This window comes from Paenibacillus sp. UNC217MF, assembly GCF_000686865.1.
Lineage (GTDB): Bacteria > Bacillota > Bacilli > Paenibacillales > Paenibacillaceae > Paenibacillus_B > Paenibacillus_B suaedae.
Genome location: NZ_JMLT01000008.1, coordinates 1 through 230,686, shown reverse-complemented (window position 1 = coordinate 230,686; position 230,686 = coordinate 1). Strand labels below are relative to the sequence as shown.

General features: G+C 45.8%; 218 protein-coding genes, 1 pseudogene, 6 riboswitches and 1 other annotated feature (1 of these 226 cut by a window edge). Of the genes and pseudogenes, 147 read left to right on the top strand and 72 right to left on the bottom strand.

Annotated elements, in window-relative coordinates:
- Both gcvPA and gcvT read right to left on the bottom strand, forming a co-directional pair.
- Window positions 1-1,313, bottom strand: the 5' portion of a protein-coding gene (gene gcvPA, locus BP95_RS0104560; protein ID WP_021255043.1) for an aminomethyl-transferring glycine dehydrogenase subunit GcvPA. The gene continues 43 nt to the left of window position 1, outside the view; the window shows 1,313 of its 1,356 coding nt (coding positions 1-1,313); its start codon is at window positions 1,311-1,313; its stop codon lies off the left edge, out of view.
- Window positions 1,310-2,437: a glycine cleavage system aminomethyltransferase GcvT gene (gcvT, locus tag BP95_RS0104555; protein ID WP_021255042.1), complete on the bottom strand. Its 1,128-nt coding sequence runs from the start codon at window positions 2,435-2,437 to the stop codon at window positions 1,310-1,312. The genes gcvPA and gcvT overlap by 4 nt, the downstream gene beginning before the upstream one ends.
- A gap of 101 nt (window positions 2,438-2,538) precedes the next feature.
- Window positions 2,539-2,662, bottom strand: a riboswitch (glycine riboswitch).
- Between the two features lie 3 nt (window positions 2,663-2,665).
- A riboswitch (glycine riboswitch) is annotated at window positions 2,666-2,760 on the bottom strand.
- Window positions 2,761-2,923: 163 nt separating this feature from the next.
- A riboswitch (glycine riboswitch) is annotated at window positions 2,924-3,032 on the top strand.
- Between the two features lie 193 nt (window positions 3,033-3,225).
- On the opposite strand from gcvT, the gene gcvH reads away from it, so the two are divergent.
- From gcvH to BP95_RS0104530, 3 genes are all read left to right on the top strand, one after another.
- Window positions 3,226-3,618, top strand: a complete 393-nt coding sequence (gene gcvH / locus BP95_RS0104540) for a glycine cleavage system protein GcvH (protein WP_021255041.1) — start codon at window positions 3,226-3,228, stop codon at window positions 3,616-3,618.
- A 177-nt stretch (window positions 3,619-3,795) separates the two neighbouring features.
- On the top strand, window positions 3,796-4,629 hold the full coding sequence (gene murI / locus BP95_RS29530) for a glutamate racemase (RefSeq protein ID WP_021255040.1): 834 nt from the start codon (window positions 3,796-3,798) through the stop codon (window positions 4,627-4,629).
- On the top strand, window positions 4,589-5,182 hold the full coding sequence (locus tag BP95_RS0104530) for a GNAT family N-acetyltransferase (protein WP_021255039.1): 594 nt from the start codon (window positions 4,589-4,591) through the stop codon (window positions 5,180-5,182). The genes murI and BP95_RS0104530 overlap by 41 nt, the downstream gene beginning before the upstream one ends.
- Window positions 5,183-5,304: 122 nt before the next feature.
- On the opposite strand, the gene BP95_RS34465 is transcribed toward BP95_RS0104530, so the two are convergent.
- The 5 genes from BP95_RS34465 to BP95_RS0104505 all read right to left on the bottom strand — a co-directional run bounded on the left by BP95_RS34465 (window position 5,305) and on the right by BP95_RS0104505 (window position 9,098).
- Complete coding sequence (locus tag BP95_RS34465; RefSeq protein ID WP_021255038.1) at window positions 5,305-5,607, bottom strand: DUF5316 family protein; 303 nt, start codon at window positions 5,605-5,607, stop codon at window positions 5,305-5,307.
- Between the two features lie 150 nt (window positions 5,608-5,757).
- Window positions 5,758-6,462, bottom strand: a complete 705-nt coding sequence (locus BP95_RS0104520) for a VOC family protein (protein ID WP_028531511.1) — start codon at window positions 6,460-6,462, stop codon at window positions 5,758-5,760.
- 33 nt (window positions 6,463-6,495) lie between these two features.
- Window positions 6,496-6,876, bottom strand: a complete 381-nt coding sequence (locus BP95_RS0104515) for a MerR family transcriptional regulator (protein WP_021255036.1) — start codon at window positions 6,874-6,876, stop codon at window positions 6,496-6,498.
- 233 nt (window positions 6,877-7,109) lie between these two features.
- Entirely contained in the window at window positions 7,110-7,862 is a 753-nt protein-coding gene (locus tag BP95_RS0104510) for an MBL fold metallo-hydrolase (protein ID WP_021255035.1), read from the bottom strand.
- A gap of 264 nt (window positions 7,863-8,126) precedes the next feature.
- Window positions 8,127-9,098 carry an aldo/keto reductase gene (locus BP95_RS0104505; RefSeq protein ID WP_028531510.1) on the bottom strand — a complete coding sequence of 324 codons (972 nt, stop codon included), beginning with the start codon at window positions 9,096-9,098 and terminating at the stop codon, window positions 8,127-8,129.
- A gap of 220 nt (window positions 9,099-9,318) precedes the next feature.
- Between BP95_RS0104505 and pdxR the strand changes: the two genes are divergently transcribed.
- The 4 genes from pdxR (at window position 9,319) to BP95_RS34175 (ending at window position 12,587) form a co-directional block, all read left to right on the top strand.
- Window positions 9,319-10,770: a MocR-like pyridoxine biosynthesis transcription factor PdxR gene (pdxR, locus tag BP95_RS0104500; protein WP_028531509.1), complete on the top strand. Its 1,452-nt coding sequence runs from the start codon at window positions 9,319-9,321 to the stop codon at window positions 10,768-10,770.
- A 3-nt stretch (window positions 10,771-10,773) separates the two neighbouring features.
- Window positions 10,774-11,709 carry a D-alanine--D-alanine ligase gene (locus tag BP95_RS29525; RefSeq protein ID WP_021255032.1) on the top strand — a complete coding sequence of 312 codons (936 nt, stop codon included), beginning with the start codon at window positions 10,774-10,776 and terminating at the stop codon, window positions 11,707-11,709.
- Between the two features lie 92 nt (window positions 11,710-11,801).
- Window positions 11,802-11,975 (top strand): hypothetical protein, encoded by a 174-nt coding sequence (locus tag BP95_RS33485; RefSeq protein ID WP_162833950.1) that lies wholly within the window; start codon window positions 11,802-11,804, stop codon window positions 11,973-11,975.
- A gap of 213 nt (window positions 11,976-12,188) precedes the next feature.
- Window positions 12,189-12,587: a DivIVA domain-containing protein gene (locus tag BP95_RS34175; protein WP_028531508.1), complete on the top strand. Its 399-nt coding sequence runs from the start codon at window positions 12,189-12,191 to the stop codon at window positions 12,585-12,587.
- 268 nt (window positions 12,588-12,855) lie between these two features.
- Here the strand turns inward: BP95_RS34175 and ftsW are convergent, their stop codons facing one another.
- Window positions 12,856-14,022, bottom strand: coding sequence for a putative lipid II flippase FtsW (gene ftsW / locus BP95_RS0104480; protein WP_021255030.1), 1,167 nt, complete (start codon window positions 14,020-14,022; stop codon window positions 12,856-12,858).
- A gap of 414 nt (window positions 14,023-14,436) precedes the next feature.
- On the opposite strand from ftsW, the gene BP95_RS0104475 reads away from it, so the two are divergent.
- The 3 genes from BP95_RS0104475 (at window position 14,437) to BP95_RS0104465 (ending at window position 19,030) form a co-directional block, all read left to right on the top strand.
- Window positions 14,437-17,556 carry a GNAT family N-acetyltransferase gene (locus BP95_RS0104475; RefSeq protein ID WP_028531507.1) on the top strand — a complete coding sequence of 1,040 codons (3,120 nt, stop codon included), beginning with the start codon at window positions 14,437-14,439 and terminating at the stop codon, window positions 17,554-17,556.
- On the top strand, window positions 17,553-18,413 hold the full coding sequence (locus BP95_RS0104470; protein WP_028531506.1) for an amidohydrolase family protein: 861 nt from the start codon (window positions 17,553-17,555) through the stop codon (window positions 18,411-18,413). Before BP95_RS0104475 ends, BP95_RS0104470 begins: the two co-directional genes overlap by 4 nt.
- Window positions 18,414-18,547: 134 nt before the next feature.
- Entirely contained in the window at window positions 18,548-19,030 is a 483-nt protein-coding gene (locus BP95_RS0104465) for a hypothetical protein (protein ID WP_021255027.1), read from the top strand.
- A gap of 186 nt (window positions 19,031-19,216) precedes the next feature.
- Here BP95_RS0104465 and BP95_RS29520 read toward each other — a convergent pair whose 3' ends face one another.
- Entirely contained in the window at window positions 19,217-19,921 is a 705-nt protein-coding gene (locus BP95_RS29520; protein WP_021255026.1) for a peptidylprolyl isomerase, read from the bottom strand.
- Between the two features lie 308 nt (window positions 19,922-20,229).
- On the opposite strand from BP95_RS29520, the gene BP95_RS0104455 reads away from it, so the two are divergent.
- Both BP95_RS0104455 and BP95_RS0104450 read left to right on the top strand, forming a co-directional pair.
- Window positions 20,230-21,420: a dicarboxylate/amino acid:cation symporter gene (locus BP95_RS0104455; RefSeq protein ID WP_028531505.1), complete on the top strand. Its 1,191-nt coding sequence runs from the start codon at window positions 20,230-20,232 to the stop codon at window positions 21,418-21,420.
- 122 nt (window positions 21,421-21,542) lie between these two features.
- On the top strand, window positions 21,543-22,478 hold the full coding sequence (locus tag BP95_RS0104450) for a DMT family transporter (protein WP_051249956.1): 936 nt from the start codon (window positions 21,543-21,545) through the stop codon (window positions 22,476-22,478).
- Window positions 22,479-22,793: 315 nt separating this feature from the next.
- On the opposite strand, the gene BP95_RS33480 is transcribed toward BP95_RS0104450, so the two are convergent.
- Entirely contained in the window at window positions 22,794-22,928 is a 135-nt protein-coding gene (locus BP95_RS33480; RefSeq protein ID WP_197035277.1) for a sporulation protein YjcZ, read from the bottom strand.
- A gap of 225 nt (window positions 22,929-23,153) precedes the next feature.
- Between BP95_RS33480 and BP95_RS29515 the strand changes: the two genes are divergently transcribed.
- The 8 genes from BP95_RS29515 (at window position 23,154) to BP95_RS0104410 (ending at window position 30,897) form a co-directional block, all read left to right on the top strand.
- A complete protein-coding gene (locus BP95_RS29515) occupies window positions 23,154-23,564 on the top strand; it encodes a DMT family transporter (RefSeq protein WP_021255023.1) in 411 nt (136 codons plus the stop codon).
- Window positions 23,565-23,902: 338 nt separating this feature from the next.
- On the top strand, window positions 23,903-25,123 hold the full coding sequence (locus tag BP95_RS0104440) for an MFS transporter (protein WP_021255022.1): 1,221 nt from the start codon (window positions 23,903-23,905) through the stop codon (window positions 25,121-25,123).
- A 154-nt stretch (window positions 25,124-25,277) separates the two neighbouring features.
- Window positions 25,278-26,207 carry a TetR/AcrR family transcriptional regulator gene (locus BP95_RS0104435; protein WP_021255021.1) on the top strand — a complete coding sequence of 310 codons (930 nt, stop codon included), beginning with the start codon at window positions 25,278-25,280 and terminating at the stop codon, window positions 26,205-26,207.
- Between the two features lie 162 nt (window positions 26,208-26,369).
- Window positions 26,370-26,948 (top strand): SCO family protein, encoded by a 579-nt coding sequence (locus BP95_RS0104430; protein ID WP_028531504.1) that lies wholly within the window; start codon window positions 26,370-26,372, stop codon window positions 26,946-26,948.
- A gap of 318 nt (window positions 26,949-27,266) precedes the next feature.
- The gene (locus BP95_RS0104425; protein WP_028531503.1) at window positions 27,267-27,635 is read left to right on the top strand and encodes a glyoxalase superfamily protein; all 369 of its coding nucleotides are present in this window, start codon (window positions 27,267-27,269) and stop codon (window positions 27,633-27,635) included.
- Window positions 27,636-27,690: 55 nt separating this feature from the next.
- Entirely contained in the window at window positions 27,691-28,761 is a 1,071-nt protein-coding gene (locus BP95_RS0104420; RefSeq protein ID WP_028531502.1) for an undecaprenyldiphospho-muramoylpentapeptide beta-N-acetylglucosaminyltransferase, read from the top strand.
- Window positions 28,762-28,925: 164 nt separating this feature from the next.
- Window positions 28,926-29,657 (top strand): 2,3-diphosphoglycerate-dependent phosphoglycerate mutase, encoded by a 732-nt coding sequence (gene gpmA / locus BP95_RS0104415; protein ID WP_028531501.1) that lies wholly within the window; start codon window positions 28,926-28,928, stop codon window positions 29,655-29,657.
- Window positions 29,658-29,820: 163 nt separating this feature from the next.
- Window positions 29,821-30,897, top strand: a complete 1,077-nt coding sequence (locus BP95_RS0104410; RefSeq protein ID WP_028531500.1) for a lactonase family protein — start codon at window positions 29,821-29,823, stop codon at window positions 30,895-30,897.
- Window positions 30,898-31,014: 117 nt separating this feature from the next.
- Here BP95_RS0104410 and BP95_RS0104405 read toward each other — a convergent pair whose 3' ends face one another.
- The 4 genes from BP95_RS0104405 to BP95_RS0104390 all read right to left on the bottom strand — a co-directional run bounded on the left by BP95_RS0104405 (window position 31,015) and on the right by BP95_RS0104390 (window position 34,686).
- On the bottom strand, window positions 31,015-31,944 hold the full coding sequence (locus BP95_RS0104405; RefSeq protein ID WP_021255015.1) for a DMT family transporter: 930 nt from the start codon (window positions 31,942-31,944) through the stop codon (window positions 31,015-31,017).
- Between the two features lie 190 nt (window positions 31,945-32,134).
- A complete protein-coding gene (pdaA, locus tag BP95_RS0104400) occupies window positions 32,135-32,917 on the bottom strand; it encodes a delta-lactam-biosynthetic de-N-acetylase (protein WP_028531499.1) in 783 nt (260 codons plus the stop codon).
- 119 nt (window positions 32,918-33,036) lie between these two features.
- Window positions 33,037-33,348, bottom strand: a complete 312-nt coding sequence (locus tag BP95_RS0104395) for a hypothetical protein (RefSeq protein WP_021255013.1) — start codon at window positions 33,346-33,348, stop codon at window positions 33,037-33,039.
- 156 nt (window positions 33,349-33,504) lie between these two features.
- A complete protein-coding gene (locus tag BP95_RS0104390) occupies window positions 33,505-34,686 on the bottom strand; it encodes a GNAT family N-acetyltransferase (protein ID WP_028531498.1) in 1,182 nt (393 codons plus the stop codon).
- A gap of 238 nt (window positions 34,687-34,924) precedes the next feature.
- A riboswitch (FMN riboswitch) is annotated at window positions 34,925-35,105 on the top strand.
- A 103-nt stretch (window positions 35,106-35,208) separates the two neighbouring features.
- Here BP95_RS0104390 and BP95_RS0104380 point away from each other — a divergent pair.
- Window positions 35,209-36,129: a DMT family transporter gene (locus BP95_RS0104380; protein ID WP_028531497.1), complete on the top strand. Its 921-nt coding sequence runs from the start codon at window positions 35,209-35,211 to the stop codon at window positions 36,127-36,129.
- Between the two features lie 122 nt (window positions 36,130-36,251).
- Here BP95_RS0104380 and ytaF read toward each other — a convergent pair whose 3' ends face one another.
- A complete protein-coding gene (gene ytaF / locus BP95_RS0104375; RefSeq protein ID WP_028531496.1) occupies window positions 36,252-36,893 on the bottom strand; it encodes a sporulation membrane protein YtaF in 642 nt (213 codons plus the stop codon).
- 77 nt (window positions 36,894-36,970) lie between these two features.
- Entirely contained in the window at window positions 36,971-37,183 is a 213-nt protein-coding gene (locus tag BP95_RS34460; RefSeq protein ID WP_021253678.1) for a DUF3973 domain-containing protein, read from the bottom strand.
- A 375-nt stretch (window positions 37,184-37,558) separates the two neighbouring features.
- Here BP95_RS34460 and BP95_RS0104365 point away from each other — a divergent pair, with 375 nt between their 5' ends.
- Window positions 37,559-38,200: a DUF1232 domain-containing protein gene (locus BP95_RS0104365; RefSeq protein ID WP_051249901.1), complete on the top strand. Its 642-nt coding sequence runs from the start codon at window positions 37,559-37,561 to the stop codon at window positions 38,198-38,200.
- 107 nt (window positions 38,201-38,307) lie between these two features.
- Here BP95_RS0104365 and BP95_RS0104360 read toward each other — a convergent pair whose 3' ends face one another.
- A complete protein-coding gene (locus tag BP95_RS0104360; protein WP_028531494.1) occupies window positions 38,308-40,518 on the bottom strand; it encodes a GH92 family glycosyl hydrolase in 2,211 nt (736 codons plus the stop codon).
- Between the two features lie 211 nt (window positions 40,519-40,729).
- Here BP95_RS0104360 and BP95_RS0104355 point away from each other — a divergent pair, with 211 nt between their 5' ends.
- Window positions 40,730-41,608: an AraC family transcriptional regulator gene (locus BP95_RS0104355; RefSeq protein ID WP_021253675.1), complete on the top strand. Its 879-nt coding sequence runs from the start codon at window positions 40,730-40,732 to the stop codon at window positions 41,606-41,608.
- Window positions 41,609-41,768: 160 nt separating this feature from the next.
- Here the strand turns inward: BP95_RS0104355 and BP95_RS0104350 are convergent, their stop codons facing one another.
- Window positions 41,769-42,413, bottom strand: coding sequence for a metal-dependent hydrolase (locus tag BP95_RS0104350; RefSeq protein WP_021253674.1), 645 nt, complete (start codon window positions 42,411-42,413; stop codon window positions 41,769-41,771).
- 218 nt (window positions 42,414-42,631) lie between these two features.
- Here BP95_RS0104350 and aspA point away from each other — a divergent pair, with 218 nt between their 5' ends.
- The 7 genes and pseudogenes from aspA to BP95_RS0104320 all read left to right on the top strand — a co-directional run bounded on the left by aspA (window position 42,632) and on the right by BP95_RS0104320 (window position 50,643).
- Window positions 42,632-44,050, top strand: a complete 1,419-nt coding sequence (gene aspA, locus BP95_RS0104345; protein WP_090513790.1) for an aspartate ammonia-lyase — start codon at window positions 42,632-42,634, stop codon at window positions 44,048-44,050.
- Between the two features lie 124 nt (window positions 44,051-44,174).
- Window positions 44,175-44,426, top strand: coding sequence for a cold-inducible protein YdjO-related protein (locus BP95_RS0104340; protein WP_227774756.1), 252 nt, complete (start codon window positions 44,175-44,177; stop codon window positions 44,424-44,426).
- Between the two features lie 180 nt (window positions 44,427-44,606).
- Window positions 44,607-47,795 (top strand): annotated as a pseudogene (locus tag BP95_RS29505) (bifunctional cytochrome P450/NADPH--P450 reductase).
- The gene (locus BP95_RS32900) at window positions 47,735-47,992 is read left to right on the top strand and encodes a hypothetical protein (RefSeq protein ID WP_139170708.1); all 258 of its coding nucleotides are present in this window, start codon (window positions 47,735-47,737) and stop codon (window positions 47,990-47,992) included. Before BP95_RS29505 ends, BP95_RS32900 begins: the two are co-directional and overlap by 61 nt.
- Before the next feature lie 53 nt (window positions 47,993-48,045).
- Window positions 48,046-48,624, top strand: a complete 579-nt coding sequence (locus tag BP95_RS0104330; protein ID WP_028531491.1) for a hypothetical protein — start codon at window positions 48,046-48,048, stop codon at window positions 48,622-48,624.
- Between the two features lie 3 nt (window positions 48,625-48,627).
- A complete protein-coding gene (locus BP95_RS0104325) occupies window positions 48,628-49,773 on the top strand; it encodes an AI-2E family transporter (protein ID WP_028531490.1) in 1,146 nt (381 codons plus the stop codon).
- Window positions 49,774-50,151: 378 nt separating this feature from the next.
- Window positions 50,152-50,643, top strand: a complete 492-nt coding sequence (locus BP95_RS0104320; RefSeq protein ID WP_036590961.1) for a C40 family peptidase — start codon at window positions 50,152-50,154, stop codon at window positions 50,641-50,643.
- Between the two features lie 58 nt (window positions 50,644-50,701).
- Here the strand turns inward: BP95_RS0104320 and BP95_RS0104315 are convergent, their stop codons facing one another.
- The 3 genes from BP95_RS0104315 to BP95_RS0104305 all read right to left on the bottom strand — a co-directional run bounded on the left by BP95_RS0104315 (window position 50,702) and on the right by BP95_RS0104305 (window position 55,028).
- Window positions 50,702-52,105, bottom strand: coding sequence for a sensor histidine kinase (locus tag BP95_RS0104315; RefSeq protein WP_021253667.1), 1,404 nt, complete (start codon window positions 52,103-52,105; stop codon window positions 50,702-50,704).
- Between the two features lie 16 nt (window positions 52,106-52,121).
- The gene (locus BP95_RS0104310; protein WP_021253666.1) at window positions 52,122-52,811 is read right to left on the bottom strand and encodes a response regulator transcription factor; all 690 of its coding nucleotides are present in this window, start codon (window positions 52,809-52,811) and stop codon (window positions 52,122-52,124) included.
- Between the two features lie 126 nt (window positions 52,812-52,937).
- Window positions 52,938-55,028, bottom strand: a complete 2,091-nt coding sequence (locus BP95_RS0104305) for a serine hydrolase domain-containing protein (protein WP_021253665.1) — start codon at window positions 55,026-55,028, stop codon at window positions 52,938-52,940.
- Between the two features lie 410 nt (window positions 55,029-55,438).
- On the opposite strand from BP95_RS0104305, the gene BP95_RS0104300 reads away from it, so the two are divergent.
- The 6 genes from BP95_RS0104300 to BP95_RS0104275 all read left to right on the top strand — a co-directional run bounded on the left by BP95_RS0104300 (window position 55,439) and on the right by BP95_RS0104275 (window position 61,386).
- On the top strand, window positions 55,439-56,827 hold the full coding sequence (locus BP95_RS0104300) for a TldD/PmbA family protein (RefSeq protein WP_028531487.1): 1,389 nt from the start codon (window positions 55,439-55,441) through the stop codon (window positions 56,825-56,827).
- Window positions 56,828-56,830: 3 nt separating this feature from the next.
- Window positions 56,831-58,180: a TldD/PmbA family protein gene (locus BP95_RS0104295; protein ID WP_021253663.1), complete on the top strand. Its 1,350-nt coding sequence runs from the start codon at window positions 56,831-56,833 to the stop codon at window positions 58,178-58,180.
- Window positions 58,181-58,285: 105 nt separating this feature from the next.
- A complete protein-coding gene (gene brnQ, locus BP95_RS0104290; protein WP_028531485.1) occupies window positions 58,286-59,629 on the top strand; it encodes a branched-chain amino acid transport system II carrier protein in 1,344 nt (447 codons plus the stop codon).
- A 166-nt stretch (window positions 59,630-59,795) separates the two neighbouring features.
- Window positions 59,796-60,326, top strand: a complete 531-nt coding sequence (locus BP95_RS0104285; RefSeq protein WP_021253661.1) for a GNAT family N-acetyltransferase — start codon at window positions 59,796-59,798, stop codon at window positions 60,324-60,326.
- Between the two features lie 213 nt (window positions 60,327-60,539).
- Window positions 60,540-61,049 carry a hypothetical protein gene (locus tag BP95_RS0104280; protein ID WP_021253660.1) on the top strand — a complete coding sequence of 170 codons (510 nt, stop codon included), beginning with the start codon at window positions 60,540-60,542 and terminating at the stop codon, window positions 61,047-61,049.
- A gap of 34 nt (window positions 61,050-61,083) precedes the next feature.
- On the top strand, window positions 61,084-61,386 hold the full coding sequence (locus tag BP95_RS0104275) for an antibiotic biosynthesis monooxygenase family protein (protein WP_021253659.1): 303 nt from the start codon (window positions 61,084-61,086) through the stop codon (window positions 61,384-61,386).
- 7 nt (window positions 61,387-61,393) lie between these two features.
- Here the strand turns inward: BP95_RS0104275 and BP95_RS0104270 are convergent, their stop codons facing one another.
- Complete coding sequence (locus BP95_RS0104270; protein ID WP_028531483.1) at window positions 61,394-62,083, bottom strand: DUF421 domain-containing protein; 690 nt, start codon at window positions 62,081-62,083, stop codon at window positions 61,394-61,396.
- Between the two features lie 174 nt (window positions 62,084-62,257).
- Here BP95_RS0104270 and BP95_RS0104265 point away from each other — a divergent pair, with 174 nt between their 5' ends.
- The 3 genes from BP95_RS0104265 to BP95_RS0104255 all read left to right on the top strand — a co-directional run bounded on the left by BP95_RS0104265 (window position 62,258) and on the right by BP95_RS0104255 (window position 64,407).
- Window positions 62,258-63,328 carry a hypothetical protein gene (locus tag BP95_RS0104265; protein WP_021253657.1) on the top strand — a complete coding sequence of 357 codons (1,071 nt, stop codon included), beginning with the start codon at window positions 62,258-62,260 and terminating at the stop codon, window positions 63,326-63,328.
- Window positions 63,329-63,361: 33 nt separating this feature from the next.
- Window positions 63,362-63,970, top strand: a complete 609-nt coding sequence (locus BP95_RS0104260; protein ID WP_231515037.1) for a DUF1697 domain-containing protein — start codon at window positions 63,362-63,364, stop codon at window positions 63,968-63,970.
- Between the two features lie 92 nt (window positions 63,971-64,062).
- Window positions 64,063-64,407 carry an ArsR/SmtB family transcription factor gene (locus BP95_RS0104255; RefSeq protein WP_021253655.1) on the top strand — a complete coding sequence of 115 codons (345 nt, stop codon included), beginning with the start codon at window positions 64,063-64,065 and terminating at the stop codon, window positions 64,405-64,407.
- 43 nt (window positions 64,408-64,450) lie between these two features.
- Here the strand turns inward: BP95_RS0104255 and BP95_RS0104250 are convergent, their stop codons facing one another.
- A complete protein-coding gene (locus BP95_RS0104250) occupies window positions 64,451-64,825 on the bottom strand; it encodes a VOC family protein (protein WP_028531481.1) in 375 nt (124 codons plus the stop codon).
- 181 nt (window positions 64,826-65,006) lie between these two features.
- Here BP95_RS0104250 and BP95_RS0104245 point away from each other — a divergent pair, with 181 nt between their 5' ends.
- Window positions 65,007-65,942 (top strand): DMT family transporter, encoded by a 936-nt coding sequence (locus tag BP95_RS0104245; protein WP_028531480.1) that lies wholly within the window; start codon window positions 65,007-65,009, stop codon window positions 65,940-65,942.
- Between the two features lie 241 nt (window positions 65,943-66,183).
- On the opposite strand, the gene BP95_RS0104240 is transcribed toward BP95_RS0104245, so the two are convergent.
- The 4 genes from BP95_RS0104240 to BP95_RS0104225 all read right to left on the bottom strand — a co-directional run bounded on the left by BP95_RS0104240 (window position 66,184) and on the right by BP95_RS0104225 (window position 71,050).
- A complete protein-coding gene (locus BP95_RS0104240; protein WP_021253652.1) occupies window positions 66,184-66,972 on the bottom strand; it encodes an energy-coupling factor transporter transmembrane component T family protein in 789 nt (262 codons plus the stop codon).
- Complete coding sequence (locus BP95_RS0104235) at window positions 66,969-68,552, bottom strand: ABC transporter ATP-binding protein (protein WP_028531479.1); 1,584 nt, start codon at window positions 68,550-68,552, stop codon at window positions 66,969-66,971. The genes BP95_RS0104240 and BP95_RS0104235 overlap by 4 nt, the downstream gene beginning before the upstream one ends.
- 64 nt (window positions 68,553-68,616) lie before the next feature.
- Window positions 68,617-69,213: an ECF transporter S component gene (locus tag BP95_RS0104230; RefSeq protein ID WP_021253650.1), complete on the bottom strand. Its 597-nt coding sequence runs from the start codon at window positions 69,211-69,213 to the stop codon at window positions 68,617-68,619.
- Between the two features lie 90 nt (window positions 69,214-69,303).
- Window positions 69,304-69,417: riboswitch (TPP riboswitch) on the bottom strand.
- Between the two features lie 217 nt (window positions 69,418-69,634).
- Window positions 69,635-71,050: an MFS transporter gene (locus tag BP95_RS0104225; protein ID WP_081676895.1), complete on the bottom strand. Its 1,416-nt coding sequence runs from the start codon at window positions 71,048-71,050 to the stop codon at window positions 69,635-69,637.
- Window positions 71,051-71,295: 245 nt separating this feature from the next.
- Between BP95_RS0104225 and BP95_RS0104220 the strand changes: the two genes are divergently transcribed.
- The 8 genes from BP95_RS0104220 (at window position 71,296) to BP95_RS0104180 (ending at window position 79,372) form a co-directional block, all read left to right on the top strand.
- The gene (locus BP95_RS0104220; RefSeq protein ID WP_021253648.1) at window positions 71,296-71,949 is read left to right on the top strand and encodes a response regulator transcription factor; all 654 of its coding nucleotides are present in this window, start codon (window positions 71,296-71,298) and stop codon (window positions 71,947-71,949) included.
- A complete protein-coding gene (locus BP95_RS0104215; protein ID WP_028531477.1) occupies window positions 71,942-73,342 on the top strand; it encodes a sensor histidine kinase in 1,401 nt (466 codons plus the stop codon). The genes BP95_RS0104220 and BP95_RS0104215 overlap by 8 nt, the downstream gene beginning before the upstream one ends.
- A gap of 183 nt (window positions 73,343-73,525) precedes the next feature.
- Window positions 73,526-74,401 carry a metallophosphoesterase gene (locus tag BP95_RS0104210; RefSeq protein ID WP_021253646.1) on the top strand — a complete coding sequence of 292 codons (876 nt, stop codon included), beginning with the start codon at window positions 73,526-73,528 and terminating at the stop codon, window positions 74,399-74,401.
- Window positions 74,402-74,598: 197 nt separating this feature from the next.
- Window positions 74,599-75,321 carry a response regulator transcription factor gene (locus BP95_RS0104205; RefSeq protein ID WP_021253645.1) on the top strand — a complete coding sequence of 241 codons (723 nt, stop codon included), beginning with the start codon at window positions 74,599-74,601 and terminating at the stop codon, window positions 75,319-75,321.
- Entirely contained in the window at window positions 75,311-76,351 is a 1,041-nt protein-coding gene (locus BP95_RS0104200; RefSeq protein WP_028531476.1) for a sensor histidine kinase, read from the top strand. Before BP95_RS0104205 ends, BP95_RS0104200 begins: the two co-directional genes overlap by 11 nt.
- Window positions 76,352-76,426: 75 nt before the next feature.
- Window positions 76,427-77,347, top strand: coding sequence for an ABC transporter ATP-binding protein (locus BP95_RS0104195; RefSeq protein WP_021253643.1), 921 nt, complete (start codon window positions 76,427-76,429; stop codon window positions 77,345-77,347).
- Window positions 77,340-78,074 carry an ABC transporter permease gene (locus BP95_RS0104190; protein WP_028531475.1) on the top strand — a complete coding sequence of 245 codons (735 nt, stop codon included), beginning with the start codon at window positions 77,340-77,342 and terminating at the stop codon, window positions 78,072-78,074. The genes BP95_RS0104195 and BP95_RS0104190 overlap by 8 nt, the downstream gene beginning before the upstream one ends.
- A gap of 533 nt (window positions 78,075-78,607) precedes the next feature.
- Window positions 78,608-79,372, top strand: coding sequence for an alpha/beta fold hydrolase (locus tag BP95_RS0104180; protein WP_028531473.1), 765 nt, complete (start codon window positions 78,608-78,610; stop codon window positions 79,370-79,372).
- Window positions 79,373-79,481: 109 nt separating this feature from the next.
- Here the strand turns inward: BP95_RS0104180 and BP95_RS0104175 are convergent, their stop codons facing one another.
- Entirely contained in the window at window positions 79,482-79,763 is a 282-nt protein-coding gene (locus BP95_RS0104175; protein ID WP_051613988.1) for a hypothetical protein, read from the bottom strand.
- A gap of 615 nt (window positions 79,764-80,378) precedes the next feature.
- On the opposite strand from BP95_RS0104175, the gene nrdI reads away from it, so the two are divergent.
- The 6 genes from nrdI to BP95_RS0104145 all read left to right on the top strand — a co-directional run bounded on the left by nrdI (window position 80,379) and on the right by BP95_RS0104145 (window position 87,524).
- Complete coding sequence (gene nrdI, locus BP95_RS0104170; protein WP_021253639.1) at window positions 80,379-80,750, top strand: class Ib ribonucleoside-diphosphate reductase assembly flavoprotein NrdI; 372 nt, start codon at window positions 80,379-80,381, stop codon at window positions 80,748-80,750.
- Window positions 80,719-82,815 (top strand): class 1b ribonucleoside-diphosphate reductase subunit alpha, encoded by a 2,097-nt coding sequence (nrdE, locus tag BP95_RS0104165; RefSeq protein ID WP_036590950.1) that lies wholly within the window; start codon window positions 80,719-80,721, stop codon window positions 82,813-82,815. Before nrdI ends, nrdE begins: the two co-directional genes overlap by 32 nt.
- Before the next feature lie 122 nt (window positions 82,816-82,937).
- Entirely contained in the window at window positions 82,938-83,936 is a 999-nt protein-coding gene (gene nrdF / locus BP95_RS0104160; protein ID WP_028531471.1) for a class 1b ribonucleoside-diphosphate reductase subunit beta, read from the top strand.
- Window positions 83,937-84,152: 216 nt separating this feature from the next.
- On the top strand, window positions 84,153-84,989 hold the full coding sequence (locus tag BP95_RS0104155; RefSeq protein ID WP_021260296.1) for a YitT family protein: 837 nt from the start codon (window positions 84,153-84,155) through the stop codon (window positions 84,987-84,989).
- Between the two features lie 161 nt (window positions 84,990-85,150).
- Window positions 85,151-86,440, top strand: coding sequence for an alpha-L-fucosidase (locus BP95_RS0104150; RefSeq protein ID WP_021253635.1), 1,290 nt, complete (start codon window positions 85,151-85,153; stop codon window positions 86,438-86,440).
- A 46-nt stretch (window positions 86,441-86,486) separates the two neighbouring features.
- Complete coding sequence (locus BP95_RS0104145) at window positions 86,487-87,524, top strand: glycoside hydrolase family 18 protein (protein WP_021253634.1); 1,038 nt, start codon at window positions 86,487-86,489, stop codon at window positions 87,522-87,524.
- A gap of 69 nt (window positions 87,525-87,593) precedes the next feature.
- Here BP95_RS0104145 and BP95_RS0104140 read toward each other — a convergent pair whose 3' ends face one another.
- Entirely contained in the window at window positions 87,594-88,460 is an 867-nt protein-coding gene (locus tag BP95_RS0104140) for a YitT family protein (RefSeq protein ID WP_021253633.1), read from the bottom strand.
- Window positions 88,461-88,716: 256 nt separating this feature from the next.
- On the opposite strand from BP95_RS0104140, the gene BP95_RS0104135 reads away from it, so the two are divergent.
- Complete coding sequence (locus tag BP95_RS0104135) at window positions 88,717-89,637, top strand: VanW family protein (RefSeq protein ID WP_028531470.1); 921 nt, start codon at window positions 88,717-88,719, stop codon at window positions 89,635-89,637.
- A gap of 64 nt (window positions 89,638-89,701) precedes the next feature.
- Here the strand turns inward: BP95_RS0104135 and BP95_RS29500 are convergent, their stop codons facing one another.
- Both BP95_RS29500 and BP95_RS32895 read right to left on the bottom strand, forming a co-directional pair.
- A complete protein-coding gene (locus BP95_RS29500) occupies window positions 89,702-90,661 on the bottom strand; it encodes an MFS transporter (protein ID WP_139170709.1) in 960 nt (319 codons plus the stop codon).
- A complete protein-coding gene (locus BP95_RS32895; RefSeq protein ID WP_155987189.1) occupies window positions 90,547-90,939 on the bottom strand; it encodes an MFS transporter in 393 nt (130 codons plus the stop codon). Before BP95_RS32895 ends, BP95_RS29500 begins: the two co-directional genes overlap by 115 nt.
- A 214-nt stretch (window positions 90,940-91,153) precedes the next feature.
- Here BP95_RS32895 and BP95_RS31740 point away from each other — a divergent pair, with 214 nt between their 5' ends.
- The 9 genes from BP95_RS31740 (at window position 91,154) to BP95_RS0104085 (ending at window position 102,924) form a co-directional block, all read left to right on the top strand.
- Entirely contained in the window at window positions 91,154-91,633 is a 480-nt protein-coding gene (locus BP95_RS31740; RefSeq protein WP_051613985.1) for a GbsR/MarR family transcriptional regulator, read from the top strand.
- A 14-nt stretch (window positions 91,634-91,647) separates the two neighbouring features.
- The gene (locus BP95_RS0104120; protein WP_028531469.1) at window positions 91,648-92,472 is read left to right on the top strand and encodes an alpha/beta fold hydrolase; all 825 of its coding nucleotides are present in this window, start codon (window positions 91,648-91,650) and stop codon (window positions 92,470-92,472) included.
- Window positions 92,473-92,649: 177 nt separating this feature from the next.
- Window positions 92,650-93,549, top strand: coding sequence for a serine/threonine-protein kinase (locus BP95_RS0104115; RefSeq protein WP_028531468.1), 900 nt, complete (start codon window positions 92,650-92,652; stop codon window positions 93,547-93,549).
- A 436-nt stretch (window positions 93,550-93,985) separates the two neighbouring features.
- Window positions 93,986-94,804, top strand: a complete 819-nt coding sequence (locus BP95_RS0104110) for a hypothetical protein (RefSeq protein ID WP_028531467.1) — start codon at window positions 93,986-93,988, stop codon at window positions 94,802-94,804.
- A 53-nt stretch (window positions 94,805-94,857) separates the two neighbouring features.
- Window positions 94,858-96,297 (top strand): SWIM zinc finger family protein, encoded by a 1,440-nt coding sequence (locus BP95_RS0104105; protein WP_028531466.1) that lies wholly within the window; start codon window positions 94,858-94,860, stop codon window positions 96,295-96,297.
- 12 nt (window positions 96,298-96,309) lie between these two features.
- Entirely contained in the window at window positions 96,310-98,169 is a 1,860-nt protein-coding gene (locus tag BP95_RS0104100) for a HEAT repeat domain-containing protein (RefSeq protein WP_021253615.1), read from the top strand.
- Window positions 98,170-98,271: 102 nt separating this feature from the next.
- On the top strand, window positions 98,272-99,375 hold the full coding sequence (locus BP95_RS0104095; RefSeq protein ID WP_028531465.1) for an AAA family ATPase: 1,104 nt from the start codon (window positions 98,272-98,274) through the stop codon (window positions 99,373-99,375).
- Entirely contained in the window at window positions 99,375-101,717 is a 2,343-nt protein-coding gene (locus tag BP95_RS0104090; protein WP_028531464.1) for a DUF5682 family protein, read from the top strand. Before BP95_RS0104095 ends, BP95_RS0104090 begins: the two co-directional genes overlap by 1 nt.
- 1 nt (window position 101,718) lies before the next feature.
- Complete coding sequence (locus BP95_RS0104085) at window positions 101,719-102,924, top strand: VWA domain-containing protein (RefSeq protein ID WP_021253612.1); 1,206 nt, start codon at window positions 101,719-101,721, stop codon at window positions 102,922-102,924.
- A gap of 61 nt (window positions 102,925-102,985) precedes the next feature.
- Here the strand turns inward: BP95_RS0104085 and BP95_RS0104080 are convergent, their stop codons facing one another.
- The 8 genes from BP95_RS0104080 to BP95_RS0104045 form a co-directional block, all read right to left on the bottom strand.
- Window positions 102,986-103,480: a DinB family protein gene (locus BP95_RS0104080; RefSeq protein WP_028531463.1), complete on the bottom strand. Its 495-nt coding sequence runs from the start codon at window positions 103,478-103,480 to the stop codon at window positions 102,986-102,988.
- A gap of 478 nt (window positions 103,481-103,958) precedes the next feature.
- Window positions 103,959-104,471, bottom strand: coding sequence for a DoxX family protein (locus BP95_RS0104075; protein ID WP_028531462.1), 513 nt, complete (start codon window positions 104,469-104,471; stop codon window positions 103,959-103,961).
- Window positions 104,472-104,766: 295 nt separating this feature from the next.
- Complete coding sequence (locus BP95_RS0104070) at window positions 104,767-105,156, bottom strand: DUF3899 domain-containing protein (protein WP_021253609.1); 390 nt, start codon at window positions 105,154-105,156, stop codon at window positions 104,767-104,769.
- Between the two features lie 2 nt (window positions 105,157-105,158).
- Window positions 105,159-106,805: a peptide ABC transporter substrate-binding protein gene (locus BP95_RS0104065; RefSeq protein ID WP_028531461.1), complete on the bottom strand. Its 1,647-nt coding sequence runs from the start codon at window positions 106,803-106,805 to the stop codon at window positions 105,159-105,161.
- Window positions 106,806-106,847: 42 nt separating this feature from the next.
- A complete protein-coding gene (locus BP95_RS0104060) occupies window positions 106,848-107,801 on the bottom strand; it encodes an ABC transporter ATP-binding protein (RefSeq protein ID WP_021253607.1) in 954 nt (317 codons plus the stop codon).
- Window positions 107,782-108,816 (bottom strand): ABC transporter ATP-binding protein, encoded by a 1,035-nt coding sequence (locus BP95_RS29490; RefSeq protein WP_021253606.1) that lies wholly within the window; start codon window positions 108,814-108,816, stop codon window positions 107,782-107,784. The genes BP95_RS0104060 and BP95_RS29490 overlap by 20 nt, the downstream gene beginning before the upstream one ends.
- Before the next feature lie 12 nt (window positions 108,817-108,828).
- Window positions 108,829-109,776, bottom strand: coding sequence for an ABC transporter permease (locus BP95_RS0104050; RefSeq protein ID WP_021253605.1), 948 nt, complete (start codon window positions 109,774-109,776; stop codon window positions 108,829-108,831).
- A gap of 1 nt (window position 109,777) precedes the next feature.
- A complete protein-coding gene (locus BP95_RS0104045; RefSeq protein ID WP_021253604.1) occupies window positions 109,778-110,704 on the bottom strand; it encodes an ABC transporter permease in 927 nt (308 codons plus the stop codon).
- A 513-nt stretch (window positions 110,705-111,217) separates the two neighbouring features.
- Here BP95_RS0104045 and BP95_RS0104040 point away from each other — a divergent pair.
- On the top strand, window positions 111,218-111,481 hold the full coding sequence (locus BP95_RS0104040) for a CD3324 family protein (RefSeq protein ID WP_021253603.1): 264 nt from the start codon (window positions 111,218-111,220) through the stop codon (window positions 111,479-111,481).
- Window positions 111,482-111,572: 91 nt separating this feature from the next.
- Here BP95_RS0104040 and BP95_RS0104035 read toward each other — a convergent pair whose 3' ends face one another.
- Complete coding sequence (locus BP95_RS0104035) at window positions 111,573-112,487, bottom strand: DNA-3-methyladenine glycosylase family protein (protein ID WP_021253602.1); 915 nt, start codon at window positions 112,485-112,487, stop codon at window positions 111,573-111,575.
- Window positions 112,488-112,699: 212 nt separating this feature from the next.
- Here BP95_RS0104035 and BP95_RS0104030 point away from each other — a divergent pair, with 212 nt between their 5' ends.
- The 8 genes from BP95_RS0104030 (at window position 112,700) to BP95_RS29485 (ending at window position 119,396) form a co-directional block, all read left to right on the top strand.
- Complete coding sequence (locus BP95_RS0104030; protein WP_028531460.1) at window positions 112,700-113,299, top strand: bifunctional transcriptional activator/DNA repair enzyme AdaA; 600 nt, start codon at window positions 112,700-112,702, stop codon at window positions 113,297-113,299.
- Entirely contained in the window at window positions 113,289-113,816 is a 528-nt protein-coding gene (locus BP95_RS0104025) for a methylated-DNA--[protein]-cysteine S-methyltransferase (protein ID WP_021253600.1), read from the top strand. The genes BP95_RS0104030 and BP95_RS0104025 overlap by 11 nt, the downstream gene beginning before the upstream one ends.
- 50 nt (window positions 113,817-113,866) lie before the next feature.
- Entirely contained in the window at window positions 113,867-114,685 is an 819-nt protein-coding gene (locus tag BP95_RS0104020; RefSeq protein WP_021253599.1) for an SPL family radical SAM protein, read from the top strand.
- Window positions 114,686-114,961: 276 nt separating this feature from the next.
- A complete protein-coding gene (locus tag BP95_RS0104015) occupies window positions 114,962-116,161 on the top strand; it encodes an EstA family serine hydrolase (RefSeq protein ID WP_021253598.1) in 1,200 nt (399 codons plus the stop codon).
- 32 nt (window positions 116,162-116,193) lie between these two features.
- Complete coding sequence (locus tag BP95_RS0104010) at window positions 116,194-116,769, top strand: TetR/AcrR family transcriptional regulator (RefSeq protein ID WP_231515036.1); 576 nt, start codon at window positions 116,194-116,196, stop codon at window positions 116,767-116,769.
- Between the two features lie 135 nt (window positions 116,770-116,904).
- A complete protein-coding gene (locus tag BP95_RS0104005) occupies window positions 116,905-117,486 on the top strand; it encodes an RNA polymerase sigma factor (protein WP_021253596.1) in 582 nt (193 codons plus the stop codon).
- The gene (locus BP95_RS0104000; protein ID WP_028531458.1) at window positions 117,447-118,439 is read left to right on the top strand and encodes a DUF4367 domain-containing protein; all 993 of its coding nucleotides are present in this window, start codon (window positions 117,447-117,449) and stop codon (window positions 118,437-118,439) included. The genes BP95_RS0104005 and BP95_RS0104000 overlap by 40 nt, the downstream gene beginning before the upstream one ends.
- A 168-nt stretch (window positions 118,440-118,607) precedes the next feature.
- Window positions 118,608-119,396, top strand: a complete 789-nt coding sequence (locus BP95_RS29485) for a hypothetical protein (protein ID WP_155987187.1) — start codon at window positions 118,608-118,610, stop codon at window positions 119,394-119,396.
- An 85-nt stretch (window positions 119,397-119,481) separates the two neighbouring features.
- Here BP95_RS29485 and BP95_RS0103990 read toward each other — a convergent pair whose 3' ends face one another.
- From BP95_RS0103990 to BP95_RS0103970, 5 genes are read right to left on the bottom strand one after another with little or no spacing between them, the layout of a single operon-like run.
- On the bottom strand, window positions 119,482-120,543 hold the full coding sequence (locus tag BP95_RS0103990) for a polysaccharide pyruvyl transferase family protein (RefSeq protein ID WP_021253593.1): 1,062 nt from the start codon (window positions 120,541-120,543) through the stop codon (window positions 119,482-119,484).
- Window positions 120,540-121,700 (bottom strand): glycosyltransferase, encoded by a 1,161-nt coding sequence (locus tag BP95_RS0103985; RefSeq protein ID WP_028531457.1) that lies wholly within the window; start codon window positions 121,698-121,700, stop codon window positions 120,540-120,542. The genes BP95_RS0103990 and BP95_RS0103985 overlap by 4 nt, the downstream gene beginning before the upstream one ends.
- The gene (locus tag BP95_RS0103980; protein ID WP_028531456.1) at window positions 121,690-122,415 is read right to left on the bottom strand and encodes a glycosyltransferase family 2 protein; all 726 of its coding nucleotides are present in this window, start codon (window positions 122,413-122,415) and stop codon (window positions 121,690-121,692) included. Before BP95_RS0103980 ends, BP95_RS0103985 begins: the two co-directional genes overlap by 11 nt.
- A gap of 36 nt (window positions 122,416-122,451) precedes the next feature.
- Window positions 122,452-122,643, bottom strand: coding sequence for a hypothetical protein (locus BP95_RS0103975; protein ID WP_021253590.1), 192 nt, complete (start codon window positions 122,641-122,643; stop codon window positions 122,452-122,454).
- Window positions 122,644-122,666: 23 nt separating this feature from the next.
- Complete coding sequence (locus BP95_RS0103970; RefSeq protein ID WP_021253589.1) at window positions 122,667-123,029, bottom strand: DUF2642 domain-containing protein; 363 nt, start codon at window positions 123,027-123,029, stop codon at window positions 122,667-122,669.
- A gap of 325 nt (window positions 123,030-123,354) precedes the next feature.
- On the opposite strand from BP95_RS0103970, the gene BP95_RS0103965 reads away from it, so the two are divergent.
- From BP95_RS0103965 to BP95_RS0103955, 3 genes are read left to right on the top strand one after another with little or no spacing between them, the layout of a single operon-like run.
- Complete coding sequence (locus BP95_RS0103965; RefSeq protein WP_028531455.1) at window positions 123,355-124,005, top strand: DsbA family oxidoreductase; 651 nt, start codon at window positions 123,355-123,357, stop codon at window positions 124,003-124,005.
- A 48-nt stretch (window positions 124,006-124,053) separates the two neighbouring features.
- Entirely contained in the window at window positions 124,054-124,647 is a 594-nt protein-coding gene (locus BP95_RS0103960) for a nitroreductase family protein (RefSeq protein ID WP_090513749.1), read from the top strand.
- A gap of 42 nt (window positions 124,648-124,689) precedes the next feature.
- Window positions 124,690-125,079 carry a nuclear transport factor 2 family protein gene (locus tag BP95_RS0103955; protein WP_021253586.1) on the top strand — a complete coding sequence of 130 codons (390 nt, stop codon included), beginning with the start codon at window positions 124,690-124,692 and terminating at the stop codon, window positions 125,077-125,079.
- 86 nt (window positions 125,080-125,165) lie between these two features.
- Here BP95_RS0103955 and BP95_RS0103950 read toward each other — a convergent pair whose 3' ends face one another.
- Entirely contained in the window at window positions 125,166-125,396 is a 231-nt protein-coding gene (locus tag BP95_RS0103950; RefSeq protein WP_021253585.1) for a hypothetical protein, read from the bottom strand.
- A gap of 305 nt (window positions 125,397-125,701) precedes the next feature.
- Between BP95_RS0103950 and BP95_RS0103945 the strand changes: the two genes are divergently transcribed.
- The 14 genes from BP95_RS0103945 to BP95_RS0103880 all read left to right on the top strand — a co-directional run bounded on the left by BP95_RS0103945 (window position 125,702) and on the right by BP95_RS0103880 (window position 142,851).
- Window positions 125,702-126,292: a TetR/AcrR family transcriptional regulator gene (locus BP95_RS0103945; RefSeq protein WP_021253584.1), complete on the top strand. Its 591-nt coding sequence runs from the start codon at window positions 125,702-125,704 to the stop codon at window positions 126,290-126,292.
- A gap of 65 nt (window positions 126,293-126,357) precedes the next feature.
- Complete coding sequence (locus BP95_RS0103940; protein WP_021253583.1) at window positions 126,358-126,846, top strand: HXXEE domain-containing protein; 489 nt, start codon at window positions 126,358-126,360, stop codon at window positions 126,844-126,846.
- Window positions 126,847-127,021: 175 nt separating this feature from the next.
- Window positions 127,022-127,600: an RNA polymerase sigma factor gene (locus BP95_RS0103935; protein WP_021253582.1), complete on the top strand. Its 579-nt coding sequence runs from the start codon at window positions 127,022-127,024 to the stop codon at window positions 127,598-127,600.
- Window positions 127,575-128,750 (top strand): DUF4179 domain-containing protein, encoded by a 1,176-nt coding sequence (locus BP95_RS0103930; RefSeq protein WP_021253581.1) that lies wholly within the window; start codon window positions 127,575-127,577, stop codon window positions 128,748-128,750. The genes BP95_RS0103935 and BP95_RS0103930 overlap by 26 nt, the downstream gene beginning before the upstream one ends.
- A gap of 33 nt (window positions 128,751-128,783) precedes the next feature.
- Window positions 128,784-130,151 (top strand): ABC transporter substrate-binding protein, encoded by a 1,368-nt coding sequence (locus BP95_RS0103925; protein WP_021253580.1) that lies wholly within the window; start codon window positions 128,784-128,786, stop codon window positions 130,149-130,151.
- 79 nt (window positions 130,152-130,230) lie between these two features.
- Window positions 130,231-131,541: an ABC transporter substrate-binding protein gene (locus tag BP95_RS0103920; RefSeq protein ID WP_021253579.1), complete on the top strand. Its 1,311-nt coding sequence runs from the start codon at window positions 130,231-130,233 to the stop codon at window positions 131,539-131,541.
- 87 nt (window positions 131,542-131,628) lie between these two features.
- On the top strand, window positions 131,629-132,984 hold the full coding sequence (locus BP95_RS0103915) for an ABC transporter substrate-binding protein (protein WP_021253578.1): 1,356 nt from the start codon (window positions 131,629-131,631) through the stop codon (window positions 132,982-132,984).
- A gap of 73 nt (window positions 132,985-133,057) precedes the next feature.
- Window positions 133,058-134,455, top strand: a complete 1,398-nt coding sequence (locus tag BP95_RS0103910; RefSeq protein WP_028531453.1) for an ABC transporter substrate-binding protein — start codon at window positions 133,058-133,060, stop codon at window positions 134,453-134,455.
- A 129-nt stretch (window positions 134,456-134,584) separates the two neighbouring features.
- Window positions 134,585-135,550 carry a hypothetical protein gene (locus BP95_RS0103905; RefSeq protein WP_028531452.1) on the top strand — a complete coding sequence of 322 codons (966 nt, stop codon included), beginning with the start codon at window positions 134,585-134,587 and terminating at the stop codon, window positions 135,548-135,550.
- Between the two features lie 338 nt (window positions 135,551-135,888).
- Window positions 135,889-137,241 carry an ABC transporter substrate-binding protein gene (locus BP95_RS0103900; RefSeq protein WP_021253574.1) on the top strand — a complete coding sequence of 451 codons (1,353 nt, stop codon included), beginning with the start codon at window positions 135,889-135,891 and terminating at the stop codon, window positions 137,239-137,241.
- 22 nt (window positions 137,242-137,263) lie between these two features.
- The gene (locus BP95_RS0103895) at window positions 137,264-138,619 is read left to right on the top strand and encodes an ABC transporter substrate-binding protein (protein WP_021253573.1); all 1,356 of its coding nucleotides are present in this window, start codon (window positions 137,264-137,266) and stop codon (window positions 138,617-138,619) included.
- Between the two features lie 99 nt (window positions 138,620-138,718).
- Complete coding sequence (locus tag BP95_RS0103890) at window positions 138,719-140,056, top strand: ABC transporter substrate-binding protein (protein WP_028531451.1); 1,338 nt, start codon at window positions 138,719-138,721, stop codon at window positions 140,054-140,056.
- A gap of 14 nt (window positions 140,057-140,070) precedes the next feature.
- Window positions 140,071-141,492 carry an ABC transporter substrate-binding protein gene (locus tag BP95_RS0103885; protein WP_028531450.1) on the top strand — a complete coding sequence of 474 codons (1,422 nt, stop codon included), beginning with the start codon at window positions 140,071-140,073 and terminating at the stop codon, window positions 141,490-141,492.
- 180 nt (window positions 141,493-141,672) lie between these two features.
- Window positions 141,673-142,851 (top strand): acyltransferase, encoded by a 1,179-nt coding sequence (locus tag BP95_RS0103880; protein WP_021253570.1) that lies wholly within the window; start codon window positions 141,673-141,675, stop codon window positions 142,849-142,851.
- 55 nt (window positions 142,852-142,906) lie between these two features.
- Here the strand turns inward: BP95_RS0103880 and BP95_RS0103875 are convergent, their stop codons facing one another.
- The gene (locus tag BP95_RS0103875; RefSeq protein ID WP_028531449.1) at window positions 142,907-144,064 is read right to left on the bottom strand and encodes an MFS transporter; all 1,158 of its coding nucleotides are present in this window, start codon (window positions 144,062-144,064) and stop codon (window positions 142,907-142,909) included.
- Window positions 144,065-144,202: 138 nt separating this feature from the next.
- On the opposite strand from BP95_RS0103875, the gene BP95_RS0103870 reads away from it, so the two are divergent.
- Window positions 144,203-145,087 carry a LysR family transcriptional regulator gene (locus BP95_RS0103870; RefSeq protein WP_028531448.1) on the top strand — a complete coding sequence of 295 codons (885 nt, stop codon included), beginning with the start codon at window positions 144,203-144,205 and terminating at the stop codon, window positions 145,085-145,087.
- A gap of 178 nt (window positions 145,088-145,265) precedes the next feature.
- Here BP95_RS0103870 and BP95_RS0103865 read toward each other — a convergent pair whose 3' ends face one another.
- Both BP95_RS0103865 and BP95_RS0103860 read right to left on the bottom strand, forming a co-directional pair.
- Window positions 145,266-146,153 carry a fructose bisphosphate aldolase gene (locus tag BP95_RS0103865; protein ID WP_021253567.1) on the bottom strand — a complete coding sequence of 296 codons (888 nt, stop codon included), beginning with the start codon at window positions 146,151-146,153 and terminating at the stop codon, window positions 145,266-145,268.
- A 502-nt stretch (window positions 146,154-146,655) separates the two neighbouring features.
- Window positions 146,656-147,165, bottom strand: a complete 510-nt coding sequence (locus BP95_RS0103860) for a C40 family peptidase (RefSeq protein ID WP_021253566.1) — start codon at window positions 147,163-147,165, stop codon at window positions 146,656-146,658.
- Between the two features lie 266 nt (window positions 147,166-147,431).
- On the opposite strand from BP95_RS0103860, the gene BP95_RS0103855 reads away from it, so the two are divergent.
- The 13 genes from BP95_RS0103855 (at window position 147,432) to BP95_RS0103795 (ending at window position 163,283) form a co-directional block, all read left to right on the top strand.
- Window positions 147,432-148,424, top strand: a complete 993-nt coding sequence (locus BP95_RS0103855) for a helical backbone metal receptor (protein WP_021253565.1) — start codon at window positions 147,432-147,434, stop codon at window positions 148,422-148,424.
- 14 nt (window positions 148,425-148,438) lie between these two features.
- Window positions 148,439-149,434 (top strand): FecCD family ABC transporter permease, encoded by a 996-nt coding sequence (locus tag BP95_RS0103850; protein ID WP_021253564.1) that lies wholly within the window; start codon window positions 148,439-148,441, stop codon window positions 149,432-149,434.
- A 3-nt stretch (window positions 149,435-149,437) separates the two neighbouring features.
- Entirely contained in the window at window positions 149,438-150,250 is an 813-nt protein-coding gene (locus tag BP95_RS0103845) for an ABC transporter ATP-binding protein (RefSeq protein WP_021253563.1), read from the top strand.
- A complete protein-coding gene (locus BP95_RS0103840) occupies window positions 150,228-150,746 on the top strand; it encodes a HugZ family pyridoxamine 5'-phosphate oxidase (protein ID WP_021253562.1) in 519 nt (172 codons plus the stop codon). Before BP95_RS0103845 ends, BP95_RS0103840 begins: the two co-directional genes overlap by 23 nt.
- Before the next feature lie 15 nt (window positions 150,747-150,761).
- Window positions 150,762-151,259 (top strand): DinB family protein, encoded by a 498-nt coding sequence (locus BP95_RS0103835; protein ID WP_021253561.1) that lies wholly within the window; start codon window positions 150,762-150,764, stop codon window positions 151,257-151,259.
- A gap of 105 nt (window positions 151,260-151,364) precedes the next feature.
- Complete coding sequence (locus tag BP95_RS0103830; RefSeq protein ID WP_021253560.1) at window positions 151,365-152,216, top strand: GNAT family N-acetyltransferase; 852 nt, start codon at window positions 151,365-151,367, stop codon at window positions 152,214-152,216.
- Between the two features lie 144 nt (window positions 152,217-152,360).
- A complete protein-coding gene (locus BP95_RS0103825; protein ID WP_021253559.1) occupies window positions 152,361-155,795 on the top strand; it encodes a BMQ_0737 family morphogenetic spore coat protein in 3,435 nt (1,144 codons plus the stop codon).
- Window positions 155,796-155,980: 185 nt separating this feature from the next.
- Window positions 155,981-156,955: an aldo/keto reductase gene (locus tag BP95_RS0103820; protein WP_021253558.1), complete on the top strand. Its 975-nt coding sequence runs from the start codon at window positions 155,981-155,983 to the stop codon at window positions 156,953-156,955.
- Between the two features lie 260 nt (window positions 156,956-157,215).
- On the top strand, window positions 157,216-158,673 hold the full coding sequence (locus BP95_RS0103815; RefSeq protein WP_028531446.1) for a pyridoxal phosphate-dependent decarboxylase family protein: 1,458 nt from the start codon (window positions 157,216-157,218) through the stop codon (window positions 158,671-158,673).
- Window positions 158,674-158,868: 195 nt separating this feature from the next.
- Window positions 158,869-158,975, top strand: a riboswitch (glycine riboswitch).
- 148 nt (window positions 158,976-159,123) lie between these two features.
- Window positions 159,124-160,464, top strand: a complete 1,341-nt coding sequence (locus tag BP95_RS0103810; RefSeq protein ID WP_231515035.1) for an alanine/glycine:cation symporter family protein — start codon at window positions 159,124-159,126, stop codon at window positions 160,462-160,464.
- A gap of 161 nt (window positions 160,465-160,625) precedes the next feature.
- Complete coding sequence (locus BP95_RS0103805) at window positions 160,626-161,159, top strand: sigma-70 family RNA polymerase sigma factor (protein ID WP_021253554.1); 534 nt, start codon at window positions 160,626-160,628, stop codon at window positions 161,157-161,159.
- Entirely contained in the window at window positions 161,156-162,271 is a 1,116-nt protein-coding gene (locus tag BP95_RS0103800; RefSeq protein ID WP_021253553.1) for a DUF4179 domain-containing protein, read from the top strand. The genes BP95_RS0103805 and BP95_RS0103800 overlap by 4 nt, the downstream gene beginning before the upstream one ends.
- 94 nt (window positions 162,272-162,365) lie before the next feature.
- Window positions 162,366-163,283: an alpha/beta hydrolase gene (locus BP95_RS0103795; protein ID WP_021253552.1), complete on the top strand. Its 918-nt coding sequence runs from the start codon at window positions 162,366-162,368 to the stop codon at window positions 163,281-163,283.
- Window positions 163,284-163,483: 200 nt separating this feature from the next.
- Here the strand turns inward: BP95_RS0103795 and BP95_RS0103790 are convergent, their stop codons facing one another.
- On the bottom strand, window positions 163,484-164,008 hold the full coding sequence (locus BP95_RS0103790; protein WP_021253551.1) for a ClbS/DfsB family four-helix bundle protein: 525 nt from the start codon (window positions 164,006-164,008) through the stop codon (window positions 163,484-163,486).
- 282 nt (window positions 164,009-164,290) lie between these two features.
- On the opposite strand from BP95_RS0103790, the gene BP95_RS0103785 reads away from it, so the two are divergent.
- The 5 genes from BP95_RS0103785 to BP95_RS0103760 all read left to right on the top strand — a co-directional run bounded on the left by BP95_RS0103785 (window position 164,291) and on the right by BP95_RS0103760 (window position 169,001).
- On the top strand, window positions 164,291-164,878 hold the full coding sequence (locus BP95_RS0103785) for a hypothetical protein (RefSeq protein WP_021253550.1): 588 nt from the start codon (window positions 164,291-164,293) through the stop codon (window positions 164,876-164,878).
- 5 nt (window positions 164,879-164,883) lie between these two features.
- Window positions 164,884-165,330 (top strand): hypothetical protein, encoded by a 447-nt coding sequence (locus BP95_RS0103780; protein WP_021253549.1) that lies wholly within the window; start codon window positions 164,884-164,886, stop codon window positions 165,328-165,330.
- Window positions 165,331-165,472: 142 nt separating this feature from the next.
- Window positions 165,473-166,231: a MerR family transcriptional regulator gene (locus BP95_RS0103775; protein WP_028531445.1), complete on the top strand. Its 759-nt coding sequence runs from the start codon at window positions 165,473-165,475 to the stop codon at window positions 166,229-166,231.
- 2 nt (window positions 166,232-166,233) lie between these two features.
- On the top strand, window positions 166,234-166,386 hold the full coding sequence (locus BP95_RS32890) for a hypothetical protein (RefSeq protein WP_155987185.1): 153 nt from the start codon (window positions 166,234-166,236) through the stop codon (window positions 166,384-166,386).
- A gap of 536 nt (window positions 166,387-166,922) precedes the next feature.
- On the top strand, window positions 166,923-169,001 hold the full coding sequence (locus tag BP95_RS0103760; RefSeq protein WP_028531443.1) for a serine hydrolase domain-containing protein: 2,079 nt from the start codon (window positions 166,923-166,925) through the stop codon (window positions 168,999-169,001).
- A 107-nt stretch (window positions 169,002-169,108) separates the two neighbouring features.
- On the opposite strand, the gene BP95_RS0103755 is transcribed toward BP95_RS0103760, so the two are convergent.
- From BP95_RS0103755 to BP95_RS0103740, 4 genes are all read right to left on the bottom strand, one after another.
- Window positions 169,109-169,804, bottom strand: coding sequence for a hypothetical protein (locus BP95_RS0103755; RefSeq protein WP_028531442.1), 696 nt, complete (start codon window positions 169,802-169,804; stop codon window positions 169,109-169,111).
- Window positions 169,801-170,697 (bottom strand): ABC transporter ATP-binding protein, encoded by an 897-nt coding sequence (locus tag BP95_RS0103750; RefSeq protein WP_021253544.1) that lies wholly within the window; start codon window positions 170,695-170,697, stop codon window positions 169,801-169,803. Before BP95_RS0103750 ends, BP95_RS0103755 begins: the two co-directional genes overlap by 4 nt.
- A complete protein-coding gene (locus BP95_RS0103745) occupies window positions 170,694-171,065 on the bottom strand; it encodes a GntR family transcriptional regulator (RefSeq protein WP_021253543.1) in 372 nt (123 codons plus the stop codon). The genes BP95_RS0103750 and BP95_RS0103745 overlap by 4 nt, the downstream gene beginning before the upstream one ends.
- A 229-nt stretch (window positions 171,066-171,294) precedes the next feature.
- Complete coding sequence (locus BP95_RS0103740; protein WP_028531441.1) at window positions 171,295-171,729, bottom strand: DUF3995 domain-containing protein; 435 nt, start codon at window positions 171,727-171,729, stop codon at window positions 171,295-171,297.
- Between the two features lie 220 nt (window positions 171,730-171,949).
- Here BP95_RS0103740 and BP95_RS0103735 point away from each other — a divergent pair, with 220 nt between their 5' ends.
- Window positions 171,950-172,438 (top strand): tetratricopeptide repeat protein, encoded by a 489-nt coding sequence (locus BP95_RS0103735; RefSeq protein ID WP_028531440.1) that lies wholly within the window; start codon window positions 171,950-171,952, stop codon window positions 172,436-172,438.
- Between the two features lie 226 nt (window positions 172,439-172,664).
- Here the strand turns inward: BP95_RS0103735 and BP95_RS0103730 are convergent, their stop codons facing one another.
- Window positions 172,665-173,921, bottom strand: coding sequence for an MFS transporter (locus BP95_RS0103730; protein ID WP_028531439.1), 1,257 nt, complete (start codon window positions 173,919-173,921; stop codon window positions 172,665-172,667).
- A 235-nt stretch (window positions 173,922-174,156) separates the two neighbouring features.
- Here BP95_RS0103730 and BP95_RS0103725 point away from each other — a divergent pair, with 235 nt between their 5' ends.
- The 3 genes from BP95_RS0103725 (at window position 174,157) to BP95_RS32885 (ending at window position 175,831) form a co-directional block, all read left to right on the top strand.
- Window positions 174,157-174,753 carry a TetR/AcrR family transcriptional regulator gene (locus BP95_RS0103725; RefSeq protein ID WP_028531438.1) on the top strand — a complete coding sequence of 199 codons (597 nt, stop codon included), beginning with the start codon at window positions 174,157-174,159 and terminating at the stop codon, window positions 174,751-174,753.
- A 70-nt stretch (window positions 174,754-174,823) separates the two neighbouring features.
- Window positions 174,824-175,525 (top strand): Type 1 glutamine amidotransferase-like domain-containing protein, encoded by a 702-nt coding sequence (locus tag BP95_RS0103720; protein ID WP_028531437.1) that lies wholly within the window; start codon window positions 174,824-174,826, stop codon window positions 175,523-175,525.
- Between the two features lie 156 nt (window positions 175,526-175,681).
- Window positions 175,682-175,831, top strand: coding sequence for a hypothetical protein (locus tag BP95_RS32885; protein WP_155987183.1), 150 nt, complete (start codon window positions 175,682-175,684; stop codon window positions 175,829-175,831).
- An 84-nt stretch (window positions 175,832-175,915) separates the two neighbouring features.
- On the opposite strand, the gene BP95_RS0103715 is transcribed toward BP95_RS32885, so the two are convergent.
- Window positions 175,916-176,629: an SRPBCC domain-containing protein gene (locus BP95_RS0103715; protein WP_021253536.1), complete on the bottom strand. Its 714-nt coding sequence runs from the start codon at window positions 176,627-176,629 to the stop codon at window positions 175,916-175,918.
- On the bottom strand, window positions 176,629-176,946 hold the full coding sequence (locus BP95_RS29475; protein ID WP_231515034.1) for an ArsR/SmtB family transcription factor: 318 nt from the start codon (window positions 176,944-176,946) through the stop codon (window positions 176,629-176,631). The genes BP95_RS0103715 and BP95_RS29475 overlap by 1 nt, the downstream gene beginning before the upstream one ends.
- Before the next feature lie 225 nt (window positions 176,947-177,171).
- Between BP95_RS29475 and BP95_RS0103705 the strand changes: the two genes are divergently transcribed.
- Window positions 177,172-178,221, top strand: coding sequence for a phosphotransferase enzyme family protein (locus BP95_RS0103705; protein WP_028531436.1), 1,050 nt, complete (start codon window positions 177,172-177,174; stop codon window positions 178,219-178,221).
- Window positions 178,222-178,252: 31 nt separating this feature from the next.
- Here BP95_RS0103705 and BP95_RS0103700 read toward each other — a convergent pair whose 3' ends face one another.
- Window positions 178,253-179,209, bottom strand: a complete 957-nt coding sequence (locus tag BP95_RS0103700; protein WP_028531435.1) for a helix-turn-helix transcriptional regulator — start codon at window positions 179,207-179,209, stop codon at window positions 178,253-178,255.
- 121 nt (window positions 179,210-179,330) lie between these two features.
- Here BP95_RS0103700 and BP95_RS0103695 point away from each other — a divergent pair, with 121 nt between their 5' ends.
- The 6 genes from BP95_RS0103695 to BP95_RS0103670 all read left to right on the top strand — a co-directional run bounded on the left by BP95_RS0103695 (window position 179,331) and on the right by BP95_RS0103670 (window position 184,311).
- Window positions 179,331-180,200 (top strand): SDR family oxidoreductase, encoded by an 870-nt coding sequence (locus BP95_RS0103695; RefSeq protein WP_028531434.1) that lies wholly within the window; start codon window positions 179,331-179,333, stop codon window positions 180,198-180,200.
- A 171-nt stretch (window positions 180,201-180,371) separates the two neighbouring features.
- Entirely contained in the window at window positions 180,372-181,052 is a 681-nt protein-coding gene (locus BP95_RS0103690; RefSeq protein ID WP_231515033.1) for a DUF2625 family protein, read from the top strand.
- Window positions 181,049-182,053, top strand: a complete 1,005-nt coding sequence (locus BP95_RS0103685) for a Gfo/Idh/MocA family protein (RefSeq protein WP_028531432.1) — start codon at window positions 181,049-181,051, stop codon at window positions 182,051-182,053. The genes BP95_RS0103690 and BP95_RS0103685 overlap by 4 nt, the downstream gene beginning before the upstream one ends.
- Window positions 182,050-182,715, top strand: a complete 666-nt coding sequence (locus BP95_RS0103680; protein ID WP_028531431.1) for an HD domain-containing protein — start codon at window positions 182,050-182,052, stop codon at window positions 182,713-182,715. Before BP95_RS0103685 ends, BP95_RS0103680 begins: the two co-directional genes overlap by 4 nt.
- Window positions 182,696-183,607 (top strand): phosphotransferase enzyme family protein, encoded by a 912-nt coding sequence (locus BP95_RS0103675; protein WP_036666639.1) that lies wholly within the window; start codon window positions 182,696-182,698, stop codon window positions 183,605-183,607. The genes BP95_RS0103680 and BP95_RS0103675 overlap by 20 nt, the downstream gene beginning before the upstream one ends.
- Before the next feature lie 29 nt (window positions 183,608-183,636).
- Window positions 183,637-184,311: an O-methyltransferase gene (locus BP95_RS0103670; protein WP_021253528.1), complete on the top strand. Its 675-nt coding sequence runs from the start codon at window positions 183,637-183,639 to the stop codon at window positions 184,309-184,311.
- 106 nt (window positions 184,312-184,417) lie between these two features.
- Here the strand turns inward: BP95_RS0103670 and BP95_RS0103665 are convergent, their stop codons facing one another.
- Window positions 184,418-185,299, bottom strand: a complete 882-nt coding sequence (locus BP95_RS0103665) for a LysR family transcriptional regulator (protein ID WP_028531429.1) — start codon at window positions 185,297-185,299, stop codon at window positions 184,418-184,420.
- Between the two features lie 128 nt (window positions 185,300-185,427).
- On the opposite strand from BP95_RS0103665, the gene BP95_RS0103660 reads away from it, so the two are divergent.
- The 4 genes from BP95_RS0103660 to BP95_RS0103645 all read left to right on the top strand — a co-directional run bounded on the left by BP95_RS0103660 (window position 185,428) and on the right by BP95_RS0103645 (window position 189,073).
- A complete protein-coding gene (locus tag BP95_RS0103660) occupies window positions 185,428-186,324 on the top strand; it encodes a DMT family transporter (protein ID WP_028531428.1) in 897 nt (298 codons plus the stop codon).
- A gap of 129 nt (window positions 186,325-186,453) precedes the next feature.
- On the top strand, window positions 186,454-186,798 hold the full coding sequence (locus tag BP95_RS0103655; protein ID WP_021253524.1) for a YojF family protein: 345 nt from the start codon (window positions 186,454-186,456) through the stop codon (window positions 186,796-186,798).
- A gap of 68 nt (window positions 186,799-186,866) precedes the next feature.
- Complete coding sequence (bshB2, locus tag BP95_RS0103650) at window positions 186,867-187,523, top strand: bacillithiol biosynthesis deacetylase BshB2 (RefSeq protein ID WP_021253523.1); 657 nt, start codon at window positions 186,867-186,869, stop codon at window positions 187,521-187,523.
- A 299-nt stretch (window positions 187,524-187,822) separates the two neighbouring features.
- A complete protein-coding gene (locus BP95_RS0103645; RefSeq protein WP_028531427.1) occupies window positions 187,823-189,073 on the top strand; it encodes a TolB-like translocation protein in 1,251 nt (416 codons plus the stop codon).
- A gap of 109 nt (window positions 189,074-189,182) precedes the next feature.
- Here BP95_RS0103645 and BP95_RS33475 read toward each other — a convergent pair whose 3' ends face one another.
- Window positions 189,183-189,638: a hypothetical protein gene (locus tag BP95_RS33475; protein ID WP_051613983.1), complete on the bottom strand. Its 456-nt coding sequence runs from the start codon at window positions 189,636-189,638 to the stop codon at window positions 189,183-189,185.
- Between the two features lie 235 nt (window positions 189,639-189,873).
- On the opposite strand from BP95_RS33475, the gene BP95_RS0103635 reads away from it, so the two are divergent.
- From BP95_RS0103635 to BP95_RS0103625, 3 genes are read left to right on the top strand one after another with little or no spacing between them, the layout of a single operon-like run.
- A complete protein-coding gene (locus BP95_RS0103635) occupies window positions 189,874-190,839 on the top strand; it encodes a sugar phosphate nucleotidyltransferase (RefSeq protein ID WP_028531426.1) in 966 nt (321 codons plus the stop codon).
- A gap of 5 nt (window positions 190,840-190,844) precedes the next feature.
- A complete protein-coding gene (locus BP95_RS0103630) occupies window positions 190,845-192,140 on the top strand; it encodes a UDP-glucose dehydrogenase family protein (RefSeq protein WP_021253519.1) in 1,296 nt (431 codons plus the stop codon).
- A gap of 55 nt (window positions 192,141-192,195) precedes the next feature.
- Window positions 192,196-193,146, top strand: a complete 951-nt coding sequence (locus BP95_RS0103625; RefSeq protein WP_021253518.1) for an NAD-dependent epimerase/dehydratase family protein — start codon at window positions 192,196-192,198, stop codon at window positions 193,144-193,146.
- Between the two features lie 50 nt (window positions 193,147-193,196).
- On the opposite strand, the gene BP95_RS0103620 is transcribed toward BP95_RS0103625, so the two are convergent.
- From BP95_RS0103620 to BP95_RS0103610, 3 genes are read right to left on the bottom strand one after another with little or no spacing between them, the layout of a single operon-like run.
- Complete coding sequence (locus tag BP95_RS0103620; protein WP_021253517.1) at window positions 193,197-194,333, bottom strand: glycosyltransferase family 4 protein; 1,137 nt, start codon at window positions 194,331-194,333, stop codon at window positions 193,197-193,199.
- Window positions 194,334-194,353: 20 nt separating this feature from the next.
- Window positions 194,354-196,078: a CotS family spore coat protein gene (locus BP95_RS29465; protein ID WP_051613982.1), complete on the bottom strand. Its 1,725-nt coding sequence runs from the start codon at window positions 196,076-196,078 to the stop codon at window positions 194,354-194,356.
- Window positions 196,079-196,094: 16 nt separating this feature from the next.
- Complete coding sequence (locus tag BP95_RS0103610; RefSeq protein WP_028531425.1) at window positions 196,095-197,387, bottom strand: glycosyltransferase; 1,293 nt, start codon at window positions 197,385-197,387, stop codon at window positions 196,095-196,097.
- A 197-nt stretch (window positions 197,388-197,584) separates the two neighbouring features.
- On the opposite strand from BP95_RS0103610, the gene BP95_RS0103605 reads away from it, so the two are divergent.
- The 8 genes from BP95_RS0103605 to BP95_RS0103565 all read left to right on the top strand — a co-directional run bounded on the left by BP95_RS0103605 (window position 197,585) and on the right by BP95_RS0103565 (window position 205,918).
- The gene (locus tag BP95_RS0103605; protein WP_028531424.1) at window positions 197,585-198,574 is read left to right on the top strand and encodes a phosphotransferase; all 990 of its coding nucleotides are present in this window, start codon (window positions 197,585-197,587) and stop codon (window positions 198,572-198,574) included.
- Window positions 198,575-198,745: 171 nt separating this feature from the next.
- Entirely contained in the window at window positions 198,746-199,441 is a 696-nt protein-coding gene (locus BP95_RS0103600; protein WP_021253513.1) for a response regulator transcription factor, read from the top strand.
- A complete protein-coding gene (locus BP95_RS0103595; protein ID WP_021253512.1) occupies window positions 199,434-200,552 on the top strand; it encodes a HAMP domain-containing sensor histidine kinase in 1,119 nt (372 codons plus the stop codon). Before BP95_RS0103600 ends, BP95_RS0103595 begins: the two co-directional genes overlap by 8 nt.
- Before the next feature lie 196 nt (window positions 200,553-200,748).
- Entirely contained in the window at window positions 200,749-201,615 is an 867-nt protein-coding gene (locus tag BP95_RS0103585) for a carbohydrate ABC transporter permease (protein ID WP_028531423.1), read from the top strand.
- Window positions 201,616-201,664: 49 nt separating this feature from the next.
- Window positions 201,665-202,534: a carbohydrate ABC transporter permease gene (locus tag BP95_RS0103580; RefSeq protein ID WP_021254697.1), complete on the top strand. Its 870-nt coding sequence runs from the start codon at window positions 201,665-201,667 to the stop codon at window positions 202,532-202,534.
- 24 nt (window positions 202,535-202,558) lie between these two features.
- A complete protein-coding gene (locus BP95_RS0103575; RefSeq protein ID WP_021254698.1) occupies window positions 202,559-203,731 on the top strand; it encodes an efflux RND transporter periplasmic adaptor subunit in 1,173 nt (390 codons plus the stop codon).
- Window positions 203,732-203,767: 36 nt separating this feature from the next.
- Window positions 203,768-205,096, top strand: a complete 1,329-nt coding sequence (locus BP95_RS0103570) for an ABC transporter substrate-binding protein (RefSeq protein WP_028531422.1) — start codon at window positions 203,768-203,770, stop codon at window positions 205,094-205,096.
- A gap of 297 nt (window positions 205,097-205,393) precedes the next feature.
- Window positions 205,394-205,918: an NAD(P)H-dependent oxidoreductase gene (locus BP95_RS0103565; RefSeq protein WP_021254700.1), complete on the top strand. Its 525-nt coding sequence runs from the start codon at window positions 205,394-205,396 to the stop codon at window positions 205,916-205,918.
- Window positions 205,919-205,985: 67 nt separating this feature from the next.
- On the opposite strand, the gene BP95_RS0103560 is transcribed toward BP95_RS0103565, so the two are convergent.
- Both BP95_RS0103560 and BP95_RS0103555 read right to left on the bottom strand, forming a co-directional pair.
- Complete coding sequence (locus BP95_RS0103560; RefSeq protein WP_021254701.1) at window positions 205,986-206,348, bottom strand: winged helix-turn-helix transcriptional regulator; 363 nt, start codon at window positions 206,346-206,348, stop codon at window positions 205,986-205,988.
- A gap of 53 nt (window positions 206,349-206,401) precedes the next feature.
- Complete coding sequence (locus BP95_RS0103555) at window positions 206,402-207,028, bottom strand: hypothetical protein (protein WP_028531421.1); 627 nt, start codon at window positions 207,026-207,028, stop codon at window positions 206,402-206,404.
- A gap of 305 nt (window positions 207,029-207,333) precedes the next feature.
- Between BP95_RS0103555 and BP95_RS0103550 the strand changes: the two genes are divergently transcribed.
- Window positions 207,334-208,524: an oxalate decarboxylase family bicupin gene (locus tag BP95_RS0103550; protein ID WP_021254703.1), complete on the top strand. Its 1,191-nt coding sequence runs from the start codon at window positions 207,334-207,336 to the stop codon at window positions 208,522-208,524.
- Between the two features lie 243 nt (window positions 208,525-208,767).
- Complete coding sequence (locus tag BP95_RS0103545; protein WP_021254704.1) at window positions 208,768-209,199, top strand: Imm63 family immunity protein; 432 nt, start codon at window positions 208,768-208,770, stop codon at window positions 209,197-209,199.
- 95 nt (window positions 209,200-209,294) lie between these two features.
- Here BP95_RS0103545 and BP95_RS0103540 read toward each other — a convergent pair whose 3' ends face one another.
- On the bottom strand, window positions 209,295-210,959 hold the full coding sequence (locus tag BP95_RS0103540) for a multicopper oxidase family protein (protein WP_021254705.1): 1,665 nt from the start codon (window positions 210,957-210,959) through the stop codon (window positions 209,295-209,297).
- A 135-nt stretch (window positions 210,960-211,094) separates the two neighbouring features.
- Here BP95_RS0103540 and BP95_RS33470 point away from each other — a divergent pair, with 135 nt between their 5' ends.
- The 7 genes from BP95_RS33470 (at window position 211,095) to BP95_RS0103505 (ending at window position 220,188) form a co-directional block, all read left to right on the top strand.
- Window positions 211,095-211,193 (top strand): response regulator, encoded by a 99-nt coding sequence (locus tag BP95_RS33470; RefSeq protein WP_139170687.1) that lies wholly within the window; start codon window positions 211,095-211,097, stop codon window positions 211,191-211,193.
- Window positions 211,194-211,318: 125 nt separating this feature from the next.
- On the top strand, window positions 211,319-212,374 hold the full coding sequence (locus tag BP95_RS0103530) for a FecCD family ABC transporter permease (protein ID WP_021254707.1): 1,056 nt from the start codon (window positions 211,319-211,321) through the stop codon (window positions 212,372-212,374).
- A 3-nt stretch (window positions 212,375-212,377) separates the two neighbouring features.
- Window positions 212,378-213,412 carry a FecCD family ABC transporter permease gene (locus BP95_RS0103525; RefSeq protein WP_028531417.1) on the top strand — a complete coding sequence of 345 codons (1,035 nt, stop codon included), beginning with the start codon at window positions 212,378-212,380 and terminating at the stop codon, window positions 213,410-213,412.
- A 327-nt stretch (window positions 213,413-213,739) separates the two neighbouring features.
- Window positions 213,740-214,618 carry an endonuclease/exonuclease/phosphatase family protein gene (locus BP95_RS0103520; protein WP_021254708.1) on the top strand — a complete coding sequence of 293 codons (879 nt, stop codon included), beginning with the start codon at window positions 213,740-213,742 and terminating at the stop codon, window positions 214,616-214,618.
- A gap of 167 nt (window positions 214,619-214,785) precedes the next feature.
- Window positions 214,786-215,919, top strand: coding sequence for a zinc-dependent alcohol dehydrogenase (locus BP95_RS0103515; protein WP_021254709.1), 1,134 nt, complete (start codon window positions 214,786-214,788; stop codon window positions 215,917-215,919).
- 127 nt (window positions 215,920-216,046) lie between these two features.
- Window positions 216,047-217,261: an MFS transporter gene (locus tag BP95_RS0103510; protein ID WP_021254710.1), complete on the top strand. Its 1,215-nt coding sequence runs from the start codon at window positions 216,047-216,049 to the stop codon at window positions 217,259-217,261.
- A gap of 506 nt (window positions 217,262-217,767) precedes the next feature.
- Entirely contained in the window at window positions 217,768-220,188 is a 2,421-nt protein-coding gene (locus tag BP95_RS0103505; RefSeq protein ID WP_021254711.1) for an endo-beta-N-acetylglucosaminidase, read from the top strand.
- Window positions 220,189-220,233: 45 nt separating this feature from the next.
- Here BP95_RS0103505 and BP95_RS0103500 read toward each other — a convergent pair whose 3' ends face one another.
- The 6 genes from BP95_RS0103500 to BP95_RS0103475 form a co-directional block, all read right to left on the bottom strand.
- Entirely contained in the window at window positions 220,234-221,424 is a 1,191-nt protein-coding gene (locus tag BP95_RS0103500) for a Ger(x)C family spore germination protein (protein ID WP_028531415.1), read from the bottom strand.
- Complete coding sequence (locus BP95_RS0103495) at window positions 221,421-222,932, bottom strand: spore germination protein (RefSeq protein WP_021254713.1); 1,512 nt, start codon at window positions 222,930-222,932, stop codon at window positions 221,421-221,423. Before BP95_RS0103495 ends, BP95_RS0103500 begins: the two co-directional genes overlap by 4 nt.
- Entirely contained in the window at window positions 222,919-224,028 is a 1,110-nt protein-coding gene (locus tag BP95_RS0103490; protein WP_021254714.1) for an endospore germination permease, read from the bottom strand. The genes BP95_RS0103495 and BP95_RS0103490 overlap by 14 nt, the downstream gene beginning before the upstream one ends.
- Before the next feature lie 256 nt (window positions 224,029-224,284).
- Complete coding sequence (locus tag BP95_RS0103485) at window positions 224,285-225,148, bottom strand: MBL fold metallo-hydrolase (protein ID WP_021254715.1); 864 nt, start codon at window positions 225,146-225,148, stop codon at window positions 224,285-224,287.
- Entirely contained in the window at window positions 225,141-226,565 is a 1,425-nt protein-coding gene (gene nhaC / locus BP95_RS29460; protein ID WP_021254716.1) for a Na+/H+ antiporter NhaC, read from the bottom strand. Before nhaC ends, BP95_RS0103485 begins: the two co-directional genes overlap by 8 nt.
- 98 nt (window positions 226,566-226,663) lie before the next feature.
- Window positions 226,664-226,858 (bottom strand) — a binding site (T-box leader).
- A gap of 109 nt (window positions 226,859-226,967) precedes the next feature.
- Complete coding sequence (locus BP95_RS0103475; protein WP_028531413.1) at window positions 226,968-227,852, bottom strand: LysR family transcriptional regulator; 885 nt, start codon at window positions 227,850-227,852, stop codon at window positions 226,968-226,970.
- A 170-nt stretch (window positions 227,853-228,022) separates the two neighbouring features.
- Here BP95_RS0103475 and BP95_RS0103470 point away from each other — a divergent pair, with 170 nt between their 5' ends.
- The 3 genes from BP95_RS0103470 to BP95_RS33465 all read left to right on the top strand — a co-directional run.
- On the top strand, window positions 228,023-228,772 hold the full coding sequence (locus BP95_RS0103470) for an SDR family NAD(P)-dependent oxidoreductase (RefSeq protein WP_021254718.1): 750 nt from the start codon (window positions 228,023-228,025) through the stop codon (window positions 228,770-228,772).
- Window positions 228,773-229,031: 259 nt separating this feature from the next.
- Entirely contained in the window at window positions 229,032-229,481 is a 450-nt protein-coding gene (locus tag BP95_RS0103465; protein WP_021254719.1) for a DUF3888 domain-containing protein, read from the top strand.
- A 90-nt stretch (window positions 229,482-229,571) separates the two neighbouring features.
- On the top strand, window positions 229,572-230,686 hold a 1,115-nt coding region (locus BP95_RS33465; RefSeq protein WP_197035275.1), incomplete at its 3' end, for a collagen-like domain-containing protein.

Sequence of the window (230,686 nt, the reverse complement as noted above, 5' to 3'; positions counted from 1 at the left end):
TCTGATTTGGATTTTTTCTCCGTGACCGCAATGAGCATATGTCCTTCCAGTTCAGGATAGAAGCGGCCAAGATCCAAGCCGCCAATGTATCCGTTGTCCAGGAGCAGAGACTGCAATCGATCCATGTCAGTATCTTGCGGGAGACGAAGTACGAATTCATTGAAATAAGGCGCTTGGAACGCTAATCCAAGATTGGGCTTGTTATTGATATAAGCAGCTGCATAATGAGACTTCTGTATATTGAGCTTCGATACCTCTTGCATTCCCATCTTGCCCATGACGGACATATAGACGGAAGCAGCAAGAGCAAGAAGTGCTTGGTTTGAACAGATGTTGGATGTCGCCTTCTCGCGACGAATATGCTGTTCTCTCGCTTGGAGTGTAAGAACAAATCCACGCTTGCCATCCAGATCCTTGGTCAAGCCGACAATTCTGCCAGGGATGCGGCGCATATAGGGCTCTGCAACGGCAAAGAAACCGCATGTAGGACCGCCGTAAGATGCTGCAATGCCAAGCGGCTGGGCATCTCCAACACATACGTCGACACCTAGTTTGCCAGGACTCTCCAACATAGCAAGACTCAGTGGATTCGTACTCATGATGAGCAGGCCTTTATTTGCATGTGCAATCGGTTCAATGGCGCGCACATCTTCAATGCATCCGAAGAAGTTCGGGGACTGAATCAGTACGGCAGCAGTCTCGTCCGTTACAGCACGCTCCAGCTGAGCAAGGTCAGTCACGCCGTCTTGATATCCAATCTCGACCACTTCAACATTAAGTCCTCGAGCCATTGTGCGAACAATCTGTCTCGCTTCAGGATGGACAGTGCTTGAGATGACAAGCTGCTTGCGCTTCGTTGCGCCAACCGCCAGTGCTCCAGCTTCTGCAAGTGCAGTAGCGCCATCATACATGCTGGCATTGGCAACAGCCATACCAGTCAACTCGCATATATAGGATTGAAATTCAAAGATTGCTTGCAATTCCCCCTGACTGATTTCAGGTTGATAGGGCGTATAGGCGGTATAGAACTCTGATCTAGAGACTAGATGCTGAATGACTACAGGGATATGATGGTCGTATATTCCAGCACCAAGGAAGCTAGTATGGCTCTCACTGTTAGCATTGCGGGAGGCCAATTCCTTCATATGCTTCATCATGGCTGCTTCATCTAATGGTTCAGACATTGGCAGTACTCCATTGTAACGAATGGAGGCTGGGATATCGCGGAATAGCTCGTCAATGGAAGAGATGCCGATCTGCTGCAGCATGTCAGCCTGATCTTGTTCCGTTACTGGAATGTAACGATGCTTCATGATGGATTCGCTCCTTTGGCAGGGGTCGGGATTCGTTTATAAAATGGAGTCGAGACGACGCGGGCTTTCAACTGCTTGCCGCGAATTTCGACAAGAATTTCTGTATCCAATTCAGAGAATGCGGATTCAATCAAGGCCAGCCCTAGATTGCGTTTTAATGTCGGCGACTGTGTTCCTGTTGTAACTTCTCCGATCACGCGCCCATCTGCAAGCACTGGATAATGGGAGCGAGGAATGCCTTTGTCGATCATCTCGATGCCGACCAGCTTTCGTGCCGGTCCATCGGTCTTCTGCTTCGTTAATGCTACACGGCCGATGAAGTCGCCCTTATCCAGCTTGACGAATCGTGCTAGCCCTGCCTCAAGCGGCGAGATATCGGCTGTAATTTCTTGTCCATAGAGGGGCAGACGTGCCTCGAAGCGCAAGGTGTCTCTAGCACCAAGCCCTGCTGGGAGCAAGCCGAACGGTTCGCCCGCGCGAATCAGCTCATTCCATACGTGTGCTGCATCCTCTGCGGACAAGTAGAGTTCGAAGCCATCTTCACCGGTATAGCCTGAGCGAGACAGCAATGTTGATACGCCGCAGACTTGTGCATCCGATAGGAAATGGAATGGAGCGAGCGAATCAATAGGTGCCTCAGTTACCGCAGCAAGAATAGCTTGGGCATTCGGCCCTTGAAGGGCAAGCAATGCTGTGCGATTCGATACATTGGTCAAGGTAACGCCATGAATCAGGTGCTTCTGCAGCCATGCGTAGTCTTTATCGATGTTGGAGGCATTAACGACGAGCATGTAACGGTCGCTCTTCATCTGATAAATGAGAATATCATCGACAACTCCTCCGTCAGGGTAGCACATCAGCGTATATTGTGCTTTGCCATCCTCGAGCCGCGATACATCATTTGTTGTCATCTGTTGAAGAAATGTCAGGGAGGCAGGGCCGCTTACGATAAATTCACCCATATGGGAGACATCGAATAGACCTGCATGTGTACGAACTGCTTCATGCTCTCGCTGAATGCCGATAAATTGAACAGGGAGCTCCCAGCCGCCGAAGTCAATGCAGCGTGCACCCGGATAAGCAGAGTATTGATCAAATATTGGCGTTCTCTTCAATTGACTCATGAATTCACCTCGATACGCGTATTTGGACTAATCATCGGTATACGTACATAAAAAGGACAGCCGAAAGAAAAGTGGATGCATCGCATCCTCTCATTCTCTCGCTCTGTCCTTTGTACCTGAGAGTGTCGCCGATTGTCGCAAACAAATTGTTTGTTTCCGTGTCTACCATCGACTTTCCCCTTGGGTGACTGTATTCGTTTTCATGAATAGCAGTGCTCTCCAGAGGTGCGTCCGGTAAAAGTCCTTTTGCCTGAGAGATTCACCCATTCAGGCTTACTCCTTCGGCGCCGCTATGTCTCAGCAGTCTCTCCCTTTACCATCATTCGCCATTTTCAGCTGTCATCTCTACATTAGTTGAGATTTCCACACTTTGTCAATTGATATTTTCTTCACAACTGATTTCATAGCTTGTCATATTGACAATCATGCATATCTTGCAATAATCTAATGGTGTTATAATTACCCAGTTTAATCGTAATTCGCGAACGAGGAAGGTCGGGAGAGTTTGACAATTGCGATTGTCAACACCGAAGGAGCAAGTTGCCAGCCGCCGATTGGCAATGAATCTCTCAGGTTCCATAACCGCCATTCTGACGCAGCTCTGGAGAGTGCATTTTCTATGCCGCCAAAGGGGTAAGTTCAACCGCAGTTGTGGCTGTGGAGGAACGGGAACTCTCAGGTACCGAGGACAGAGAACAAGGCGACAAGGCCGCTTCCTGTCCATTTTTACGATCTCGATTGGATAGACGGCCTGATGAATGACATTATGAATGAAATGGGGCGTTGACATGAGCGAAGTGAAGAATGGATTGTTGTATAGTGAAGAGCATGAATGGGTAGTTGCCATAGAAGGCAATACGGTACGGGTTGGCATTACAGATCATGCACAATCCCAGCTGGGAGACATCGTATTCATCGAATTTCCGCCAGTAGGTACCAGCTTGTCCGCAGGGGACAGCATGGGATCAATTGAATCGGTGAAGACTGTATCTGAGTTGTACTGTCCGGTATCCGGAACAATTACGAAGGTCAATGATGGATTGGAAGCGTCGCCAGAGCTTGTGAACAGCAGCCCCTACGAAGATGGATGGATTGCAGAAGTTGAAGTAGAAGGCAGCGTTGAGGAAGCTGTGAAGCACTTGCTGAATGCAGAGCAGTACACGAAGCTGATAGATGAATAGTTGAAGGAACAATAGGTTGAGAATCTAAGAACCTGCTGTACCGGTATCATGCTGGTGCAGCAGGTTTTTTCATTTGTTATCTGACAAATTTCGATAGGATTCACCGCCGAAAAGGAGTACAATATAAGCATCGACAACTAGATGTTGCAATGTTAATAAGAATGCTAGGTGAATGGAATGACAATCGCTTTTTTTGATTCTGGAATCGGTGGAATAACCGTGTTGGCTGAGGCTATGAAGCAGATGCCGCATGAACAATATTTATTTTATGCAGATACGCTGCATGTTCCTTATGGGACGAAATCTCAATCCGAGGTAATGCGCCATGTACATTCAGCTGTGGAAGACATCATGCAGCACAATGTGAAGGCGCTTGTTATTGCGTGCAATACAGCGACAAGCATCGCAGCGTCAGAACTAAGACGGAAGTACGACATTCCGATCATCGGGATGGAACCAGCAGTCAAGCCTGCCGTGGAAATGAACCGCGACAATGGCAAACGTGTGCTTGTATTCGCGACAGCTTTAACCTTAAGTCAGAACAAATACCATACATTAGTCAGTCGAATTGACGAAGAACATATTGTGGATTCGATTCCCTTGCCGGAATTGGTAGAGTATTGCGAGCAGTTAAACTTTGATAAGGGAGTGATAGGAGACTACTTCGTGCATAAGCTTGCTGGATTGGATTTGAATCAGTATGGAACGATTGTGTTAGGATGTACGCATTATCCCTATTACAAGCACATATTGAGAGACATTATCCCTGCTCATATCCAGCTTATAGACGGCAGCCATGGCACCGTGCAGCGTCTAGCACAAGTAATGCAGGAAAACCAGCTTAAGCAGTCATCGGATACGTCAGTCCGCCCTTCAATTCAATTTATGTGTTCAAGTCATGAGCAGCAATACATAGACAAGTTACAGACTGCACTCTATACCTATCAGACCTTCGGGGGAATGGATACGAATGAACAATCAATTGTTCGAGCTGGCGGGGAGCAGTGCTAAGCTGATCCCGATGCTTCCTGAACATAAGGAAGATTTATATGAAGCAGCATCTCATCCTGATATTTGGCACTACTTGCCGCGCACCATCCGCAGTCTTACGGATGCAGAACGAGTGATTCATGATGCTGTTCTGAACCGCGAGAAGGGGACTGAGTATCCATTCGTTGTCATTGATCAGCTTACAGAGCGAATTATTGGCGCGACGAGAATAATGAATATGTCTGCCTTGCATCGATATGCCGAGATTGGCGGCACATGGTATCATCCTTCTGTATGGCGTACTCGCATCAATACAGAGTGCAAGTATTTGCTGCTGCAATATTGCTTTGAACAGCTGCATACGATTCGTGTTCAGCTGACGGCAGATGTGCGCAATGAGCGCTCGAATCGCGCCATTCAACGGCTAGGAGCCGTATACGAAGGGAAATTGCGCCGACATCGGGTGATGGAGGACGGGTATATTCGCGACTCGAATGTGTACAGCATAGTTGATGAGGAATGGCCACAGGTGAAGGAGAGGCTCGAGCAATATTTGCACCAGGTGTATGTGTAGTTATACCGCTATTCAATCGCTCAATTCGCAGTTATGTATCTATAATACAAAGAGAGGATGTGCCCACCAAGTAGATGGGGCTAACATCCTCTCTTCTTATATATGATGATTAAGCCGCTCGCTTATAGGACAAAAGTAAAGATAATGATGGATGTTATAATACTCGGCAGCCCAATTAAAAACATCGTACCGCTGAATTTAATATTTCTTCGATGGTCTTCTTCTGGAATATGGCCCATATTAAATTTAAGCTTCGTATCATCCCTGAATAGACCCGAGAAAAGGGAACCGACTACCCACAACCCTAAACCTAAATAGCAATTGATGTTGAATAAGGAGCGGAGATCTCCATTTTGCCAAATGTACACATACAATAATGAAAGTACAATGAAAACGAGCCCAATTGCAAGACGTCGTAAGATCATATCATACCTCCTCGAATTCCACTATTACCCATCATACACCAAATTCAACCTATGTGAAAGTTAGATCAAAATAAATTCGAATAAAATCAATCAAATAAACGAGTAATGAATTTATGATGGCGATCAAGGAGACTTATGAAGCCAGCATCCTTACGAAGTTACTTGTACACCCTGAGATGTACATAGAATACGGAATGTATCGTTATCCTTATTCAAGACAACGGCGTTAAACCCTGATGTTTCATTTGTATCGGTATGGTGAAGTGATAGCCAACCACGATCAAGCAAGAATATCCGATCCAGGCTGCCGGAATCTGTTGCAATGGATGCTTGCAGCTGGTAGGCGCTGGAATACACAGTTAGATCCTCTTCAATATTCGTTGTTTGAATTTCGACTCCAGTCAATGTATATGCACTAGGCCAGACACGCGATTGCTCGTACTCGATTAACCACGGCATGTGTGGTCCAATGTAGGCCGTCTGAAAAGAGATGCTGGTTCCGTCTTCTAATGGAGCGAATTGATGGTTAGATCCTATATAAGGTATTCCTAGACTTCTTGCAGGTTCAATAAATGAAGACAACCCCCCTGTTAGTTCTAATGCGACTCCGAAAATCCCTGCACGCTGAGAGGCAAATGCAGCGAATGCTGAGCCCAATGGCGTCTTCTGTGCTTCTTCTAAATCCTCTAAGGCGATGAGTTCAATAAATCCCTCTCTTAAATAGGCAACCTGCCCAATTGTTCCCGGGAACGGAATGACTTGCTTCGTAAATATAATGCCGGTAGTCTCTTGAATAAGATGGACGGCTTGAGACAAATTAGGTACTGCCAGTGTAACATGATCCAAAAACAGCATAGGAAATCCCTCGTTTCTTCTCAAATTACAATATTAATTGTCTGTTATATGTTGCTTCCAATGAGTAACTAGTTTTTCTAGTTGCAGCTCTGCTTCTCGTAATAATTGAATCTGTTCTCTTATCTCCTGAAGTCGTTCTTCATAAAATGCTGCAGCGCATTCAGCTTGATGATTGCTGTTATTGCTGTTACGCCCTGGCAACCCTTCACAGTTCTGAATCAGGCGCGCTATCTCATCAGTGCTAACTCCAAGCTTCAAGAATAACTGGATCAGCTGAACGCGCTGGACATCGATGTCTTCGTATATGCGATACCCATTCTCTGAACGAGCGGGGGACAGCAGATGCTTCTGCTCGTAATAACGCAGGGAACGAAGACTGACTCCTGTAAGCTTAGATAATTCACGAATATGCATTGTTGGTACCAACTCCTTCATAATGCGGCCACAAACATAGTGTAAAGGATGACATGATGTGAAGGTCAATACGTAATAATCAACATTTCTATGAGCGAGCAGGAAATGTAAGAGTAGGAACCAGTGAGGTGGTTATTTCATTATTAGATTTGAAAAGTGTATGGTGTGTTGATTTCAAAAGAAAAGAAGAGGGCAGCTAACCACAATAAGATGTTGGTTAGCTGCCCTCTTTATTATGGCTTCGTTATCGACGAATGTGATAGTTGCAGGATCTGATGGTGTATGTTCTGTTCGGACAGACCGCCATGATAACAGATGACGGTGTCAATCGGATATTTGGCCAGCTTGGAGAGAGAGTGAATTGCGCTGTTCATGTCCAGCGTCGCATGCGGGACGGGGCCTTGCAGCATTCCATCGACGCTTATCATCGCGTCGCCGGCTATCAAGATACGGCTGCGCTCCAAATAGATGCTGACATGCCCTGCTGTATGGCCAGGCGTGTGGATAATGTGGATTCCGCCACAGTAAGGAAGAACTTCATTATCCGTAATCAATCTGGTTACATTCGCTGATGGATGTATGTTACACATGGCCAAGACCTTAGGACGATGTTCTTCTGGCAGCAGCGGCAGAAGCTTCGCCATAGCTTCATGGCTTGTCTTAATGAGTGGAGATTTGCCTTCTATGTAGGGGGCGTCTTCGTGGTGTGCTATCACCTCGAGATGGCCATCCTTGGCTGATACCACATCAGGCAGACTCCCGATATGATCGAGGTCTTGATGGGTAAGCAGGACAGCATGCAATCGATCGAGCGGCACGCCTGCTTCTTGCATCGCATGCTGGATTCGAATCCAATCCCCTGGCATCCCAGTGTCGATTAGTATTGCATCCTCTTCATCCCATATTAGAGTAGGATGAATTGCTACTGGTCCTCCGATGCCTTCAGATTCCAACTCTAACATCATGACTCCTGGTGCAACGATCATAGTATATCCCTCCATCGTGAGTAAGGTTTGCCATTGCGTCTTAGCATAATATGTTTTATCACGGATGGTATTCAATATCAATAATTAAATAATATATCATAACAGATAAATAAATTATTGTCAATATGCACATCGAATCATTTTGTAAATTTGATCATCTTGAATTTACGATATTGAACGAAAAAATCGTATTCAACAGAAGAAAAGCGGCATCCGGATGGATGCCGCTTGTTTCAGTCATCTATATCGCTGTGTCAACGATGATTAAGGCAGCATACGGCCTCTCGTGCTGACATAGAGAGAATACCATTCTTCACGTGTCAATGTAATGGAATTTGCATCCTTGCAAGCGCGGATCCGCTCTGGATTAACAGTACCAATTACAGGCTGAATATGTGCCGGATGTCTCATTAGCCATGCAAGTACAATCGCTTCGCAAGTTGTGTTGTATTGGGAAGCTAGCTTCCGAACAAGCTTCGCGGTAGCTTGAACCGATTCGGGTTCATTGTCAAGATTTCGTCCAGAGTACAAGCCTTGCGCCAGCGGTCCCCAAGATTGAATTTGAATGCCATTCATGCGGCAGTATTCGAGTGTTCCATCTGGGAAGGTATCGTCAGCAGAAGCTGCTTGATTCACGTGCACGCCTGCATCCAGCCAGCCATAGCGGGCTAAGCTCATTTCCAACTGATTTGCAACGAACGGTTCATTGAAGCATGATTGCAGAAGTCGAATCTGACCAGCACTCATATTGGATACGCCGAAATATCGCACTTTGCCGGATTGCTTCAATTGGTTGAATGCTTCAGCGACTTCTTCCGGTTCCAACAGAGGATCAGGACGGTGCAACAGCAATATGTCCAAGTATTCAATACCGAGACGACTAAGAATGCCGTCGACACTCTCTAAGATGTGAGACTTGGAGAAATCATATCTTCCCGGAATATCACCATCAGCGAAACGAATGCCGCATTTGGATTGGATAATAATCTTCTCGCGTAATCCTGGTTGCGCTTTCAGCACGTCGCCAAATACTTGCTCCGCTTTGCCGCGGGAGTAAATATTCGCATGGTCGAACATGTTGATGCCAATCTCAAGCGCCGCTTCAATAGCAGCTTCCGCACGCTTCACATGTTCATTTGTATACGGCTCATTATCCCAGCTTCCGCCCATTCCCATGCAGCCAAGCACGATGCGGCTTGCCGGAATTCCACGTTCATTCAATGGTAACGTTGTCACAAGCAATCACTCCAATGTAGTAGTCAATATTAATAGTAATCGTGTTGCTTCCTAGAGCTCGTCCAAATCATATCTGGATGATGCATACTAGTTTACTACAGCAGAGTGCTAGATTCCACTATCACATCGACTAAGAACCGCATCGGTTGTAAAATAACCTGAATGTGGTTCTTCTCATTTGGAAGGGTTTGTGCCAAGATAAGAAAGGGGAGTTGAGCACATGTTCCAAGATTTTAAGCTGATCCCAGGGAGACCAGCTTATTTGCAAGTTAGAGATTATTTGCGACTGCTCATTAATCGCGGATGGCTTACAGCTGATCAGAAGCTTCCCTCGACAAGGGAGCTTGGCAATGTATGGGGTGTAAGCCGCAACACCGTTATTGCAGCTTATCAAGAACTTGCTGATGAAGGGCTCATCTATTCAATCCCTGGGCAGGGCAGCTATGCTTCACCTGCTGAACGAGCCGATACAATTATAGCAAATATGGACTGGAACAAGAGAATGAGCGAGAAGGCGCAAACTGCTGAGCGCATGGATGTGATGAAACACGGTGTACGCGGCGAGCGCGGAATGATCTCGTTTATGAGTATTGCGCCAGATGAATCATTATTTCCACTTCAATATGTTAAGCAGGCATTGGTAGACCGTATTGCAGCCGAAGGCGAGATTATGCTGAATTACGGATATGCTCAGGGATATCAGCCGCTAATTGAAGAGTTGAAGCAATATATGGAATCTAAGGGCATTGATATGAAGGGCAGGGATATGCTCATTACGAACGGCTTCACGGAAGGACTCGATATTGTCCTATCTGCTATGGATAAGCGTCATGGGCGTGTCATTTGTGAGAATCCTACCCATCATAGTGCCATTAAATTGTTCAAGATGCATGGCCTCGAGATCGAAGGCATTGCGATGGAGCACGATGGGATGAACATGGAACAGGTAACGAATGCCTTAGAGGAACGTTCCTATGATCTGGCATACTTAATCCCATCCTATCAGAATCCTACTGGAGTGGTGATGTCTCCTAGCAAGCGGATGACTGCAATCCGCTTATTTGCCAAGCACGGCATACCCGTAATCGAAGACGGCTTTAGTGAGGAACTGCGCTATTCAGGTGCGCATGTCGCACCACTTATTGCCTGCGCTGGCGGGGCTAATCATGTTATCTATATCGGGAGTTTCTCTAAAATTTTGTTTCCAGGAATGAGAATCGGCTGGATTATTGCAGATGAGCAGCTCATTTCATATCTCGTTAGTATGAAGAGGGCTCGAACGATCCATACCTCAACATTGGATCAAGCGGTACTCTATCAATACTTACACAATGGGCATTTTGAATCTTATTTGAAAAAAGCCAAATCCGTATATAAACGCAAGTACGAATGGGCTGTACAGTGTTGTGAACAACATATTCCACTCCGCAGATTATGGGGCGATGGTGGACTCCACTTATTTATTGAACTGGATCCTTCGGTTAATGTTGAGGATGTACTTATGAAGTGCCGTGAACAGGGCGTTCTATTTACACCTGGAAGCCGATTCTACACAGATGGAGGAGGCGCCAACACATTCCGCATTGGATTTTCACGCGTATCGGAGCCAGACATCGAGCGAGGGACTCGAATCATAGGGAACGTAATAAAGCAAATCATCCAGGGGGGATAACAGATGAAGGTTGGTATCATTATGGGGGGCGTGTCTACAGAACGGGATGTCTCGCTTATGACAGGTCAGGAAATGATGAAACACCTAACTGGCAAATATGAAGCGGTACCTATTGTATTGAACAGCAAAGCAGAGCTGATTGACAAGGTTGCAGGGATTGATATCGCTCTCCTCGCCTTGCATGGGGCGTTCGGTGAAGACGGTACCATTCAAGGAACACTTGATACGCTCGGGATTCCGTATACCGGGGGCGGGATATTATCAAGCAGTTTATGTATGAATAAGCTGCTGACGAAGAAGCTAGTGAAGTTTGAAGGCTTCGCAACAGCGGATTGGCTTATGCTGCGATCGAATTCCGCCTATGATATCGATCGGATTGAGGCAGACCTAGGTTATCCGCTCGTCATTAAGCCAAACGCAGGCGGATCCAGCATCGGTGTACAGTTGGTGCACAATCGTGATGCGCTTGTCGCGGCCTTAGAGGAAGCGTTCCAATATGATTCGGAAGTGCTGATTGAGCAATATATTCAAGGCGAAGAGATCACATGCTCCATATTAGATGGAGCAATGCTGCCGATTCTATCGATTAAGCCGAAGGGGGAATTTTTCGATTATACCTCCAAGTACGAAGATGGTGGTGCGGACGAGGTAGTTATCGAGCTGCCGGAGCAAGTGATGCAGCAGGTTAGCCGGACTGCTCTTGGCGTATATGAAGCTGCGCAATGCAGTGTATACGCTCGTATTGATATGATTTTACATCAAGGAACTCCGTACGTGATTGAAGTCAATACGCTTCCTGGGTTGACGAAAAACAGCTTATTGCCTAAAAGTGCACAAGCAGCGGGGATATCGTACGGTGAGCTGCTTCATCGTATTATCGAAATCTCACTGCAAGAACGGACTTATATAAACGGGAATGCTGCTGTAGTGAATTCCTAATCCACTACAAACAATGTGATGGATAGGTATGGAAATGCATGTTCATGCACATAATAACCTTCGATCCTAGGTTAGGGAAAGGAGGGGCAGCAATGAACAACAAGCAATCTCATGATGATCAAGTTGCTACAAAAGCAGAGGTTCAATCCACGAAGCTGAATAAGCTTCCTGTTCCTGAGCAGGCCAATAATGTGGAGTTTAGTGCAGAAGCTTTCGAACAAGCGGGAGCGAACCGTTCCGCAGCTAAGGACAACGATACCGTGTAATCGTGTAGGCACCTTGCCTCAGTCTTATCATACAAGACTGGGGCATTTTCCGATTTGACGCGGGCAAAGAAGGATTTTGTTTGCCATTTACTTACAGGTTACAAGGAAACACTTGAAATGTTCGGTTAGTGCTGATAGTGTGTTCTTTAGATAAAATCGATCGCAACTTGGAATAGGAAGGCGATCCGGTTGGCATGGAACGGAGGAACAGAGATGGAAGAGAATAAGAACGATCAATATGATCATCAGAAGGAATTGTTTGAGCAGCTAGGAATTACGCTGGATGCATTCACCATTCATCAGAAGGATTTTCAGATCAAATTCCGTGGATATGATCCCGATGAAGTAGATGCATTCTTGGATGATATTATTAAGGATTACAGCCAATTCTATGCGGTAATCTCTGATCTGTTGGAGAAATACAAGGAATTGAAGCTGCAAGAACGAGCAAATAAGATCTCAATGATGCATCGTGAACGTGAAGAAATCGTAAACACGGAGCCGTCTGTGGATGTCAAATTCATTGAGGAAATCGTTCGTAAAATGGAGCATAATATTACGGAATTGAAATATCGTATGACCATTGGTCAGGATTCGAACAAAGAAATATAAACAGACTAGGCGATGCACGACTGCATGTTGTACCGCAAATCGAATACATAAAGATACCCGCGGAGTCGCGGGTTTTTTGGCATGTTCTAAAGTTCGTGTTCTTATCCGGTAAGTCTCTGCGTGCTTCATGGTATTACAGCAGTGTGCCGCAATATCATATTGGCGTGCTAAATTGATTCGATTCAGATAAGTGATAGCCGCTTTCAGATTTCTGGCAGCTGCTTTTACTTAGAACGAGACCGATCGATACCAACAGCTAATGAAATAGTTAATGCGCTCCAATCTTTCTTTCATGAGTAAACCTCGTTTTCCTTTTTATATTTTTACTTTCAGCCTGTTGAGTCTCATAGGTGTAGCGAGAGATGTTCAGCAGCATGCCAACCGAAGTCATACACACAATCAGGGAAGAGCCTCCATAGCTGATGAAGGGAAGCGGGATACCTGTAATCGGCAGAAATCCAGTGGCAGCACCTATGTTCATCACAAGTTGGATGCCTATCATAGAAATAATCCCCGTACCAAGGATTAGTCCGAACGGTTCATTGCAACGCAAGGCTACAAGCAGTCCACGAGCAAGGAAGAGGAAGTAGAGCAAGAGAAAACAGATTGTACCTGATAACCCCCATTCTTCCGCAATGATGGAGAAAATGAAATCTGTGTGTGCCTCTGGCAGGTAAGACATCTTCTGTATGCTCTGCCCAAATCCAGTCCCAGCAATCCCGCCATGGGATACAGCATATAATGATTGAATCAGCTGATAGCCGCTTCCATCAGGATCGTCCCACGGATTCATAAAGGAAGTAATCCGCTTCAACCGATAGCTTTTGAACACGGCGAGGAATATGATAATGGGCGCCAGTCCTAGCAGGATGGAACGAAGATGGGACAGCTTTGCACCACCGACATAGATGATAACCCCGGTTACAATGATGATAAGCAGGGAAGAGCCGAAATCCGGCTGTTTCAATATTAATAAGGCGATGCAGCCAACCACGAATAGGAGTGGAAGCAGCCCGAGCTTGAAGCTGCGAATCTTGTCTCCCTTGCGGGCAATGAGAATAGATGCATATAGCAGCACAAATAATTTGATGAACTCCGTCGGTTGTATGGTGAAGCCGCCTATCATAAGCCAGCGCCTTGCACCATTAACATCCTTGCCAATGAGCAGGACGAGCAGTAAGGTGGCAATGGAGCCGAAGACAAGCAGGACAGATAGCTTCTTGAGTTTCGGGTAGGGAATGCACATAAACAGCAGCATAAGAACGAATCCCACACAGGCAAATCCGAGCTGGCGATCAATGAAATACCAAGGTTGTTTATAATATTGCAACGCGGTATACGAGCTTGCGCTAAATGTCATCATGATTCCGAAGCTTACCAATAAGACAGTTAGCAGCAGTAGGAGAAAGTCCGGTCTTGTTCTCCGTATTTTCATACTAGTTCCACATCCAATCTACCTAAGACGCTATGTACTGTGATTAAGAACGTATATTCTAGATCTACAAATTGAAAATCCCTCTATATACGCTAGAGGGGGATTCAATTATGCATTCGAAGCTATACAACAAATGAGTTGCAGTAAATGAAAGGAACGTCCAAAGTCAGGGAATCGTAAGGATGGCGACGATGTAAATTCCAATATATGGACATATGAATAATCATATCGTAGCTGTTCACGATTGAGCTTGTCAACTAGATTTTGGACTGTTTTACGAGGGAGAACGTGATTTCGAAAGTGTATTTCAAATGTAACATTTATCCACTGATATGATGATATAATCAACAGTGGCGATGTCACATAATGGCATCTCCGCTAGCTCTAGTTGAAGTAATCTTGGGAGGTTGCGGTATGATTCGTACAATCCAAATTGAGAAGTATCGACCCGAATTGGCAGCAGCGATCGCCGACATGTGGAATGATAGTCATGAATCATTCGGCGGCGGAAATTCAAGGATGACGGCACAGCAAGTGCGGCAGAGGGAGGAGAGTGCGGATACTCTAGACTTATACTTAGCGCTAGACGGCGAACGGGTCGTAGGCTATTGCAAAATATGTGAGTATCGGGAAGACACGGGCGCACTGTATGTGCATTTATTAAATGTCCATCCCGACTATCATGGGCAGAAGATTGGCAAGCAGCTCTTACATCAAGTCATTGATGACACGATTACATTAGGATGGCCAAGATTGGATTTGTACACGTGGCAAAGCAATACGAAGGCGGTTCCTTTATATAAAAAATGCGGATTCTTCTGGGAGGATCGGGATGAAACGACACATCTCATGAACTTTATCCCAACGGTAGTCCGCACAGAAGCATTGGCATATCATTTTGAGTATTTTGATTGGTATCAGGATTCCGTGAGAGAAATCACCCTCGCACCTGACGGCATCAAGCAGAATGGGTTCGACTATTATCGGTATGAGTGGGAGAAGTCCGGCAAGAAGCTGAGAGTGGAATTTGAACGAAGAGGACGCGGTATGAGGCTGATTGATACGGATGATTATATATTGACGGCCGAGATCGCGCAGCCGGATCTGATTTGCGGAAGAACCTACTCGATTCACTACCATCTCGTAAATAAGTCAGGGAAACCTCTTCATATCGAACTTCAAGGGAAGAGTGATCGTAATATTCATTTTGATTGGCAGTCATCAATTGATGTAATTGGAGAAGCAACCCTCCAGGCAGAATTCAATGTTCAGCAATTGCAGGAGGAAATCAGCCAGTGGAGAACGACTCCAACTGTATGTACAGAGCTGTTGATCAATGGGAAATCCGCACAGTTCCGAGTCGGTGTTGTTCCGAAACAGCCCGCTGCTGTGGAATTGAGGCTTCCTGATCTCGGCGCCTTCCATAGGAAGCAAGGCGTTGCCTATCTTGACATCGCAAGTCACCTGGCAGAGTCAGCGACGTTCCGCTTCATGCTCCCTTCTCAAGATCAGATCGATTGGGAACACAGCCAGTTCGAAATTCAGATCGAGCCGCTCTCCTGCAAGTCCATTCCACTCCGGTATCAAGTTCTTCAATTCGGTTATTACCAAACCGAGCTTCTTATACAAGTTGAGACAGGGTCTGGCGAATCATTGTCATTCCTTCCGTTAATCAGTGCGTCATTCCCAGGGATAGGTGCAGCTTACGGGGGGCGTTGCAACTCAGGATGGCAGATTGGACATGGAAAATATGCAGTATCTCTCATGAAGGAGCATAACGACACAACGCTTAGCTGCGTCGGAATGGACAAGCACATGAGTCTCTTATTTCCGAAACTAGGCAAGCCATTTTCGGATGAGTTCTCCAAGGCAGCGCCTAGTCATGTGTCTTTTGCAAAAGAAGAGAACGGAGCCATGGTGAAGGAAGTGCATTACCGCTCCTCAGCTTTCCCGGGCGTCTTATTGAAAGTAATGACTCGGCTTCATGGTGATGGCATCGTTGAACGCTGGTTCGAAGCAACGAATGAAGGGGATAAGCCGCTGCTTGAAGATTTATGGATATCCCAATCCGTTCGTCATGATCTCTACCGCGCTATCATTCCTTATGCGGGTCAGTTTGTAGAAATGAATGATTCTATCGGAAGTGAATATGAGTTCTGGGATAGCAACCTAATAACGGAACGTTGGTTATTCAGCCGCGGAGACGAGCTGCCGATCGGGATAAGCTGGGGTAAGAAATACGAATTGAAGTTTCAAGGCTGGTATATGGATTTGGATACGAATATAGGGATGCTTGATGCTTGGAAGACAGTGAAGAGTGAGCCCATATTCATTTCAATGGGAAGCTTTGTGGATTGGAAGGCATTTCGAGCTTGTTCCAGGCAGGAGGGATGGGATGAGCATATCGAACTTACCCCTCAGACGCAACTGCAGCCAGTAGACCGGAATCCGTTCGTGAAGGGCGAACCTACCATGATCTTGGAGGATCGGAAACATGGCATATGGAGCGGCAATGTGCAGATGTCATACCGCTATTCGGCAGAGATTGAAGCCCAGTGCTCCATATCGCCTGAAGAGGAGGTAACGCGAGCAAGCGTGACGTTGCGGCCACTTCTTCAATCGATTGATGTTGTTGATGCTCACACATGCTTGGATGTAGAGCTAGGGCAGTATCATTCAGCAATCTTCCGTCAGTTATCGAGCCCGATTGATTGCACCGAGACGGTGGAGTCGGAGTATACCGTATACACGGTTGATAACGGAGTTATTCGGATGAAAGCGGCACCTGACTATTATTCTTCTCTGTTCTCGCTCGAAGTTGAAGGGGAAGAATGGTTAATGAGTAATTTCCCAGCTCGGGACGTTAAGTCATGGTGGAATCCATTTGTCGGTGGGCTTTACTCCAGCCTCGATCAGCTTACGATGCTGTCAGCCTTAAAACAAGAACGGTCTGCACAATTTGTTAAGCTGTATGATCAGCATCGTAATGAATGGCAGGGAATTCGGGTTGATCTTCATATTCGTGAGCATGAAAAGTATAAGGGGATTCGATTGAGCAATTATTATTTACTGTTGCCAGGTGTACCGGTATTATGCCAATTCACAGATGTGCATCAAGCTTCTCAAGCTTATTTGAATGATCGATTGGAGCAAGAAATGTTCATTAATAACGGGGAACCTGAGCAAAATAGCTGGCTCGAAGCGCATTCTTCGAACGGAAAGCCAATCGCTTTCCCTCAAGGTAAGGGAGTTGTCGATGTATATGAAAATTCTGATTATCGATTCGGTTCCAGGGATAAGACAGCCATTATGCACATCGTTACGGATCATACGATTTCTCGCTCGAGCGTGTATGCCAATAAAGAAGTGACACATACAAATGTGATTCACAAGCTGCACATCCCGAACGGTCATACTCAGCGTACTACTCCCGTTATGCTGATGTTCTCGATGGAAAGAATCGAACCGGAGGCGCTAACCTATCTTCGTGCTATTCGTTTTCCGCAATCTGAGCCGGAGGTGGTCAAGGGGTGAAAATCATTGATGCCCATATGCACCTGTCCCGAATCGAGGAGTTCCAGCGTACGGCAGACGAATTATCCAAGGTAGATTACAGTGTGAAGGGGCTTCTGCAAGAATACGCACAGCATGGTGTTGTCTTCGGTATCGGAATGGGGCTGGCAGAGACGAAAGCAGAGGGATTCCCTGATGCTGAGGCCCATAACCCGATGGTACTTGATCTTGTTGATGAGCTCCCTCCTTCGATTGCTTATTGTATTGGTATCAATCCCTATCAATGCGATGAAGAGGCATGGGCACGGATAGAGCTCGAACTGCAGAAGCCGCAAGCAGTGGGATTGAAATTGTATCTTGGCTATTATCCATTCTATGCATTCGACAGTGTCTATGATCGGGTATATGAGTTGGCTGCCAAGTACGAGGTTCCGGTTGTATTCCACTGTGGAGATACGTATTCAGAACGGGGGCTGCTGAAATACGCCCATCCGTTAACGATTGATGAAGTGGCCGTGAAGCATCGTGATGTGACGATGATGATGGCACACTTCGGTGATCCATGGGTACTGGACGGAGCAGAGGTCGTATATAAGAATCGAAACGTGTATGCAGATCTGTCGGGGCTGCTTGTGGGAGATTCAAGGCGATTTGCGCGTTTGGACGAGGAGTCGCCATTATTTTTTCAGCATTTGCGCCACGCCATCGTGTATTGTGACCGCTATGATAAGCTGCTCTTCGGAACAGATTGGCCACTTGCTCCGATTGGAACCTACATTGACTTTGTGAAAACGGTCATTCCGGAGCGTCATCATGAGGAAGTATTTTATCATAACGCCTTGCAAGTATTTCCTAAGATCAGACCCCTAGTTGGGTAATGGCACAAAAATACGAATAAAGAGATAGTCACCTATACGAGCTGTTGCGGGAGTGCATAGATTATCTTGTAAGGCTTCCGCTCTACCAAGAGTGGAATCACCCATACAAGCAGAGGTAAAGGATGGTCGTCATCATGAGAACGTCTCGACGCAAAGGCTCGAAACCTAAGCACAAGCTGTCCGCCTCGCCTAGAGCAGCCTCACGATCTATCAGCAAGCCGGGCAGAACGAAAGCATCTGCGCCTTACATGAATCAAAATGTAATGGGGCTGACAACCCCAACGGATCCCTCTGCATCCAATGCAGTTGCGAATCAAGAAGCTGCAGGCAACGCAGGCGGTGGTTCTTACACTTCATTGAACAGACAGTATGGAATCGATGATCTGATGAATACGTTCGGCAAAATTCAGAAGATGTTCGGCATGTTCCAGCAAGCACGATCCATGTACAGCACTTTTCAGTCATTAATGGGCCCAATTGCGCTCACAAAAGGAAATCGTGCAAAAGCAGAAGGTCGCCGTCATTATGGAAAGCCAGTACGGAAGTCACAGCCGTCGATCCAATCTCGTTCATCTCGCAGCAATGCCAGCAAAGGACAACGGGGCGCACGGAAGTAGTGCAGCCCCTGTCTCCTTACAACGTTCCTTAGGCTGCGAAATCACCTTAAGCCGATAAATAGAGTGCTCACCAGCACATCAGCATGATTACGTGATTCCCATTGATGGGTTATATAAAATAGAACAGGGACAAAAGAAGGAGCCAGCCTTCTATTGTCCCTGTTATCAAATATATTAGCTTATGAGTTAGCTTTGAATTTTTTCAGGCTCCGGATACGTGATGCCGAATGTATTTACAGTAACCTTTTTCATTTTTTGGTCTTTCTCCGGCTTGTCGTTAGCGCCGGTTGGTACATTCACGATCGCTTGCGCGATTTCCATCCCTTTGATCACTTTGCCAAAGGCTGCGTAATCCCCATCCAAGTGTGGTGCGTCTGCTACCATGATGAAGAATTGGGATCCTGCTGAATTCGGATCCTGAGAGCGTGCCATTGATAATACGCCTTCCGTATGCTTCAGGTCATTCTCTACTCCATTGTTCGCAAATTCTCCCTTAATGCCATAACCAGGCCCGCCAATGCCGATGCCTTGAGGATCTCCTCCTTGAATCATAAATCCTGGAATAACACGATGGAAGATCGTCCCGTCATAAAATCCTTTGTTCACGAGAGAAATAAAGTTGTTTACGGTGTTCGGAGCTTTGTCAGGATACAGCTCAATCTCAATGCTGTCTCCGCTTTCCATTTCGATCGTGACAATCGGATTTTTGGAATTGGAAGTCTTTTTGCTATCGCTGTTATCTTTCGGAGCCTCCTTGTTCGTCTCTTGACCAGACTTGGTTGTGTCTGCCGCTCCATTTTGCCCAGTACTTGGCTTGCTGCCGCAACCAGCCACGATAAGCAGTACGACTAGCATGAGCGTGAAGAATGTAATGGATTTTGTGCGATTCAAAAATATTTCCTCCTTGTCCTTGCTGCAGCAACGCTGCAGTTGTCTCTCTATCACATTACCACATATGAGCAGCGAAGCATAATCTTGAAATGATCGTATCGCCAAGTTAATGAGAATGCTTGAATCAGTTATCATGGATTCAAGGGGACGAGTACATCCTATAGTTGAGCAATGAATCCCTCAATTTGTCAGTGTTGTTCTCTTTCGTTGTGTGCTAATATGGACAATGTGTTCAAGAAGGATACATATGTACACTGTGCGAGGACATATATATTGATTTGTTTGCGTGCACTGGAGGGGAGTACATCATGAGAAAACTAGGATTATTACCGCGTATTATTATCGCAATCCTGCTCGGTACTGGAGCGGGACTAATTATGCCAGATTGGTTTATAAGAATATTTGCTACGTTTAATCATTTATTCGGGCAATTTTTGAGCTTTCTCATACCGTTAATCATTCTTGGTTTTATTATCCCAGGCATTGGAGAGTTGGGGAGGGGAGCTGGCAAGCTTCTTGGCATAACGGCATTGATTGTATATGTATCCACGGTATTGTCTGGCATGCTGGCATACGGCGTCGCCAAGACAACATTCCCGTGGCTGCTGTCTGGAGCATCTGGCCTTCGGGCGAGCAATCCAGAAGAGATGCTGCTAACAAGTTACTTCAAATTGGACATGCCACCGGTATTCGATATTATGACTGCTCTGCTGCTGTCCTTCGTGATCGGTGTCGGCATTACGTTTGTGAAGTCAAATGTCTTGCTTACCGCATCGTTGGAGTTCAAGGAGATTGTAGGCAAGGTAATCAATGCGATATTGATTCCACTATTGCCGTTCCACATTGCGGGTATCTTTATGAACATGACACAAGCAGGCGAGGTTGCATTCATTCTGCAAGTGTTCCTTAAAGTGTTCGTCGTCATTTTAGTGCTGCATGCTGTAGTCATTGTTGGACAGTATACGATCGCGGGCATAATGAACAAGCGCAACCCGATCACGATGCTGCGTACGATGCTCCCGGCGTATTTAACAGCGCTAGGGACGCAGTCTTCTTCGGCAACGATACCCGTGACCATGTCTCAAGTGAAGAAGCTTGGTACCGATGAGGAAGTATCAAACTTCGTGGTACCGTTATGTGCAACGATTCATATTACTGGCTCAACGGTTACGATTACTTCCGTAGCAAGTGCGATCATGTACATTAATGGCGCGCCATTATCGGTAAGCACAATGATGCCGTTCATCTTCATGTTAGGCATATCGATGATTGCAGCACCAAGTGTTCCTGGCGGCGGCGTCATGGCGGCAACCGGATTGTTCCAATCCATGCTCGGCTTCGATGAATCAATGATTAGTCTTGCCATTGCACTGTATATTGCACAGGACAGCTTCGGTACGGCTGCTAATGTAACTGGTGATGGCGCGATTGCCCAAATCATTCATTCGATTAAGAACAAGTGGCAGGGGAAGACAAGGGCGGTAAAAGCATCAGAATAACAGAGATAGGTTGATTATAGGGAAGGGATAGGCGATGCACAGCTTGTCCCTTCTTTTTATATATGTTACATGTGGTAAAATGTAGAAGGGTAGTAAGGCTGCGTTCTATGAAATTCATTCACATGGTGAGGTACATAAAGGAGGTTGTCATCGTCTTGAAATGGAATAACTCGCTGCCAATGATGAAAATGATCATATCCATGTGCATCTTTGGCTCTATCGGATTTTTCTCCGAGCATACTGGATTACCGTCAATGGAGCTTGTCTTCATACGATGCATTTGCGCAACATTATTTCTGGGAATTTGCTGGGCGGCTTCAGGCCAATACCGGCGTGAACAGTGGAGCAAACGGGAATTGCTGCAAACGATAGCTTGCGGTGTATTTCTTGTGGGCAATTGGGTGTTCTTGTTCAAGTCCTTCGAGTGGATGTCGATTACGATTGCGATATCGATATATCATTTGGCTCCGGTAATTGTCGTGCTAGTTGGAAGTATCTTATTCAAGGAAAAATTAACGGTCTGGTCTATTTTATCTGTGGGGATATGCTTCGTCGGTACTGTTCTTGTTATCGGTATCGAAGGAGGCGCAAGCATGGACGAGCTGTTCACAACAGGGGTAGTGTGGGCATTCATGGCAGCCGTGTTTTATGCAATGACCACATTGTTAGGCAAGGGTGTTGTTCAACTAAGTGGGTATGCGATTACGATTGTGCAGACGAGCCTCGGGATCGTATTGCTGCTGCCATTTGTTGATATGTCGTCTTATGGTGCATTAACATGGAGCAATTGGTTCGCAATTGTGGCGACTGGCTTCATTCATACCGGATTTGTATATTTATTGTTTTTTGACAGTTTGAGAGAGCTGCCTACACGAGTCATTTCAGTACTCGTATTTCTCGATCCCGCCGTGGCAATTTTACTGGATACGTGGATCACTGGATTTCGGCCGACAGGGATGCAGATAGGGGGAATCGTTCTCATCTTTGCAGGTATGGCATGTGCAATGATAAAACCTAAAGCCAAAGCGAGGGTTAGCTATGATGGAACGCAGCATTGAATACATGACCATATCCCATTTTGCAGCGATCATGCAGTGATCACCGCAGGAAAGAAGTATATAGCACGATCATGGATGGATGACGGTTCCTTTATGGATGAATCCATATAAACAGCTTGTCCGATGTTAAAAATTCTTGGACAGAAGGACAAGATGAACGAATCTACGAAGACGGTAGCGAGTGCATTGTTCGCCATACCGGGTGGGTATGCTCAAGGGTAATATATCTCACAGGCATTATTTGAATCCTAATAGATAAAGAAGTATAAGATAGAGAACAACCCCGGCTGCAACTGCCGGGGTTGTTGGCGTAAATTAGTAACCGAAACCGAATCCGCAGCCAAAGGAACGAGTAATAATAACGAGCAAAATGAAGAGAACAAGAATTACGCCAACGCTAGTAAAACCTCCACCACAAAAGCCTCCAACTGAACCACATACTTCGGACATGTTCATTGGCTCCTTTCGTCATGCTTTTATCTTACGTTATAAGTGTATGTGGGTCAGGAGCATGGTGACTAGACGAATGGAGTGAAGAGAGCGCCTAATTTGAGGCGAGTGGCTATGCTGTTTGACAAGGCGCTCGTGATGCAACATAATAGCTCTATTGTGCCTATTTTCGTGAAGTCAATAGGTGAAGAACGATAGATACGGGGGAAATGCTGTGATGCAATTATGATGAGTTGGCTTTACTTAATCGGTGCGATTACATTGGAGATTATCGGAACCATCTCAATGAAGATGTCGAACGGTTTCACAAGACCGGTTCCTTCCATTCTCATGATTGTTTGTTATTTGCTTGCGTTTACGAGCTTGAATTTCTCACTGAAGCAGATTAATGTCAGTGTCGCTTATGCGATATGGTCAGGTGTTGGTACTGCAGCCATTGCCGTTATCGGATATTATTTCTTCTCTGAGTCAATGTCTTGGATTAAGGTTGTATCGATCTTGCTTATTATTCTCGGCGTAATTGGTTTGAATTTGCAAGGAGGCAGTCACGAAAGCCGTCCAGCCGAGGTGACGCCGCAGTCCATTGATACAGCTGCTTCTCCGGTGACTGCAGAGGACGCATCAACCACTATCTAAGGGAATATATTTAGCGGGGAACCAGACAATTGTTCTGCATAAGGTCAGGAGGAAACACCTTCTGCCTGTATAACTTCCTTAAGAAGCTGAATAGGAAGGGTGAAGGAATTCAACATGTCTGATCCCATTATATCTATAATCTTTCACTCTCATGAATTGAACGGCAGCCCTCGGCGAGTTACCTCGTCTGAGGGCTTTTTTTGTAGCTGGCAACAGAAGTATAGGGAGCACAGGGATTGGAAATGGAGTTTGACATTCTGAAGTCGAGTAGAGTACTATGGGTTTTGACTAATAAGTCAAAAATAAAACTTATAGGTTCTTAGAAGAGGTGGAGAACATTGTCAACAAAAAAGCAAGGTTCAGGTTCGCTTGTTATCCTCATGGTTAACATGTTCATTGCTATGGTTGGAATGGGGCTGATCATTCCGATTATGCCGAAATATGTGACGGCGTTTGGGGCTACGGGGCAAGCAATGGGGTATTTGGTGGCGGCATTTGGATTAACGCAATTTCTGTGCTCGCCGATTGCTGGCGAGTTGTCTGACAAATACGGCAGAAAGCTGCTAATCGTAACGGGAATTGGTTTATTTACCGTTTCACAGCTACTGTTCGGTATGGCTGAACACATGTGGATGTTGTATGTATCACGACTGCTAGGCGGAATGTCAGCAGCGTTAATGACACCTCCGATGATGGCCTATGTAGCGGACATTACGACGGAAGAGAAACGGGGGAAGGGGCTCGGCATGCTTATGGCTTCCATGACGCTCGGCGTTGTTATAGGGCCTGGTATCGGAGGCATGTTGGCGGAATACGGAATTCGAGTTCCTTTTTACGCAGCAGCAGCACTTGCTGGATTGTCTACGGTAGTCTCATTGTTGTTCCTGCCTGAATCTCTGTCTGTCGAGGAACGGATGGCAGCGAGAAGCAACACGAAGAAGAAGGAAAATTTGCTCCGACAGATGGCCGCTTCTGCGAAGGCGCCGTATTTCATGCTGCTTGTGCTGGTGTTCGCATTAACGTTCGGATTGCAGAATTTTGAAGCGATATTTGGTTTGTATGTTGATGTGAAATATGGATTTACGCCGAAGGATATTTCCTTAATGATTACACTCGGTGCGATAATCGGAGTCATCTGTCAAGCTGTCCTAATTGAGCGCCTGTTGCGAACATTCGGTGAGAAGAAGATTCTGCTCACGATGTTTGGATTATCTGCAATCAGTATGATTTTGTTGTTGTTCGTCTCGAATTATTTTCTTATTTTCTTTGTTACGATGTTATTCTTCGTGGCAACATCCATCGTACGGCCTGCAATCAATACGTTATTGTCGAAGATGGCAGGGAATGAGCAAGGGTTCGTTGCAGGAATGAACAATGCTTATATGAGTCTTGGCAATATTATTGGGCCAGCGATTGCGGGAATCCTGTTTGATATTCATGTTCAGATCCCCTATGCATTTGGCGCCATTGTGTTGCTCGCAAGTGCGGGCATGCTTATTGGCTGGAAGCAGGATGCATCATATACCAGTGCAGCACAGCGAGGAGAAATGGTTCAATAATCGGTGTATTTTGGCTCAATCGGAGTAGATGATAAGTTTATCTTCATATGTCCAATCCCATGTGGTTGCAGGTAATGGCCACTTTTTGTTATGATATTGAGAACTCAATAGTCATATTAAGAACTTATTAGGAACCAAGTGTGGAGGACAGCGAATGGAAGAGCATATGCCAGAGAAGAAGAAGCAGATTCTATTATCGGCTATGAAATTGTTTGCATCCAAGGGATACGTACAGACGACGATGCAGGAAGTCGCTTCCTTCTGTAAAATGTCAAAAGGAAGTGTGTATCAATATTATAGTTCCAAGGATGAGCTGCTGCTGAACATCTTCATGTATCAATCCAAATTATTGAAGGATCGCTTGCTGATGTTGGAGCGCGAGAAACAGCCTAATCCTCGTGAACGGTTAATAAGCAAAATCGGGGTTTATATTCACATCTGGAACGAACATCCTGAGTTTATCAAGATGCAGATACGGGATAATACGAAGCATACCGAAAGCAAAGAGCTTCGTGAACACATGCAGCAAATGAATAAGTTTAATATAGAGACGCTGATGGAATCATTGCAAGATATCTATGGGGAGCAATTCAGCCCTTATATGCTTGACAGCGCAACGTTGCTTAGCAGTCTGATTTTTACCTATATGTATATGAAGCTATTCGACAATTTCCCCATCGAGATGGACAGCCTCAGCAGGTATATTGTTACGATCATGGACTATGTGGCCGAAGGGATGTTGAAGCATGGACCGGAGCCAATACTGAATGGAAGCATGGTCGGATTCGATGAGGAGCATTTGAAGCCAAAGCAATTGCATCCGCTTGTGCTTGTGAAGCAGCTGAGAGAGGCTGTAGAGAGTATGGACATGGATTCGAAGGAGAAGAAAAGCTGGAATAAGCAAGATGTTCTGGATTCTATTCAAGTGCTGGAAGAAGAACTGCTGCAAGTACGTCCCCGTAAGGTGATCTTGCTCGGAATGCTGTCAAATTTAAAAGAGATGGCCCCCTGGACTTCCGTGTATGAACGCCTATGCAAATCTATTGAAGCGTTGTCCGGATATGAACCAAGCACTCTTCGCTAATATGCGGAGAGTGTTTTTTTGCTCACTACGATGTATGTATGTATGTATGTATGAAAATGTCACAATATCGTAGCTTAATAGGGGCGTAGATGGTAAAAATAGACTTGCAATTACGATACAATAAGAGTAAAAACGATGTGGTATCGTAATGTGGAGGTCGGTATGAAGAAGATACTTGTAAGTAGTGTAATCACTATAATTATGATCGTTCTAGTCGCTTGTGGCGGCAAGCCGAAGCCGAATGATTACGACTGGAAGGTTACTGCATTTGAGGCGGTTGATCAAGACGGACAGCCTTTTCGTACCGAACAAATGAAAGGGAAGATATGGCTCGTTAACTTTGCGTTTACAAGCTGCACTACGGTATGTCCACCTATGACCTTCAACCTGACAGAAATTCAACAGAAGCTAAAAGAAAAGGGAATTGAAGACGTACATATACTATCATTCAGTGTCGACCCTTCTATTGATACGCCGGCGAAGATTAAGGAGTTCCTTGGTAAATATAAGGCTGATACGACTCATTGGCGCTTTGTCACGGGTTACAGTCAGGCAGCGATTGAAAAATACAGTCTTGAGATGTTCAAATCACAAGTGCAGAAGGTGGAAGGCGATGATCAGGTGATCCATACCACCTCAGTCTTCCTCGTTGATCAAGAGGGAACCGTGCTCACTCGCTACAATGGATTAGAACCGCCAGAAGATAAGATTATCGAGGATGTTAAGTCACTGCTAGAGTGAAACCTTGACGGAGGTAGAGTGCATGCTGAGGTCAGCTTGATCATGTACTGAGATCCCATTAGAAATTAATGCGCATGGAACAATCGCAATTAATAGGCTGATTTATTCATGAAACGCAATGATAACGGCACAAGGGCTACTGCTCTTGTGCCGTTTTTTGTTGAAGGAGTTAGCAGTCAAGAGTCAGTCAAGAAGACGGATAAAGGTGAGAGGGTTCGCAACGAATGAAGCGGGAATAGTGTGTGTATGTAACCAAATTGTGGTATCATTTCGATAATAAATCAATGTGATATTCTGAGTCGAATTGAGGGAGTTAACATGGAGGATATTTCGTTCCGAGAAGCTATACCGATATTGCGAATATTCGATGAGCATAAAGCGCGTGAATTTTACGTAGATTTCTTAGGATTCCGAATGGAGTGGGAACATCGCTACGGAGAAGATTCCCCATTGTACATGCAGGTAGCACGCGGCAATTGCATACTTCATTTATCAGAGCATCATGGGGATTGCTGTCCTGGCTCGGCAGTGCGAATTGAAGTTAGCCATATACGGCAGCTGCATGCTGAGATGCGCGGCAAGCAGTATAAATACGCGAAACCTGGACTTGATCCGGATGAACATGAAATGTGTGTCACTGATCCATTTGGCAACCGAATCATTTTTTATGAGCAGGCAAGTTGTTAGAGGAACGTTTCGTGCGGATTGGTTCATTTACAGATAGATGGCGAGGTGCCTGAATGTGACAAGACGCATCCTTTTTACTGGTGGAGGAACGACAGGACATGTGGCTGTGAACCTTGCTCTCATCCCTAAGTTTATCAACAGAGGATGGGAAGTACGATACATTGGTTCCCGGCATGGAATCGAGGCCGAACTGATTGTTGGCTTAGATGGGGTAGAATACTGTAAGATTGCAACGGGCAAGCTGCGCCGATATTGGGACTGGAACAATGTAAAGGATCCATTCCGTGTATTGAAGGGGACATGGCAGGCGTATCAATATATCCGTACATATCAGCCTGAGGTGGTCTTCTCTAAGGGGGGATTTGTATCGGTCCCTGTTGTCATTGGTGCTTGGTTGAATCGTGTGCCGGTTATTATTCATGAATCAGACCTTACCCCAGGATTGGCGAATCAGATGGCCTTGCCCTTTGCCACGAAGGTATGTGTTACGTTTCCGGAGACGATAGAACATGTGAAGCAGCGCAAGTCTATCTATGTGGGAGCAGTTGTTCGTTCTGAGCTGCTGCTGGGCAGTAGATCCAGAGGGTTAAATGCATGCGGCTTTACACGTACGAAGCCAGTACTTCTCTTCATGGGCGGAAGTCAAGGCTCTAAACGATTGAATGAGCGAATTCGGAGCAGTCTGCCGAAGTTATTGGAACAATATCAGATTATACATATATGTGGAAAAGGGAATGTTGATCCTTCCATTACGTATCGCGGCTATCAACAATACGAATATATGAAGGAAGAGCTTGGCGATGCGCTTGCAGCTGCTGATCTGGTCATTTCAAGAGCAGGTTCCAATGCAATATTTGAGTATTTGAAGCTGCAGATTCCTATGCTGCTGATCCCGTTGTCTAAGAAGGCGAGCAGGGGAGATCAAATACAGAATGCTCGCTCCTTTCAATCCGCCGGTTATTGCCATGTTCTGCTTGAAGAAGAAATAGAAGGGTCTGCATTTATCGAAGCCATTTATAGCGCTTATGCCAATAAAGAAGTGATGCGGGAGAAGATGAGACATTATCGTCAAGGCGATGCGATCGAACAGCTGTTAGACGTAATCCACTCTGTGGCCGAGCGGTAGCCAGGAGTAGGGAATAATTGTGTATGGATTACATATTGTTTTCATTAGTTTTCGCAATTGTTTCATCGCCTTTCATTTTGGTTAAAAAAAGAATAGAAGGACATGATCAAATATGATTGTCTAACATGGCGTGAACGTGGCTCGCTCACAGAAAGGGGCAACTTATGGCTAAACTTGTGCTGATTCGACATGGACAAAGCGTATGGAATTTGGAAAATAGATTTACAGGTTGGACGGATGTCGATCTGTCTGAACAAGGTCTTATTGAAGCGAGACAGGCGGGTGAGATATTGCGCCAGCATGGATTCGTATTTGACATCGCGTATACTTCTGTGCTGAAGCGGGCCATACGAACCCTATGGATTGCATTGCATGAGATGGATCAGATGTGGATTCCTATCCACCATACATGGAAGCTGAATGAACGTCATTATGGGGCGCTGCAAGGATTGAATAAGGCGGAGACAGCAGAGAAGTATGGGGAAGAGCAGGTTCATCTGTGGCGGCGATCGGTGGATGTACGTCCACCTGCATTGGAGCCGACTGATTCACGCTATGAAGCAGCAGATCGGAAATATGCTTCCTTGCAGCCGGGTCAATTCCCGCTAACAGAGAACTTGGAAGATACGGAGAAGCGAGTGCTTGCTTATTGGCATGAGACCATTGCTCCGGCAATTCAAGCAGGGGAGCGGGTCATCATTGCTGCTCATGGCAATACACTGCGGGCGCTTGTGAAGTATCTGGACAAAATCCCTGCCGACGGCATTGCAGATTTGAACATACCAACAGGGACACCGCTTGTGTACGAGCTTGATGAGAAGCTGACACCAACACATCGGTATTACTTAGGGCCAGATGGGAGAATCCCAGCAGGCATTATCCCTGAGCACATATAAGTTATTCAAAACGAGAGGGAGAGCTGTCATATTGTGCGGCTCTCTCTATTTGATTCTGTTGATTGAGCCTCGGATGTTGATATTCCGCTGTACCAAGTGTAAAGTAGAGACACAATATCAGTTCCTATATTACATAAGGACAACACCGAAGGGAGTTACATACATGGAACAACGTATGTTAGTGTTTGTTGGATCGTATGCTGAAGCAGATTCTTCTGGACTTTATGTATACTCGATGGATGAGAAGACTGGTCAATTGACGAAGCTGGATGAAGCAGCAGGGTTGAAAAATCCAACGTTCATCAATGTCGATGTTGATCAGCAGAAGCTCTATTCCATTGGAGAATGTGTCATTGAAGATGGTTCGAAGACTGCGGAGGTAGTTAGCTTCGCAATAGATACAGCTTCAGGCAAGCTGACGCAATTGAACCGCGCCTTCTCACTTGATGCTCCGACATGCCATATTCAACGAGACTCTCAGAGCCGTTACCTGATTGTTGCCAGCTATCATGGCGGCCGCATTGGATTGGTAGAGCTCCTAGAAGATGGACAAGTAGGAAGCCAGCTTGATGTACAGCAGCATCACGGCCATGGCCCGCATCCGAATCAGAACCAGCCGCATCCGCATTCTGCATTTTTCAGTCCAGATGAGAAGTATATCTACGTGTCTGACTTGGGGATTGACCGGGTGAAGTGCTATTCCATAGATAAGGAGCGCCACGTGCTTGTTCCGCACGGTGAATATGAGGTTCCAGCAGGATCTGGGCCGCGTCATTTGACATTCCACCCGAATGGTCAATTCGTCTACGTCATCAATGAATTGAATTCAACGGTGAGTGTGTTCTCATACGACGCGAGCAATGGTGAGCTCCATGCGATTGAGACGGTGTCGACACTTCCTGTGGACTTCGATGGCGAGAGCTATTGTGCAGAGATCGCCATTTCAGAAGATGGAAAGTACTTGTATGGATCCAATCGTGGACACGACAGTATCGTTGTATACGAAGTACAGCCTGACACTGGCAAATTGACGACTGTACAATTTGTTTCAACAGAGGGAGGTCATCCCCGTCACTTTGCATTGACACCTGGAGGAGCGTATTTGCTGGCTGCTAATCGAGATGCGAACAATATTGTCGTATTCCGTGTAGATAATTCGACTGGCAAGCTCACGAGTACAGGGCAGTCTGTTGAGGTGTCTAAGCCGGTATGTGTGAAGCCGGTGTACGTCAAGAAGTAATTTCTCTCTAGCGTTTAGATAAACCGGAAGGTTAGAAGAAGCCGATATTCGCATCTGCGAGCATCGGCTTTTTTGTCGTTAACAGTTGAATGATACGATTGAATGGGATGTAGTTGATTAGGAGACCGAACGAGTCGTGTTCGGGTCCATTGCTGCAGCTGGAGTGGAGTGGTTCGCCCGTCGTTCACTCATGAGGAATATCCATACCCCAGCAATGAGAAGCACACAGGCAATAAATTGGGTAGTCGTTAATGATTCTCCCAATAGAAGCCACGCGAGAACGGTAGCACCTACAGGCTCGCCGAGCACGCTCATCGAAATCGATGTGGCGCTTGTGTACTTCAACAACCAGTTGAACAGCATATGTCCAAGCACGGTTGGGATGACAGCCATTAATGCGAATAAGAGCCATTCTCTAGCTTCATATCCAATAAAGGAGTAGCCTGCGGAAAGGTTGTAGACAGCCAACGCCAGACCAGCTACGAGAAAAACGGTAAAGTTATAGACGTAAGACGAGACGCGCTGTCGCAAATCCTGACCTAGCAGCATGTGTATGACGACCGAAATCGTACCAAGGATAGATAAAATGTCTCCATATAACGCTCTCCCGGAAATGGCCATATCACCCCAGCCAATGAGCAGCATGCCGCATAAAGCAATCCCGACACCAATTAATGAATTTCTCGTCGTTCGTTGTTTGAAAATCCAGAATGATCCGGCCATTACAAGTATGGGTTCCAAGGCAAGCAGAACGGTCGAGCTCGCTACAGTCGTATAGCGCAGCGACTCCATCCAGAAGAGAAAGTGCAAACCGAGGAAGAAGCCTGACAGGAACAGACGCAGCCAATCATTGCGCTGGACAGAGCTCCATTCGGATCGATATGACCACGCCCATGGCAGAAGCACGATATTCGTTATCAGGAGACGATACATGCCAATGACAGCGGCGGGGGCAGTTGACCATTTCACAAAAATGGCCGAGAAAGAGATTGCGATCATTCCTACGATGAGCAGGGCATACAGATGCGATGATTTTCTTGATGACATGAGCAGAAGACACCTCGGTATATGAATGAATGAATGAATGGTAATCACAATGTGCTAGTATACACCAACTGCCCCCAACTTGAAATAAAAATCATGATTATCAACCTAAAAAAAAGGACTGTGGGACGAATGACCGTCCCCAGCCCTTAATTGCGCTCATCAGCTTGCGTTGAACAAGTAATGATTGTTTCTATTTGGATTGCTGTACGTTGAGTTGATCGAGGCTTGCAAATTCATATCCTTGTTGACGTGCACCGTCAATAATGGCGCCAAGGGCCCCGGCATTATCCTTCGATATGGAGTGGAGCAGAATGACCGCTCCAGGATGAAGCTGCTTTACAACCTTATCATATGCATAGCTCGTTCCCCGTTGGGCATTGACATCCCAATCCAAGTAAGCCACGGACCAGAATACATTCGTGTACCCCATATTCTTCGTGATGGCTAGAGTCCGGTCATTAAAGATACCACGTGGTGGTCGCAGATAAGGCATATCCTGCTTGCCCGTGACAGCTGATACCGCCTGTTTGACCTTATCCAGTTCGGTTCGTATCTGCTCATCCGATATGGTGGTCATATCCGGATGACTCCACGAGTGATTGCCGATCAGATGTCCCTCGTTAATCATTCGCTTCAGTAGATCTGGCTGCGTATTTACATAATGTCCGGTAACGAAAAAGATGGCTGGAACCTTCTTCGCCTTCAACGTATCCAGAATTTGAGCCGTGTATCCATTTTCGTATCCGTTATCGAAGGTTAAGTAAATCATTTTTTTGTTTGTATCTCCGAGAAAAATAGCTCCGTGCTTCTCAATCGTCGGTTTGAAGCCTTCCTCGTCAATCGAAGGAAGCTTGCCGTTTACACTCTTCTTGAATCCAAAGTGGAATGCGGGACCCTGTCCGGCGTATGCGGCTGGCTGAATGCTTGCGGCAAGCAAGCAGAGGAGAGCAGTGGCAATCAGAATGCGTTTCATATGCAAATATACTCCTTGATGTAGGTTAGAATCGGTCAATCATGGCTTACTATTCCATATTTGCAGTAAACTTATACGCACTGATACCTATGCATTCCTAATGCGAATCCAAGTAATCCTTATTTGTTGTTAGACTGCTTCATCTTCTCCAACTCTTCTGAGACGACGAAGGCAAGATCTTCGTTGTTGTACATGGACAGCACGGCGAACAAAGTGTCGTCAGGGATCGGTCCGGCCTCCTCCTTCGGAACCGTAAGATCAATTGCCTGCTGCAATCGATAGTTGTCGCCCTGCTTCGGGTATGCGCGATGATAGAGCTCGGCTGGATCAAGATCATGGTTCACACACCATTGTGCAAAGATAAGAATCATCATTTGCTCATCCCGCTCATAATTGTCGATAATTTGTTGTTCTACTGCACTACGCGTCATTGCAAAAACTCCCTTACATAGATTCATACAGCTTATTATAACGAAGATGAATTGTGATTCTCAATCCTATTGCTCAATTGAGAGGGAGAGACGTTGCAATGATCGGACTGTAATGCCATTGGGAGATGAATGCTCATACTTACTTACTCGCTTAGCTTAGAAAGCGTCGGATATATATGGATGAAGTCGCGGAACGAACTGCTCTAGAGTTTCAATACTGTTGATGGAACCTGCAATAAATCCGTTATCGAATAATTCGCATGGTCGCTGATAACCTAGCAGCATAGTTGTGAGTGCTCTAATGTTCATGGACAGGGTGTTGGTCGTGTTGACAGTGGTACGAACCTGCTTCTCATTGTGAGAGTGAATAGCAGCTTGCCCGTTCTCAAATTGAATGACTACATTATTCCACGGAGCCTGGTCGTCACTTATGTACAGAGAGAGGGGAGGGTGTGCAGGTACAGGTGCAAACGTATATTGCTGTAGAAATAATGTAATATCTACAATTCGTGCCATGACAAAAGGTTGTATGGTACGCACAATTCGTGGAAGGTTCAAGGCGAAAAACAGGCGCTCATTCTCACAAAGACGCATATTTACTTGCTCTACCATAGAATCATGCTGACAAATATAATTCCATAGCCCCTGTCTAGAATCCCTTGTAACGCACATGAATTCATGTACATGCATAGCATTATTTTTTATCTCATACAACATATACCCTTGAGGCTGCGAATGCTCACTATAGTAGACCGCCGCGGTGCGATGATGATAGTGAGCAAGCCACCATTCGTGATCGCGAACGACCATACCTGAATGCTGTGATGACCATGCGTCATATACCGCTTCAATATCAGTAGAATGCGTATCCTTGGTAAAGCGGCGAACAATGCCTGCCAGTTCAGGATTCAATGGAATTAGATCATGACGGGTAAATTGGCAAGTCATGCGGTCGCTGAATACTTCCCAGCCTGCTTTGCGATAGAAGGGGATGGAGAAAGGATAGAGCATGGATATAGAAGTTCCAGCGGCCTGCATCACGCGCAGTGAGTGGTGCAGCAATTGCTTGGCATATCCTTTGCGTCGAAATTCAGGATAGGTGGCAACCCCACCGATTCCACCCATCTTCAGCTTATTCTGGCCGATATAGATGTGAAAAGGAAGGATATGAAGCTTCGCAGCGAGCTTGCCTTCATCGTACACACCAAAAATCTCATGTTTCCCCAACTTATGCAAATAGTTATCATAGTCTTCAGGATCAACGCTGTACTGGAAAGCATACTCGGATAGCGATATGGCTTCAGTAAACTGTTCCTTGCTCAAACGGACAATTGACATTGACAATCCCCCTCAATAAATGATTGTGCCGCTGTATATGATCTATTGTAGATGAAATAGACAGGGATGCAACGATTGAATGAAGAAGGGTCGATTGAAAAGTCGGGATGGTAATATATGCAAATGGTGAAAACTTTCATGAAAATGCGAAATGTCATATTGCTCAATCTGAAAATCTAGATATAATGAAGTCAGGGCATGTCAAGGAAGCAACAGCATGCTACTATGTGGATTGAATATGGATCTTCAGGGCAGGGTGAAATTCCTGACCGGCGGTATGGGTGCAGCTGCACCCGAGCCCGCGACTCGTTGTTCGCTTACTCGGTTACTTGTAACATGTAAGCATCGAACGGAAGAACAGCGACTGACTTGGTGAAAAGCCAAGGCCGACGGTATAGTCCGGATGGAAGAAGATCTCGCACACGTTGTTTGGTACAACTGCATACAACAACAGGTCTAATGCGAATTTTTCTCTTCTGCATGTCTAGATCCTATATTCAACAACCTTGGAGGTTATTGAATATGGAACATCGTATCCAGGCCGACACACGCATGAGCAGCTCCGCAAGAGGAGTATGGTTCGTTGCGATGGGCGCGGCACTGTGGGGAATTGGCCCACTGTTCCGGGTATGGGTCATGGAGTCTATGACTTCGACCCAAATTGTATTGATTGAGCATCTGATGCTCGCCTTGTACGCGATCCCGGTGTTATGGATGCACCGGAAAGAGCTGCGCAACTGCACATGGAAGCATGTACTGGCATTGCTGTTCCTGTCATGGGGCGGCTCAGTAGTAGCGACCATTATGTTTACCGAAGCATTTGCACATGGTGATGCGAATGGCGTACTGCTGCTGCAGAAGCTGCAACCAGTCTTTGCAATTATTTTAGCGCGGCTGTTGTTGAAGGAGACGCTTCCGCGTCGCTTCTCGCTACTGCTTATTCTTGCTATTATCGGTACGTATTTATTGACATTTGGATGGTCTTTGCCAATTGGGCATTATAATGAAGTCATTGGCTTCAGCAGTCTATTGGCACTTGGAGCAGCGTTCCTATGGGGCGGTTCCACAGTTATGGGACGGTTGCTTCTCGACAGAATGGAATATGAGACGGTCACATCGCTGCGATTTTTGATGGCACTCCCTCTGCTCATCGTGCTGACATCATGGGAGTCACCAAGCTGGAATTTCGCCGCATCAGAATGGGGGACACTGTCGTTCTACATCTTCTTGCAGGCTCTTCTTCCAGGATTGGTTAGTCTCTTGCTGTATTATCGCGGTCTATCGACTACCAAGGCCTCATATGCGACTCTGGCTGAGTTGTCATTCCCATTGGTAGGGATGATGATGAATTGGTTCGTGTTCCATCAGGCGGTCACTGCAGCGCAAATTTCAGGCTTCGTTCTCATCTGGATTGCGTTGTATATGGTATCAAGACAAAATTAATCGGCGGTGGCAGTGCAATGATTCTTAATGAAGTTGCTGTCAATCGTCTTCCATAAATGATAAGAGACCCTGTCTGCTATGCCTTGAACGCATAGCAGACAGGGTCTCTTATGTTAGTTAGGTTAGAAGAAGGAATTGATAGCGACAAGAATGATGATAGCTCCGCTTAGCACCGTGCTGAATTGTCCTACTGTATAGCGTCCTATGCGAATGTTGGCCATCTTCTGCCCAAGCACGGCACCCAGCCACAATGTGACAAAACTGCCGATCGCTGCGGTTAGGGATATGGCGAGCGGTGATAATCCGATAAGTCCAGCACTTAGGCCATTTGTAAGCGCATTGGCAGACAGTGCAACACCAAGCACAGCTGCTTCCCATAAGTTAATCGTTCCCGATTTATCCTTATCCGCTTCCTCTGGTCTCTGCAGCATTCGTTCTAGTGAAGAGCTTGAATTAGCTTCACTGCTTGCTTCTACTGCTGTGGTCTCCGTCGAGCTGCCATGGTGAGAGGTCAGTAGAACAATGCGGATGCCGACAATAAGCAGGATGAGTGCGGCAAGCAAGGTAGGCAGTATACCAGGAAGAACCTGCGATATCCATTGACCGAACATGAGACCGGCCATACTGAAAATGAAGCAGATGAGCGAAATGAATAGATTCGAAAGCACTCCAATTCGTATTTTCCGTATTCCGTACGATATTCCCACCCCTAAATTATCTATACTCGAAGCGACTGCTAATCCTATAATCATAATCCATTGCATGATGAATCTCTCCCTTGGTTAATTCCCTTGATTCGAAGTAATAAATGGTTGTTTATTGAATGTCATTTGCCGTCCTGTCAATCGTGAAGCATCTGCAGCACAGTTTCCCTCGGAGGCACGAACACTAGCTGATGCTCACTTCCTGCTGAATAGGGCAGGGGGGGGTTCGAATGACAATCTCCAAGCTGGAATTTGCGTTTGCTCATCTCATCTACATAGAACACATTCCGAAATACTACCGATGTGCCATCCTCTTGATGGACTTTGGAACATTGCAGGCAGTAATACATAGCTGTTCAACTCCTTATTGTGGGTATAATCCGGTGCCGCTTGCAGCACTGTTGAGGTATCATATGTCACGATGTTGAGAGTTGTGAACCGGAATCGCCGAAATGTTGAAAAAAAATCAACAGCAAGCTGATTGGCCTGTGATAAGAATCAACCGCATGCTGATGGGAGATGTGTTGAGGTGGTTGCAATGAATGCTTATCTGTCTACATCTGTGGCCTTCCTCATTCAAACTTGGTCATACGTTGATGTCAAATTTATGGGGTAGGCTAGGCGAACTTGTGCATATACATGTCATAAACAGAGCGAGAATGAGCAGTAGAATATGACTGCGACAAGGGGTGATAACCATCGAACAGAACAACCCACTCGGTGACATGTTGAAAAAATCGATGAAGGAGCATTCGCTCTCCATGCGCAAATTGGGGGAGCGGACTGGAATGGATACCGCTACGATTTCTCGAATTATTAACGGCAAGCAGCCCGCTAAGATACACCATCTAACTTCATTTTCCAAGCATTTATCAATTCCCGTTGAACAGCTCATGGAGGCGGTTGGCGTCGAGTTCGGCAAATTGAGCACGGTACCAGTGGTACCGATTGGAGATGAATTACAGGAGGATAGCCTTCAATTCATACTCAAGTCCATACAGCTGCTTGATTATCCATTCACGAAGGAGCATGTACGTCTAGAACTGGATAAATACGAGCAATACGCGCAAACCAATGAAGGAGATCGAATGATTCGCGACAATTTCCATGCCAAGGTGAAGGAAGTAAGCGGTTGGGGACCATTTATCGATCAATTGAATGATACGTACACCCAATATTGCAGCGAACAAGGAACAGTAGAAGAACGTGCCGTATTAGGGAGCGCACTGCTGTATTTCATTTTATCGGCAGACATTATTCCAGATTATCTGTTCCCAATTGGATATATTGATGATGTGATGGCAGTGCAGTTGGCGATGGAGAGACTGACGGCCCTTCAGGCTGCAGAGCGCATTGTAGAGAAATAGGGGTGTTCCAGGTCGGATGTTGACCGGAGCACCCCTAGTCTTGTTTCATTCTTGTTCGTTAATATCTACGCAACGAGCTTAATTACGTTCGAGACGATATGACATCCTTATGCTCTTGACATTGCATATGGCAGGGCTGTCTCTTCATATTGCTGCTGCTGCGGTTCTGCTGCCATCGTGAAGGACAACGAGGCCCCATTCTTCAACTGATCGTGATCAATATACAGGTTGGATACGTGCTCGCCATTTACTTGTACACCTGCAACATATTTCGTCTCCGAAGAGTTGTTCGGTGCCTCAATGACAATCTGCTTGCCGTTGTCCAAGTTGACAGTCATCTTCTTGAACATTGGTGTCCCTAGTACGTATTGCGGTACCCCTGGTGTAAGAGGGAAGATGCCCATTGCACCGAATACATACCAAGCTGTCAAGCTGCCGTTATCCTCATCGCCAGGCAAGCCGTCAGGCTGAGCACTGAACAGTTCGTCCATCGTCTTGCGCACCCAATATTGAGTCAAGGATGGGTAGCCTAACGCAGTATACACATATGGAATATGGAAGCTTGGCTGATTGCTGATCGCGAACTGACCGAAGTCAATTGCAGCCATTTCCGACATTTCATGAATTTCGAAGCCATAGGACCCTACCTTGAATTCTGGATCTGCTGCGAACAAGGCATCCAATCGCTCCTTCAACTTCTCGCGTCCGCCAATCAGGTCTGCCAATCCAAGAAGGTCATGCTGCACAGCCCAGCTGCTCTGCCATGCTCCACCTTCCGTATAAGGGCCACCCCATTCTGTAGCGTCGAACGGCTCCAGCCAGCTTCCGTCTTCGAGTTTACCGCGCATGAAACCGATTGTTGGATCATACAGGTGCTTGTAGTTGCGGGCACGTTCCATCAATTGCGCATACTCCGCATCACGTCCCAGATGCTTCGCAATTTGTGCAATACAGAAGTCACCGTACACATAATCCAGTGTATTGCAGACACTCTCATGGGTATGGATGTCAGCAGGCAAGAAGCCATGCTTCAAGTACTCCTGCATTCCTTTGCGTCCTACACGATGATCATCCGCTACAGTCATCGCATGTTTCAACAAACCTTCGAAGGCAGTGGCAACATCAAAACCAGTAACGCCTTTGGCTACGGAATCTGCGAAGCTGACGTCGATCAACGTACCAGGCATCATGCTGCGCTCACCTGGGGAAGCCCATTTCGGCATCCATCCGCCTTCCTTATAAGCATTCACCCAGCCCTGCATCATTTCATTCATGAAGGACGGATAGAGCAGGTTGTACAGCGGGAACGAAGTACGGTACGTATCCCAGAATCCAATATCTGCGAAGAGAGGGCCATCTTCAATCTTTCCATTGTACGGGCTGAAGTGGATTTGCTTATCATTCGCATCAAATTCATGGATTTGATGTGGGAACAGGGAAGTCCGATACAGACAAGTATAGAACGTATCCAGCTTGTCCTTGTCATCACTCTCGACCTGAATGACGCCTAGCTGCTTCTCCCATACATCTGCAGCCAGCTTCTGTACTTCATCGAAGCTGCGCTCGCCGATTTCGCGATTGAGGTTGATGAAGGCCTGTTCTTCACTGATGAAAGAAGTACTTACCTGGACGTGAACAATACGGTTGGCTGGCACGTGCAGTCCTACATATGCACCGAGGCGCTCATCTGTACCAGACAAGCCAGCAACCGGCTTGGATTCATGGTTTGTCAATCCGCTTGCATCTGCATCGATTGCGCAGTCGAACTTCACAACGAAGTACATGCGATAATTGTCAGGGGTTCCTCCAGCCTTAGCCGTCGTGTAGCCTGTCAGTGTACCGTTCTTCGGATCAATCTTCATCGAAGATTCACCAGGGAATGGAGACAGGATTAGACGAGACTGCTCAGGACGGTCAAAGGTCAGACGCATGCTTGCGCAGCGCGTCGTTGGCGTCAATTCCAATGTAGCCTGATAGCGCAGCATCCGAACCTTGAAATAGTCAGGACGCACGATCATGTCCTGTCTGCGGAAAGAGGAAGAACGCTCAGGTGCCCAAGCTTTCAATGGTCCGGATTGCGGCATAAATGTCATATGTCCGTAATCTCCAATCCAAGGGCTCGGCTGGTGGGTAAGTCGAATGCCTTCAAATCGATTGTGATTCGGGTTGAAGAACCAGCCGCCACCAGCTTCAGTCGTCTGTGGACTCCATGCATTCATAGCAAATGGCAGGGAAATAAGCGGCAATGTGTTCCCGTTGGAATAAGGATATATCGAATCCGTACCTTGTAGTGGGTTTACGTGAGATAGCAAGCTCATCGGTGTTCGCTCCTTTGTAGACAGTTGCGCTGGAGGAGCAATGGATACTCCCATCAGACACAACTTGTGAAATGTTATATCAAATATGACTTACACAATGTATTATATGACATAATCATTTTTATCTCCTATCATTAATTTAAAAAAACTCTCAATTTTTATGATACAATAATCATGACAAACAATCGAAGAGATAAGAGGTGGTGAGCGGATGTATCCATACAATTTACAGGGGGATGAGGAGATATACGGAGACTTTCCGTTCACATTGAAGATCCATCATCTTGAAGCATCAGTTCCCGCACATGTGCATCATTTTATTGAGTTTACATACGTCATAGAGGGTTCAGGCAAGGAGCTAATCAATGGGGTAGAGAAGGAGCTCACTCCAGGAACCTTCACCCTTGTATTCCCACATCAGGTTCACGAGTTGGATATACGGGAAGGTGAGGAGCTGAAGCTGTATGTTGGGGCAATTGGGCTGAAGGCCTTCTTTGGGGCTGGAGAATCTCTGCTTGCGCTTCACAGCTTGCTCAAAGGCGCAGAGGGCGACAGCAATACGACATACCATCTGGATCCAAGCACCGCTGAGCGCATTCATCTGCTGCTTCAAGACATGTTTGAGGAAATGCAGGAGCATAAGCCTTGGAGCCGGATGATCTATCTTGCGAAGCTTACCGAGCTATTCGTGTGGTTCGACCGATATCGTATCTCCCACCTTCATGAGGGCGCCCATACTGGCGAGGATCATTTGCGAAGGGGAATGTGGGAGGTTGTCTACTATGTATACCAAAATTTCAAAGAAGAGATTACGCTTGAGTCCTTAGCGCAAAAGTATAATTACAGCTCGTCCTATATTAGCACGGCCTTCAAGCAAATGGTCGGAGAGAACTACTACTCCTTCTTAGAGCGGATACGAGTGGCACATGCTTGCAACTTGTTAATCAGTACGGATATGAAGATAACGGAAATAGGATTTGAGGCAGGGTTTCGTTCATATCCGACCTTCAATCGGGTATTCCAGAATCGAATGGAGACGAGTCCAACGAAGTACCGACAACAAAATCATATCGCATTACTAAAATCATGAGAAAAGGAGCCTCTATCGCGATAAGTACTATTGTACAACCGCTTAGAGGCTCCTCGCCTAGTTAATGATGAAGGCTATGGATGTCTATTAACATAGTTGCATGGGACATCACATCATTGTCATGATACGGAACGGGTTGACCGTCTAAGAGACAGCGCCATTACAGACGCAGCTTAATCGACCGCTTATATAGTGGATAAAACCACTTCACACCACGAGGGGTTAAGGTATCTGCAATGAGATGGGAACCGTAGCCAAGTAAGGATACGAGCGCAATTCCTTCGAGCTCCAAGTGTTGTTCTAATCCCCAGCCAATAGCTCCCCATAAAAGAGCAGCCCAAATGGTGTGGGATAATCCCCGATGATTCAGCCATGGCACCCAGGCAACGAATACGCCCAGGCCGATGAGCCAGCTCCATCCAAGCAGGATGCCGCCTATGAGCATGCTCCCACCGACACAGCTGACCATGATGTTGCGAATTAACCCTTCCTTCGCTACAAATCCGAGCAGAAGCACGACAATTGTAAGAACGATGGCCTCTTGGCTTAACGAACCATTCGCTCCATATTGATAGATGGCACCTGCAGCACAGCATACGCCAAGCCACATCAATAGAGTATGTACCCGTTTGGCAGCCTTGCCAATTCGTCTGCTTAGTATGCTTGGGCCATCAAGATCCGCGCTTAGCGCAGATAACGCAGCAACTGCGAGGTAGATGGACGCATTCTGAATGGAGAACGGGTAATGCGCCGCAGCTGCGGCTCCGATAGCCACACCGATACTAAGGTGTGTTGAACCTTTCATACAATCTCCTTTCTATACGTGCACATGGTACACATACATACAAACATATGTTTGCTAATCTATTATATAGCGAATAATAAAAAAATTAAATATAATGATTTTCCAAATGAGAAATTGAACATTTAGTGAAACAGTATTACAATCAAAGCGAGCGTTGCTTTTTCTGTCTTATACATGAACCTACTACTCATGAGAGAAGGAAAGGGAATCCAATGATTATGAACCCGACTCGTATCGAAAAAGACTTTTTAGGGGAAAAAGAAGTACCAGCCGAAGCCTACTATGGCATTCAAACACTTCGTGCCGTAGAGAATTTTCCAATATCGGGCACGCGGATGAACAAAGAATTGATTCGTGGCTTGGCTATCGTCAAGAAGGCTGCTGCCCTAGCCAACATGGAGGTGAAGCAGCTTCAAACAGACACTTGCAATGCAATCGTACAAGCCGCTGATGAGATTATTGGCGGTCAGTGGCATGATCAATTCATCGTTGACCCGATTCAAGGCGGGGCAGGCACGTCGATGAATATGAATGCGAACGAAGTTATTGCGAACCGAGCGCTTGAATTGCTTGGCAAAGCGAAGGGCGACTATGCAAGCCTAAGCCCGAACAATCACGTCAATCGTTCGCAATCGACGAACGATGCATTTCCTACTGCAATTCATATTTCTGTCTTAACGCTCGTAGATAAGCTGCTCATTGTTATGAAGGAGCTTCACAGCGCATTCTGCAGCAAGGCGAAGCAATTCGATCATGTCATTAAGATGGGGCGCACACATCTTCAGGATGCAGTTCCGATTCGCTTGGGACAGTCCTTCGAAGCATACAGTCGTGTTCTCGCGAGAGATATGCACCGTATTGAGCAATCGAAGCAGCATTTATATGAAGTGAATATGGGCGCAACGGCTGTAGGAACTGGCTTGAATGCAGATCCGCGATACATTCAGCGTGTTGTTGAGCTGCTTGCTGATATCAGTCAATTGCCGCTCGTGCATGCGGAGCATCTTGTTGATGCAACGCAGAATACGGATGCGTATACGGAAGTATCTGCTGCGCTCAAGGTATGTATGATGAATATGTCTAAGATGGCCAATGACCTGCGTTTGCTTGCTTCAGGTCCACGAGCTGGGTTTGGTGAAATTCGACTGCCAGCACGCCAGCCAGGTTCATCCATTATGCCGGGCAAGGTGAATCCGGTTATGTGCGAAATTGTCAATCAAGTAGCTTTCCAAGTGATTGGCAACGATCATACGATCTGTCTTGCCTCGGAAGCGGGTCAGCTTGAATTGAACGTCATGGAGCCAGTACTTGTATTCAACCTGCTGCAATCGCTGAGCATGATGCAAAATGTGTTCACCGTATTCCGGACGCACTGTCTTGAAGGAATTGAAGCAAACGAAGACCACTGCCGCGAGTTAGTGGAGAACAGTGTCGGCATTATCACTGCGCTGAGCCCTCACCTTGGTTATGAAGTGTCAGCCCGTATTGCACGGGAAGCGACGGAGAACGGCAAGTCCGTTCGAGAGTTGTGCCTGCTCTACAATGTATTGACGGAAGAAGAGCTGGATACGATTCTGGATGCACATGAAATGACGAAGCCAGGAATTGCTGGTGCTGCCTTGTTCGAACGGGAATAATTGTATATTGAAGAATGTTAGAGACATCTCACGTGAGATGTCTCTTTTCTATAGTCGGATCAGCATACATTTTGCTTTGACAGGTGACGCTAAGTAATGATATATTTTATCGGCCTAATGGTAAATGAATGCTGATTGGAAAGGGATGTACTGGAAAGTGACAACGAGTCAAGACGACAAACCGAAATTGATTATCACAAAAATTCTGAAATGCAGAAATCCGGAATGCAAAGCATGGGTAAGAGACGAGTTTGCTTCTGGTGAGCAATCTTGTCCACTCTGCAAAGGACCAATGATTCGAAGCATGAAGCATTTGCCTGCTGTTCAGAATAAAATAAAGCGACAGCCTAAGAAAAAGAAAGAAGAGCTGTGGTAAGTAAGCGAAGCTGCACTTATAGCCTCTAGGTAAAAGAGCCTCTGTGAAGATAATTTCGGGGAACCGTTATTGTTTTGCAGTGGCTCTTTTGCTATTGGGATGAAGTGATGCGATATTGCAAATAATAGACTGAAAGGATATACGCTTTGATATGTCTATTAGTAAGGAGTAGATACCGCAATGTCAGAATCAAATTCATCCCATATTCCTCAGCCGAAGACATTTGGTCTGCTGGGAAATTTGCCGCAGCTGAACTTAGAAGCTCCAGTTCAATCCATGGTACAGTTGGCTGAGGAGTATGGCCCTATATTTCGCATTGATTTGCCGGGGAGGAGCGAAATTTTTATCTCTGGTCATGAGTTGGTAAAGGATGCGTGCGACGAATCGCGCTTCGATAAAAACGTATGGGCGCCCTTGCGCAGTGTGCGGGCATTTACCGGCGACGGACTGTTCACAAGCGAAACAGAAGAGCCGAACTGGCGGAAGGCGCACAATATATTGCTGCCGAGCTTTAGCCAATCGGCTATGCGCGGTTACCATGAGATGATGGTTGATATTGCGGTGCAGCTTATCCAAAAATGGTCGAGGCTGAATCCGGATGAAAGTATCGATGTGCCTGAAGACATGACCCGTCTGACACTCGATACGATTGGTCTCTGTGGATTCAATTATCGATTCAACAGCTTCTATCGCGATCAGCCCCATCCGTTTATTACAAGCATGGTTCGCGCGTTAAGCGAAGCAATGCATCAGCTTTAGCGCCTCAATATTCAAGATAAGCTCATGGTAGTCACGAAGCGGCAGTATCGGCATGACATCCAGTTTATGTACTCGCTCGTAGACAAAATCATTGCGGAGCGGAAGGAGCAGCCGGATGAAGCTGGTCAGGATTTGTTGAGCCATATGCTTAACGGAAAAGATCCAGCAACCGGGGAGTCATTAGATGACGAGAATATCCGATACCAGATTATTACGTTTCTAATCGCGGGTCACGAGACGACAAGCGGCCTGCTGTCGTTCGCAATCTATTACTTACTGAAGCATCCCGAATGCTTGCAGAAGGCTTACAAGGAAGTGGATCGTGTGTTGACGGATCCTGTTCCGACGTATGCACAAGTGAGACAATTGCCATACATACGGATGATACTTAATGAATCACTTCGCTTATGGCCGACCGCCCCGGCTTTCTCACTATTTGCGAAGGAGGATACACTGCTGGCTGGCAAATACCCGCTTGCAAAGGGCGAGAGTGTGAATGTCCTTGTACCGAGGCTTCATCGAGACCGTGCTGTATGGGGTGAGGATGCAGAGCAATTCCGACCCGAACGCTTTGAAGACCCGAGCCAAATTCCTCATCATGCCTACAAGCCGTTCGGCAATGGTCAACGCGCGTGTATCGGGCAGCAGTTCGCGCTGCAAGAGGCTGCGCTCGTTTTGGGCATGGTGCTCAAGCATTTTGAGATAATCGATCATACCAACTATCAGCTGAAGGTGAAGGAAGCACTGACGCTGAAGCCTGACGATTTTCGGATTCGCATTCGGCTGCGGAAACAACTGGGGGCAGGGACTTTGTCTGCAAAAGGAGGGCTGGGTGGCGAATCAGAATCGCATGAAAGTGCTCAACAACAGGCTCCATTGGCCGAAGCCCACGACACTCCGCTGCTCGTCCTATACGGCTCCAATCTCGGAACGGCCGAGGGCATTGCCCGCGAGCTGGCGGATGAGGGACGCTACCAGGGATTCCGCAGTGAGGTCGCTCCACTAAATGACTATGTAGGCAAGCTCCCGAAGACGGGGGCCCTCCTCATTGTAACCTCTTCCTACAACGGCAGGCCGCCAAGCAATGCACAGGCATTCGTGGAGTGGCTCGAGCAGATTGACGATGGCGAGCTGGAAGGTGTCCGCTATTCCGTATTTGGATGTGGGGATCATAACTGGGCCAGCACCTATCAAGATGTACCGCGATTCGTTGACGAGCAGATGCAGAAAAAGGGTGCTGAACGGCTGATGATTCGGGGCGAAGGGGATGCGAGCGGCGACTTTGAGCTGAATGTCGAGAGCTGGCGTTCCAAGCTGTGGCCAGATATGATGAATGCGCTAGGATTACAGCTGAGCAAGCAATCTGAAGCCGTTCGCAGCACGCTTACCGTGGAATTCGTAAAGGATTATGCAGGCAGCAGGCTTGCCAATTCGTATGAAGCGGTTCATGCCGAGGTTGTAAGCAATCGTGAGTTACAGCAGGCAGGAAGCGGGCGCAGTACCCGTCATATCGAGATCGCACTCCCTGATGGAGTCACCTATGAGGAAGGCGATCATTTGGGAGTGCTGCCGCGCAATCATACTTCTCAGGTGAATCGCGTGCTGCAAAGATTCGCGCTGAACGGCAGCGATCATCTGATCGTTAATGCAAGCGGACGCAGTGCGGCTCATCTGCCTACAGGCCAACCGGTTAGCCTGTCCGATTTGTTTAGTCATAGTGTAGAATTGCAGGAAGCTGCGACCCGGGCTCAGCTTCGTGAATTGGCGTCTTATACAGCATGCCCGCCTCATAGACGTGAGTTGGAATCGCTTCTAGACGACGATAAGTATGTAGCTGAAGTGCTGCGCAAACGGGTTTCCATGCTTGATTTGCTTGAGAAATACGAAGCTTGCGAGATGCCGTTCGAGCGTTTTTTAGAACTGCTGCCTCCGCTCAAGGCTCGATACTATTCCATTTCCAGTTCACCTCACATTCAGGAGAAGCAGGCGAGCATCACGGTCGGGGTCGTCCTCGGCCCGGCTTGGAGCGGCATGGGAGAATATCGTGGAGTTGCCTCCAATTATTTGGCTTCGCGTGAAGCCGGCGACTCGATTCTAATGTTCGTACGGACACCTGAATCCAAATTCCAGCCCCCTGCCGATCCTGCAACGCCGATCATCATGGTTGGACCTGGAACCGGGGTGGCACCTTTCCGCGGCTTTTTGCAGGCTAGACAGGCGCTGCAGCAAGAAGGAAAATCGCTTGGACAAGCGATCCTCTATTACGGCTGCCGGAATGAAGCAGATTACTTATATCGTGAGGAACTGGAGAGATTCGTGCAGGATGGAATTGTGACCGTGCATACCGCCTTCTCGCGTAAAGAAGGTGAGGCTAAAACGTATGTCCAGCACATTATAGCTCAGCATGCGGAACAAATCGTAGAATTACTGGATAAGGGAGCCCACTTATATATCTGCGGAGATGGAAGCAAAATGGCGCCTGATGTGGAAGCTGCTGTGCGGCAAGCTTTTCAGAACGTGCATCGTGTTCATGAGGAGGAGGCGAAGCATTGGCTGGAACGTTTGCAAGCGGAAGGGAAATTCGCAAAGGATGTGTGGTCTGGTTTGTAGCATCAGACCATAAGGCTGCACCATCTATGGTCGTCTGGATATACACCATTTCATCGGATGGTTGGGAATTTGCGCAGAGGAAAGAAACAACTAGCAATGACAGAGAAAACGACGATGTTGTCGTTGCATGTCATTGCTTTTTTAATGCAGAAAATGCTTCAAAATGTCTTTCTCAACTGATTAATTATTTGTGGTAATATGTGGGTAGGTGTGCAATTGAAATTGAGAAGCGAAAAAAGGAGGAATGGAGTTGACTGTACATCACATAAAAAGAAAGTTTCTTGCTGGTGTGCTGCTTGTTTTTGCTTTGCTGGGATGGAGTGTCAATATTGATGATACCGCTGCTGCTGCGAAATCAAAATATGCAGTTCAGCTAGGAAATGCAACGGTACCACAAAATGAGATATTGAATGAGCATGGGATGATCCTAGTTCCACTATCCACAATAACGGGTTCTATGGGGCTCGACATGTCCTATGCTTTTCAACCGGGATTATATGATTATCATGTATACGCTATACCGCAGAAGACCAAGACAGTCGAAGTTTGGGGGAATGACTATCGTGGATATTGGGTCAGCACACATCCGAATGGCAAGGAGGAGTACGAAGATTACACCCATGTTTATCAACCAGATCAGGATTGTGCTCCAAACTCGGATGTCTGTAGAGTGTTGAAGAAGTCATACCGCGGACCAATCATCCGAGACGGCCAACTGTATGTACAAGTACGATGGGTTGCGCAAGCATTTGATTGGAATTTAACAATCATTCCGCATGGGAAGGGGCAATTCGTGATTAAGATTACATCCAACACTGAGGGGAGCTAATGCATGGAGAAACGATCAACAAGGCCAGGCCGAATGTTAACGTTCATCTTGAATCATAGATTGATCTCGTTTTTGTTGATTGTGTTGTTAGTTAGTTTGAACGTGTTACTTTTCACGAAAATCTCATTTATCTTTTCTCCATTCATTATTTTCATTAAGACAGTACTGTTTCCAGTGCTTTTAGCAGGTGTGCTCTATTACTTGCTGAATCCGATCGTTGATCTTCTGGAACAATGGAGAGTCAAACGATTCATATCCATTCTCATTCTCTATATTCTCATTATCGGCATTATTACGGTCGTCGTTCTTGCTGTTATTCCTGTCATTAAGAAGCAAGTTATGGACTTGATTGCCAACTTTCCAGGGTTTAGCACCCAGATTGAGACGTTGTTCCGCGACATGATCGGCAGTGAGTTCTTCAACCGTATCCAGCAGAGCATCGATATTAATTCCAGCAACTTCGTAAGCTCCTTGTCCGAGCGGGCTACCTCGCTCTTAAACAACACATTCAATGGAATCGGTGGATTTCTAGGTGCAGTCACCGAAACGATTCTCGGCCTTGTCATCGTTCCATTCGTTCTTTTCTATTTACTGAAGGATGGCCGGCGGCTGCCTGATTATATCCTTACATTTTTGCCGACTACGCTGCGCAAGCAATCCCATCAAGTGATGTCCGAGATGAATAATCAAATCAGTTCCTACATACGGGGTCAGATTATTGTAAGCTTCTGCATCGGCATCTTACTGTATGCGGGCTATTTAATCATTGGGCTTGAATATTCACTAATTCTAGCAGTAATTGCAGCTTGTACGAGTATTGTACCGTATTTGGGCCCTGCAATTGCAATCACACCCGCGATGATCGTGGCGCTTGTCACTTCACCGATGATGCTGCTGAAAATGATCATCGTCTGGACGATTGTCCAATTGGTGGAAGGGAAGTTCATTTCGCCACAAATTATGGGGAAGACACTCCGCATTCATCCGATTACGATCATTTTCGTCATCCTGACAGCCGGCAACCTGTTCGGTGTAGTGGGCATTATTCTGGCTGTGCCTGGGTATGCAGTGCTCAAGGTTGTTGTTACGCATTTATTTGACTGGTTCAAGCGCCGCTCTAATCTCTATGACGATCATCTTACGATGTAAGTTGACTCTGCAGCTTGGGCAATTGATAAAATTCATATGCAGCGCCATTTCAACGTTTGTATGCGATGAGATGGCGCTGTTTCATGTGTTCATCGCTTATTCTGCATCCTGAGATAACGGCAGTTGCTGCATCGCAAAATTTTGATGATCTAGTATCAAATCTATTTATTTTTTATCCTGCCAAAGGAGGGACGATCACAACGACCTATTTGTCAAGAAGAGAGAGATGAGAAATTTATAATGTTGCTCTAATAGATTACAAAAAAGTAAACAACAGCAATGTTTCAGCTCTTCTCTAGAAAATAATGGATAAAAATTATGTGTTATGGTATGTAACGTCGCTGGTGAGCACATCAGCACTATCCATTTTTCTGGGAGATGAGAATATTGTTGAATAAAAAGAAGTTTGGAAAAATATTTGTATGCGTAACATTAACATTGTCCTTTGCACTGTCAGCAGGTGCAGTAATGCCTGTTCAAACAGCTAGCGCGGCTTCTACATCGCAAAGCTCCAAGGCAGACAAAATTATAGCAACAGGGAAAAAATACTTAGGTGTTAAATATAAATTCGGTGCCAAGTCGGGAAGCACGAAAGCATTCGACTGCTCTTCGTTCACACAATATGTATATGGCAAACACGGAATCAAGCTTCCACGCACATCGAAGCAGCAATCCAAGGTTGGGGTTGCAGTTAGCAAAAAGAATATGAAGAAGGGTGATCTCCTGTTCTTCTACTCTCCGGTTCATCATGTAGGAATCTATATGGGCAATGGAAAAATCTTACACACTTATGGCAAGGGCGGAGTAAGAATTGACAACTTGAGCAAGTGGGAGTCCCGCTTGACGAAAGTTCGTCGTGTAATTAAATAGTTTATAATGGACAAGCCTAAAGCAATACGATGTACTGCTTTAGGCTTGTTGTATGTTCTCAGGCGTTGTGCGAGTACGGTATGCACACAATAAATGTGCTGCCCTGTCCGATCGTGCTCTCAACTCGAATGGTGCCATGATGCTGCTCTACGAGCTCCTTCGCAATGGGCAGCCCTAAGCCCGTGCCTCCCGTTACGCGAGAGCGAGCCTTATCGACTCGATAAAATCGATCGAAAATTTTATCTAATTCTTCTTCGGGTATGCCAATTCCGGAATCCGATACTCGAAGGCATGCATTTTCTTTCTCTTGATAGACGGCAACTTCGATCCAGCCCAGGTCATTGGTATACCTTATGGCATTTTCAATGAGAATAATGGCAACCTGGCGCAATTGTTCCTTATCCCCATGTACATAAGCAGCCTTATTCAGATGCAAACGCAAGGAAATTTTGGAATCGGATTTCCATAGCTGCTTTATTGCTTCTCGGACAATGTCGGTAAGATTCACTTGTTCCTTCGGTGAGGGGCTTTTGCCTGAACGGGCTAACGTCAGTAGCTGAACAATAAGCCGCTGCATGCGCTGGCTCTCTAGGTCTAGCGAATCCAGTGATTTTTGCAGAACCTCAGCATTTTGATTCCCCCAGCGCTTCAGCAGCTTCACATGACCACGAAACGCGGTCAGCGGAGTACGGAGCTCGTGTGAAGCATTTGTAATAAAGTTCATCTCCCGTTCAATCAGTTCTTCATGCTCATCTAACAACTGATTGAAGCGCTCCGCCAATTTCGTTAGCTCCACCGGCGTTTTCGGGACATGAACCCTCTGCCTTAAATTCGGTGAATTCTTCATCTGAACAATTGAATTCATTATGCTGAACAGGGGGGAGAGGTTCCTTCTTGTTATTTGATAAATAAGCAGCGATCCTGCTGTTGAGCTGGCAAGTGCAGTAATGACAAGTACTTTAGTAATAATGAGCAAGATGCGTTCAATGGAGTGGAGCTGAACATGAATATAGATTCGACCGACCTGCCCATTGGTTTGATTCCATATGACTTCATCTCTGATGAACAGTCCATAATCGGTGTTCCACTGCACGGTATCAAACCATCGGAATCGATTTTTCTGTTCGGCGAGGAAAGCCTCGTCCCAGTTGCGAGTTTGTGCTAATATGCGTCCATCAGAGGACACAATTTGAACATCATAGTTCGCGTGATCGGGGTATAGCAGTTCATCGAGAAGGGATTGCCACTCCAGAAAGCCATCTTGAATACTTTCCCTTAGTTTGCGTTCGACGGCGAAAAGTTCCTGCTTGGAGTCTTGGAGCAACAGATGGGTGACTGCACCCATAATAGAGATCCCGATTAACAGAATGACAGCTAATAGGCTAAGAACATACCAGATCGTGAAGCGGAACATTAACGTATTGGCAGAATGCTTAAGCTGCTGGATAAGTGACTTGAACATGATCATTTCTGATTCCTTATGGTTCACGCAGCACATATCCGACACCGCGAACGGTCTGGATTAACTTATGCTGATAGCCGCGATCCAGCTTGTTGCGCAAATATCGGATATAGACATCGACGACATTCGTCTCACCAACAAAGTCATAACCCCACACAGAGGACAATAGCTGTTCACGGCCAATCACTTCACCGAGATGTTCCATTAGGTATTGAAGTAATTCGAACTCACGCTGCGTTAATTCGATTCGATCCCCAGCACGGGTTACAACTCTTTTCTTCACATCCAAGATGAGATCGGCGAGCTGGTATACTTCCTTCTCTTCCGGATTAGCGGCATGGTTGGGGCGTCGTAAAGCGGTGCGTATGCGGGCAAGCAGCTCCTCAATCTCGAACGGCTTCGTAATATAATCATCTGCACCTGTATCGAGACCAGCAATGATATCTCCAACATAATCACGAGCAGATAAGAGGATAATTGGGACATCACTGACGCGCCGAATTCTCCGGCATACTTCAAGGCCGTTCAGCTTGGGCAGCATCCAGTCTAGCAGGATGAGGCTCCACTCGCCTTGTTGAAAGAATTCTAATGCTTGTTCCCCGTCTACAGCGACAAGTACCTCGTACCCTTCATGCTCAAGTTCAAGCTGGATGAATTGAGATACACTTTGTTCATCTTCGACTAGTAATATGGAGTGGGCTGACATGTGTTCACCACGTTTACACAAAGTTTTCCTATAGTATGACCTTGGGGTTGGGAATGCATTCTAGACTGCTGGAAAAGGAAATAGCTCTCGTCGCAACGTAGAGATTCGACGAGAGCTATCTTGTGGTTAGCGCGGAATCGGCTGAGCAAGCAATGTGCTGATCAAGGCAGCTGCTTCTTGCTTGAGCATGCTGCGTTTGGATTCATAATTCAGAGTGCCGTCTGCGTTAGCTTTAATTTCGGGCCCGTATTTGTGCATAGCGGCAGCATACTTGACACCGTCTAATGCCCAGACGTCAGTATCACCAACCAGTTTCGCTTCTTGCACTGGAGATCCGAACGCTTGGGCGATTCGCCACGCAATCATTGCCGCTTCTTGCCGTTGAATGGGTTGATCAGGTCGGAAGAGCTCACCTGATGCTCCGGTGATAAGCCCCAGCTCATACGCCGTTTGAACGTCTTTGGCAGCCCAGTGGCCTTTCATATCGGTGAAGGAGACTGCGTTCAACGAAGGCTGCATGCGCAAGCACTGCATGAGCATGGAGACGAATTCAGCCCTCGTAATGGTAGAGGAGGGACGGAACTGTCCTTGATGTTCGGATACTCCACTCCTCATCATGATATCTTGAATGTATCCATAATACGGATGATTCTTGTCGATATCTGAATAGAGGACTTTAGGAACAGTGAGCTTCTCGAACCATGCTACGTTGCTGTTATCCATGTAGGAAATTTCCCCATTGTCTTCCTGTTTGAAGCCAACTAACTTTCCATGATCCGTACGGAACAGCCATGGTTCGATCTGAGTCAATGTATGGGTTCCGTAGAATGGATCGATAAGGGATAATTTTTTGTCAGATTGCTCAGCAATTTGAACGACCTGGATGCCCATCCGAAGATTACGGTAGTGGCCAACTAGCTTGCTTTTCATCTCTTGCGAGGGCTCTGTTTGCGGTGGGGCTGGGCGTTTGTCCGGATAATAGTGATTCATAAAGGAACGAAAAACCGTGTTGCGATAATCTACACTAGAGTCTTCGTTGGAATTGTATGCGACCAAAAAGCCGACATTTTGTTCTGGCAAGAGACTTAACCAAGAGCCGAACCCTGGAAGATTTCCACCCTTGCTTATGACGGTTTCACCATGATAGGCTTCTTGAAACAAGGATTCGAAGCCGTATGTCGTATTCGGAATTTTCGGATGAGCGGATACACGGATTTTTACCATCTCGCGTACGGTTTCAGGCTGTAAGATTCGCTGCCCCTTGTACGTACCGCCATTTAAAAGCGCGATCATAAATTTAGCCATATCCGCACCGGTTGATACAAGGCTCCCGTCGGGGCCGTCTGCGGGAGATACCTCGTAATAAGGAAGAACTTCACCTGTCTTCTTATAGCTTGTCGCTAGATCCTTCTTAGCATCAGGCGTCATCACGAAGCTGCTGTTCGTCATTCCAAGAGGCTGCAAAATATGCTGCATGCCATATTCATGGAAAGGAGCTCCAGTTATGCGCTCAACGAGATAGCCTTGAAGGCGAAAGGCGAAATTGTCATAGCTGTATACAGTGCCTGGCTTGCGTACAACCGTTGGCATATACTTGCGAATATACTCAGCATTCGTCTTGACTGCCATGTCGTCCGGAGCTTCAGGGTAATCGAAACCAGTCGTGTGCGTCATGAGATGCTCAGCTGTTAATGACCCTTCGACTTTTCGAGGAATGGCGACATCCCCCATGTACGCGCTGATGTCTTTCTTCAGATCAATCTTACCCTGCTCGGCGAGCTGAAGCAGGGCCAATGATGCGAAGGGCTTCGTTATGGAAGCAAATCTTAGAATCGTATGATCGGGATCCATGGACTTTTTGGTTTCTACATCTGCATAGCCATACCCTTTGCTTAATAAGACTTGCCCATCCTTGACGACGATAAAGACAGCTCCCGGAAGCTTCTTCAATGAAGGTGAAGAAAATAACTTGTCAGCAAAAGCTTCAACCTCCTTAGGATCGGAGGGGCCGTTAGTCACGATTGATGGGTTCGAGGCTTGTGTGTTCCGTACTACTGTGCTTGCGGACGGGGAAGATTCTGTACTCGAATCAGCCGCATACGCAGGAGCGACAGTTGTGAGTGCCACGGCAAGTGAGAGTATTATCATCAGCTTCCGAGCACGACGATGATTCGGATTAGGGCTGGCAGATGTTCTTTCTGAAGAATGTGGTTGCATGTTTCTCTCCTCCAATATGGATAAGGATTAATGGAGACTGAACTTGCGAGTACATATGAGACTGTGTCACTCTTGCACGGTACTTCAATTGCTGAGCATCTATTTGCGCTGCTTTTAATAAATATGAGACTCATGCTGAAAATTTTCTTACTTGCATGAAGGAGATAGATGGAGTTAATGTGGGTTAACCATTCTTTTTTTTGTTGGTTTGAGTTGGTTATGATAGAAATCATAGTATAATCATTTACATATAGAAGAGAGGCATTCATCGAGTTACCTGTCGAGCTACACGAATTAATAGGCTACGCGTCATCGGAGATGTTACGAAAATGGTTCGTTAGGGATATCCTCTGCTTCGACATACATACATATGCAACTAAGAAATCTAGCTTACAAGGAGGGCACAGTTTATGCTTCATCCGTCGTTAATTGAGAATGTGCTTACCGCCGCTTTAGCAACTGGCGGGGATTTTGCTGAGGTATTTATGGAAGATCAGACGACGTCTAGCTTGGGGATGATTGGTGGGATCGTAGAACATGCACTTGGCGGTCGAGATTATGGCGTCGGCATACGCATATTCAACGGGGTGTTCGCGGTATATGCGTATACGAATGATTGCACCGCAGATAATCTGATCAAGGTAGCTGCTTCAGCTGCACAAGCGATCCGTGGTCAAACCAGAGATATTGTGATTGATTTACGTCGAGCGAGCATCGTTGATCATCATCCGGTTCTTATTCCACCGAATGAAGTGGGAAAGGGACGCAAGATAGAATGGATGAGACGTGCGCATGCATCATCCATGGCATACAGCCCAGCGATTACGCAAACCTCGATAGCACTGAATAACTGGGTACAAGATATTTGCATTGCCAATTCCGAAGGACTGTTGGTGGAAGATCGCAGAACCTACACGAGAATGAGCTTCAACTCAATTGCTGAAGCGGGGGGCGTCAAGCAAGGAGGATACGTCGCTCCTGGTGCTCACGCGGGTCTGGAGTTAATCGAGTCGATGGATATTGATTGGTACGCTAGAGAAGCGTCCCGCATCGCGACTACGATGGTAGGCGCCGGCTATGCGCCGAGCGGCAAGCTGCCGGTTATTATCGATAATGCCTTTGGTGGTGTCCTATTCCATGAGGCATGCGGACATGGACTTGAGGCGACAGCTGTTGCGAAGAAGGCTTCTGTGTTCGCCGACAAGCTCGGTGAACAAGTGGCGTCTCCACTTGTAACCGCGATCGATGACGGGACGATTCCGAATGCTTGGGGCTCGCTGAATATCGACGATGAAGGATCGCCAACACAGCGTAATGTGCTCATCGAGAATGGGGTGCTGAAGGGCTATCTGATTGATAAGCTGGGCAGCCGCAAGATGGGAATGCCGTCAACGGGATCTGGCCGCCGGCAATCCTATCAATTTGCACCGACCTCCCGCATGAATAACACGTACATTGCAGCAGGTCATTCCACACCAGAAGAGATTATTGCCAATACAGAGTATGGCCTGTATGCCAAGACAATGGGCGGAGGCTCCGTGAATACAGCGACAGGTGAATTCAATTTTGCGGTCAATGAAGGCTACATCGTGCGCAACGGAAAGATCGAAGAACCGGTCAAAGGTGCAACGCTCATCGGCAAGGGAATCGATGTTCTCCAGAAAATTGATATGGTAGGCAACAATCTAGATCACGGTCAAGGCATGTGCGGCTCATTGAGCGGCAGTATTCCCGTCAATTGCGGTCAGCCAATGCTTCGTGTATCTAGCATGACGGTCGGCGGAAGAAAGGGGGAATAAACGATGGCATTGGAGATTGCAGCATTTCAACAGCATCTATTTGAAGAAGGGCGTAAACAAGGCTGCGTGAAGATGGAAGTCTATTATGAACAGACTCGTTCAACTTCTGTGCGTGTCTCTAAGGGAGATATCGACGCATTTACAATTAAGGAGACGGGCGGCGTCTCATTTCGCGGCGAATTCAACGGCAAAATGGGCAATGCCTATTCGGAAAAATTAGAAACGGATGTCATTGCATTTCTGATAGAAGAAGCAAGAAGTAATGCGCATGCACTCGAAAGCAGCGAAATAGACAAGTTGTTCCCTGGAGCACCCACTTATCAGCAGGTCAAAACCCATGAAGCGGAGCTGCTGCTTACGGCACCACAGCTTCTCATTGATGCAGCAATTGACATGGAGCGAATCGCGCTAGCATCCGATGAACGGATTACCTTAGTGAGAAGCTCTTCTGTTACGCTCACTGAGAATGAGGTCATGATCGCTAATACAGAGGGGTTGAATTGTAGCGCATCATACAGCACTGCAGTTGGCAGCCTATCCGTTGTGGCGACACAATCTGGCCAGACGACGACAGGCGATTGGTTCGATTACTCCATGGAACGCTTCGAGGATATTGACTTCGAGGCTATTGCTCACAAGGCAGTTGAGGAAGCGGTGTCGAAGCTGGGGGCGGATACCATATTGTCTGATCAATATCCAGTCATCTTCCGCCATGATGCAGCCAGCAAGCTGCTAGGTTCCTATACGTCCATCTTCTCAGCAGAGGCGGTAAATAAGGGCTTCTCAGGCTTGAAGGATAAGATCGGCGAGCAGATAGCGGGAAGTAATGTCACCCTTGTGGATGACCCGCTCATGAATGGCGTTCTGGGTGCTTGCTCGTTCGATGCAGAGGGGTATGCCTGCACATGTACGGAAGTGATTAAGGAAGGCAAGCTGCTCACTTATTTGCATAATGGGAAGACGGCAAGCAAGGCAGGTTTGGTCTCGACAGGTCATGCCTCTAAGGGCGGGTACCGCGGTAAAATCGGTATTGCGCCTCACAATATGTATGTACTTCCAGGTTCGACGGCGCTTGAGGACATGATTGCAGGCATGGAGAGAGGTGTAATGATTGTACAACTCCAAGGTCTGCACGCGGGGACGAATGCCGTATCCGGCGAATTCTCGTTATCCTGCACCGGCTTCCTTATCGAGCAGGGGAGAGTCGTACGTCCTGTCAATCAAATCACGGTATCCGGCAACTTGTTCGAGATGTTGAAGCAGATAGAGGTTGTAGGCAGTGATATCCGATTCACAGGCAGATGTAATGCGCCATCACTGAAGGTAAAGGGCTTGACGATCTCAGGAGCATAAATCTGAAGCAAATGCAACACAGGAATTGGATTTGACAGGAAAGAAGCCCGCTTTCTATAATGAATTTCTATAATAAGGTCGGTAGATAACAGCAGGAGATGCAGCATGACTGAACTATCAAAAAAAGAAACGTTTGTTTTTGGGTTAATGTTATTTGCTTTATTCTTTGGTGCAGGTAATCTCATATTCCCACCTGCGGTGGGATATGCGGCAGGTTCAAGTGTATGGCAGGCGATGGTAGGGTTCTTAATTACCTCAGTAGGACTGCCGATTCTAGGTGTTGCAGCAATCGCTAAATCTGGTGATTTGCAGTCGCTTACAAATCGCGTCCATCCAGGATTTGGGTTTGTGTTTACGCTTATTACGTATTTAGCGCTAGGGCCGTTTCTCGTCATTCCGCGTGCCGGCAGCGTAGCGTTTGAGATGGGAACAATCCCACTCCTTCCAGAGCCGCTTCGAACAAGCGGTTGGTCATTATTGACGTATTCCGTGATTTATTTTGTCATCAGCTATTGGTTGTGCTTGAATCCATCGAAGCTGTTCGAGCGCATCGGAAAAATACTGACACCGATATTGTTGGTGATGATTATTATCGTCTTCATTCAGAGTTTATTCCATCCGCTCGGGGACTATGGTGTGCCTGCAGAAGGGTATGCACAATTTGCTGCTTTTAAGGGTGGTATAGATGGTTACTCAACGATGGATGCCTTGTCTGCTCTATTGCTTGGTAGTGTCGTCGTATCGGCAATACGCAAGCGTGGTGTTACGAACACACAGAAGCTGTCTGCCATCACGATTAAGGCTGGGCTGATCGCAGGAGTATGTCTCGCCATCATTTACATGATGATCGGGTACCTTGGATCCACGAGCCATTCTGTAATCGAAGGGGCTGCGAATGGCGGTCAAATATTGACTGCAATCGTGCTATTCTTATTTGGCAAATGGGGCACCGTACTGCTTGGGATTGTATTCCTTCTTGCTTGCTTAACGACTTCGGTCGGCCTGTTGGCAGCGTGTGGAGAGTACTTCCATTCCATTATGCCGCGGATTTCGTATAACAAGTGGATTGGAATCTTATGTGTCGTAAGTGTAGCCGTAACCAATTTGGGGCTTGATCAGATTATTTCATTTTCAGCGCCAATCGTGTCCGCCATTTACCCACTTACCATTGTTCTTATCATTTTGGCGTTGCTTCATCGCATGTTCCATGGACATTCAGCCGTATATATTGGCAGCTTGCTCGCAACTGCATTAATCAGCATTGCGGATGGCTTGAAGCAGGCGAATTTCGAAATGGGGGCGGTGGAGAGACTGTACAGCCATCTCCCGTGGTATACGGCTGGACTTGGCTGGGTCGTTCCTGCCATTGCGGGGGCACTTATCGGCTATTTGTGGGCATTTGCTCGCAAGGAATCACAGGATAGTCAGCCAACGGAAGCAATTGAATAATAGTAGAGTGAGTATAAGCTTAATTTCCTTAGTTAGGGGATTAAGCTTTTTTTTCATCTCGCTGTATGAATTAGCAGAAGGAATACACGAACGGGGAGCGAATAGAATCAGGATATGTTGTCGAGCATTTGCTTAGGCAGTATGTAAGAAAGGGGATCAAGATACGATGATCGTGAAAATGACACATTCGAATAGGGATGATTACAATAAGCCAAACGACGACGGATTTACTGTGATTGGTCGGATTGTTCCCACCTATAAAAATGACACATGGTCTTATACAGAAGAACGATTTGATGAGCCGTATTTCAAGCAATATGAAGAGGAAGAATTTGATAACTGTTATATAGAGGACGAAGATAAGGCAGTGTTCTTCTATTACGGGGAGGACAGCTGCGTCGGACAAATGAAAATTTGTTCAAACTGGAATGGATTTGCGCTCATTGAACATATTCAAGTTGCAGCAGCTTGGAGGCATAAGGGAATTGGAACTGCATTATTGAAGACGGCTGTGGAATGGGCGATGCAAAATAACTGTGCGGGTCTTATGCTTGAGACACAGGATGTGAACATTCAAGCGTGTCGCTTATATGCCAAGTATGGCTTTGTCATTGGCGCAGTAGACAATATGATGTATGCGAATTTTGCAACTGCGAAGGAAAGAGCGATTATTTGGTATTATAAGTTCTCGCGTTAGTTGTAAGGGATACATAACGGCTAGGTGAAGCCTCCTTCTCATAAGGAAGGCTTTTTTTGTTGCGCTGAAATAGTGCCTTTGTGTTGAAGCATGTGTTTTCGATTCGCTCTAATAAATGTGTTCGTAAGGTAGAATTACCGACCCTGAACATAAATGTGTCTTTAATGTGAAAAATATGTGTCAATTCCGTTAACGTTAATGGTATAATAAGGAATGACAACAAAGAAACTTCATACAACCTATCATGCATATCAGAATGGGGCGGATGAAATGAATTATCAGGTGAAGGTTCCTACGCGAACAAAAGCGATATTGGGTGGCTCTCTGTTATTCAGTGCCGGAATGCTGCAAATTGCGGCCATGACAGAGCGGACATTTCCTGTATTGTTCTTCATGCAGATGGCGGTTATTGGCATTGTCATAATGTCATTGATAGCGGGAGCATACGCGACATGGGTTAAGCGGACAGTCGAAATCCATCCAACTTCAGACACGATTCGCTTGCATGGCAATGTGTATCATGCAAATGAGATCGAATCCATTAAGATAAAAGGCGTCAATTCCCCTGCAATCGGTATACAATTAAAATCGAAGCATATAATTCCGTTGAAATGTTGTTTTTCCTTCACGAAGGGAGATCAGCGTGGAAATGATGAGCTTCTGAAGTGGGCGGAACGCAATGGCGTTCCCGTGAAGCAAACATACTTCATTACGTGGATTTAACAAGATAGGATATGCTAGGGAAGGAGGCGCTGAAATGATTCGAGAAGTTGCAACATTATCCATTAAGGCTGGTATGCGCAATGATTTCGAAAGCGCCTTCCGTCATGCATCTTCGATATTGGAAGCTGCAAGAGGGTATATCACACATGAATTGCATAAATGTGTAGAGGCAGCCGATCGATACATGGTGATTGTGCAGTGGCACTCTTTGAAAGAGCATGCGGTTGGTTTTCGTCATACCGTGCAATATGAACAATGGAATGCGCTGCTGGAAGCTTATTATGAGTCACCTCCACAGGTGGAGCATTATGTGCAAATCCCGGTTCACTTGAAGTAGTGTGTTATCATTTCATGTTGTCTACTCTTTTGTCTATATACAGCGTGCCGTCACGTTGTATCTCCGCATAGAAGATTTCCTCGATTTGCTCGGGAGAGCATCCTGCTTTACGCAGCGCTTGGCTTAACCATTCCTTCGTCAGGTTAAGGTCAAGGAGATTTTTATAGACGATGGAGCCATCAACGATAATCTCGGTAGGCATATACAATGTAGGCTGCACGCACACTTTCAGGTCCTCTTTCGTAGGGGACTCTTTTTCGGCTTTTTTGAGCACACTCATTCGTCCATGCGGTTCCAGAATTGCATAATCAACATCTTGAATGGAGAAGACATCCTTTTCGCGAAGCAGCATGCTAATATCGTCCATATTGAGATGCATGGACGCCATTGCTTTTTCGAGAATCTTTCCTTTTTTAATGACAATGGTAGGTTCACCGTCTAAGAGTACGCGAATACGTGGGAACTTTAAGGACAGCTTACCGATCCCTATTGTCAGCAGGCTCCATACTGTTAAGCTTATGATTCCGTCAACAATGGAAATATGAGTCTCAATTGCGATATCCGCAGCGATAGAACCGAATGTGATTCCAGTGATGTAGTTGAATAAAGTAATGTGGCTCATTTGTTTTTTGCCTAGCAATCGGCTAAATGCAAGCAAAGAGATGAAAGCAAATATAGTACGAGCTATGATGTCCACGGATGCACGCTCCTTTGTAATTGGAGTTTGTCCCACCCTCTTTGATATTATTCGAATATAAGTCCTGACTACGGATACATAGAGTACGTTCTTTGCAGCAAAAGGCTAAGTGATCATCCATCTACATAGGATATAGGGTTGCTGAAGCTGCTATAGATGAGGGGGATATACATAATGGCTTGTCAACAAGAAGATTTGACCGTTGATATAATAAATGTACCTACTTCTGTATTTGTTGATGTAGAAAGTGCGTTCGCCAGTGATCAACGCCGCTTACTGGTTAGCGATAATCCTGAGATATTAAATGAGTCCTCATTCCCGGGGACAGCGTGTACCTTATGGCATGATATCGTGTGCTCCGATGAGGAATCTGTCACGCATCGCCTATTCGGATGGCATCGCAATGAAACAGGACAGCCGCTGCAGCTGGGGGTGACTGTACAAAACCTGTCTACATCTACCCGGATAGCCATTCAGCATATCCGCAGGGATATCCATATTCAGCCAGTGTCAGATCAGATGATTCAAGTAGGACAATGTCTTGCAAAGTCTTGTTTAAGCGGAACGCTGGATCATTATACTTCCGTAGACCAACACGCAGATGTGACTAGCACAGCAATGATTGAGTCGGTAAGGCTGGATACCAACTATTTTGCAGGGTTCATCTATGAGTTCACGATAGAACGGGATTCAGGGGCAGGGGAGATGGAGTATGCGATCCGTACAGTCGCAAGTCGGGACGTCACTGCCGATATAAGACTCATTCATTCAGATCCGTTGACTCCGTACGGCACTCATCCTAGAGGAAGCTGGCCTTATGCCGAGGTTCATGCTAGTATGCCTGCCTATGTTATAGGGACAGAGCGTGTATACCGTGTATGTGCCCGAAAGAAGATGACTGGAGAAATGGCTTCTGACTTTTTGTTTGCCGCAAGTGCAAGCGAATTACGGGAAGGTGCGGTTGATAATACCGGTCAATTCGGTGCTATTTACTTGGTGGATATTCCGCTGCATAATGATACGGAGGAAGAAGCGGTTGTTCGCATTTATGTAAATCCTCGAGGGGGAGCATTCGCAGGGGCTATATTCGTTGATGGAAAAGTAATCGGTGTACCGCTCATGATGGACAACACGAATGTATGCTTGATTGCGAAGGTTGTGGCTCCTGTTGGTGTTCGTACCTTTCAATGCAAATTGATGACGGCAGGGGAATCCAATTTACCGCTCGGCATTTATTTGAAGTAGTGGTTTGAAGTTTTGTGTGAAGTAGTTATGGAAATGAAGAAGATACTGAGGGATGTGGTCGGACCGATGCAAATGTATGTCGGGTTACTGCGTGGAGTTAACGTAGGTGGCAAAAACAAGATAAAAATGGCAGATTTGAAGCTTCTTCTTGGAAATATGGGACTTACCCATGTACGAACGCTGCTGCAGAGCGGCAATGTTGTATTTGCTTCATCAGAAGCAAGGGAATGGCTAGAAGCACGAATTCAGGAGGAAATAGGGAATGCATTTGGCTTCAAGCCGAACGTCATGCTGCGGACGACCCAGGAAATGAAGGCTATTGTAGCTGAATGTCCGTATGATGCAGCTGTGCTGAAGGAAGGAGAGGGTATTCAGATTACAATGTGCAAGGACGAGCCTTCGCCTGACACCGCCAGTATATTGTCTAAGGGTATGCAAGAAGTTGATGAATTCCAGATACAAGGCCGTGAGATATATTGTTTGTATCGCCAGAGTGTCCTAGATTCGAAGCTGGCAAATAATTTTCAAAAGTTAGGATCGAATGTAACGACACGGAATTGGAATACCATGACGAAACTTGCGGCGCTTGCGGGTGAACTTGATGATTTCCTGCAGCGTGAGAATGGCAATGGAAATGATTAATCTATTGGTTCGTGCGATGGAGATTTACTCTATTGACAAAATGGGTATTTTCACATCATAATATGTAATGTTTAAACATATAAACATACGAGGTGAGAATCATCGCGACTGAGCACGGACAATATGATTGCAGCAGTAACAAAGAGCAGGTGCTGGAGAAGTTCCAGCAGGCGACACCCATCTTTCAAGCGCTTGGAGACACGAATCGGCAGCAGATCATTATACTCCTGCTTGAACATAGCGCTCTGAATGTGAACCAAATCACCGAACATATGGAGATATCGAGACCGGCTGTCTCGCACCATCTGAAAATCTTAAGACAAGCCGGGCTCATCACGTTCGACAAGCAGGCGAATGAGAAGCTGTATTCCTTGCGTGCAGGGGGATTTATGACGACGATTAAAGAGTTGATGCTGTCCATTGAAGCGGGAGTATAACCAATGAAGGCATATTGGTTCGGATAGAAGAATGCGTATCGTGTTACAGGTACTCCATGAATTCAAGTCGATTTCCAAATGGATCGTTTACATAGAAGCGAATTACATCTTCTTCTATCCGGGCGGAGTCGTCGGTCACTTCAATATGATGCTGCAGGAGATGGGACTGTAAGGATTCAAGATTGGTAATAACGAAGGCGGGATGAGCTTTTGTCGCAGGAATGAAGTCTTGCTGCACGCCGATATGGACTTGGTGATTTCCGCATTGGAACCATACACCTCCACGCTGCTGAAGAGCTTCGGGCTTCGGAATCTCTGCCCAGCCCAATAATTCGTGATAGAATTTCCGTGCTACGGATTCACATTCGACGGGGGCGGCTAACTGGATATGGTCAAGACCAAGAAAGATGTGGGACATGAGTAACCTCCTTTGTTGTTCCATTCTGTGGAACACAGTTTCAATTTCCTAATCCTATTATATAGGATCAAGATGTAAGATCCAATGGGTAAAGTGTTTCTGTGCAAGAAGTGCTTATTTTTTTTGCTAAATATGTTTAAATGTTTAAACATATTATCTAATTAAAGGGTGAACAATTATCATGAGTAATCAAAAGTCTAACCGAAGCATTTATGTGCTTATGCTGCTCGTGCCGTTATTTTGGGGTGGATCATTTTCTACAGCAGCTCATGTCATTACCGAGATTCCTCCACTCGTAGCCGCAACGATTCGATTTGCATTGGCAGGGATGATCTTAGCGGTGCTGCTCACGATGCGATCAGAGTGGAATATCCGTGCATGGAGGGATAATTGGAAGGGGCTTCTCATTGTATCGCTTACGGGAATTTTCGGATACAATGCGTTGTTCTTTATGGCGCTGCATTATACGTCTGCAATTAACGGTTCACTCATCATTGCGACGATGCCGCTGTTCGTATCGCTTGGTGCGATGTTATTCTTCAAGGAACGATGGAGCGGCAAGTTTGGGATTAGCCTTGTGCTGTCCTTCATCGGTGTGGTTATCGTAATTACGAAGGGCTCATGGCACCGATTAGCTAGCTTGTCCTTCAACGAAGGAGATTTATTGTTTCTGGCAGCATTAATGTGCGGGGTCATATATAGTCTTGTTGGGAAAAAGGTAGTGCATGATGTCTCTCCCTTGTTCACGACTACAGTAATGACCTTGTTAGGTTCTCTGTTTCTGGGAGTCAGTTCGCTATTTGAAGGGGGTTGGGGTAAAGTTCCCGATATGTCTCTGCAAGGTTGGACGGAGATGGCGTATATGGTCGTATGCGGTACACTTATTGGTTATATTATTTTCAACCTTGGCGTGCAGCAAATCGGTGCGAGCAAGGCGAGCATATACTTGAACTTGACGCCAATCGTAACCTCACTATTGTCCGTATGGCTGTACGGCGACAGCATGACGTGGTCGATTGCTGTGGGTCTTGTCTTCGTGCTGGCAGGTGTATGCTTGGCAACCATTCAGCCGAGACGAAGAACTAGAACATCAATCATCGGTCAATCGGTGAAGTGATAGAAGATGAGACGTGGTCATATACCGTAAATCGAAGGTAGATAATGAATATGCAACACTCTGAAGGATTGCGATCAGCCAGCTTGGACAGCGTTCAACAAGACTATTGGAGAATCTTATCTCCCTGCTAGAGAAGAAAGAGAAGAAAGAGAAGAAAGAGAAGAAACTCTCCTTATTAGATCTGGGAGAGTTTCTTTGATGATAAAAATTAAATTACCTATCAGATTGTATCTGAAGCCAATTAGACGGTCGGGCCGGTGAACGGGAAGTGCAGTGCGGCCATATAGGCGAGCGTAATTAATCCAGCCATAAGCAGAGTGAACCATACATCGCGCCGATGGCAGCGTGTAATATAATAGTAGGTACGTGATTGGCCCATCTGGAACCGCTTCGCCTCCATTGCGACAGCGACTCGCTGCGCACGGCGAATGCTCTGTGCGAGCAGTGGCAGGGCGTACATGCGTAGACGCTCATATATCCCTTTTAATCCCTTGCTGTATTGAACGCCGCGGATTTGCAGGGCATGCGTGCGAACTCGGTAATCCTCCCAGATCGCAGGGAGCAGCCGCAAGGAGGCGATGAAGCTATACGCATATTGCGGCGGAAGCCGGAATTGCTGCATCAGCGCATAGAATAACAATATTGGCTTCGTCGTGAAGGCGAATGTGATGCCAAGCATGCCGAAGCAGAGTGTTTTCACTCCGATGACAAGTCCGCGGTAGAAGCTCTCCTCGGTGATGCGGATTATTCCCCATGACCACCATTCATGCTCCCCCTTGCCGAACAAGATCATCGTGGATGCTGTCGAGACGAACAGGAGAAGGAACGGTGTTGTCACGAACAGCAGCTTCTTCGTAGAGTGGCCGCTGCATAGAAACAACAGCAGTGTGTAGAAGATTAGCTGATAACATGCAAAATCAAGCTCTCGGGTTAGCAGCGCAATAATGAGCAAGGCGAGAAAGACGAGAAGCTTGAGCGCAGGGTTAACCTGATGAAGCCATGTTTCAGATTTGGGAGCGAGCAGCTTCATTTCATCTGCACCTCCCGCATTGTCTGTCCACGTGGGGAAGCTTCTACTTCGATCAGTTGGCCTTTGTCAACATGCCATATCCGATCTGCAAAACGATCCACGATATTCATGTCATGTGTCACCATGACTATGGCGGTTCCTTCTGTCCGAAGCCGGTTCAACTTTTCCAATACAGCAAATGTATTTTTAGCGTCTTGCCCGAAGGTTGGCTCATCCAGGAGCAGGATTGGACGCTTACGCATCATCGCTGTGGCGACACTTAATCTGCGTTTCTGACCAAGTGACAAATGATACGGATGCCGATCCCGTCCGATATTCAGATCGAATGATTCCATGACTTGTTCCACTCTATGTGCAATGTCCGATTCATCCCAGTTGTTCTGCCTAGGTTCATAAGCAAGCTCATCATAGATCGAATCCGTTAGAAACTGCATCTCAGGATTCTGAAATACGAAGGCGAGTTCGGCTGGAGGCTGCTTTCCCGTATTTCTGAATCGTGGGAACCATCGCTTGCGAGCCTGTGCTGGCAGCTCTTGACCCTCAATAAGATACATGCCTGTAGTACGCAGAATTTGCATAAGAGACAACAATAGTGTGCTCTTGCCAGCGCCGTTCTCTCCGATAATCGTAATCCATTCCCCCGGATAAATATCTACGCTCGGGACGGATATGCGACGAATTTCTTCATAGTATCCGCTAAAATCACGCAAAGAGAGCAGTGGCTGCACGGCTTGCAGACGCGTGTAGGTGAGCCCGCCGTCCTGCTTGCAATGAGGCTGTTGATATCCGTTCGCCGTTCGTTGCTGCGTTATGGCTTGGTAGGCTTCTGAATAACTGTAGTCCTGCCATACACCGGGATACCAAATACCATATTCAATGAGCTTATCTTTATGATGTAGAAATACATTTTTCGGCTCGTCGTCCGCAATGATTTGTCCAGTGCTGTCGAATAGCACCACACGATTGATAATGTCGATAACATGCTCGATTTTGTGCTCCACGATTAGAATGGTGGAGGAATCGGCAGCTTGTTTCACGGTGTCCCAGACTTGCTTCGTTCCTTCTGGATCAAGAAGCGCTGTAGGCTCATCGAGGAACAACACCTCTGGTTCTAGCAGCAGGACGGACGCAAGCGCGAGCCGCTGCTTCATTCCTTGGGATAGCGTATGGATTTCTGTATGCAGATTGTTGAACTGCAATCCCACTCTTTCAAGTATGCCTGTCATGCATGCTGGCATTTGATCATAGGGGATCGAGAGATTTTCCAGTACAAAGGCGAGCTCTTCATCTACATATGGCATGCAGAACTGGCTGTCCGGATCTTGGAATACGAAGCCCCAGCTTGAAGGAAGCTTAATCTGATCGTATTTCATCGGCACTTCGATAGAGTGGGGCATAATTCCGCTTAATACATGCAGCAATGTTGATTTGCCGCAACCGCTTGGCCCGAGGAGCAGTACCTTCTCACCGGTAGAAATGTGGAAGGAGAGGTCCTTGAACAGCAAGGAATCCTCTCCTGGAAATGTTAGGCGCAAGCGGTCAACAAATGCAGACGAATTCGCATGAGATTCCTGTTGCATGTGTAACCACCTTATTCCGAATTTGTGGCGTACGCACAAATTCTATCTATTCATATTATGCGTGCTATTGATTAAGTACCGCGTAATCTTCTTTGGACACAGGACGTATGGATTTGGTTACCCCTGTCACTTCCAATGCACGAACGAGCAAGCCGGCAAATACGCCAGCGAAGATGAACGCACTAATGACACGAAGTCCGTACTTCAAGACGAGCACCCATGTCTCGTAATCTGCATATCCGTAACCGAGATCGATAATGAATGAGCCGACTGCGGACAGAATGCCAGCGATGCCTGCGATGACGATGCTGTGCTTGCGGTATCCAGTCAAGGCGAATGCCAATTCTGCCGCCAGACCTTGTACACAGCCATACACAATCGTCTCTAGTCCCCAAGCAGAGCCAAGAATAGCCGATAAATTAGCGGCAGCAAGACTTGCAAGGAAGCAGACGCCGGGCTTGCGAATGACTAGGTACGCGAATGGGCCAGCCATAAACCACATGCCATATGTTAATTGTCCTGCTTGTGGGAACAACGGCTTTGCGAGACTGTAGACGCTCTCCCACATTTTGAAGATCACACCAAATACGACCCCGATCATCACGGTAATGAGAATATCCGTAAACTTTAATTTGTTGCTTCTCTGTTGTTCTGGCAACATAACCCTCTCCTTTGTTGTATAGCTAGCATACAAAAAAACCGTCTGGCAACCAGACGGTAGAAGAGTCCTAGATCACAGCAGAGCATGATCACACGACAAATACAGATTCTCTACGCTGGCATTATCCAGATCAGATTAACGGTCAGTAGCGGTATACTCATCTACAATCTCAGCCTGATTCCTCAAGCCCCCGAATTTGTATGACTATGCAATTGCTCATATCATACAATATTCATGATAGGTTGACAACGAAATGTTTACAAAAAACATAAAAATAGGATAGGGATAGAAGCCAATGATTGTAATCGTTCGCTAGACAACATCGAAGAGAGGAATAAGGAGATAAGGAGCGTGTTAGGAGATTTGAAGAGAGAATAGAACAAAATGAGGATCAGGAAGAAGTCCTGATCCTCATGAATTGTTAATCGTGTGAAGTTGTAGAATGTCGTCTCAATGACAAGCTGTATACGATCCCTCCGCATGCAAGAACTGCTATGAGCAGAATAATCAGGCCACTGTATAAGGCAAATGAAGCTTCCTTGGCAACGGTAGGTGTCAGTGAAGTCAACAGCCAACTATGTGTAAGCAGACCGCCGACTACAGCGATGCCGATGCCTTCAGCCATAAAGCATGCAAAGCTGAGCATGCTCATTCCTTCTCCTGCTTGGTCAGGTGCTAGCGATTCTGCAACGGATGCAGATATAACTGTCTTGATGAATGACAACCCTCCGAACACGAGCACGAGGGCGAACGTCATCAGCCATGGAGAATCATTCCCCCACGCAAGGAGCGTGACGAAACTGAATGTGACAAGACCTATTCCAGCGACAAATACAAATGAAGTTCCTCTCTTATCAACGAGAGTTCCACCGAGTATGCCGAACAGAATAACGCTGAGTGACCCTGGGAAAATGATCGCGCTGCCGATAACAGCGGTCGAAAGTTGATGTACATCCCGCATGAAGTAAGGAACCATGGAAATAAATCCAGCTACCGTTCCTAGCAAAATGGAACCAGCAAGCGTGCCAAGTACATATGGGCGATTAGCGAACAGGGACGGAGCAATAAACGGTTCGCGAATACGGCGGATATGCAAAGCAAACCCAAGAACGAGAATCATACTGCAGACCAGATAGAACCAGACATATGTCGTAGTAAACAAGGTAAATAGAATAATGCCTGCTGACAAGAAGGCAATGCCGATGATATCTGTTCTCCCATTGCGAGAAGGCTCCTGCGGCAGTGCGGTCAAGAAGAAGGGGAGACTGACTATTGTCATTACCGGAATGACAAACAGGTAGGACCAATGCACATAATCTGCCAGTACACCGCCTACAGCTGGGCCAATCCCTTCACCAAGCGCTACCATAGAGCCAATCATGCCAAACGCCTTGCCTCGATGCTGTTCTCCAACGTAGCGAGTGACCATAACCATGATGAGTCCGGGCACAGCCGAAGCCCCGGCACCTTGTATCAATCTGGCTGCCAATACAGCCGACAAGTAGTCATGGGCGAAGAAACCGAGCAACGAGCCACTACCATAGATGAGCACACCGATGAGCAGCGGCTTCTTAATGCCGTATTGGGATGACAGGGTGCCATAAATGATGGAACCGAGCGCGAAGGTAATCATGAAGCATGTGTTGATCCAATTCGCAATGGCCGGAGTGATACTGAAATCGTGTGCGATGTCGGGCAAGGATACGTTGAACACAGTCTCATTCAACACACTGAAAAATGCTAAAAAGCTTAACCACGCGATCGATTTCTTCACATTGGGAAAGGCATATACGGGTTGTTCTTGTTCTGCCGCCTCGATGCGGTTGTCATTGTTCATTTGTTCCACGAATAGGAATCCCCTTTCTCTTGCTAAAGGGGAATTGCGCAGTTTACAGGGGTGTTATGCGTTATCCCCGATTATTACCTGCCCCAATTGATGTTACGCACTTCATCTTAACGCCTCCCAATTATTGTTGCTTCCAGTATAGCAGTGGGATTTTCCTTATTCAATTAAAAATGCAATAATATAGACTGCACTCAATGCAAGACAGACAAGGGTAAGAATAAGGAGATACAAAGTAAATGAATGTACTTATTGCAGACGATGAGCCGCATATGTTGAAAATTTTAGCGGCTTATTTTGATAAAGAGGGCTTTCGAACTTTTACGGCAGAGAACGGGCATCAAGCGCTTGAGATCTATTACAACCAGCCGCTGGACTTGGCAGTGCTCGATTGGATGATGCCGCAGATGAGCGGGATTGAGTTGTGTCGAGAAATCAAATCGAATTCGAAGTTAAAGGTGCTCATGCTAACGGCCAAGGGAGAGCATGAAGATGAGCTGACAGCTCTTGATTCTGGAGCGGATGAGTATATGCGGAAGCCGTTCGATCCTCGGGTTTTGCTGGCGAGGGCGAAGAAGCTGCTGAAGATGCAGGCACAATATCTATTTGGGGATATCCAGGTAGATATGGAAGGACAGAAGATTTGCAAGCGTGGAATTGATCTGCGGGTTACGAAGAAGGAATTTCAATTGATGAAGTTTTTTATTCTGAATAAGGGGCAGGTCTTAACGCGCAAAGCGCTGCTTGATCATGTATGGGGCTATGATTACTTCGGCGAGGAACGTACGGTAGATACGCATATACGCCGCTTGCGGGAGAAGATCGGCGAGGAGTGGATACGGACGCACCGTGGTATGGGTTACAGCTTCGAGCATCCGAATAGCCATGAATAAGCTTAGTCGCAAGCTGTTTGTGCAAATTGCACTTATTCTTGTCGTAGTGTTCGGACTCTCGTATTGTGTGAATACGTTCTTTATGCCAAATTATTTTGTCCATCAGAAGCGTGCTGCGTTGACGGAAGCGGTGGAGAGGTTGCGCAGCATAGAGTCGAAGCAGCTCCTTGAAGAAGTTCAGCGGGTGGCGGATGATTACCACTTCACAATCGTTCATACCCCCTACGACCATGACATTGACCGCTTAAACTGGACACTGCGCGAACAATTTACGCGGGAGCGGATTGCGATGAGCAAATTCTGGCTCACGGAAGAGAGCCTTGCACAGCTAATGCGCGGCGGGATAGTTACGAAGTCGTATCAGCAGGAGAAGTTGAAGTCGAGCGTTTTCGTTACGTTTGTCATGAAAGAAGGAATGATTCTCGCTGTAGGCGAATCGGTGGCTAATTCAGGCGAGACGATACGTATCGTCAATCAGTTCAATTTGATTATTGCGGTAGGTGCGCTCTCACTAGCCCTTCTGCTCGCTGCTTGGTTTTCCAGGCGAACGGTGAAGCCTATTGAGCAGCTTAAGAATATGGCGGAGGATATCGCCGAACGACGATACCGGACAGTGGACATCCGAACAGGAGATGAGATTGAGGAGCTTGCGCACAGCATTAATACGATGAGTGATAAGTTGAAGCAAGCGCATCTGGAGCTGGAGGAGAAGAACCGGAACTTGCGTGTCCTTATTCGTGACATCTCACATGAACTGAAGACACCGCTTGCCGTGATCAAGGCATATTCCGCAGGGGTGAAGGATGGTCTGGATGACGGCACCTACATGGATGTCATACAGTCGCAAACGGATGATATGTCCGAGCTCGTTACGAAGCTGTTGGAATGGTCTCGCTTGCAGACGGAAGAGCTGAACATTGAGAATGTTCATGTCGTTAATCTTCTTGAGCAAGTCATTGCGAAATATGAGCTACCTCTGCAGCAGCATTCGATTGAGTTGACCTTGAATGATCAGAATGCGGAAAGCTTTTGCGTCCAGGCTGATAGGGTCAAGCTTGAAATGGTGCTGAACAATCTCGTATCGAACGCAATGAAATACACGACGAATCGGAAAATTCAGATTGATCTTACGAACAAGGATGATGCATTAGTGCTGTTCATTCGGAATGGATGTACGTTCTCCATGACTGAAGAGCAGCTGAAGCAATTGTGGGAGCCGTTCTTCGTTGCTGAGAGCTCGCGGAACAAGCAGCTTAGTGGTACAGGGCTTGGTCTGGCTATTGTGAAGGGGATCCTGCAGAAGCACAAGGCGGCTTATGGCGTGCGACTGCATACTGGAGATATCGAATTTCATATTGCGCTTCCTCTATGCAAGCAGGGGGAGCAGATGTAAGACTGCCTTTCAAGTGGTATTTTCAATTTACTGCTGAAAGGCAGTTTTTTGTATGTAGGCAATAACTTCCATGCTCTTGCTATCTAGATGCTCATGTTCACGCAGATAGGCTTCTTGATGTCTGTTTTCATTTTGTCATATTGGCGTAACATTGGTCTCCTATGATTGGGTTGAGGTGAGATCATGAAGGACAAGAAATGGAGCAAGCATTCGATTCGTGTGACTCTGATTGTATTGTTTCTGCTTGCAGGAGCATTATTTTATGGCATGAAGATGGAACCGAACAGCTTAAGTGTGACGAGGCAGATGATACTAAATCGGTATATCCCTCCAAGCTTTCATGGGATGAAGATTGTACATTTTTCTGATGTTCATTTGGGGGATCATTTCAATGATGTTCAGCTGCTTGAACTTGTTGATCGGATTAATCAAGAACATCCAGATATTATTGTGTTTACGGGAGATATGGTTGACAATTTCAATGCGTATGGAAATCGGAGAGACCGTTCCCAGCGAATACTAGGACAGCTGCAAGCAACATTAGGCAAGTATGCCGTATTCGGCAATCATGATCGAGGTGGGGGCGGAAGCCGAGTTTATCAGTCTTATATGGAGAAAGCTGGCTTTACTGTGCTCGTTAACGATACGAAGCAAATCCATCTCCCGAATCATGATGAATATATCACCATTAGCGGGCTTGATGATTTCCTGTTAGGTACGCCCAATATACATGGAACGCTGAAAGACTTAGAACCTGACAACTTCAATTTGCTCGTCGTGCATGAGCCGGATGTTGCCGATCAAGCCATTGATTATCCGATCGACTTGCAATTATCTGGACACAGTCACGGGGGCCAAGTTCAATTGCCGTGGTACGGCACGATATACACGCCGCCATTAGCGAAGAAGTATGTTGAGGGGATGTATAAAATCGAGGGAACAACTACCCTGAACAAGCCAATGAAACTCTATGTCAATCGAGGCATCGGGACGACAGAACTGCCTGTCCGTTTCCTAAGCAAGCCTGAAATTACGGTTCATACATTGATGCGTTCGTGAGAACTCTCACAGCAATGCTTGGAGAACAGCTAGGGCACTAGTTTATCCATTTGCATCCCGATGAAGGGACACGAGCGTATTGAAATTGGCAAACACGTGCAATTGGCTGCTGGATTCGTTACACTTACATTTGCAAGTATGTAGAATGCGAATCAGATATGGGGAATCTACGATAGATATAAGGGGAGAATGGAACGATGCAGCCTATTCGCGTGCTTGTCGCCGACGACGAGCGAGAGATTCGAGATTTATTGAAGAAGTACTTAGAGCGGGAATTATACACGGTAGATACAGCAGCTCACGGTGAAGAAGCGCTGCGATTGTTCGAGCAGCATAAATATAATCTTGTCATTCTCGACTTAATGATGCCTTACATAGATGGAGTAGAGGTGTGCCGTCGTATTCGGGAGAGAAGCAATGTGCCCATTTTGATGCTGACGGCGAAGGACGAAGAGATGGACAAGATTGTAGGTCTGAGTATCGGGGCTGATGATTATATGACGAAGCCCTTCAGCATACATGAACTGGTTGCAAGGAGCAAGGCATTGCTGAGAAGATTCATGATCTTAGGCAGTGAAGCCAGCAGTCTTGCAGAAGAAAGTTCTGCAACCATGCGATTTAAGGGATTAATAATTGATACTAGGAAATATATGGTTATCCGCGAGGGGCAAGAAATAAGTCTGACCGCCAAGGAATTTGAGTTGTTGAGATTGTTCGCTTCTCATCCTGAGCAGGTATTTACGAAGACGCAAATTTTTAGACAGGTGTGGGGATCAGAATATATTGAGGACGATAATACAGTTATGGTTCATATCCGTAAGCTTCGGTTGAAAATTGAAACAGACCCCTCTGATCCGAAGCTAATTCAGACGGTATGGGGGATTGGCTATAAGTTTGCAGGTGAACGAGATGAGGCATGACAAAAACAGTCTAATGCTTGTTGTTTTATTAATGGGATTAACTATATGGTTCGTCATCGATAGTATGACAATACAGCCTCTAGGTATATACAGGTGGGGGCTGTTTGCTGTACTGTTCACCGTTGCTGCGCTGCTGCTCTACAGACGTGTTCGGTTTATAGCGGAGGTTAGGAGCCATGCTGCCGCCGTGAAGCGTGCTGTTCGCGGCAATGTCAATACGAGACTGCTGGCGAATGAATCTGAGGCGTATGATGAGATGCTCTTTTCGATTAATGAATTAATCGAGCAGATGGAGAAGCTTCAAGTGAATGCAATTCGATCCGATGCTGCCCGCAAGAGGCTTCTCGCTAATATCTCGCACGATATACGGACACCGCTTACTTCGATTATCGGTTATGTCGATGCATTGCAGGATGAACATATCTCTTCAGAGCAAGAGAGGGATGAGTGTGTTGCAATTATTTCAGCGAAGGCGCAAGCGCTTAAGGAATTGATTGATCATATCTTCCAGATGGCGAAGCTGGATGCCGATGAAGTCGAGATGAGATGGGAGTCGTTAGATGCTGCAGAGCTGCTGAGGGAAGCGTTGATTTCATTTCTGCCGGAGCTGAAGAAGAACGGTATGGATCTAGCGGTTCAGATTCCTGAGGAGTCCTGCATGGTTGCAATGGATCGCTATGGGTACATACGAATTTTGAACAACCTAATCAAAAACGCGATACAGTACGGCAAGGAAGGTCAGATGTTAGGGGTGGAGCTAGAGCGGAATGAGTCGAGCATTGCCATAACGATATGGGATAGAGGGCCGGGCATTCCAGCGGACGAGTTATCGAAGATATTCGAGCGCACTTACCGCTCCGAACGATCACGGAGTTTGCTGCATGGCGGTAGCGGGCTAGGACTAGCAATTACGAAGGCGTTTGTCGATAAGTTTGGCGGCCACATCTCCGTATTGAGCGAGCCGCATGTCCGAACTGCCTTTATCGTCAATATTCCAATTCGAACGACATTGCCACCAATTAAGAGATAGTTAAGAACTCATTAAGCAGCATTTAAAATCATCCCCTTACGATAATAGTAGACTTACTTACTCAGGAGGTGCTGCATGAGCACGATCATACGTACGACCCGGCTCACGAAGCAGTATGGGGAACAGATTGCTGTTCATGATCTGAACATGCATGTGAAGCAGGGCGAAATATACGGCTTTCTCGGTCGCAATGGCGCTGGCAAAACAACGACTATCCGCATGCTGCTCGGATTAATCAAGCCAACAGAAGGAGAGATAGAACTATTCGGGCAGCGATTAAACGCTAAGCCTAGAGAAATCCTATCCAGAATCGGCTCGATGGTGGAGCATCCCGGATTCTATGAGAATTTAACGGCATATGAAAATTTGCTCATTAATGCGAAGCTGATGGGCGTATACAAACGAAATGCGTTGGAGGAAGCACTAGAAACGGTGGGGCTGCAGGAAGAGACGAAGAAGCTGGTAGGTCAATATTCGATGGGGATGAAGCAGCGTCTCGGTATTGCCAGAGCGATCCTGCATCATCCAGAGCTGCTTATTCTTGATGAGCCAACGAATGGTCTTGATCCGATTGGCATTAAGGAGATGCGCAAGCTCATTAAGTCATTAGCGGTAGAACGAAACATTACTGTGCTTATATCCAGTCATATTTTATCTGAGGTTGAACAGCTTGCCGACCAGCTTGGAATTATCCATGAGGGGAAGCTGCTTGAGGAAATTTCAATTGGAGAGCTGCATAAACGAAATCGCAGATATATCGAGTTCCGTGTGTCCAATGACAATAAGGCAGCGATGCTGCTTGAGTCGCAAGCGGGCGTCCATGATTATGAAATCCATGGTGACGGATTGATACGTGTATATTCACGGATTGGAGAACAGAACAAGCTGAATAAGATGTTCGTTCAGAACGACATTGATGTGTACAAAATGACGCTCCACGAGGACACGCTTGAAGATTATTTCGTAAAGCGGATTGGCGGTGGTACGATTGGTTAATTTGCTCTATACCGAATTATTGAAGCTGAAACGATCGAAGATGTTTCTCGTGAGTATAATTGGGGCGTCTGCCGCACCGATTATGATGTTCATTGCCTATTTGAGTCAGATGAAGCGTGATCCAGAGGAAGTAATCCCATTCGAAATTTCCTTTTATAACACGAATCTGAATGTGATGCTGCTGCTTGGAGTGCTGTTGTACGGAGTTATTACTGCATATTTATTCAATCGAGAATTTGTGGAGGATACGCTCAAGAACCTGCTTACAATCCCGGTTTCAAAAGGTGCTCTAATCGCGAGCAAAATGCTCATGCTGTTCATATGGATACTTTTATTGACGATGGTAGCCTGGGTGCTTACATTGGGATTCGGATTTTTTATCAAATCAGACGGGGTAAGTGCCGCGGTACTGGTGTCTTCATTGGGTGACTATGTACTAGGTGCTGTCCTTATGTTCCTGTTGTCCACACCGACGATTTGGGTAACCTTCTTATTCAAAAATTATGTGCCGACCATCATGTTCACAGCGGTGATCACGTTAGGGAATGTTACCGTGATCAGTTCCGATTACAAGGCGCTGTTCCCTTGGTCAGCTGCACATGTAATTGTAACCCAAAGTTATGTAGCGGATTATCCACCGCTATACTCGTTTATCGCGGTTGGTATCACTTCGCTATTCGGCTTAGTGGCAAGCGTTCTGTATTTCAACAGAATGGATATTAAATGAAGTGAAGTATATAGGAAGTTAAATGATGCAGATCGGCCTCATGGTCGGTCTTTTTTATGTTCTCTATAGGTGATGGATGTACAATTAATATGAATGAGATGGGGAATAGGTTGGCAGCGCAAAAATGATATTTCTTATTTCCGTAGCGGATCATCCTTTGCATGGTTATGCACATTGCTGCTTGAAGAGACAAAAAGGAGTGATGTTCGGCATGGAGCAGACTCTGTTTTTCTGTAATTATGTTGAACCTCACTGTCACAATGGCTCGAAACCGCGCGGTTGCCCGGGAAATGAGAGTGTGAGCCCGGGAAATGAGTAAGTGTTGTCGGGGAAATTCCATTGAGTTAGGAAAAGAACCATATCAGGTCGGTTCTCCATCTAGTTATTGGCGATGATCGAATAGGATGGAATCGCAGTGCTTCTGTGAAAGATAAGGCAAGGAAAAAACTAAAAAATCATTGATCTGAATATTGATCCATATCTAATATATGAGGTGAAACAATCAATAGAAAGCCACATGGGAGGGAGCATGAATGGATCTGAGCTACTCGATTTATGGAACAGGAGAGCCGATTGTGCTGATTCACAGCGGAGGCGTCGATTCAAGGGCATGGGGGGAGCTAGTACCACTTCTCGCAAGAACTCACGAGGTCGTTACCTTTGATGCTCGTGGTACGGGACGATCGCCCGCACCGCAAGTACCGCTCAACCTTGTCGAAGATTTACGTCAACTGCTGGACGACCTGAAGCTGGAACAGGTGACCCTAGTTGGGCATTCTATAGGCGGAGAATTGGCTACTAACTTTACATTATCCTCTCCAGATAGAGTCGCTCGACTGATCGCTGTTGCTCCATCCTTGACAGGTTTCATCTTCTCAGAGACGTATCGGGGCTGGATTCAGCAATTGAATTCACTCGCTCCGGATGTGAGCAAGATGATACAGTTTTCATTGCAGGGGCCTATTTATCGTACGGTGATGGCTAGCGGTCAGCGTGATATCTTTATTGATATGCACACCCAATACTTTACGCGTGTCTTCACAGAGTGGCGCAGCTTTGAGGTGATATGGCCTCAGCCACCTGCGATCGAACAGTTGGAGGAAATCGCGGTTCCTACCTTGTTTATGTACGGGACAGTGGAGTGGGACGATATGCGCATGATCGCGGAGGAGTTCAAGCGGATACCACGAATTGCTTTCGTCGAAATAGAGGGTGCAGACCACATGCTCCCATTGACGCACCCTCAAGAAATGGCACCGCACATTCTATCTTTTTTGGAAGCAGCGGATAAATCGTAAGCTACAAATTCCGTGACATTTCACAAATCAGCGGCAGTTAGACACGATTCCGGTGTCTTGTACTGCCGCTATTTCTGTATTCGTATCGGGTCTAGCTAACAAATCATCATTAGATCGTGATCGTGCGATGTGGTTTGCTATAATGCGATGTTCCGCCACCACCGACTATCACTCTTCCGCCTCTCGGAAACACCAATCGCTTGTTTATCCCGCCTGACAGTATTACCTCAACTTGAGCCCGGTTTGCAGTTGCAATGTAAATGACATAACCACTTCTTGATATTTCCGTTCTCCAATTCCGATCAAACTCAGATCGCAGTACCCGGTTTGAATACACCTGATTTACCACATCAGATGATCTCGATGTTCGTAGCGCTTTAGATTTGCTCATCGGATGTTTCCCTCCGTCTATTCAAAATGAATTGACATGAATCACTTCTAGTAATCACTTCCAATTATCGTATGCTTGTTCATATCGGATGTTTGGATTGTGTATGTGGTAATCAAAAAATGTGCTGATTTGACTCCTATGTCTGGATTAATTAAAAAGAGTTGGGATTGGGGAGATCGCCATCCTGTCGCGGAGAAGGGGAATAATCGAATTTTTTTATCATGTATTTCTCTACAATTCCAAAATAAATGATCTCCAATATTCGTCTGAGGTGTGGTACGATAGTAATGTTTTGTGCCAATAGTCGACAAGAAATTTGATAGAGAAAGCGTCATAAAATGGACCTTGCCATTTCTCTTAAAATTGTATATGATTCTATAGCGAACTATATATAGTTGGTTGGGTGCGATACATACACTATATATTGTGACAGCAATTGGGATCGAGCGACGCCACGCGCCGGATTCTAAGACATGCCTATTCAGAGATTGAGAGATTAAAGCGACAGCATACACGATAATGGTACGCAACGTGTCGATCGTTTTGATCCTTGTTTTTGAATGAGCATTTTTTGTTCGTTCCATTTGCAAACTAGTCGAACAACGGAGGGATCACGTGCTTATCGCTTACGATTCGAAGACGGGTAACGTGAAACGATTCGTCGATAAATTGGATTTGGAGTGTGTTCGTGTCACGCCTGACACCAAGCTTAATGAACCCTTTATCCTGATTACGTACACGACCGGGTTCGGACAAGTTCCACAGTCCACGCAAGAGTTTCTGGAAGAACACAGTCATTTGCTCCAAGGTGTCGCGGCCAGCGGCAACATGAACTGGGGCACTCGGTATGGGCTTGCAGCTGACCATATTTCCAGAGAATACTCCGTCCCCGTACTGATGAAGTTTGAACTCAGCGGGACAAAACGAGATGTAGACAACTTTATTCGGGAGGTCCATGACTTTGATACCAAAATGGATACAGCTTAACAATGAAATCATGGTTCAGAAGGACGGTAAATTTCAATTTGGCAAGGATCACGAGGCAGCAAAGAGCTATTTCGTCGATTATGTCAATCAAAATACAGTGTTTTTCCATAACCTTGAAGAGAAGATTCATTATTTGATCGAAAATGATTACTATGAGAAAGAGATTTTCGACCAATATGAATTTAAAGATATTAAGAAATTGTACGAGTTCCTGTACTCGAAGAAATTCCGCTTCCCATCCTTCATGAGCGCGTTCAAGTTCTACAATAACTACGCGATGAAGACGAATGATGATACGAAGTTCTTGGAACGTTATGAAGACAGACTGGCGGTTGTATCCTTGTTCTTAGCGAGCGGAGATATGAACAAAGCATTCGAATATGCAGATCTGTTGATTGCACAAGAGTATCAGCCAGCAACGCCAACCTTCCTGAATGCAGGGAAGAAGCGCAGAGGAGAGCTCGTCAGCTGCTTCCTGCTCGAAGTCAACGATTCCATGAACTCGATCGGATTTGCGATCAACTCCGCACTTCAGTTAAGTAAAATTGGCGGCGGTGTGAGCTTGAACTTGAGCAAGATTCGCGGTGCAGGCGAGCAGATCAAAGGGCTAGACGGTAAAGCAAGTGGCGTACTGCCAGTTATGAAATTGTTCGAGGATGCTTTCTCTTACGCGAACCAACTGGGACAGCGTGACGGAAGCGGCGTTGTATACTTGAACGTATTCCATGCTGACATCCATGAATTCCTGGATACGAAGAAAATCAACAGTGATGAGAAAATCCGCATTAAGACTTTGTCGCTCGGCGTTGTTGCTCCGAACAAGTTTTTCGAGCTTGTTGAGCAGGATAAAGACATGTACTTGTTCTATCCGCACACGGTATTCCAAGCATATGGCAAGCATTTGGATGATATGGATCTCTCCGAAATGTATGATGAGCTCGTAGACAATCCGAAAGTACGCAAAAAGAAAATTGTCGCTCGCGACCTAGTTTTGAAAATTGCACAGATTCAGATGGAATCTGGTTACCCATATATCATGTTTGTAGACAATACGAATGAATACCATGCCCTGAAAGAAATCGGTAAGGTTAAATTCTCCAACCTGTGCAGTGAGATCGCACAGCTTAGTGAAGTGTCCACGATTAACGATTACGGCATTGAGGATGAGATTAACCGCGATATTTCCTGTAACTTGGGTTCACTTAACATTGTTAATGTCATGAAGAATAAGCGGATGCGTGATACGGTTCATCGTTCTATGGACGCACTGACAGAAGTATCTGACCGCAGCAATATCAGCATCGTTCCATCCGTAGCGAAGGCGAACCGTGAGCTTCATTCGGTAGGCCTTGGTGCAATGAACTTGCACGGTTACTTGGCGAAGAACAAGATTGCATATGAGTCCATGGAAGCAAGAGACTTCGTGCGTGCGTTCTTCATGATGCTGAACTTCTATTCCTTGGAACGTTCCATGCTGATTGCGAAAGAGCGCGGCGTGACGTTCACGGACTTTGACAAGAGTGAATATGCGAGCGGCGCATATTTCGATAGATACTTGAACACGGACTTCACTCCGAAGACTGATCGCGTGAAGGAATTGTTCGAAGGTCACACGATGCCTACATTGGAAGACTGGGCTCGCTTGAAGGAGCAAGTGATGGAGCATGGCTTGTACCATGCATACCGTCTGGCAATCGCACCTACAGGCTCTATCTCGTACTTGCAGTCGTCTACAGCTTCGATCGCACCGATTACTCAGCGCATCGAGGAGCGTGAGTACGGAGATTCCAAGACGATTTATCCAATGCCTTACATTAACGATGAGAACTACTTCTATTACAAAGAAGCATATGACATGGATATGTTCAACCTGATTGACTTGGTTGCGGATGTTCAAGTTCATATTGACCAAGCGATCTCAACGGTACTGTTTGTTAAGGATGATCTGACGACTCGTGATCTTGCAAAATATTATATTTACGCACAGAAGAAGGGGCTTAAGACGCTCTACTATACACGTACGAAGAAGAAAACAATCGATGAGTGTGTAAGCTGCGTTGTCTAATTGAGCGCAACCTGCATTAAATGAGAGTTCAAAAAGGATGGTTTTCAGCACCGAGCACTGTGTATATTACTTCGTGATAAAAAAGCGGTCTTTTTGAATTACCTCTAGAAGGAGATTCGTAGATGAGAAACTTTGAAGCTGTTAACTGGAACAGACCTGAATCGGATTATATGGAAATGCTGTGGACGCAAAATACGTCCCAATTCTGGCTTGATACGGAGATTCCAATCTCGAAAGACTTGAAGTCTTGGACGAAAATGTCCGATGATGAGAAACTTGCCTATATGCATGTGCTTGGCGGCTTGACCTTGCTGGATACAGAACAAGGGAACGTGGGAATGCCAGTTATTGCGCAGCATGTAGATGGGAAGCAGAAGAAGGCAATTCTGATCTTCCAAGCGGCAATGGAAGAAATTCATGCGAAGAGCTACAGCACCATCTTTACGACGGTTGCTAGCACAGCAATGATTGATGAGACATTCGATTGGGTAAAAGACAATAAGCACCTACAGAAGAAGACAGCAATCATTGACGGCCTATATAAAGGCATTCAAGACAACGATCCAATCAGCTTGTACAAAGCGATGGTGGCATCGGTATTCTTGGAGAGCTTCCTGTTCTATTCCGGCTTCTTCTATCCACTGTACTTGGCTGGACAAGGCAAGATGGTAGCAAGCGGCGAGATCATTAAGCTGATCATCCGCGACGAGAGCGTCCATGGCGTGTTCGTAGGCTTGCTTGCACAGGAAATTTACAATAAGCAAAGTGCGGACGTGCAGCGTGAGTTGTCCCAATTCGTGAACAAGCTGATGCTTGAATTGTACGAGAACGAGCTTGAATACACTGAGCAGCTATATGATGCAATTGGACTTACACATGAAGTTAAGAAGTACATTCGTTACAACGGCAACAAAGCGCTCATGAACTTGGGCTTTGAGCCATACTTCCCAGAAGAAGATGTTAACCCCGTTGTCTTGAACGGTATCCGTACCGAAACAAGTACACATGACTTCTTCTCCACGAAGGGAAGCGGGTATCAAAAGGGCAAGGTAGAGCCTTTGCAAGACAAAGACTTTACAATGCTGAACGATCGTGTCAAACAATCCGATATCTTTGCATAAGATGATAAGGATTGCTAGGAATGATGCAAGAACAACTGAGTGGGAACGCTCAGTTGTTTTTGTATTGTCGTGTCATAAGAGCGGAATACTTAATGTACCGGCTGCATGTATATCCATACTAGGGGAACACCCGTATATTCATGAATCAATTTTCACTGCTTTAGTTTGATGAGATAATTCGGACAGATGATTTTCATACATAAAGGACGGGCTTTCATGAAAAAAAGAATTACGGATATTGCTATCATTATCGCAGGCGCTTTCATTTTTGCATTAGCAGTTAACTTGTTTGTCATCCCCAATGATTTCGGTGAGGGCGGGGTAACAGGGGTTACCATTATTCTCTACTATCTGTTTGAATGGTCACCAGGGTTGATGAACTTGATCTTAAATGCGGTATTGCTTGTCGTTGGCTACAAATTCTTGGATAAGAATACGACGATCTATACCATCATTGCAGTTGTGTTCAACTCATTATTCCTGCATTTGACGGAGAGCTGGAGGATTGCATCCAATGAGCTCATGATCAATGCGATTTTTGGCGGTATTTTCGCAGGTGTCGGGATCGGTCTCATCATCCGAGTTGGGGGCACAACAGCAGGCTCGACGATTTTGGCACGTATTATGAACAAGTATTTGGATTGGAATGTAAGTTACGCATTGTTGTTCTTCGACCTCATCGTGGCATTCGCGTCGTTCTTCATCATTGGTCCGCAAGGCTTGATGCTAACTATCGCGATGCTGTATGTAGGGACGAAGGTGATGGACTTCATTATCGAAGGATTGAATCCGAAGAAGGCGGTTACGATTATCTCCGAGGAGCATGATCGGATCGCGGAGCAAGTGAATGTCGTCATGGATCGTGGAGTGACGGTGCTCGAAGGACATGGTTATTACACGAAGGATCGGAAGCAAGTACTGTACATTGTTATTAGTAAGCAGGAAGTATCAACCTTGAAGAAAATCGTCCGAGCAACAGATAAGGATGCATTTATTACGATTCATGATGTTAGGGATGTATTCGGAGAAGGCTTTATTGATATTACGAAATAATCAGGCTTAAACAACCAAATAAGGCGTGTCTGCCACTTGGATTCCGCGCCACATCTAACTGTGAAAAAGTTAGGTGTGGCGCGGAATGTTTTCGCTAACACTTTTCTGCCAAAGTGTGCGATAATACGAATTGTACAACTAGAATATGGGAGGGCACAACAATGGTACAACCGTGGTTTGAGAAAGCGAAGCTTGGGATTTTCATTCATTATGGCATTTATGCGGTCGATGGGATTTCAGAATCCTGGTCTTTCTATAATGGAAGAGTGTCGTATGAAGACTACATGAAGCAGCTCGATGGGTTTACGGCAAGCAAGTTCGATGCAGACAAGTGGGCAGACCTCTTCGAGAAGTCTGGCGCGAAATATGCAGTTCTGACAACGAAGCATCATGATGGCGTTGCATTGTGGGATACGAAGTACAGCGACTTGAACGTTGTGAAGAAGACGCCTGCCAAGCGTGATCTGATCAAAGAGTATGCCAAGGCGCTTACAGATCGCGGTATTAAGCTTGGTATGTACTATTCCTTGATAGACTGGTCACATCCGGATTATGCAAGTGTGTACGAAGGCGGGAAGGTGCCTGAGGATTTGAGCAAGGTGAACCGCTTCTGCAGTCCGACCGATGGTGTACAGGATGAAGAGGCATGGCAGCGCTTCCTTGAATTCAATAACAATCAATTGCGTGAATTGCTTACTGACTATGGCAAGGTGGATCTGCTGTGGTTCGACGGGGATTGGGAACGCAGCGCAGAACAGTGGAATTTGCCAGCGTTCAAGGATTACCTGCTATCGTTCAACCCTGAGCTTATCATTAACTCCAGGCTTCAAGGGCATGGGGACTACAAGACTCCGGAACAGGGCTTGCCAATTACAAGACCAGTAGGGCCATGGGAGTTCTGCACGACCATTAACAGCTCTTGGGGCTACCAGCACGATGATGATTATTATAAAACATTGAATCAAATTATCCGAATGTTCTGTGACTGCATTACGATGGGCGGGAATATGCTGTTGGATGTAGGGCCAATGGAGGACGGAACAATTCCGCAGCGTCAGGAAGAGACGCTCATTGGTCTGGGCAACTGGATTCGGACGCATGAAGAGGCTATTTATGAGACGGATGAAGGCATTCATACTCGTTATTACTTGGGCGGCAGTACCGTGTCCAAGGATCGTCAGACGTTATATTTGTTCGTATATGATGATCCGAAAGAAAGCGTTTGCTTAAAAGGTCTCTCGAACAAAATTAAAAAGATTACGGTGCTTCATTCTGGCAAGGAATTAACTTATGAGATTCAAGGCGGTGTGCCGTGGTTCAATATTCCGGGTACAACATGGATACATATGACGCAGGAAGATGCGCATGAGAATGTAACGGTATTGAAGATTGAACTGGAAGGCGAACTGGATATGTACGGCGGTTCCGGTGCCGTGGTTACACACAACTAGGGAGTTGCAATCATAGAGAACACAACGTAGAGAGGAAGACGACAGCATGAGCAGCAACAAGCTGATTTTAGCGGGTTATGCAGGTGATCCTGTACTGCCGAATGTTACAGCAGAAGATGCGAAGAAACTAACTCATTTGAACGTGGCATTTGGTCATGTGAAGAACGACCGCATTACGATTGATCATTTGCAGAATTTGTCTCAATTGCAAGTATTGAAGTCTTACAACCCTGAGCTGCTCATTCTACTGTCTGTGGGCGGATGGAGTGCAGGCGGGTTCTCTGAGGCTGCGTCGACAGCAGAAGGAAGACGGCTGTTCGCAGAGTCTGCAGTGCGAGTCTTAGAGACAGCACCGTTCGATGGCATCGACCTTGACTGGGAGTACCCATGCTATTCGGAGGCAGGAATTGCTTCCAGCCCGAATGATAAGCAGAACTTCACCTTGCTTCTCAAGGAACTGCGCGAGGTGCTTGACGCCAAGGGGCAAGCAGACGGAAAACACTATCTGCTGACGATTGCAGCAGGGGCAGACCAATACTATATCGATGGTACAGAAATGGATGTGATCCATTCGTATTTGGACTTCATTCAGCTCATGACATACGATATGCGCGGCGGCTTCCAAACCTTGACCGGTCATCACACGAACTTGTACACATCGACTGGCGACTTGTTCCGCATTAGCGTAGATGCATCTGTACGTTTATTCGCTGCTGCAGGAGTGCCTAGAGAGAAGATTGTCATCGGTGCTGCCTTCTATTCAAGAATGTGGAAGGATGTGCCGAATACGAATAATGGCTACTTGCAAATGGCGCCTGGATCGGGTGGGTATGGACCTGATTATACGAAGCTGGTTGCGGAGTATATCAACAAGAATGGATTCGTTCGTCATTGGGATGAGGAAGCGAAATCTCCATATTTGTACGACGGACATAACTTTATTACGTATGACGATCCAGAATCCTTAACGCACAAGTGCAAGTATGTGATGGAGCAGGGAATTGCTGGCGTTATGTTCTGGGAATATAGCTGCGACCATACGCATACGTTGCTGGATGCCATGTACCGTGCCTACACAAGCTAATTAGGGATGTAAAATAGAGAATCCCCTGCATACGTCAGCGAAGCGCTGAGACATGCAGGGGATTTGTGATTAGTGGATATCGTTCTTCTGGAAGTTGCCGCCGAGTACATCCGATACACTTTCGATCGCGATGAACGCCTTGCTGTCAATCTCTTGGACAACAGACTTCAGCTTCGCTAGCTCCAGACGGGTAACGACACAATAGATAATTTGGGTATCTTCCTTGCTGTAACCGCCTCTGCCGTAGATGAAGGTCGTGCTTCGACCCAAGCGGCTCTGAATTGCTTCTGATACTTCCTCATATTCCTGCGATATGATGGTTACCGACTTCGACTCATTCAAGCCCTCAACGACGATATCCATCACCTTCGAAGCAATATAGAAAGTAAAGATGGAGTACATGGCTGAATCCCAGCCGAATGCGAATCCAGCTATGATAAAGATGAATACGTTGATAATGAGAATAATTTGACCAACTGGCACCCGAGTCTTCTTGGACACGAGAATGGCTACGATTTCAGTACCATCTAGTGATCCGCCAAAGCGAAGAACGAGACCAACACCGAGACCGAGAATAAAGCCACCGAACAGTACCGCCAAGATTTTCTCATTCGTGAATGCGCTGTAAGGATGCAGCCAAAATGTCGTTCCAGACATGACAATGATTCCGTACAAGGTGGAAAATGCAAATGTTTTCCCGATTTGCTTGTATCCGATGATGAGAAACGGAAGGTTAATAAGGAAGATGAACACGCCTAGCGGAATTCCGGTTAGCTTGGATATTACGATGGAGATACCTGTTATTCCGCCATCGATCACACTGTTAGGGACGAGGAACAATTCCAACGCGACCCCCATTAGAATTGCACCAGACGTGATGAAGATGAATCTCTTCAAGATGTCTAGAACGGACATTTTCTTATGAACTCTAGCCATGCAACAAATCCTCTCTGTCTATAGGTTAGTACTAACTTTACGTATGTATATCATATCATTTTCATGAAACATGAACAATAAAGTGACCAAACTCATGAAAATAACAGTCATAAAATGCAAAACTCAGCGCGAACTGGTAGAGCATGTATATATCGTTTGGAATAAGAAAAGGATAAGGTAGCGGCAATTATTTCATGCAAGTGGAATGGGTTCAGATGTGCCTCAAGGATGAGGAATTGTCATAAAGGAGAATAATATGTATCTGCAACTTCTCTGGTTAGTGCTATTGCTGCTCCCACGGCCAACCGTATCGGAACCAATCCTTATTGGACATCATGGCCAACAAATTGCATCTGCTCACCGTGCGGATTATTTACTTCCTGGTGCTGCTATTGTGAACGAGCAACAATTAGACAAGCTGATGAAAGCGATAGATCGCCAAGTAGCCATTGCTCCGATTAATGCAGCATTGAATGGTTATGGTGGGATTATTCCCGAGAAAAATGGAATGAGGCTGGATCGAGAAGCATTTATCGAGCAGTTTTATAAATACATCGTCAACAGCGGTTCGATGAGGATAGAGGTGCCGATGCAGATTGTCTATCCAAAAGTAGACAGTGAACTCCTATCGCATATTCGTGAGAAGGAAATTGGTCATTACACAACCTTCTATAATACGAACAATAAAAACCGTTCTATGAATATAAAGCTTGCTACAGAGGCGATTAACAATCACGTCCTATTTCCAGGAGAGACGTTCTCCTTTAATGAAGTTGTTGGGCAGCGCACGCAAGAGAGAGGGTATGTGCGTGCGCCTATCATCGTGAAGGGGGAATTGTCAGAAGGAATAGGGGGCGGCATATGTCAGATATCATCCACCCTGTTCAACGCTGTCGACCGCGCAGGGCTACAGATTGTGAAGCGCTACTCTCACTCTAGGAATGTAACCTATGTACCGCCTGGTCGTGATGCAACGGTAAGCTGGAATGGACCCGACTTTACCTTCCATAATATTTACAATCAACCGATATTGATCCGAGCCTTTGCCAACGGGGGAACCGTACATATTGGCGTTTACTCATCGGAAGATATTCGCTACAAGCAACGTGATGTACCTGGTGCTTCGAAGGAACTGCCTGAAGAAGTGAAAGATATCGATGTGGACAAGGAAGAATAATGCAGGTAAGGGTACGATAATCAACAATAAGACGGTTGCTCCTCTTGATGGAAGAGCAACCGTCTTATTGTTGCGAATAATGTGTGTACCGCTTGCCGCGGTAGAATACGGATACCGCGATAAGAATCAGACTGGTGAAGATTAGAGTGAGAAAGGAGGCTTGATAGCTTCCGCCGATGTCGTAAAAGACTCCGGAAACCAAGGGGAGTAATCCGCCTATCAAATATCCGCCGAACTGAATCATGGCCGTCCATAGACTTGCGTCGCGCGAAGTGCTTGTTACATCGAGAGGCAGGATTAACGCAATCGAGAACAGGCCGCCCGCTCCAATCCCCATCACTGCTGCCGACAGAAATGGATTCACCTCGGCAGGAAAATAAGAAAGCGCGCTGCATCCTGCCAGACTGCATATGGAAAAGGCTAACAGCCATGACTTGCGAGAAGTGGTACGATTCAACATAAGAGGCGTCACCAAGCCTGCGATCATCTGCATGATCGAATATACTGTTACTAGCGTCCCTGCAGTTGCCGCATCCATCCCAATCTCCTGAGCACGGGGGGCAAGCCAGGTAGCAGCGGTGTAGTAGATGCCGGATTGCAGTCCAAAAATAATGAGGAATAGCCATGCTTGCTTATTATTCCACGGAAGCTTGCTCGATTGCTTGCGAGACGATGCGTCGTGATGGTCAGTTGACGCATGCTTTCGAATAATCGGCCACCACGCAAGTATCCCGATAACCGCGAAAATGGACCAGATGCCAAGCGCCGTGCTCCATGATCCGTGTGCGGCACGCTCAATCGGTATCGCGAAGGCGGAGCTGATCGAAGCGCCGATGCCCATGCCGGTTAAATAGACGCCGACTATCGATGAGGCGTGAGCAGGGAAATGATGCTTGATGAAACCAGAGATCAGCGGACCGGCAACCGCAATCCCGATACCGGCAAGCAATGCGGTAAGCAAGAGCAGGAAGGAGGTGACGCGAAGAAGCGAGCGGCCGTCGCGATGCCGATTAGTCCGATGCACACGGTGATCGCTCTTTCCATTCCCAATCGATCGCTCAAGCTGGCCGCCATAGGAGCGAATATTCCCATGCAGAACAGTGGAATGGTCGTTAGCAGGCTAGCCGACATCCCGTTCATTCCCAAATCTTTCTGAATGTCTTCCAGCAGCGGGGAAATGGACGTAATTGCGGCTCGCAAATTTGTAGATACGAGAAACAACGATAGAATCAATAAAATGGTATACCCCATACTGCGCTTATTGGGATGCGAATAATCAATCGCTCGCAGTTCGGATTTCATAACATTCACCCCAATCAGTCTATTTATCTAATTTGTATTTATCTAATTTGAGTTCTTATCGCGCAATGGACTGTTTCACCTTTATTTTTATGAATTATACCAGATATTTTCTTCACTCATGATTGTTACGTCGAAAAAAGAAAAAGAAGATTGAATTTTTTTGTTTTCTGTGTTTAATATATATTAAATTAATTAAACATTAGAGGGTGTTGTCATGGGGAATTTCAAGTTGAACGATGCTCAGCAGTCTTTGATCGAGGATTTCGGAACGTATATCGAATCATCAGGGGGTGCGCGCTCACTCGGGAAAATATGGGGCTATCTGCTGCTAGCAGGAGAACCGCGTTCGCTTGATCAAATGGTGCTGGACTTGCAGATTAGTAAAGGCACAGCATCCTTATCTGTCCGTCAAGGGGTTCAAGTATCCTTATTTCGCAAAGTAGGTATCCCTGGAAGCAAACGGGATTACTACGAACTGCATCCGGATGCTTGGACATCGATTTTGCATACGAGCATTGCGCAAGGGGGAATGATGGGGAATTACGTGAGGCGGGCGAAGTCCATCGCATCGGATGAACAAGCAAAAATGAAAATGGATGAAAGCATCGAGTTTTTTGATTTTGTCGTCCACCAAATGAAGCAAATTCTAGTTCAGTGGCAGGAACAACGTCAACATAAGGACAGTCATAACTAGGGGGAGACAACATCATGCCGAAGGCAGCTGTGAATGGGATGCTCATGCATTATGAGAGTAAGGGGAAGGGTTTGCCTGTCTTATTCCTACATGGCAGTGGATCATCATGGCGAATGTGGGAACCGCAATTCGAAGCCTTCTCAGCACGGTACAGCATGATAATGCCGGATTATAGGGGGCATGGCGATTCTACTAAGGAATTTCCAGAAGGCAAATATGATCATTACGTGATTGTTGAAGATTTGAAGTGTTTCTTGGATGAGCTTGGGCTGAACAAAGTACATGTCATCGGTGTCTCGCAGGGCGGACAATTGGCGACCCTGCTTGCGATCCGGTATCCACAATATATAGATAAGCTAGTCATATCGAACAGCTATAGTGAAATGCCGACGGTTGCAGCAGGCTGGGTGCTGTCCATTTCCAATTTTCTTTTCAGCCTGCTTCCTTACCGTACGATCGTGAATCTCATGATGAAGTTTTATAAGGATGATCCATATACACAGCAAATATTACGCAATTCTTTCTCAATTGATAAGAAGATGCTCCTTGCTATGAAGACGGCTCCTTTCCCGACGCATACGAATGAAATGTACCGCATTCAGTCACCAGCTTTAGTCATGGGAGGAGAAAGAAAGATAATGACTGGTATTGACGAGGGGAAAGGGTCTCGTACCATTTATAATCATATTAATCATGCAACTCTTGCCTTGTTCAGAGATGCTTATGATCCGCTGAGCACAATGCGCAGAGATATTTTCAATGAGATGATTATCGATTTCTTCGAGGACAGGCCGTTGAGAGCGTACAACGATGTTGTGATAGAAAGGAAGCAATCCTAATCGGATTTCTATTGTACGCGGTTTATGAATGTGATACGGTGGTGGAACGTGAAAAGTGAAGGAGGCGTTGTGCTATGGCAAAAATGACGAATATGAATTGGGTGTATCAACGAGATGGGGTCAACGCATAAGTAGCCCACGAAACTGCGGCAGCCCCGATAGGATGAGAGGGGAAGCATCGTGACAACACAATCATTCACTTCTGTAACGCTTCAGCTAGGAAATGTATCATTTGAGCTCAAGGAAGCTCATTCTTTCGATTGGATTTACAAGTATGGACATGCATTCTGCGTATTCGACGAGCAGGATTCTGGGAATATTGCGTTTGGCGTTGAGCAAAAAGGACGCAAGCGATTTATTAAATATGCAGGTGCTAGAACGAAGGAGTATATGGGCGAGCCGGAAGCTGCCATCGAGCGGTTAAAGGCGGCGATTCCGTTATATACGGAACTGAAGCATCCGAACTTGATTGAACTCGTGGAACACTTTGATGTTCAGGGTGGTGGATATGCAGGCGTATTTGAGTGGTTCGAAGGGGAATGTCTACATTCTCACTGGTCATTCCCGCCACCAGCAAAGTACCATGATCCAAGATCTCCATTTTATCGCCACCGTCACCTATCCATGCAGCAGAGATTGAACTCTTTGGATGTCATTTTCTCATTTCATGAGCATGTGGAGGCACAGGGATATGTGGCTGTAGACTTTTATGATGGAAGTATCTTATATGATTTCATAACCAATCGAACGAAGATTTGTGATATCGACTTTTATCGGAGATCTCCTGCTATCAATGATATCGGGGAACAATTCTGGGGAGCGATGCGATCCAAATCGCCAGAGGAATACGAATTAGGCGCGCTGATCGATTCCCGAACGAATGTGTATAATTTAGGAGCCATTGCTTTTGGACTGTTAGGTGGGGAACGAAATCACGCTTTGGAACGCTGGGAAGCGGGACAAGTGCTGTATGAGATCGCTCTGCAAGCCGTTCAGCAGGATAGAGAACAACGATTTCCAAGCATTGCAGCTTTCAAATCTGCTTGGGATGAAGCTCGAGGGCAGACGATATCATGATCTCATGGTTGCATGAACCGATAGAGTAGAAACGAAGGAATTTTACTTTTATGATCCCTCTCCAATAATATTGGAGGGGATTATTCATGTTTTATAGACTGGAAGAAATCGCAGGTCAACACGTACTATAACTGTTTATATCCACTAGGGGAGGTAAGCTATTGGAGAGGGGCATAATGGCTGTGATCGCACTCGCGAGAACAATCTGTAAGTAGTTCTGAATATGCAGGTGGTACTATATTCCTATAAATTTGCAATGAAGAAACGAAAGGAATGGGACTAAGAGACCTGTTCTGTGAGCTTATAAATTCGTTATTATGAAGAAGAGATTCGTCGAAGCACTGCTTTCGGCGTTTTTTTTCACAATCAAAGGAAACGTATGTTCGCAAATTTTCATCAAAATGACACGAATGCGGTAAATTTGAAGGAGGACGGAGTGGACAAGAAGGCGAAGCAGATACTGATGAAAACGTTTTGGAGCAGTGCGGGATGGAAAGATACTCGTACGATAACGTTCGCTGGGGAGGATTTCGAGTACGCTAAGGGCAAAGGTCTGATGTTCGATCCCGTGACAATGAGTCACGATGAATGTGTGCTGCGTATCGTAGAATTGCATAAATTGATTACGAAGGAGATGGTGGCACAAGCCTTCCTGCACAGCCTGTCTACGCGTAAGGTGCATTTGCGAAGTGCGCTCTCCAGTTGGGCACTAACACATAGTTTGCTACCCCATCCATTTGAGAGCAATATCGGTAGATGCAAGAGCAGCACATACGCGATGTATGGGGATTGCTATGAATGTGACAAGAGCGGGATTGCCGTTCTTGAATCCTATACGAATGAAGATATCAATGTTCTGAATTTCGAGCGGATGAAATGGGGAGGCGTTCGTCTTAACCATATCCTATATTGTCTATTAGATCTGGAACAGCTCCTAGCAGAAGGGACAGTTGACGTTACGGAAGAGGATGTGACCATTCTCAAACATATGCTGACCGCGATAAAAAGCTGCCAGCCTAGCGATGCTGCGCGTCAATTGGAGAAGAACTTAAGCAATGTGCTGCCATCCAATAAACAGGAACGCGATGTGATGATGGAAATTTTGTCTTATGCGGGTGTGCTGCGAGCTGGTTCGGAGAACAGGCCAGGCAGGGGTGGGAAAAACGACTTCTTCGCTGTTGTAAACTGGCGTGGAGTGGATGGGTATTCCGATCATGCGGTTGAGCATTACTTTGGCAAATGGTTGTATGAATAGGAATCGAGTACATAAAAAGGATAGTTGACATTGGACAGATAGGAGGAATCAACATGATCGAAATTACAGAGTCATACGTAGATTCACTTGCCCCGAACGCCTCAGCCATCAAGAATGGACAGGGGCTCGTGAAAAAGCGGAGCTTCGTACAGTTGAACCGCTCAGAGGACGGTTCACTCTTATTTGGGGAATGCTCGGGCAGCGGCAAATCGAATTATCAATGCTCGGCAGACTTCATCCAGCCTGAGAAGCCAATTCTGCGCTGTTCCTGTCCAAGCAGGCAGCTGCCATGCAAGCATGCGCTTGGGCTGCTATATGCTTATGTAGGCGGAGGGGAGTTCGCAACAGCGCCTGTGCCTGAGGATATCCTCTCCAAGCGGGAGAAGGCCGAGAAACGCGAAGAGAAGAAGCAGCAGCAAGCAGCGGATGATGCTGAGCCAAAGCCGAAGAAAGTAAACAAGTCCGCGCTGAAGAAGAAAGTTCAGGCACAGCTGGACGGACTGGAGACGTTAGAGAAGCTGGTGCTGTCGCTCGTGCGTGGGGGCATCGGTACGATTGATACGAAGACGATTAAGATGATTCAGGATCATGCCAAGCAGCTAGGGAATCACTATTTGCCTGGAGCGCAGAATGAACTACGCAGACTGGCCTTATATTTATCGAGTGATGAAGATCGAGAAACCATCTATACCAATGTAATGGAGCAGTTGACTCTCCTACATGCCTTCATTAAGAAGGGGCGGAGCCATCTGACTGCGAAGCTGGATGATCCGGAACTGGCACTGGATCACGAGAGCACCGTAGAAGAGTGGCTGGGTCATGCATGGCAGCTTAACGAATTGAAAGAATGCGGATTGATGAGCGAGAATGTGGAGCTTATTCAACTCTCCTTCCTCAGCTACGATGATCAAGCTCGACAAGAATATGTCGATCAGGGCTATTGGATGGAGAGAGAAACTGGTGATATTCATCGCACGATGCAGTATCGTCCGTATAAGGCGGCTAAGCAAATGCGTGCAGATGATAGCTTCTTCGATGTTGCACAAGTGAAGACGCTCTATCGATATCCGGGAGAGATGAATCGCAGAGTACGCTGGGATGAATTGATTACTAGAGTAGTAGGAGCGGAAGATGTGGAATGCTTGTCCGCACATGCACAGCGTTCGTATGCTGATGTACTCAAGAAAGTGAAAAATCAGCTGAAAAATCCGCTCGGCGATAAAAATCCAGTGATGCTCCTTCATGTGTCAGACATAAAGCAGACAGATCAGAATGAATATGTATTGTTGGATGAAGCGGGCCAGCAGATCGTGCTGGATGATGTGTGCGCTTCTCATCATTCCACAGTGTCTCTGCTCCCGCTGCTCCCTGCTGATTGGACGAAGGATGCTTCGATGCTGGTCATGTTCGAGCACCGACTTGCAAGCGGACGATTGCTTGCACAGCCATTAACAATAATGAAGGATGCGGAAATGATCCGTCTCATGTATTAAGGAGGATTGGCCATGAGTACAGCATTGTTGCAAGAGCTTCATCAAGAAGTACGGCGACTGTATATTGCAGGCAGTGATTTGGCAGTCGGCGACTTCCGTCTAAAACGACTACTTCCGCAGTTCCAGCAGCTAGGTGAGCGGGCCCCCATTTTCAAGCGGCTGGCAGAAGGAATTGCATCATTAATTGAGCCTCCTGCGGGCAAGGAGCAGTCTTCAGCGGAGACGCTGCAGGACATTGGAATGCTCCTTCATTCCGTCTTATATACGCAGGGAAGCTCGGCTCCGGCAGGGCAGTTGACTGACATGGAGAGCTATCCGAGCAATCTGTCTACGAAGCTGTCTTACCGCAAGCTGGCGGCGGTGCAAGAAGCACTAACGACAACAGGCGGAGGACGCTATGAAGTGATCTTACAGGCATTCGAGGACGGTATGTTCGCGGATCTTCGCTTGTTGCAGTACGCGATTGCAGCCCTTGGAGACCCGTATACGGAAATTGCTGATCTAACTACGGATAAGATTCTTCCTTCCTACGGATCGCAAGTCGTACCACATCTGATGAAGACATTCCAAATCGATGGCGGCAAGCTGGAAGCGAGAAAGCTTCGTGTCATCGGTACCGTCGGCGGAGAAGACGTGGCATCGTTTATCTATGAAGCGGCACAGTCCGGCTCGGATGAAGTGAGAGCGACAGCAATCCGATTGTTGTCAGCCTATATCCAATATGAAGAATCAGTTCTTGAATGGACGAAAGAGAAGAAGAAGGCGATTCGGGAATCCGCGTATCATACGCTTGCGATCTATGGATCAGACAGAGCGGTGGAACGGTTGCATGAAGCGTTTGCCGGCAAGGATATTGAACTTGCCTCAGAAGCGGCAGCTGAATGTGATCATCCGCAGCTGACTGCCCTGTTGGTGCAGGATTTGGATCGCGATTTGAGCGCAGCGTTGGAACTAGCAGACGATAAGAAGAAGCTGGAGGCGGCTTGGACGAGGATCCGATATGTAGTTCGTGCATTGCATGAGAAGCGGTGCGCAGAACTCTACGACGTATATGCGAATTTCGTGGGCCGCTATGAAGAATATAGACCTTTCCAATGGCTGGAGCTGATCCACACTGTCGCTTGGTATATGGAGACAGAGAATTCGGAAGAGGCACTTGCTCATTTGCGAAAAATTGAAGATCTTGACGTACGCTTCATGTCTTATGCTGTTCGCGCCTCGTTCAATCTGTTATCACCAGAGGCAATGTACGATCACTATGTAGAATCGATGCGGAACAAGTGGAAGATGCAGACGAACAAAGAGATGCAGAGAAGGAAGAAGGAACTGTGCTCCACAATCGAAGCACTGGTACTGTCCAGAGAATATGTTGAGGTGCCTGCAGAGTGGAGCTATTCCAACGGAATGATGTCACTATACACGATTGTCATTCAACCACTTCCGCTTATTCTTGCTGCATGGGATGAGCGCTGGCTGGATTGGTTCATTGAGCAGAATGAGCTTGAGCTCGTATGTGCTTTTGCACGGCCGGGACACGAAATAAGCGCCAAGTTTATGTTGAGGAAGTTGGAGCAGCATCCTGAATTCCGCAATACGTACGCTGGCTTGATTTTGTCTGGATTGAAACGATCTGACTTGCCTGAAGAAGTAATGTGGGAAGCTTTAGTGGGGGCTATCGAGAACAAAAAAAATTCGAATTGTTACACATTTGATGGAAATGTGTATGCGTGCTTATATGAGCTGCCAGCTTCGTATCACGCCCGCTTGTCAGAGGTTCTTCCTATATACAAGTATTCGGCTGGCGAACAACTGCGCTATGTCGTGGAACAGATGGAGAAGAAGCAAGCAGTGGTTGCGTCAGAATCGGTATAGCGCTGATTCCTTCTAACACGGAAATTGAAGAATTGCGGGCGCATTGTCAGAGTTATAAGACAGGTGCGTGTAACGAGATTAAACGTCAGGGGAGATGATGAGATGGCAACGAGCCAACAGCAAATGCAGGATATCATGCGACTCTCAGCCGAGCGCTTGTATGAGGATGAGATTGCGGCACTACGCAAGGCGGACAAAGGAAAGATTCCAACAGGATGGCAAATGTCTCCGCAAGCGGTGCTCACGTTCATCACGGGAGGCAAGGCAGGAAAGACGACAATTACACCCAAATATATCGGCAACAGACGATTAGTGGAAATGGCGATTGCAACACTTGTGACAGACCGAGCACTCCTTCTGATCGGGGAACCGGGTACAGCCAAGTCATGGCTTTCCGAGAATTTGACTGCCGCCATTTACGGTAATTCCGGTCTTGTCGTACAAGGAACTGCTGGAACGAGCGAAGAACATGTACGGTACTCGTGGAATTACGCGATGCTCCTTGCGAACGGACCTACGCCGGAAGCGCTTGTTCAGAGCCCAATTATGCGGGCGATGGAGGCTGGTGGGATCGCTAGATTTGAGGAAATATCTCGCTGCGCCTCTGAGGTGCAGGATGCACTTATCTCGATACTTTCCGAGAAGACAATATCTGTGCCTGAGCTCGGCAAGGAAGTAAATGCGCGCAAGGGCTTCTCCATCATTGCGACAGCAAATACAAGAGATCGCGGAGTCAATGAGATGTCGGCTGCCCTGAAGCGCCGATTCAATATTATTGTGCTGCCAACGCCATCGGATATGAATACCGAGGTTGAGATCGTGAAGAAGCGCGTTCAGGAGATCGCTTCCGCTTATGATTTGCAGACAGCTGCTCCTTCTGATGAGGCGCTTCACAAGGTTGTGATCATATTCCGTGAGCTGCGCAGCGGCATGACGGTTGACAGAAAGGAGAAGGTGAAGTCTCCGGCGGGTGTCATATCGACGGCAGAAGCGATATCCCTGCTCACGAACAGCATGGCGCTTGCAGCAAGCTTCGGAAGCGGAGAACTGAGCGATGAAGACTTGGCGGCTGGACTCCAGGGAGCCATCGTGAAGGATGATGTTAAGGATAAACTCGTCTGGAAGGAATATCTCGACAACGTGATGAAAAAGCGCGGCGCGGAATGGCGCGGACTATACACGGCTTGTAAGGAGCTGAACGAGTGATGAGCGTGGTTGCGGCTTCTGCCGTGAACATATTCGGGGTTCGGCACTTATCGCCGGGCGGCGCGAAGCATATGTTGGATGAACTGGAGCGGATACAGCCTACAGCTGTGCTTATCGAAGGCCCCTCGGATGCGACGCCGGTCATCTGTCATTTGACGAACGAAGTAACGAAGCCGCCTATCGCCATTTTGGCCTTTACGGATGACTTGCCCGTGCGGCCGGTCATGTGGCCATTTTCCGCTTATTCGCCAGAGCTGCAAGCCATGAGATGGGCAGAGCAACATGGCGCACAAGCTGCATTTATCGATCTTCCATCCTCTGTCACGCTTGCTTTGCAGGAAACACGGCATCGCGCAGATTCTGCTGATGAGGAAAGTGACAGCATGGAGACTGAATCATCTGAACAACGGATACAGGAAGGGGAACAGCGCTCGATTTACGGCCGAATTGCCGAGCTGGCAGGGGAGCCTGACTATGATACGTATTGGGAACGAAACTACGAGCACAACTTGAACCCGGGTGCCTATCGTGATTCCATATTGGCTTTTTCCGCTGAGATGCGGCTGTTAACAGAAGAGACAGAACGACTGACCGATCGCACGGAGTATGCCTACAACGCGATTAGAGAAGCATATATGCGGCGGAGCATCCAAGACACGATAAACGCAGGCCATGCTCCTGAAAAAATCGTCGTTATATGCGGTGCGTATCATGCTTCTGCACTGGCGGATCTAACGGCAGCGATGACGGATGAAGAAGTGGCGCAGCTGCCGAAGCGGAGCTCGAAGCTTACCCTGATGCCTTATTCCTATTATCGATTGTCCTCACGCTCAGGTTATGGAGCGGGTAATCATGCGCCTGGCTACTTCCAGTTGATGTGGGAGCACATGCTGGACGGCACGCTTGCTGATCTGCCCATGCATTATTTATCAGCAGTTGCCCGTCAACTGCGTGAATCAGGGACGCATCGCTCAACAGCAGAGGTAATTGAAGCCGTACGTCTGGCGCAATCGCTTGCCTCCTTACACGGAGGGAGTGCGCCGACCTTGCTGGATTTACGTGATGCGGCACTTACACTGCTCGGTCGCGGTGAACTGTCTGTCATCGCTGAAGCATTAGCGCGAATTGATATCGGAACTGCAATTGGATCACTTGCTGATGGTGTTAGCCAGACACCGATTCAGGATGATCTGAACCGTTGGCTGCGCAAGCTGAAGCTGGAGAAGTACAAGACGGCCGTGGCGACCGATCTGGCGCTTGATCTGCGCGAGAATCGTCGTGTCAGCTCGGAAGAAGCTGCATTTCTTGACTTGAATCGCTCATTTCTACTCCATCGGCTAACTCTGCTTGGTATATCGCTTGCGAAGCAGAAGCCGAGCGCGCAAGAGCAAGCAACCTGGGCCGAGCATTGGGTTCTTCAATGGACGCCGGAAGTAGAAATTGAAGTCGTCGAATCGACATTGCTGGGGGAGACAGTTGAGGTAGCTGCTGCTTACGTGCTTCAGCAGAGGCTGGATGGCTGCGTAACGATTGACGAGGCATCCAAGCTAATCCGCGTCGCCTGCGAGTGCGGCATGCTGACGCAGATGGAAGCCGCTCGCCAAGCGCTGCAGCGGCTGGCAGTGGACAGTCGGGATGTCGTTCAGATTGCGGCGGCTGCAAGAGACCTATCTACAATTATCCGTTACGGTGATATAAGACGTATCGATATGACGCCATTGCTGCCGCTGCTGGAGCAGCTGTTCTTCCGCGCTTGTCTGTTCCTGCTCGATGCCAGCAGCTGCAATGATGAGGCTGCCAATGCCATGATCATCGCTATGAACGAGTTGAACAGCATATCACTCGATCATAGCGAACGGGTTGATGAAGCGCTATGGCTGCAAGAATTGCAACACTTGGCAGAGCGGGATGATCGGAATCCACGGTTATGCGGATTTGCCTGTGCCATATTGATGGAACGCAACGTCATCTCTGCACAGCAATGTGCAGAGGAGGTGTCACGCCGCTTGTCCCCAGGTATCCCAGCAGAGCTGGGTGCGGGGTGGTTCGAAGGATTATCAATGCGCAATCGATATGCGCTGTTGTCACGCATGACGCTCTGGGAACAGTTGAATGAATATATTCTATCTCTTGATGATAGCGAGTTTGTAAGAGCACTCGTCTTCCTGCGGCGAGCATTCAGCACATTCGATCCGAGAGAGAAGGCGATGATAGCAGAGCTGCTTGGGGAATTGTGGGGCGTCCAACCCGAACAGGCCGAAGAGCTGCTTATGGGTGAGTTGAAGGAGGAAGAAGCGAGCATGATTGACGAATTGAATGATTTTGATTTTGGGGACATATAACATGAGCACATTCGCTGAATCACAAGCACTTACACGTTGGCGGCTCATCCTCGGCCAGCCAGCGGAGGCGCAGCTGTCCAGCTATTCCATGAATGGTTGTACCCATCTGTCGGAAGAAGAACAGATCATGGATCAAGCATTAGCTGCAATCTATGACGAGACGACTGATTCACAAGGTGGATCCGGCTCATCTGCTGGCGGCAAGGGCGCAGGACTAGGCAAATCAGCACCTCGCTTATCGAAATGGCTTGGAGATGTGCGTTCCTTCTTCCCTGAAGATGTCGTATCGATCATTCAGCATGATGCGATGGAGCGAAAAGGATGGAAGCAGCTGCTGTTTGAACCGGAGGTTCTGGCACAAGTAAAGCCAGATATTCAATTAGTGGGCACGTTGCTATCATTGAAGGGCAAAATCCCTGAGAAGACTAAGGATACGGCACGCATGCTTGTACAGGCGGTTGTGGATGATCTCGTGAAGCTGCTAGAAAATGATATACGTCGAGCGGTTACGGGGGCGCTAAATCGAAGACAGCATTCTCCACTTCCGTCTGTAAGCGGTATCGATTGGAAGAGAACCATTTCGCGCAACCTGAAGCATTATGATATGGAGCGGAAACAGATCATTCCGGAGCGGTTCTATTTCTTCGACCGCGCACAGCGCAATAAAGAATGGACGGTCATCGTAGATATCGATCAGAGCGGATCGATGGCGGACTCCGTAATATGGGCGTCTGTTATTGGGTCAATATTTGCATCGATTCCGTCGTTGGACACACGGGTTGTCGTATTCGATACCGAAGTGGTTGATCTTACAGAACAGTGTGCTAATGATCCGGTTGACATGCTGTTCGGGATTCAATTGGGCGGCGGAACGGATATTAACAAATCGGTGGCGTACTGTGAGCAGTACATATCGGAGCCGAAGAAGACATTGTTCATCATTGTGTCCGACTTGTATGAAGGCGGCAATCGTGGAGCGCTCATTCGCCGGATGAAGGAGCTAAGGGAAGCAGGGGTAAGGACGATGTGCCTGCTCGCGCTATCTGATCAAGGCCAGCCCTTCTATGATGAGAATCTTGCTAAGATTCTAGCGCGGGATGGAACACCATGTTTCGCTTGTACACCAAGCTTGCTGCCAGAATTGGTTGAAGGAGCGTTGAAAGGGCATGATCTGACTGAGCTGGCTAAGCGGGTAGGTACCAAGTGATGTGGTGCTCACAAAGTTATAGATCTAAAAAGGACAGGACGGTATGTTAACCGTCCTTTTTTCATTTTAATTTATGAACTGGAAGGCAAGATCTCTTGCTGAAAATTTGGTGCAGGTGATGCTCCATATGCGCCACGTAGTCTTGAATCAACCATTCCAAGGTCACGATTTGTCCGTCAGGGAGTTTGCAGCGCACATCAAGGCTTGGTTGAGAGAGATGTGTGATCACTCGAAGGACGGCTTGATTAAAGCTGCACCATAATCTGATTACGTCTTCAATAGGCGCGTTGTTGTACTGCTGCGCATCAACCCAATGGTTCTGATTATATGGAGTGATACTTGGTGGATCTGCCGAAACATTGGCGATTCCACTCTGCTGAAGCTGGATAAATCGTGATACATTGTTGATTGCTGAATCACATAGATGTCCGAGAATTTGCAGGCGAGACCATTTTCCTGGTGTACGCGGTTGATAGACTTCCTCTTGCAGCGCTTGAAACTGTTCAGGCACCGTATTCAAGGCAGCTTCGAGTCTGGCAATAGAATTTGCAATCAAAGTATCCTCTCCCATTGCATTGATTTTCCATCTAGACATCTATATTGTACTGCGATCATGGGTTAGCTGCCATAGAGCCGCTAAGAAATCACTTATTAAGAAGTGTTCTCTCGCAGCAGCTCAATGACAGGAACCGTTAGAAGGATGGTTTACGGTGCATTCAGCCTAGCACAGGATGAACCAAAATAAAATGGGAGATATGCGAAAACAGAGGTGAATATTACATACCTTATTGATGGAGACTGATTGGAAGCTTATGTTTTGATGAGGTATAGGTAAATAAGAAATGCTGGATACGATGACAACATCGAGTGTATTTAAAGCGATTAAATAAAGGCGGTTGGGGAGTCACGCTGACAATTGTAATTGTATAGTCAATAAAATAAATACGCTATAACTTGCAGGACTAAAAAAAGAACAATAGTGATCGAGCTATGTTGTTTACCATTGTGAGCGTGTTGATGAGCAGTTGTGTTACTCACGAGGTTACTGAGGTTGAAGTGCTGCTTTGAGGTGAATGGCTGCGAGTCAATTTCAGTCTGCGGAACAACAGTTGGTCCACTCCGAAGCGGCCTGCATTGGTATAGGCGACGAGAATGAACAACGTAAGGATAATCATGATAGGATTGGCGCTGATAGAACCACTTAGTAGAAATGACATATTCATTACAATGCCGAAAAATGCTGCAGTTCTCGTTAACCCGCCTACGATCAGGCCGATACCGACAAGAAGTTCTCCCCATTGAACCACGAGGCTGAATAGTTGGGCATTCGGGATTGCGACATGTTCGAGGAATGACGCCCACCAACTCTGAACAATAGGATTCTCGCCAGAAGCCTTTGCTAGAGCACCTTTCAAAAATCCGCTTGCATCAAAGCCTCCACCAGTCATTTTGTGTAATCCGGCTGAAACCCAGGTGTAGCCTACATAAAGCCGGAGGGCCAACAATAGTGCTGCTGCCCACACATTTTTCCGTAAAAAATCAATCATTAATCAATCCTCCTTAATATTCGTGTGATTCCCATATATAGGATGCATAAACACTTTATAGTGCAGGACGCTATTTTGCAAGCCCCATTAGAGCTATTTTTTGACTAAAAGCTTGCATTTTCTGCATGAATATAACGGATATCACATTATTATGCGTAATCACTAGAAAAATAGTAGGATTAAGAGAATCGTATCGCATCAGCCGTACAGACGGGAATCATCCAATGCTTATGAAGTAGTAAAGCACAGGCTATCTCCTATTGAGAATAGGGGATAGCCTGATAGCGCCACATGGTTAGAAATATTGAATTTGTAGGATAATCGCGCCGATTAACATGCCGCTGCCACAGCCAAGCGCATATGCGCTCAGCTTGCGGCTAACTGTCAACTTCCAGTGCTGAAGTGAAGTGTCGGCTTGAAGATGTCTATCTTCCTCGCGCAGTGCTTTCGATGTCGCTGTGAACATGGAGCCTAGTGAAGAAGCTCCACGTACAATTGGATTCAAAAATCCAGTACGCATAACATAAGCGAATGCACCAATAATCAATAGAATCAGTCCATACAGAAAGCATCTGTTCACACTGCCTACATCAATTCGATCACTCATAAGCCCGAATGGGGGAGCACTAATGATGTACACGATGGCCACGACGATAATCGACGATACCGCGTATCGTGCCAACATGATTATTGCTCAACACGCTTTGCGAAGCGCAGATCTGGATTAGAACGAACATCGAACACGATGCCTGTTACTTTTGGACTTACAAGTGCTGTATCCACGGAGAACAAGATCGGCATGATTGGCAAGTCTTCCATCAATACTTTTTCAGCTTGCTGGAGGATTTCAACCCGTTTGTTAGGATCCAACTCGTACGTAGATTTTGCAATCAGGTCATCATACTGTTTATTGTTCCAATTTGTGAAGTTGTTCGAGTTCGAAGATTGATAGTGAACAAGTACGCCAAGCGGATCAAGGAAGATTCCTTCCCATCCCATACGTGCAACTTGGAAGTTCTTCTGCTTAAACGTATCAATATACGTTTTCCATTCTTGTGCTTCGAGCTTCACTTCAACGCCGAGATTTTCTTTGAACATTGCCTGCAATGCTTCAGCCACTTTTTTGTGCTTATCAGCAGAATTCAATTTGAATGTAACAGGCGGCAGAGCGGACAATCCTTCTTCCTTCAAGCCTGCAGCGAGCAATTCTTTTGCTTTTTGAGGATTGAACTCGTAATACTTAGCTGCATCATCACGGAAGTCATTGCCCGATGGGTTCTTGATGCCGTATGGCACATAGCCGTAAGCAGCCTGTTCGCCTGCCTTCGTTACATTCTTCGTCAGCGTCTCGCGATCGATCGCATAGGAGAATGCTTGACGAATTTTTGGATTCGTAAATGGTTTTTCATTTACATTGAACGAATACGTATAGACACTGAACGTAGGATGAGCCAAGTATTCTTTATTTTCTTTCTCTTGATCCAGTGTGTCGATTGGCAGTGCTGTAATCAAATCAAGGTCGCCGGTTTTGTACATTTGATAATAGGTTGTTGCATCTTGCACCATTTTGAAATGGATGGTATCCATCGAAATGGCGTCTTTGTTCCAGTAATGATCGCTCTTTGCAAGTGTAATCACTTCGTTATGCTTCCATTCCTTCGAAGTGTAAGGGCCGTTGCCGACGATTGTGCTCGCTTCAGCTGCCCATTTCTCGTCTTTGTCTACGACCGTAGATCGAACCGGTAAATACGCATGTCCCATCGAGATAATCGGGAAGATACCGAGCGGTGCCTTCAATTCAACGATCAACGTATGATCATCTTTGGCTTTAACGCCTACGTCATCTGCGCTTCCTTTGCCTGTGTTGTACTCTTCTGCACCTTTAATGTAGTACAGTGAGGAAGGGTCGTACGCTGCTGTCTTCGGATTCAGCACCCGTTTCCAAGCGTATTCAAAATCTTGTGCGGTAACAGGATCACCGTTCGACCACTTCGCATTATCGCGAATCGTGAATGTATACGTCTTGGCGTCAGCAGATACATCGACTTTGCTTGCAGCACCTTCTACGATTTTGCCGGCTTTGTCATATGTGTAGAGGCCTTCATAAAGGTTATCGATAATAAAATAAGATGTTGTATCTGAAGCGAGAGCTGGATCTAGGGTATACGGTTCGCCGCCCGATAGATTCGTTGTGATCACTTGCGGAATCTTGTCGCTGGATTCTGTACCGGCAGCAGATGATTCCTTCGCTGTCCCGCTATTGCTTCCAGAGCATCCGGTTAAGGCAGTTGCGGTTAAAATAAGAATTGCTAACATTAGGTTCCATTTTTTCATGCTCGTTCCTCCAATAAAAAGCTTCATATGTAATAGATCTTCTTAATACAAGTGGCAGGCAACCCAGTGATTGCTGTACACTTGCTTGCCTTCCGGCATTTGAGTTGCGCATAGCTCCGTTGCTGCTGGACATCTGCTATGGAACGGACATCCGGTAGGCGGAGATAGCGGGCTTGGCGGATCGCCATGCAGTACAATACGTTCACGAAGCCTCTTATTTGAAGGGTTCGTTGTTGGAATTGCTGACAATAAGGCCTGCGTATATGGATGAAGCGGATTGGCGAATAATGAGCTTCGATCAGCCAGCTCCATCATTTTCCCTAAATACATCACGCCGATTCGATCACTAATATGTTTGACCATCGCCAGGTCATGGGCAATGAATAAATAACTTAAGCCTTGTTCGATTTGCAAATCCTTCATCAGATTTACAATTTGCGCCTGTATCGATACATCGAGTGCAGAGATCGGTTCATCAGCGACGATAAATTGCGGATTCACGGCCAATGCGCGGGCGATGCCGATACGCTGTCTTTGCCCGCCGCTGAATTCGTGCGGGAAGCGAAGTGCATGATCCGGGTGAAGCCCAACTTTCTCAAGCAGCTCAGCAATGCGCTCTTTGCGGGCCTTGCCCCTTGCCAAGCGATGTGCGTCGATTCCTTCGGCAATAATGTCGCCAACACGCAGTCGAGGGTTAAGTGATGCATGCGGGTCTTGAAAGATCATTTGCATGCTCCGATTCAGCTCACGACGTTCCAGGCCACGTGCGCTAGCCAATTCCTTGCCATTGAACACCACCTTTCCAGCTGTAGGCTCCAGCAGGCCTACAGCGACTCTGCCTAATGTTGACTTGCCGCTGCCGCTCTCACCAACAAGGCCAACCGTCTCGCCGGGAAGGATGGATAAGCTGATTCCGTCAACTGATTTCACGCTGTGATTCGAACCTGTCCGAAAATGCTTATGCAGTTGATGGAGCTCAAGAATAGGCTTCGACATATTCATTCCTCCTTGCAGGGCCTGTCCCGTGTCCGATTGGAGATCGGGGATCATTCAGCCAGCAGCGAGCGCTATGCTGATCTGTGAACGAATGGGTGTCCGGCAGATGCTGCAGGCAGACCTGCATGGTATAAGGACATCTCTTCGCGAAGGGACAGCCAGTGATCGGTTCGGATAACTCTGGAGGAGAACCTTCAATCGGTGTCAGCCGTTCATCCTCGGAGGTATCCAGCTTCGGCGTGGACTGAAGCAAGCCCCATGTATATGGATGCTTCGGACGCTCGAAGATATCTTCGACTGTTCCTGTTTCCACAATCATTCCGGCATACATGACTGCAACGCGATGCGCGACCTCAGCCACGACACCGAGATCATGGGTAATGAGCAGAATTGAGCTTCCCATCTGTTCTTGCAGCGTTGTCAGCATGTCAAGAATTTGGGCTTGAATCGTGACATCCAGTGCGGTCGTAGGCTCATCCGCTATCAGCAGCTTGGGATTGCAGGCGAGTGCAATAGCGATGGATACACGCTGCCGCATTCCTCCACTAAATTCATGCGGGTATTGACTGTATCTTCGTTCCGCATCTGGAATGCCTACGAGCTGCAGCAATTGTATCGTTCTCGTTCGTGCATCGGTTCTGGTAAGCTTCTGATGCTGTCGCAAACCTTCACTGATCTGCGTACCGATCTTCATCGTTGGATTCAAGGATGACATCGGATCTTGAAAGACCATACCAATCTCGGAACCCCTTAGTTTCCTCATCTGAGAGCGAGAGAGTGAAGTGATGTCTTGGCCTTGAAAATGAATGTCTCCACTCTTCAGCTTCGCATGTGGAGCAGGGAGCATTCCCATAATGGTTCGAGCGGTTATGCTTTTGCCGCTGCCGCTCTCGCCGACGATTGCGAGTGTTTCCCGTTCATCAATATGGAAGGACACGTCTCGCACGGCTTGAAGCTCTCTATTTCTTGATTGGAATACAATATGCAATTGTTGAACTTCGAGCAAATGCTTCATGAGTGCACCTCCTTATTGTTGTGATCGTGGATCAAGGGCATCCTGCAATCCATCTCCAAATGCGTTGAAAGCGAACATGGTGAGCGAAATCATCAATCCTGGGAAGAACAGTCGCCACCATTGGCCGCTTAATATGACGCCAAGTGAATCGTTGGCCATTGTGCCCCAGCTGGCATCAGGTGCTTGTACACCTAGACCGAGAAAACTTAGAAATGATTCAGAGAAAATTGCCGCCGGAATTGTAAACGTTAAGTTGACGATAATGATGCCCGCAGCATTCGGGAGCAGATGCTTAAAGATTATGCCAGCATGAGATGTGCCAAGCTTATGCGCTGCAAGTACATACTCTTGCTGCTTAAGCTGTAGAATCTGTCCACGTACAACACGCGCCATTCCAACCCAGCCTGTTATAGATAGGGCGATAATCATGGTGAAAATTCCTGGCTTCATAACGACAAGAAGCAAAATGATCACGAGCAAGTAAGGGATGCTGTATAAAATTTCAACAATGCGCATCAACACATTATCAACGCGATCACCGAGCCTGCCGCGACCTGCCATATATCCTGAAATGCCACCTACTAAAATGCCGACGACAAGATCAATTGCCGCTGCTGCGAATCCGATCGTAAGCGAGATACGTGCTCCTGCCCAAGTTCGCGCCCACACATCGCGTCCCAAATCGTCAGTTCCAAACCAATGTTCTCCGGAAGGGGGGAGGTTCGTAGCTGTTAACGATTGAGCGCTCGAAGAATAGGGAACGAGCGATGGACCAATCGCGGCGAGCAAAATAATGACCAGCAGCAGCACGAGTCCGAGTACGGCGAGCTTGTTGCGCGATAGCTTGCGCAATCTGTCCTGCCACAATGGAACGCTGCGAGTTGCGAGCTGATGCTCTGCTTGGTGGCTGCGTTCGATGGGATGGAACAGATGATCCAATTCGGCTGATGAAGCTTTCATGCTAATCTCCTTTGCTAGCAAGTTTAATTCGCGGATCAACGATCCGGTAAGACATGTCGATTAAAAATAACGTAACGACCAATACGACGCTGTAAAAAATCGTTGTGCCCATAATGACGGGATAGTCCCGATTGAAAATACTATCGACGAAGTATTTTCCGATACCAGGGATCGCAAAGATCTTCTCCACCACAAACGTGCCTGTGAGGACGGATGCGAACAGGGGGCCCATGAAGGAAAGTACAGGAATTAAGGAATTTCGCAATCCATGACGAATCACAATTTTCCAAGTAGGCAGACCCTTGGCTTCTGCTGTATGTATGTATTCCTGTTGCAGTACTTCCAACATGCTCGTTCGAACGAAGCGGGCAATGATCGCGATCGGCGTAACTGCAAGCGCGAGTGAGGGAAGAACCGTATGCTTCCATGTTCCCCATGCAGCGACGGGTAGAAGACCCCATTTCACCGACATGTACTTAATAAGCAATGGTGCCAAGATGAAGCTGGGAATCGAGATACCGAGCATCGCAATCATCATCGCTGCAAAATCCAGCGCGCGGTTATGATGAAGGGCGGCAACCGTGCCTAGACCGATTCCGACCACGATTGCAAGCAGCATCGATTGAATGCCGAGTATCGCTGATGGTAGAAATCCGCGGGCAATCAATGTGTTAACATCCGTAGTCTTGGATTGGATCGATGGCCCTAAGTCCAGGGTGAGCAGGCTCTTCAAATACAATAAGTACTGTGTAGGCAAAGGCTTATCCAGGTTATACCTTGCCCTCATGTTATCCAATACGGACTCTGGCAGCGTCTTCGAATCTGAAGCGAATGGATCACCTGGGATCATGTGCATGATCACGAAGGTCAGCGTAACAATGATCCATAGTGTGACCAGCATGGCGAATAAGCGTTTCAGCACAGCCATTATTCTTTTGTCTCCTGTTCATTTAAAATCACATAATACACATTGAATAAATCGGGATTAAAATTAAATAAAATCTCCTAACGAAATCGTAATCAACCGGTTGTTAAATATTAAATCTGATAGGATTAGTATGAATAATAGGATAGAAGGTTTGAAATGTCAATGTAATACTATGTAAATTTCAAAATTTAAATTTCATTTCATCAGCTCATACACTTTAGAGGTAAGAAAGGGGGAAACGATGCCATTCCGTTGATTGTAAAGGGATATACTGGTACAATTGGTTATATTCAAACTTTACTAGATAACGAAATGAGGGGATCGTTTGTTATACATGCGTATCGACTTAGAACTACTCCATGCAAAGTCTATATTATGGACATGAACGGTTGCTTGTGTGGAGTTACATCGCTTAACCGTTCACTTTCATTTTGACTTTCATGGTGAATTTACGTTTATAATGTAGGCTTTGCTCCCTTAAAAGAGACCAATTTTTTAAGGAGCGAAGGGATCATGAAATATATGAAGGCGAATGAATGCTTGCCAGAACATCTGCTATTAGAAATACAGAAATACGTCTGTGGTGAATTCATATACATTCCAGCACCGCAAGGATCTCGTAAAAAATGGGGCGAAAACTCTGGGATTCGAAGAGAGCTCCAAGTTAGAAATGAGAAGATTCGGCACTATTTCCGTGAAGGGGCATCGATTGATCAGTTATCTGAACAATATTGCCTATCTGTAGATAGCATCAAGAAAATTGTATACAAGAAATAAGGAATGGGAAACCCGCCCTGCTTCGAACGCAAGGCGGGTCTATTTGGTGTTAATGCCATAATCCTTGCCGCTGTATAGGATCGTTTGTGGATTAGTAGAGATATCTCCAGAGGTAAAATGTCGCATAAGCTTCCCAGCCGCTCCACTTCTCGGACATCTCTCGCAATTCGCTCCTCGTCGGCTTTCTGTCGGAGCCGAGGCGATGGCGAATGGCATTATGAAGTCCGACATCATCAATCGGAAATGCAGACGGCATTCGCAAGCAGCGCATGAGTACGTAATTGGCCGTCCATGGACCGATTCCACGTATTTGCGTCAACATCTGTTCGGCTTGCTTGAAGTCGCCGGCCGCGAGCAGCATTTCTTTTGACAATCGCTTATCGGCAATTAGCTGTGCAGTATGGATTAGGTACTCGCATTTTCGTTCGGTCATGCGCAATTGCTGCAGATCTTGGACGGCTAGAGAAGCGATATCGTGGGCAGTAGGATAGATCCAGTAGGTGTTCCCATCATATGTAATTCGCTTGCCAAAATGTTCGACTAGTCTCCGCTTCAACGTATACGCAAACGCAAGATTAATCTGCTGGCCAATAATTCCCCAGCTCATCGCTTCAAATAGGTCAGGGATGCCAATGATTCGCAATCCAGAGAATGACTGGACAGCATGTTGAAGCAAGGGATCGTTCTGGGCCAGAGCGTAAAAGGGTGCCAAGTCAGTGTCTAGGTCGAACCAATCTCGAACGTAATGTTCGACAGCACGATGTTCCTCCGGATTACGAGGAACCGTATTTCCAAGATAGACAATGTTCAGAGATTGATCTTCATTGGCGCTAATTTCTACGATTGGCGAACTATGTTCAAGAGGAATTGCCTTACATACCTTGTGTTGTTGTATCTCATATAGACATTCATTGGTCGTACGAGATAAGTAGTTCAGATTCTCGTTGAAATTGAATTCCTTAGGAACCTCCAAACGCGTCCGATTTTCCTTGTGTTCCATCGTCATGTTATCCCTCCCTGCACGAGAAATATCTCCTATTATAGTTGTATCATACTTCCGAATCACATGGATTTCGAAATATTGCGTTTCCATTCCTATTCGCGTACATAGCCCCGTCTATCAGGTTATACTGGAAGAGGAGGTGAAGTTCTATGCCAGAGAGGAACGAACCTATTCGGTTCACAGGCTTGTCTGAAGATGGGGGGAAGCCAACCATCATGCTAGGTATAGCGACAGATGAACAGTGGCAGGCCATCTTAGGGAATGATTCATCCTACGATCACCACTTCATCTATGCAGTGAAGACAACAGGGATCTTCTGCAGACCCTCATGCAAGTCAAGACCTCCAATTAGAGCGAACATATGTATATTTCAGAATGCGGAACATGCACAGAAGGCTGGATTTCGCCCGTGCAAACGGTGCAAACCATCAGGAGAGCGCATGCCGGATCAGGAATGGGTTCTGCAGATCGTTCAATGCATTCACAGTCGTTACGCGGAGTCATTGACGCTTCAAGCACTCGCCGAATTTTGTCACGGTAGTCCTTATCACTTGCAACGTACATTTAAGCGGATAATGGGGGTATCTCCGATGGAATATGTTCAGCGTACGCGCATGCATCATGCCAAGCATCTACTCATTCATTCCAAGTATCCTGTTGCGGACATAGCACAAACAGTAGGGCTTTCGAATACCCCGTATTTTATCACCTTGTTCAAAAAAATGACCGGACATACACCGGCAGCCTATCGGATGCGCGAATGGAATATCGATCAGGATGAGATAAGCGGAGGAGAGAACAATCATGGGAACTGAGAACCTCAATATATATTGGTCATTGTTGCAAAATGATGCATGGCATCTGCATATTGCTGCTTCAGAACGCGGTGTATGTTATATTGGTGGGCAGAATGAATCATTTGAACAGCTTAGACAATGGGCAGAGCGGCACTATCCGGCTGCTGGTCTAGTACGTGCTGATGAACGTATGCGTCCATATGTTACGGAAGTAGCGGAATATTTGGCAGGGCATCGTGCGGAATTCGCTGTGCCGCTGGATATACAGGGAACTCCGTTCCAATGTGAAGTATGGGAAGCACTGTGTGCAATCCCCTACGGTGAAACTCGAACTTATTCTGAAATCGCAGAACAGGTAAAGAAGCCCAAGGCTGCGCGAGCCGTTGGCAGTGCAATCGGGGCGAATCCTATTCTGATTACGGTGCCCTGCCATCGTGTCATTGGGAAGGATGGTTCTATAACGGGCTATCGAGGTGGGCTTGAGATGAAGAGGCGTCTTCTGCACGTTGAACAACGGCCTGCGAACAAGTCATGACGTAGAAGGTTGATAAAGATTGATCGCTGGCGAAGGGAGGAGTGAGGCGAATGATTGACTTGCAATTTACTACACCGAAAACGCTGCTGAACAAAGGTTCCGGATTCCTAGCCGACTATTCCCATACACTGAACCCATATACCGGGTGCTCTTTCGCCTGCTCTTATTGTTATGTGCGACAAATGCCAGTGGCTAAGTTCCGCAAGGCAGAATGGGGCAGCTGGATCGATATTAAACAGCAGGCGGCAGTGGTGCTGCGTAAAGAACTGAGGAGAGCGAAGACGAAGGGCAATGTCACCATCTTCATGTCATCGAGTACTGATCCCTATCAGCCGATCGAATATAAGGAACAGGTAACGCGCTCGCTGCTGGAGGTTATGGCTGATGAGCAGCCTGATTTCCTTTTGGTACAAACACGCAGCCCACTTGTTCAGCGGGATATCGATCTGCTGCAACAGATGAAGGACAAGGTGCGCGTAAGTATGACGATTGAGACCGATAGAGAAGAGATTCGCAAGCATTTCACGCCTGGGGCGCCGCCAATTGCGGCTAGATTGAGAGCTTTGGAACAATTGCGTCAGGCAGGTATTCCGACACAGGCCACGATCGCTCCCATTCTTCCAAGCAGTGAGGCGTTTCCACAGAAGCTGGCAGGTCTGACGAATCGAATTTGTATCGATGATTTCGTAATGGGTGATGGCAGCGGGGGAGCTAGAACAAGACAATTGGGAATATTCAGATTGTACGAGGAGCTCGGTTTAGAAGAATGGTACGAGCCAGATGCATATCAGCTCGTGTATGATCGGTTCAGCCGCGTGTTTGCTCCCGATCAACTTCATATAAGCCAGAAGGGCTTTGCCCCAGCGTAGACATTGATATTATAGACAGCAAAGCCAGTAAAGCCAGTAAAGCCAGTGAGTACAGATAGCAAATGGATGAATTACTGTAGGGATTTTATAGTCTGTACAGACGCACAGAAGGATAGACAGCGTAGGAAGTTGGGCAGTTCGCCGACTCCGATAGCTGTCTATTTTTTTGTCTATATACAAATGGAATAAGATGCGTTATTGTTTATATGACTAAACAAACTAAAATAGTCATATGAATGAAAGTTTATTGGCAGCATACATAGGAGCGTGAAGCAAATGACACAGGTTCATGTACAAGGTTGGGTGGCAGCAGGATTTGAAGAAGTTGAAGAGGAGTTCGTACGGAACTTTACAAAGCGCAAAGAAACGGGTGCAGCATGTGCTGTATATGTACAGGGCAAGAAGGTTGTAGATTTATGGGGCGGGGTATCAGACCCTTATAGCGGAACATTATGGCAAGAACATACGATGGTACCGGTATTTTCAAGCACGAAGGGCTTCGCAGCTCTGGCAGGGGCACTTGCGGTATCACGGGGGCTGCTCGATTATGATGAGCAAGTCAGTGCCTATTGGCCCGAATTCGCCGTTCATGGCAAAGAACGCATCACAGTTAGGCAGTTGTTGTCGCATCAAGCTGGACTGAGCACGGTAGATACATTACAATTGGAGAAGTTTGCAGATTTAGATACGGCTCAAGTTGCCAATAAGCTTGCGAACGCAAGGCCGGAATGGACACCAGGCGTGAAGCATGGCTACCACGCTTGGACAGTTGGTTGGTATATCGGTGAGCTTATACGCCGAGTAGACCCAAGAGGAAGAAGCTTGGGCCGTTTTTTCCACGAGGAGATTGCGAGTTCGCTTGATGCGGAATTCTATATTGGTCTGCCTGCTTCGGTGCCAGATGCAAGACTGGCTCAGGTGAGAGGCATTAACAGCCCAGCTCAAATCTTGAAGCATATTCATGAGATTCCCTTCTCCATGCTGCTGGGGTTCCTCAACCCTCGCTCGTTAACAGCGCGGAGCATGGTTGATCCGAAGCGGCTAGTTGCGAATGAGAACTTCAACCGTCGTGAGATGCTGGCGATCGAATTTCCATCCGGCAATGGAATTGGCGAGGTCCGCGCAATGGCTGCCATATATGGTGAATTTGCTGCGGGTGGCAAGAAGCTGAAGTTGTCCAAATCGGTACTTCGAACACTAGAGGCTCCACCGGAGCTGCCATTATCAGGGGCCTATGACCATGTGAATCGAACCAAGCTGGCTTATTCCGTCGGATTCTGGAAGCCCATTGAAGGGCATACGTTCGGCAGCAGCCACCGGGCATACGGACATCCGGGAGCCGGAGGTTCCTTCTGCTATGCAGACCCAGACTATGAGCTGGGTTATGCCTACGGGTTAAATGAGATAGGCGGGTATATGGACAATAATCCGCGTGAGAATGCGGTGCGCCAGGCGGTATATCGCTGCCTGAAGTAAAGGAGAGAGACATTATTCCGAAGTTTAGTGAGATGGAAAGAGAAGCGGTTCGTACATGCCTAATGTCCACAGGCAAGGAACTGTTCACTCAATATGGACTGAAAAAAACGAGTGTTGATGAAATTGTAAAGGCATGCGGCATCGCGAAGGGATCATTTTATGCCTTTTTCCAGTCGAAGGAAGAACTGTATTATACCATCATGCAAGAAGAAGAATCGTTCAAGGATCAGAAGATTCGAGAAATGCTGAACAGTGAACGATCTCCGAAGGAACTGCTGAAGGGCCTGTTCGACTTGTCATTTGAGATGCTGGAGACAAATCCGTTCCTGAAACGAGTTCAACAACGAGACGAATACGAATTGCTGATTAGAAAATTGCCTAAAGATAAGTTGGAAGAACATATTCAAGCTGACAATCGAGCTGGTGCCGAGCTGATTAAGCAGTGGCAGGAGAAGCAGGTCATTATTGATAAAGACCCAGAAGTCATTATCGGTTTACTGCGCTCGGTTATGCTGCTGTCATTGCACAGAGAGGAAATTGGAGGTAAGTTCGATCAGGTCAAGGAACTGCTGCTTGAATGTGTAACGGAGGGACTGCTTCGCAAATAACAGGAACACAGCTTCATAATCTTACCATCAAAGTTGTACTGCTGATCAGAAGGCGGTGCAACTTTTTTATTAGGCAATGTCCCTTTTGTGTGAGTTTAAGTGTTGTATAGGTGAGGGAAGGAGGGGAAAGTTGGAATGGAGTCTGTTGAAGGGTTTGTTGAACAGGTGCAGGCAGGCCAAATCGAAGAGTATATCCATATCATTAATACCTACCAAAACCCGTTATTTCGATACTGCTCACGTCTGCTAGGAAACAATCATGAAGCAGAAGATGCTGTTCAGGACATATTCGTGAGAGCCTACGAGAAAATTCACTTGTATAAGCCAAATGTATTGTTCTCTTCTTGGCTATATAAGATTGCTTACCATTATTGCCTCAATCTAATTCGCAAGCGCAACATCCAACAAAAATTCAAATGGTGGTTTACACAAGAGTCGACAACGGAGAGTGCTGAAGACACCGTCGGGAAGTCATTATTTGATGAGCCGCTTCATTCCGCATTGAAGCAACTTAGCGTGGAGGAACGGAACTTATTAGTTCTTCGCGTATTTGAGGAAAAGTCCTTTGCAGAGATCGGTGAGATTCTGAACAAAAGCACGGAGACAGTGAAGAAACGGTTTGGACGTACTAAAATCAAATTGCAGCATTTCATGACTGAAGAAGGGGGGCGGGTTCGATGGGGCGAATCAGATCTATTTTCGAAGATGAAGAAATAAGACGATATGAGCGAGAACTTGATACTGAATTGATGATCGATATTCGCGAACCCGTTATGCAGCGCATTGATAGTTTACACATACATAGGAAATCCATGAATCGTTCAAAAGCAAGATTGCGCAGAAAGACGATCATAATTCTTACCTCCATCATTGTTGCGTTAACCTCTATCTCGGGATATGCGGCATCTAAAATTATTCAAATCATCAATTCCAAAGGAGATGTCGTTGTTGAGACAAGAGAAATGAATTACACTCCAGGTGATATTCGCATACATAAGACACTAAAGGAATATGGGGAAATGGTGAAAGCACAATTAAAGCCGGGAGAATGGGCTGCGTATTACGTTGAAGATGAACAGTTTGCTCATTGGACTACAATAAATAGAGTTAATTTTGAATATAATCCGGTCGTGCATACCAATTATGATCGTATGCAGCAGGAGATCAAGGATAAAGCTGGAGTGCCTGCCGTCGATATAGCAAATGCTCCAACAGGGCTAAAGTTTGAGTCAGGATGGGTATTTCCGAGTTTATATCCATTTGACGATATAAAAAGATTAGCAGAACAATTGGAGAAAGAAGCAAAACAGGCAATACAAGAAGGAAAAAATCAAAAGTTGTTTATTAAACCTCTTGCTTGGAAAGAAGTAGGCAGTTCAAGAGCGAACTTCCATTACAATGGAAATCAACTAAAGTTTATCGGGTTTTACCATACTCAGTCGCGAGTGGTCTCGCAAAACACTTCAGAAATTGCCGTTTCCAAATTAAAGTTGAACGGGATGGAAGTTCTGTACAAAGAAAATGTAAAAGGGAAAAATGCCAGCTTCAAGCATCAAGTGGAATGGATGAGGGAGGGGGAAAATTCTTATTATGTTTTGTCCGATGAAGCGGAAAGTAAGCTATCCAAATCCGAGTTTATTGAGATTGCGAAAAGTATGGTAGGGAAATAGGCATGTTTGAAAGCGGCCCTAGGGGCCGTTTAATTTAATTAAAAAACTGATCTTTCCCGTCCCGTTTTACTTGTGCCAAGTGTTATACATAGTGAGGGTCAGGTGAGTCAGTTCATTTGGTTCCATTATAGGCATCAAATACAATGGGAAGAAAGGGATGGACAAATCATGAAATCAAAATCATTTCTAATTACCATGTGCGCCGTTCTTGCGATGTCAATGAGTATAAGCCAAGTGGTGACGGCAAAGGAAGCAAAGGAAACAAAGGAAACAAAGGAAGCTTCTGCAGCTAACGGAGCGTCCACGAAGAAAAAGGAGTCACAGAAAAAGGAAGATGCCAAGCAAAATGGAGAGCTTATCATCAAGGATGGAGAGCTTTATGCTACGTATTCAAGCAAGGATAACTCCATTAATTTTAGTTTCAGAACGATAACCGGGGAAACTTATGAGGAGCTTCTCAAACAAGCTGTTCAGTATAAAGCTCCGAAGTTTACGAAGCCAGCTTTCTTGCCTGAAGGTTATAAGTTTATCAAAAGCGAAATCACTCCTCCATACCCTGATTTTTCCAGCGAGGCATATCGGGTGCTTCTAGACCAAATGAAAAAGGAAGCTAAAGGAAAAAAAGAGTATCAGAAGAAGCTGAACTGGAAGGAAGCCGGGGAGGCAGGTGTCATGTATACGAAGGATTCGGACTTCATTTTCTTGACAGTGACAAGAATTCAGCCTCTGACTATTGAAAAATCACCTACTGCTCCTGTCGGCGGAAAACTGGAGAAGGTGAGTGTAAGTGGATTAGATGCGTTTTATACGACAGGGAGCAATGCACTATATTCGAATGTATTGATGTGGCAAGTAAAAGAGAAGAAGCTTGAATATCGGATTTCTACGAATAAGCAAAGCCCATTAACGAAGGAAGAACTTATTCAGATCGCAGAGAGTTGGAATGCTGCAAACTAACGGTTTCCCCTGATTTCAGGGACATATAAGAAAGCCCTAGACGATGTCATAGGGCTTTCTTGCATGCACATGTTACGTCTTGCTTTTACAGCAGTTTGTCTGCGAAAGGAGTAACAAGCTGTAATTTCACGCGTTCTCGAAGCTCCTGCATATGACTAACGAGGGACGCGCGATTTTCTTGAATGTAGCTTGCTGTTTCTATTAATGCTATCTCCATATAATCGGCATGAGTTGGTATGATAATAGATGGGAGACTCATAGAATGTACAAAGTCATATGATTTGAAGCGGTAGCCCAAGCAGATGAATGGGATTCCTGCAGCAGCGGACAATACATTGGCGTGTAGTTTCAGGTTGACAGTGAAATCGAATCTTTGTACTAGTTTTAAATAGGAGTCAAGGGAATGAATCTCTTGATCGAATACGACATGGTCCGGGAATCCGATTTTTTGCTGCAAACGTTTGGCGGCTTCACGGTCTGGTCCCCATACCACATAAATGTAGATCTTGTATCCCTCTCGAATCCAGCGCTGCGCCGCATAGGCAAGTTCATCTTCTACAACGGATTCATTGCGTCCATAGATGCGATTATAAGACGTTCCCCAGTTCAGACCGATCCAGCGTTCACCAGTTTGTCTCACACCTGCATGGTCTGAAGTAGGGAGCGGGGCCAACATGGCGGGATCCCCACTAATGGATACACGATCCATTTGTACACCGTTGTTGGACAAGTATTCGTAAGTCCATGGACCTCGAATGCCGCAATATGATGCGTTGCTGATAACCTCTTGCAGCATTGTGCGATATTCGGCACTATCAGCTGCAGGTTCAGGGCTTAAGGAGCGGTCATCATTGATCATCAGTCGACTGAGTCGATCATGCCCGCTGCCCCAGATAATTGTTGTTTTGTTCTTCTTGGCAGCGTGATACATAATATCAACATACCCTGGTATAAGAAGAGAACCACCGCCTAGCACTACGGTGTCATAAGGGGAGATATCGTTCACATCAACACCTGGCAATGAAGGAATAATTTCGTACTTATCCGGTTCCAAATATGCCTGAGACATGTTCTGGAACATGCTCCACATCCATTCATCCCCGAAATTGTTGTAGCCAATCCACCCCAGATATAGTATTTTCCTCATTTGTGTTGCACCTCCTCTTGGCCGGCTTGCAGGATTACATGTCGATAGAGATCTTCCAACTGATTCACGATTTTGTGAATATCGAAATGCTCTAACGTCCACTTACGGCCCTGTAACCCGGTCTTGCGCAAGGATGCTTTATTAGCCAATGCCTCGCGCAGTTCATTCGCGATTAACTCTTCGGACGGCTTACAGATAGAAGCATGGTCACCGAAATATTGCTTCCATGCCTGTTCATATATTGATGGCGTGACAAGCCCGAAGTAACCATGGTTGCCGATAGCGATTACCGGCTTGCCGCAGGCCATTGCCTCCAAAGCTACTCTCCCTGTGCCGACGACAATATCGGCGAGACTTAGATAATCGCGTACCTTTTTCTGACTTCCTACCATGTGAATGAACGGTTGTCCAATTTCAGATTCAATGCTTTTGGACAATTCGCGAATTTCGTGATATTGATGCCCATCTCCGACGATGACGATATTCAGTTGAGAACGTCCTTCCAAGCGCAGTCTTCTCGCGGCCCAGATGAGCATTGTGCACACATAAGCCTTGTCCCATGACAACCTGCTGGCGTACACGATGGTGTCTGCATGATCCGGTATACCGAGACGGCTCCGTAAAGAGGAGGAATCCACTTCGATGAACTCGTCCGGATTTACTCCATTTGGGATTAGCTCAGATTGAATATTCATGCTCTCCAAGAATTGCTTCACTGGATGGCTTACACTAATGACAGCGTCACTATATTGATTCATACTAGTCAATTGATCCTCAGGATAATAAGTGCCATGAGCGGTAAATACAACGGGAATTCCTAGCTCTTTTGCTGCCATTGCGGCGTATAGGCCAGACGGTGACTGGTGAACGTGAACGACGTTGATTTTCTGGGTTTTCATGATTTGCTTTAATGAGGAGATGATTTTTGGCAGCATGTGGTTCTGCAAATGAAGAAGTGTTCCTGGCGATAAATCAACAGCGTGAATTTGACATCCTGCTCGTGCATAAGCCTCATACATATTGCCGCTGGCCCCGGCGTATATCGAGTGAATTCCACGCTTTTTAAGGGCTTTAACAATGCTAAGCACATGCGTCTCTGTACCCCCGACGGCTAAGCTGTCCATCACCATCATCACACGAATACGATTAGGATTCATTCGTTGGATCCTGCTTTTTTGAAAAATATTTTCGAGAGCGTTGTTTTGGGTGACTGCGGTAGTAATAGAGAACGTCAGGGATATTTTCAATATTCAAATGGTTAGGATCCAGAGAACGGGCAATAAAATCATAATCTTCCGCGCCTTTTACACGTCTTGTGTGACCGCCTATACGATCGAACAGAGCGCCGCGCATCATGATTGTGCCATGACATACACAGTGCCCTCCCTTGCGATAGGTTGTACGGATATGCTCTCCATAGCGAAGCCACTTCGGGATTGTAACGACCTCGTTCGGGTCATGTTCGAACACGTGATAGTTTGTGCCTAGCAATTCAATATTATGATGAGCTTCAAGATAATTGATTTGCTTTTCCAGCCGCTGCAAATGGGAGATATCGTCGGAGTCTTGGATTGCAATGTACTCTCCCTTGGCCATATAGAATCCAATTGTCATTGCTCCTGCATACCCGATATTCCGGGGAAGTGCCATTGTAAATATCGAATTATGATTGGGTAAGTTTATGCGATTATCGAGAAGCCAAGCTTGTGTCTGTTGGATGGAATCATCGGTCGAGCCATCATCAATCAGGATGATCTCCCAATTTGTATACGTCTGCTGCAGGATGCCGTTCAGGCAATCCTGCAAATAAGCTGCACGGTTGTAATTGGGAATTACCACACTGACAAGTCCTTTAATTCGAGAATAAGTCATATTTATACCACTCCAAATTCAGAATTCAGTATGAAATTAAATAATTCGAATGTAAGAGATAGATTTTAAAGGGAAAACAGCGTATTGGCCATTCTCATACCCAGATATGCTTGATGTGCGCAGCGTTAGCTTGGTATCATCGACAGAAATGAGCGTACCGGTTGTAGTCTCCAGCGAAGTAGCAACTTGCAGATTAGAACCGATTAGGGGTCTAAGCTTGTCCATCATGGTCATCACCTCCTCTCATGAGATTAACCAGCTTGCAGAGAAATCGCATTGGCCAGCTGCACAATAACGACCAAATCTTCAGATTCCATAATTTCTACATAATCGTTTCCGACTTCTGTGATTATCCCTTCTACGATTCCAGCCGGTGTATTTATGGACACATTCCGATTCACATACCTCTCAATCATTTCCTGAAGTGGAGAGGAGGGAGGATGTGGCGTGTTCAGTTTTTCCATTTCCTGTTTGACTTCAACTTTGAGTCTTTTGATGATGGGATTATCCTCATTTGGATTGCTAAGCAGTGAATCATGCACTGCTTGTTTGACAATATTGCTAATTCCTTCGAGCAGTGCTTGCAGCTCTTTCTCATTTGCTCTGAACCACATAAGCGTCTCACCTGATTTCTTCATTTTTCGATAAAATATGATACATTTTATACGTTTCCTAGCTGATTTGATTGAGCAGATATACGAAATCTATGAAAATGTTTGTTTGTATGGAAGCAATTATCATGTAAAGTTTCAATTTATTAACATTTTCAGAGACAGTTTTGTCTTTTATTTCGAAATAGAGAAGGAAGATAAAATAGGAAGAGTTGACTTTCTTTATGGTTGTAACTATAATAGTTACATCGAACGAATTATTTTTTTTGTTATCGGTGTAACTACAGTTGTTACATCATATTGAGATATGGAAGGCGAGGACTTGAATATGACTGTGAAGATTAAAGCCTATTCTGATTTTGTATGTCCGTTTTGTTTTCTGGGCAAAGGCCCGTTGGATGAAATCGTAAAGGAGAAGGACGTTGAAGTGGAATGGATGCCATTCGAGCTTCGTCCCGAACCATATCCGAAGATCGATCCATGGAATGAACCTGATAAGCTTGCATCGTGGGATGCATTTATTAAGCCAACAGCAGAGAAGCTCGGCATCGATATGCGTCTGCCGCATGTATCTCCTCATCCATACACCAACCTAGCATTTGAAGGGTATCAATATGCGAAGGAACAAGGGAAGGGCAACGAATATATTCAGCGCGTGTTTACAGCCTTTTTCCAAGAAGAGCAGAATATTGGGGAGATCGAAGTATTGACGAAGGTCGCAGAGGAACTTGGCTTGGATGCAGCAGCGTTCCGCGAAGCGCTCGAATCCCGCACATATCGGGAAGCTCATCAAGCAGCGATCAAGCATGCTTATGAAGAGGCTCGCATCTCAGCTGTACCGACATTCATTATCGGCGATCAGGTGATTCAAGGTCTGGCCAGCAAGGAGCGTTTGGCTCAAGCCATTGATCGCGCAGCTTCCAAGCAGTCATTTGACTCGATTGAAGGTATGCAGTGCGATCTCGATGGAAATTGCTAAGTTTATCATGTATACCAATCACATTATTTATAAATGGAGGAAACCTCAATGACAACATTCAAAGACGCAATCATCAACCGCCGTTCCGTTCGCAAAGTAACTAAAAATCCCGCGATTACAGAAGAGCGCATCCGTGAAATTTTGAAAACATCCTTGCATGCTCCAACATCATTCAACATGCAAAGCGGCCGTATGGTCGTATTGTTGGACGGTGAACATGAGAAGTTCTGGGACATCGTGAAAGAAACGCTGCGTGCTCGCGTTCCGGCAGAGAACTTTGATGCAACCGTTCAAAGACTGGCAGGCTTCCGCGATGGTGTAGGAACAGTCTTGTTCTTCGAGAACCAAGCAACGATTCAGAGCATGCAAGAAAATGCTCCTAGCTATAAAGAGCAATTCCCGTTCTGGTCCCATCAAGGCAGTGCAATGCTGCAATATGCAGTATGGACAGCGCTGGAAGCAGAGGGTATCGGAGCTTCCCTTCAGCACTACAACCCGATCGTAGATGAAGAAGTGAAACGTACATGGGATATTCCGCAAGAGTGGTCGTTGATCGCACAAATGCCATTCGGTGAGCCGAATGAGCAACCAGGTGAACGCAGCTTCCTGCCGTTTGAAGAAGTTGTAACGTTCCACAAATAAGATTATGTACTAAAATAGTTAGTTTTCGTGGGAGGGCTGGATATGGAAAGTCAGCAAGCAAATGTAGACATCATCCGCCGCACCTATGAAGGGCCTGAATTTCTGTTTGGAGCATTAACTGACAGCACGGTATGGACGGAAGCGGCCGGATATCCGTACGGTGGCACATTCCATGGAGCCGCTAGAATTAAGAGTAATGTTTTTGAACGCTTAGGAACGGACTGGGACGGCTTTGTCGCCACTGTGCACACCTTCCATGAGGTTACGAAGAAAAATATCGTAATTACAGAAGGCGTTTATACCGGAACATACAAGGCTACAGGGAAATCCATTTGTGCAGATTTCGTACATGTATGGAAGCTTGATGATGGAAAAATTACAGCATTCAAGCAATACGTTGACAGTCATGTTGTTGTTCAGGCTATGTCTTAGCATCATGAATAGAAGAAGCATGTCTCTCGTTATAGAGGGCATGCTTCTTTGTGTTTGAAGCGCCGTCACTTGTGCTTCATCCGGTATTACTCGTCAATTAACTCCAGCAAATAATCGGTATACTTTTCCTCGCTCATTCCCGATATGGCATCACGAAGTCTATCCTCAGCTTGCTCAGGAGATAGAGCTTCAAAGTCTGCTTCCTGCATACTTATCATTCGCGCTTGAAATTCAGGCGCACTATGCTGCGTTATATATTGAATCACTTGCTGCAGGGGCATTTTCTTGAGTGCCCATATACTGATACCATCACTCACGGAAGTACCTCCTTCTATTTGTTGAAATGGCATATACCGTTATCGTGTCCGATTTCCGAGGCTCAGATTCTTAGATACTCCATATTTCTAATTAGGGTTGACACTGTTGTTATAGAGGAGTAGGATGGGAATATAGAGTTTTGAACAACTGTTCAAAACGATCGTTCAAAACGAATGTTCAATAAATAGGGCCAGCATATTCGCAGTTCCTATACTCAATTTCAATGTTCAATTTTTTGTTCACTGCTAGTGTCAATATCAACCTAGAACTTATTCATCAATAACAACATGAGAGGAGAACAGACATGGTTCAAGACACAAATGACGTGAAGGCAAAGATTCTTGGCGCGGCGAAGAAGCTGTTTGCACGCAATGGGTTCGAAGGAACATCGGTAAGGCAAATTTGCGAAGAGGCGGGAGTAGCGCTTGCGCTTGTCTCGTACCATTTTGGCGGCAAGGAAAAGGTATTTTATGCACTATTTGAGTCGTCGATTCCCAATTATGCAACGGCAATCTATACGCTGCAGGATCCAGAGGCTGACTTTTCACATTTTATACATGAATTTGTTCGTCTGCGTCAGACAGAGCCTGAGCTCATTAACTTGCTGCAGCAGGAGATCATTATGCAAAGTCCGCGTATGGAGAAATTGCAAGCCTATGTCTACACATTGTGGAAGCAGCTTCGCGACATACTGGAGGCGGGTAGAGCGAAGGGATGCTTCCAATTCACTTCCTTGAAGCAGACGCTGCACTTTATCATAGGAGCACTCATTTTCACTCGAAATGTACCTGCGCTAGATGACTTGTTCGAGACAACAGTCAAAGAAGAGAATGCAGAGAGTGTTGACGAGATTGCTGCATGCACCGTTCATTTTCTCTTGAATGGGTTGAATTAAACATAAGATGTTCCTTGTAAGAATACTTGGTATTGCTTGAATGTTCCAATAAGGAGGAATACAATATGAATAGTTCTATTATTATCTTGTTTTTGTTCGCATTTACGATACATAACTTAGAAGAAGCAGTGTGGCTCACCAGACAATCTTCCGCAGCTGGGAAGGTGAAGATGCATAAAGCCGTTACTCAGGATCAGTTTTTGTTTGGCTTATTTTGGGTAACCGGATTTGCTTATTTGATTACAGCCCTCTATATCATTTATCCAGACGTTGCATTGTTCAAATATGCGTATTTCGGCTATGTGGGTGGAATGATCTTTAACATCATCTTCCCGCATTTGATATCGACGATTATCGAACGCTGCTATTCGCCAGGTTTATTTACGGGCCTATTGGTCATCGTTCCGATTGATAGCCTCATTATGAAGACAGGGCTTGCTGCAAATGTAATTTCAGCAAGTGAGCTTATTATCAGTACGATCATTGCTGGTGTTGTCATTATGGCCAGCATTCCACTTAGTTTCAAGGCAGGCAAGAAACTGATTACATACTAACCTTAGTAACGAACGAATTTTTTGAATTGAATACCGGAGTGGATAAGCAGTATGCGCCAATCGGATAGAACAACTATTCGGTTGGCGCTATCTGTTTTTTTATTTTTGGACACGTGTCACAAATCGGAGATTACGGTTGTTATAGAGGTTGGAGAGCATCAAGGGAGGTGAACCTGTGGAACTATCCAGCCCGGGTGAACGACAACAGAAGCAGCAATTTATTGAGGCAATTGTTGTGAAGGTGCAGGAAGGAGATGATGAAGCTTTTGCAATCCTTATTCATCATTTCGAGAAGCAAATGTACAGCTACTGCTATTATCTATTAACGAATCGAGAAGAAGCAGAAGATGCTTTGCAGGAGATCTTCCTACAGGCCTACCGCAATCTGAATCAATACATACAGAACACGAATTTCTCGGCTTGGCTGTATAAGATTGCATATAACCACAGCATGAATGTACTGAAGAAGAGAAAACGATGGTATCGGCTGCTCTTGCGCAGTAGAGAGATTGCACCTAATCCTGTTCCTATCAATCATGCAGCAATCATTGAGAATATGCTTGAACTATTGACAGTGGAGGAGAGGCATATTCTGCTGCTACGAGCAGTTGAGCAATATAGCTTTACTGATATAGCGGACATTATGAGCAGTAATCCAGCTGCGATTCGCAAGAAATATGAGCGGCTGCGTACCAAGCTTCGGAATAATGATAAGGAGGTCTTTGCGAATGGCGAAATGGTCCAACCGAACTAAGCTGACCGATCAAGAAATCAATCAGCTAGAACAGATCATTCACGATACCGAAATGCCGGTCTATACATATAGCCATCGGATCATGAATCGAATTCGGGAAGAGAAGGCAGCGAAGAAGAAATCAATCTGGAAGCCAGCAGTAATCGCTACCTCCTTAGCAGCCGTTATTGGCGGTGGTGTGATTGGAAGCGGGTTCGTCTCATCAACGATGGCACATGCATTAAGCAAGCTGCCATTCATCGGCGTCGTGTTCCAGCAAACCGGCGATTACGGTCTTTCTTATGCGGTTGATAACAATCTGGTTACGAAAATCAATCAATCCATCACCCATGACGGGGTAACGCTTCGGATTAAAAACATGGTTTATGATGGCATCCGCTTGGCTTTTACGTGGGAGCGTGAAGGCGAAAATCTGTCTTCCTATCTGTTCAGTCCCTCTTTAACGGATGATAGGGGAGTAATTCGTCGAATTCGTTTCTTAGACTCTTCACTTGAGGAGATAACATACGACTTAAGTTTAAGCATGTACCAAATTCCTGGAGACCCAGATTTGGGTATTTCAGTAAGTAGGAGTGAACCTTCAGTAACGAGAAATGGAAATCTCCGCAGCGTGCCGAAACCGCTACCTGATGAGTTCAATATCCGCATGAATGTATCATTATCGGGAGTTCGGGAGGTGTTCATGTTCAATATTCCGGTGAAGAAGAATACGAAAAATATTAAGTTTACAGAGAATATTACGAAATCTTATGACGGTCTTAGCCTGTCGCTTGAGAAATTGGAGTTAACCCCAATCACGACGCGAGTGATGCTGAGAGGAATAGGAGAAATGCAGCATGTTCCCGATAAATTTATAGGTCCGAAAAAAGACTTTGGACTGCGCGATAACCTGCTGTTCAGTGCAGACGTGTTCGATGATCAGGGGAACAAGGCGAAAGGACTGATACATGCGGGACTTGGAGGATTAGCTAATAAGTACGAAGAGTCGAATGATTATGGATTGGACTTGATGTTCGAGCCATTCCGGCAAAAACCGAAGTCGATTACGATCAAGCCTTTTTTGTATGATTATGAGTCTTTAGAAGCCCGGAAAATCGAAAAACATTATATGAAAGAGCTAGAGTTCACCATAGAGCTAGAAAAGGAATAGCGTCTTAGGAGCGAGGAAGGAGAGGCAGCAAGTATGGGGAAATCGAGAGTCACAATCACACTCCTTATGATAATCGCATTGATAAGTGGATGTGCCGGCAAGACGCTAGAGCATGACGAGTCCATACAGACAAGCAAAATCAAGGTGCTGTATCAGGATGAAGCTGCGTACTACGTCGATATCGACAAAATAAAAATGATGAACTATCCAGTGGATCAAATCGAATTTATTGTCCAGACGAACGAATTTGCCAAGTTCAAGAATGGAAAATCTCTCGATGAGTTTTACGAGGGGCAGAAAAAGTTCCTAGACAGACACAAGCCAGATGTCATTGTTGTTGACGAGAACCTGTTCTCGGATATCGCGCGGGAAGGGAAGCTCTATGACATGGAGGCTGATCTGCAAGATGAAAGTTTTCATCTAAATGAATTTATGCCAGGTCTGATCGATCGATTGAAAACCAGAGGGGAAGGGAAGCTGTATGGAATAGCCCCCTACTTCTATAGACAGGTCTTATTTTACAATAAGGACTTGTTCGAGAAGCATCACGTTGCTCCTCCACGAAGCAATATGACATGGGATGAAGTGCTAGAGCTGGCTGGACAAATCTCCGATCCCGGTTCGGGGAAGCGGGATTTTCACGGCATTTATCATACGTACTCCGCCGCTCCGGCGATGATGTACCAGATCGGTTCTTCTTCCGGACTGAGCTTGTTCGACGAGAAGGGGGAGAAGCTGCTGATCGATACAGACGGATGGAAGCATGTCATAAAGAAAATGACAGAAGCAGTGAGAAGCCGCGCGCTGCTTGTTCATCCAAAAGAGCGCAACATGACCCATGATGGGATTTTTTTAGATGGGGATTCTGCCATGTTAATCGGTGATCCATCCTTTATTCATGAAGATGTGATGCAGCCGGACGATAAGAGAAAATTACACAAAAAATGGGGCGTCCTGTCGCCGCCTGGCAATCCGAAGTTGGCAGAGGCGAATATGAAGCTGCCCTATGTGTATGCAGTAGCAGCAGATTCTGATAACAAGCAGGCTGCGATGGAATTCGTCAAATTCATCAATGGCAAGGAAACAATGGGGACATACTTCCAACGCTTTGTTTATGACTACGCGCCGACGCGCATGGGCAATCTGAATGATTTTGATTCAACAGTAACAGAGCCGTTCTATCAATTGAAGCCGCAGATGGAAGACGGCATATGGGACAACCGGAATGTACCTCGTGATTTCTTTCTCGTTTTCGAACCAATCTTGTCGGAAGAACTGCAAGCGGTCATTGACGGGAAGAAAACAGTAGACCAAGCCGCTGCCGAACTAAAGGAGAAGGGGCAAGCTGCATTACGCCAATTACGTGATAAAGAGCACACAAGTAATTTAACTTCCAAGTAAATACATGAGTCCCTTATTGGTAAACGTCGGGGTCTGTTCTTTGCGATAAATATGCGAGAAGGAGAGTAGGAGGATATCTATGAAAAGGGTATGGAGAACGGGGATTTTCATGCTGACGATCTTATCCCTGCTGAGCAGTTGCGGCGAACCAAGAGAAGAACTCGAGCCACTTCAAGCAGGAACAATCAAGGTCGTCTATCTCGATGAGGAATCATTCTATGAGGATTACGGGAAATACTTCAAACTACAATTTCCGCAAATTGATGTGGAAGTGATCAGCAAGTCGAAGCTCATCACCGAATTCAATCATGTTACTGATTATAAGGAAGCGACAAGGAAGTTCCTGAATACATACAGTCCTGATGTATTGCTGTTAGATGAGGAGATGTTCAAAGCCTTCGTTGAGGAGGGTAAGCTATATAACTTGGAGACAGCCATTCATCAAGATAACTTCGATGTGGATGGGTTCATGCCTGGACTTATCGACAAGCTCAAAGCGTTAGGCAAGGATGATCTGTACGGTCTTGTGCCGCGCGTCATCGTACATGCTCTGTACTACAATGCGGATCTGTTCAAGGAATATCAGGTTGAACCGCCGAGAAATAAAATGACCTGGCAAGAGCTAATGGAACTGGCAGCAAGATTTGCGGGTTCAGGAAGTAGCGGCCAGCACGTGTACGGCTTGGAGGAAACTTATTCCGATCCCGGACGCGAGGTACTGAATATCGGCTTCGATTCTGGATTACAGCTATTCGACGAGAAGGCAGAACAAGTGCTCATCAATACGGACGGCTGGAAAAGCGTCATGAAGCTCGTCACGGATGGAGTCCGCAGCGGGTCGGTGATTCTAAATTCGAATGGCAGCAACAAACACTTTATGAACAAAGAAGCGGCCATGATATTTGGTTCGCCAGATCTCATGCTGTCGCTCAAGCAGAACGGTATCCAAATGAATTGGGGCATCGCAACCATGCCCGTCCATTCAAATGATGAGTCCGTGAATATATCTTCACGTGAAATCTTCGCCATATCAGCCGCTTCTTCCAATAAGAGGGCAGCTTGGGAGCTGGTCAAGTTCGTAAACGGTGCAGACATGGCGAAATCCAATTCCAAAACATATAACGGGACATTGCCGTCGCGGACAGGATTTTTGAAGGAATACGACGGAAAAAGCCTAGAAGCCTTCTATATGCTAAAAGTGAAGGAAACAGCGCAAAAGTGGGGGAATGACCATGTTCCGGAATCTTTTTTTCGCCTGTTCGTGGAGCCGCTGCGAGCAGAAATGCAGGCTGTGATTGAGAATCGAAAAACGATTGATGAAGCAGCCGCCGTGTTGGAGGAAAAAGGACAAGGGGTGCTGATGCAGGCACGCAGCGAAACCGGAAAATAAGGAATCGTTGGTAGGAAGCGATGAGGCAGCGTACTCCACATATACATCATGTCACGAACGACAATAAAAAGGGGAAGCGAGCGAATTATGCATAGAAAATATAAACTAGTACTTCTATTGCTGACAATCACGTCACTATTGGGTGGATGCTTTGGCGGAAATTCAGAAATGGCGCCGCTGAAAGACGGCAAAGGGAAGCTTAAGATCGTGTATAAGGATGAGGAATCATTCAATCGGGATTATGGAAATTTATTTTTGATGAAATATCCGGATATTGAAGTTGAAGTCATCGCACAGGATGATTTGTTTGATCAATCCGAGCAGAATTCTTCCTTTGAATTAAATGAAGAAAAGAAGAGAGTAATAGAGAAGTATAAGCCTGATGTATTGCTGTTGAATGAGAGCATGTTCGAAGCCTTTGCCCAGGATGGGAGGCTGTATGACCTCGATATGGTCATCAACCAGGATAAATATGATATTGACGGATTCATGCCTGGGCTTATCGATAGGCTGAAAGAGAAGGGGAACGGGAAGCTGTTCGGATTGGCGCCTTATTTCGAAACACCTGTGTTGTATTACAATCGTGGACTGTTCAAACAATACAATATCGAACCGCCGCGAGATCAAATGAGCTGGAAAGAATTGTTGGACTTGGCCAGCAGATTCGCGAAAGAGGGGGCATATGGCCTGTATCAAACGGAGAAACCCGAGAAGCTTGTGTATGATATTGCGGCTGGATCTGGGCTTCGACTGGTTGATGCCAAAGGAGAGAAACTGCTTATTCAATCCGAGGGCTGGAAGGAAGCTGTAACAATGACCACGGAGGCGATCCGCAATAAGTCCGTATACATCCCGGAGCAAGACGCCAACAATGAGCGTATGGATTGCTATTACGAGCCTTTTCATCAAGAAAAAGCCGCGATGACATTTCAAGAGTCCTGGTTCTCTGTTCGTTTGAAAGAAGTTCCGATGTATGAAAAAACGCCGAATATCGATTGGGGCATTGTTACGACACCGGTCGATCCTGCCAGCCCGAATGAATCAGCCTATGTGCATTTGTCAGAAATTTATGCGATATCCGCAAATTCTGAAAATAAGCGGGCAGCATGGGAATTTATCCAATTCGTAAATGGAACGGACATGGCTCAGGTTGCGACGCTGGGGAATAACGGGAAGCTGCCTACGCGTACAGGCTATTTTAAAGATTTAGAAGGCAGAAGCACGGAACCGTTCTATCTCTTGAAGCCGAAACAAGGAAAAGGACTGTTAGATGACAAGAACATTCCTCACGGGTTTTATGACCTGTTCGACCCGTTATTAGCAGAAGCATTGCAAGCGATCATTGATAAACAGAAAACGATAGATGAAGCCCTCGCAGAGCTGGAGATGAAGGGGCAGCAAGCATTAATAAAAGCGCGTGAAACGGCGGCGAAGAAATCGTAAGGGAATCTCAATTCTGGTTCCCGAATATGAAGAGCCATATACATAACGAAGCAAGGGAGAGAGGGAATTGCGAGTGCGGACTAGCTGGAAAATGGGGATAATGCTTCTCATCATCATGTTATTAGTAAGCGGTTGTTTTGGTAGAGAATCGGAAGTAGAGACCTTCAATAAGGTAAAAGGGACAATTAGAGTCGTCTATCAGGATAAAGAGGCATTTTATCGAGATTATGGGCAATTGTTCAAACTGAAGCAACCTGATATTGATGTTGAAGTAGTGAGTAAATCGGAGTTGTACTCCAAGTTCGGAGATCCTGAATTCGATTTTGAGAAAGAGTCGCAGAAACTGCTGGACAAGTATAAGCCCGATGTATTGCTGCTGGATGAGACATCGTTCAAAGAATTTGCCCAAGGCGGGAAGCTGTATGCAATTGATGGAGTCATTAAGCGAGATCGTTATGATATCGAAGGGTTCATGCCAGGTCTTACCGACAGGCTCAAAGCAATGGGCAAGGGGACATTGTATGGACTCTCCCCCACTATAGATACCACTGTATTATACTATAATCGTGATATATTCAAGGAGCATAATATTGAACCTCCTCGAAATCAAATGAGCTGGAGGGAATTTTTTGAACTGGCGACAAGCATATCGAATGCAGGCGGTACGGATAAGCATCTGTATGCGCTAGCCCAAGAATATGGCGGAGCAGACAGCCTGATGTATGAAATTGCTTCCTCAACAGGCTTGAGGCTGTTCGACACGAAGGGAGAGCAGCTGTTGATCAACTCGGAGGGCTGGAAGGTGGCCATCCAGCAGGCGACGGATGCGGTGCGAAGCAAGGCACTGTATATACCACCAGCTAATAAAGGTCCGCAGCCCATTGAACCGGAGAAAGGGCTCTTCTTCACAGGTAAGGCTGCAATGAAGCTGGGAAGGCCGTGGGATTTGGCGCATTTAAGGAATAAGAAAGCCGAGAAAATCAATTGGGATGTTGTGACAGCTCCGATCGATCCTGCGACACCCGATGAAACCGGAAATATAACCATTCACGAAATTTATGCGATCGCAGCTGATTCCGGCAATAAGGAGGCCGCATGGGAACTCGTCAAATTTATAAACGGCACGGAAATGGCTAAGGTGGCAGCTCGAACGACTGTCGGCATGATCCCTACCATTCCTTCCAGACCGGAATATTTCAAGGAATTGGACGGCAGAAGCACGGAAGCATTCTATGCATTGAAGCTGAAGGAACTGTCCGCATTGGATGCTTTGTGGGGCAACAAGAATGTCCCTGATGACTTTAACAGTTCCTTCTGGCTATTGTTGTCCGAAGCGCTGCAATCCATCATTGACAATAAGAAATCGGTGGATGAGGCGGTGAATGAACTGCAGACGAAGGGCCAAGAAGCGCTTCGGGTCGCGCATGATCTAGCGCAAGAGAAACGATTGCGCGGCAAAGACAACAAATAAATGACGAATTGTGAAAATTCATTTCTGATTTTATTCTTAAATTTTATTCATTGAATGTTAAGTTGAGTATTAGATGCTCAATGTTAGCATAAAAGGGAGGTTTACATATGAAACTAAGGAGAAAATAAGATGAATGTAAACAAAACAATTCTAGCGGCTATGATTGTGTCAAGTATGTTGGTTACAGTGGCAGGCCCAATTCCTGTAGGAGCAGAGGCAGCGCATGAGCAGGAGCAAACGAATAATAAGAAGGTTCAAATTGACAAAACGATGGCAGTCAAATTGCAAAAAGCGGTAAATCAATTTGCTGGAAAAGAGATTAAGCTGCAGAATGTTGCCGAGTCATTGGGCGGTTCAGAGGCGAAGGTTACATCGGTAGATGGTAAGTACACTGTCTACTTTAATGATAAAGGAGGAGTATGGTCGATAGACGGAGCGGTTCCACTTGATAAAATCAGCAAAGAGACTCAGGAGAAGGTTCTGAAAGCACTGAAAAAGGCATACGCAAAGAAAACATACGTCCTTGATAAAGAAGCGATTCTAATGCGGCCTTATGATGGAAAAAAGGAGAAACTAAAAGATCATTTCGCGTATGCTTTGACAGGGAAAGGTTTTCAGGCAGTATGGAGGAGTGGAACAGATTTTGTCAGTGAGGTTACAATTAAGCTTGCCAAGAAAGAACTCGATTCAAAATGGCAGGAAATGGCATCGAAAGCGATGAAAACGGCTTTCGATCATGATTTGAATGTAACAGAGGCGTTGCTTGTTTCTAGCGGGGAAAATTATCATATGTTGTCAATTAAGGATAATGCAGTATCTCTTGAGATGGATGCGATAAAGGGAAAGATTGTGAACGTATTTCATCATACAAGAAAAAAAGAAATGACCGACCAAAGGATTACGGCAAAAGATGCACAGGAAGTGGTCGCTCCGCTTGCCAAGGAATTATTCAATATCGATATTACGGGATATGAAGTGAAATGGGACAACACAAATAAAGATTACGGTTTCGTTAAAGGCAAAGAAACGATAATGAGAGCAGCATTGGATGCCGATAAGAACGCGGTGTATATTTTATCAGATGGCCCAGCATGATTGCTGTGCCAATAGACGTTATTGGTCTAAAAATAGAATTACAATATGAATGCCAAATTTGTACAATAACTAATCTGAATGTCTAAAATCCGTTAAAGTTCACACTTTGACGGATTTTTTTTATTGCGTACCTATTGCGATTAACATCCGAATGACGTGCCGCTGACTTGCGTTAAGTGCACAGATCGCCGATAAGGATACTTTTCTGACTAGTAAATTTCGCAATGTGTCACATTTCACATCATCCAGATTGTTATATATAGGAAAGCCTCATGAGAGGGTGAATCTAAAACGGTTTCCTACCCCGGGGGAAAAAGCAGAGATGGAGAAGGAGAGATATGAACAAAGTTTGGAAAGTTTCAATTCTACTCGTATTGATCATGTCATTCATAGGCGGGTGCTTCGGCAAGAAGGAAGTGCTGCAACCGCTTGAGCCAAGCAAGATCAAAGTGATTTACCAAGATGAAGACGCATTTTACCGTGATTACGGAAAGTACTTCAATATGAAATATCCGCAGATTGAAGTCGAAGTCATTCCACAGGTTCAGGTGCTCAAAAATCTCGGTAAAATGATCCGCGCGGATGAATACGAGGCGGAAGTAAAGAAGCTGCTCGAAAAAACGGACGCAGATGTATATATGCTGGACAGCGGAATGTTCAAGCAGTTCGCCACCGACGGGAAGCTTTATGATCTTGAGGAAGCCATCCGGCAGGACGGCTATAATATCGAGGAGTTTATGCCGGGACTTATCGATTCGATCAAAAACCTGGGCAACGGGAAGCTGTATGGGCTGGCTCCACAAGTAAGCATTGGAGCTCTGTACTATAACACAAAATTGTTCAAGGAAAATCAAATTGATCCGCCGACGAACAAGATGACCTGGGAAGAGGTGCTGCAATTAGCAGCGAGATTTTCTAATGTTAAAAATGGAAACCGTCCTGTGCATGGCTTGTACTTTTCGAATGGCCATGCAGGCAATTTGATGTTCGATATCGCCGATACTTCCGGCTTAAAGTTCTTCGATCCGAAGGGGAAGAAGGTGCTTATCAATTCGGATGGATGGAAAAAAGCAATGAAAATGGCTGTGGATGCTGTACGCAACAATGCGGTTTATTTCCGTTCAGAAGATCAGATGTATTCGTCAAAAAGCGACTTTTTTGATGATGGTGTGGCTGCGATGACTATATTCGGCCCACCTGCTACATATGCCGTTAGATTTAATGAGGACGAGCCGGTAGATTGGGAGGTCGTCACTGTCCCAATTGAGCCTGGGGTGGAATCGACGAATGTTTCCTTTTATCCGCTTTTTGCGGTTTCTGCGAATTCGACCAACAAGCGCGCTGCTTGGGAATTCGTCAAGTTTACAAGCGGATCAGAAATGGCTCATGCCCGATCACGGACGATGACTGGTAATTTACCTTCACGTACCGGTTATTTGAAGGAATTCAAGGGCAAGAGCATGGAACCGTTCTATATGCTGAAGACTCAGCACAACAGCGTCTGGATGAATGACTATGTCCCATTTCCTTTCTTCGGGAAGTTCTATAAGACGCTGGAGGAAGAGCTTCAGGCCGTTATCGATCACAAGAAGTCAGTAGATGAAGCGGCTGCCGCCTTGGAGATAAAGGGACAGGAGCTATTATCCAAATTGCAAGAAGAAGCAAAGCAGAAAACAAAAGGAAAGTCATAAGTAAGGAAACGGGTGAGAAAACGTGCATCACAAATGGAAAATAACGATCCTGCTGCTAACGATCGTTTCCTTAATGAGCGGTTGCTTGGGCAAGAAGGAAGTGCTGGAACCGCTGCAGCCAAGCAAAATCAAGGTGGTCTACCGGGATGAGGACGCCTTCTACCGCGATTACGGGAAGTATTTTCATATGAAATATCCGCAAATTGAGGTCGAGGTTATTCCCGAGATGCAGGTGCTGAAAAAGCTTGGGAAAATCATTAATGCGGATGACTATTTTGTAGAAAAAAAGAAGCTGCTGGAGAACTCGGGCGCGGATGTATTTTTACTGGACGATTATGTATTCAAGATCTTTGCCCAGGATGGCAAGCTGTATGATTTGGAGGACGCGATCCGCCAAGATGACTTTGATGTGGATGGATTTATGCCGGGATTGCTGGACAAGATCAAAAGTTTGGGCAACGGGAAGCTGTACGGACTGGCGCCATCCTTCAACAGGGAGGTTTTATATTATAACAAGGCCTTATTTAAGGAGCATCAAATCGAATCACCGAGGAACAACATGACCTGGCAGGAACTATTTGATTTAGCCGCGAGATTTTCTAATGTCGGTGCTGGCGGCAATAAGGTGTACGGCTTGTATGAATACTTCGGAGATCCTGGCAGGCTGATGTATCAAATCGCTGATACATCCGGCTTAAGACTGTTCGATCCAAAGGGAGAGAAGGTGCTTCTAAATTCAGAGGGCTGGAAAGATGCAATGAAGCTGGCAGTGGGTGCGGTACGCAATAAATCGGTATTTTTCCATCCTGAGAGTCAAACGTATACGCAAAAAAGCTATTTTTTCGAAGGGAAAGCCGCAATGATGGTTGCGAATGCTTTCGTAATGATGGAATTGAAGCAGCGACCTACTTATGTGGAGGGAGAAAAGCCGATAGATTGGGGCGCAGTCACGGTGCCAATTGATCCTGCGGAGCCATCGCAATCAATTTCTCTTTTCGAAATCGCTGCAATTGCAGCCGACTCGCCGAATAAGCGTGCAGCCTGGGAATTCGTCAAGTTCGTGAATGGGGAGGAAATGGCCCAATCTCGTTCAAGAACAATAAACGGTTCACTCCCGTCACGTACTGGCTATGCAAAGGAGATCGACGGCAAGAGCATGGAGGCATTCTATCTGCTGAAGGTCAAGCAGGGGAACACGTTATGGATGAATGAGCATGTTCCAGATATCTTCTTCCGATTGTTCGATAAGCCGCTGCAGGAAGAGATGCAAGCCGTTATTGATAATAAGAAATCAGTGGACGAAGCGTTAGCCGAGCTGGAGATCAAGGGGCAAGAGGTACTCCTAAAAGCGCGCGAAGCAGCGGAGAAGAAGCCTTAAAAAGGCTTCACAAGCTATCTATGCTTACATTTCACAATAGAAGAAGCAAAGGGTTCGCTACTACGTACAGGTTTAATCAAAAAAAGGAGCTAGAAAAATATGCATCATAGATGGAAAGTTGCAATTCTGCTGTTGACGATCGTCTCCTTAATGAGCGGTTGCTTGGGCAAGAAGGAAGTGCTGGAGCCATTGCAGCCTAGCAAAATCAAGGTGCTTTATCAGGATGAGGATGCCTTCTACCGAGATTATGGTAAGTATTTTCATATGAAATATCCTGAAATTGAAGTCGAAGTCATTCCGCAGACTCAGATACTCAAAAATCTCGGCTCTTCGATTAATGGAGAAGATTGGGATGCGGAAATGAAGAAACTGCTAGAAAACTCCGGTGCTGACGTATTAAGGATGGGCACGGATATGTTTCCGTTATTTGCGAAAAATGGCATGTTGTATGAGTTAGAGGATGTAATCCGGCAGGACGACTATGATATGGAGGGCTTTTTGCCGGGGGTCATCGATAGAATGAAAAGCTTAGGCAACGGCAAGTTATATGGGCTTGCTCCTTATATAGATCGACAGGCTTTATACTATAACGCAGCATTGTTCAAAGAGCATCACATCGAACCGCCGAAGAATAATATGACCTGGCAGGAAGTGCTTGATTTGTCTGCAAGATTTGCCAATATCGGAAGCGGCGAGAGTAAGGTGCACGGGTACTACGAATGGATAGGAAGCTTACGCTACTTCTTGTTCAGAATCGCCGATACCTCTGGATTGAGACTGTTCGATCCGAAGGGAGAGAAGGTGATTCTGAACACTGAGGGCTGGAAAAAAGCGATCAAGCAGACAACAGATGCGATGCGTAGCAAAACGGTATTTTTCCATCCGGAAGGCCAGATTTATTCGCAAAAAAGTTATTTTTATAATGATCAAGCTGCGATGATGATAAGCAATGCTTACACATCCCTGGAGCTTATCAATAACAAGAAAGATTGGGGTGTAGTTACGGCGCCAATAGATCCTGCAATGGATTCTTCAAGTATCGACTTTGAATTCATCTATGCAGTTGCAGCCGATTCAGCCAACAAGCGTGCAGCCTGGGAATTCGTCAAGTTCGTAAATGGCCCGGAAATGGCGCAGGCCCGCTCTCGTACACTGAAGGGCCAGCTTCCTTCGCGCAACGGCTATATGAAGGACATAAAGGGCAGAAGTACGGATCCGTACTATACGCCAAAGATCAGGGCGGAGAACAACATTGAGAGAGATGAGCGTATCCCATCCGAGTTCTTCCCATCATTCGATAAGCTGCTGCGTGTGGAGCTGGATGCCGTCGTCGCGAACGAGAAAACAGTTGATGAGGCAGCAGCTGCTCTTGAGGAGAAGGCACAGGAATTGCTAATGAAAGTACGAGAATCTGCAAACAAAGACAAGGCAAAATAGGGAGCGTGTAGTACGTGTTGAAAAATGGAAAGACCGTCATTATGCTGTTGACGATCATATCACTCTTAAGCGGTTGCTTTGGAGAACGATCAGAGCTTGCGCCATTAAAGGACGGCAAGGGGAAAATCAGGGTCGTCTATCAAGATGAAGATCGATTTTATAGTGATTATGGGAACTTCTTTAAAATGATGAACCCTGATATCGACATTGAGGTTATCAGTGAAGCAGAATTATTTGACGAAGCAGAAAAAAACGAGGCATTCAATTTGACAGAGGAAAAGAAAAAGCTGCTCGATAAATACAAGCCGGACGTGCTGTTTTTGAATGAAAGCATGTTTGAGGCCTTCGCTCAAGAAGGAAAGTTGTATGACATTGAACCGGCTATTAGCCAGGATCAATACAAGCTGGACGGATTCATGCCTGGACTTATTGATAGGCTGCGGGCAAAAGGGAACGGAAAGCTATACGGGCTTACTCCATCCTTTGAGACAAACGTCATCTATTATAATCGCAATTTGTTCAAGAAGTATCAAATTGAGCCGCCAAACGGGAAAATGACGTGGAAGGAGCTTCTTGATCTGGCAGAGAGATTTGCGAGCGTTGAATCAGGAAAGAAGCAAGTGTTTGGTTTGTATCAAACGAAAGGGCCAGCAAGTTTGATGTATGATATCGCTGCTGCATCGGCACTTAAGCTAGTTGACGCGAAGTCAGGCAAGCTGTTGATCGATTCGGATGGTTGGAAAGAAGCGATGAAGATGACGGCAGATGCAGTCCGCAATCATGCGGCTTATGCTCCTCCTCCAATGAAGGAAGGCGAACAGCTTGATGGATACGATGACGCCGACTATGAGAAACATAGAGACTACTTGAAGCAGTACAGCCGATCTAACGAGATGTTCTACATGGGTCAAGCTGCAATGACGATTCAAGCGCCGTGGTTTGCTTCCTTCTTGCGGGATATTCCCTACTACTCGAAGACACCGGAGATCGACTGGGGCGTTGCAGCCGCGCCTGTTAATCCTGCTAAGCCCGATGAATCGGCTTACGTGAAATTGTCGGAGATCTATGCCATATCTGTAGATTCTCCCAACAAGCGGGCGGCTTGGGAATTCGTCAAGTTCGTGAACGGGCCGGAAATGGCACAGGTCGCTGGGAAGGCAATGAACGATACGCTCCCCACGCGGTCAGACTATTTCAAGGATTTTAGAGGGCGGGAAACGGATGCGTTCTATCTGTTAAAGCCAATGCAAGTCAGTGGAGTGTCTGATAAAAAGAGTATTCCGGCAGGATTCCATTCCGAATTTGATGCTTTACTGTCGGATGCATTAAATTCTGTGATTGAAAAAGAGAAAACACTGGATGAGGCGGTTGCTGAGCTTCAAATCAAGGGACAAGAGATATTGGATAGGTCGCGGGAAACCAAGCAGCAAAAGTAAATGTTCAGAAGAAGATCGAGAGCAGGGACGAAATGTTCCCGCACTCGGTCTTTTTTTGTGCTACAATTTTTATATAAAAAATTTTTTTGTCAATGTCACATTTTTGGCTTTTCGATTGTTAGATATGGTGAGGAGCACTTTTCGTATGATAAGAAAACTCAAATGAGGAGTTGTAAATACGTGACAAAGAGAGAACGAATACAAGAGCTCGATGCATATCGGGCACTTGCTATCATGGCGGTGCTGGCGATCCATGCGACATCGGAAGCGCTGGCAGCGACAATCGGCAGTCGGGCATACCCGCTTTACTTATTGATAAATACCTTTAGTAAATTTGCCGTACCCGTTTTTATTTTTTTAAGTGGGTTCGTATTGTTTTATAATTATGCGGACAAGCCGTTAAGCGGAGGAACGATACGACAGTTTTACCGGAAACGATTACTGTACATATTAGTACCATACCTTGTTTTTTCCGCCTTCTATTATTTATTGAAGCTCTATCGCAGCGACATGTTATTCGATCTATCGTGGGCGGTGGCATATGACTTTATAAAAGCTCTGTTCGGCGGCAGGGCGTATACGCACCTCTATTACATAATTATTATGGTTCAGTTTTATATATTGTTTCCGTTATTGCTGGCTGTATTCCAAAAGATGCGTCGGACTGTGCCGCTCATGTTCCTGGCAGCTGCACTGCTCCAATGGGGATTTATCATTGTTAATAAGTATGGTTGGCAAATCCCAAGAGGGAATCTGGCAATCTCCTATCTGTCATACTTCATATTCGGGGCATGGATCGCTATGCATTACGAATCGATCCGGAATTGGCTTGTTCACTTGTCGAAGGGATATAAGCAAATCGCAGGCTGGGTCGTCTTATGGAGTGTGTGGATTGGGCTTGGAATCTATCATGCATACATGTTTTATCGCGCGAATGTTGGCAAGATATTCGTCAACACCTTGTGGTATGAGCTCGTTTGGTATATTCATTCCTTATTGTCGTGCATCATTTTGATTCAAATCTCATTTGTTCTATTTTACCGTTGTGGAAGAAAAGTATCTTCCTGGGTGACTTCCATCGGAGCATGCTCATTCGGCATATATTTGCTGCATCCGTTCCTGCTCTTTATTTATCGGAAAATAGGGATTAAGGGAAATATGCTCGAGTATGCACTGTATATTGCAGGCGGCTGGATATTTGCCTTCATTGGTTCTTGGTTCATCGTATATATGATTTCGCGTGTTACTTCGTGGTCATGGATTGCATTCGGCATTGTTCCGGTTCAGGACAAGGACAGCAAAAGCCGTATTGTGGACAAACCGCATCACGAAGCGAATGTACGCAATTTATCGGAATGATAGAAAGAAGGATGGGCTTCATTATGAAGTCCATCCTTTTTTTGTAGTAAGCGCCTTATGTTGATGTGCGGATTCTACTGGTACGTGCCTTGTGCATGAAGAAGCATTGAAGCAAGAATCCAGCGACGAGAACCATTCCTGCGAGATAGGGGAGATTGGCAGGATCTGCATTCCGCTCAAGCAAGGCACCGAAGGTCATTGTACCGACAGATCCCGCCAAATAGTTCATTGAGCTAAGCAGTGCGATAGAGATTGTCGCGTGGCTTGGGCTGATTTCAACAAGTGTTTTCTGCTGGGCAGCTATGGATGCCCAACCCGCTGCACCCCACAGTATGAGCAAGAATGCGAGACTTGCTGCGTTTTGATGAACACTACCCATGAGCATCATGGACATCATTAGCAGGATGATCAGAATAAGCATAATCGTTCGCGGACGCTTATATCGATCCATAATTGAGCCAATCAAGAAGCTTCCGGCGATTCCGCCCAGCCCCCACATCCAAATGAACCAAATCGATTGCTCATATTCGAATGCGGCGATGATTCGATCCAAATACGTATATAATCCTAGGCTGCAAAAGCTTAAAATCGCCGTAACAAGCATTACGAGCGTGATTTGCTTATTTTGGAACAGCGACAATCTATCGCTCAACGTCGGCAAGCTATTGCTCTGAATTGTAGGAAACTGACTCGCTAGTGCCATTATGCCCAAGAGACCGACAATTACAATAAACCACATTGTCAATCGCCAATTATACAAGGAAGAAATATAAATCCCTAACGGCACGCCGATTACCGTTCCAGCACTCATGCCAAACAAGATCAAACTTAAGGCTCGACCTCGCTGCCCTTCAGGAGCAAGATGAACGGCCGCAGAGGATGCCAATGGCGAATATAACCCCGCTCCGATTCCAGCTATTCCCCTAGATATTAGCAATACGCCAAAATGATGCGTAATCGCAGTCATGATATTGGCCAATGTAAAGAGCGATAATGCAGCAAGTAAAATATGTTTCGTATTTGCTCGACTTAAGATAGCTGCAAAGAATGGAGCTGCGATGGCATAGCATAGGGTGAACGTACTGACTGATTGTCCAGCTGCACCAATAGAAATGTTGAAGTCTCCTGCGATAAGGGGGAGTATTCCGGCCATCACATAGGCATCAGCACCTAAGGCGAACATGCCGAATAGTAGAAGTGTAATGTTTCTCAAGATGATCACCAACCTTATGATAATATGCATGAAACACATGGATCGCTGTAAGAGCAAGCATCTGTTCTGAATGTATTGTATCGAGTATACTTATATTAGTGAAATTAATGTTTGGCATGAAAGGTATGAGGATAACTCATGACATTGGCGCGCTATGAAGTGTTCATGAAGGTAGTGGAGCAGGGGAATTTCACGAAGGCTGCTGAGCAGTTGAATATGACTCAGTCTGCGGTTAGCCATGCGATTGCGAGTTTGGAGAAGGAGCTTGGTCATGCGCTGCTGAATCGAGGCAAGCAAGCTAAGATTAGTACGACGGTGTTAGCAGATCGTCTTATTCCGCATATGATGCAAATTCTGCGCAGCGAAGCAATTATTCGCGAGGAAGTATCGCTAGAGAACAACCAGCTTGAAGGTTTGCTTAGAATTGGTGCTTTTACAAGTGCAGCGTCACAATTGCTGCCACCGATGATTGCACAAATCAAAAAACATCATCCGCGTGTGAAAGTGATTTTATTTGAGGGAACGTATGAAGAAGTTCAAGAATGGATTCGAAAGGGAACTGTGGATATTGGATTTATGATGAATGCGGGACAGAACCAAGATCTGCATCAAGTATTCATTCTTGAAGATGAGCTTGTCATCGGTATGTCGCCGAAGCACCCACTTGCACAGCTGGACACAATCGATATCTCGCAGCTTGAGGGTGTCGATTTCATCATGCCTCTGGCGTCCTATCATTCACAGGTGATGGAGTGTCTGTCCAATCATGGGGTGACGCCAAATGTGCTGATGGAAGTCCTGCATTGTAACACGATTATGAATATGGTATCCCAAGAGATCGGTGTTACCATTGGGCCAAAGCTGTTGTTTCAGTCCAATGAGCAGATCGCGATCAGACCATTGAAGCAGGCGACAAGTCGTCCCATCAGTCTGGTCTATCGAACGGTGAGTCCTACGATTGAAGCCTTTCTAACAAGTAATCAGCTGTGTTCATTAGAAGGTACCACTCAATCTACTAAGTGAATGGAATACGAACAATCCTTGCGTCTATATATCGGATCTCATCTTGTACCGGCGGGATAGTTAAGGGTTAAGTAAACAAAAAACTCCCGTGAATGGCTGCATTCACGGGAGTTCCTTTCATATTTACACACATGACTGTCCACTGCTAATTGAGATGTCCGTCATGCAAGCATTTGTGTTAGCTAATGGAGGCTTCGTAGATGGAATGAATAGAGCGGGACAGAGTCTCATCGAATTCCTCAGCTGTCTGCTGCGCTGTTAATCCTACCGACAAGGCGCGTGAGAAGCTGGCAATGAGTCCATGATTGCGAGCCAGTCTTTCATTCGCCTCATCTTGATCGTATCCGCCTGACAAGGCTACAACGCGGAGCACATGCGGATCTTCAATCAATTCACGATAGAAATTATCGACAGTAGGGATGGACAGCTTCAGCATGACTCTTACGTCTTCGCCAAGCGCATTCAATTGCTTCAGAAGCTCATCCTTCAATAGTTGTTCTGATTGCTGCTTGTCCTTGCTATAGATGTCGACTTCAGGTTCAATAATTGGGACAAGACCCATAGACCAAATCTGCATGCCGACTTCGAATTGCTGTTCGACTACTTTACGTATTCCTTCTGCGTTCGCTTCCTTAATGACTGAGCGCATCTTCGTGCCGAAAATATGCTTCTTGACTGCACGCTTCAGTAGGTCGTTCAGATCAGGCATAGGCTTCATCAGTTGAACACCCTGTTCAAGATCAGCCAATCCTTTGTCCACCTTCAAAAAAGGTACGATGCCTTTCTTTTCCCACAAATAATCTGCGGTAAACTGTCCATCGATCGTCCGATCCATCGTATTCTCAAATAAGATGGCCCCCAATATGTACTTCGAATCAAATGCTGTGCTCGTAATTATGCGTGTGCGCATCTCGTGAACCTGCTCGAACATTTCCTCGTCATTGGAGTAACGATCTTCTGTAACCCCATATTGCAGCAGAGCCTTCGGCGTGCTACCGCCACTCTGATCCAATGCTGCAATAAAACCCTCTCCCGTATGAATTCGTTCCACTTGTTCCTTGTTCATTGATGTTTCTCCTTCCTATGTGTGGGATGGATGACCTCGACACTTCGTATACGCAACGTATCTAAGAATGAGGTCATAATAGAAACAGAACTTGACGCGTTCACATGAGCCTAGGCGTTCAAACCGTATTGAACCAATCTAGAAGCATTCGTTCATCGGTTAGGTTTGCCCATACGTCAGGTAGAGTTTCTTATATTGTACAATAAATAATCGTTCTATGCACCGACATATCACCACTAGTTCATAAGCGCTGCTGCTGCAGTGTGATCCGATCGGATATAACATATATCGAACCGATAATGAGGAGTGGAAACTGCAGTAAATAGGTCAGGGGGAGAAGTTGGAGAGGACAATATATTCTTCGTTATCCTTATTCATTCCTCGGAAGGGTAAAAAGAAGAAGAGCTCATATCCGAATGATACGGGCTCCTCTATTTATTCTGCTTCAATAATTTCTTTTACTTAACAACTGAATGTTAGGAAGTGCTCGTCCAATTCACGCTTATTTAATCACACGACGTGCTGTTTTAAAGGTCTTGTCCCACGCGCTGCCTTTAAAGTTGGAAATCGTCACTCCTACACCTTTCTTATACGTGTGGATGACCTTGTTATTGCCCATATATACCGATACGTGATTGATGATGCCATCACGATTCGTGTCAGAGAAGATAAGGTCTCCCGCCTTCAATTGACTCTTAGAGACTTTCGTACCCACTCGCGATTGCTCTCTGGAAGAGCGTGGTAGTTTAATCCCATGCTTTTTGAAGATATATTGTGTAAAGGAAGAGCAATCGAAAGCACTCGTTCTTCCTGATTTTGCACCAAATACATAAGGGATTCCCATATATTTCTTGCCTGTTTGAATCACTTTATTTGCTACGGAAGTAGAGGATGCTGCTTCCACCTTCATGACTGCAGCGTCACTAACAATGCTACCCGACAAGGCGAGCGTTGCGCATATTCCGATGCTGAGTAGAGTTTTTCCCATTCGTGTTGCCATGATGTTGTTCATGTTGTAATCCTCCTTATGGATAAACAAATGTGATAGCCGACTAGTTGACTCGCAATCAGCATAGCATATCTTTTTGCGTCCATAATCTTCCTTCGATCCGTGAATCCCGCACCACTACAGCAAATATCGAGCTTTATGATAATCAAATGAGAATCAGATTAAAAATATCATTGATAATGAGAATCAATATCTATATAATGAGAATCGTTATCATAATATTGATAATCATTCTCATACATAAGGTAATAAGGAGGCTTACATAATCAATGAAAGTAATTAAATATGGGGTCATCGCACTCATGATCGTCGTGCTTGCCGCTTGCGGGAATGCGAAGGGGGAGTCGAAGGAGGCAGGTTCGATACCTACGGCTGCGTCGACAACAAATTCAGGTCAAGACTCGCCAAATCATGTTGATAAGAAGCCGGAAGAAGACCCAGAAGTAGAGAAGCTCTTGAAGCAATTCGGGACGAAGCAGCCAGAGAAGATAGTGACATTATCAGTCTCCATTACAGAGATTTTGAACGAAATCGGGGTAACGCCAGCTGGTGTCCCTAAGTCAAGCAATAAACTGCCAGAAGCATTTGATAACGTCCCCCGTGTAGGTTCTTCACACCAGCCTGATCTCGAGCAAATCGCTAAACTGCAGCCAGATGTAATCGTAAGCCCAATGTCTATTAAAGACAGCATTGAGAAGAAGTTGAAGCCAGCGTCATTGCCTACGGCTTATTTGCCGGCAGATTCGTTAGAACAGTTGAAATTATCAACGACTGTACTAGGACGTGTGTTCGGCCGAGAAGCCAGGGCAAATGCTTATCTGGAGAAGATTCAGCATGAGGAGCAGACGGTACTTGATTCCGTGAAGGGCAAGCCTGCACCAAAGGTAATGATTCTGTTTGGTTCAGCTGAAGCCTTAATGCTAATGAATGACAATACATTCGCCGGAAGTATTGCTCGCAATTTGGGTGCTACAAATGTATTGTCTGACGTCATGAAGAAGTCAGAGGACTATGTACCGCTCAATATGGAGAGTGTGATAGCTGCAAATCCTGATGCCATCTTGCTGGTCGCGCACGGCGATCCGAATGCGGTTGCCAAGAAATTTGAGGATGACGTGAAGAAGAATGGCGCTTGGGAAAAAATGAATGCCTTTAAAAAAGGAAAATTGAAGGCTCTTGATTCCAAATTGTACGGTATTGCGTCTATAGTCAAGGCGCCTGCAGCCTATAAAGATATGGCACACATTCTATTTGGTGAATAAGGGGTTCTTGCGGAGTGAAGAAGAGTACGTCACGACATAAATATATCCTGCTGCTTCTAGCTGTTGCTCTGCTTGCCATTCTGACGCTGCTCTCTATTGGGATTGGGAGCGTGCAGTTCAGTATGAAGGAAACGCTAGATGCTGTACTCGGATACGGGAATGATGTCGCCAATACGATATTGTGGGATATTCGCATTCCGAGGGTGCTGATGGCGTTATGTATTGGTGCTAATCTGGCCGCCTCAGGCGCACTCATGCAGGCAGTGGTGCTTAATCCGCTTGCAGATCCAGGACTCACCGGAGTATCAAGTGGTGCGGCAGTAACGGTACTGTTCATTATGCTTGTTATTCCTGGGTATTATTCGATGGTTCCGCTCGCGGCAATTGTTGGAGGCAGTATTGCAGCGCTTATGGTTTATGGACTCGCATGGAAAAAGCACTTCGGTTTAACACCTGTGCGCATCATTTTGTCTGGGGTAGCTGTGAATGCAGTATTTGGAGGAATGATTGGACTGCTCTCCATCTTGTATAGCGACAGGCTTCCTGCAGCTCTGCAATGGTTGAACGGGAGTTTATCCAGTACCAGCATGGCGGATGTACTCGTCATTCTTCCGTATTCGTTGATAGGATGGGCAGCAGCACTGCTATGTATACGACATGCGAATATTTTGCGATTGGGCGAGCAGGTGGCACACAATTTAGGCCTTAATCTGACACATATTCGAATCCTGCTTTCTTTTATTGCGGTCTATCTAGCAGCGATATCCGTGTCCACGGTCGGACTTGTTGGGTTTGTAGGCCTGCTTGTGCCGCACATTGCTAGAATACTAATCGGCTCTGACTATCGTTATCGTCTTCCTCTTAGTCTTGTTCTTGGTTCAATGGTGCTTCTCATCGCTGATACCATTGGTCGGACAATCTTTAGTCCTGTAGAGATTCCCGCAGGAATTGTCATGGCCATGGTAGGAGGGCCATACTTCTTATATTTGATGCGGAAAGGGGATGCCTGACCGATGCTGCATCTGTCATCACTGAATATTCGTTATGGGAACAAGCAGATTGTGCACGATTTCTCGCTTGATGTGAATGAAGGCGAGGTGCTTACGATCATCGGCCCTAACGGGTCGGGCAAGTCTACTGTTCTGAAGGCAATTACTCGATTAATTCCCTGTGATAGTGGGCGAATTTGTATTGCGAATGAGGAATTGCAGCAGTTCAGTTCGAAACAGTTGTCGCAGATCATGTGCATGTTGTGCCAATCCAATTCAAGCCCGTCGGATATGACTGTAGAAGAGCTGGTTGGATATGGGCGAATGCCCCATAAGAAATGGTATGAACGGATGAATGATGAGGACAAGGAGATTATCTGCTGGGCAATGGAGCTAACGGGGATGACCTCCTATAAGGAGAGAACGGTTGTATCCTTGTCAGGTGGAGAGGCGCAGCGCGCATGGATTGCAATGGCGCTGGCCCAGCGGCCGAAAGTGCTGTTGTTGGATGAACCAACGACTTTTCTCGATATCGCGCATCAGCTTGAGGTTTTGGAATTGGTTCGCAAACTAAATCGTGATCTGAATCTAACTGTCATTATGGTGCTGCATGACTTGAACCATGCCAGTGCCTACAGTGACCGAGTATGTGTTATTCAGAGCGGGGGAATCCGCATTTGTGGGACCCCGGGTACGGTATTTACATCAGAGTTGATTCGCAGTGTATATGGGGTAGATACAGATATTCAGTATTTACCGGATCGAGAACATCCACGAATACATGTGTTGAATAAATGGAATAAGGAAGCGAGGAATGGGAATGAAGCAACAGGATAATGACAAAATGAAACAAAAATATATGAATTTTATTGATAGTGTTCAATCTGTAGTGCTCAGCACAATTGCCGAAGATGGCTCTCCGTTTGGCTCATACGCTCCCTATGTGCGGAAGGATGGCAAGCTGTATATTTATTTGAGTAAAAGTGCCCAGCATTATCGGTATCTTGAGCATAATCCGTGTGTAGATGTTCTCATGATTGAAGATGAGTCCAAGACCGGAAACATGTTCGCTAGACAACGTGCTCGCTTCGCATGTCAAGCGGCGAAGCTGGACAATGAGGCGAATGAGGACATATTTGCTGAGTTTGAAGCGTCGTTTGGATCAAGTCTAATTCAGATGCTAAGAGGACTTGATTTCTCATTGTTTGAACTGACACCTACAGAAGGACGATATGTTGCTGGGTTTGGCCAAGCCTACGATATTGATTTGGAAGCATTGCGCTTCGATCATGTTGCAAGAGATGGGCATCAACAGTCTGAACCAACAACCTAGGAGGGAGATGAAGGAATGACGTACGATACGGTATCGGTCATATGGGATACAATCCAAGAACGGTTCTATCAGATGGTGCAGGAACTGACTGATGATGAATTGAGTTATGGAGTGGGAAGTGCCACAATTGGCTACATGATTAGACACAATGCAGAGGTGGAATATTTATTCACAGAGTGGTACTTTGGCCAAGAGTTGCCTGCGGATATGGAAATTCGAACGAGTCGAGGGCCGTCAGGCGATCCGAATCGATATACAAGCATACTTGACATGCTGCAATTGATTCAACATTCGCAACATCATATTCGTCAAGCGATGTGTACGCTGCCCGAACAAGCATGGCATGTTCCGGTGAAGTCGCCAATGGGAACGATCACACCGCTACAAGCGGTTGGACGCCTGTTGTATCATACCAGTCTTCATGCAGGGCAAATTGCCTTCATACTTAAGCATACCAATCCCGCCTCCATCTCTGCGAGGCAGCAGAGGTCTGCCCCTGCAACTTTACATTGAGCTAAGTTAGATTGAGCTACCTTGAAATCAACCTTTTGGTTGATTTCTTTTCTTTGTGTGGAGTAAGATATGTCCCGAGAGGAATGAACTGGAGGATGATGGCAAATGGTAAAGTATCTTGCATGTTCAGAAGTAGATATTTCAAACATTTATGAAGCGTTTACAGTTGGCTTTTCTGATTATATCGTGAATATGGAAATCTCCGAGGAGATGTTCAAGACTCGTTTCTTTGGCGTTGAAGGCAACCAGTTGGAGAATTCCTATATTGCGATGGATGGGGAACGCCCAGTCGGACTGATACTAGGCGGATTGAAGAGATATGAAGGCATACTAACGATGCGCTGTGGAGCACTTGCAATCCATCCTGATTATCGTGGAATCGGAGTGAGCTCAAAATTGTTCGAGCTACACAAGGCTAGAGCAGTGGAGTGCGGTTGTGGGCAGCTGTTCCTTGAAGTCATTGTTGGGAATGACAGAGCGATTCAATTCTATAAAAAGAAAGGCTACTCCAAAGTATACGATCTTAGCTATTTTACCTTGAATCATCCAGCTAGTATGCTGGGCAGAAATCTTGAGGGGCATGAAATTAAGCCAATTCCGTTCGAATGTTTTGAGCGGCATGTGCATAATTGGCGCATCCCGCATATCAATTGGCAGAATGATTTGGATTACATGAGGTTGTCTGACACCAATAACTATGTCACAGCTTATAAAGACGATAAGGTCATTGCAAGTTTATGTATGAATGATAGTGGCAAGGTTAGTTTTCTCTATGTTGATGTTGAATATCGAAATCAGGGGATTGCTGCCGATATGCTTATGACCATGATAAGAGAGAAGCAGCCAGAGCGAGTATCGGTTTCTTTTGCGAATAATCATTATCTAGAAGGTTTTGTATCTAAGCATGGATTCAATCGAAATGAGCTCGAGCAATATGAAATGTATTTGCATTTGTAAATAATTTTTCAGTTGTAATCAATGATTGCCCCTCATTTAGGGACTTGGACGGGTGGATAAGCCTACATCGGGTCAATGAACTATCAGCGCACGTACAGAATATAATGATCACACGATCACGTATGCTGTAAGGATGTGTAGACAATGCCATTTATATTGCGCTTCAGTACGATAACAAGAGGTGCGATTACGTTCACTGGGAATTCTCTAGGGATCAGCCGCGCCTCTAGATTTTCTCCTGCTTGTACACCGGGTACGGCTGATGCGATCGGCTCCTTTATTATCAATGATCCGAACTCGGTGTGCGGAACGGTTCCGTCCAGTCCTGCGACTGGCGGGGGAACGACGAATATGTATATGATAAATTTCTCAACAAATTCGCTCGTCCTCCCTCCTGGAAGTACAGTTGTATACGCTGAATTGGTATGGGGCGGGACATATTTGATCAATACACCAGGCGGCGAGGATTTATCGGCCCGTTTGAATGACCCGGTCAGATTCAGTACACCAGCAGGAATGTTCAATATTCAGCCAGAGACGTTCTTCAATTACGCGGTTAATACTGAAGGCGATTTAGGTTATGTGCGATCTGCGAACGTAACGGCGCTTGTAGCCGCAGGAGGTGCGGGCACATACGGGGCTGGCAAAATCGTTGGAACACTGGTTCCGGATCCGCGTACGACTAGCTTTGCCGGGTGGTCACTCGGGGTCGTATACGTGAATCCTTCATTACCTTTCCGCAGCATGAATTTATATGTCGGAAATGTGCCGATTCAAGCTATATCTCCGCCAGTGAATGAAATGATTGGGAACTTCCAAACCCCTTCATTCGGGCCTATTAATGGGCGACTGCTGGTTAGCGCGCAAGAAGGAGACGCTTCTATTACAGGCGACTTTGTACGATTCGGTCCCAATCTGGCCAGCCTTACTACAATCCCGCAGCCAGCAGGGTTTACGAATAACTTTTTCCAATCGCTAATCTATGATGATAATGGAAATATCAACCCGACTGCCACATTCGGTGATCGCAATCCGATACCTGGTCAGCCGGGGACAAATATCATTGAAGGAAATCGCCAAGGATGGGATATTTCCAACGTAAGTATTTCCAATAGTCTCGTGAATGGGCAAACTTCTGCGGCCCTTCAATTCGGAACGAATGGCGACGGATATACTGTCAATCTGCTGGCGATTCAAATTGACAATATTCCACCGACGCTGCTGCTGGAGAAGACCTCTTTTCCTGATACAGTCACCGTTGGAGAAGAGATCGTATATACCATTGTCGTCAGCAACGATGGAGACTCCCCGCTTGTGAACACTGTACTTACTGACCCGCTACCAGCTGGTGTTTCGTTTCAATCGGTTCAAACTACGCAAGGTTCGGCATCGTTTGCTGCTGGAACGGTTACCGTAGATATCGGGACGATCCCGGTTGGTCAGAGTGTTACCGTCAATATTACCGTACTGGCAACAGCGGCTGGACTCATATCCAATACAGCTTCAGCCCAAGCCAATCAGACCGGCATCATCTCCTCAACCGCAGTCAACACCGTAAATCCTCTGCCACCTCCAATTCTAGAAATTGAGAAGCTGGACTTTCCCCCAATCGTCGCCGTAAATTCAGAACTCGTTTATATTATCTTTGTCTCCAATATTGGAGGAAGCACAGCGACCAATGTTGTTATGAATGATCCGCTTCCAGTAGGAACCACCTTTGTATCCGCTGAATCGGATCAAGGGACGATTTCGTTCGATGGCACGACAATTACGAATGAGATTGGTTCACTTGCTCCGGGAGAGACTGTGGTCATTTTTATCGTCGTCATCCCAACGGTCACAGGTACAGTCTTGAACACGGCAACGACGTTTTCAGATGAGACTGCGCCACAATCCTCTACTACCGAAACTCTAGTTATCGAAGAGCCGATACTTGAGTTAATGATATCGAAGTTTGCAGGGCCGGATCCTGCAACTGTTGGAGAAGAACTCATCTATACGATCGTTGTCTCCAACGAGACGACGGAATTATTAACCGGCGTGGAAGTGGTGGATGTGCTGCCACCTGGTCTCGTCTTCGTATCTGCAGAAACTACGCAAGGAACCGTAACTGAAGCGGCTGGCACCGTGACAGCATTGATTGGCGATCTTGTTCCTGGTCAGTCTGAAATCATCACGATTACCGTTATTCCTACAGCTCCAGGCATCGTAACGAACACAGCTACAGCGACATCTAATCAAACGGCACCTGTATCATCCACGATTAATACAACCGTCAATGCGCTTCCTCCTGCTTTTTTAACCATTGAGAAGCTTGCCGAGCCGAATCTCGTAACCCTTGGGAATGAAGTCATCTTTCAAGTGACGGTGTGCAACATGGGTGAAACGGCGGCCACAAATGTGGTTGCAGTGGACACATTACCTGCAGGCGTTGAAGTCACTGGTATTCAAGTATCTGAAGGCACATTCACGCAGGTCGGGCACACGATCACAGCATCTTTCGGTGTCATTGCCCCTGGAACGTGCGCTATGATTACGATCGAAGCAATTACGACTGTAACAGGGACATTAACGAACACAGCAGTGGTGACCGCTGATAATGTTGAAGACTCTGAAACAGCAACCGCAAGCATTACGGTATTACAGCCGCTCGCCATTTCAAAGCAAGCTTCAAGCAACCCGGTGCTTGTCGGCAGCCTGTTGCAATATACGATCAGTGTTGCGAATCTCGGAGAACTTCCTCTGACGAATGTAATCGTACGTGATGTCATTCCTCCTACGGTTGAATTTGTCAGTGTTCAATCTGAAGGAGGCACTTGCTCTGTATCCGGGCAGACCGTTACTTGTCTCTTGGGCACATTGGAGGGTCAACAAGAACAGACGATTATCATTACTGTCATTCCATTGTTAGAAGGGGTGGTTACCAACACGGCTACCGCTCAGGCGGATAATACGCCTCCTGTTACAGCTACGATTACGACGCTAGTTGTACGTCCTTTAGAGTGCATTTCTGTCAGCAAACTGTTCGATTGGGTTGTAACTCGGAGTGATTTCATCGTGGAAGAGTCTATTCCCGAAACCTGCAGGGCTTTCGTAGAACAAGCAATTGCTGGCGGTCGGCAAGTGCTGGTGAGCTGCAATGCAGTGCCAGCTATGGGAGAATGCAGCATCACGGTTGTAAAGCGGCAGCCGCTGCCCATTATCGGATCGCAAGCAGCTATTGTACTGACCACGTGCTCTGCAGAGGTAACGATTACGTTAACAGATAGTGGAACAGGAGAAACATGCACGTTTACACTACTAGTCAAGAATAACGAGAAAGTATCACTCTGCTTACCGCTCCCATTAGATGAATCCAACATTACTTCTCAAATATTCGATATCCATTGTGCTGCACGAATTACTGACAGCTTAACGATTGAGTTGCAATTGGATTGGTGTTTGGAGCTTATCGCGAAATTTACAATACCGCTGATGGTTGAAGCGACATTCTGTCAACCTAGGGCATTAATCCCGATACCGGAGTCATGCAGCATCAGCCTTCCATTGCAATGTCCGACGATTTTTCCATTCGTATAAATGTCTTGTAATCCATAGAGATTCTGGATTCTTTATTGTTGTTAAGAACTCATGCTTGCATGAGTTTTTCTTTTTGTGCGCGGAAGTGGAATCATAAGGCAGACACATATTTGATCGGATTCAGATCAAGGGGATAGCTTGTGATATAATTACTGCTAAATAAGGAAAGCAAGGAGTTGATCGTCATGCAATATCGTCGTCTTGGCAATAGTGGATTGAAGGTGTCTGTGCTTGGATTAGGAACAAATGCTTTCGGCAAGCGGGCTGACAAGCTGGCTTCGACTCGAATTATTCATCAAGCACTGGAATATGGCATTAACTTTATTGATACGGCTAATATTTATGCTGGTTCAGAATCAGAACGCATCATCGGTGAGGCACTGACAGGCAAACGACACAATGTCGTGCTGACAACGAAGGCAGGATTAATTCGAGGACAGGGGCCGAACGAGCGCGGGTCATCTCGCTTTCATTTGCAGCAGGAATTAGACAATAGCTTGAAGCGGCTGAATACCGATTATATTGACCTGTATCAAATACATACATTTGATCCGCATACTCCACTTGAGGAGACGCTGCGGACGCTTGATGATATGATACGTTCAGGCAAGGTGCGGTATATCGGAGCGTCTAATTACGCTGCTTGGGAGCTGATGAAGGCGATTGGCATCAGTGAACGGCTTGGTCTGAATCGTTATGTGTCCATGCAAACCAGCTATTCACTAGCTGATCGAACGCCAGAACTGGAACTGGTTCCGCTATGTCAGGATCAAGGGGTGGGAATCATTCCATATTATCCGCTTGCGGGAGGAATTCTGACAGGGAAATATCGAGTAGAAGATCAGAAGCCAGCTGGCTCACGAGCAGATACGGATCCGAATTTCTACAAGTTCTTCAATGAAGAACGGTTTGCGTTAAGTGAACAGGTGAGCGAATTGGCAACGGATATCGGCTGCAGCCCAAGCTCGTTGTCATTAGCTTGGCTTATGCACCAGCCTTGTGTATCGACAGTCATTGTAGGAGCGACGAAGGTGGAGCAGTTAGAGGACAATATAACGAGTGTCAATGTCGAACTTAATGAAGAACAGTTGAACCGATTGGATGAAATAAGCCGTCGATATCGGTATGGTGAACCTTTTGCTGTATACCGATTGCCATAAATGAGAAAGTAAGGAAGCAATAGACACCGTCTCTAGGAAATAGGGGCGGTTTTTTTGAGTTGAGATTTCGAAATCTTGCGCTCATATTCAAAATACGATGTAAATGGTAGGACGGTATGTATAATAGGGGGATAAATGGCCTGACCTCATAGCGGGCTAATAAACTGTACCTGTTCAATTATCGTCTTGGTCGGTAAGCTATTATTCAATTGGAACATCTTTCTTGAATTGAACAGTGGAAGGGAGTTGCTGGAATCCGTATGCTTAGACAGAATCCGATCTTGGATCTATCAACTGAGGAACAGCACATGCTAGGCTCATATACGTTAGAGAAGATCTGTCAGTATCTATCATACACCGACGAGGTAGTAGTTACTCCAGAATTAATCCCGTTAGAAATCGTACAGTATGCGGAGCAAATTGACTTTGCTGCTCCTGTCAAGCCTCAAACTGCGGTTCAGCATGTTATAGAAGGACTGCGTCGATATCAAGTGCACACAGCACATCCAGGATATTATGGCTTATACAATCCACGCCCGAACTTTATGGGAATTATGGCAGACACGATAACAGCGGCGTTTAACCCCCAGCTTGCTGCATGGAGTCATGCACCGTTTGCCGTAGAAATTGAGAATTACGTACTGCGTGAACTCGCCGTTCAATTTGGTTACCCGCGTGATGTTGCTGATGGAACTTTCACGACTGGGGGAGCGGAAGCTAATTTGACTGCAGTCTTAACGGCTCTATCTTATCATTTTCCAAAGTATGCAACAGACGGATTAGCAGCTCTGGAGAAGCCACCCATTCTGTATGCTTCTGAAGAGAGTCATCATTCATTGGTGAAAGCGGCTCGTTCCTGCGGGCTTGGAACGAATTCAATTCGCTCCATTCGTACGAACGATTCCTTGCAAATGGATATAGACGCGTTATCAGAACAAATACGTACAGACCGCGCGCAAGGTTTAGCCCCATTTCTTATTATTGCTACAGCGGGAACGACGGGAGCCGGTGCAATTGATCCGTTAATGGACATCGCAGCAATAGCGGAGCATGAACAGATGTGGCTTCATGTGGATGCTGCTTATGGCGGTGCAATCGTATTGGATTCCGAGCTGTCCTCCCATATAGATGGTATCCAGCAAGCAGATTCAATCGCGTTTGATGCACATAAGTGGCTGTCCGTTCCGATGGGGGCGGGCATGTACTTCACACGGCATTCACGTATATTGAATGAAACCTTCCGTATAACGGCAGATTATATGCCGAAGGAGGGTGAGGAGTTGCCCACGATTGATCCATATACGCATTCCATTCAATGGTCACGGAGATTTATAGGATTGAAGCTGTATTTATCCCTGGCTACAGCGGGTTGGGAAGGATATCGGGCTGTCTTGCGACATCAAGTTGAAATGGGCAAGCTATTCCGAGAAGAATTAATGCGATCTGGCTGGACAGTTGCCAATGATACCGTGCTGCCTGTCATTTGCTTTCTTGATCAAAAAGCATGGACACGAAACGACCAGGACTTCGCTCTATTTGTGAATCAACACGTATTGAGCACAGGGAAAGTGTGGCTATCCGTATTTACCATTCATGGTGTACCAACGCTGCGTGCATGCTTTACCAATTACGATACGAATGTGCAGAATGTGAGTGAACTCATTCATTTATTAAATGAGGCCAGATCCCTATATTACAGTCAACGAGCACATGTGTGATAGATGGTATGGGATAAATTACAATGCAGTGGATCATTGCACAATGATAGTGTGTCTACTATAATGTTACCTACAACTTTATAACTGGATGAAGTTTGCGGGAGATAGACGAATCGTCTAGCCGAAGGGGTAAGCTCTCAGGCGCTTAGGCATATCGAACCTTGAGCTCGAATACGTATAAGCAGGACCGTAAATGGACAGGACTCTGGAGAGACTCCATGATTGGGGCACCGAAGGGGCAAGACGAATTTGATTCTCGTGGATTCGTTAAAACTCTCAGGTAAAAGGACAGGGATGCAGAAGCGTAGAAAAATCGTAAGTCATTGGTATGATGATCTTATTTAGGTATGTCACTTACGTCAGGTTATTTATTCTGCACACATGTCCCCAGGGTCAAATCATTCGATTTGACTCTTTTTATTATTCACAAAGAGGGGAACTGATTTGACAATGATGGAACAATGGTTAGACAAATTGAACAACATGGTATGGGGAGCACCGCTTCTTATTTTATTAGTAGGAACGGGAATTTTATTAACGATCCGCTTGGGAGGGCTGCAGTTGTTCCGCCTGCCGCTCGCCTTGAAGTTAATATTCAAGTCGAAGAATGAGGGAGAAGGGGATGTATCCAGCTTCGGTGCATTGGCTACTGCGTTGGCGGCGACAATTGGAACTGGTAATATCGTGGGGGTTGCTACTGCAATTAAGGTGGGTGGACCCGGTGCATTGTTCTGGATGTGGGTTGCTGCATTCTTCGGAATGGCTACCAAATATGCGGAGGGATTGCTTGCTGTCAAGTATCGCAACATTGATGACAATGGACAAGTGCTAGGTGGCCCAATGTATTATATTGAGAAGGGGCTTGGCATGAAATTCAAGCCGCTTGCTGTATTCTTCGCGATTAGCGGGGTGTTGGTTGCCTTACTTGGAATAGGTACATTTCCGCAAATTAATGCGATCGTCACATCTACAGAAGCAAGCCTTGGAGTGCCTGCAGTAGTCACTGCGGCAATCGTCACTATCGTGACCGCACTTGTTACAATTGGCGGGATTCAGAGTATATCGCATGTGACGACGACAATTGTTCCTGTCATGGCTATTATCTATTTTATCGCGAGTTTTGTGGTGCTTATTGCATTTGCGGATCAGATACCGCACGCACTGTCGTTGATTTTCCATGGCGCGTTCAATGTAACAGCAGCAGGAGGCGGCTTCTTGGGAGCAACGGTTATGATGGCGATCCGCAACGGGATTGCAAGAGGTGTATTCTCCAATGAATCAGGTCTCGGAAGCGCACCGATTGCAGCCGCGGCTGCGAAGGTGAAATGGCCGGCTGAGCAAGGACTCATATCAATGACTGGAACATTCATCGATACGATCATCGTCTGCTCGCTTACAGGATTAACATTGATTGTAACGGGTGTATGGAATGGCCCAATGGAAGGAGCGGCCATGACACAGGCAGCATTTGATGCTGCGCTGCCATACGGTTCCCTCATTCTTATGTTTTGCTTGATTTTATTTGCATTCACGACGATTCTTGGCTGGAACTATTACGGCGAACGGTGCATGGTTTATTTGTTCGGTGTCAAATCGATTCTGCCGTACCGCCTTGTGTTCATTGCGATCATTGGCTTTGGGGCATTTATCAAGCTGGATATGATATGGAAGCTTGCTGATATTGTAAATGGATTAATGGCGCTGCCGAACTTAGTTGCACTGCTCGGTTTGTCTGGAGTCGTCGTGTCTGAGACGCGTCTATATTGGAAGCATAGGGAATCCGAAAAATAAATAGAAGCAGGAAGCGATTCCTGTTCTTAAGTAAACTGCCAAATGCATGAAAGTGAACATTTGGCAGTTTTTTTGCGTTTAATGAAACCTTTTGCCTATCTTGTGCATCTAATTGACAGTTTGATTCGCGTGTATGGGGTAAAGAAGGGAGTAGAAACGGCTTGCATAGCGATATAGAGACAGAAGTGAGATTGGCTAAGGAAGGTAACAAAGAAGCGTTTATTCGACTCATCAAGCAGCATGAAGCCCAAATGTTCAACATGGCCAGGTCGATCGTCAGAAGGGATGAGGATTGTGCAGATGCGATGCAGGAGACTGTGCTCAAGGCTTATCGCGCACTGACCAACCTAAATCATCATGCCTATTTTAAGACTTGGCTCTTTCGGATATTGATCAATGAATGCAATATGATATTGCGGAAGCAGGCTCGCATCATCATGCTGGCTGAACTCCCAGAAGTTGGTGTTGCCACGGCTGAATACAGTGATCATCTTGATTTGCGTCAGGCGATCTATCGGCTTGAGGAAGTATCTCGCAATATTGTTATTTTGTTTTATTTTCAGGATTTGCCAATGCATCAGATCGCCGAGATGATGGATATGTCCGTGGGCGCGGTGAAGACACGGCTGCATCGGGCACGTCACACGCTCGCAGAATGGCTGGATGATACTGAAGAAAGGAAGATGAACGGATGAAAGACATACAACTGCCTATCGATCAGCGACTGGAACAGCTTAGGGAACCATATATTAGCGAGCTGCCAGAATCCGTTCGCAACCGAATGGATCGGACATACCAGATCATCGACGAGATGCTTCCTGGACGGAAGAGAAGAAGTCGGAAGAACCGCTGGCTGCGCAGAGTGTTGATTTCAACAGCGGGTGTAGCGAGCCTCGGGATTGTCATGATCTTCTCGGGTCTTGCCTCTCCAGCGATCGCACAGACGTTGAAGCAGATTCCGTTCATGAATAGCGTATTCAAACTGGTGGGGGATCTTGGCTTGCAAACCGCTGGAGAGAAGGGGATGGTCACCTCAGTCAATCAGCGCGTATCCCATAAGGGAGTAACGCTCTCGATTTCTGAAATGATGTATGATGGCAGCAGGCTATCTCTAGTGCTCAGCAGAGAAGATTCGAAAGCGGAGAAGGATTCTTTTTTTCAGTTATGGAACAAGCAGCGCATGCTTAGCAAGCGAGCCAATAATATCGATTTTTATATGGGAGACAAGCAGATAAATACCGGGATGGGGCTGCAGCCGGGTGGGGAGCATGCTCCGCAATCGATAATCGTTACCGCTTTAGATTCTGCTGATCTTGAGCTTCCAGACTCGTTCGAAATGAAGATGGTCGTGTATTTGGCTGATGTGGATGAGAATTACGAGTTCCTCTTCCCGATCAAGAAGGATACGGAGCGAACGATTATCCTGAAGACATCAGAGACCAAATCACATGATTCGATAAATATGTCGATCGATCGAGTAGAAATTACCCCCATCACAACCCGCTTGCTCGTCGGTGTCCACGGGGCAAGCGGAGAAGAAGATTATCGTAAAATGCTGGATGCAATACCGGATAGCTATAAAGTTGATGGGTTCCTCAATCTGGAGTTCGATATCGAGGATGAGCAGGGAAATGAACAGAATGCAATTGCTGGGAATGGTTCAGGAGAAGGAAAAGGAATGGTGTTCTCAACCTCTTACGAGCCGTTCAAGGTGAAGCCTAGCTTAATCGTCATTAAGCCGTTTGTTAGAAAAGGCCCGGATAAGAATTATATTCCACAACTGGAGTTCAAGCTGCCCGTTCGATGAAAGGATTGCATTCCTCGATCATTCACGTGTAACATGAATATTGGTGGAATTATGCCATTACATCATGTATTTCAATCGGAGGAGAGTTCACATCATGGAGCGCTTGAATGATTTGGAACCAGGCATTCGAAGCATCGTTAAGGAATTTATTGAATCAGGACGTCCTTCTGCGAGACAGCAGAGCTATCAGGAGCGCCGTCAAGGTTATGTTCAATCGGTTGTGTTGGCAGGAGAAGCGGAGCCTATATGGGAAATCACTGATCATACGATCGATTCCATCCCTTTACGCATTTACCGACCGTCGTATGCGTCTAATCTTCCTGTTATGATCTATTATCATGGCGGATGCTTTATAAGCGGGGATTTCACAACGCATGACCGCCAGTTAAGAGCATTAGCTAACAAGGGGAACTCGATTGTGGTAGCGGTTGATTACCGCTTGGCACCAGAACATGCCTATCCAGCTGCTCATGATGATGCCTATAAGACCGCACAAATTGTGCGTGAACATGCCGTATCTTGGGGAGGAAATCCGAATGATATTACACTGGCAGGTGATAGTGCGGGCGGACATATTGCGCTAGTAACGTCCTTGCGGCTCAAGGCACAGAAGGAATGGATGCCAACAAGACAAATCTTGATTTATCCGATGTTGGACGCTAGTGGTTCAAGCGAGAGTTATCAACGGTACGGAGATGATTACGTGATCACTCGCGACGCACTGCTCAGCGGTTTTGAAGCTTATTTCGGAGACATTCCGGCAAAACATCCAGAGGCAAGTCCTATTCAGCGCAGCGACTTGGAAGGATTGCCATACACACATATTCTTCTTGCCGAATTCGATCCTCTTGCAGACGAGGGAGAAATGTTGTATCGGCGGCTGCTTGATGCAGGAGTTGGTGCAGAGTGCAGGAAGTACTTCGGTGTCAATCACGGATTTTTCCAACTCGCGGGCATAAGCGGCGCTGCACGGACGGCCATTCAGGACGTTGCCTCTATTATGACGAGGTAACAATAGATACAATCATTTGCTTGAACTAGATATAGAAGAGTTGAAATAGATTACAGATAGATATAGATATAGATATAGATATAGATATAAAAGAAGAGATAAAAAGGTGAATAGATAAATTCCTAGTTGAATCAGCGGCAGACGGTTCATATCCGGTTACGAGCGTACTGATCTGTCGCTGTACAACTAGGATAATAGAGTTAAGACATACTCAGAAAACCTTTTTTCCATTTTCTGATTTTCGTACGGAATGATGTAAATGGAGCAACCGAATTAATATGTATCCATCGAGCCATCGGCCAATTCTGCTTGTCCCCTGTCCAATTGCGAACCCCTTGTATGAACAACGCCTCATCGTTATAGCTATCAATCCACTTCACCCACAGCTGTACGGCATCCTTAAGTTGATTCCTCAATTCAGTTAACGAGTAAGATGAATAATGCTCGTAGAAAGATTGATATAATGCACCGAGTTGATTCCACTTATACTCTGGAGAAGGCATATGTACGATTTCGCCTTCCTGTTCCTGCTTGTCCCACCCCATAACGAGATGCAGCCAGCCTAATTGATAGGCGATGATCTCGGCTGGAGTTCGATCTACCCCAGTGATCCGCACATCCCTTGCACTGTCCTCGATATCGTTGAATTCTTCATCAAACCGCCTGTAGGTATATTGGATTGCATCAATTAAGGCAGCCTTATTGTTGTAATAATATGCTGTCATCGTGTTATCCCTCCTATTCAGTTCCTGTATATAGTATGACATTGGTAACCTGACAACTGGTTGTCAACAATAATTGAACTTTGGAAATTTTGATTTCGCTGCAGAGTTGGAAAAGTCCTTTTGCAATCGGTGATATTCATAGGCTTTAATGGGATTGTTCCAAGATCCATGTCTGTCTATTGAGCTTGTTTTGAAAGGTCTGATAGAGTAATGATAGCAATAATGGCAATAAAAGGATTTTGGTCTATATCATAGTACATTACAGGAAGGTGCTTGCTAGGGATGAATAAGATGTTTGCCACGCTAAGTGCAGTCATCGTATTAGCATGTTCATTACTAATATACCATTTTGTCATGGATGATTCGCATGTTGAACGTACTAATTCTCACAGTCAATTATCGCTTATCGATGCACTGCATGTTGGAATGGTAGCGGCAAAAAAGTGGAATCCCGAAGCTGTCCTACTCTATGTGACAAGCGTGGATGACGGGTTAGGGAAGACAAGTGGACAAGAAGGTACAAGGAGTCGATGGAATTTACAAGTGGGTGCCCCGGCGAACAAGCGCGCTGTTATTGCGATTCGGGATGGAAAAGTGGATAAGGTCATACCTGGAATAGGTAATTACAATTCCGAATGGATGGTATCTACCGACAAGGTCAAGATTGACAGTAATGTGGCAGTGCTCAAAAGCATACGGTCAAGACATTTGCTGCCTGGAGATGGATGGGCTAACGGCTATCACTTTATTCTTCAGGCAGGAGAAGGATTGACTACAATTACGGTGATTGGCCGAGATGATCAAGATCAACTGCAGCAGATCGAGTTCGATGCTGTAACGGGGAGGATATTGTCTGGACAAGGGGAGTGATTAAGATGAGAAAGTGGTTTGCAGCCATAATCATGTCAGCAGCACTTCTAGTTACCGGAGTATCTACAGCGAAGGCGGATATCACGTATATGAATGAAGATTTTACTGCTTATACAGGGGCAGCAGGAGACAATAACCCGGTGTTTGCTGGTGGAAAAGCTGCCTACATCGGTGGTGTTGCTGTGCATCCGACAATCTGGGGGGCGGGAAACTGGAACAAGCCTGTTTTTCCGTTTGGTACAATGATTGTATTAAATAATAATGAGAGCATATCGATTCCAGGCGGTTACGTGATAAACACGTTTGTTGTGGAAGATACAGGGGATCTCAAGAATACAGCTAAACTCTCATATCGTTGGATTGATGTCTATTTCGGGAAATATAGCACTGCCAATCATCAAGCGGCTATTAACTTTGGCAAAAAGAAGCTCAGTTATACGGTAATATCATAATAACTATTGGAATAGGGTACTACTGGAATCAGCATTTCTCCATATCTAAGGTGAGATGCTGATTCTTTCTGTTTTCAAGCCTTGCCTATGACGTTACGTCATAGTGTACATTGAAGGTAATATGACGAGAGGAGATGTTCTATTGAATGAACACATGTATACCGTTAAAGCTTTTGCAACACTAACTGGTGTTACAGAACGCACGCTTCATTTTTATGATCGGAAAGGGTTGATGGCTCCTTCTAGTTACAATGAACATGGACATCGTCTGTACAGTAAGGATGACATTTCAACCATGCAGAAAATTATTACTCTCAAATATTTGGGGTTTTCTTTACAGGAAATCGCGGATTACCTTGCGAACCATGATTCACCTCAAATGCGCGATACACTGCAAAAGCAGAAAGCTATGCTCGCGAAAAAAAGAGAAGAGCTTGATTATGTAATCAATACGATTACGCGGGTGGAGCAGATCATGCAAGATGAAGATTTAGACAGTGACCTGTTACTAGCGATCATCCACTCGATCCAGCGTGAAAAGGAACAAGAAGAGTGGCTATCAGACCGATTGTCACAATCAGTTATCGAACATGCGCTTCTAAAGCATCTTTCCCCACAGGAACGACTAAAATTCGAGAGGGAAATGCTCGCTATTGTGAATCAATTGCAGCATTATTGCAAATTAGGAGTATCGCCATCCGAAGTAGTGGTTCAGCGCACCATCGAGCACATGATTACGACTATGAATGAACACATTGCACCACATTATCAGGAGAAAATAGCGGAGTTAGATCTCGATGATCATTCGCAGCTTTACGTGTCCATATTCTCCAAGGAAGTAGAGGATTACATCAAAGAGGCCGTAAATCGATTTGAGGAAAATCAGTTAAGGAGGAGCTGAAGATGTCAAGCATCGTATCAGATGTACGTCATCTGATCTATTATTCGATTATGATTTGGATGAAGAAACCAGGTAAGGAGCGGGGAGAGGCTTCTCCTATCATCAACATTCTCAGTTCAAAACTATGGCCATCTTTTTATCCATTTTACTTATAATCGAAGGTGTATTGTTTCATTTTCTCGTACAAATGTGGAGTGAACTTGCTGCATGGATCCTTTCAGCTATTAATATCTATGGACTGTTCTATCTGATGGCACTATATAAATCTGCGAAATACTTGCCACATCTAGTTGTGGACAATCGAATCTTTATTCGTTGTGGTTATCAAAACAGGATTGAAGTGCCCCTGAACAATGTTGTCGTCATACAGAAGGCCAAAGAAATCAGCATGGGGGAGAAAATTCCGAAAGATATGCATTATGCTGTCATTATCTGTGATTCCCCACAATACGAAATTGTTCTAAAAGAACCAATCGAGACAAAAGGGTTGTTCGGGAGGACGATCCCGAAACGTTCCGTGGTATTCAGGTGTGATAACCCGGAAGCTTTGCTGCTGAAGCTAAATCAAGGGATCCAACATGCTAATGGGGGGTGATTCGTCGAGATAAATCAGATGTTACTGGAAATAAACTGAACTTTCTTAGCGTTCAAACGTACTATCCAATAAGTACATAATTGGGGAGGCATAAGAATGAAGAAAAGCTTGTCTTTGGTATTGGCAATAAGTATGGTTGTTGCAATGCTTGTTCCGACGAGCGCAATGGCCGCAGCTTCAAATGGGGGCTTGAATTACTCCGCTACTAAAAAAGTTGCTACTGAAAAAGCTTCACTGTTGACGGACACTTTCGGTACGACAAGTGTTCAATATGCACTCATTGATCATGGTAACATCGTAGTATCTGGGCAAGCCGGTAAGAATGATGCTCAAGGAAAAGTACCACTGTCGAAAAACACGATGTATGGAATCGGATCAACCAGCAAGGTATTTACCACGGTAGCCGTTATGAAACTGGTTGAAGAAGGAAAGGTAGATCTAGATACTCCTGTTGTGCAATACATCCCTGAATTCACAATGAAGGATGAGCGGTACAAGAAGATTACACCGCGGATGCTGTTGAATCACTCTTCGGGGCTCCGGGGATCAACGTTAGGAAATAGCTTCTTGCTTGGGGACAATGACACGATTAACCATGATACGATGCTGGAGCAATTGAAGAAGCAGACGCTGAAGGCTGATCCAGGTGCATTCTCTGTTTATTGCAATGATGGATTTACATTGGCTGAGATTCTGGTAGAACGGGTGAGTGGAATGGGCTTTACTAAATTCCTTCATCAATATATTACTGAACCAGCAGCTATGTCTCATACGAAAACACCGTTGGACAATGCAGATAAAACAAAGTTTGCAGGCACGTATCACCCTGCATATGAAGGGCAGCTCCCTACGGAAAACGGCAATGTCATCGGTGCGGGGGGAATATACTCGACGGCTGAGGATTTAGTTCGTTTCGCGCAAATCTTTACAGGGGAGAATGACAAAATCTTGTCATCTACATCTGTTAAAGCAATGCGTCAAGAGGAATATAAGCGCGGATTCTGGCCAGAAGGAGAAGTCGACACGGTTGTGAACTATGGACTTGGATGGGACAGTGTAAAGCTCTATCCATTCAATAGATACGGTATCCAAGCTGAGAATAAGGGCGGCGACACGATCATGTATCATGCTTCGCTCGTTGTACTTCCAGAGCACAATATGGCAGCGGCCGTCTTGTCTTCAGGTGGATCCAGCTCGACGAATGCGATGTTGGCGAACGAGATGGTGTTGCAGGCATTGAAAGAGAAAGGTACGATTAAGGAGTTACAACCTGCTAAGTCATTCGGCAAGCCGAAGAAAGCGGCAATGCCTGCTGATGTTGCCAAGTATGCAGGTTACTATGCGTCAACCAATGTTGTCATGAAAGTGGCCATTGCCAAGAATGGCGAACTGTCTATCACTTATAATCAAGCGCCTGATATGCCCGCAGCGAAATATGTGTATACAGCAGACGGCACATTTATGAATGAAGAAGGAACGACGAAGATACGGTTCGATGCGAAAGACAATGGACGTACTTATTTATGGCAAAGTATGTACCTAGATGTACCAGGACTTTCTCAACTTGCTCTGACTCAGTATACTGGCGAGAAGCTTGAGAAAAATGATATCTCCAAAGAAGTTGAATCCGCATGGACGAAGCGCATAGGCAAAAAGTATTTTCCAGTGAATGAAAAATATAGTTCCCTCACTTATTTGCTTATGGATGGGGGTAAAATCAATAAACACGCCGATCTGCCTGGTTACGTGGACGATAAGACCATTACAGGCCCGGATTCGGCAAGTAATCAGGTGCAAATCCCAGCAATGGGCGGAAGGGATACAATGGAATATCAGTTCTTCACAAAGGACGGAGTGGAGTACTTAGATAGTTCAGGGTATATTATGGTATCAGAGGATACAATTAAACCATTGTATCAAGGTTCGAAATCTACAGTAACGATTCAAGAGGATGGTTATGCAAAATGGTTTAAGCTTCCTAAAGCTGTTGCTGGGAAGAAGCTGACCGTTACGACAATGCCTAAGCAATCTTCATTTGCAGTGTACAATGAGCAGGGGCATGTCGTACATTTCTCCTTATCATCAACAGGGAAACAAGGAATTGAATTGCCAAGCGGTGGTACCATTGTATTTGCTGGTGGAGCGGGAGCTAAGTTCGAAGTCTCGATTAAATAAGCAGAAGCAAGAGCAATTATTTCTTAATATGAAATCATGAGTCACTAGGTAATGATATAGCTGATAAGCCGCTGGATATATATCCGGCGGCTTTGTTTGTAGATATGCTAAGCAATTGTTGTCCTGCGGATCATGATGAAGGTAAGTAAAGAATGGATAACCGCCAAGGCGAAAAAGTAAGAAGCAAGCTGCGCAGCTGAATGGCTGCCGAACCACGAGAATATGTTGCCCCACCAGCTGTAGTACGTGCAGAGATAACTGAAGATGGAGGAGATGGCAAGGGTGACTGGAAATAAGATAAACATTCCCGTGCGGCCAAAACGACGGAAAAACATAGCGAACATGAATCCTAAAGTAGACAAATGAGCAGCTGTTGCGAAGTAAACCCACCATTGTTCGAGCAAACTCCCATCCGTAATATAAGGCAGGGTAAAGAAATGAAAATTTGCATCTAGCATTTGGGTAATACTTCGTTCACCAATAGACAATAATATCACAATTGTGGCTACAGTTACGCTGGCTATCAGGAACATTAATATAGTCCCGAAATAATAGTCTTTTCTGCGGATGCTTATTCCAAAAGCGAATGAAAAGTTCTGGGTCACGGCTACAATGCCGAGAATCAGTAAATAGATAAAAATGGAGACCACACCGCCGCTGTAGTAGCCTTGTTCCGGTTGAAGCAAGTAACCGATCAACACGTTGATCAGAAAACTAGGAAGCAGTACAAAGCACCACGGAGCGAAAAACCACATGATGTGATCCTTGCTGTACATTTTCATAACGGTTGTTACTCGATTCATCGCGTCTCCACCGCCTTGCGATCAGATTTTCTTTTTGTGAGGTGAACAATAAGCTGCTGCAGGGATACTGTTGAGAGATCAAGGCCTAACGATGCGGCTTGTTCTCGGATATGAGAAGTTAGATTGCCCAGCACGGTTGCAGACAATAGTCCGCCTAATGGCTGCCGATTGATGATGGTATGGCCTGAGATGAATGACTCGACCATTTCTCGCTGACCAACGACAGAGTAAGCACGGCCACGCAAAGCATCGCTTTCCTCATTCAAAATGATCCTTCCTCCATCGATCACAATTACATGCTCTAAAAATTGACTGACTTCATCGATTAAATGTGTGGACAATACGATCGTTCGCGGATGTTCCGCATAATCTTCAATCAAGCGGTCGTAGAACAAGTTGCGAGCTACTGCATCAAGTCCAAGATAGGGTTCATCGAAAATGGTCAGCGGAGCTCGACTTGCCAATCCAATAACAATGCCAACGGAAGAAAGCATACCGCGTGACAGCTTCTTGATACGTCTTGTTAAAGGAAGATTGAAATCATTCAGCAGTTTGCTCGCCAACTCCTGATTCCAATTCGGGAAAATGGAGGGGCAGAGCTCAATGACGTCAATTACTCGAAAGCTGTCCGGATACTTCTGGCTTTCCTTAATGAAGCAAATCTTGCTCAGAACGCGATTATTCTCATAAGGCGCTTCTCCGAAGACAAGAAGTTCACCGCTTGTTGGAAACAACTGCGCCGTCAGCATATGCATTATCGTTGTTTTTCCTGCGCCATTGCGCCCAAGCAGGCCATAAATTTTGTTAGCTTCGAGTGTAAAGCTAACATCGTGTACGACAGTAACATCACCGAATGACTTGGTTAATCCCTGAACTTCAGCAATGGTTCTCAATTCGTTCGATCTCCTCTCTGAATCATGTCTGTTAATTGTTCCTTAGAAATGCCAAGCTTCTCTGCTTCGCGAATCATGGATACCACATACTGTTCGTAAAATAGTTCTTTTCGCTTTTCCATAAGTTTCGCTCGCGCTCCTGTCGATACAAACATACCTATCCCACGCTTTTTGTACAAAATGTTCTCATCAACCAGCACATTGACGCCCTTAGCCGCAGTAGCGGGATTGATCTGAAAAAAGGAAGCAAATTGATTCGTTGAAGGGACTTGCGATTCTTCAGGCAATCGACCTTCGATGATGTCATCCTCAATCCGTTCGGCAATTTGCACAAAAATGGGGCGGCTGTCGTCCATTGTGACTGTCATATCTACACCACCAAATTGGTTAATTACTCATGTAACTAACTATATAACCGATGGTTTTTTCTGTCAACCCACAATTACCCAATTTTCTAATGTGGTTCGATGCTGCAATCCAGTTTGTTAAATGGGCATAAGGGTTGTTGCAACGCTGAAGGAAATACAAAGACTCGCTCCCGGAAGGGGAAGCGAGTCTTTTATTCGCAGTGTGCTGTATGCAGAAGGAATCATGGTTTTATTGCTGCGTTCCACCAAAGAAAATAGATAGTAGAAATGCAAACGATAAGAAAGTACATAGAGGCACATACAGCCAGGTATCCATTTTTGCAAATTTCGTTTTGCTGATTCGCTTGAACAACCCGACATAATTGAAGTCGCCTATGACTCGCAAGGCGAATACGACAGCGCATATCCATGCGCCTGCTTGCAGGAGAACAGCATTGAAATGAAATGAAATGTAGGATGCACGCATAAGTAAAATGACGGCTGCAAGGGCGAGAAGACCAGCAATGACCAGGGTCAGTCCGGGTCGTGGAGAGAATGTGCGCTTGCCATTTCGTTCAGGGATTACAGCTGATGTGCCCCATGTACCGCGGCATGCCCAATATACATGGAGCAGGCTGATGAGAAATAGGATGCAGGCCGCAACAAGACTGATTACTGGTACCATCAACGATTCCTCCTTTTTTACTGAATGTAGGTTTGAGCGATGATATTTGCTGAAAGGCAATGTTGATTGACAAAGAGGACGGTAAGAGCATTTTAGATTGATAACAAAAGTTCTTACGTGATAAGATGGTTGCGATTATTTCTGGTAGATGAAGAAATGATTGCTAATTTCATTATAGATCCATTTATCAATTGGTCAATAAAGGAGAAGAACGGTAGAAATGGAAAGCACATATGAAGAAGCAGTTCAATTGAGGGCTCAAGGGCAAGCCGGGCAGGCGATAACAATCTTTGCACAATTGCTGGAGAAGGACCCGAATAATGCCGAGCTGCTGTATCAAATGGCATGCGCACACGATAACTTAGGATTAGAGAAGCAGGCGGTGCCCTATTATGTAGCAGCTCTTCGCAATCAATTAGATGAATCTCATCGACCTGGAGCTTTATTAGGCCTAGGAAGCACCTATCGGACACTGGGCCAATACGAAAGTGCGAAGGAGATATTGGCGCAGGGTGTGAGTGAATTCCCGAATCATAGTGAGCTTAAGGTGTTCTATGCAATGGCACTGTACAATGTTGGTGAGCATGCAGAAGCGATGAAATTGCTGCTGACAGAGTTAGCAGATACGACGAAAGATGCAGGAATCGCTAGTTTCGAGAAAGCAATTCGTTTCTACGCAGATAAGCTGGATCACATATGGGATGAGTAGACAAAATGAGTTTTCATTTATGTCTAGAATGGCATACCTGAAGAAGCAGGATTTAGTCATGCTTTAAAACGTTCACGAAGAAGCAGACTTGTGGTATGTTGTGCAGATACCCGAAGAAACATGATTCTGTCATGTCTCTTCGGGAAATACGTTTGTGGACTTTTTTCGAGTACAGATTTCGTTTTCTACGTTTACTCTGATCGTATCCTTTCTTCAATTCCTCTTATCAGCAATCATATGTTTTGTTGCTCGGCACATTCATTGAATGATCTGAACTTGGATCAGAACTTGCTACTGCAAAGTTGTATGCTGAGCGAAGGGTTTTATAACCGCCCATCATAATGCCAAGCGCAAGCACACCAGCTGCAATTGCCACCGTGAACCCCATATGTACACCAAAATGATCCACCATCCATCCAGCAAGCGCAGAGCCAAGCGCAACCCCGATACCAAGTCCTGTTGTTGCCCATGTCATTCCTTCGGTTAACTGATGTGAAGGAACGATCTTCTCCACCAATCCCATCGTGATAATCATCGTAGGTGCGACGGACATACCCGCAAAGAAGACAGTAATCGCCAATGTAGTTAGATTGTTGACGAAGAATAGAGGAAGCAAGGTTACCAATGCAAGACTAACCGCAATTGCAAATTGACGATACAACGGCATGTTGATTGTAAGTGTGCCGAAGATAAGACCTGCCAAGCATGATCCGATTGCGTAGACAGACAGAACGTAGCTGGCTGCGATGGTGTTCCCCTGCTGTTCGGCAAAGGCAACACTTACAACATCCACGGTTCCAAATATCGTGCCGATTGCAGCAAGCGTAAGAGCAAGCAAGCGCAATGCCCCGATTTTGAACACAGATCCCTGACTCGTGTTATGCTGCGGCTGTACTGCCGGTTCACTGCTCTTGTGCATCGTAAATAGTACAATGCCAAATGCCATAAATAAGCATGCGGCGAGAGGGCCAGCTTCTGGGAAAACGGACACGCATAATCCAACGGAAATGACAGGGCCGATAATGAAGCAAATTTCATCGACGACGGATTCAAAGGAATAAGCAGTATGCAGTTTGGGCGATCCCCGATACAGCTCCGTCCAACGTGCACGCACCATTGCGGGCATGCTGGGCATGCAGCCAGCCATGATTGCGAACAGAAAGAGCGTCCAATCGGGCGCGCCTAATCGTGCACATAGCAGCAGAGCCGATATGGAGATAATGCTTAACGCTGCTGCGGGACGAAGAACTCGTGATTGCCCCAACCGATCAACCAATCGGGATATTTGCGGGGCAAGCAGCGCCGAAGCGAAGGCAAAAGTAGCAGCGATGGCTCCAGCGAGACCGTATTCTCCGCGCATTTGAGCAATCATGGTAACCAAGCCGATTCCAGTCATAGAGATCGGCATTCTAGCGATAAATCCAGCGGCAGAAAAAATAAGAGAACCCGGAGCAGCAAATAATTCTCGATAAGCACGTAACATATTACAATGTTCCTCCTAGCTGAAATAGGGTAGTTTCCATTTACATACGAAGCGTATGCAAATATAATATTAACATACGTAGCGTATGTTAATAACAATCGAGGAAAAATGCGGTATGAAATGATTCGCTCCTGTATGTTATAAATCTTGTTAATTTCAAATTTTATTGTAGAATAGAACGAAATATAAAACTGAGCTAGCATCGTGCAAACAGCATAACGGTGCAGGAGGGAACATGGTTCGAAAAGCAAGAAAAGAAATGATCGAGGAGACAAAGGGAAAGCTGCTTGAAGCGGCAAGAGAAGCGTTCGGAACAATCGGCTATGCCAATACGTCGATGGATGAGTTAACTGCTTCCGTAGGATTGACGCGAGGTGCGCTGTACCATCATTTTGGCGATAAGAAGGGTCTGCTTGCGGCAGTTGTTGATGAGATTGATCAAGAGATGGATAATCGCCTTCACGATATTTCGAATGCGGCAGCAACGGCATGGGAAGGCTTTGTTGGTCGATGCCGTGCGTATATTGAAATGGCAATTGAGCCGGAAATACAGCGCATCGTACTTAGAGACGCGCCTTCCGTGCTTGGGAATGGATTTACTCATCCTTCTCAGTCTCAATGCTTAGCGACAATGGCAACAATGCTTCAGCAATTTATGGATGAAGGAATCATTGCGGTTACGGATAGTCATGCATTAGCACGGATGTTGAACGGCGGGCTTATGAACGCAGCCTTCTGGTTAGCTAATGCTCAGGATGCGGAGAAGGAGCTGGCCGTTGCGTTGCACAGCTTGGGAGTTGTATTAGACGGTTTGCGGATGAAATCAAAGTAGCTGCATCGATCATGTAAATCAATGAAATCTGTAAAAGATGATGAACAAGTAATCTCAGGAGGGAACGATGATGAAGCAAATTATTGCAATGGGAGGCGGAGGATTCTCGATGGAGCCGGAGAACCCTCTTCTGGATCTGTATGTCTTGCAGCAAGCTAGTTCGGAAAATCCGAAAGTATGCTTTGTGCCAACAGCAAGCGGAGATGCGGATGGGTATATACAGCGGTTTTATAAGGCATTTGGAGAACATGCATGTGAGCCTTCCCATCTGTCATTATTCAACCCTCCGACGACGGATTTGGAAGACTATGTGCTGAGCAAAGACATCATGTATGTTGGCGGCGGCAATACACGCAATATGCTAGTGTTGTGGAAGGAATGGGGATTGGATGCCATTCTGAAGAAAGCATGGGAGCAAGGCATTATTTTGGCTGGGTTAAGTGCTGGCTCCATCTGCTGGTTCGAAGAAGGAGTAACAGATTCGATACCCGGGGAGCTAACCGGATTAACTTGCTTAGGTTTTTTGTCGGGAAGCAATTGTCCGCATTATGATGGGGAACAAGAGCGGAGACCCAGCTATCATCGGTTAATGCAGGAAGGCAAGGTTGGACATGGCATAGCTGTTGACGATGGTGTAGGTATTCACTATTTGGATCGGAACATACATCGAGTGATCAGCTCCAGACCGCATGCAAGAGCCTACTGCGTAGAATCTAGAGACGGAATCATTACGGAAAACGAGCTAGTTCCCGCGTTCTTAGGTGAATCATAGGTGACGAATGACATAGGAAAACAAAGGGAAACAAAAAGTAGAAGTGAGTAGCACATAGAATCTAGAGAGAGCTAAAAAAGTAAAAACTATAAAAAGAAGAGAAAGAAATAGAGAAATATAGAGAGAGATATCTCAGCGAAAACCATGCAGGCCCAATTGAGAACGCAAGGGATACTCGTACGCCATTTTATGATGCCTCCAACAGAACATTTCCTAAGAGTGTCTATCGGAACAGACGAAGAGATGGAGCGATTTGTTGAAGCCTATGAAGTTATTTTGAAGCAGATGATTGGTTCAACCTCGTAAAATTCCATGCATCATGCAAATAGAAGAGCAGATCGTTAGATAAATAAACGATCTGCTCTTCTTCAATTCTATTTGGAATGATGCTTATACGCAATATGGAACGGGATAGCTGCCAATGCCACACGTAATGCTTATGATATCTCCGTTACGCCATGCGGTTAGGCTAACTTGCTCATCAATCGCCAGTTCACAGATGGCTGCTTCCAAGTCAGAGTAGCTAGAAATGGTCTTGTTGTTGATGTTCACTATGATGTCATCAGGTTGGAGTCCAGCAACAGCGGCTGGGGAAGAATCCTTAACCGACAATACCTTGGAGCCAGCCGGCTGCCCGTCTTGCGGATGAACAGTCATATGCTGAATGCCGATCCATGTTCTCCACATTTTTTCTCGTGAATCCTGACCGGTCTCGTATACGCTCTTCAAGTTGTGAAGGAAGAGAAGGGTTCCATACGCCATATTGTCGGCAATCGCTTGTCCCGCATCTCCAAAAGGAAGTTCAAGGCGGTACTCGATTGAAACCCGAACGCCAGCAGCCTCTTGGGTAAGTGTGGTAATGGTCAACGACATATCCTCGCCTTGCAGAATGAAATGCTTGCCGTGTTCAATTTCAGTAATGACGCCTGAAGTGCTCGCTCCCCATCCATGATCGAGTTCCATTCGACCGCCAACACGGAAATCAACACTTGCTTCCCTGGCATACCACCGAGTTAATTGCTCTGCTTCTGTTAATGCGCTCCATACCTTCTCAAGGGGTGCTTCGATCAGCATATCTCTCTTCACAGTTTGTAAGCTATTCATTAGTTTTCCTCACCTTCCAAAAATGTTTTGAGTCGAGTTAAGCGATCTCCTAATATGTAACCCATATCTTGCAAAAGGGATTGATAGGCAGATTGCAGCAAGGCTTGCTCCAAACGGTAAATTCGATATTTCCCTTGCTTCTGCTCGCTGATCACTCCTTCTTCTAATAAAATTTGCAAGTGTTTTTTAACGGCGGGTTGAGAGATGTCGAAAAACTGAACGAAATCCGATTGCGTTCGATCTCCTTGGGCAAGCATATGAAGAATCGTTCTGCGTGTCGGGTCACTTAGAACACGATAAATATCCGTAATATTCACCTCACACATAACCGTATGGTTATATGTTATTCAATGAAAAGGCCATTGTCAACAAAGTTGTTAACAAAATTTATATTTAATTTGGTAATATATCACTTGTGTGTGACTGTACATGTGAAAGAGTTGTTTAATAATTTGATATTTTCAAGGCAGATAGGCAGATTTATAGGATTCTATGTCGTTAGAAAATAATTAGGAAATATTTCTTGCGAGGGTGGCCAGATTATGATTACGAAAATGCATGTGGAGAACATGTTGCAGGAGTATATGGATGATACAGTTGATTCCTATCGATTAATTGATAATAGTTGGGAAGATGAACACAGGTATGTCGCGATCGTCAGCATGACGAGTGGGGAAAACATCGTTTTAAAGTGCTATAGCAATTCGTATACGGACAGCAGCAAGGTCGATGGGTGGGCCCATTTAGCATCTGTGTACCGCCGAAATGGCATTGCAACTCCACAATTTTATTGTTCGAAGAATGGCGCTTATGGGTCTGTCATGACAATCGACAATAAACAGTTCCATTACTGGGCAGAAGAATTCATGACTGCTAAGACAATAGATGATTTGGAGATCGACTTAGAGGATTTGGGCTCTGAATTTCTGTATCAACTGGGAGCCTGCATAGGGAGCATGCATTCTGCTGCCAAGCGAGAGAGGATCGAATATGCATGGAGCAGCCCGTATGTTCTGCTAGATTCAGACGAGGAAAACTACAGTGATGCACTGTCTTGGTATGAGCAGCTGAGGCATTCGCCAGCAGATGTTCGATTGGTAGAAGAAATATGGGAGATCTACAATCGCAAGCGCAAGCAATTAGAGGCGATATATCCATCTTTGCCTGCAGGCGGTGTGCAAGGTGATTTCTCGACAAATAATATTTTAGTAGATGAAGAGAAGGGATTTGCAGGAATAATTGATTATAATTTGGCTGGCAATGACAAATTCGTGACGTATCTGATGCAGGAAGGCATTTTTCTTAGCTTTGAATGTTACCGGAAAGAGTGGTTGCATCGAGAAAAATGCGCGTATATGGAGCAGCGCTTTAAGCAATTTTACAGCGGTTATACCCAGCAATACTCGTTAACAGATACGGAACGGGGTGCCGTTAATATGCTGTATAACATCATTCGGCCATTCCGTATGGATAAAGTGGACACGACGCTTCGTATTGCAGAAGAGGGGTTATGGCAAGAAGTCAACGAGCGGCTGCGCTGGATGCATTACGAGCTGACTCGCGACGATATATTGGAATTCTTGGAAAGCTAGCAGGAGGCGAGGGAGATCACAATGGAGTGCTCTATTGTTCTCCCTCATAAGTTGAAAGCATTTTTCGTATTTCACTTATGACTTTGTCTCGAAGTTCTGCTGGTTTAAGAGCTTCCATAGCAGCACCAAATCCTAGGATTATCTCTGCTGCTGAATCAAGTGTATGGAACTCGACGTCTGCACATGACCAACCGTTATGATCGGGTTCGATATGCAACCATTTTACGTATCGTTCATGCTTAAGGCGCTGGAGTAATTCATCTCTTACACGAATTCGTGCGGAGTACCGAGGCAGGGTAGACGTAAATTGTTTCGTGGATTCCTCCCAATAGCGAGCCAGATCGAATCCGTCAGGACGAGCAAAGGCTTCATTCAAAATTTCTGCGTTGCGTATCCGTGAAATGCGATAGCTGCGGAACCCGTCCTCTACCTGAGCCACGATATACCAAACCCCTCGTTTGGCAACTAAGCCAAGTGGCATGATGTCTCGAACCACAATACTGTCATGACGTTCATAGGTGATGCGCAGATTATGCTGCATCCATACAGCCTCCTGAACGATTGATAAGCATTGAGTACCCTCTTCCGTTTGGCGCCATCCCGCTCCATCGATGTGTATACGTTCTCTAGCGATGTCGGCGTCTCTCCTCATTTCAATCGGACTTGCGGCAAGCAATTTATGATAAGCATTGTCGAGTTCTTGTCGAAGACCGAGATCGTCAACTAATGACGAGGATTTCATTAGGAGCAATGACATCAATTCTTGCGGTTTCATTCCCGTCAATTGCGTTCGATACCCTTCTGACAAGGACCACCCTCCGTAGGAACCACGCTCAGCGTAGACGGGGATACCGGCGATACTGAGTGATTCCATATCCCGCATAATGGTTCGTTCGGAGACCTCTAATCGGTCGGCGAGGTCTCGGGTTGTCATCTTCCCGTAGCTTTGCAGCATGAGCAGAATCGACAGTAAACGATCAGCTCTCAAGCGGACTCATCCTTTCTTAGTTGCAAGGTGATCTTAGTGTATCATATCCAATATGACAGTTGCTGTCATATATGTCCCGATATAATGAGATCGAAGACATGTCGATTGAGGAGGACAATTCATGAAGCCATTACAAGACCAAGTTGCAGTAGTAGCAGGAGCAACCCGCGGGGCAGGCCGTGGGATTGCGGCGATGCTTGGAGAAGCTGGAGCAACCGTATATTGTACGGGGCGGAGCACACGATCCCTCCATTCCGATATGCAGCGCAGTGAAACCATTGAAGATACGGCAGACATCGTGACGGCTTACGGGGGAGTCGGAGTTCCAGTGCGCGTGGATCATACGAAGGAAGAAGAAGTGAAGGCTCTCTTCGAACGAGTTCGCAGGGAACAGAATGGCCGTCTTGATATATTGGTCAATGATGTATGGGGAGGAGACCCATTAACCGAATGGGGAACGCCGTTCTGGGAACATTCGCTTGCGGGCGGTCTACTCATGCAGGAGCGTGCGGTTCACTCGCATATGATCACAAGTTATTATGGATCTCCGCTAATGGTAGCGCGTAAGCAAGGGCTCCTTATTGAGATTACAGACGGCGTTGACTATCGTTATCGCGGCAATCTGTATTACAGCTTAGCTAAGGTGTCCGCTATTCACTTAGCAGCAGCGATGGCGGAAGAATTGCGCCCACACGGAGTAACTGCTGTAGCGGTTACGCCTGGATTTTTGCGTTCGGAAGCGATGCTTGAACTCTTCGGTGTGACGAAGGAGAATTGGAAGGATGCGGTGAAGCAAGATCCGCATTTCATCATGTCGGAAACACCGATGTATGTCGGAAGAGCAATTGCGGCGCTTGCGGCAGATCCGAACAAAATGGAAAAGACAGGGCAATCCCTTAGCTCGTGGGGGTTGTCTGACGAGTATGATTTCGTAGATGAGGATGGGAACCGACCTCACTGGGGCAACTATGCTGCAGAACTTGGACTATAATCTGTCATACGGCAAGGGGAGCCTACCATTTCAAATTTAAGGCATTCATTTTGATTGACGGTCTTGGTTCATATAGCGCATAGTAGGACAGAGATATGAAAATGTGAAGCTACTAACGAAATTTGCACTTTCTATCAACAAGAATATCATGTCGGAAAAGGGGATGAAATATTGAGCAGTGATGTGAATGGTGACGTGAACGTGAATGAGCAGACATGGAACGAGATACTCCGTATTTTTGACGAAGGAACTAACCGCATTAACGTCTTGTTCGTTGATCCTGCACGAGCACAGAATACAGTATCGAGTCTGCAAGTAAGCGAACGCAGTTACCTAGGTGCAATTGCGCGTCATTCGGGAGGTGTCCTAGTAGATGGCGGTTGGATTAAGCTGCTTGGCTCCGGAAATGATGCTGTATTTGGCGATTTACTGAGCTGGAATGGCTTTGGTAATGACATTGGCATCACTCTGCTACATGGTGCATGCATAATTGCCTATGACTTGGCAGGTGGTTTCTTTGCCTTGAATGGCGGCTGCTTCGCTAGCGAAGGACATAATGTCTATTATTTTGCCCCGGATACATTAGAGTGGGAGGATACGGAATTGTCTTACTCCGATTTTTGTGAGTGGCTGGCCAATGGGGACTTGGAGCTTTTTTACCGTACATTCAGATGGGATGGCTGGGAAAACGATATAGCAGCGCTGAAAGGAAATGAAGCAATCAGTTACTATCCACCGTTATGGACGGATGAAGGCTCGGCGGAGCGCAGCAGCAGAAAAGCTGTCCCTGTTGCCGAATTGTGGAACTTATACATACAACAACATGCGAATGGAATGGAGAACGAACAATGACGAGGAACAAAATCAAATTAGCAGTTGTAGGTTTAGGAAATATGGGGAATTACATGATTCGAACCATTTCCAATCCAGGGTTGGCAGAACAAGTGGAACTGGTTGCGATATGTGAGGCGAATGCGGCTGCACGTGAACAATATCAGAAGGATTACCCGCATGTGCAGTACTATACAGACTATTCCAAAATGATTGAAGAATTGGATATCAATCTTCTATACGTATCTGTCCCTCCTACCTATCATTATGATATCGTATGCGCGGCATTACGCAAAAAAATTCATGTCTTCTGTGAGAAGCCGCTTGCTAACAATTTACAAGAAGCTGCTGAATTGCTCAAGCTGGCAGAAGAAGCGAACGTAGTTCATGCTATTCATTTCTCAATGCCACACGAGCCATCAGTGAAACGAATGGAGCAGATGATTAAGGAGCAGGCCATTGGAACGATCCGCAGTATGGAGCTTATCCTGCATTTTCCGACGTGGCCGCGCAGTTGGCAGCATAATAGCTGGATTTCGACACGAGCACAGGGTGGATTCGTGTTAGAAGTAGGCGTTCACTGGATTAACGTTATACAGAAACTGTTCGGCACGATTACGCATGTACAGAGCGAGTTGGAACTGCCAGCGGATGAAGAACGCTGTGAAACAGGGATACGTGCAAAAATGCTGCTGAACAGTGAGGTTCCGATCTATGTGAATGGCTTATCGGGCATGGCAGGCGCGGAACGTGTTTCTCTCGTTGTTTATGGCAGTAAAGGCACAATTGCCCTTGAAAATTGGAGTGAGCTGCATGTTGGAGCAATTGGACAGCCACTGGAGAAAGTTGCCGTTGAAGAAATCGAGCAAACTCCGATAGTCGCTCAGGTCATTCGGGCCATTCACGGAGAGCATGCCGATTATTTCGATTTTCGTGATGGGTATGAAGCTCAGGTTGTCCTGGAGGCGTTGCGACATCCGGCGTCGCCACAGCTTGCGGACATTCGGAAGGCAGCAGAATGAAGATGAACGAGGAGCAGCGAGGATGGATTGAACGAGCAGAGCAATATGTCCACGATGAGCTGTGCCGCGACAGCAGCGGGCATGATTGGTGGCATATTGTTCGGGTAAGGCGCCTGGCAGTCCGCATTGCAGGTGAAGAAAGAGCGGACGTGCTCATATGTGAAATGGCGGCGCTGCTTCACGATGTGGCAGATGCCAAGCTTAATCCGGATCATGACAGCGGCTTGCAGAAAGTTGCACAGTGGCTGGAGTCAAATGGCGTCGAATCAAAGATTCGCGACAAAGTCCTTTCGATCATTGCGAATATGTCTTACAATGGCGGTCATAATCCGCCGATGGACTCGATTGAGGGACAAGTCGTGCAGGATGCAGACCGATTGGACGCAATGGGGGCAATCGGAATCGGACGCACATTCGCATATGCTGGATGGAAGGGTCACCTTATGCATGATCCCTATCTTGCTCCTAGGGAAGCGATGACCGAAAGCGAGTATAGGCAGCAGCCTTCCACGGCCATTAATCATTTCTCCGAGAAGCTGTTAAAGCTGAAGACGCTCATGAATACAAACAGCGGCAAACAATTGGCTCATAAGCGTCATCTTGTTATGGAAGAGTTCTTGGAGCAATTTCATAAGGAATGGAATGCAGAAGATGATAAGTGAGCCGTTATGGAGCAGTTGGATCAGTACGCTGGAGAGAGCCTATTCAATTGGACAGATCATACGTATTGAACCGTTAGCGAAGGGAACGAGTTCAGATGCCAAGCTAGTTGTGGCAAGCGATGGGAAATACGTGCTGCGCAAGCTGAAAAACGAGCTTCAAGGAGAGACAGAGTATAAGCTTGCGAATCGACTTCAATCCTATAACATTACACCTCCAATCCTTCTTGCAGCGGAAGATGTTTGTATCAAGTTGGATGAAACTTACTACAACCTTCAACCATATATGGATTCGATAGCGCGCGAGGAGATCGACTATTTTGAATTGGGACAAACGGTGGGACAAATGCATCTTGTCATGCAGCATGAGGATAACATCCCAGAACAGCCAGATCGGTTCGACTTGGACTTGACATGGAATCGAGTGCAAAAGCGATACCGTGATGAGGAAGCAGAATGGCTGTGTGAACTTCAGGCTCCAGTCACGCAAGCAATATCCTACCAGCATGAGAAGAATGGTATGATTCATGCCGACCTTGGCATGTGGAATGTCATATATACGCATTCAGGATGCCGCATCATTGATTTTGGTGAAGCGCGTTACGGCAATATTCATTTTGATCTTGCTGCCCTGCTGGATTCTAGTGTGAAGTGGACTGGCGAACAAGAAGATCGTATTAGGTCATTGCACAGTTTCATAGAGGGATATATGCTATACGGGAAGGTAGACGCTGACTTACTGCTAGAAAATATCCACCTCTGGATCATGAGAGGGGTGGTTGTGATCATAGATCGTTACGGACTAGAGCAGCGTACCCATCAATATTGCAGCAGGAGTATGCAGAAGTTGACGCATATGAAAGAGATTGTAGAACGTCTCTATCTAAGCAGGTAAGAGTATATGAGTCAATAGGAGGCAAGGACATGAATCAACAAGATACATGGACAGCAGTTGATCATTACTTTAATCAGCAACTCATTCCTTCCGATCCTGTGCTGGAAGCAGTACTGGCTGAAAATGCCGCTGCAGGCTTGCCGGCTCATGATGTATCGCCCAATCAAGGCAAACTGCTGCATCTTCTGGCCAAACTCCAAGATGCTCGAACGATATTAGAAATCGGCACATTAGGCGGCTACAGTACGATATGGTTTGCCCGTGCACTGCCGCAGGACGGCCGGCTATACACGCTGGAAGCCAGTCTCAAGCACGCCGAAGTCGCACAATCGAACCTGCTGAACGCAGGCGTAGCGGAAAAAGTGGAGATTCGAACAGGACTTGCCGCTGATTCGCTTGCTCAGCTTGACGAAGAAGCGCGCGGCCCATTCGATCTTATTTTTATTGATGCAGACAAGCAGGGCAATCCAGAATATTTGAAATGGGCTTTAAAGCTGTCCCGTCCGGGAACGCTCATTATCGGGGACAATGTCGTCCGCGGCGGCGCTGTCGTAGACGAGTATAGCGATGATCCAAGCGTATTAGGCGTGCGCAGCTTCTTCGAACTGATTGCTGCTGAGCCACGCTTAAATGCTACAGCGATTCAAACCGTTGGAAGCAAAGGCTATGATGGATTCGTAATGGCTTTAGTAGTCGAAGAGTGAATAAAATGAAGAACAGCCCTGTTCTCAATTGAGGCAGGGCTGTTTGTGCTAGAAGCAAAATTGGAAGCATATAGAGCCTTGATGGAATCAGAACAGAATCTGATTATCAAGGCTCTTCTTTATGACAAAATAACTCCTGTGCTGTTCGTATGAACAATTGGACGGCAAGTGAACATTCCGTAAGGGAAGGGGCAGCTAATAAAATCTCTCTTCGTACCATCGGATCGAGCTCGCGTGTCACAATATGAGGAGGTGTAGTAATCAGCGATAATTCTGATAAAATGGCCACCCCCAGCCCTTCCTGGATCATATTGAGCAGAGCCCCCGTGTTATGAACGACAAACTTGATATTCATGCTGGTTTCCGTCTTCTCAAAAATGTTAATTATGGGGATTTCATTACCTCCCTTGCAAATGATGAGCGGTTCATCATTCAAATCTTGAATGCAAATAATGGGCTTGTGACATAAGGGATGATCTTCCCGCAAGAGTGCAACCATCTTGTCATTGTACAGTGGTATGGTCTCAAATTCGAAACTAGGCTCTGTAATAATGCCAATGTCTATTTCACGTGAAGCCAACCATTTTTTAACCTCGTTTATTGTCCCTTCATGCAATTCGATTTCCAACTGAGGGAATCTGTGCTCGATACGGCTAATAATCTTAGGTAAGAAAAAGGCAGATGCGGTTGGAAATGAGCCAATGCGGATCGTGCCTATCTCCAATCCCTTTTCAGCAGCAGCCTCTTGTTCCAGCTTCTCAATTCCAATCATAATGTCGCGAATATGGATGAGCATGCGCCTTCCTATATCTGTTAGAAGTATGCCGTTCTTTCGATCACGAATCAGAAGAGTAACGCCTAGATCGGCTTCCAAGCTTGAAATGGCACGGCTAACTGCAGGCTGCGTCATATGAAGAATATCTCCGGCTTTTGTAAAGCTGGAGGTTTCAGCTACGGTCAAAAAAGTACGCAATTGGGTAATGGTCATAACGATTTTGATATGCTCCTTATAACAATGATTCATTTTATTTATGCACATAAACAATATAACATGATACATGGAGGTGTAAGTAAACTTTTACAGATAGAATGGTAGGGAAGGAATGGATGAATATGATGAACCAGCTGTCCAAACATAAAACGATTTTGCTGCTTGTCTTTCTTGTGATTATGTGGGGTGTGAACTGGCCTTTGACGAAAATAGGTCTTCAGTATGCGCCTCCATTGTTATTTGCGGGGCTGCGTACCTTTATCGGGGGGATCATTTTGCTCCTGCTTGCGCTGCCGCGATACAAAAGCCTGCGGCTCAAGGAAACGTGGCCCATTTATTTAGTGTCTGCCTTTTTGAATATTGTGCTGTACTATGGCCTAATGACATTCGGCTTGCTCTATACGCCTGCAGGGCTTTTTTCAGCAGTTGTATTTCTTCAGCCTGTCTTACTAGGCGTGTTTTCATGGCTATGGCTGGGCGAATCGATGCATCCGAGAAAAATGTTCGGCTTAGTGCTTGGTTTCCTGGGTGTTGCCGTCATTTGTGCGTTTGGCATTATTGGGCATGCATCGGTGATTGGAATCGGTCTCGCACTTGGTACGGCACTTAGCTGGGCATTCGGAACCGTCTATATGAAGCGAATTAGCGAGCGTGTCGACTCCCTGTGGGTCGTATCGCTGCAGCAAACGATCGGAGGCTTGCTGCTAACGGGTTCGGGGGCATTCATTGAGAACTGGTCAGATATTGTATGGGACTTGTCGTTTATCTTGAATTTATTGTTAATATCTATTTTCGTCATCGCATTAGGCTGGCTGACTTACTTTGTGCTGATCGGGTCTGGGGAGGCCAGCAAGGTGGGGGCCTTTACTTTTTTAATTCCACTCATCTCGAATATCGCAAGTGTCATATTTTTGCATGAACAATTTACGTTCAATTTGGTAGTAGGACTTGTCTTCATTTTGTTCAGCATATACCTTGTTAATGTGAACTCGAGACGAGATAGGTCATTAATTGCAAGCTAAAGCAGGGTTACGGTAGGATGCGGGTTGTTTGCGCGAATAGGTACGTAAGCTATAACTTTATATGATACAATGAGAACTGAAATTCATATCATAAAGTCAGCGGTTAATTGATCCATGGAGGAACGAATCATGCAACTTATACAACCAGATCGCGTTCAACAGCAGCTGCAAAGCTTACAGGATAAGTTGTTATATGCGCATCTTGAGATGACTACTGGTGCTTATGCGGCACATCGGGATAAATCAAAAATGACAGCATCCGTATTTTTTAAAAATGCCCCCGTCCGCTATTCACATGGCACATTGGCAGGAACAGGCCCTTATCGTATCGGCCTAAAGACAGAGCAAGGGTGGATTTATGCGGAAGGGCTGACACATTGGGAAGAGAGCGACGAGAAACGCCTGATTATGGCTGGCCATGATTCGGAGGGACGTTTGCTTGTCAGCTTCATGCTTAGTGAGCAGCCATTCTAAGGAACAAGCCTTCTCACTGCTGATTGCGAATGATCATTATTAGGAGACAACTGAAGAGGGGACATCAAATGGAATCACAACAGCGCATTGTCGTCGTGCTGCCTCATCCCGATGATGAAGGGATTATGGCAGGTACATTAGCGAGACATATTCATCAAGGCATGACCGTTACTTATGCATGCTTGACATTGGGAGAGATGGGGCGGAACATGGGCAACCCTCTCTTTGCCAATCGGGTGACATTGCCGCTCATCCGCAAGCAAGAATTGCTGGAGGCGTGCAAGCGGATCGGAATCGAAGATGTCCGCATGTGGGGCTATCATGATAAAACGATTGAGTTCGAACAACAGGAGAAGCTGGCGGGAAGAATTGCTGACTTGCTGCTAGAGCTTAAGCCGGAAATTGTATACACGTTCTATCCGGGTCATAGTGTGCATCCGGATCACGATGCAACCGGAGCTGCGGTCGTGCAAGCGGTGAAGCTGCTACCTGAGAGCGAGCGCCCTAGGGTATTGTGCATCGCATTCTCTTCGAATCGCAAGGCTGTGTTAGGGGAGCCAAGCGTTGTGAATGATGTTAGTGACTTTGTCGAGCAGAAAATACACGCTATTCATGCACACCAATCGCAAGTGAGGTTCTTATTAGACAATGGAACGTTGGAAGATCCGGCATTTCGAGCTAAATATAGCAAGGAAGTATTCTGGGAATATCGGTTTGTCAATTAGTGCTTAACGCTAATTGTAAGAGTAATAGACACTCGATTTATGAAGCTGACGGCAGCTTTATAATCGAGTGTTTTTAATTGTTAGGGAATTCGCGGTTGATTCACGCCATTGACAATGACGGTTGCGGAGCATATGGAGTAATTTACTTACTTGTCCTCTCGTAACGACACTCGCAGAATTGTGTGCTGCGACTTGATAAGATCCAGAAGGTTTATGTAAATGTATCCATGCATGATCCGGCCAACACATATGCTGTTCGCTTCAGTGGCACACTAAGGAAAATGATAAGTAGGTGTGTCATGAGAAAGTGCATACAAGCCATAGTTGTATTCGTGCTGCTGTTCGTATGGTCGACACCCTCTAGTGGATGGCCGACTAATTCGTCCTATACAGCTGCGTTTATTCGCAACAATGATTTATGGATAACTAGCGGCACACAAGAGACACAGATCACAACAGGGGAGTACATCCGGAATCCCAAATGGTCGCATGACGGGATGTGGGTCGCTTTTACAAAAGGCAAGGAAGAGAATGAGGTTTGGGTATTCCATATGACTACGAAATCGCTTCGAAAAGTAGGAAAGGGTCAGAATATACAGTGGTCGCCCAAGCACAGCATAGTCGCATTTCAAACCGATTACACGCTTCGAATGGCCAATGTGGATACACCTAGCACCCCAATTGTGACAACGATAGAAGACAACATCGGGAACTATGCTTGGAATCCGAGCGGAAATGGATTCTTGGTATCCACACTCTCTAAGCTGCTGCCAACTGGGAAATGGGAGGATATATTGTTATATCGTATTGGCTTAGACACCGAAACAGGTACACCCAATAAAGTACTGCTGTATCGGATTCCCAATCAAACTGATGATTTCTTCGCCGTGTTAACCAGCACATTCAAATGGTCTCCTGATAGGAAATGGATCGCCTTTATCGCTGTTCCCACTGCGTCATTATCTGCAGATAGCAATACACTCTGCCTGCTGTCCTCAGATGGGACAACCTTTCTGAAAGTGGGAACCATGCTCCATGATGAAGAATGGTTCAACTGGGCACCAAGTGCAAATCAACTTGCTTATATTGCGGGTGAGGGAAGAGAAGCAACAAGCAATAAAAAATTGACCTTATTAAGCAGCTTGACACCAATGAAACAGCAAATCTATACTCCTGCGGACAAAGTAGAGACTGGCTTCACTTGGTACAATGATCGTACAATTGTCGCGTCGAGAGCTGACGAAGCGTTGTGGTCAATCGATGCGGAGAAGAGGCCGTTGCCTAAGCTTGTGAAGGTTGACCTTGATTCAGGGCAACAAGCGATGCTGTCGGCTCCCGCCATGGGATTCGGCGATTATGCGCCTGTGTTCGTGGAAGATGGAAGGAAGGTAGCGTGGATTCGAAGCAATCGTTCGACAGCAGATGTTATGTTGTCAAGACCTGATGGCAAGAATGCGCATGTGTGGATTCCAAATCTGACACTCGGGATCAATTACTATGAGCGATGGAATTGGAGCGAGGTATTTCAACCTTATGGGACGAGTGATTAGGGGGTTCCATCGGCACATCCAGCTCATGCATCGAGGGTTCTAGTCGAACGATGTAAAAAAGACGGGGAGTTCGCTCCTCGTCTTTTTCTTGTCTATGTCGTAAACAATCTTATTTATCATCATCGTCTTCGTTGTCATCATCGTCGTCATCATCATCATCGTCGCTGTAGGCCTCATCATCGTCCTCGTCATCATCGTCGTCGCTATAGGACTCATCGTCGTCCTCGTCATCATCATCGTCGCTATAGGACTCATCGTCGTCCTCGTCATCATCATCATCATCGTCGCTGTAGGCCTCATCATCGTCCTCGTCATCATCATCGTCACTATAGGACTCATCGTCGTCCTCGTCATCATCACCCAATTTAATGCCAGTCTTCTCACCATTAACTAGCTCGACTTCGACATCCTCAACTTGATCCCAATCGATTTTTTCAAGAAAGGACGCAAGGTCAATGCCTTCATCTGTCTTAAATTCGACCTTCTCGCCGTCGGCATATTCGACTTCAACGCTGTCGATATCCTCCAATTTTTTTATTTTGTTTATATATTCATTCTTACTCAATCGAATCAATCCTCTCTTGATTGAATTGGTAACGTTATGAGCGTTCCTTCTATTCTATGTTCATATCCTGCAAGGGTATGGACAAATAAAAGTGTTAGAGTGTGGAATTTTCATATGTTCGTAGTACAGATGGCAACCGTATATTTTCATCTATAAAGCTCCAGATGCCCTTACTTGGGAGAGTTGAGAATCATATAGTGATGTATGGCTGTTAACAGATAAAGGAGCGAGCAAAATGAAGGGGTTAATCCTCAGTGCTGGCAAGGGTTCACGGGTTCAACCATTTTCATTCACAACCCCTAAACCTTTGCTTCCCGTTGCCAATATTCCGCTTCTCTATTACTGCATCGAAAAACTTATAGAAGTGGGGATACATGAGGTTGGAATCGTGATTCAACCTGGACATCATTTGTTATTCGAGGAACAGTTGGGAAGAGGGGAACGTTGGGGAGTAGAGATTACGTATATTTTCCAATTTACGCCTCTTGGTATTGCAGATGCAGTTAGACAGGCGGAAAGCTACATTGGCTGCAGTGATTTCGTACTAATGCTCGGAGATAATCTAATCACGGAGTCACTAGCAGGACTCGTGGAAGTTGTAGCGCACAAAAAACACGACGCATGCATGCTTCTAGGACAGGTTGCTCAGCCGCAAGATTATGGAATCGTAGAAGTTAGGGATGATCAAGTAGTAGGGCTAGAAGAGAAGCCGAAGCATCCCAAATCAAATTTAGCTTCTCTCGGGGCATATGTGTTCACTGCGCAGCTATTTCAAGCTGTACGTTCGATAACTCCCTCTCCGAGAGGAGAATATGAGATTACACACGCCATTCAATGGTTGATAGACCATCAATGCTCGATTGGCTATGCGATTACGGATAAGAACCATACTGATATTGGAACGATAGGACGATGGCTGGAGGCGAACCAATGGGTACTGGAAGACATAGGAGAGAAAGACCTCCATGAATTGCGGTTGCGATATCCCGGATGTCGCCTGATCCCACCAGTTGTAATCGATTCTACCAGTGAATTGAAGGACTGTATCATAGGCCCCTATGTAACTATCGGTCCAAGAGCTAAGATCAATCACTGCAGCATCGAGAACAGCATTGTGCTTCAGGATGTCAGCATCACGAATGTACAACTTAACAATGTGATTGCGAATCAACACGCTATCGCATCACCGTCCGGGGGGTGAACAGCATGGATATTTTAGTAGTAGGTCTAGGGTATGTCGGAACAACGACAGCTCTTGCTTTTGCTGAAAATGGTTGGAAAATAGCCGGATTTGATACGGATCATTCAAAGCTCTGTTCCTTAGAGAAGGGAGATCTTCCTTTCTACGAGCCTGGTCTAGGAGATCTGTTGCAGAAGTATGTGGAACAGGGAAACATCCAATTTGTAAGCGATGCTAAGGAAGCGATTGAGAAGCATCACATTCTTTTTATTTGTGTGGGTACACCGTCACGAGAAGACGGGAGTGCTGATCTAACATATATACAGCAGGTGTCCGAATGGATTGGCGAACATATGCAGGAACACAAAGTCATTGTAGTCAAAAGTACAGTGCCAGTGGGCACTCAGAAACGTATCAAGGAATGGGTTGCTAACAAGCAAACCAAACCAATCTCATTCGACGTCGTATCCAATCCCGAATTCCTCCGAGAAGGCAGTGCACTTCATGACGCGCTCCATCCTGATCGAATTATTCTAGGCAGCGATTCGCAAGCTGCGGCTGATGTCGTAAGCAGCCTGTACCGAAGGTATACGTGTCCAATCATTCGAACAGAGCCATCTACTGCAGAGCTCATCAAATACGCCTCTAATGCTTTTCTCGCGACCAAAATTTCCTATGTAAACGAACTGGCCAGACTGTGTGATCAATGTGATGTATCGATAACAGATGTAGCACAAGGAATGGGGTTAGATCCTCGAATCGGTTCTTCCTTTTTACGAGCAGGCATCGGCTACGGTGGTTCGTGCTTCCCTAAAGACGTCAATGCATTACTGAGCACAGCGGAACAGTATGGCATTCATCTAGGCTTGTTAGAGAAAGTAGTTCACATTAATCGAACGCAGTATGCTTATTTTCTTACGAAGCTGACCGCGAAGCTCGGCACCCTTGATGGAAAAAAGGTCGCAATCCTCGGACTGGCCTTTAAACCAGGAACGGATGATTTACGAGAAGCGCCTTCGCTAGCGATCATTACCCAATTATGGAACAGTGGTGCCACTATAAGCGTTCATGATCCCGTCGCTGCACTTCCTCCCAACTATCCAACAGCTCGGTTGACACAGTATTCCCATATTTTAGATGCATTGCACAATGCGGATGCAGCTATCATTTGCACCGAGTGGGCGGTATACGAATCTATGAATTGGAGTGAGGCCCTCCCTATCATGCGAACTCCTATTCTGTTAGATGGCCGAAATATGCTCAGAGCAAATGAGATGCAAGCAATTGGATACGATTATGAAGGAGTGGGGGGGCACAAGTAGAGAGAAGAGTATGAAATGTTCCGTTAGAAATAGATAAGGAGGAGAGTAATCGAATATGTATATATTGGTGACGGGAGCTGCTGGGTTCATCGGCTCCCATCTCTGTGAACGGCTGCTGCTGGACGAACATGTACACGTAATTGGCGTTGATGGCTATATTGACTCGTCAACACCGCGCCCTCATAGGGAACTCAATCTAAGTTCATTGCGAACTCATGATAGATTTACCTTTCATGAAACAAATTTATTGCAATCTAATAATGAACTGCTGCTGAAGGATGTCGACGTCGTGTGCCACCTCGCAGGCATGCCGGGCGTGAGATCGAGCTGGGGGCCGGATTTTCTTCACTATGCCTCTCACAATATCGTGGCAACACAGCGGCTGTTGGAAGCATGCAAGTCGAGCCCGGTACGCAAATTTATTTATGCCTCTACGTCATCCGTGTATGGAGAAAAGACGGGGAGAGTGGATGAAGGGGCGATCACGGATCCATTGTCGCCGTATGGCGTCAGCAAATTGACTGGGGAGAACCTGTGCCGCGTATATTTGCATAATGATGGGATTCCCGTAACGATACTTCGCTTTTTTACTGTATATGGGCCAAGACAGCGTCCTGATATGGCCTTTCACCGCTTTATTCATCAAATGATTCACGGTGAACCGATCACCTTATTTGGTGATGGAGGCCAAACACGCGACTTTACTTATGTATCCGATTGTGTTGAGGGAATTGCAGCCGCTGTGCATACGGACGGTATTCTGGGACAAATATTGAATATTGGCGGCAAGCAGCGAGCGTCAATTATGGATTGCATTCATATGTTGCAGCAGCTGATTCCACATCAAGCAGGCATTCAATATATGGGAAGAACTTATGGGGAGCCAAGCCACACATGGGCAGATATCAGTAAGGCGCAGAAGCTGCTCGCTTACGATCCACAAATCGATCTGCTACAGGGGCTAGAGCGGGAGGTTGCATCGATTCGACAATTGTACGGACTATAACGGAGGAGGTGGCGCCGAGTTGCCGGCGCCACAGTTATGACAGCAGTAAATCAACCCCATACCTCTAATATTTCTTGAGCGACACGCTGCCACACGAACCGTGTCTCTGCAATTCTTCTTCCTCGTAACCCCATTTGTCTGCATTCATCCATATTTGCAAGAAGATGATTCAGCTTATTCGCATATTCTAGTGGATTCTCTGGGTCTTCAACTAGAAGACCATTTCCCTGAAGAATCACTTCAGGATTACCGCCGCGAGAGGTCGTAAGGAATGGAAGGCCAGCTGCCATCGCTTCATAATGTACTCTCGCGAGTGGTTCATTCCATATTGAGGTGCATACGAATATATCTGCCGCACAGAACCAGCGATGGACTTCGTTCGCCTGCACATAGCCGGTTGTAATCACAGGAACAGGAGAGCGAGCCGCAATTGCTCTTACGTATCCAATATAGTCACTGACTTTATTATCGCTGTACCATGCGCCGCCAACTACGACTAATACAGCATCTGAATGTTTCAGATGTGACATCGCACGCACAAGCACATGCGGGCCTTTATTACGAGACAATCGCCCAACAAATAAAATGACTTTCTTCGAATTCAGCTGATACTCTGTACGAAGGCTATTGCGTGCCTGGCGAGCATAATCGGATTCAACCCAAGGAGCGAATAGGGAGAGGTCTGCTGCGGAATAAATTGTACGTATTTTCGCTGCGGCGTGAGGGTGATATCTGCATATTTCCTGTCCTATATAATTGCTTATGGTAATAATGGCATCCGTTTGTTCGACAACGGCTCTTCCTTCTTCCGGATGGATCTTGCCAGGATGGAACATGTCATTGTGCATACTTAAGACGATTCGGGCATGAGGTGCTGTACTCCGCACGGGGAGAACAAGCCGTGGACGATTAAAGATATGGATCAGATCGTATTGTTTGCCATTCTGAGCGAGAAATCGAATAACTCCTTCGGCATATACCTCGAATAGTCCCTCCGAAGGAATGCGAACATACCGAATCCCATCGACAACTTCAACATCAGGCAGTTCCGGATCCGATCTGCCGACTATCGTAAGGTGATGACTCCGGCTCAACAGCGAGCTTACTCCTCCGATATAGGTCTGAATGGCGCCGCCCCTAATATTCGGGACAGGAAGCTTCTCCGTACAGATCATTAAGATGTTCATGCCGTATGCTTCCTCCTGTCTTATCCCGTTTTACCGGAACGTGATTTTTTTCTAGATTTGCGTATCGCTGCTGAACGAGAGATCCGCTTCTTCCGACCGGCGAAAGAGCGGGACAACTTTGTTCTCTTGATTCGGCGCAGGATCGAAGATTTTTGGCGGCGCTTGCGGCGAATAGCAAGACGTCTTCGCGTAAGCACTCTTCTAGAGCGGTGGCGGCGTATTCTTCTACGCTTGCAGCGGGCAGTTCTACGGCGGCGGACGGCATAGATCGTATCAGGTGTAAGAGTGAGAGTAGGGAAGAGCGGAAGCGCTTCATTAGCGGAAGCGGCAACGGCTGTCTCCTCGGCGTTTAGCTGTTGTGCTGGGTCATCTTGAGGGACAGCTGCGTCAATTGCTACAGCTGGTAATAGACTTGATGCTTCATTCTCGAATTGACCAACGGTATTAGGTAGTAGAGTAGATATTGCATCAGATGCAAGGTCTCCGTCTGGCTGAAGGGCAGGATCAGATGGTTGTTCGGGCAGCGAAGGAAGCTTGTCGAATACAAGTTCTCCGTTAGCATATTCGATACCAGGCATGGAAAACTGCCACATTGATGATTCGGGAACTTGCGAATAATCACCGGGTTCATAATTTCCGATGTCGCCAGCAAGCTCGTTTAGTGCCTGCCATTTGGTGCTCTCTGTAGCAAGTACACGTTGCAGGATACCTTCCAATTCCATGCTCATGAAGGTGGTTGGGTCAAATACGATCTCTTTGACATGCTTATAGAATTCGTTCGGGAACGCCATATCCAAGCAGAGCAGCTCGAACGTTTCTCGATCCATTGGGTTCGCTTCGTGATAAGCGCCTATCATTCCGCGAATCCAGGTTGTATCCCAATAGCCCATATCATCCATCGTACTTGTAATCAGTTTGCGTAAATCACGAAAAGGAAGGTCGTATGCGACCCCGTCCAAGTCAATAACCCATATTCCACCTGGGCCCATTTGGCCATTAGACCATCCATAGTCTTGATGCACTAATCCCCAATAGGGTTCTCCCATTGCCACCATTTTGAAGTATTTCGATACATTCAGCAATCGATCTAATGTCTCTTTGGCCTGAGTTTCGAAACTATCTACGACTTCGAGTAGTTTCTGACTGACAGGAAATTCGGTATAAACGGCGGCAATGTCACGGAACCAGCCGATTTTGGCGATGATCTTCTCATAATATGCTGGCCATGTGTATAGTCTTGAGGACTTGCCGGCACTTGAAGGAGGAATGTATCCTTTCGAGAACTTATGGAATTCACCGAGACCGTAGCAGAGCAGAGCCGCTCCCTCTAAGTCAACCTTCGACACAGGCTGCATGGGCTCAACCCAGTCCGTTACAATCCACAGCTTTCCGCCAGTCTCAACATAGATATCGTTCTCAACCGTCTGAATGAGGGCTGGTACGCGAGCACCTTGCTCAACCAGATATTGTTGTGCACCGATGCTGAACAGACTTCGAGCAGGTGTGCGATGAAGGACTTTAAGGCTGCGTGGCCCATGATTCGTTTCAATTCGCCAGATCGCACCGCCCTTGTCAGGTTTAGAGGTAATCAGCACCATGCTGGACACTTGCATATCATATTTCGTCATGACATGACGAGCTGCTTCTTCAACCTCAGGAGGCACATATTGTTCCAGAATTGTGCCGGGTGGTACGGTATCAATAAGATGTTCCCACGGTTCTATATGAAATTGAACCAACGGCATTCCCTCCACATCGATTTTAGTCACGCTTAGGAAATAGTAATTGACGATACACATCCAGCATTTTACTTGTGATTTGTGCGACATGGAATCTTTGCATGACGAATGTTCGTCCGGACTGAACCATCGCGTTCTTTTCTTCGAAGTCCATATTCCAGATTCGTTCAATATGTGCCGTCAATAGTCCCTTCGGAACGGAGTTGGCAGCATGGTGATCCCCGAACCAAGAGTTCCACGCTTGTTCATAACAGCTTGCATCTACGACCCCAAGATAACCTTTACTCCCCGAACAAATAAGAGGACGTTGACAGGCCATTGCTTCTAATGCGATGCGCCCCGTACCGATCACACAATCGCTTATGGCGTAACAAGCCCTCATATTCAGCATTTCTCCTGGATAGATGATGAAGGAATCCCCAGTTCGATGACGTTCCTGTTTGACGAGCTTCTCGACTTGTTCTTGATGGATGCCGCCGCCTACAATCAGAAGGATGATTGAGCTTCCTGATTTTTTGCGTAGTGCAGATGTCGCTTGGATGACGTCTTTGCATATATCTGCCTTCTCCCATGTTAGACGGCCTACATACATGACGACGAAGGCTTTATTCGGAATGCCCAGTTTGCTTCGCAAATACTGCTGATAGGCTTCGGGGTAACTGCTGAATTCCACTGCATCGAGTCCATTCGGGATAAGATGGGACGTAATGCCATCCATGTTCAATGAGTGCTCGATCGCTGGGCTGACACTTACAAAAGTGGTATTTGGCTTCAACTTCTGCATGTGCGACGCATCATAATAACAGCCATGAACGGTAAAGACAAAGGGGATGTTCATCTCTTCAGATGCGCGCTTAGCAAGCTCTCCAGAAGGGTATTGATGCGCATGTATAATTTGGATGCGTTCCGTGCAAATAATCATCTTTAATACATCGAGATGCAGCTTTGCATTTTGGACATCAGGCTCATAATTATCAAGCACGAAATCAACCTCATAGTACGGACAGCCGAGACCAATGAAGGAATCCATTATCTTGCCTCGCTTGCCTGCTACCGCTACGACTGCCCCGCTCCGAATAAGCTCTCGCGTCAATGAGAGTGTGTAAGTCTCGGTTCCTCCAATATTGAATTGATCGATGATCATTAATATACGCGGCGGCCACTGTACAGGAGGGGGGCGATATAAGGGGGCAGCAGGTTCTGAAAGGGTAACCGAAGTAGAGTGTCGTGTGGTATTGAAAATCTTTTTGCGTCTAGGATTTTCGCGCTTTCTTTGATTCTTTGTTACATTCGGTGTCCGTTTTTTTCTCTGCATTGGTTCACGCCCTTTATAAGGGGATTAGCGTATAGTATATTCATATGTCATAGGAACAAAAGTGAAAGGTACAATCGTATATTTTGGAATTTGTCCTGCTTATTCCACCATTGTAATGCCAAAACTGAAGTAGTTTCGAATATAGTGAATAGCAGAGTCTACTTGCTTCGGTTAAGCAAGAAGAAGGAGATGTGAGTATGGAGCCATCACTCGATATGATCACAGACGAATCGCTGCGAACAGCAGCAGCTATCGATTTCGTTTGTCAACATTTCTCCATAGGGGAATTGGTAGGCATAGGAGATAGGTTAAAAGGCTCATATAATATTAATCTGAAAATAATGACAACAAATGGGGAATTCGTTGTACGTTTTATTAGCTCATCCGTAAGTGAAGCTCACCTTCAATATGTCTCGAATCTGCTTGCGAAGCTAGAGAATGAAGGGATTCCTGTACCTCGTCCTGTTCAGGATGAGAAGGGTATGAGCTTTGTAGAGCTTGATGGGAAGCGGGTTCAAGTTACGCCATTTGTACAAGGCAGATCGTTCTTGTGCCGGGAGCAGCAAGTGCATTCGAGTGCAAGTATGCTTCGGAGATTCCATCATATTCTGGGAGATGAGCCGCCGGGACCACTTCCTGAGTGGTCATTCTACCATAAGAGCAGCGATTTAAGGGAACGGTTGAGCCAGCTTCGAGAATTGCCGACAATTCCTAGCAAGGAGCATGCAGAAGTATCGCGTGTCATGAACCGAGTACTTCATAAATACGACAAAGATGCATCGTTGCTGCCTCGGACAATCATCCACGGTGATTGGCATTTCTGGAATCAGAAGTACATTCGCAATGAAGTGAGCTGTGTGCTGGATTTTGACTTTGTACGGAACGGAACACGCCTCTTCGACATTGCCTATTCAATATGGGTAATCTACTTACTGCTGCCGAATTATGCGAGTACCTTCGACGCCCGTTTTCTGGCTGGATATGGGAAGCTGTCCGATATTGAGATATACTTGCTCCCTGCTGCCGTGTCTCGAATTAGTTTGTTTTTCCTATGCCAATCCATTCATTCCGCAGAACCCGATGTGAAGTGGAAGCATCAATATGGGAAGCAGATGCCGTTTCTGGAATGGATGGAGAAAGAGGGGAAGTCTAGGATTCGAAGCTTGGCTTCAGCAGTTCAAGCATAGGTTGACAAATCCGGTCACAGCGCACAAAATGGGCAGTACTCGTTACATGAAGCGAATACAGCTTAGTTAAGCAGGTGGTTGATCATTGTTCAATGCCTGCTTAGCTCTGTAATTGCAGTGAGGATCTGTTACAATGGGAGGAAATGTTACCATTTCACAGGAGTAGATCGCATGAGAGAAATTACGATACTTATTGCAGAGGACGAGAAGGAAATAGCTGATTTAATCGCTTATCATCTTGAGAAGGAAGGCTATCATTGTATCATTGCGACAGATGGTGAGGAAGCAGTACATGCTGTTCATCGCCATTCCATTGATTTGGCGATACTCGATATTATGATGCCGAAGCTGGATGGCTATGAAGTTACCCGGCAAATCCGAGAACAGAACCATATGCCCATCATATTTGTAAGCGCCAAGACAAGCGACTTGGATAAAATCACGGGTCTGGTTAGAGGAGCGGATGATTATATGACCAAGCCGTTCAACCCCATGGAGTTGGTTGCCCGGGTGAATGCACATCTGCGGCGCAGCATGCAGTTCAATTCTTCTGCTGCATCAGCTCGCAATGTACTGGAGAACGGCGGACTTGTTATGAACCTCGAGCAGCGCTCGGTTCGGCTGTATGATGAACCGATTGAGCTTACACCGAAAGAATTCGATATCTTGCACCTGCTCGCGAGCTCCCCGAAGAAGGTATTCAGCTCGGAGCATATTTTTCAACAGGTGTGGGGCGAAGCTTATTATGAGAATGCGAATACGGTCATGGTGCATATTCGTACACTTCGCAAAAAGTTGAAAGAAGATACCGCGAAAAACAAATTAATCAAAACAGTCTGGGGAGTAGGTTACACGTTCAATGGGTAAAATTATTCGCAGCTTCCGTGCTAAAATGCTGTTCCTTTTTGGTGTCAGTATCCTTCTATCCGGAGGAATCATTTTCTTACTATACAAACTTCTTCAGATGTATTATCACACCATGAAGTACGAACATCCATTAACCTCCGTTCGATATTTCATTAGGGATATAGGGGATATTAATTTCTTTTTACTTATTTTCACACCGCTTGCGATCTTGTTTTTCTTCTTGCTTACGAAGCGGTATGCAGTATACTTTAACATGATTTCCGATGGAATTAACCAGCTTGCCAACGGAGATTTCGCAAGTCCAGTACATATCGAATCCAAAGATGAATTCGGGGTTATTGCGAAAGACATTAACTTGGCCAAGATTAAGCTGCAGCAGGCGGTGGAGAGAGGAGACTTTGCTGAGAACAGCAAGGATCAATTGGTCATGAATTTGGCACATGATTTGCGTACACCACTTACGTCTATCCTTGGGTACCTGGATCTCATTCTTCGAGATAAAAAATTAACTGAAGAACAAATCAACCATTACACGGAAATCGCTTATACTAAATCGCAACGATTGGAGAAACTCATCGATCAGTTATTTGAAGTAACGAGAATGAACTATGGTACAGCGGCCATTGAGAGGCATCGAATGGATGTAAGTGAGCTTCTCATACAGGTTACCGAGGAACTATATCCCGTACTAGAGAAGAATGGTTTACAGGTTCGATTGAATATACCGTCACACATGTTTATTTGCGGAAATGGAAAGATGCTGGCGAGAGTATTCGAGAATCTACTGTCTAACGCGAATCGCTACGGAAGTGATGGGAAGTTTGTAGATATTCAAGCCCAAATCGTGTTGAATGAGGTGATTGTGAAGGTCATTAATTATGGGGATCCGATCAAGCCAGAGCATATCCCTCACTTGTTTGACATGTTCTATACCGCTGATCAAGCCCGATCCCAGCAAGGGGATAGCACAGGCTTAGGCTTATTTATTACGAAGAATATCATTTCACAGCATGATGGAACGATATCCGTTCAGAGTGATGCGGTACGAACGATGTTCGAAGTGCGCTTGCCTTCTCATAACGACGATTCTCTTCAAGCATCACAACGTTAATTTAAGAAAAATTTTATTTTTACCCCACTTTTTCTTTAAACAGTTTGTTCTATTCTAAGTGCAGGATAGGAGAAACGTTGAGAGAAAGTGGGGATTTTCATGTTTATGTGGATGATGCATACCACGTAGAATCTGATATCGACCCCCATTGCTACATGAAGAATTCAAATGGGATAGGAATGATGGGGGGTGTGAAATGACAAAATGGTTGCGCAAGGATACACCTGTAGCTTTCATGTTTCTTTTACCTAGTGGATTAGGATTCGCGATATTTTATTTCATCCCTTTTGTGAAAGGGATCATGTATTCATTTCAGAACAACGCTGTTCAAGGACAATTTGTTGGATTTGACAATTATCGCGAACTGCTCGATAGCGACTCTTTTCGCAAAGCTTTTTTACATACGACTTATTTTACCGTTATAAGCGTTCCGATCCTAATAGCTCTTTCCCTAGGCATCGCTATTTTGTTGAACAAAAACATCTATGGCCGTAACATCCTGCGGACAGCCTATGTATTGCCGCTCGTCGTTCCTACGGCGTCTATCGTGCTCATTTGGCAGATCCTCTTTGACTGGAATGGTTCCCTTAACGCTTGGTTAGGAACTTGGATGCTTGAACGTGTGGATTGGATGAAGACTGACGCCGCTCGCTATGTAATCATCGGTGTATACATATGGAAAAACATTGGCTATAACATGATTCTATTCTTGGCAGGCTTGCAGCAGATTCCGAAGGACTATTATGAGACGGCCTATATAGAAGGGGCAGGTCGCTTCCATCAGTTCAGAAGCATTACCCTCGTGTATCTAACACCTACGATGTTCTTCGTAGTCCTCATGTCGATTATGAATTCGTTCAAGGTCTTCCGGGAAACGTACTTAGTTGCCGGCGACTATCCGCATGACAGCATATATATGCTGCAGCATTATATGAACAATATGTTTGTGTCCCTGGACATACAGAAGCTTACGGCAGCGGCATCATTAATGGCAGCTTGCATCTTAGTCATCGTAATGGGGATGTATTTCATAGAGCGTCGTGTTCGACATTCGTTGGACTAAGCAACAGATAGAGCAGCAGACATGAGAAAGGAGGTAACGAGATCAACGTATGAGAAGAATACAAAAAAGCGTGATGACGGCCATTATGGCAGTGTTTGCCGGATTGATATTGTCACCAATTGTGATTACATTCACAAATTCAATAATGACAGAACAAGAAATTGAAATGAATTATGGATTGATTGGCCATGTAGGTTCAGCTGTATCTGCTTCTGCCCAGCAGTTCGTGAATTTGAAGCTGCTGCCGGATCTAGTGTCCATAGAGCAGTATTCCATGTTATTGATACAGAACTCGAAATATATAGCTATGTTCTGGAATTCTGTATTTATGGTGGTGCCGATTATCGCTGGTCAAACCTTAGTTGCAGCTCTGGCCGCATATGCATTCTCCAAACTGCGTTTTCGTGGTCGCGAGCTCCTATTTCTTGTTTACCTGTTCACGACGCTAATGCCTTATCAAGTTACGCTTGTTCCCAATTATATGATGGCCGATCAACTTGGATTGCTGAATCATCCTAGCTCGATTATTCTTCCTGGGATATTTGCCGCCTTCGGTGTATTTATGCTTCGCCAGTTCATGATGCACATTCCGTATGATTACATCGAGGCGGCTAAGATTGATGGAGCTGGTCACCTCCGAATTTTCTGGTCGATTATCGCACCCTTAATCAAACCAGGAATAGCGGGCCTTGTCATTTTGCTATTTGTGGATTATTGGAACATGGTGGAGCAGCCTCTTATTTTCCTGGACGATGCACTTAAGCAGCCACTCTCCGTTTATTTATCGAGCATCAATAAAGGGGCGCTGGGAGTCGCATTCGCTGCTTCGATGCTGTATATGGCCCCCATGGTGCTCTTGTTCTTATATGTGGAACCTTACTTTATCGAAGGTGTCCAGTTGTCAGGCATCAAGGGATAGATTGGTTTGAAGGGAGTATTGAAAGTGGGGAGTGAAGGACAAGTCGCTGCTACAGAGAAAAAGCGTCAACGAACGATAGTCATCTTGTTCGGGTTATTTATCGGACTGTTAGTGTTCTGTACCTTATTCAGCAATACATTGGAATCGTTAACGCTCCCCAAGGTTGTTACTGAGAAAGCGCTACTTGGGAGCCTTGATTATAAGCTTGAAGCAAGTGGTATCCTGCGGCCTGTGTCCGAAGTGAAACTAACGAATACGGTTCCATGGCGGGTTAGTAAGATCTACGTGAAAGAAGGAAGCTACGTCCAAAAAGGGCAGACGCTGCTGACTTATGACAGCAGTTCTGCCGAGCAAGAATTGCAAGATGAGATTGCCCATCTGGAGAAGCAAAAGATTGAGCTGCAAACCTATCAGGATCAATACATTCAATCTGCGACTTCCGAAGGGGATGACATGAAGCTGCGCGCCGCGTCGCGCGAAATACAAACACGTCGTCTGGATTTGGGGATACAAACTCGTAAAATTAACGAATTGAAAAAGAAGTTGGAACAACAAAAGGAAATCAAAGCTCCGTTCGATGGCATTGTGACGAAGATTAACGCAGTAACAGGCGTGGTGTCTTCTGGGGCGGCGGATATCATTCTAGCCAATAGCAGCCGAGGGTATCAGTTAGACATTACATCAGATGCTGAATTGTTGGATTTACTAGAGATATCGATAGGGGAGAAGATGCCGGTTGTAATCAAGGGAGACAAAGATAAAGCGAACAAGGTACAAGAGTTTCAAGCATTGATTATGGATATCGTCGACAATGAACGGCGATCAGCAGCTGCTGATGATCTTGTGACAAATGCGAAATCAACCATTGCACAGAAAACGGTTCGTCTCCAAATGGTGAACTCCGCTTTGAAAGGCGGCGAGGAAGGTCGTGTACATATTACGAAGCGTTCTCATGAAGAGGGAATTCTCATTTCGAATAAAGCGATTCATCGTGAGCGAGAAGGACTGTACATTTATGTAGTTGAAGAGCAGTTGGGGCCGCTTGGAAATGTGTTTGTAGCACGCAAGGTGCCCATTACCTCTAGTGAAAGCAATGACAAAGTAACGTTAATCACATCAGGAAATGTCTATGAACAACTAATTATCGTAGACAGCAGCGAGCCTTTGCAAGATGGCAATCGAATACGGCTTCAATAGTTGTGAAGTATGAATGAATAGAGGAGAGATCTAACTATGAAAAAGCGGATTATTATCATTTTCACTAGTTTGTTGCTCGTTACAATGACAGTGGCATGCGGTTCATCAAATGAAGTAGACAAGACGCGAAAAACGAAGGAAGGCAAGACGATCGTAACGATGTCGTTGTTCAATCCAAATTCCTGGTATGCATCTGCAATAAAGAAATTTGAGCAACAGAATCCAGACATCGAAGTTCGTTTTCAATTGTTTAAGCAAGAAAATGAGAAATGGGAGGAACAAGATGACGATAGGTATGTGCAAAAAATCAATACGGAGCTGTTATCTGGCGCAGCGGCGGATATTATTGAAGTAGCCAACCTGCCTGTCGGGAAATATGTCAATAAAAAGCTGATCCTCAATATGAATGACTTTATCAAAAAAGAGAAGCTGCTGGAAAAGGGCGATTTGTACCCGAATATCGTGGATGAGATGGGGATCGATGGTGGGCTCTATTCGATGCCGCTCAGCTTACACCTGCATACCTTCCTAGGGGACGGCAATATACTAGAGAAGGCTAACGTTCAGGTAGATGATCAGAAATGGACATGGCAGCAATTTGAACAAGTAGCGAAGCAGATTATGAAGAGCAGGGATGAAGGCGATTCCCGATATGCATTGGCGAACACACCGCCTGAGGAGCAGCTGCTTGACATAGTCATCGATCAGTCTTCCGAGTTCATCGATCGCAGCAATCAAAAGGCTAACTTCGATTCTCCAAGCTTTATTACTCTTATGGAGCAAATCAAGAGCATGTATGATCATCAAGTTGCTACTTCGAAAGAGGCAGGTTACGGAGAACAGTTGTTCAGTTCGATAAAACTGGTAAATCCTCCTGACTTTATCTTTTGGCCCCATACGCTTTATAAAAACCCTGTGTTGCTGAATAAGCCGCATGCTGCAGGACAGACAAGCGGAGTTACTTTTTCTGCCCCAAAACAGCTTGCAATTTCATCCAAGTCGGATGTTTCTGAAGAAGCTTGGAAATTGATATCCTTTTTGGCATCTGAGCAAGCGCAATCTATGCCAGAGAGAGGTGAGTTTTCCGTACTTGCATCGGTGAATGAACAGGAGCTTAACTATTACCAGAAGCAAGTGGACAGTGGAGAATTTAAGCTGGAATCGGGCCAAGCTGTTAAGGCGACAGAGGGATATTTCATAAAGGCCAAGCAGCTGCTGGCAGCAGCGAGCGGTTATCGGTCTGGTGACGACAAGCTATACTCGATTGTCGGGGAAGAAGCAAAATCGTATTTTTCTGGTCAAAAATCTGCCGAAGAAGTGGCTAAATTGATAGATAATCGGGTAAATACCTATTTAAATGAGTAAGGAAGAAGAGAGGACGTGCAAAGCGCGATCCTCTTTTTAATGTTGCACATGGTATACGCTATAGACACCTCCATTGTAACGGGTACTAGCCTCTGAACAGGCATCTTTCATCAATGGATGCAATCTTGGGTGGACGGGGGATCGGTTGCCAGCATCTAGTCAACTGCACAAGTGTTGTCGGTTTTGACCATTTGATACTAACCTACATGTAAGTACCTGAACTAAAAGTGCGTACTTACAAATAGATAGTTTACAGCATATACTCAAGAGGCAAACCAATCTATGGAGGTCAAATCGATGAAAACACTTGTTATCTTAACTCATCCGAACTTAGAAACGTCCGTTGTCAATAAACGCTTGGCCGAAGAACTCAAGAAGTACCCGGACAAATATACAGTTCACGAATTGTATAAGGTATACCCTGATGGCAACATTGATGTTCAGCAAGAACAACAGTTGATTGAATCTCATGGCAATCTTGTCTTGCAGTTCCCAATCTTTTGGTTTAATTGCCCGCCTCTTCTTAAAAAATGGCTTGATGAAGTATTTACTTATGGTTGGGCCTATGGTTCAAGTGGCGATAAATTGAAAGATCGCAAAGCTGCATTGGCTGTATCTGCCGGAATTAAAAAAGAGGACTTCGAGGAAGGGAAATATCGTTATACATTCGAGCAAATATTATCCCCATTCGAATTAAGCTTTCAGTATTGTAAAGCAGATTATCGCTCGTTCTATGCGTTTTACGGGGCTGAGCATGAGCCTTCAGCAAGCAAGCTGGACCAGGGTGCACTTGACTACGTGAAATTCATTGACAACCTGTAAGTTATTCATTTTATCCCGTCTAATAGCAAAAGAAGTATTTCCTCATGCAGGAGATACTTCTTTTGCATTATGAATGTTCCACAGTTTCCATGGGTGATAGTCTGTTCTTCTCTCCCCAATCACACATCATATCTACTATAGGGATGAGCGATAGACCACGTTCAGTTAAGGAATATTCGACTTTTGGCGGTACTTGTGGATATTCTTTGCGTTGGATAAGTCCATCTGCCTCCATCTCTTTTAACATAACGCTTAATGATTTGAATGAAATGGTACCGATGCTTCGCTTCAGCTCATTATGCCGCATGACCTTATGCTCGGACAGCCAATACATAATGATCATTTTATATTTGCCGCCTATTAAAGACAGTGTATAGCCAAACGGGGTGTCTTTGACATCCACACCAGTAGGAAGACATGGTTCTTGCACAAACAACACACTCCTTCGTGAATGATAGTAGCATAAACATGATGTACCGTAAATTAATCATCAAACCGCAAAGTGAAGAGGATCGCCTGCTCGACTTTGCTTAGTGATTCCTGTGAGAAATCTGCAGTAATCATGCGATTTGTACTCGTCATTTGCATGCCCCATACCCGAACCGTACCCTGTGCAATAAAGGATTGAGGCTCATGATATGAAATGATTCCTTGTCCCATCATCTTATGATCCGTTGGTGGCGAAAAGCCGTACAGGGTTGTACCTGATTCATGGACGATGCCAATCTTGATATAATTCATTTTGTCCTGTCCTATGACAGATACGGTATCAATGGATATGATAAGCTCAATCTCTTTGCGCTCCTCCTTATTCGGTGTGAAGAATATATCGCCAAGGCCGCCGACGGATTTTACTTTCTTGCCATAGTTCCAGATCTCAATATCCAAGTTCGCTTTTGGTTTTGTGCCTTCATATCTCAAGGTAAACGCCCCCGTCATATAGCCGAGGAAAGGCTTTAACTTCGCTGCTTCACCTTGAAATGGATCAATGGGAGTTAACGTTATCGTTGGGGGAGTATTGATCCGCTCAGGAACCGATGATCCCGATATACAACCAGTTACCAAAGACAATAGGATGAAAACAAATGCCGGTACTCGATGGAGCTTCACTTTGATCCCTCCTTCAGTTTACTATACCATAGTGCGAGAAGATAAATAACAATAAATACCATTTAAAATAAGGTGCTTGTATATACCTTAGAGAAGGGGAAAACCCTTTTTGTTGAAAGATATCCATTTTCCTAGCTCTGAATTGCATGCTGAACACGAATAATGCCGCATAATCGCTGCATCATGTTCATAAGGATCAATGGAATCGTTGCCAGTTCCTTGAGCTGTTAACCAGGTAACATTATTTGTGCGCAACATCTCATTAGTGTTGTTCAATAGGGTTCAGAGAAGGGAGAGGTGGAATCGTGGGTATACATGATCCGAAGCAGGTGCATATTCCGCAGCCCATTCGCGAAATTGACGGTGCTGGGGCAACTGATCTCGGTCCACGCGACGTCATGCGGGATATGGAGAATCCAGATATGCTTGTTCCTCCGATTACGGATGCAGGACTTGTTCCGAATTTGAAGTTTTCTTTTTCCGATGCACACATGCAGTTGAATAAGGGTGGGTGGTCGCGTGAAGTCACGGTAAGAGAACTGCCGGTAGCGAAGACGCTTGCAGGTGTCAACATGCGGCTTACTCCCGGTGGGGTAAGGGAGCTGCATTGGCATCAGCAGGCAGAATGGGCGTTCATGATCCTGGGTAGCGCCCGAGTTACCGCGGTAGATCAGAACGGTCGTAATTTTATCGCAGATGTTAGACCTGGCGATCTGTGGTACTTCCCTCCCGGCATTCCACATTCCATTCAGGGGCTAGAGGAGGGCTGCGAATTCCTGCTCGTGTTCGATGACGGGAGTTTTTCGGATCTAAATACACTTTCGATTTCCGATTGGTTTGCGCATACGCCGAAGGAGGTTTTATCAGCTAATTTTGGTGTTCCTATAAGTGCATTTGAGCACATTCCTTCCGATCAGGTGTATATTTATCAATCACAAGTCCCGGGATCGATTGAGAGTCAGCAGGTGCCTGATCCTTACGGGACGATAGAGCCGGGTTTCGTACATCGCTTGATGGCTCAGCCGCCAATCACAACTCCCGGCGGGACAGTTCGCATTGTGGATTCAACCAATTTTCCAGCTTCACGAACGATAGCGGCTGCACTTGTCGAGATTAAGCCTGGCGCCATGAGAGAGATGCATTGGCACCCTAACAATGATGAATGGCAATATTATCTTACCGGACAGGGCAGAATGACCGTCTTCTCGGGGAATGGCACTGCGCGGACATTTAATTATCGGGCAGGGGATGTCGGATACGTTCCTTTTGCGTTTGGACACTATATTCAGAATACTGGGACAGACAGCTTATGGTTCCTCGAAATGTTCAAGAGTGATCGGTTTGCAGACTTGTCCCTCAATCAATGGATGGCGCTTACGCCGAAGCAGCTCGTCCAATCGAATGTAAATGCTTCGCCTGAATTAATGAATGCCTTGCGAACTGCGAAGTGGCCAGTCGTGAAATATCCTGGAATCCCACCAGTTGTCGAGCAATAAGGCAGGGATACACACGAAAGTCAATATCATGGGAACAAAATGGGGATGAGTAGGACTCATTTGGGTGTATAATGCACATGAGACAGCAGGAAACAGAAGCCTGTATCATGTGTAATGTACACCATTTTTATTGACGCTATTTTCTTTATTTGATCAATCGGCAACTGTAAGAAGGTAGAGGATAACGTATTTTTTGAGAATTCCTCTTACATAGAAGGAAATAAGAGGAGGAGTATATATAAGATGCATTCAGAATCGGAAGTTACAAGCATGATTTTCGGCTTGCTGCAATCAACGTCTATTTACGATGATTCCTATTCCAACATGGTCACACAACCGTTTCAGCCCGATTATTATGGTGATCTAACTCCCTGTGTAAGGATAAGAGATACTGCGTATGAGATTGTGATGTATGAGAGAGGCGTTCAAATGCTATGCAAAACAACGAAGGACGTCGAAGATGTGATTTATTGGGTCTTAGAAGATACGATTCATACGATCTCCTATGTGAAACTACTGAATAAATATAAGGTAGACAATGTGAAAACCCACTTATCTGACAGCAAAGAGATCAGGAGTGAGCTTACAACTATGATCGATCAAGCGTTTCAAGACATAGGAGGCGTTTACTTGGAGTGGCATAAAGCAGGAAGGCGAGCGCAATTGGAATCATAAATGTACTTCAAATATTAAAATAATGGGATACATAATACGAACAGCCAAGCCTATGGGAAGGGATTCATTCGGCTTGGCTGTGTTTATTTCCTTCATTATTCAGGTTTATTGGGTACATTCGGATCAGGTACATACGTACTCTTATAGTCTTTGTATGTAACATCTGTCACCATGCCTGCCGAAGCATGATGCAGGTCATGGCAATGGAACATCCAATCTCCGGGATTATCTGCTTCAAAAGCGATAACATACTGCTCACCGGGTTTAACGTTCAATGTATCCTTGACGACAGGAGAGCCTTGTAAAGGCTGCCCGTTTCTGCTCAATACCTGAAAGAAATGTCCATGCAAATGCATGGGATGATCATCGGTTGGCGATTGATTGACGAAGGTAACCATGACTTTGTCACCCTTGGCAACTTTGATTTTGTCTGTGTCCGGAAATACCTTGCCGTTAATGGTATAAACCATCTCGCCATTTCGCATCTCTGTGTTTAGATTCATCATGACCTGCTGATCATACGTCTGGTCGAGTGTGAATGCCGTTTCCGCCATCTTGCCATACGCAGCGAGATTGAACTGAGGCAGGGTTTCCCATGCATCGGATTTGGCAGCCTGCTGCGTGAAGTCCTCATAATGAATGACAGCCCTCATATTGCGAGCTCGTTCCTCTTTGCTGTGCTCATCCAACAGCCACGTACCGGGGTTGTCAGCAACGAACTCAAGGTCGTACCGTTCGCCAGGCGCAATTGATATCACTTGATCTTGAATGACAGCAGGACTGTTGACGGATTGACCATCCATAGCGATGACCTTGAATTCATGCCCTTGCAGGTGCATCTGATGTGAGAGATATCCGGCATTGATTAAGCGAATCCGAACCTTCTCTCCTTGCTTGACCATGAGCGGTTCTATTGCATCACCCGATTTTCCATTCATAGTGAACAGGTCGTACATGCTCATATCATGCCCGCCCATTGACATCGTACCATGATCCATGCCACTCATGCCGGATTTCGACATATTCATCTTGGAGTGATCCATGCCTGACATATCTGATTGATTATTCGATTGATTTTCATCTGCTCGCTCCGTATCCATCTTTCCCGTGCTTATCCATTCATCCAGCACAAGCGTATAATCTCGATCAACTTGCTCCTTCGGATCTTCGACGATGAGCGAGCCATACAGTCCTTTGTCTACTTGATTTACACTGTCTTGATGCGAATGGTACCAATACGTTCCCGGTACCGTTGCTTTGAACTCATAGATGAAGGACTTCCCAGGAACAACAGCATCTTGGGTGACGCCAGGAATACCATCCATACCATTGGGAACGGGATATCCATGCCAATGGATTGATACAGGCTCCGGCAATTCATTTTCCAGCTTAATCTTGACAGTATCGCCAACCTTTACTCGAATCTGCGGCCCAGGAACAGAATTGTTAAATGTCCAAACGGGCAGCACCACCCCATTGGATACTTCCAAGTTACTTGGTTGAGCAGTAATGGTTAGGGATGTGCCATCAACAGTAGGTGTAGTTACAGTACGCTTCACTATTTCTTTTACTGTATCTGTGTCAGTATTCGATGTAAGCTTCGAATCTTGTTTGTTCGACATAGATGCATGATCCATGTTGGTATGATCCTTGGCAGTTCCTCCGTTCCAGCATCCACTTGCAAGTAATGCAATTATCCCGGTGACGACCATGGTTTGGAGCATCCGATTGCGAGTTGAGAATAAGCTTTTCAATTCCATGCCTCCTGAATTATCATTCTTGTAGAATTCAGTCTCAGTATAGACAGCAAATATGGAGAAATGATGGAGATTTATAAAAAACACAAATTTATGCAGTATTGTAATATACAAAGCTTGAACATCGAGGAGGAGACCATGCACAGCGGCAAATTTTTGGTCGTGGATGACGATTGGAAAATGGGAAATTTAGTCCGCATCTATTTGAAAAAAGACGGATATGAACTGAATGAGTAGTAACAATTGTACAAAAAATCAATTCATTTTCTCCATTGCCACAAGAGGAAAAATGTCCTAAAATATATCTTAATGCAAATGATAATCAATATCATTATAATTTAGAAACAGCAAGGGTGGCATGTATGGGGCAAGTGGCTAAGTCTTTACCTAAGGAAGCTGCATCGCAAGCATTTGAATTTCGCTCACGTCCAATGGCAGCAACACTTATTCTTATTGGCGGTTCCTTCGCATTGCTGTTAGGGATCGCTATATCTGTATCGTTCGGTGCGGCAGATATTCAGATGTCTACCGTATGGGAGGCGATTTTTCGCTTCAATCCAGAAGTAACACAGCATCAAATTATTCAAGAAATTAGACTGCCGCGTGTATTGGGGGGGGCGTTGGTAGGAGCCTGCTTCGCAGTTGCCGGAGCTATTATGCAAGGCATGACTCGCAATCCGCTGGCGGATTCAGGCTTGCTTGGCCTGAATGCGGGTTCTGGGTTCATGCTGGCCATATGCTTTGCATTTTTTCCAGGCCTGCCTTACATGTATTTAATTTTGTATTCTTTTCTTGGCGCAGGCTTGGGCGCAGGGCTCGTGTATGGAATTGGTTCATTAGCTAGGGGAGGACTAACCCCTGTTCGAATGGTATTGGCTGGGGCAGCGCTCAGTGCTCTCTTATCCGCACTGAGCGAAGGCATCGCATTATATTATCGAATTGGACAGGATTTGGCTTTTTGGTACGCCGGTGGAGTAGCGGGCACGAAATGGCCGCAGCTAGAAGTGATGTTTCCGTGGATTGCAGCTGCTCTTGTAGGGGCGATTGTATTATCACGTTCGATTACAATGCTCAGTCTTGGAGAGGAGATCGCCAAGGGACTGGGGCAGAGAACACGCCTCGTAAGATTGGCAGGCACGGTCATTGTGCTTATTTTGGCTGGCGCAGCCGTATCTGTTGTTGGAGCTGTTGGCTTTGTAGGCTTGATTATTCCACATGTTACCCGTTATTTAGTTGGCGTGGATTATCGCTGGATTATCCCATGCTCAGCCTTGCTTGGCAGCTTGCTGGTTATATTCGCTGATCTTGCCGCTCGCATGGTGAATCCTCCATACGAAACACCTGTTGGGGCATTAATCGCTTTAATCGGTGTACCCTTCTTCCTCTTCTTGGCACGCAAGGAAAGGAGGGGGCTGTAAACGATGACAAGTCTATCTTTACCGATGATTCAAAAACGAAAGAAGCAGCGGAGCATAGCGATTATGATTACGATAGCTGTACTTATTGTCATTATGGTTATCATTAGCATGAATACAGGATTTATTCGCTTATCCCCCATGGATTTGCTGCGTACATTGTTCGGTACAGGAACAAAAAAAGAAGAGCTAATCCTATTTGACTTCCGATTACCGCGCATTGTTATTTCTTTGCTAATCGGTGCAGGTCTGGCGGTATCCGGCTGTGTCATGCAGGCCATATCGCGTAATGCATTGGCTGATCCGGGCATTTTAGGCATTAATGCGGGCGCTGGTCTCGCCGTAATGTTGTTCATCTCGTTTTACCCATCAACTGCACAGGCTCCGATCTATTTATTGCCAGTGTTCGCGTGGCTTGGGGCTGGACTTACAGCAGCGCTCATCTGCTTGTTATCCTTCAAACGGCATGAGAATATATCGCCTACGCGATTACTGTTAACTGGTATAGCGGTAGCTGCCGGCATCAGTGCAGCTATGATCGTACTGACATTGAAGCTTAGTCCCGAAAAATATCAAACGATGGCGACATGGCTTGCCGGAAGCATCTGGGGAACGAATTGGAAGTATGTACTTGCACTGCTTCCATTCATCGTAGTGTTATTGCCATACATATTCTACAAAGCTCGAATCATGAATGTTCTAAACTTGGGTGAACAGACGGCAACTGGGCTGGGGGCATATGTATCGAGAGAACAAATTTTGCTGTTGGCAGCGGCAGTAGGATTGGCAGGCTCATGTGTGGCGGTAAGCGGTGGCATCGGCTTTGTGGGGCTCATTGGACCGCATTTAGCTAGACGACTTGTGGGTCCCAAACACCAACTCCTTCTGCCGACTTCGGCTTTAGCCGGTTCCTTGCTTGTGATTACGGCAGATACAATTGGACGATGGATATTACAGCCATCAGAAGTGCCCACGGGAATTGTCGTCGCTGTAATTGGCGCCCCTTACTTTCTGTATTTATTAACTCGCTCGAAAGCATAAAGTTCACCGGCCGAGATCATGACGAATTAGGTGTTGCGAGGTTAATGCATGAACGGCACATTTAATCGAATGTGCCGTTTTCCTGTGTTATCTTCCTTCGGTCTTGTCTCCACGCAGAGCCATGCAAGTACCCGTTGCATGAGCAATAAGACTATTATTATCGTCAGCGGGTTCAGGCACTACTTCTATCCCTCTCATCCGTTAACATGGCAATCTGGCATTCCGATTTCAATCATGCGATAATGAACATACTTATGGAGTTATTTTTAGCTCCATGAATTGGACTAATGCATATGTAGCTTAGCATCAGGAGGAGTGCAGAAGAGTATGAAGAGCAATGTTGGAGAGCAGCATATTAGATTCATGACTTTTAACGTCAAGTATGACAACGCTTACAAACAAGATTGTGAGAATAGCTGGAGCCGCAGGTCAGGTATGGTGGCTAGCATGATTCGTTACCATCAGATAGATGTGGTAGGCACACAAGAGGCATTGAGGCATCAGGTTGCTGATTTGGAACAAATGCTTCCTGAGTTCGGCTGGATTGGGGCAGGCAGGGACGATGGTGCAGACACAGGAGAATTCGTTGCCATATTCTATCGCAAGAATCGTCTTGAGCCGCTAGAGTACGGAACGTTTTGGCTATCCGAGACACCCGAAATCCCAGGAAAACTCGGATGGGATGCCGCTTGTCCACGCATTCTGACGTGGGTTCAGTTTTTGGACAAGCTGACAGGAACCAAGTTCATACATTTCAATACGCATCTTGATCATATTGGAACCGTTGCGATGAAGCAGAGTGCCTATATGATCTTGAATCGGATTCCCGAATTGGCGGGTAATGGACCGGTAGTAGTAACAGGAGACTTCAACTGCACGGAATCGTCCGAACCCTATCAGATTCTCACGACGGGCAAGGCTAACGGCAAAGCGGTGCTGAGGGATTCGCGATACGCCGCTAAGAACTCCCACATTGGGCCATCATTCACGTTCCACGGTTATCAGTTGACACAATTAATCAACTGTCTATACTACAATGGACCAGTATTCAAAGGGGATAACGGGGATGAGCTAGATTCGCCTATTGACTATGTATTTGTGAACGAGCATGCCGACGTTCTTCAATATGCAATTCTTTCGGATCAGGATAACGGTCAGTTTCCATCCGACCATTTGCCTGTAGTTGTAGACCTAACATGGCGCTAATTTTTCATATTCATACGATAGAATACAGGCCGCCTCAGCGCGGCTTTTTTCATGCCAATATAGAAGTCCGTGTTATTTTGAATAACTTACTGACCCTGATACATAATATCGATGATTATATTGTCTCAATAACGGAATAACATACAACCATAGCGAGGTGCATCACGATGAAAGCCGTAACATATCAGGGAGCAAATTCAATCGAAGTAAAAAACGTAGATGACGCGAAGATTGAAAAGAAAGATGATATTATCGTGCGGATTACAAGCACATCCATTTGCGGATCAGATCTTCATTTATATCAAGGAAATTTTCCACTGCCAAAAGGCTATATCATCGGTCACGAACCAATGGGAATTGTGGAAGAGGTAGGATCGGAAGTAGCTCGAGTGAAGAAGGGTGATCGTGTAGTAATCCCCTTTACTGTAGCCTGTGGTCAATGCCATTACTGCACGCACAATTTGGAGAGCCAGTGCGATAATAGTAATCCCCATTATGATTCGGGCGGCTATTTCGGATATTCTGAGAAGTTCGGCAATTACCCCGGCGGTCAAGCGGAATACCTTCGAGTGCCTTTTGGCAATTTTACGCCGTTCGTTATCCCCCCGTCCTGCGAGCTTGAAGATGAGTCGCTTCTATTCCTATCTGATGTGCTTCCGACAGCCTATTGGAGTGTGGAACATGCAGGTGTTAAAGCAGGCGACACCGTAATTGTACTTGGATGCGGTCCTGTAGGATTGATGGCCCAACGCTTTGCTTGGATGAAAGGGGCCGAACGCGTCATAGCTGTTGATCATCTTACTTATCGAATGGAACGTGCCAAGCAAATAAATCGTGTCGAGACGTTTGATTTCACGAAGCACGATGATATGGGGGAGCATTTAAAGGAAATTACACATGGGGGAGCCGAAGTAGTCATTGATTGCGTTGGTATGGACGGGAAGAAATCAACACTTGAATATATCGAGCAGAAGCTGAAGCTGCAGGGGGGAACGCTTGGACCGATCCAAATATCAACGAAAGCGGTTCGCAAATGCGGCACAGTCCAGATAACGGGTGTATACGGAGGCAATTATAATTTGTTTCCACTTGGTGCCTTTTTTGCAAGGAATATTACACTAAAAATGGGACAGGCACCAGTGATCCATCATATGCCGGGACTGTATAACAAAATAATGGAGGGCAGTTTTGATCCCACAGCCATCATTACGCATCGAATGCCGTTGGATCAAGCAAGCCATGCGTACCGTATTTTCAATAATCATGAGGAAGAATGCGTAAAGGTCGTATTAAAGCCATAAGTGTTCTTGAGATGTACCATTACCTCGTTTAAATCCGTTTTATTTTATCGGAATTAGAGAATAAAAGGTTTGAGGAAGTGTACAATAAATCTAAAATGACGTGGATATCCCACGGAGGTGTGCCCAAGTGCAAGCTGACAAACGTTTTGACTTATTAGCACTTTCATCAATTCCTTTGATAATGACCTTAGGCAATTCAATGCTAATCCCCGTATTGCCTGAAATCAGGAGACAGTTGAAGGTTAGCTCATTCCAAACAAGCCTGCTCATTACCGTATATTCCGTAATGGCGATTTTCCTCATTCCTATTGCCGGCTATTTATCTGATCGAATTGGCCGCAAGGCAGTCATTATTCCCAGCCTTATCATAACAGGCATTGGAGGTAGTGTGTGCGGTGCAGCAGCGGTCTGGATGGATCATTCCTATTCTGTCATTTTATTGGGAAGGGTTCTGCAGGGGATTGGCGCTGCTGGAGCAATGCCCATCGTTCTGCCGTTGGTAGGGGATATGTTCAAAAGCGAAGAAGATGTGAGCAGCGGTCTCGGCATTATCGAAACGGCCAATACATGCGGCAAAGTATTGAGCCCTATTTTGGGAACCGCTCTGGTAGCAATCGTTTGGCATCTTCCTTTTTGGGCCATTCCAGTATTGTGTCTAATTTCGATTCTGCTCGTCCTTTTTTTTGTCAAACAGCCCAAAGAATCTGATTCTGATTCCGAACCAATACCCGTTCGCGACTTTTTAATACAAGTGATGAAGTTGATTCGAGAGAATTCGCGTTGGTTAATCGCCATATTTGTTATCGGGGGACTCGGCATGTTCATGCTGTTCAGTTCGTTATTTTATTTATCGGAATCGCTGGAAGACAAGCATGGGTATAAGGGCATTGTAAAGGGTTTGCTGCTTGCAATACCGTTGGCTGTATTGAGTACTTCCTCTTTTATTGCTGGAAAATGCATAGGAAGTAATAAAATCGCAATGAAATGGATCATTGTGTGCGGGTTGGCCTTAACAGCAGTAGGACTTGGCATGTGCATACTAACGAAATCTGTTGTACCCCTGTTCATTTGGCTAAGCGCTGCTTTCCTCGGAATAGGAGCATCCTTGCCCTGTCTCGATTCCTTTATAACCGCAAGCATTGAAAAGAAGCATAGAGGTACGATTAGTTCCTTGTACAGCAGTATGCGCTTTGTCGGCGTGGCTGCCGGCCCAATGATAGCAGCACTGGTGATGAATCAAACACAGATCAATTTATTTCTGGTCTTATGTGCTTGTGGGATAGCTGCTGCACTTTCCGGCTTGTTTGCAATCAGAGCTTCAAGCGATTCACAACAATCGTAAGGCTAATTCTGTATGGCAGTTGTTTCTCGGCAGAGCTAGACTGTCAGAGAGCAGGCCAGGGAAAATTTCTGTAGGAAGGTATTACTGAGGTCGAGACCAATAGAACAGGGGGATATTCGTCTCGTTGGTCTCGCTAGCCATCATCGAAGCACTATACAGAACATGTAATTAACGAATAGAGTAAACACTCAAATCAGACAGTATAAAGCAGTTGAGTTGACCACTGTAAACGGCTACTCCCCCAATATCTAAATTATCAATATCTTCGTAATTGACTTCAGCACACTGATCGCCTCTCAATGCAAGAGATTTCTTTTTCAAGCACATGTAAAGAGGGATGTTTTAAATTTTGATTGAAATGTATATAAATACCAGATATACAATTCAAACACACTATACTTTATACATTGAATATAAGTTAATTACACTTATGTAAGCGCTTTATTTCTAGTAGATTTAAATTGTATTTGAATATAGCACCTCATGGTGCGAGGAGGAGACTTACAGTGGTCAACACGATGAAAAAGAAAGTGAAGCTTCTACTCATCACCTCGCTTCTGGCTATTTCCACATTCGGCCCGGTGATGGCTCCCACTGCATATGCGGAGCAGCCGCACACCTCATACTGGCATCCAGCTACTCTCTTAGAGTGGAGCCCAACAACGGACAAGGATGCGAAGTTCAACCGTGGAACGATCTCACTTGCAGATCGGTTCACAGGACAGAAAGTAAATCCGAATGCGCAAGACCAATCCCGGCTTGTTGCATTGTCGGCACTGAATGATAAAACGAGTGGTGTTCCGTCTCAAGGTACAGGGCAGTTCCGTGCCGATGCCTTCGGTTACTGGCAATATGTTGATGTTATGGTGCTGTGGGGAGGATCAGCTTCCGAGGGCCTGATCGTTCCGCCAAGTGCAGATATCATTGATGCAGCACACAAGAATGGAGTTCCGATTCTCGGAACCATCTTCTTCCCTCCAACTGCATATGGTGGCCAATACCAATGGGTAAAACAAATGCTGCAGCAGAAACCGGATGGTTCCTTCCCTGTTGCTGACAAACTGATTGAAGCAGCAAGCTACTTCGGCTTCGATGGTTGGTTCATCAACCAAGAGACAGCTGGCGGCAATTCGGCGGACGCCACGAAGATACAGCAATTTATGCAATACTTGCAAGCACATAAGCCGTCCAATATGCAGATTATGTGGTATGACTCAATGACGAACGGCGGCAACATCAGCTGGCAAAATGAATTAAATGCACGAAATCAAATGTTCCTGCAAAATGGTGCGCAAAAGGTTGCGGACAGTATGTTCCTCAACTTCAATTGGTCCGCTTCGATGCTTCAGAACTCTAAAAATAAAGCGATCAGCTTAAATCGTGATCCTTATGATTTATATGCCGGCATTGATACAGAGGCGAATGGCTACAACACGAACGTCAACTGGGCTGGAATCTTCCCAAGCAATCAGAACCCTGCTACCTCACTCGGCATTTATCGGCCAGATTGGGCATACCGCAGTTCAACAAGCAATGATGAATTCTATACGAAGGAGATGAAATATTGGGTAGGTCCGAACAGCGACCCACGCAATACGACAACATCTTCGAGCTGGAAAGGGATCGCTAATTACTTTGCTGATAAATCATCAATTCAGCACCTTCCATTCACGACTACCTTTAATACGGGGCACGGCAATCAATTTGCAGTCGATGGTACCGTCTTAAGTATGAAGGAATGGAACAATCGCAGCTTACAGGATGTATTGCCAACTTGGCGTTGGATTACAGAAAGCTCCGGTACAGCGTTGAAGCCGAGTTTCGATTGGAGTACAGCTTATTACGGTGGAAGCTCACTGAAGGTGTCTGGCTCATTGAGTTCACAGAACGCAACGCATCTGAAGCTCTATCGAACGAATCTACCGCTATCCGGTGATACGGAAATATCCGTTACCTATAAGACAGGTCAACCTGCATCTCATATGAAAGTTGGCGTTTCGTTCGCTGATAATCCGGGTCAATTCGAGTTCTTTGATGTAGGGGATGGGGATCCAGGCGTATGGAATACCAAGGAGATATCCGTTGGCAACTTCGCAGGTCGAACTGTTGATGCAATTTCACTGAAGTTCGACAGCAGCAATGCAATTAACAACTACGCGATCAATATTGGGCAATTATCCATTCGAAATACAGGAGATATGTCCGCTCCAGAAGCGGCAACCAACTTGGCTATCGAGGAAGTCGATTTCTCAGGCAACACAGCAGATGCCCGTTTGAATTGGAACGCATCTTCCAGTGGCAATGTTCAAGCCTATGAAGTCTATCGAGTGAAGCCGGATGGAACGCGTGAGTTCGTAGGGGCGACACCGAATACAGCCTATTATGTTCAACCGATGAGTCGCAACTCTGGGGAGCAGCAAACAACATTAGAAGTGTTGGCGTTAGGAACGAATGGGGTACGAAGTTCCGCTGCTCAAGCAAGCTTTGCATGGCAAGAGGCCCCTTCAACAATGAATTTAGCTCTTAATCAAAATGCTACGGCAGACCGCTTCGTACCCGGTGAGACACCTGCCAAGGCATTTGACGGAACTACAGCAAATAATAGCAAATGGTGTGCAACGGGCTCTGAGCCTCACTGGCTGCAGGTCGATCTGGGCTCTATGTATACCGTTGATAAATTTATCGTTAAGCATGCGCAAGAAGGCGGAGAAGCGGCAAACTTCAATACAAGAGATTTTAACATTCAGCTAAGTGAAGATGGCGTGAACTGGGTGGATGCTGTGACAGTAAGCGGTAATAGTGCTGGCAAGACGACACATAATATTGCACCAACTTCAGCACGTTACGCGAAGTTGAACATAACCAAGGCGACACAAGAATCTGATACTGCAGCACGCATCTATGAGTTTGAGGTGTGGGGGCAGTAGCTTCAATCATACAAGCAAGCCCTGACAAATTGTCAGGGCTCTGTTTTATCGGCTCAGATGATTCATCCCAGAATCCTTTATCTGGACATGGACGTCAATCTGTTTAAGAGAGTTGGGTGTGAGCTGCAGCAAGGAACCATTATTGTTTTTTTGCCAGAAGGAGATGTATTTGCGATATACACGATTTTGCAGCGAATAAATGTCGAGCTTTCTATTCAATCCCTGTTGGAATGTTTGTTGGATGTCGTTTTTTATTTTTTCCTTTGCCGAGGCGACGATATGTTCTTTGGTCGCATTATCCGTAATTTCTTCGACAGAGCCTTGGACATCGATTTCGAGGTTGAACTTAGGGACTCCGTTTTGCAGAGATACCTTCACTGATGATTTGGGCTTCTTAATTGTAAGAACCGCATCTGGGGTAGTTGATTGCCCTACTCCTATGTGTACCTTTTGAATTTGATTTGACATCCATCGCAAGCCTAGTACTTGATCCTGTTTCATCCAACTTTTGTACTTCCCTTTTTGAAGGATGAACACTCCATTGAGCTCGTGCTGACTAATTATCTTTTTGTCCTTCATCCATTCCTCATTGTTCAGGGAAAGGCTGGGCAATAATACGGTGCTTCCCGGCTCATTCAGCTGTGCGACCATTTTCTGAAGCTGCAGTGGAGGGATGTTCGTTTGCTGTTTCAGTATATCATCCGGAGAGTAGAGCATAGACGCAATGGGGGACAAATTAAAAGGAATCGTTACCGCGAATAGATCAGCGATTGGGGTTTTGGTTCCGTACACCCACGCAGTATATCGAATTCCTGAAAAACGAAGAAGGGAATCAACCATCTTATTCACATCCTTTTGTAAGGCACGCTCACTGAAAATAATTACAGTCGTATGATCCCAAATAATTTGCAGCGTGGAAGCGGCATAAATGTCGTTCACAGCTGAGTCGAGCGTATATCCTTCTCCTCGTCCAATCCACGTAGGTGATTTGCTTGGAGTTCTTGTTCCTTCTTGTTTAGCAACATTCGTGAACTCCAATGAGTTTGTGTACACAATATACTTCCCTTTATCATAATCAATGCCAAAGGCCGTGACGTAGTTCAGATCCTGAACATTTTTACTGTCCCAGCAGCCCGTAAGTATTAAAAATAGGCAAAGAACGATGATAAGTAAGCATCGTTTATTTATACCGTGTCTGCACGGAGATTTGTTCATTGCGTGATCAAATACGCTCATTTTGGCTCCTTTCTTTCGCGGGTCTTGTCAGTCGTTCGGAGCATGATAGGGCGTCGGTTCACAATTCTGACAGGCAATGCAATAAGTGATTTCAGCATATCCCCGAAAATAGGGGGGGACAATGGCGATAAATAGGGGATGCCGAATGAATGCAGTGCCGACAAATAAACCAGTATGGCCATAACGGAAATGAAAAAGCCGTACATGCCAAGTGTGGACGACACGATCAACACAAACAGACGCAATATGCTGACCGTACCGCTTAGTGACTGGTTAACCAAAGTAAAGGTAGCAACAGCAGTAACGGCCGCGACGACCAGTGTTGTTGGGGAGCTAAGACCCGCTCGAATCGAGGCATCTCCAACAATGAGCCCACCTACGACGGCAATCGTCTGACCGACAGCCTTTGGCAGGCGAATGCCTGCTTCGCGGAATATTTCGAATAAACCAAGCATCAATATCATTTCCATGGGAGCGGACAGTGGAAGCCCTAATCGAGAATTCGTTACAGTTGCCAAGAGAGGGAACGGAAGCTGTTCTAAATTGAACGCAATTAGCGCAATCCAAAATCCTGGCATATAGATAGAGACCATTAAGCCGATCATCCGCAGCAGCCTTTGAAACGTCACGAAAAAATACGGAAAATGGATGTCTTCCGGCGATTTTAACGTGAATACCAAGTTTGCAGGTCCAATAAGCACCATGGGTGTTCCCTCAACAATGATGATGAATCTGCCCCTGACTAGGGATTGTACGGCATAGTCTGGTCTCCCTATGTAATCGAGTAAAGGAAACAGGGAATAAGTTGAGTCGCCAATTGCTTCACCAAGCTGCGAACTGCTGACGATAGCATCTGTATCGATTGCTTCGATGCGATGCTTAATATCGCGCATCATGCTTGGATTTGCAATATCCTCTATATAGAGTAAAGATACTTTGGTTTGGCTTCGGGTACCGAGGACAAAGGATTCGCACTTCAAAGAGCGGGTTCGCAAGCGCTTGCGGATAAGCGCAATGTTCATTTCACAGCTCTCCGTAAAGCCATCCTTCGGTCCTTTGATTGATATTTCGGTATTGGATTCTTCGGGAGCTCGATTGGGCGGATCTGCGATATCGAGAGAATAGTAGACGTTTAGATCTTTGAACTCGATAATGAGATGTCCAGCAAACAATAATGTCTCTATGTCATGTACTCTATTCTTTGCCTCGATAGGCTGGATTGCTAATAAGCTATTATGTTTGTGTAGTAGATCCTGCACAGAATTGGCATCCCCCAAATTGGCTTTCAACTGGGGGATCACATATTGATTCAACTGTTTAGTGTCAGCCAATCCTTCACAATAGATGAAAGATACAGTGTACGAACGCATGCTTGATCCAAATGAGTAGGTTTTCTTCTGAACATCTGCACAATTCTCCAATGCACAAAATAACTGTTGAAGGGTGAGCGGCTGGCTTTCTGTCGGATAATCATCCGGTCGCCGATTCAACGTTTTATTTGGTTTCACGGACGATCCCTCCTTTGTATCTGCGCTGTCTGTTGTAGGTGAGAAAAGCGAATATTACGGACAGAAATACAAGCAAATAAGTGACGCTTGGGAAATAGATGATTCTTAACAGATTGACGAATTGAATGTCATCTCGATAAACAACAACAGCTAGGAATATGATTGCAGCCGTCGCCACGCCAACACCGATCCTCGTATGATGGCTTCGATGTGGGATGGCATCAATAATGAGGAAAATCGCCAAAGCTATTCGGATGAAAGAACCGGATAACCATTGATAAATTGACAAAAAATCAAGATGCTCTATGTATTTGCCTGCGGTTACAATTCTCCACTGCTCGAAGGCCGGATACCGCATGAAAGAAGCATTTACAATCCCAAAGTTAGCGATAGAGCCGATATAAGGGCCGATTGTAAGGCCAGCAAGAATGAACGCCAGCGTAGACATACCCCGGAATCTTGGTTTACTTGACATGTGCGGCAGCAAGAAAATGATAAGAATCAGCTCGGCCATGCCAGCTCCAATCAGAATGAGCCCATTTATAATAGGAGTAATCCCATGTTCGAATATCGGGAAGATAAGCGAATAATCCTTATATTGAAAGTTAGCACTCATTACGACATATCCGAGAATAATGACGATCGGAAGAAGAATGCCGGCACAGATCGCAATCGAATGTATGCCGATTAAGGCACTGGAGAGGGACAAGAGAATTAATGAACCAGCGATTACTGTCGTTGGGGTATTTGGCAAATATGAGATTTTGGTCCAAGTTGCCGTGTCTTCTAATGTCACAAATGCCGAGAAGAACAAATACACAATAATCAAAGTTGTAACCATCCATGCGGCAAAGCTGCCACCTAGCGAATGAACCCAAGCGAACAATGGTAGGGGGCGATTCGGCTTGGCTCGAACAGTGATCAAAAGCAGCGGAATCCAGCAGAAGGCGAGTACGAGTGCAATCAATACACTGATCCAACCGTCTTTATGAGCTTCACGCAGCAGTAGAGGAATAACGGTAACGTGATTCATTAGGCCTGTAGACATAATGATAATAAAGCAGGCTTGCAGAAACGTAATAGAATGACGCGGCATGAGGTTTGTTCTCCTTTGTTCGATCTCGAGTCAACTCAGTAATCAATTCGATTATATATAACCATTATTTTGAGTCGAAGTTAGGAAATTCATCCATGTATTCCATTCGTGCTGTCCTCCATAATATGGCCGCAGGATAAGTTCTAATCAGAAGCTTCGCTAGCCAGAAAAATGAACCCTGCGCTGCAAAGGTGAGAAAAAACAGCACCGCCTTCTTATCATTGCAGAAAGGCAGTGCTGTTGAACGATCAACGATTTATAATTTAAGTTCCATTCCATCTTCAGCGATATAGAACGCTCTATCCTGTACGAGCTTTGAGAAAGAACTCGTTCGGTCGTTGACAGGATTCGTGTGATTAAAATGTGTAAAATAAATCTCAGTGTGCTCAGCCAATCCTTGCAGCCGATCCATCGTTTCGGTCATGACAGGATGGGGGATTTCTTTGTAATTGCGTCCCATCCGCTCAATTTCTTCAATGGAATGGAATGTTCCATCTAATAAGCAGATATCTGCTTCCTTCGCTATGTCGTAAATATCTCGATCCCATTCGTTCCATCGATCGATGTCCGGAATGTAGAGCAGCTTGCGTGAAGGGCCTTCGATCCAGAACCCGAATGTCTCCGACAGCTCATTGCGATGCGGTACTTCAATCGGTGTTATTCGAACGAGAGGAGACAACTGCTCTTGCCGCTCGTGTTGAATGCTGTTCAATTGTATATTATTTAATTCCACCAATTGCGACCAAGGGGCGTTGGTTTCCAGCATCTCCTTCATTTTATCCCCACTGAAGACAGGAACACCTCTCGCACCGATGGCCTCTCTGCCCAAGAACATCAACCCAGGGTAGTGGCCAATATGGGCATGGGTCAGCCAGATACTGCTCATGAGTTTCCCTTGAAGCTGGTACTTCATCTGTAGGGAAGCCATCTGCTCCCGCATATCTGGTGTTGCATCTATAAGATGCCATTGTTTGCGATCTGGTTCGATAATGGCTAAGGAAGCGGCGCGTCTGCGCGTACCATTGTGCATTGCAGCCATACAATTCTGACAAAAACAATTCGGGTGCGGTACCCCAGCATCTTGTGCTGTTCCAACAATGTTGACGATAACCTCATTCATGTCCGATTCCTCCTGCTGTTACATGATCACCCTTCGCGTGGACAGGATATTCCTTCTTCACAATGGTCCAACCGGTGATCCCGTATAGGATATTAATAAGTGGAACAAGGAAGGCGAAGAAAATGTATGGAATAAATTGTTCCGCACTTACGCCAAGCATGTTTGCTGCGAACACAGCGGGTACTCCCCAAGGTACTAGTGTTATGCCGACTGTTCCGGCGGCTTCCACACATCTTGATAAATTTTTCGTATCAATATTCATGTCCTTGTAGGTCTGAACGAATGTACGCGTAGGCAATATAATCGCCAGAAATTGCGCTCCACTTGCAAAGGCTACAAGGAAGGTTGATGCAATAGTAGTCGCAATGAGCGAACTTGAAGTCTTAATTCTGGATACGACTGGCCGGACAAGTGCTTGGAAAATGCATGTTCCTTCAAGCAATCCACCAAGTGCAGTTGCAATGGTCAACAGCCCGATCGTATTCAGCATAGAGACTAGACCGCCGCGATTCAATAAGGAATCGACTGCTTTCACGCCGGATTCGGTATGGAATCCGTTCGTCATTGTGTTTACCATGGATGTGAGGCTATCACCTTGCACGACCATAGAGATTATTCCGCCAATGATGCCTACGAACAGCAATGTCGGCAGAGCCGGAAGTTTCTTAATCATTAAGAATATGGTAAGAACAGGCAGCAACAGCAGTAAGGGATGGATAATGAACGAATTTTGAATTCCGGTCAATATCATATCGATATTGGCTGTATCGACCGAACCTTCTACTGTGCGCGTGCCAACTAGGGCATATAAAGCAACTGCGATAACAAACGCGGGAATCGTATCCCATAACATGTGTCGTACATGGCTGAACAGATCCGTATCAGCCATTGCTGGTGCAATATTCGTTGTATCGGATAACGGCGACAGCTTATCGCCGAAGAATGCTCCTGATATGACTGCTCCTGCAATTAAGCCGGGGGAGAATCCCATGCCTTCACCAATGACCATGAATGCCAACCCAATCGTAGCGATGGAAGTGAAGGAACTGCCGAGCGTAATGGCAACAATGCCAGTCACGATAGCGACTGCTGGAACAAAGAATGAAGGATGAATAAAAGATAAGCCGTAGTAGATCATGGTAGGTATGACTCCACTAGAAATCCATGTTCCAACGATCATCCCGATGACAAGCAAAATGAATATTGCTGGCATTGCTTTGGATACGCCGTTTACCATCATGTCCTGAAGCTCATCCCATTTATAACCGCTAATCACCCCTACTATAACGGTGACGATGATGCCAATCATAAGCGGGATGAACATGCCTGCTTTCCAGATGGAAATCGAGGCAGCACCCGCAGCCATAAGCGCAAGGATAGGTAATAGCGCTAAGCCAATTGATACTTGTCGTTTCATGTTCGTTTCACTCCTTTATGTCGTAGTTGTAGTGGTTGATGCTCATAAGTCGACTTGTTGAACAACCTGTATATATAAAAAAAGAACCTCCATCCCCAAATAGGGACGGAAGTTCCGCGGTACCACCCTGATTAACAAAATAACTTTTGTTCACTCATCTATTTAACGGCATTGCCGGACCGAAGTCAGCTCCCTAATTGTAATTCACTGCATGTCCCGGCTTAGTTCGCACCTTCCACCAAGTCTCTGATTTTCCGCCACAGACAGCTACTGTATTAGTTCTACGCTTTTTGATATTCTACTGTTTTGCTTTCTTGCTTTTTTGCTTTTGGGCTTTCATGTGATAAATCACATTATAGACCTATGCATTTGTTTGTCAACAGTAATTTTTTGACGACTGTGTTAGAGTTCGGATTTTAAACGATTCAGAAAGCGCTTCGCCACGTGCGAAATTTGCTTGTCTGAGGCATGCACCCAGCCATAATAAAATCGCTCTATATGAGGAGTTTCCAAGGTTATAGGAATGATTTGCTGACTATCCTTTTTGAACGAATAATCGATTCCTATCGTCAATGCAATTCCTTCTTTTACCGCATTGTGAATCGCTTGCGTATTGTTGCTGATGAACAAAATATCAATCTCTCCATGCTCCTTAACAAACTGTGACATATAATTCCGAATATGTTCATCATCATAGAGGACGAACGTCTGATTGATTAGCTTCTCTGGTGTTATCACATGTTCCCAGCGCAGTGGTGATTGCTCATTCACCCCGACGACAAGCTTGCCTTCGAGCAGTCTCTGAAATGTTAAATTGCACTGCTGTTGAAGGAGACTTTCCGATAAAGCGATCAATCCAATATCAATCTTATCCTGCTTGATTAGATCCACGATTTCTTTGGGTCCTTTTTCCATGATTTCGAATTTGACAGCAGGGTAATCGCGCTTGAAACGGGATATAACATCGATTAATAAATGCATTGGCCCGGGAATTGTGGCTATTCGTAATAGCCCGTTGACGGTATTGGTATAAGACTGTGCTTCTGCTTTTAGTTCATTGATCTTCACTAATACTTCACTCGCAATGCCAATAATTGCTTGACCTTCAGGCGTTGGAACCGCTCCTTGTCCACGTGAACGCTGGAATATTCGAATGCCTAGTTCTGATTCCAGCAAGGAAATGGACTGACTAATGGCCGACAGGGTTACATGCGCTTGTTGCGCGGCTTTCGTTAAAGATCCTGTCTTCGCCACCTCAACAATGTTCTCAAGCTGCTCAATATTCATATAGACACCTCAATTCAGTACTTAAGTAATACTTAATTATATATTAGTTTATATAAATTTTAGTTAATTATCTAGAGTGTTACAATAAAGGCATAGCAAGAAGCAAGAGTCAATGAATAATCTCACAGTTATAATGAAGCACGTACACATTCGACGAGGAGGAATCGAGCATGGCTGAGACAAGAGTAGCGGTTATTACAGGTGGGGCAAGTGGAATTGGGAAAGAGACGGCATTGAAGTTCGCCAAAAAAGGGGATCGTGTTGTTGTCGCTGACTTTAATGAACAAGCAGGACAAGAAGTCGTTGCCCTCATTGAAAAACTGGGCGGTGAAGCGATCTTTGTCAAAACTGACGTGTCCAAACTAGAAGAGGTAGAAGCACTCGTAGAGAAGGCTGTTGAAACGTTCGGCCGAATTGATGTGATGTTCAATAATGCGGGGATTGGCCGCGTGACTCCTGTGCTTGACCAAAATCTGAAGGATTACCATGATGTGATTAATGTGAATCAGCATGGAGTTGCGTACGGAATTATTGCAGCTGGACGCAAGATGAGAGAGCTTGGTATTCGTGGGGTAATTATTAATACCGCTTCGGTGTTCGGATTTCTGGCTTCGCCGGGGACATTCGCCTACCATGCAACGAAGGGAGCTGTCATCATGATGACGAAGTCCGCTGCACTGGAACTCTCTGCATATGGCATTCGAGTACTTGCTGTTGCACCAGGTGCTGTCGACACACCGATTATTCAAGGCTACAAAGATCAAGGCATGGTAGATGCGATGAAAGCGAAGGTTATCGGCAATAAGTTGACACAGCCTGAACAAGTAGCCGATACGGTATACTTGCTCTCCCTTGATGAAGCTAGCGCAATTAATGGCAGTGTCGTCATGGCTGATGAAGGATACGCTTCGTTTAAATAATATCACAAAAGTAGGATCATACATTGAATAACGGACAAGCACCTCACATCCTTATCATTAGGAGTCAAGGTGCTTGTCTTTTTTGATTAAATATACGTTACTGTAATGCGAATGCCGACGTAATGATACAGAATAGGAGCCAATCCAAGATGATGAGATCCGTCAGGCTAACCATTGTGAAAATCAAATAAAACTGAATAGTACCTGAACATGTATAGAGGAACATAATTCTGGAGATAGTCTGCATGAGGTGAATCAAATGAAACAATTTCATGTTCTTACAACCATTATTCTAATCACAGTTGTCTTGTCCCTGCCCATTCAGGCAAACGCCGAGGTCAATAGAACGCTTAAAAAGGCAGATTCTGATTTGTATCCCGACATGCTGTTGCTTCTGCTTCTGCCCCAAATCCAAGAGGCCGTCAATTCTTACTACAGTAAGATATTGAAGGTAGAACCTGTCGTGTATCCATATGAAATAGAAATTGTAAAGGCAGAGAGAATAGACCAAAACCCCAATAATCGTGGGTATGACTTTCTCCTTACGCTTGAGGTTCAGCCTGTCATTGGGCCACATATTGCAGTAGGGCAGGATCGGATGACTCTAGAAATATCGCCACTTATTACGAACATAGTGAAAATAACAAGCTATCAACATGTCCATACTAACCAGTTACCTCTCAATTGGCAGCACCTATTACTACGATAATTGGTTCTGAAACAAAACGGTTTCCAAATTGGAGCTGCTTACATAAGATGTTATGATAATGGTTTAGTTTTGAATGGAGAGGTATTGCGAATGACAATTACACCTTTACAACGAATTACAAGCAGCAATAAGAATGTGTTTGTCGCTGATTCTGTTGGCGAGGCTGTAGTATTATTAATCACTGGGCATTCCCCGAATGCAGTAAATATTGTAGATGTAAATGAGATATGGCTTAAACTAGAATCTTTCACTAGTGACAATAATGTGTGGTTCAAGCAAATAAACAACCCGACATTTATTTGGTCCAAGCAAGTAGCCAAAGCTGGGGAAGTTTGCAGTTTTGCTACGGCGTCTGTACCATTGCCAATTCTCGAGGGGACTGAAGAGATTTCTTATCTTATCTTTTTCACCCTATTTTGCAACCAAGTTTGCAGTATGCGTATCACTCTTATCGATGCAATAGGTAATCCTGTGATGCCAATTCCGCCGGATTATTTAGATAATGAACTCTATGCATTGCCTGCTGATTTGCATTCTATTGAATCGGGTATTCCGCAGCAGAACATTCGATATCATTCGGTTACAGCTTCATTTCGTTCTTCAGATATTTTTCCGGGCTCTCGATTTTTATTTACGTTTCAGGTTATGAATCATGGTGAGGGAACTCCCGGGTTTGCTTTCGTTGCAGATATTTATCAAGTAGCCGAATCCTGGTATGTTGATGGCGTAACAGGGCCGACGGGCCCAACTGGCCCAACGGGATCCACTGGAGTGACAGGTGAAACTGGAGCAACGGGAAGTACTGGTGCGACGGGAGCAACAGGTGCTGTAGGTGAAACCGGAGCAACAGGGAGTCCGGGAGCGACGGGAAGTACTGGAGTGACAGGGGCAACAGGTGCCGTAGGTGAAACCGGAGCAACGGGAAGTACTGGAGCGACGGGTGCTGTAGGTGAAACCGGAGCAACAGGGAGTCCGGGAGCAACCGGAGCAGTAGGTGAAACTGGAGTGACAGGAAGTACTGGAGCGACAGGAGCGACGGGTGCTGTAGGTGAAACCGGAGCAACAGGGAGTCCGGGAGCGACGGGAGCAACAGGTACCGTAGGTGAAACCGGAGCAACGGGTAGTACTGGAGCAACAGGAGCAACAGGTGCGATAGGTGAAACCGGAGCAACGGGAAGTACTGGTACGACAGGAGCAACAGGTGC

Coding starts and splice junctions, on each gene's coding strand:
- BP95_RS0103720 (WP_028531437.1), top strand. CDS start 174,824: ATGAAGCAAATTATTGCAATGGGAGGCGGAGGATTCTCGATGGAGCCG.
- BP95_RS0103660 (WP_028531428.1), top strand. CDS start 185,428: ATGAACCAGCTGTCCAAACATAAAACGATTTTGCTGCTTGTCTTTCTT.
- BP95_RS31740 (WP_051613985.1), top strand. CDS start 91,154: ATGGGGAATTTCAAGTTGAACGATGCTCAGCAGTCTTTGATCGAGGAT.
- BP95_RS0103930 (WP_021253581.1), top strand. CDS start 127,575: ATGGCGAAATGGTCCAACCGAACTAAGCTGACCGATCAAGAAATCAAT.
- BP95_RS0103970 (WP_021253589.1), bottom strand. CDS start 123,029: ATGTGGTTCAGAGCAAATGAGAAAGAGCTGCAAGCACTGCTCGAAGGA.
- BP95_RS29465 (WP_051613982.1), bottom strand. CDS start 196,078: ATGCCGTTGGTTCAATTTCATATAGAACCGTGGGAACATCTTATTGAT.
- BP95_RS0103900 (WP_021253574.1), top strand. CDS start 135,889: ATGAACAAAGTTTGGAAAGTTTCAATTCTACTCGTATTGATCATGTCA.
- BP95_RS0103530 (WP_021254707.1), top strand. CDS start 211,319: ATGGGGCAAGTGGCTAAGTCTTTACCTAAGGAAGCTGCATCGCAAGCA.
- BP95_RS0103725 (WP_028531438.1), top strand. CDS start 174,157: ATGGTTCGAAAAGCAAGAAAAGAAATGATCGAGGAGACAAAGGGAAAG.
- BP95_RS0103990 (WP_021253593.1), bottom strand. CDS start 120,543: ATGAGGAAAATACTATATCTGGGGTGGATTGGCTACAACAATTTCGGG.
- BP95_RS0104300 (WP_028531487.1), top strand. CDS start 55,439: ATGCTTCATCCGTCGTTAATTGAGAATGTGCTTACCGCCGCTTTAGCA.
- BP95_RS0104020 (WP_021253599.1), top strand. CDS start 113,867: ATGATTGACTTGCAATTTACTACACCGAAAACGCTGCTGAACAAAGGT.
- BP95_RS0104250 (WP_028531481.1), bottom strand. CDS start 64,825: ATGTCCCACATCTTTCTTGGTCTTGACCATATCCAGTTAGCCGCCCCC.
- BP95_RS0103620 (WP_021253517.1), bottom strand. CDS start 194,333: ATGAACATCTTAATGATCTGTACGGAGAAGCTTCCTGTCCCGAATATT.
- BP95_RS0104350 (WP_021253674.1), bottom strand. CDS start 42,413: ATGAAAGGTTCAACACACCTTAGTATCGGTGTGGCTATCGGAGCCGCA.
- BP95_RS0104365 (WP_051249901.1), top strand. CDS start 37,559: ATGTTGAAAAAATCGATGAAGGAGCATTCGCTCTCCATGCGCAAATTG.
- BP95_RS0104405 (WP_021255015.1), bottom strand. CDS start 31,944: ATGTCATCAAGAAAATCATCGCATCTGTATGCCCTGCTCATCGTAGGA.
- BP95_RS0103470 (WP_021254718.1), top strand. CDS start 228,023: ATGGCTGAGACAAGAGTAGCGGTTATTACAGGTGGGGCAAGTGGAATT.
- BP95_RS0103835 (WP_021253561.1), top strand. CDS start 150,762: ATGACGTACGATACGGTATCGGTCATATGGGATACAATCCAAGAACGG.
- BP95_RS0104100 (WP_021253615.1), top strand. CDS start 96,310: ATGAGTACAGCATTGTTGCAAGAGCTTCATCAAGAAGTACGGCGACTG.
- BP95_RS0104210 (WP_021253646.1), top strand. CDS start 73,526: ATGAAGGACAAGAAATGGAGCAAGCATTCGATTCGTGTGACTCTGATT.
- BP95_RS0103845 (WP_021253563.1), top strand. CDS start 149,438: ATGCTGCATCTGTCATCACTGAATATTCGTTATGGGAACAAGCAGATT.
- BP95_RS0103940 (WP_021253583.1), top strand. CDS start 126,358: ATGAATAGTTCTATTATTATCTTGTTTTTGTTCGCATTTACGATACAT.
- BP95_RS33470 (WP_139170687.1), top strand. CDS start 211,095: ATGCACAGCGGCAAATTTTTGGTCGTGGATGACGATTGGAAAATGGGA.
- BP95_RS29515 (WP_021255023.1), top strand. CDS start 23,154: ATGATGAGTTGGCTTTACTTAATCGGTGCGATTACATTGGAGATTATC.
- BP95_RS0104095 (WP_028531465.1), top strand. CDS start 98,272: ATGGCAACGAGCCAACAGCAAATGCAGGATATCATGCGACTCTCAGCC.
- BP95_RS0104520 (WP_028531511.1), bottom strand. CDS start 6,462: ATGCTGTTTTTGGATCATGTTACACTGGCAGTACCTAATTTGTCTCAA.
- BP95_RS0103670 (WP_021253528.1), top strand. CDS start 183,637: ATGAATCAACAAGATACATGGACAGCAGTTGATCATTACTTTAATCAG.
- BP95_RS29490 (WP_021253606.1), bottom strand. CDS start 108,816: ATGAAGCATTTGCTCGAAGTTCAACAATTGCATATTGTATTCCAATCA.
- BP95_RS0103810 (WP_231515035.1), top strand. CDS start 159,124: ATGATGGAACAATGGTTAGACAAATTGAACAACATGGTATGGGGAGCA.
- BP95_RS0104340 (WP_227774756.1), top strand. CDS start 44,175: ATGAATGCTGATTGGAAAGGGATGTACTGGAAAGTGACAACGAGTCAA.
- BP95_RS0104430 (WP_028531504.1), top strand. CDS start 26,370: ATGAAGAAGATACTTGTAAGTAGTGTAATCACTATAATTATGATCGTT.
- BP95_RS0103975 (WP_021253590.1), bottom strand. CDS start 122,643: ATGATGGACAAGCTTAGACCCCTAATCGGTTCTAATCTGCAAGTTGCT.
- BP95_RS0103985 (WP_028531457.1), bottom strand. CDS start 121,700: ATGAATCCTAATCGTATTCGTGTGATGATGGTGATGGACAGCTTAGCC.
- gpmA (WP_028531501.1), top strand. CDS start 28,926: ATGGCTAAACTTGTGCTGATTCGACATGGACAAAGCGTATGGAATTTG.
- BP95_RS0103485 (WP_021254715.1), bottom strand. CDS start 225,148: ATGAATGAGGTTATCGTCAACATTGTTGGAACAGCACAAGATGCTGGG.
- BP95_RS0104070 (WP_021253609.1), bottom strand. CDS start 105,156: ATGTTGGCACGATACGCGGTATCGTCGATTATCGTCGTGGCCATCGTG.
- BP95_RS0104230 (WP_021253650.1), bottom strand. CDS start 69,213: ATGTTGCCAGAACAACAGAGAAGCAACAAATTAAAGTTTACGGATATT.
- BP95_RS0104105 (WP_028531466.1), top strand. CDS start 94,858: ATGATCGAAATTACAGAGTCATACGTAGATTCACTTGCCCCGAACGCC.
- BP95_RS0104195 (WP_021253643.1), top strand. CDS start 76,427: ATGAGCACGATCATACGTACGACCCGGCTCACGAAGCAGTATGGGGAA.
- BP95_RS0103870 (WP_028531448.1), top strand. CDS start 144,203: ATGACATTGGCGCGCTATGAAGTGTTCATGAAGGTAGTGGAGCAGGGG.
- BP95_RS0103585 (WP_028531423.1), top strand. CDS start 200,749: ATGACAAAATGGTTGCGCAAGGATACACCTGTAGCTTTCATGTTTCTT.
- BP95_RS0104225 (WP_081676895.1), bottom strand. CDS start 71,050: ATGAACAATGACAACCGCATCGAGGCGGCAGAACAAGAACAACCCGTA.
- BP95_RS0104145 (WP_021253634.1), top strand. CDS start 86,487: ATGAGCAGCAACAAGCTGATTTTAGCGGGTTATGCAGGTGATCCTGTA.
- BP95_RS0103630 (WP_021253519.1), top strand. CDS start 190,845: ATGGATATTTTAGTAGTAGGTCTAGGGTATGTCGGAACAACGACAGCT.
- BP95_RS29525 (WP_021255032.1), top strand. CDS start 10,774: ATGAAGGTTGGTATCATTATGGGGGGCGTGTCTACAGAACGGGATGTC.
- BP95_RS0104065 (WP_028531461.1), bottom strand. CDS start 106,805: ATGAAAAAATGGAACCTAATGTTAGCAATTCTTATTTTAACCGCAACT.
- BP95_RS0103740 (WP_028531441.1), bottom strand. CDS start 171,729: ATGGTACCAGTAATCAGTCTTGTTGCGGCCTGCATCCTATTTCTCATC.
- BP95_RS0103500 (WP_028531415.1), bottom strand. CDS start 221,424: ATGAGCGTATTTGATCACGCAATGAACAAATCTCCGTGCAGACACGGT.
- BP95_RS0103925 (WP_021253580.1), top strand. CDS start 128,784: ATGGGGAAATCGAGAGTCACAATCACACTCCTTATGATAATCGCATTG.
- BP95_RS0104245 (WP_028531480.1), top strand. CDS start 65,007: ATGAGTAATCAAAAGTCTAACCGAAGCATTTATGTGCTTATGCTGCTC.
- BP95_RS0104410 (WP_028531500.1), top strand. CDS start 29,821: ATGGAACAACGTATGTTAGTGTTTGTTGGATCGTATGCTGAAGCAGAT.
- nrdE (WP_036590950.1), top strand. CDS start 80,719: ATGACTTTGATACCAAAATGGATACAGCTTAACAATGAAATCATGGTT.
- BP95_RS0103840 (WP_021253562.1), top strand. CDS start 150,228: ATGGGAATGAAGCAACAGGATAATGACAAAATGAAACAAAAATATATG.
- BP95_RS0104215 (WP_028531477.1), top strand. CDS start 71,942: ATGAATAAGCTTAGTCGCAAGCTGTTTGTGCAAATTGCACTTATTCTT.
- BP95_RS0104355 (WP_021253675.1), top strand. CDS start 40,730: ATGTATCCATACAATTTACAGGGGGATGAGGAGATATACGGAGACTTT.
- BP95_RS0104150 (WP_021253635.1), top strand. CDS start 85,151: ATGGTACAACCGTGGTTTGAGAAAGCGAAGCTTGGGATTTTCATTCAT.
- BP95_RS0103825 (WP_021253559.1), top strand. CDS start 152,361: ATGCCATTTATATTGCGCTTCAGTACGATAACAAGAGGTGCGATTACG.
- BP95_RS0103960 (WP_090513749.1), top strand. CDS start 124,054: ATGACAACATTCAAAGACGCAATCATCAACCGCCGTTCCGTTCGCAAA.
- BP95_RS34465 (WP_021255038.1), bottom strand. CDS start 5,607: ATGATCTTACGACGTCTTGCAATTGGGCTCGTTTTCATTGTACTTTCA.
- BP95_RS0103715 (WP_021253536.1), bottom strand. CDS start 176,629: ATGAATAGCTTACAAACTGTGAAGAGAGATATGCTGATCGAAGCACCC.
- BP95_RS0103695 (WP_028531434.1), top strand. CDS start 179,331: ATGAAGCCATTACAAGACCAAGTTGCAGTAGTAGCAGGAGCAACCCGC.
- gcvT (WP_021255042.1), bottom strand. CDS start 2,437: ATGAGTCAATTGAAGAGAACGCCAATATTTGATCAATACTCTGCTTAT.
- pdxR (WP_028531509.1), top strand. CDS start 9,319: ATGTTCCAAGATTTTAAGCTGATCCCAGGGAGACCAGCTTATTTGCAA.
- BP95_RS0104075 (WP_028531462.1), bottom strand. CDS start 104,471: ATGATTGATTTTTTACGGAAAAATGTGTGGGCAGCAGCACTATTGTTG.
- BP95_RS0103595 (WP_021253512.1), top strand. CDS start 199,434: ATGGGTAAAATTATTCGCAGCTTCCGTGCTAAAATGCTGTTCCTTTTT.
- BP95_RS0104360 (WP_028531494.1), bottom strand. CDS start 40,518: ATGAGCTTGCTATCTCACGTAAACCCACTACAAGGTACGGATTCGATA.
- BP95_RS0104140 (WP_021253633.1), bottom strand. CDS start 88,460: ATGGCTAGAGTTCATAAGAAAATGTCCGTTCTAGACATCTTGAAGAGA.
- BP95_RS0104380 (WP_028531497.1), top strand. CDS start 35,209: ATGGAACATCGTATCCAGGCCGACACACGCATGAGCAGCTCCGCAAGA.
- BP95_RS0103915 (WP_021253578.1), top strand. CDS start 131,629: ATGCATAGAAAATATAAACTAGTACTTCTATTGCTGACAATCACGTCA.
- BP95_RS0104025 (WP_021253600.1), top strand. CDS start 113,289: ATGGGAACTGAGAACCTCAATATATATTGGTCATTGTTGCAAAATGAT.
- bshB2 (WP_021253523.1), top strand. CDS start 186,867: ATGGAATCACAACAGCGCATTGTCGTCGTGCTGCCTCATCCCGATGAT.
- BP95_RS0104465 (WP_021255027.1), top strand. CDS start 18,548: ATGAGAACGTCTCGACGCAAAGGCTCGAAACCTAAGCACAAGCTGTCC.
- gcvH (WP_021255041.1), top strand. CDS start 3,226: ATGAGCGAAGTGAAGAATGGATTGTTGTATAGTGAAGAGCATGAATGG.
- BP95_RS0104310 (WP_021253666.1), bottom strand. CDS start 52,811: ATGTCAGCCCACTCCATATTACTAGTCGAAGATGAACAAAGTGTATCT.
- BP95_RS0104425 (WP_028531503.1), top strand. CDS start 27,267: ATGGAGGATATTTCGTTCCGAGAAGCTATACCGATATTGCGAATATTC.
- BP95_RS0103580 (WP_021254697.1), top strand. CDS start 201,665: ATGAGAAGAATACAAAAAAGCGTGATGACGGCCATTATGGCAGTGTTT.
- BP95_RS0104200 (WP_028531476.1), top strand. CDS start 75,311: ATGAGGCATGACAAAAACAGTCTAATGCTTGTTGTTTTATTAATGGGA.
- BP95_RS33480 (WP_197035277.1), bottom strand. CDS start 22,928: ATGTCCGAAGTATGTGGTTCAGTTGGAGGCTTTTGTGGTGGAGGTTTT.
- murI (WP_021255040.1), top strand. CDS start 3,796: ATGACAATCGCTTTTTTTGATTCTGGAATCGGTGGAATAACCGTGTTG.
- BP95_RS0104050 (WP_021253605.1), bottom strand. CDS start 109,776: ATGAAAGCTTCATCAGCCGAATTGGATCATCTGTTCCATCCCATCGAA.
- ytaF (WP_028531496.1), bottom strand. CDS start 36,893: ATGCAATGGATTATGATTATAGGATTAGCAGTCGCTTCGAGTATAGAT.
- BP95_RS0104175 (WP_051613988.1), bottom strand. CDS start 79,763: ATGAGCAAATCTAAAGCGCTACGAACATCGAGATCATCTGATGTGGTA.
- BP95_RS0104045 (WP_021253604.1), bottom strand. CDS start 110,704: ATGGCTGTGCTGAAACGCTTATTCGCCATGCTGGTCACACTATGGATC.
- BP95_RS0103820 (WP_021253558.1), top strand. CDS start 155,981: ATGCAATATCGTCGTCTTGGCAATAGTGGATTGAAGGTGTCTGTGCTT.
- BP95_RS0103680 (WP_028531431.1), top strand. CDS start 182,050: ATGAAGATGAACGAGGAGCAGCGAGGATGGATTGAACGAGCAGAGCAA.
- BP95_RS0104395 (WP_021255013.1), bottom strand. CDS start 33,348: ATGACGCGTAGTGCAGTAGAACAACAAATTATCGACAATTATGAGCGG.
- BP95_RS0103625 (WP_021253518.1), top strand. CDS start 192,196: ATGTATATATTGGTGACGGGAGCTGCTGGGTTCATCGGCTCCCATCTC.
- BP95_RS0104000 (WP_028531458.1), top strand. CDS start 117,447: ATGGGGCGAATCAGATCTATTTTCGAAGATGAAGAAATAAGACGATAT.
- BP95_RS0103830 (WP_021253560.1), top strand. CDS start 151,365: ATGGTAAAGTATCTTGCATGTTCAGAAGTAGATATTTCAAACATTTAT.
- BP95_RS33485 (WP_162833950.1), top strand. CDS start 11,802: ATGAACAACAAGCAATCTCATGATGATCAAGTTGCTACAAAAGCAGAG.
- BP95_RS0104285 (WP_021253661.1), top strand. CDS start 59,796: ATGATCGTGAAAATGACACATTCGAATAGGGATGATTACAATAAGCCA.
- BP95_RS0104220 (WP_021253648.1), top strand. CDS start 71,296: ATGAATGTACTTATTGCAGACGATGAGCCGCATATGTTGAAAATTTTA.
- BP95_RS0103955 (WP_021253586.1), top strand. CDS start 124,690: ATGGAAAGTCAGCAAGCAAATGTAGACATCATCCGCCGCACCTATGAA.
- BP95_RS0103565 (WP_021254700.1), top strand. CDS start 205,394: ATGAAAACACTTGTTATCTTAACTCATCCGAACTTAGAAACGTCCGTT.
- BP95_RS0103635 (WP_028531426.1), top strand. CDS start 189,874: ATGAAGGGGTTAATCCTCAGTGCTGGCAAGGGTTCACGGGTTCAACCA.
- BP95_RS29485 (WP_155987187.1), top strand. CDS start 118,608: ATGAAATCAAAATCATTTCTAATTACCATGTGCGCCGTTCTTGCGATG.
- BP95_RS0103755 (WP_028531442.1), bottom strand. CDS start 169,804: ATGAATCGAGTAACAACCGTTATGAAAATGTACAGCAAGGATCACATC.
- BP95_RS0104090 (WP_028531464.1), top strand. CDS start 99,375: ATGAGCGTGGTTGCGGCTTCTGCCGTGAACATATTCGGGGTTCGGCAC.
- BP95_RS0103800 (WP_021253553.1), top strand. CDS start 161,156: ATGAAAGACATACAACTGCCTATCGATCAGCGACTGGAACAGCTTAGG.
- BP95_RS0104015 (WP_021253598.1), top strand. CDS start 114,962: ATGACACAGGTTCATGTACAAGGTTGGGTGGCAGCAGGATTTGAAGAA.
- BP95_RS0104205 (WP_021253645.1), top strand. CDS start 74,599: ATGCAGCCTATTCGCGTGCTTGTCGCCGACGACGAGCGAGAGATTCGA.
- BP95_RS0103465 (WP_021254719.1), top strand. CDS start 229,032: ATGAAACAATTTCATGTTCTTACAACCATTATTCTAATCACAGTTGTC.
- BP95_RS0104325 (WP_028531490.1), top strand. CDS start 48,628: ATGGAGAAACGATCAACAAGGCCAGGCCGAATGTTAACGTTCATCTTG.
- BP95_RS0104305 (WP_021253665.1), bottom strand. CDS start 55,028: ATGCAACCACATTCTTCAGAAAGAACATCTGCCAGCCCTAATCCGAAT.
- BP95_RS0103545 (WP_021254704.1), top strand. CDS start 208,768: ATGCATTCAGAATCGGAAGTTACAAGCATGATTTTCGGCTTGCTGCAA.
- BP95_RS0103905 (WP_028531452.1), top strand. CDS start 134,585: ATGAATGTAAACAAAACAATTCTAGCGGCTATGATTGTGTCAAGTATG.
- BP95_RS0104085 (WP_021253612.1), top strand. CDS start 101,719: ATGAGCACATTCGCTGAATCACAAGCACTTACACGTTGGCGGCTCATC.
- BP95_RS34175 (WP_028531508.1), top strand. CDS start 12,189: ATGGAAGAGAATAAGAACGATCAATATGATCATCAGAAGGAATTGTTT.
- nrdF (WP_028531471.1), top strand. CDS start 82,938: ATGAGAAACTTTGAAGCTGTTAACTGGAACAGACCTGAATCGGATTAT.
- BP95_RS0103780 (WP_021253549.1), top strand. CDS start 164,884: ATGAGAAAGTGGTTTGCAGCCATAATCATGTCAGCAGCACTTCTAGTT.
- BP95_RS0103610 (WP_028531425.1), bottom strand. CDS start 197,387: ATGCAGAGAAAAAAACGGACACCGAATGTAACAAAGAATCAAAGAAAG.
- BP95_RS0103675 (WP_036666639.1), top strand. CDS start 182,696: ATGCAGAAGATGATAAGTGAGCCGTTATGGAGCAGTTGGATCAGTACG.
- BP95_RS0104035 (WP_021253602.1), bottom strand. CDS start 112,487: ATGACGATGGAACACAAGGAAAATCGGACGCGTTTGGAGGTTCCTAAG.
- BP95_RS0104180 (WP_028531473.1), top strand. CDS start 78,608: ATGGATCTGAGCTACTCGATTTATGGAACAGGAGAGCCGATTGTGCTG.
- BP95_RS0104515 (WP_021255036.1), bottom strand. CDS start 6,876: ATGCATATTCGTGAATTATCTAAGCTTACAGGAGTCAGTCTTCGTTCC.
- BP95_RS0103745 (WP_021253543.1), bottom strand. CDS start 171,065: ATGACAGTCACAATGGACGACAGCCGCCCCATTTTTGTGCAAATTGCC.
- BP95_RS0103605 (WP_028531424.1), top strand. CDS start 197,585: ATGGAGCCATCACTCGATATGATCACAGACGAATCGCTGCGAACAGCA.
- BP95_RS0103790 (WP_021253551.1), bottom strand. CDS start 164,008: ATGACAGCATATTATTACAACAATAAGGCTGCCTTAATTGATGCAATC.
- BP95_RS0104390 (WP_028531498.1), bottom strand. CDS start 34,686: ATGTCAATTGTCCGTTTGAGCAAGGAACAGTTTACTGAAGCCATATCG.
- BP95_RS0104135 (WP_028531470.1), top strand. CDS start 88,717: ATGTATCTGCAACTTCTCTGGTTAGTGCTATTGCTGCTCCCACGGCCA.
- BP95_RS32890 (WP_155987185.1), top strand. CDS start 166,234: ATGTCAAGCATCGTATCAGATGTACGTCATCTGATCTATTATTCGATT.
- BP95_RS0104040 (WP_021253603.1), top strand. CDS start 111,218: ATGAAATATATGAAGGCGAATGAATGCTTGCCAGAACATCTGCTATTA.
- BP95_RS0103600 (WP_021253513.1), top strand. CDS start 198,746: ATGAGAGAAATTACGATACTTATTGCAGAGGACGAGAAGGAAATAGCT.
- BP95_RS0103795 (WP_021253552.1), top strand. CDS start 162,366: ATGGAGCGCTTGAATGATTTGGAACCAGGCATTCGAAGCATCGTTAAG.
- BP95_RS0103540 (WP_021254705.1), bottom strand. CDS start 210,959: ATGGAATTGAAAAGCTTATTCTCAACTCGCAATCGGATGCTCCAAACC.
- BP95_RS34460 (WP_021253678.1), bottom strand. CDS start 37,183: ATGTATTACTGCCTGCAATGTTCCAAAGTCCATCAAGAGGATGGCACA.
- BP95_RS0104235 (WP_028531479.1), bottom strand. CDS start 68,552: ATGCAACAGGAATCTCATGCGAATTCGTCTGCATTTGTTGACCGCTTG.
- brnQ (WP_028531485.1), top strand. CDS start 58,286: ATGACTGAACTATCAAAAAAAGAAACGTTTGTTTTTGGGTTAATGTTA.
- BP95_RS0104155 (WP_021260296.1), top strand. CDS start 84,153: ATGAAAAAAAGAATTACGGATATTGCTATCATTATCGCAGGCGCTTTC.
- BP95_RS0104530 (WP_021255039.1), top strand. CDS start 4,589: ATGAACAATCAATTGTTCGAGCTGGCGGGGAGCAGTGCTAAGCTGATC.
- BP95_RS0103860 (WP_021253566.1), bottom strand. CDS start 147,165: ATGAACAACATCATGGCAACACGAATGGGAAAAACTCTACTCAGCATC.
- BP95_RS0104455 (WP_028531505.1), top strand. CDS start 20,230: ATGAGAAAACTAGGATTATTACCGCGTATTATTATCGCAATCCTGCTC.
- BP95_RS0104320 (WP_036590961.1), top strand. CDS start 50,152: ATGAGAATATTGTTGAATAAAAAGAAGTTTGGAAAAATATTTGTATGC.
- BP95_RS0104435 (WP_021255021.1), top strand. CDS start 25,278: ATGGAAGAGCATATGCCAGAGAAGAAGAAGCAGATTCTATTATCGGCT.
- BP95_RS0104060 (WP_021253607.1), bottom strand. CDS start 107,801: ATGTCGAAGCCTATTCTTGAGCTCCATCAACTGCATAAGCATTTTCGG.
- BP95_RS0103685 (WP_028531432.1), top strand. CDS start 181,049: ATGACGAGGAACAAAATCAAATTAGCAGTTGTAGGTTTAGGAAATATG.
- BP95_RS0103520 (WP_021254708.1), top strand. CDS start 213,740: ATGAAGAGCAATGTTGGAGAGCAGCATATTAGATTCATGACTTTTAAC.
- aspA (WP_090513790.1), top strand. CDS start 42,632: ATGAACCCGACTCGTATCGAAAAAGACTTTTTAGGGGAAAAAGAAGTA.
- BP95_RS0104120 (WP_028531469.1), top strand. CDS start 91,648: ATGCCGAAGGCAGCTGTGAATGGGATGCTCATGCATTATGAGAGTAAG.
- BP95_RS0104030 (WP_028531460.1), top strand. CDS start 112,700: ATGCTAGGTATAGCGACAGATGAACAGTGGCAGGCCATCTTAGGGAAT.
- BP95_RS0104010 (WP_231515036.1), top strand. CDS start 116,194: ATGGAAAGAGAAGCGGTTCGTACATGCCTAATGTCCACAGGCAAGGAA.
- BP95_RS0104265 (WP_021253657.1), top strand. CDS start 62,258: ATGGCTTGTCAACAAGAAGATTTGACCGTTGATATAATAAATGTACCT.
- BP95_RS0103945 (WP_021253584.1), top strand. CDS start 125,702: ATGGTTCAAGACACAAATGACGTGAAGGCAAAGATTCTTGGCGCGGCG.
- BP95_RS0103645 (WP_028531427.1), top strand. CDS start 187,823: ATGAGAAAGTGCATACAAGCCATAGTTGTATTCGTGCTGCTGTTCGTA.
- BP95_RS0103865 (WP_021253567.1), bottom strand. CDS start 146,153: ATGAACAAGGAACAAGTGGAACGAATTCATACGGGAGAGGGTTTTATT.
- ftsW (WP_021255030.1), bottom strand. CDS start 14,022: ATGAAAATACGGAGAACAAGACCGGACTTTCTCCTACTGCTGCTAACT.
- BP95_RS0104240 (WP_021253652.1), bottom strand. CDS start 66,972: ATGAAGCTGCTCGCTCCCAAATCTGAAACATGGCTTCATCAGGTTAAC.
- BP95_RS0103525 (WP_028531417.1), top strand. CDS start 212,378: ATGACAAGTCTATCTTTACCGATGATTCAAAAACGAAAGAAGCAGCGG.
- BP95_RS0103965 (WP_028531455.1), top strand. CDS start 123,355: ATGACTGTGAAGATTAAAGCCTATTCTGATTTTGTATGTCCGTTTTGT.
- BP95_RS0104260 (WP_231515037.1), top strand. CDS start 63,362: ATGAAGAAGATACTGAGGGATGTGGTCGGACCGATGCAAATGTATGTC.
- BP95_RS0103785 (WP_021253550.1), top strand. CDS start 164,291: ATGAATAAGATGTTTGCCACGCTAAGTGCAGTCATCGTATTAGCATGT.
- BP95_RS0104275 (WP_021253659.1), top strand. CDS start 61,084: ATGATTCGAGAAGTTGCAACATTATCCATTAAGGCTGGTATGCGCAAT.
- BP95_RS0103475 (WP_028531413.1), bottom strand. CDS start 227,852: ATGAATATTGAGCAGCTTGAGAACATTGTTGAGGTGGCGAAGACAGGA.
- BP95_RS0103490 (WP_021254714.1), bottom strand. CDS start 224,028: ATGCCGCGTCATTCTATTACGTTTCTGCAAGCCTGCTTTATTATCATT.
- BP95_RS0103890 (WP_028531451.1), top strand. CDS start 138,719: ATGCATCATAGATGGAAAGTTGCAATTCTGCTGTTGACGATCGTCTCC.
- BP95_RS0103920 (WP_021253579.1), top strand. CDS start 130,231: ATGAAAAGGGTATGGAGAACGGGGATTTTCATGCTGACGATCTTATCC.
- BP95_RS0103665 (WP_028531429.1), bottom strand. CDS start 185,299: ATGACCATTACCCAATTGCGTACTTTTTTGACCGTAGCTGAAACCTCC.
- BP95_RS0103815 (WP_028531446.1), top strand. CDS start 157,216: ATGCTTAGACAGAATCCGATCTTGGATCTATCAACTGAGGAACAGCAC.
- BP95_RS32895 (WP_155987189.1), bottom strand. CDS start 90,939: ATGAAATCCGAACTGCGAGCGATTGATTATTCGCATCCCAATAAGCGC.
- BP95_RS0103730 (WP_028531439.1), bottom strand. CDS start 173,921: ATGTTACGTGCTTATCGAGAATTATTTGCTGCTCCGGGTTCTCTTATT.
- BP95_RS0103980 (WP_028531456.1), bottom strand. CDS start 122,415: ATGACTTATTCTCGAATTAAAGGACTTGTCAGTGTGGTAATTCCCAAT.
- BP95_RS0103515 (WP_021254709.1), top strand. CDS start 214,786: ATGAAAGCCGTAACATATCAGGGAGCAAATTCAATCGAAGTAAAAAAC.
- BP95_RS0103570 (WP_028531422.1), top strand. CDS start 203,768: ATGAAAAAGCGGATTATTATCATTTTCACTAGTTTGTTGCTCGTTACA.
- BP95_RS0104280 (WP_021253660.1), top strand. CDS start 60,540: ATGACAACAAAGAAACTTCATACAACCTATCATGCATATCAGAATGGG.
- nhaC (WP_021254716.1), bottom strand. CDS start 226,565: ATGAAACGACAAGTATCAATTGGCTTAGCGCTATTACCTATCCTTGCG.
- BP95_RS0103760 (WP_028531443.1), top strand. CDS start 166,923: ATGAAGAAAAGCTTGTCTTTGGTATTGGCAATAAGTATGGTTGTTGCA.
- BP95_RS0104450 (WP_051249956.1), top strand. CDS start 21,543: ATGGTGAGGTACATAAAGGAGGTTGTCATCGTCTTGAAATGGAATAAC.
- BP95_RS0104510 (WP_021255035.1), bottom strand. CDS start 7,862: ATGATCGTTGCACCAGGAGTCATGATGTTAGAGTTGGAATCTGAAGGC.
- BP95_RS0103655 (WP_021253524.1), top strand. CDS start 186,454: ATGCAACTTATACAACCAGATCGCGTTCAACAGCAGCTGCAAAGCTTA.
- BP95_RS0103705 (WP_028531436.1), top strand. CDS start 177,172: ATGATTACGAAAATGCATGTGGAGAACATGTTGCAGGAGTATATGGAT.
- BP95_RS0104005 (WP_021253596.1), top strand. CDS start 116,905: ATGGAGTCTGTTGAAGGGTTTGTTGAACAGGTGCAGGCAGGCCAAATC.
- BP95_RS0104315 (WP_021253667.1), bottom strand. CDS start 52,105: ATGTTCAAGTCACTTATCCAGCAGCTTAAGCATTCTGCCAATACGTTA.
- pdaA (WP_028531499.1), bottom strand. CDS start 32,917: ATGAAACGCATTCTGATTGCCACTGCTCTCCTCTGCTTGCTTGCCGCA.
- BP95_RS0103735 (WP_028531440.1), top strand. CDS start 171,950: ATGGAAAGCACATATGAAGAAGCAGTTCAATTGAGGGCTCAAGGGCAA.
- BP95_RS0104295 (WP_021253663.1), top strand. CDS start 56,831: ATGGCATTGGAGATTGCAGCATTTCAACAGCATCTATTTGAAGAAGGG.
- BP95_RS0104475 (WP_028531507.1), top strand. CDS start 14,437: ATGATTCGTACAATCCAAATTGAGAAGTATCGACCCGAATTGGCAGCA.
- BP95_RS0103855 (WP_021253565.1), top strand. CDS start 147,432: ATGAAAGTAATTAAATATGGGGTCATCGCACTCATGATCGTCGTGCTT.